This window comes from Buttiauxella cochleicola (assembly GCF_021282435.1).
Classification (GTDB): domain Bacteria; phylum Pseudomonadota; class Gammaproteobacteria; order Enterobacterales; family Enterobacteriaceae; genus Buttiauxella; species Buttiauxella massiliensis.
This window is the reverse complement of record NZ_JAJSOT010000004.1, coordinates 230687-398126: the sequence shown is the minus strand read 5'-3', so window position 1 is coordinate 398126 and position 167440 is coordinate 230687. Positions and strand designations below refer to the sequence as shown.

The window sequence follows — 167440 nt, the reverse complement described above, 5'->3', positions numbered from 1 at the left end:
GGTCACCACGTTGCCACGGAACTCGTGACCGTTGACGCTGACCACCACATGGTCACCTGCGTGCGCATCACCACTGACCACGCCACTAATCATGGTTGGCATACGGGATTCGGTGGCGTTCACCGTGCCGTCACCGGCCACCGTTTCGATGGTCAGGGCGTTATGCGCCTGCGTGTCCAGTACCACCGTTTTGTGCTCAATTGCCGTGGTGGCGTTACCGGCATTGTCAGTGCCGGTGATCATCACCTGCACATCGTTACTGCCTTCGTTAAGGGCAACCGTCGGCACCGGTACTTCGTAACGCAGGTGGCCGTTTTCATCGGTCACCGTGCCGTAGAAGTTCTGGCCGTTGACGCTGACCACCACATGGTCACCTGCATGTGCATCCCCGGAGACCTCACCGCTGATAAGCGTCGGCATACGGGATTCCGTGCGATTGACGATGTCGTCTCCCGCCACGGTTTCAATAGTCAGGGCGTTATGTGCCTGCGTATCCAGTACGATAGTTTTGTGCTCGACCGCAATCGCCGTGTTGCCAACATTGTCGACACCCGTAACCATCACCTGCACATCGTTGCTGCCTTCATTCAGCGCTGAAGTTGGCACTGGCACGGTATAACGCAGTTTGCCATTTTCATCAGCGACCACTTCGCCATTAAAGCTCTGGCCGTTAACGCTCACTACTACATGGTCGCCAACCTGCACATCACCGGTGACTTCACCGCTGATAAACGTTGGCATACGGGATTCGCTACGGTTCACGGTGTCATCACCAGCAACCGTTTCAATCGTCAGAGCATTTTGTGCATGGGTATCGAGCGTGACATTGTGATGTTCAACAGCAATCGCTTCGTTACCCGCAGCGTCATGGCTAATTACCTGTACCTGAACATCATTGGCCCCTTCGTGAAGAAGACGAGTCGGAACCGGTACTTCATAGCGCAATTGGCCGTTATCATTAATCACAACGCCATGGAATTGCTGGCCTTGTACTGTAACGGTAATAGGATCACCTGCTTTAGCATCACCACCGACTTCACCAGCAATCAAGGTTGGCATACGAGATTCGCTGGCATTAACGACATCATCGTTAGCAACAGTTTCAATCGTGACTGAGTTATGAACATCGAGATCGATATCCACATGGTGATCGCTTGATGCCTGAGTCGTGTTCCCAGCCTCATCGGTTGAGGTCACAGTGGCATGAATATTCGGATTGGCCAGCAACCCCTGAGTTGAGACATTAATCCGATAGCCAAGATTGCCATTACCGAGATCGATAACGACATCGTGATATTCCTTACCATCGACGGTTAATGTGATGGCATCGCCGATTTTTGCATCACCAGAGACGCTGCCGTGGACTGAGGTTTGCGGCTGATGTGATTCATTGATGTTAATAACGTTATCAGGCGTGACGCTATCGATGGTTATCTGGTCATGCAAATCGGTCACATCGATCACAGCATCCGTCGTGCTTTGCGCGGTGCGGCCTGATACATCCGTAGCTGTGGCGGTAACGTTGATCTCACCTTCAACCAAACCACTTAAATCAGGGTTTGCTGTCCAGTGGCCATTGTTCACCGGAACATCAATAGTAATTGTATTTTTTTGGCTATCGGTGAAGGTCAGCGTGATGTGGTTTTGATTACTGGTGCCGTTGATATTGGTATGGTTGATTTCATTTTTGTTAATAAAACCATCGTTCCCGGCAAAATCATCAATGTGAACCAACGGTGGGAGCACCGCAGGTGAACCAGAGGAGCCAGCCGTTGTGAAACCATTTTCCGGCAGGTTAAGTTCAGGTGTTGGAGCCCCAATACCTGCCGTATTAAAACCGGCAGTAGGATCAACGATTTTCCCAGTCAAATCCAGCTGCACCAGGGTATGACCACCACCGCCACCTTCGATTTGCACCGGTGCTTCATTACCCGCAGCGGTTGCTTCTAATGCTTGTGTCGGGTCAGCGCCGTCAGCAATAGCTTTCTGTAACGATGCGACATCCTGAGTGTCATGATCTGAAGTGCTTACAGCATTCAAGCCATGCTCGCTCCAGTGGCTATTACGCCCGAGATCCAGGGTTTTACCATTTGGCAGCTCCATACTGACCGCGCCGCTGTCCCCGGTAATAATCTCTTCGCCACTATAGATTCTGTCGCCTTCTTTCAAGAGACGTTGTGAGCCGTCTGCTTCAACTACATAAACCAGACCAATTACTGCTTTAATCACACCAAGTAAATTGCTCACTATTACCTCTCTTGAATACTTTCGTTATTTTTATAATTGCTACTATTAATTAAATAACTAATAACATTATTTTCCCATTCATAAATCACCTCTAAATCAAAATGCCCATTAATGGACATTTCATTCGAAGGTGATTAATGAATGTAGAAAAAAACACAGTTATTAGAACTCTATTATCGGAGACTTGACTGAGCGTTAAATATAATCAAAAATGACGGAAAGTGAAACATCACATTACAGAACATTAAATTTCATTGCGAATGAAAGTTGCGTTTAATGTAATCAGATAAAAACCTCTGCACTTGTTAATTAATATGATGTTTCGTGTTAAAACAGAAATGGATATAAGGCGTGATATAGGGATATCATTAACGCGCGCAATAAAGGCTTCATAAAATGCAGAAGTTTTCCCTTTTTATACTTGGTTGTTTATCAATACCATCAGTTAACGCAGCAACTTTACAAAATACCGTAAATCAAGCTTTATCCAGCCATCCGGAAGTGAATGCATCAGTAAATAGTCGTTATTCTGCAGAGCAGGATTTGCGGGCAGCCCGCGGTGGATATCTTCCTTCCCTGAATTTAGATGCTGAAGCAGGCCAGAAAAATATCAACGATGCTACCACGCGCGCGGGTGGTAGTAAGAATGGGATGAATCTGTCTCCAAACGACGCCACAATTAGCCTCAACCAAAATGTATTCGACGGTTTTGCGACTTCAAGTGAAGTTGACCGTCAAAAGGCAACCGTTGATTCCCGGGCTTTTAGCGTGCTGAATATCAGCGAAAATACCGCATTCCAGGTGGTTCAGGCCTATCTTGACGTATTGCAACGTCAGGAATATGTGCATCTGGCAGAAGATGACCTCGCCAACCATGAGCGCATCTACGACCAGATTCGTTTACGTACCGATCAAGGCGTTGGCCGCTCAGGCGATTTAATGCAGGCTGAAGCGCGTCTGGCGCAAGCTCGCAACAACTTGTTGACTGAGCAGACCAACCTCGAAGATGCCAATACTACATTCATGAGTGTGACCGGTGAAGCGCCTGAAAACCTGAGTCTGCCTGAAAGTATTAATGCCATCCTTCCAAAATCGCTTGAAGATGCCAAACGCATAATGGAAGACAACAGCCCGCTGCTGAAATCTGCCAATGCTGATATTCAGGCTGCTCGCCAGCAGTATGAAGCTTCAAAATCAACGTTTTACCCTCGTGTTGATGTGGCGCTATCTCGCAGCATCAGTAATGACACCGACACGACTCGTGCCCATTCAGAAGAGTGGGAAGCGATGGTGAAACTGCACTACAACTTGTACCAGGGCGGCAGCGATAAAGCAGCAATGCAATCCCGCGCGTATCTGGAAAAACAAGCTCAGGACGTACGTAATAACACGCTGCGCCAGATGAACCAGGAAATTGGCCTGGCATGGTCAGCATTAAAAAGTGCCAGAGACCAAATTCCCGCAGCCACAGATTATGCCGACCGCAGCGTGAAAGTTCGTACCGCTTATCAGGATCAGTTCAGCCTGGGTGAGCGAACTTTGCTGGATTTATTGGATAGTGAAAATGAAGTATTCTCAGCTAAACGCCGCCTTGTTGAATTACGTTATCTGGAAATTTCGACGGGTTATCGTATTTGCGCGCGTACAGGTGAATTATTAAAAGCACTTAAAATTAATCCAGTGCCTGCAGGTCAACCAATAGACTCTCCAGAAAATAACTCATTACCTGAACTTAATTAGCATTTAATTAACTGAAATAGTTCCCCACTGAACTATTTCAGGATTAGTTCACTTTTTATTTTTTGCTAAATAGTTGCGTCAGGAACATTCCTATCAATGACTTCACAAGTTGAACACATGAATACAATGTCAGAGGCTCCTCCTGTAGAGGAGTCGCATTATCATGACCCGCGCAGTCGCAATGACGATCCATTGCTCGATTGCCTGCTGGTTCTTTGTTCTGTGCATGGTAAATCAGCAAGCCGCTCAACATTGAGTAGCGGGCTGCCGCTGGAGAACGATCGCCTGACGTTGGCTATTTTGCCTCGTGCCGCTGCTCGTGCTGGATTAAAGGCACGTGTCATCAAACGCTCGCTCAATAAAATCGCCGCCATGTCTCTGCCTGCGATACTTTTGCTGCGTGACGGTGGTGCCGCCGTACTGCTTGGCTGGAACGCAGATGGTACTGCTCGCATTATGCCAAGCGAGAGCGAAGGCGGTGAAATCAATATTGATGCAGCAGAACTTGAGAAAAGCTACGCAGGCCAGGTGATTTTCGCACATCCTCGCCATGAGTTTGACTTACAGTCTGAATCTTTCCTGCCACGGACAAAATCCTGGTTCAAAGACACGCTGATGCTTTCTCGCTATCTGTATATGGATGCGATATTAGCAAGCCTGCTGATTAACCTGATTGCGCTGGGAACACCTCTGTTCACCATGAATGTGTATGACAGGGTTGTACCCAATCATGCCACGGTGACTTTGTGGGTTTTGGCCGTCGGTATTTGCATGGCGTTTGTTTTCGATTTGATCTTAAAAATGCTGCGCGGTGTCTGCCTCGACATTGCAGGTAAAAAGAGTGACCTGATTATCTCAGCCACGCTCTTTGAGCGTATTACCGGCATGGAGATGAAAGCGCGCCCAGCCCGTGTGGGTAGCTTTGCGCAAAACATTCATGAATTTCAGTCGCTGCGTGATTTCCTCTCATCTCTCACGTTGACCACACTCATCGATTTGCCGTTTACACTGGTGTTATTACTGGTGATTGGCATTATCGGTGGTTCTCTCGCATGGATTCCTTTACTGACCTTCCCTATCGCGCTGGTGATTAGCTGGGCGTTGCAGAAACCGGTAAATGCCGCCGTTGCCAAAACCATGAGTTTGGCAAGTGAGCGTCAGGCATTGCTGATTGAAACACTCAGTGGCCTGGACGCTATCAAAGTCAACAACGCACAAAGCGAACGCCAGTATCAATGGGAACAAACGCTGGGCAGTTTAAGCCGCCTGGAGTTACGCGTTAAAACCTTATCCAGCTTCGCCAGCAACTTGACCGGATGGTTCCAGCAAATGTCTGGCGTCATCATGATTATCGTCGGCGTGTATATGATTATTGGCGGCAAGCTGAGCATGGGTGGCCTGATTGCCTGCTATATGCTTAATGGCCGTGCGCTGATGCCAATGGGCCAACTCACCGGGTTGATTGCCCGTTATCACCAGGCGCGTTTAACCATCAAAAACACCGAACAAATGATGTCGATGCCGCAGGAGAGACGCGATCATGAGCACCCTCTGAAGCGCGAAACATTCCGTGGCAGCATTGAGTTCAAAGATGTCGACTTCAGTTATCCCGAGCAGAAAAACCCTTCACTGCAAAAGATTAACCTGACTATTAAACCTGGTGAGCGAGTAGGTATTATCGGCCGCAGCGGCTCAGGCAAGAGCTCGATTAGCAAGTTGATAATCAATCTATATCAGCCAACCAGCGGTAATATTTTGATCGACGATGTCGATGCTCGTCAGTTGGACGTCAACGATTTGCGCCACAGCATTGGTTATGTCCCTCAGGACATTCAGCTGTTTAATGGTTCACTGCGCGATAACCTGATTTGCGGTGCCCGTTATGTTGACGATGAAACAATGCTGCGCGCCGCGGAACTTGCTGGCGTTAACGAATTCGCTCGTATTCACCCTGACGGCTACAACTTGCAAGTTGGTGAGCGTGGTATGCAGCTGTCCGGTGGGCAACGCCAGGCTGTTGCGCTGGCTCGCGCGCTCCTGCTGGAGCCACCAGTTCTGCTGCTTGATGAACCGACCAGTGCGATGGACAACACCAGTGAAGACAAGATTAAACAAGGTCTGGTGCCATTTGTCGCTGATAAAACGCTGTTACTCGTGACGCACAAAGCGTCGATGCTAACGCTGGTTGATCGACTGATTATTGTTGATAAAGGACGCATTATTGCTGATGGCCCTAAAGCCATTGTTATGGATGCGCTGAAGAAGGGTCAAATCAATGCGTCTCGCTGAGTTATTTACACGTTTACGCCCGCAAATTCGCAACTACTTCAAAGGTCGCGATGAAAACCAGGCCGATAACATTAACGAGGTGAGTCATGCTCTGATTGATGACTCGCCGCGCGTTATTCGCCTGACTCTTTGGACTATCCTGGTATTAGTCGTGCTGGCGTTCACTTGGGCTGGATTTGCCAAACTTGATGAGGTTACACGGGGTGAAGGAAAAGCCATCCCGTCATCACGCTTGCAAAAAATACAGAACCTGGAAGGTGGTATTGTCACCGAGCTGTATGTGCATGAAGGGCAAATCGTTGAAGCTGGCGCGCCGTTGATTCATTTGGATGACACTCGTTTTGCTTCAAACGTTGGTGAGACTGAAGCTGATAAGCTTGGCTTACAGGCTAAAATCGATCGTCTGGCTGCGGAAGCTGAAGACAAAGATTTTGTCATCTCTGATGAGATTTCTAAGAAGGCTCCTGATGTTGCACGTGGCGAACTGGATTTATTTAACAGTCGCCGTCGCCAGTTCCAGAATGAAATTGAAGGTCTTCAAGAGCAGCTAGTTCAGAAGAGACAGGAACTGCGTGATTTCCAGTCCAAACAGGAACAGTACAAAAACAGCCTTAGTTTACTGCAGCAAGAGATCAAAATGTCTGAGCCGCTGCTGGCATCAGGTGCAATTTCTAAAGTTGAAATCCTGCGTTTACGTCGTACTGAAGTGGAAACTAAAGGGCTGCTGGATTCCGTCACGCTTTCCATCCCTAAGTCTGCATCTGAGACAAAAGAGATTGAAAACAAGATTGGTGAAAGTCGTAACCGCTTCCAGAGCGATGCGCTTTCACAGCTTAACGAAGCACGCACGAATCTGAGCAAAGCAGAAGCCACTGGCAAGGCACTTGAAGACCGTGTCAATCGAACCATGGTGGTTTCGCCAGTTCGCGGTGTTGTCCAGCAAATTTTGGTTAACACCATCGGCGGTGTTATTCAGCCAGGCAGTGATTTAGTAGAAATCGTGCCACTGGATGACAAACTGCTTATTGAAGTGAAAATTCAGCCGCGTGACATTGCCTTCCTGCACCCAGGGCAACATGCCGTAGTGAAGTTCACCGCTTACGACTACACCACGTATGGCGGCCTGAATGGTGAACTGGTCCAGCTAAGCCCAGATACCGTGACGGATAAAGAAGGCCACAGTTACTACATTGCACGCCTGCGCACAGATAAGAACTACCTGGGAACCAAAGAGCATCCAATGGTCATCATTCCGGGTATGGTCGCATCAGTCGATATTATAACTGGTAAGAAATCGATTCTGAGTTATCTGCTGAAACCGATCATTCGCGCCAAAGCGGAAGCATTACGCGAAAGATAGAAACGATAAAAAAGCCGCAACAGATGATGTTGCGGCTTTTTTTATCGTGAAATTCAGTAGCTGGTTGGCGTTAAATACATAACACCCGGCTTTGTCTTACTGGGCATTAAACGAAGACAACTTCCCACGGTTCAGAGTCAATTTACCCTCGTTAACCAGCTCCTGGAGCACTTTATGGATAGCGCTACGTGAAATGTGGTTCCTACTGAGAATAAATGTATAAACTGATGTTTTTTCACGCATTTCAGGCTCAAGTGACCAAATGTGTTTCACGTGTTCCGTCACAATTTCGCGAATAGTTTTATGCGAACGCAGATTTTCACGCTGGAAATAACGCTGCAGATGGTTAGTCAGAATATCAAATGCATGTATCCATAGGTTTTTCTTGCTAAGCATCTCATTAGCATTAGCCGCATTCATTACCCACATCTCACAGTCCGTGTCACAACGCAGGTAATGAGACATCACATCATTACGCATCTGTGCCAGGCCAAGGATAGCGGGGGCGGTAAAGCTTACCGTAACAAGGTCATTTTCAACTCGGTAAACAGAGACAGAGCCTTTCTCAAGATAAAAAATGTTTCCATCTTTTTTCATTTCAATGCGCTGACGTTTTTTCCTCAGAGAGAAATAGGCGTTTTCAGATTTTTTAATCTCGTCTCCAATGAGCATTACAGATTCATCAAAATTAAGAATGGACATCAGCTTCTCTTACTCTAGTTATGGGATTGAGATTATCTCCTGGCACAAAGCAAAGGAGATCGCCCTAACGCAATCGATACCCCGTTACTCGTAACGTATATCAATATAGGACATTACGGCAAACCTGCGATTGGTAAGCCAGATTTTGAGGATTGTAGGATGGCGATTTGAAATGAATAACCTTATGAACTCCATGCCAAACAATATTCCACGCTCATGAACAACCGCATACATTATTATTACTTCATTATACAACTATGAAATAATCACTCAAAAAATCATATCAGGGCATATTGTTTTTCAAACAATCACAACTGTTATTCCATAAACAGCAGGGATTAAAAATAACTTGAAAAATAACATATATCAAATACAATGGCCAAATAATTGATATCACAATCACTGTATCAATCTTATCTTTGAACCAGGCAAAATCATTTTTCTTATACTTTATAACCTGCATCCAAAGCCATACAACTCTGAATAGCATAAACACCAGGGTTGAAACCCCATAAATACATACTATTAATTGAAATAGTTTATTCATTGGCTATATCCCCGTTGTTATGGTGAGACATCATCAACGAAGAGTAAAGGCGACTTAAATACTCAGGTATTAAATATCATTTTCAAATTTACACTATTGAGCATCTAACTCTGAGATACCATGCCTGCCCCCTCATGCTGCTCTGTCAGTGAGTATATTAATCTGAGGGCAGAAACGTAATTTTTTTAATCTTTGCGGTGGTAATTTTTTCTTTTCAGTTAAAAAAGAAGTAGCACATAACCATAACAAATTGATTTTAAATGATTTTTAACGTATAAAAATAGTTAACACTTGGTTAATCATAAGTATATTGATGATCCGAGAAGTACCTAAAGGGTAAAGTAGCTAAAAGGCTGGATTATTCCATGCCACATTGTGCTTATAATGGCAGGTGGAAAACCAGCCTGAGTCAACGAGAGTAGTGGCAACATGTCCGAAGCAGATAATCTATGTTATCTCATTGAAAACAAAATAGTATTTCTACCAGAGAAACAGTGTCTGGTACATACAGACAGCCATGAAGAGATAAAACTCAAGCCGACAGCCTCATTATGCCTACTGTTATTGCTCAGGAATCACACTAAGATTGTTACTCAGAATGAGTTACTCGCTTTCGCTTGGGGTGAAAGCCACAGACAGGTTAGCTTTAACGCCTTTTATCAAAGCATTCTCTCTCTGCGAAAGTCATTTTTACAAATGAATGTAGAGAAACAAATAATCACCACAATTCCTCGTAAAGGTCTTATCATTCAACAAGAAATAACCGTTGAAAAAAAACGGGATCATGTTGTACCTGAGGTTGAGATCGAACTTACAGAGCCGCACGCTGTAACAGATACGAATGGAATAGAAAATAAAAAACTGCCAAAGGTAAATCTGGCGGAAGCACTTATTATTATGTTTACCATCATAATAGTTGGGGTGCTTATCTACCCTAAAGTATCCAGCGAGAATTACTTTTCGGGTTATGTTGCTTCAAAAAAATATGATGGCCAATGCCACTATTTTTTAAATGATGATGCAAGTAACCATATTCGTCATGAGGATTTTATCAAGCAGCATCCTGAAATGTGCAGTGATGATAAATACCTCTATATAACGGCTTATCCTGAGACGAAAAATATTTCTATCATTACGTGCACTACCAATATGGAATTGTCACATGATAACTCCTGTCAGTCCGTCTATTATCCCCGGTACGATAGTAAATGAAGATGCTTAGCGCGATAGCCACTATCAGAAAACAAACACGTATCATTTTCCTGGTGTGTCTGGCGATACTCTCCGGTCTCGCGTTCTATCTATATATGCCCTCATACGAGAATCCGCACAGCATCGTATGCCGGTCGACGCTACAGATAGTTAGGGGTAATGCGTCATTTAGAGGCATTGTCGATTTCAAATCGGGTGACGGAAAAGGTATTGCAAACATTAACGGCATCATAAACGTCACGCCGCAGGAGGAGTATACGGTTCAGAGGACCATCCTCTTTACGCTTGCTGAGTATGGCCTCAGCCCCGTCTGGGTATCCCAGCAGATCATCATTTCCAACCGTGAAACCGTACCCGCTGCGATTCTGCAACAATTTTTCCCTGATTTTTATCTGAAAAACTCAGGAGTAAGCGATATCGATATTTTTAGGCTAAACAAGGATGCCGCTCTCCTCACCCGTGAAGACATTCCTTATTTATACTGCCAGAAGTATCAGCTTCCCGATGAAGAGTAACTTCGTACAAACATCTACAGCGACTTGAACTAAGTTAAATCATTTCAGGCATGTTTCAGCCCATTAAAAGACAACCAGTGCACGGATTGTCTTTTATTTGTGTAAATTAATAAAAATATCTTGAACATAATAAGTACCACGTTATTATCCACTCGCACATTAAGATGATAATAAACATGCAGCTTCCTAAAAGTAAACTTTAAGTTAAATATGTTATTTAATTATGATATCTCATTAGTCCTACTCGCAGTAATTATTGCGTGCCTGGCTTTTTATGTCTCTTTTTGGCTATGTAAAGCTGGCGCTCGAAAAAAACATTACTGTTGGCCTATATTTAGTGGCCCAACTATGGGCTGTGGTATTTGGGTTTTACACTACATGGTGATGCAGGCCCATCATCATAGTCATATTATAAATTATAACATTAAGATAACGCTGGCCTCTTTACTCGTCGCTATTATTGGTTGTTCCCTGGGGTTTGGTTGCTTTTTATTCAAAAAATTACGCAAAAATCACTATCTCATTCCTGCATTGATATTTTCTGCCACCGCAGCATCCATGCACTACCTGGGAATGGCTGCAATCATCAATACAGGTGATTGGTATGTCAGCAATGCTCATATCACACTTTCGCTAATCGTTATTTTTATCACTTCATTAGGCATGCTGCGTTTAACTCATCTGATGTTAGTTATGACGAGTAAAAACGACAGCTATGCCAACTTCTGCCGACTGGGTGCCACTCTTACTCTTTGTACCGGTGTAGCAATCATGCACTTTTTAGGTACAAGTAAAATGAATATGGCACCAATGGCCTCCTCATTTATTAGCATAAAACATGATGATTACATCGAAAACACGATAGCTATGACGATGGTAATACTTATTACCCTGGTATTTATGTTAGCTATCTTCATCTGGTTTATTAATTTCAAAGAACATTTGAGTAATGAACTTCTCAAAAGAGAGTTAATTTCGAAGAATTTGCAATTAAAACAAATGACGCAACATGATTCATTAACTCAATTGCCTAATCGTCTTTATTTACAAAATCATTTGAACACTCTATTTGATAAACAAATGCAACCACTGTTCATTATGTTTATTGACCTTGACGGTTTTAAACGTGTTAACGACGTCTGGGGACATGCCATTGGTGATGAACTGCTGGTAAAGATATCTAAAATGCTCAGGAACGTTATTGGCAAGGGAGGATTTGTGGCAAGAATTGGTGGTGATGAATTCATCATCGTCGTTTGCGAAAAAACAGAGGATGCGGCGATCAAACTTGCAAAAAAATTGCTTTCAAGAATCTCAGATAGCTATGAACTCTCAGCAACAACAGTTGATTTCTTGTCTGCCAGCATCGGGATTTCTATTTACCCGGAGCATGGGCAAGATGTTGCCACACTTTTGAAAAAAGCCGATGTGGCGATGTATTACATAAAAGATAAAGGGAAGAACAATGTCATCTTTTACGATGAGATAGCAATGACATTGCCCACGTGATGCCAGGTTAATACCAAAGAGTATTAATAGAGCAAGATAGCCGAGTGTTAGTAACACTTTTTTTAAGCAATGGATGCTTGTAAATCATTCCAGATAGTGGAATTAGTAAAAAAAGCAGACATTGATGATGAAATTTACTGCGTTATACAATAAGTACAAAGACAAATGGTGGGCTTTGCCACTTGTCCTTCCCTTCATTCTGTACCCTATAACTCAGTATATGAGTTCTTACGGCTACGTTGACGGTTTCGAGATACCTTTCTTTTATCTCAACATGGCACTGATGACAACCCTTACCATGATTTATGGTTTTAAGGCATTGCCAGGAATCATTCTATGCATATTTTACCGGGTAGCACCTGATCGCGGCTTTGAACCGGCAATTATGTCAGTACTACATTATTTTACTTCAACTGCAATAAGTTGTGCTGGTTACTATTATTTTACGGGTAAACGTGGCCGCGCAAGTTTTGGGCGTTACAATCTAACCTGGCAGCGTATTTTTTGGCTGGTATTTGTTAATGCCACTTTATTCTTAAACTATTTCCAGGCTGTGCTCTATCTGGGGATGTTTGGCGTGCATCAAACAATGATGTACATAACCCCCTTCACCACGCGAACATTGATAAATTATCAGGGAATGCTGGTTGGGAATATGATTGGCTTGCCAATGTGTTATTTGGTAATTCGTTCGATCAGAACGCCATCATACATCAAGAAATATATTGAAAAAATCCGTAATCAAGTTGCAGAAGACCTGCGAGCGCTGGAACTCATTTGTCTATTTGGCGCACTGATATTGCTTACGGCGCTCATGATTTCGCCAATCAATCATAAACTAACACTGATAAACTCCGTATATACCCTGACGTTACTGTTACCGGTCATGATTTGGGGAACACTACGTCTGGGCCATGCCGCCATTTCTCTCATTTGGTGGGTGTTATTGGTTGTGCTAAGTAATAACTCTCAAAGTTATATCCCTCAAACAGCCGATTACAAGTTACATCTGGCTGTTGCAACATCCTGCTTTGCAGCATTTTCGATAACTATTACTTTGATGGCTATAAATATTTCACGACAACGTGCGTTAAATATTAAGTCCAAACGATTAATGAGCATCGATCCAGTTTTGCATCTACCAAACTTGCTGGCACTTGATGCAGATTTAAACAAAAACACTGTGTCTGTTTTATGCCAACTATATATTCCGGATCTTGAGTTATTGGGTCGCCATTATGGCTTACTCATGCAAGTGCAGTACAAACAACAACTGGCTCAGTTTTTAAAACCTGTACTGGGAAGTGATGAGCTTATTTATATCAGCTCTGGTCACGATTTAATCGTACGAATGTCCCCTTTAAATGCTGAAAAAAGAATCTCTGAGCTACACAACAAAGCCAAAACATTCCGTTATACCCGTGATGGGGTAAAGCTCTACCCACAAATTGGTTGTAGCTACTGCATCATTAACTACCCAGTGGGTCATCTATATTTATTAATTGGTGAATTACGAGCACTGGCAGAGATCTCCCTGACAACAAACTTGCCCGTGGATATGAGAAAGCAAAGCAGCCGCCAGGTACAAAGTCAGGTTAAAACTAAAGTCGACATGATGAATCAACTTCAATATGCGCTTGAGTTAGATCGGTTTGTTTTGATGGCTCAGCCAATAGAAAGTAAAAATGGTCACCGCTACCATGAAGTCCTGTTGAGAATGCTTGGTAGTAATGATGAACTTATTTTCCCGGATACTTTTTTACCGCTAGCAAATGAATTTGGCATGTCATCGAGCATTGATCTATGGGTCCTAAATAACACCATGAAATATATGGATGAAACTCGTCATGCACGGCCAAACCAATGCTTCGCCATTAATCTGACCCCAGCATCAATCTGCCGCACAGATATGGCGCATCTCATTGAAAACATGCTAATTAAGTACGGTATTGCGCCTGAGCAGATCGTTCTGGAAGTGACCGAGACCGATGAACTTACCAACAACTTACAAGCAGATAAGACACTGGATGCACTACAGCGTTTAGGCTGTAAAATTGCTATCGATGATTTTGGAACGGGTTATGCGAGCTATGCGCGACTAAAAAACATGCAGGCAAATATACTCAAAATCGATGGTAGTTTTATCCACAATATTATTTCCAGTGAAATGGATTACAAAATCGTGGAATCTATTTGTGAGTTAGCAAGAATGAAAAACATGACGTTAGTGGCTGAATTTGTCGAAACAGAAGCGATTCAGAATGCTCTATTCCGCATGGGAGTTGACTATGTTCAGGGCTACTTCATTGGTAAGCCTGCTCCTATCGAAACCTTACCGGCAACTGTTTAAGACATAAAATCAGGCAGCAGAAAGCGCAATACATGAGGTTTTCTGCTGTCGCCATGAATAATGATAAAGCAAATTCAGGACGTAAAAGCAGCGTAACATACGTATCGAATGGGTTCGTTAGATTCTAAATAGATTAGGAAAGGTATGCTGGAGCGGGTGAAGGGAATCGAACCCTCGTATGCAGCTTGGGAAGCTGCCGTTCTACCATTGAACTACACCCGCTTAAGAAGTGCGTAGGCATTATAGACGTTCAGCTTTCACTGGCAAGCGCCTTTTCATTTTATGTGGTGGATTATTAAGCGATTGTTTTTATTAGAGGCATGCGAATATCTAACTCTTGTTGGCAAATCATTTCCCTTGTGATTCCCTCCCGTTTTCCCCTCGACCCAATAAGTTCTACAATGGTGAACTTTTTAAACTCACCGAGTCCTAAAATGATTGATGAGAACCGCCGCATACAGTCTGTTGAACGCGCAATGGCAATACTTGAAGATATTGCCGCTGCAGGTGGTGTCGCTCGTTTAGCCGATTTGTCAGCACGGCTTAATTTGAACAAAAGCACATTACATGGACTGCTCAACACTCTCTCGGCTCTGGGCTACATAACCCGCAAAGGGACGCATTACGCACTAGGTTTGCGTTTGCGGGACATCTCGCAACCTCTGGCGGACGCGGATGAACAATTGCGGGAAGTATTTACGCCGGCTTTATTGAGAATGGCGAGATTAAGCGGGGAAACCAGCTATCTGGCAGCCCCTTGTGGCACGCGTGAGTACCTTTATATTGATGCTATCGAAGGTTGCAATAATCTACGGGTAGCCAGTCCGCGCGGCCGGCGTGAAGGGTTAACGACCTCCGCTATTGGCAAGATATTTTTAGCTAACGAACCTGAATTAGTGCGCAGTTTGCGACGAGCAAATCTCCTGCCGGCAAAACTTGAGCAGGAATTACATATCATCCGTGAGCAAGGCTATGCGCTCGACCTTGAGGAAGCTGAAGTGGGGCTAAATTGTCTGGCTATACCGCTTCGTCGGCAAGGATGCGTTATTGCAGCATTAGGTGTAGCAGCTCCTGCCAAACGTTTAAGCAAGCCAGCCTTAACAGCGCTGGCGATCGCATTCAACCAGGCTTAGTTCGGCATTATCAAACTTTAGCCTCCAATCACCCTACCCATCTTCACAAATTGTTAGCTCACAGCAATCATTGGCGACTCTTTATCACATCAAGGAGTTTTCCAATGTCTGCTTTAAGTGAATCAACCGTTGTGCAAGTGATTGAGCGCGCACGAAAGCTCGCTCAAGAGATGAATTTTGCTATTAATATCAGTGTTGTTGATGACGCAGGTCTACTGCGCGGTTTTTTGCGCATGGACAACGCAGTCCCGGGCGCTATTGATGTCTCAATCAAGAAAGCACGCACCGCAGCACTTTTTCGTACAGATAGCCTGACTCTTGGTGCAGATGCTCAGCCAGGTGGCGCAATTTATACTCTGGAGTCCACGAACGGTGGGCTGATTAGTTTTGGCGGCGGCGTTGTGCTCTACGATGAACATAACTACGCGACTGGAGCAGTAGGTATTGCCGGTGCAACGGTAGAAGCCGATCAAGTCATTGCGCTGGCCGCAGCCGGGAGAACATAAATGAGCACGCCACATCGTATTCATGCGGGTGTCTGGGCCCTGGCAGTTACTGCATTTGCTATAGGTGTGGCGGAGTTTATCGTCGTCGGCGTGTTGCCCGCCATAGCTCAGGATTTACATGTGTCTCTGGCTCAGGCCGGAAGCCTGGTCGGAACCTACGCGCTCGCGCTCGCCATTGGAACACCTATTGTCGTTCTTGGGCTTGCGCGATTACCGCGTAAGCCATTGCTGCTGGCATTAGTGACGACCTTTCTTTTTGGTAACCTGCTATCAGCATTTTCTACCGACTATCACATGCTATTGCTGGGTCGCATCATCACAGCAATTGCACACGGCAGTTTCTTCGCTATCGGTGCCACTGTCGCAGCCCGATTAGCAGCACCTGGTGCTGCAAGCCGGGCAATTTCCGTTATGTTTGCAGGCCTGACGCTTGCGATGGTTATCGGTGTGCCATTAGGAAGTATGATTGGTAATGGGCTGGGCTGGCGTTTACCCTTTTTTGGGGTCGCAGTGTTAGCCGCAATTGCTCTGCTGGCAACGGCACGCTGGGTTCCGGTACTACCCGCGCAGAAGGCAGGCCCGGCGTTTATACAATTGTCTGCGTTAAAACAGCCCATGATTCTGGCGATGATGAGTATTACCGTACTAGGTTTTGGCGCAAGTTTTGCTGCCTTCACCTTTATCACCCCTATTTTGACTGGCATCAGTGGGTTTTCGACCCATAGTGCCAGCATGTTATTGGTGGTATTTGGCATAGCCACTTTAGTTGGGAACATGACCGGAGGACGTTGGGCTGCAAGTCTCGGCTGGCCCACTGCGCTACGTCGTATGCTGCTGGGTCTGCTCGCGGTATTTGTGCTCCTGGTGCTCACCCTCTCCAGCAAACTGGCTGTTGTACCGCTGCTATTTATTTGGGGTGCACTGGCATTCGGGATGTCACCAGGTTTTCAGGCAGGAATGCTGGAAACAGCATCGCGCTGGACTCCTCGCGCAGTGGATTTTGCTTCAGCGTTGAATATCTCGGCATTTAACCTGGGTATTACTTTGGGTGAGATCCTGGGGAGTGGATTAGTGGCACAAAACAAGATTGCGCTAACGCCGTGGGCAGGAGTGCTGTTGGTGCTGGTTGCTCAAATCCCCCTCTTCTGGCTTACGGGTAAACACAATCAACGCACCTGATAGATAAAAGGGAAACCTCGCGGTTTCCCTTTCATTTTTAAGCGTGAGCTACCACTTTTTTCGGGAATACTATTAGAGCCACGATAGGTGAAACCACCATCAGCGCAAACACCCAGACAAAGCCCATTGTGAAGCTACCGGTTGCATCAATTGACCAGCCAATCAGTTGGCTGTTCGCGGTGGCGATAACGAATGTACATACCCAGAACGTCGACATTGTATAAGTCACAGTTTGAGTATTGGCCCCTTTTAATGTCTCTTTTGGGATAGAGAAAATAAAGGCAAACCAGGTCGCAAACACAAAGCCCGTCAGGAATGAACAAACCAGAATCAGAATGTCATTGGTTGCGAACAGCATAATAAAGGTGGTAATTGCCATCGCGATGCTGGTGCTAAACAACCAGTTTTTATAATGGTAGCCGCGAGCTTTGCAGAATGGTCCTGCAATCGCACCGAGCATAATCCCGACCTGGTTTACCGTGCCGCTCAGGTGAGCATGCGATTCTGGCGGCAGGTGCGCGTATTTGGCGTAGTAAAGCGGCAGGAAGGTGAACATGAAAATCATCATGATCATCGCGCCGACGTACTGGGCAATCATCCCCCACACCACGCGGTTAAAAATCGCATCTCTCATAATGCGCAGTTTATCCGTGCTGCCGTCGTGGCTTGCAGTAGTAACAGCAACTTCTTCATCGGTGAAGAAGATTAGCCACACAGCACCCAGAACCAGTGTAACCACACCATAGACCGCCAGCAGATTTCTCCAGCCACCAAAGTAGATAGACAAGCTACCTGCCAGCGTCAACGCGATAATGGTGCCGATGATATTGGAGGTGCAGTTCAGGCTGTTGAGCGCAGATGCGGTTTTGTTATCAAACAAACGTGCCACGGTCGGCACCAGTGAAACCAGGCAAATTGCACCGCCCAGGCCGCCCATAAAGCGAATAACTAACAGCAGGTCAAAATTATTGGTCCATGGGATAAATATCGATAACCCGGTAAGCACACAACCCAAAAGATAGGATTTCTTCGCACCCAATTGTGCCGTCAGAATTGACGTGCAGAAGGCACCAAGAATTTTCGCCCACAGAATCACATTCGACATCAACGCCGCATGAGAAACATCGATATTAAAATCAGCCATGATTTGCGGCATCACTGCACCGGTTGTCGCCCAGGCAGCACCAAAAACCATATAGACCGCATACAGAACAAACTCGATTATCCACTTATTCACGCAGAAACCTCCTGAGCGCTCAGAGTGATGATTTCCAGCAGCATTTCGCTTGCCAGGCGCAGGGATTCTGCAGGGAGAAACTCTTTGGTGGAGTGGAAATTATGAGCACCGGTAAAGATATTCACGGTAGGTAAACCGGCTGGAGTGATGACACTGCCGTCATACCCACCACGCATAATTAGCGGCTTCGGCTCGATTCCCAAATTGCGCATCGCCTGTTGAACACTGGCAATAATTTCCGGCTTTTTGTCGAGACCCGCTTTGACATTATCGTAAGTATCAGATAGTTCCAGAATAACATTGTCGTGGCCGTAGCGATTTTGGAGTTGTTCGGTAATTGAACGTAGTGTTGCTTTTCTATTCTGGTAGCCGTCGATTTCAAAATCACGCAGTGCAATTTCAAGCGTAGCACTGACGGTATTACCGCTGATTTTATTCACCCAGAAATAGCCTTCACGACCCTCTGTTAATTCAGGGCGTTCAGCTTCGGGTAATCCGTTAATCACTTCATTAGCGATTAATACGGCATTAACCAGTTTTCCTTTGGCGCTCATTGGATGGGCAGTCACGCCTTTAAAGGTCATTTTTGCGCTGCCTGCATACCAGTTTTCAACCACATATTCGCCGATACCACAGCAGTCGAGGCAAATACCAAAGTCGGCATTTAATGCGGTCACGTTTAATGCTTTGGCTCCGCGAATACCAATTTCTTCATCCGGGAGCAATACCAGTTTGATATCGCCATGTTTAAAGTCCGGTGTCGCAAGCATATAGCGAATAGCTTCGACGCCAGCGGCAATCGCGGCTTTGTCGTCAGCGCCCAACAGGCTGGTGCCATCGGTGGTAATGATCTCCTGGCCTATGTAGTCCAGCAATTCAGGGAATGCTTCAACGGTAATCGCATCGCCAGTCGCAGGCAGCACGATATCTGTACCGTCATAGTTTTTCACGCGTACAGCGTGGGTGTCATTTGCGTTATCTGGCGCTGTGTCGAGATGTGCAAAGAAGACAATGGAGGGCATTTCCGGGTTATTGGCGGCAAGGCTAAGAACGGTAATAGCATTATCGTTAATGGTGGTCTCAACAGCACTTTCAGTTGCGAACTCATCGGCAACAAGTTGCGCTAATTTGTACTGGTTTTCACAGCTAGGAAGGTGTTGATTATCTGCAACGGAAGTGGTGTTGATTGTTGTATACCTGATAAAGGTATTTATTATTTGGTCTGCATTGATACGTGTTGTCATTATTTGCTACTCACCATTAACATTGAATGGTTGGTAAATATCATAATTGCATCAACCTCGTCATATTCGTTATAACTCAGTTGTTATTTTGCAAAATATTAACCATTCATATTATGAATCGAAGTGTTTAGCATTATTAGTCAGGAAGGCGGGGTAATGCGTGATAGAGATCAATAGCGAGGGGATTTATTAAAAGCCAGATTCGCTCTGGCTTTTAATTATTAGCAGGAAGGTTTGCTGCCCATCGGAGGTAAATAACGCTGAGGATCAATCGCGTTTGCCCGGTAGCGAATCTGGAAATGCAAATTCACCGAATCTGAACCGCTGCTGCCCATGGTGGCAATTTTCTGCCCGGCAGTGACTTTCTGACTGGTGTTCACCAGTGTCGTTTCGTTGTGCGCGTAGGCGGTGATGTATTCTTCGTTATGTTTGATCATCACTAAATTGCCGTAGCCACGAAGCTGGTTGCCGACGTAAACCACTGTTCCAGCGGCGGATGCGTAAATCGGTTGCCCGCGTTTTCCAGCTATATCAATACCTTTATTCCCACCATCACTATCGGAGAAAGGCGCAATCACTTTACCCGACGTCGGCCAGAGCCAGCATTTTGAGCCAACCGGAGGTGCAGCGACTTTCGCTACGCTACTTGTGGAAGATGAGCGTGGTTTCGAGGTTTTCGCAACGGCTGTTTTCTTTGAAGAAGATGAAGAACCAGAGCTACTTTTAACATGGATTTTTTGCCCTATCTCCAGCGTATAAGGAGCAGGAATACCATTGAGGCGTGCCAGTTGGCCGACGCTTGTGCCAGTCATGCGTGAGATTTTGGAAAGGGTATCGCCACGTTTGACAGTGTAAACCGAGCCGTTGTAACTGCCGGAGGATGCTTTAGAGCTGCCCGCTTTATTTGATGAACAAGCGACGAGTAACAGGCTTAGTAGGAGGATGAGGACATTGGGTGCCCATGTTCTGAATGTGCTTTCCTTGCTCAAACCAATCCTCTGAATACATTAACTAAAAAATGGGTTCCTCCCCGAAGGGAGGAACGAGCATAACTTACTTAACCGGGCGCAGAGCCGGGAACAAGATAACGTCACGAATGGTGTGGCTGTTAGTGAACAGCATAACCATACGGTCGATACCAATGCCCAGACCCGCCGTTGGTGGCAAGCCGTGCTCCAGTGCAGTCACGTAGTCTTCGTCGAAGAACATCGCTTCGTCGTCGCCTGCGTCTTTCGCATTAACCTGGTCAGCAAAGCGCTGTGCCTGATCTTCTGCATCGTTAAGCTCGGAGAAGCCGTTACCGATTTCACGACCACCGATGAAGAACTCGAAGCGGTCAGTGATTTCTGGGTTCTCGTCATTACGACGCGCCAGTGGAGAAACTTCTGCCGGGTATTCAGTAATGAAGGTCGGCTGAATCAGGTGGCTTTCAGCCACTTCTTCGAAGATCTCGGTGACTACACGGCCCAGACCCCAGCTCTTCTCGACTTTGATGCCGATAGCTGCTGCGATTTCCAGTGCTTTGCCCATATCGTCCAGATCTGCAATATCAGTTTCCGGGCGGTATTTTTTGATGGCTTCACGCATGGTCAATTTGGCGAATGGCTGGTCGAAGTCAAAGATCTCTTCGCCATACTTAACCTGCGCAGTACCCAACACGTCATGTGCCAGAGTACGGAACAGAGATTCGGTCAGCTCGATCAGGTCTTTGTAATCCGCATACGCCATGTAGAGTTCCATCATGGTGAACTCTGGGTTGTGACGCGGAGAAATACCTTCGTTACGGAAGTTACGGTTGATCTCGAATACGCGATCGAAGCCACCCACTACCAGACGCTTCAGATACAGTTCCGGCGCAATACGCAGGTACATATCGATATCCAGCGCGTTGTGATGCGTGATGAATGGACGCGCAGATGCGCCACCCGGGATCACTTGCATCATTGGCGTTTCAACTTCCATAAAGCCACGTGCAACCATGAACTGACGGACGCCAGCCATAATCTGTGAGCGGATTTTAAAGGTGTTGCGGGATTCGTCGTTAGAGATCAGATCCAGGTAACGCTGGCGGTAGCGCGCTTCTTGATCCTGCAGGCCGTGGAATTTGTCCGGCAGAGGGCGCAGTGCTTTGGTCAGCAGGCGCAGTTCAGTACAGTGAATGGAAAGCTCACCAGTTTTGGTTTTGAACAGCTTACCGCGAGCACCCAGGATGTCACCGAGGTCCCATTTTTTGAACTGCTCGTTGTAGATGCCTTCTGGCAAATCATCACGCGCAACGTAAAGCTGAATGCGACCACCAACATCTTGCAGGGTAACGAAAGACGCTTTACCCATGATACGGCGAGTCATCATACGACCAGCAACGGCAACTTCAATGCCCAACTCTTCCAGCTCTTCGTTCTCTTTCGCATCGAAGTCAGCGTGCAATTGGTCTGAGGTATGATCGCGACGGAAATCATTTGGGAAAGCAATGCCCTGCTCGCGCAGGCCTGCCAGCTTCTCGCGGCGTGCTTTCAGTTCATTATTAAGATCGACCGCTTCGGTACCCTGTGCTTGTTGTTCAGACATGTTGGTTCCTCATAACCCTGCTTTCAAACTTGCTTCGATAAATTTGTCCAGATCGCCATCCAGTACCGCCTGCGTGTTACGGGTTTCTACACCTGTACGCAAGTCTTTGATACGGGAGTCGTCCAGTACGTAAGAACGAATCTGGCTGCCCCAGCCGATATCCGATTTGTTGTCTTCCAGCGACTGCTTCTCAGCATTCTTCTTCTGCATTTCCAGCTCGTATAACTTCGCCTTCATCTGCTTCATCGCCTGATCTTTGTTCTTATGCTGCGAACGGTCGTTCTGGCACTGAGTCACTGTATTAGTCGGAAGGTGGGTAATACGCACCGCGGATTCTGTACGGTTAACGTGCTGACCGCCTGCGCCAGATGCACGATACACATCGATACGCAGATCCGCCGGGTTGATTTCGATATCAATGTCGTCATCCACTTCTGGATAAACGAAGGCGGAGCTAAAGGAGGTATGGCGACGGCCGCCGGAATCGAACGGACTCTTACGGACCAGACGATGGACGCCAGTTTCGGTACGCAACCAGCCAAAGGCATATTCGCCCTGAATGCGAATAGTCACCGATTTAATACCGGCAACTTCACCTTCAGACTCTTCAATAATTTCGGTTTTGAAGCCACGTGCTTCTGCCCAACGCAGATACATACGCATCAACATGCTGGCCCAGTCTTGCGCTTCGGTGCCGCCAGAACCTGCCTGAATGTCGATATAACAGTCAGCGCTGTCATATTCGCCGGAGAACATACGACGGAACTCCAGCTGCGCCAGTTTGGCTTCAAGCTGATCGATCTCAACGATGGTTTCGTTAAAAGTATCTTCGTCGTCAGCTTCAACGGCCAGTTCCAGCAGGCCGTTAACATCTTCCAGCCCCTGAGTCATTTGGTCCAATGTATCGACAATGGCTTCCAGTGAAGAACGCTCTTTACCTAACGCTTGCGCGCGTTCAGGTTCGTTCCACACATCAGGCTGTTCCAGCTCTGCGTTTACTTCTTCCAGGCGCTCTTTCTTGGCATCATAGTCAAAGATACCCCCTAAGAACGTCGCTGCGCTCAGTGAGGTCCTGGATGCGGTTTTTTACCGGGTTAATTTCAAACATGGTCTGTATTATCTTATGTTGATGACAGAAGACGAAAATGCGGTCGTAGACCGGAAAGTTTACCGGAATTACGCCGCTTTTTATAGCTTTGTTGCCCGTTAATAGCCAAGTAATAGGGCTATAGAGGCCAGATATGATCGATTAACAACTGAACGCTGCGATTACCGCGAAACTCATTTACGTCCAGTTTGAAAGCCAATTCAACTTCACGCACGCCGTTATCCGGCCAGCATCCGGTATCCACATTGAATGCAATGCCGTCAATCAGCGGGCCACCGCCGATGGGTTCAACCATCACTTTAAGATGACGCTCGCCCACCAGCCGTTGTTGTAACAAACGGAATTTGCCGTCAAATAATGGCTCAGGGAACATCTGCCCCCACGGCCCGGCATCGCGCAGCATCTCAGCGGTTTCCAGCGTCATCTCTTGCGCAGAAATAGCACCGTCTGACCAAATCACGCCCTGAAGCAATGCAGGATCAAGCCATTCGCCGATCAGATCGCCAAAGCGCTGGCGGAACTCTTCAAATTTAGCTTCCTCCAGCGACAAACCTGCCGCCATCGCGTGGCCGCCAAATTTTAGCATCATGCCCGGATACAGAGTATCGAGGCGCTCAAGAGCATCGCGCATATGCAAGCCTTGCACCGAGCGGCCAGAGCCTTTCAGCGTGCCGTCACCAGCGGGTGCAAATGCAATTACCGGGCGGTTAAAGCGCTCTTTGATACGTGAAGCCAGGATACCGACCACGCCCTGATGCCATTCCGGGTGGTACATCGCCAGGCCATATGGCAACTCATCATGGCTGTGCTCAAGTTGTTGGCACAGCGTTAGCGCTTCAACCTGCATGCCTTGCTCAATCTCTTTACGTGTCTGATTGAGTGCATCCAGCTCATTGGCCAACATCCGTGCTTCAGCAATATTTTCACTGAGCAGTAGCGCCACACCTACGGACATATCGTCCAGGCGCCCTGCCGCATTCAGGCGCGGACCTAACGCAAAACCTAAATCGCTGGCAGCAAGTTTTTGCGGCTCACGGTTAGCGACTTCCAGCAGTGCTTTAATACCAGGGCGACATTTGCCTGCACGAATACGGCTCAAACCCTGCCAGGTCAAAATGCGGTTATTGGTATCAAGCGGAACAACATCGGCCACGGTGCCCAATGCCACTAAATCCAGCAGCTCTGCAATGTTTGGAATCGCCAGGCCCTGCTGTTCAAACCAGCCGCAATCACGCAGATGAGCACGCATTGCCAGCATCAGATAAAAGGCAACGCCAACACCGGCAAGTGATTTTGACGGGAACTCACAATCAACCAAATTTGGGTTAACGATAGCATCAGCCGCCGGAAGTTCAGGCCCCGGCAGGTGATGATCCGTCACGACTACCGGAATGCCCAGTGCGTGAGCTCGTTCAACACCGCTATGGGAAGAGATCCCGTTATCAACGGTCAAAATCATCTGCGCGCCACGCGCATGAGCTTGATCCACCACTTCCGGGCTCAAACCATAACCGTCGTCGAAACGGTTAGGTACGAGATAGCTGACGTTTTGGCACCCGAGGCTGCGCAGCCCCAGCACGCTTAACGCGGTGCTGGTCGCGCCATCGGCATCAAAATCGCCGACAACGATAATGCGCAAGCCTTCACGGAAAGCGTTATGCAGTATCTCAACGGCTTTATCCATGCCATTAAGTTGTTGCCACGAGAGCATTCCCTTCACACTACGTTCAAGGTCTTGCTCGCCACGTACGCCACGGCTGGCGTACAGGCGTTTTAAAAGTGGGTGCAATTGCTGGGGTAACACCACGGATTCATCGACCGTACGGCGGCGAAGTTGTGTTTGCTGTTTCACCCGTTAACTACCCACCTACATTGGTAAGTTGCTGGTGTGCATCCAGCATTTGCTTCATCTCTTTCGGCCCCTGGTAGCCAGGAATAACCGTACCGTTACTCAGCACAATTGCAGGCGTCCCCTGAATACCAAACTGCACGCCCAGGTTGTAATGATTGGCGATATTCATATCGCAAGTCCCACCCGCAACAGCTTCTCCTTTCATCGCTGCATCAAATGCTTTTTTAGGGTCTTTTGAACACCAGATAGCTTTCATATCGTTTTCAGTCTGGCTTTGCAGACCCTGGCGAGGGAAGGCCAGGTAACGCACGGTAATACCTAGCGCATTGTAGTCTTTCATCTCTTCATGCAGCTTGTGGCAATAGCCGCAGGTAATGTCGGTGAACACCGTAATGACGTGTTTTTCCTGCGGCGCTTTATAGATGATCATCTCTTTTTCGAGCGCGTTCAGTTTACCCACCAGCAGCTGATTGGTGACGTTAACAGGCTGCGCGCCGCTCACATCGTACAGCGGCCCCTGAATAACGTGTTTACCGTCTTCGGTCACATACAAAACGCCGCTATCGGTTAATACCGTTTTCATGCCCGCAACAGGTGCCGACTGAATGTCAGCATTTTGCACGCCTAACTTAGCAAGAGACTGCTTGATTGCTGCGTCGTCAGCATGAACAAAACCGGACACAGAGACCGCTAATAATGGGAGCAGCCACAAACGCTTTTTCATGATGATTCCTTATCTTCTACCACTCACGCTCGTGGGTGGTGCTGTTGATGTAGCTGGCGTAACCGCTCTGTAGCTACATGCGTATAAATTTGGGTGGTGGACAAATCGCTGTGTCCAAGCAACATCTGTACGACTCGCAAATCCGCACCATGGTTCAGTAGATGCGTGGCAAATGCGTGTCGCAGAACATGTGGTGACAGCTTTTCGCTATCGATTCCAGCCTGCACCGCATAATGTTTAATGCGATGCCAGAATGTCTGGCGCGTCATTTGTTGGGCACGATTGCTCGGGAAAACGGTATCTATTGATACGCCATTGAGCAGCCATGGCCGCCCATGTTCCAGGTAGTTTTCCAGCCAGTAAACGGCTTCTTCGCCCATTGGAACCAGACGTTCTTTATTACCTTTACCGATGACTCGCACCACGCCCTGACGCAGGCTGACATCACTCATTGTCAGGCCGACTAACTCCGATACACGCAGGCCAGTAGCATACAATAATTCGAGCATCGCTTTGTCACGCAGCTCGATAGGCTGGTCGACACAAGGAGCTTGCAGTAGACGTTCTACCTGCGCCTCGCTTAAGTCTTTCGGCAAACGCTGCGGTAGTTTTGGCGATGAAAGCATCACACTCGGGTCATCTTCGCGTAATTTTTCGCGGTAGAGATACTGAAACAACCGACGAATCGCGCTCAGCATACGTGCTGAACTTGTTGCTTTATATCCACCTTCAAGGCGTTCAGCAAACAGCGACTGCAAATCGCCAGTTTGCACATTCAGCAGACTCAGGGAGTGACGTTCCAGCCACTCCGCCACCATCTTCAGATCCCGACGGTAGGAGTCTAACGTGTTTTGTGCCAGATTCCGCTCAAGCCAGAGCGCATCAAGAAATTGTTCGATTCGGGCCAGATCCTGTTCCACTACAGCCTCACATTTGGCGAATTGTGTCCATTATGCATGATGCACAATGGGATCTGATACACTTGCAATCCTGCACGTTTTTAAAAGAGTTGTTAACGCGATGAACATTGGCCTTTTTTATGGCTCCAGCACTTGTTACACCGAAATGGCTGCCGAAAAAATTCGTGACATCATTGGCCCGGAACTGGTGACACTGCACAATCTGAAAGATGATTCACCAGCCATGATGGAACAATACGATGTGTTAATTCTCGGTATCCCCACCTGGGATTTCGGCGAATTACAGGAAGACTGGGAAGCCGTCTGGGATCAACTGGATAATCTGAATCTTGAAGGCAAACTGGTTGCGCTTTATGGCATGGGCGATCAGCTCGGCTACGGTGAATGGTTCCTTGATGCTCTGGGCATGCTGCACGACAAACTGGCCCCACGCGGCGCTCAGTTTATTGGCTATTGGCCAACTGAAGGCTATGAGTTTACTAGCCCGAAACCGGTTATTGCCGATGGGCAACTGTTCGTTGGCCTGGCGCTTGATGAAACCAATCAGTACGATTTAAGCGATGAGCGAATCGAAACCTGGTGTGAGCTAATTCTTGCAGAAATGGCCGAACATTTTGCCTGAAAGCTGTTTAAGCTTCCCCACTTCCACTCGCCTGTTGTTGCAGCATCAGGCGACGTAAATCACGCCACTCCCCCGTGTCCATGCTATCAGCGGACAGCCATAAATGCTGGCAGCGTTTGCGCCCGACTCGGCGTAAGCGCAGCATCATGCCACTGCGTAAAACCCAAGGGGAACCAACGATTTCCCACTCCTGGTTTTGCCAACGCAGATGGTAGTCGGTCAGAAGTTTCATTTCGCCCTGGCAGGCATGGATGCGCCGCTGGCTGCGCACACTGTCAAATACAACCAGCGAAAGTAGCAGCATCCAGATTAGCGTATAGCTCATCGGCCACGGCATCAGCAGCACAAAAAGTGCCACCAGACCGTGTGCTAAAAGTGATAGCCATTGTGCACGCCAGGAGACGCGAAGATCAGATTGCCACAGGACCACGTTCTTTATTCCGTGTCTGAATCAGTGTCACCATCCGTTGCAGCTCTGTATCTGCAGGTTTGCCATGATTCATTAACCAATTGAACAGGTCTGGATCATCGCTTTCCAGCAAACGGACAAACAACTGCTTATCCTCAGTGCTTAACGAGTCATATTCATATTCGAAGAATGGCATAATCGAAATATCCAGCTCGCGCATTCCCCGGCGGCACGCCCAATGAATTCGGGCTTTGTTATTGATATCCATGTGCTCTTTCCTGGTTCTCTGACAAAGTAGGTACAAATGTTAGTGTAACGTGTTTTTATGGCACGCATTAAATGAATGTTACCGTTTGCGCGCTTTATCGTGAGAAAAATCTGTAATGCGTTGCTGTTGCATTAACCTTGCGAGAAAACGCGTAAGCGCACAACTCGCGTTATCAAACTGCTTGCATTGCCAAATGGCTCTTTTACCATTGAGCCAATTCATTTGCTCAAAACCCAGGGACATAACTATGGCTTTCACTCCATTTCCTCCGCGTCAGCCTACGGCCGCAGCCCGCCTGCCGCTAACACTCATGACTCTTGATGATTGGGCACTGGCAAGCGTGACAGGCAAAGATGCAGAAACCTACCTACAAGGCCAGGTCACGACCGACGTTGCACAACTGGCTGCAAATCAGCACACACTTTGCGCGCATTGTGACGCGAAAGGGAAAATGTGGAGCAACCTGCGCCTGTTCCATCGTGGCGAAGGTTTTGCCTTGATTGAGCGCCGCAACCTGCGTGATGCGCAGCTTGTTGAGCTAAAAAAATATGCAGTATTTTCCAAAGTCACCATCGCTCCAGATGATGAAAGCGTGCTGATGGGCGTTGCAGGTTTCCAGGCTCGCGCTGCGCTGGCTAATCTCTTTGCCACCTTGCCAGATGCAGAGAATCCGGTTGTACAAGAAGGTGCTACCACGCTCCTATGGTTCAACTTACCTGCCGAGCGTTTCATGCTGGTAACTGATGAATCTACCGCGCAAATACTGGCTGAAAAATTACAGGGTGAAGCACAGCGTAACGACAGCCAGCAATGGTTAGCTCTGGAGATTGAAGCTGGTATTCCGGTTATTGAACCGGTTAACAGCGCACAGTTCATCCCACAGGCCACGAACCTTCAGGCGCTGGGCGGAATCAGCTTCAAAAAAGGTTGTTACACCGGCCAGGAAATGGTGGCTCGTGCGAAATTCCGTGGCGCTAACAAGCGTGCTCTATGGTATCTCGCAGGCAAAGCCAGCCGCTTACCGGAAGCTGGTGAAGACCTGGAGTTGAAAATGGGTGATAACTGGCGTCGTACCGGTACGGTACTGGCAGCCAGCCAGCTTGATGATGGGCGAGTATTGGTTCAGGTTGTGATGAACAACGATCTGGAAGCCAATAGCGTGCTGCGCGTTCGTGATGATGTCGGCAGCGAGCTGGTTATTGAGCGACTGCCATATTCGTTAGAAGATGAGTAAAACAACCCGCCGTCGCCCTGCACATGGGGCGACGGATAATTAATGAATATAGAGATAAATCGCAAGGAAGTGGCATACACTGCCGCCGAGCACAAAACCGTGCCAGATTGCATGGTTGTAGGGAATACGCTTGCAGACGTAGAAAATCACTCCCAGCGAGTAAATCACCCCGCCAACTGCCAACAGCGTTACGCTGCCCGGCGCGAGTTTAATTACCATTTGATAAATAACTACCAACGATAACCAGCCCATCAGCAGATAAGTCACTAACGATAAAACCTTAAAGCGATGTGCGATGGTGAGCTTAAAGAGAATACCAGCCAGCGCCAGCCCCCAAATAACAACCATCAGCCCGCGCGCCAGAGGCGAATCCAGGCCCACGAGTAAAAAGGGCGTATACGTCCCGGCTATCAACAAATAAATTGCGCAGTGGTCAAATTTTTTCAGCCAGCGCTTGGCGGGTTGATGGGGAATCGCGTGATACAACGTTGATGCGAGAAACAGCAAAATCATGCTGCCGCCGTACAGGCTATAACTGGTTATTGCTGTCACACTTGCGTTAGCATCAACCGCCTGTATCAGTAACAAAACCAGCCCGACAATCCCAAAAACCAGTCCTATACCATGGCTAATACTGTTGGCGATTTCCTCCGCCATTGAATATCCTTTCGCTATCAATGGTTTGTCAGACATATGGCAACTCCCGGTGAGACAAAAAATGGATAATGCATTGCAACTCTACCCAAGATAATTCGAGTTGCATAAAGGCGGCGACGCAGTGAGTCCCCAGGAGCTTACTTGAGTAAGTGACGGGGGTGAACGAGGAAAGCCAACGCATATGCAGCTCGAAGAATGATGGGTAGAGCATAGCTGAGAACGATTCCAGCTAACACCTGTACGCTAAAATAAATCCATCAAAACTTATAACGGTATCGATACAATATATTCACACCAATAATTTACTAATGGAGCACCAGGATGACGCAGCTAGCTTTCGGCGCAATGAGTGAAGTGATTAACTTTCTGATGGAGATCGACAAGCTAAAACTTGTTGAGCGCCGCACTAAGATTATCGGTCATGGTCGCCCCGAGAACTCCGCTGAACATAGCTGGCATTTTGCCGTAGCAGCCATGAGTCTTGCTCCCTTCGCCCCAGAGAATGTTGATATTTCCCGAGTCGTCCAGATGGCATTACTGCATGATATCGTCGAGATAGATGTCGGTGATGTCCTGGTTTATGACCTTGCCGCTCGCGCAGCCATTGCCGAGAAAGAAGCCATCGCAGCTGAAAGGTTGTTTGGATTGTTACCTGAACCACAGAGCACTCTGTTTTTACAGCTATGGCTGGAATATGAAGCCGGTGTCACCGCCGATTCTCGCTTTGCAGGAGCACTCGATAGAATCCTCCCTATCCTGCAAAATTTGCATAACGATGGGCAAAGCTGGCGCGAGAATGGAATTTCGCTCGAACAAGTGTTGAAGCGCAACGCGCTGGTGGGCGAAAGCTGGCCCGAATTATGGCAACATGTCGTCGGTCATTTATATTCAGCGCAAGAAAAAGGCTGGTTAATTTAATTCGGGAAGACCCAGATGTTTACTCATGCAGCAATTGCCAATCTCAATGGCCTGGAAATGCTGGTCTATAATTTTATCATCAAAAATCGTGACAAAGTGATGTACATGACAATCCGCGAGTTGGCTGATGCGGTGGGCGTTTCCACGACAACAGTGCTGCGTTTTTGCCGCAAGCTAAATTGCGAAGGCTATTCTGAATTTCGTGTGCGCTTTAAATTGTATCTTGAGCAAAATGATGAGCAGCTGGTTAATTTTGGCCCGAGTGAAATAATCAGCTTTTTTAAAAGCACTAATAATGAAGAGTTTGATAATTTAATTGATCAGGCAGTTGATATTATTTGTTCATCAGAACGAATTATATTTGTCGGAGCCGGCACCTCTGGAGCTTTGGCTAAATATGGTGCACGTTTCTTTTCTAATGTCGGAAAATTTAGTAACCATATTGATGACCCTTATTTCCCAGTCACTAATGATATGGCGAAAAATGCCCTGGCAATTGTTCTTTCAGTCTCCGGTGAAACAGAAGAGATCCTGCGCTTCGCCAGCCAGTTCAGCCTGCATAACTGTAAAGTGCTCTCCATTACCAGCCACGAGAACTCAGCGCTGGCAAAGCTTGCTGACTTTAATATCTCCTGGCACATTCCACTTACACGCGTTGGCGGGGTGTATGACATCACCACGCAAATCCCTGTCATTTATATTTTAGAGACCATCGGCCGTAAATTGGCTAAGAAAATGGCATAAAAAAACAGCCTGTTTTTTCCGTGTAACAAATCACATGAATCGTGATTTGTTATATCGTGACAATTAAATCTCATTTGCTAGACTCCAGACCAGAGCTTATTAATGCGCTGCCATTTTGTGATGTATCCCACATTATTTCTGGCACTGACAGTGAGATTACAAAATATGAAAAAACTGACTTTACCGAAAGATTTTTTATGGGGCGGTGCAGTTGCTGCACACCAGGTTGAAGGTGGCTGGAACAAAGAAGGTAAAGGCCCAAGTATCTGTGATGTGCTAACCGGTGGCGCTCATGGCGTGCCGCGTGAAATCACTCAGGAAGTTATCCCTGGAAAATATTACCCGAACCATGAAGCCATCGATTTCCATGGGCGTTACAAAGAAGACATCGCGCTGTTTGCAGAGATGGGCTTCAAATGCTTCCGCACCTCAATCGCCTGGACGCGTATTTTCCCGAAAGGCGACGAACTTCAGCCTAATGAAGAAGGACTGAAATTCTATGACGACATGTTCGATGAATTGCTGAAATACAACATTGAGCCGGTTATCACCCTATCCCACTTTGAAATGCCACACCATCTGGTTACCGAATACGGTGGCTGGACCAACCGTAAAGTGGTCGATTTCTTTGTTCGTTTTGCCGAAGTGGTGTTTGAACGCTACAAGAGCAAAGTGAAATACTGGATGACCTTCAACGAAATCAATAACCAACGCAACTGGCGTGCGCCGCTGTTTGGTTATTGCTGCTCCGGCGTGGTTTACACCGAACACGATAACCCGGAAGAAGTGATGTATCAGGTGCTGCATCACCAGTTCGTGGCCAGCGCCATGGCGGTGAAAATTGGTCACCGTATCAACCCTGAGATGCAAATTGGCTGCATGCTGGCGATGGTGCCGCTATATCCTTTCTCCTGCAAACCAGAAGATCAAATGTACGCCCAGGAATCCATGCGCGAACGTTATGTGTTCACCGACGTGCAACTGCGTGGTTACTACCCTTCTTACGTGTTGAACGAGTGGGAACGCCGCGAATTCAATATCAAAATGGAAGCAGGCGATGAGCAAATTCTGCGTGAAGGCGTATGTGATTACCTCGGCTTCAGCTATTACATGACTAACGCCGTGAAGGCTGAAGGCGGTAGTGGTGATGCACTATCTGGCTTCCAGGGCAGCGTACCGAACCCGCACGTTAAAGCCTCTGATTGGGGTTGGCAAATTGACCCAGTTGGCCTGCGTTATGCGCTGTGTGAGTTGTATGAACGCTACCAGAAACCACTGTTCATCGTTGAAAATGGTTTTGGCGCTTACGACAAAGTGGAAGAAGATGGCTCAATCAACGACGATTACCGCATTGATTATCTGAAAGCTCATGTTTCCGAAATGATGAAAGCGGTCACGTATGACGGCGTAGATTTGATGGGATACACCCCGTGGGGTTGCATCGACTGTGTTTCGTTCACCACCGGTCAGTACAGCAAACGCTACGGCTTTATCTACGTGAACAAGCACGATGATGGTACTGGCGATATGTCTCGCTCACGCAAGAAGAGCTTTAACTGGTACAAAGAAGTGATTGCCAGCAACGGCGAAAACCTCTGATTAATTTGATCAATCTTGCGCCCCCATTTGCGGGGCGCTTTTAATTCAGGTAGGCAATCCAAAGCGGAAGCAGGCACCGGTTTCTGGTCTTTCCACCAGCGCAATATCGCTGCCGTGCAGTTGCAGCATCTGGCGCACAATCATCAGCCCTAATCCACCAACTCTGATATGTGACTGATTGACAATCGACGGGCGTACAAACAATCCCTCTTTCAGTTCCTGTGGGATACCCGGTCCACTATCGCTAATTTGCACCATCACTTTTTCGCCCTCTTTCCACAATCGGACGGCAACGGTTCCTTGCTCCGGCGTATGGCGAATCGCGTTATCCAGCAAATTCGTTAATACCCGCTCAATCATCCCCAAATCCGCATCAATTAACGGCAAGCCAGGCTGAATATCGGCCACCAGTTGCAACTGACGAGTTTGCGTCATCAGTTCGAATTTCTGGAAGACATCCTGCAGCAACTCGCTCAGACAAAAATGCTCTTTCTGCGGCTTCACAACGCCGTATTCCAGACGCGCCAGTTCAAATAATGATTGTGCAAGAGTCCGTACTTTCTGGCTCTGCGCTAAAGCGATTTCCAGATACCGTTTTTTCTCAGCTTCGGAAAGTGTTGCTGACATAACAGATAAGCTTTCCAGATAACCGTGAAGTGAGGTTAACGGCGTGCGCAGGTCATGAGAAATATTGGCGATAAACTCACGGCGCAACTGGTCTTGCTGCGAAAGACGGTGCCACTGTTCCGAAATCCGCCGCGCCATCATGATAACCCCCTGGCGTAACAGGCTAATTTCATCATTGCTGTGTACTTTTTCGCAGGGGAGCGCGGCCATCGCCTGCATTTCCGCCATGCCACCGGTTTCCAGCGCATTAACCTGACGTGAAAGCGAGCGCAGTGGCCGGGTAATCCAGCGAAATGCCAGTCCACCAACAATCAGTCCAAGCAATGCAACCAGGCTGATAGAGAGCAGAACCACTTTAAACAACGTATTCGACTGCGCGTCGCTAGCAAGCGCATTGTAATTTTCACCAAGCAAAATGACATACAGATACCCTTTCACCTGCCCGTTTTGCCGCATCGGAGCGACGCTAAACACTTTTTTGCCATCGATACTACGTGGATCATCACCATAGATCGGATACTGCCGATCGTTAAGTGCCGACTGGATCGGCTCCAGATCGACTTGATGGCGTTTAATATGATCCGGCGGAGCGGCATCGCCAATGATGTTGCCTTTATCATCCAACAGATAAACTTCAACGCTTGGGTTAACCGTCATCAGATGATCAAACAGCGTGCGCACCGAGTCATTATTCAGGCCATCTTGCCCAAGCAGCGGGTAGCTCTGGTTGATGTGTTCAGCCAGTGAACCTGAAAGTTGTTGGATCACCGCCTGGCTGTACTGCGTGCTGGTGCGAATCTGCAGCCATCCCAGCAGGGAGCAAGAGGTAATGAGCAACAACGCAAAAACCAGAGTCAGGCGCTGTGAAAGAGTGAGTTTTCGCATGGTTTACTCGTGTCGCGGTGCGATGAATTTGTACCCTTTTCCCCACACCGTCAGAATAAATTCAGGCTCTGCGGGGTTATCTTCAATCTTGATGCGCAGCCGATTGATGTGCGTGTTTACCGTATGTTCATAACCTTCGTGCTGATAGCCCCAAACCTGGTTGAGCAAATTCAGCCGGGAGAAAACTTTGCCAGGGTGTTTGGCAAAAAACCACAGCAAGTCAAATTCGCGTGGCGTCAGTTCCACAGGCTGATTTCGTAAATGCACATCACGCGCCAGCGGGTCGATAGTCAGCCGTTCAAAAGTGAGCGTTCCTGCATCTTGTATCAGGTTCTGGCTCATTGCTTCCTGGCGGCGGAATAGTGCTTTCACACGAGCCACCAACTCCAGCATAGAAAACGGTTTAGCCAGGTAATCATCCGCGCCCAATTCCAACCCCAAAACCCGATGTGTTTCGCTTGAGCGCGCGCTGATCATCACGATCGGCGTATAGCGTGTCATGGTGCGGGCATGGCGACATATTTCCAGGCCATCAACGCCAGGCAGCATAAGATCTAAAATCAAGGCATCCCATCCACCCTGCTTAAGCAATTCCAGGCCCTGCGAACCATCGGCCGCATGGACAATTTCATATCCTTCTTCGCGCAAATGCAGTTGCAGAAGTTCTGCAATGTTTTCGTCATCCTCAACGATTAATAACTTTTTGGGCTTCATGACTCCGCCTTATTTCCGCCTGTTACCAGAAGTCTATACAACAAACCGACGTGGAGTTATCACATTTAATTTAACTTTTGGTGAGACTTTGGCGAACAGATTTAGGCCACACTCATTTCAACGCAATAACCGGAAATAAAACGATGGATACTCCAACGTTTCAGGTTAAACCCATTATCGTTCATCCGATGTGGTTGAGGATATGCCACTGGTTGAATGCACTAGCGATGCTTGTCATGGTGGCAAGCGGATGGCGGATTTATAACGCCTCGCAGCTGTTTAATTTTACTTTTCCAGCCGAGTTAACCCTCGGTGGTTGGTTAGGCGGTGCGTTGCAATGGCATTTCGCAGGAATGTGGCTCTTTGGCATTAATGGCGTGGTTTATTTGCTGATTAATATTTTCAGCGGCCGCCTGAAACGCAAATTCTGGCCTTTGTCGCCTCGTGAGTTAATCAAAGATTTTGTTGCAGCACTACGCGGAAAGCTAGCTCATGAAGATCTTAGCCACTACAACACCGTACAAAAACTGGCGTATCTGTTCGTGATATTCGACGGGATCATTCTTGTTTGTTCAGGTCTTGTGGTGTGGAAATCAGTGCAGTTTCCACTATTACGCGAATTACTTGGTGGTTATGACAACGCGCGTTTTATTCATTTTTATGCCATGTCTGGAATGGTGGGGTTTGTCATCATTCACCTGATTATGGTGGCGCTGGTGCCAAAAACTTTACTCGCCATGCTACGCGGACGATAAGGGAAAGAGATGAACAATAAAAATAAGTTTTTCTCTGACTCTGATAAAGCAGTCATTATTCACGATGCCACACAGGAAATTAATAAGCAGTTATCATCGGAAGGCCGCCGTCGTTTTTTAAAACAAGGTTTAACGCTGGGTGGTTTGATGATGCTAACCGGTTGCGATATTAGTGATAATCAATCGGTAGAAAACACATTAAGCCGTATTTCACGCTTTAATGACCGGGTGCAAGGCTGGTTATTTAATGCCAATGACCTGGCTCCGGTTTATCCGGAAAACATGATGACGCGCCCATTCCCCTTCAATGCTTTTTACAGTGAAGAGGAAGCACCTGTTGTTAATGGCGAGGCATACCGCCTGGAAATCGCCGGTTTAGTGGCTGATAAACGCCCGTGGACACTCGCCCAATTGCACCAGATGGCACAGGTCAGTCAGGTGACACGGCATATCTGTGTTGAAGGCTGGAGTGCCATTGGCAAATGGGGCGGCGTGCCGTTCTCACTATTTCTCAAAAGCATTGGTGCCGATTTAAATGCCCGTTATGTCAGCTTCAAATGCGCTGACGATTACTACACCAGTATTGATATGGCAACGGCGTTACATCCACAAACCATTATTGCATTAACTTACGACGGTGAAATATTGCCACGTAAATATGGTTTCCCCATGAAATTAAGAATGCCAACCAAGTTAGGTTATAAAAACCCAAAGCATATTTTGGTTATGGAAGTCACCAATCGTTATCCCGGAGGTTATTGGGAGGATCAGGGTTATAACTGGTTCGGCGGAAGTTAATACCCTTCATAATTCACTGTAGTTAATTAAACGACGAGGATATAAAAAATGAAAAAACTCTACACTGCTCTGATGTGCTCAGCATTATTCTTTGGCGTAACGGCTGCAAATGCTGCCGATAATATGACTAAAGATAATATGGGGAAAATGTCCCATGACTGCTCTAAAGACAGTATGAAAAAAGACTGCATGTCGAAAGATCCTATGTCAAAAGACGGCATGTCTAAGGATCATATGTCCAAAGACAAAATGTCTAAAGACAATATGGCTAAAGACGAGATGGGTAAAAAGTAATAACCCGAATAATGGCAGTTCACCGAAACATTCAGGTGACTGCCATTGATCTTATTTGCCACCCGCCAAATCCAGGAAACTTCCCGTCACGTAAGAGGCGTTATCGCTAAGCAACCAGGCGATGGCCTGTGCGACCTCTTCTGGCTGGCCGCCACGTCTCATCGGCAAGAGATCTTTTACGCGATCGACTCTCCCGGGTTCACCACCAGAAGCATGCATTTCGGTATAGATAAAACCTGGCCGCACGCCATTTACACGAATACCCTGCGCAGCAACTTCCAAAGAAAGCCCGGTGGTTAACGTGTCTACCGCACCTTTCGACGCCGCATAATCAACGTATTCACCCGGCGCACCTAAACGTGCCGCGGCAGACGACACATTAACAATCGCGCCCCCCTTTCCACCGTGGCGAAACGCCATGCGTTTTACGGCCTCCCGGCAACAGAGGAAATAGCCAGTGACGTTGGTCGCCAGCACGCGATTAATACGTTCAGCCGTCAGTTCTTCAATTGTGGATTGCTGGAACAAGATCCCGGCGTTGTTGACCAGCGCGGTCACCGGCCCAAAAGCATTGTCGATTTCGGCAAACATCGCCATCACTTGCAGTTCATCGGCAATATCCGCTTTGATGGCAAATGCCTTGCCGCTGTGCGCACGAATAACACTCACCACTTCATCAGCGGCTTGTTTGCTTTGCTGATAATTAACCACGACTTTGTAGCCAGCCTGTGCCAACAGGATAGCGGTCGCCCTACCAATGCCACGGCTTGCGCCCGTTACCAGAACCACGCCCATTTTGCCTCCTGAGCTACAGATAAAACAAAGGGCACCGAAGTGCCCTTAAGAGTATATAGCGGGATAAATATTACTGATATTCGCTCATCGGCACACAAGAGCAGAACAGATTGCGGTCGCCGTATACATCATCCAGACGTTTCACAGTTGGCCAGTATTTATTGCTATGTCCTACCGGGAACACCGCCAGTTCGCGGGTATATGGATGCGTCCAGTCAGCAACAATTTCGTCCTGCGTGTGCGGCGCATTAACCAGCGGGTTATCTTCCAGCGGCCATTCACCACGCGCCACACGGTCGATTTCGGTGCGGATAGTCAGCATCGCGTCAATAAAGCGATCCAGTTCCAGTTTGCTTTCGGATTCTGTCGGCTCAACCATCAATGTTCCCGCAACCGGGAACGACATAGTTGGCGCATGGAAGCCGAAATCAATCAGTCGCTTAGCAATATCCAGTTCGCTGATGCCTGTCTCTTCTTTCAGTGGGCGAATATCGAGAATACATTCATGCGCCACATGGCCACTGCGCCCGGTATAAAGAATCGGGAAGGCGGATTTCAGGCGAGTCGCAATATAGTTAGCATTCAGGATTGCCGTCTGGCTTGCCTTTTTCAGCCCCTGCGCGCCCATCATGCGGATGTACATCCAGCTGATTGGCAGAATTGATGCACTACCAAACGGTGCTGCGGAAACCGCGCCCTGCTGGGTTAACATCTCTTCAATTTGCACCACGCTGTGGCCTGGTACGAACGGAGCCAGGTGCGCTTTCACCCCAATTGGACCCATACCTGGGCCGCCACCGCCGTGTGGAATACAGAAGGTTTTGTGCAGGTTGAGGTGCGAAACATCCGCGCCGATATAGCCCGGTGAAGTAATCCCCACCTGTGCGTTCATGTTTGCGCCATCCAGGTAAACCTGGCCGCCGAACTGATGCACGATCTGGCAGACTTCACGGATCGTTTCTTCATACACACCATGGGTAGACGGGTAAGTCACCATGATACAAGACAGCGCATCGCCCGCTTGCTCTGCTTTAAGACGCAGATCGTGCAGATCGATGTTGCCTTGTTTATCACAGGCAACCACCACCACTTCCATACCCGCCATTTGCGCCGACGCCGGGTTTGTACCGTGCGCAGAGCTTGGGATCAGGCATAGATTACGACTGCCTTCGTTGCGGCTTTCGTGGTAGCGACGAATCGCCAGCAGACCCGCATATTCACCTTGAGCCCCAGAGTTTGGCTGCATACAAAGCGCGTCGTAACCGGTCAGTTTCACCAGCCAGTCAGATAGTTGGGAGATCATCTGGTGATAACCTTCCGCCTGGTTTGCCGGGCAGAATGGATGTAATTCTGAGAATTCAGGCCAGGTAATTGGGATCATTTCAGCCGCAGCATTCAACTTCATGGTGCAAGAACCGAGCGGGATCATCGCCTGGTTGAGCGCCAAATCTTTGCGTTCAAGCGAGTGCATGTAACGCATCATTTCGGTTTCGCTGTGGTAGCGATTGAACACTGGATGGGTCAAGATCGCGTCTTCACGCAACATGCCTTTCGGAACAGACAGGCTATCACCCGCAACGTTTTGGTCGAGTTTGTCGATATCCAGGCCGTGGTTGTCACCCAGTAAAACGGTGAACAGCGCCTGCACATCTTCACGGGTGGTCGCTTCATCAAGCGTAATGCCAACCGCGTTAAGAATATCGCTGCGCAGGTTGATTTCATTGGCTTCGGCACGAGCCAGCACACCGGCTTTATCGGTGACTTCGACACACAAAGTGTCGAACCAATGTTTATGACGCAGCACCAGCCCTTTTTGTTGCAGGCCAGAAGCCAGAATATCGGCCAGGCGATGAATGCGCCCTGCAATGCGTTTCAGGCCAGCCGGGCCGTGGAACACCGCATACAGGCTGGCGATGTTTGCCAGCAGAACCTGGGAGGTACAAATGTTGGAGTTGGCTTTCTCGCGGCGGATATGTTGTTCGCGAGTTTGCATCGCCATGCGCAGCGCGGTGCGGCCCGCGGCATCGCGAGAAACGCCGATAATACGGCCTGGCATGGAACGCTTGAATTCATCGCGTGCAGCAAAGAATGCGGCATGCGGGCCGCCGTAGCCCATTGGCACGCCGAAACGCTGTGCGGAACCAAACACGATGTCGGCACCTTGCTTGCCTGGTGCGGTCAGCAGAACCAGCGTCATAAAGTCAGCGGCAACACTCACGATGACTTTACGTTGTTTCAACTCGCTAATTAGCGCGCTGTAATCATGTACTTCGCCGGTGGTGCCCACTTGTTGCAACAGCACACCAAACACGTCCTGGTGATCCAGCACTTTCGCGGCGTCATCAACAATCACGTCAAAGCCAAAGGTTTCAGCACGGGTGCGCACCACATCCAGCGTTTGCGGGTGTACGTCAGCGGCAACAAAGAAGCGGTTGGCGTTTTTCAGTTTGCTGACGCGCTTAGCCATTGCCATGGCTTCGGCAGCAGCGGTCGCTTCGTCGAGCAGAGAAGCGGAAGCGATATCAAGGCCGGTTAAATCCAGTGTCACCTGCTGGAAGTTCAACAGCGCTTCAAGACGGCCTTGTGAAACTTCTGGCTGATACGGTGTGTAGGCGGTGTACCAACCTGGGTTTTCGAGCATGTTACGCAGGATCACCGGCGGAGTTTGCACCGCGGTATAACCCATACCGATATACGTTTTAAAGCGCTTGTTACGGCTGGCGATGGTCTTTAATTCAGCCAGGGCCGCGAATTCAGTTGCAGCCTCACCCACCTGTGGTGGCTCGGCAAGCTGGATATCTGCCGGAACGATCGAAGCGATCAGCTCGTCTAACGAACGAGCGCCCACCGTCTCCAGCATTTCGTGTTGCTGCTGTGCGTCTGGTCCAATGTGACGGTCGATAAACGCTTCGTGATTTTCAAGCTGACGTAAAGACTGGGTCATGAGCGGTGATTCCTGAAGTGTTTCCCCTCACCCGAGAGGATGAGGGGATAAAAGATTTATTCGTCTTCTAACAGAGCTTCGTACGCGGTTGCATCCAGCAAACCATCCAGTTCGGACTCGTCGCTAGCTTTGATCTTGAAGATCCAGCCCGCCGCGTATGGCTCGCTGTTGATTAGCTCAGGCGAGTCGCTCAGCTCAGTGTTGACTGCGATGATCTCGCCGCTGATTGGCGCGTAAATATCGGAAGCCGCTTTTACAGATTCGGCAACGGCGCAATCATCACCAGTACTGACTGTTGCGCCCACTTCTGGCAGGTCGACAAACACCATATCGCCCAGCAGCTCTTGCGCGTGCTCGGTGATACCAATGGTGTAAGTACCATCAGCTTCTTTACGCAGCCACTCGTGTTCTTTGCTGTATTTCAATTCGTTCGGCACATTGCTCATTGTTTTTCTCCTGATTTCAAATTCACTGCGCGACAGCTTTACCGCCGCGAACAAAAATTGGTTTGGTTACTTTGACCGGCATTTCTCGGTTGCGGATTTGAACAATGGCGGTTTCGCCGATGCCCGCAGGAACGCGTGCCAGAGCAATGCTGTAACCTAACGTCGGCGAGAAGGTCCCGCTGGTGATAACGCCTTCACGAATGTTGCCTGATTCATCAGTAAAACGAACAGGCAGCTCATTACGTAATACGCCTTTTTCCGTCATGATCAAACCAACGAGCTGGTCAGTGCCTTTCTCACGCTGGCTCTCCAGGGCTTCACGGCCTATAAAATCACGGTCTTCAGGCTGCCAGGCGATAGTCCAACCCATATTCGCGGCCAATGGAGAAACACTCTCATCCATTTCCTGGCTATACAGGTTCATACCGGACTCCAGACGCAGCGTGTCACGTGCACCAAGGCCGCAAGGTTTCACGCCAATCTCGACAAGCTGTGCCCAAAACTCGGCAGCTTTTTCGTTTGGCATAGCAATTTCATAGCCCGCTTCACCGGTATAACCGGTGGTCGCAATAAACAGATCGCCCGCCTGAACACCGAAGAATGGCTTCATACCTGCAACCGCTTTGCGTTGTTCTTCAGAAAATAGCTGCGCGGCTTTTGCCTGAGCATTTGGCCCCTGAACTGCAATCAGCGACAGGTCATCACGCACGGTGACTTCAACCGCGAACGGTTCGGCGTGTTGATTGATCCAGGCCAGATCTTTTTCGCGAGTGGCAGAGTTCACCACCAGGCGGAAGAAGTCTTCGGTCTGGAAATAGATAATCAGGTCATCGATAACACCGCCGGAAGCGTTGAGCATGGCGGTGTAGAGGGCTTTACCAGGCTGGGTCAGTTTGGCTACGTCGTTTGCGACGAGATAACGCAGGAATTCGCGGGTACGGCTGCCTTTCAGGTCGACGATGGTCATGTGGGAGACATCAAACATCCCGGCATCGTTGCGCACCGCATGGTGCTCATCAATCTGCGAGCCATAGTGCAATGGCATCATCCAGCCGTGGAAGTCCACCATGCGCGCACCGCAGAGATTATGCTGTTCAAACAAAGGGGTCTTTTGAGTCATTTTTTCCTCTTTAACCATCTGGTTGAAAAGCGCATTTCGCTTTTCTTTTCTTCAGACGAAACCCAGCACCGCCATCGATCCCGAGGGCGACGCAAACGTTACCTTTTGTCTGAAGTTACCATTGAATGAGGGAGTAAACCATAAGGCTAAAACCGTTATAGCATTAGCTTATGACCAAAATAGAAGGCGCAGCATGCAGAGTATTCGACTGGAAAAATGCGAGACACCGCGCATAAATAAGAAGTGTTTTAGTCATAATTTAGCGTTAGCTAACATTTACGACCATTTCAGAAACAAATTCACTACATCGCTAAAAACGTGGGATGAGAAAAAGTAATCCGAAATAATAGGTGAGATTAGAATTTTTCAAATGAGGAGGGTGTTTCCCTTTCCAATAAAAGGAAAGGGAAATGTGACGTAGTTATCTTAACCAATTCGGTAAATCGTGTAGGCCCATCGCCTGCTTAACAAGTTGCGGTTTTACACCCGGAAGCGTATCCGCCAGTTTCAGGCCAATGTCGCGCAGCAGTTTCTTCGCCGGATTGCTTCCAGCAAACAGATCGCGGAAACCCTGCATACTGGCAAGCATCATCGCGGCACTATGTTTACGGCTACGCTCGTAGCGACGCAGATACAAATACTGCCCGATGTCTTTGCCCTGGCGATGCAAACGACGCACTTCCTCAATTAGTTCAGCGGCATCCATAAACCCAAGATTCACACCCTGCCCGGCTAATGGATGAATGGTGTGTGCCGCATCGCCGACCAGCGCCAGACGGTGAGCCGCAAAATTGCGCGCGTAACGGCCTGTCAGCGGGAACACCTGGCGTTCGCTTTCAACACTGCACAAACCAAGGCGCATATTGAATGCTACGGACAGCGCCTGGTTAAATTCTTCATCGCTTGCCTGTTGCAAACGTTCAGCTTCCAGCGGCGGCAATGACCAGACAATTGAACATAAATGCGGGTCACTTAATGGCAGGAAGGCCAAAATCCCTTCGCCATGAAACACCTGACGAGCCACTGCTTCATGGGGTTCGGCGGTACGGATGGTGGCAACCAAAGCATGATGGCGATAATCCCAAAAAGTGAGCGGGATATCGGCCTGGTTGCGCAGCCAGGAGTTGGCACCATCAGCCCCGACGACCAAACGCGCGGTGAGCATTGCGCCGTCTTTTAGCGTTATGAACGCCTCGTTTTCCCCCCACGCAACCTGTTGTAATTCGGCAGGAGCCATTAGGGTGACATCACTGCACTGCTCAGCTCGTTGCCACAATGCATAATGAATTACCGAGTTTTCGATAATGTGGCCAAGATGGCTGAAACCAAAGGATTTATCGTCAAAAGCGATATGCCCGAAGCTGTCTTGATCCCACACTTCCATGCCGTGATAGCAACTGGCACGTTGGGCAACAATTTTTGGCCATGCACCAAGATGAGTGAGCAATTTTTCGCTGGCAGCATTGATGGCCGAAACACGCAAAGCGGGTGCAGATTCAGGTGCCAGCGGCTTTGGGAGATGGTTCTCCAGCACCGCAACACGCAAACCACTGCCTTGCAAGCCACAGGCAACCGCCAGCCCAACCATGCCACCACCAACAATCGTCACATCAACGCTTTGCAAATTGATTCTCCTTTAACATTCTTAAACCTGCTCACCAGGCGTATATGTTGCAGCCAGTTTGGATCGGGAGTGCGCGGAGAAACCGGAGCGTACTAAAGTACGTGAGGATTTCGAGCACATTCCCGGGGCAAAATGGCAAATAAATAAGGCTGGTGGCAGGTTTTAACGCGCAACCCAGCCTAGCGTACGCTGCGCCACCGCATCACGTGCAGGGGTAAAATGTTCCATCGCCATCAGCCCAAGATTTCGTCCAACAACCAGCGGAGCCCAATGATTGGCGAACAGCCGAACTAAGCCATCGGTCACGCCAATGGTGGCATTTTTATCTTCATAACGGCGCTGCTGATATTGCGCCAGCACGCCGTAGCCGCCAATATCCTGAGATGCTTCATGTGCAACAGCCAGATTTTCAGCAAGCGACATCACGTCGCGCAAACCAAGATTAAAGCCCTGCCCGGCAATCGGGTGCAGAGTTTGCGCGGCATTTCCCACCAGCGCAAGGCGGTGAGAAACCGCCTGCGAAGCAGTAGTCAGTGCCAGAGGATATTGCGCCCGCGCACCGGCATGCGTGATGCGCCCAAGCCGCCAGCCAAATGCGCGTTGCAGTTCATTGCAGAACCGCTCGTCATCCCACTGCGCAATTTCAGCTTGAGCCGCCAGAGGATGGCACCACACCAGCGAACAGCGCCCATCAGACATTGGCAACATTGCCAGCGGCCCATGCTCGGTGAAGCGCTCAAACGCCCGCCCGTTATGCGGTTGCGAAGTGGTGATATTGGCGATCACCGCCACTTGCCGATAATCCTGCTGCTGCCAGGTCATGCCACACTGCGCGGCAAGCGCCGAGCGCGAACCATCTGCAGCCACTAACAATTTGCCTTCAATGAGTTCGCCATTATCGAGCTTAACGCGGACTTTATCGATATCACGATTAAACGAAGATACACGTTGCGGGCAATGCAAGGTCACGCCCGGCGCTTTACGCAGTAAAGCAAATAAACGCAGACCGACATCATGCAGCTCTACCACCTGCCCTAACGCAGATATTTGATAATCCTGAGCTTCGAGAGTGACAAAACCTGCATGCCCACGATCGCTGACATGAACTGTAGTAATCGCCGTCGCGCACTCTTTGAGAGCAGGCCACACGCCGATGCGCGTCAGCTGCTGGCAGGTGCCTTGCGCGATGGCGATTGCGCGGGCATCAAAACCGGGATGCGCCGCTGATTCTGGCGCTGCCGCTTCAATCAAGTGAACCGGCAGTTTTCCGTGGGTTAGATGCGATATCGCCAGCGCAAGCGTCGCACCCGCCATACCGCCCCCGACAATAATCACGCTCATGACTGACGCGCCGCCGCCATTAATGCTTCGATATCGTCTGCCGATTTCACCACGCTGGCCGTCAGGTTTTCGTTACCGTCGACGGTGATAAGAATATCGTCTTCAATACGAATACCAATGCCACGGTACTCCGCAGGCACATCTGCATCTGGTGCAATGTATAAACCGGGTTCAACGGTAATAACCATTCCCGGCTCAAGAAGGCGAGAACGATCCTGCCCGTATGCGCCTACGTCGTGTACATCCAGCCCCAGCCAGTGGCTCAGGCCGTGCATAAAGAACGGGCGATGGGCGTTGTCAGCAATCAGTTGATCAACCTCACCTTTGAGAATGCCGAGCTTCACCAGCCCGATAATCATAATGCGCACCACTTGCGTGGTAACTTCCTGCATCGAGGTGCCTGGGCGGTAGAGTTGTAGAGCAGTTTCAAGGGATTCGAGAACGATGTCATAAATCGCACGCTGCGGAGCGCTGAATTTGCCGTTCACCGGGAAGGTACGGGTGATGTCACCGGCATAGCCTTTGTATTCGCAACCGGCGTCGATTAAGACCAAATCGCCATCACGCATTTGGCTTTCATTTTCGGTGTAATGAAGAATACAGCCGTTTTCACCGCTACCCACAATGGTGTTGTAAGACGGGAAGCGCGCACCGTGGCGGTTAAATTCGTGAAGGATTTCGCCTTCAAGCTGGTATTCAAACATCCCCGGACGACATTTTTCCATCGCACGGGTGTGCCCGAGTGCCGTGATTTCCCCGGCGCGACGCAAAGCGACTATCTCTTCTTCCGACTTAAACAGGCGCTGCTCGTGAACCCACGGACGCCAGTCGGTCAATGTCGCGGGGGCGGCAAGATTCTGGCGCGAGCCACGGCGCAGTTTATCAAGGGCTGCAAAAACGATGGTGTCGGCATAAGCGTATTCGCCCTGCGCGTGGTAGACCACATCCAGACCGTTCAGCAACTGGTGTAACTGCTCATCAATTTCGGAAAATGCCAGCGCACGGTCGACGCCCAGTTTTTCGGGTGCCGCTTCCTGGCCAAGGCGACGCCCAAACCAAATTTCTGCGGTTTTATCGCGCAGGCGGTTAAACAGCACGCTGTGGTTGTGGGTTTCGTCGCTTTTAATCAGTACCAGTACAGCTTCAGGTTCGTTAAAACCGGTGAAGTACCAGAAATCGCTGTTCTGGCGATACGGATATTCGCTGTCTGCACTGCGAGTGGCCTCGGGTGCGGCAAAGATAAGCGCCGCACTGGCCGGAGCCATTTTGGCCAACAACGCCTGACGGCGACGGAGAAATTCGTGCTGATTCATTACACCTCCTGGAGCGATACCTTTCGTCGTTTTTAGTGTAGCGTTGGTTTCTGCACTTCCGGCGCGGTCGGAACCGGGCGAGTAAAGGTGTCGTGGCACAGCAACGCGGCAACTCGCACGTACTCGATGATCTCTTCGAGCGACATTTCCAGCTCTTCTTGATCTTCGTCTTCGTCGTAGCCCAGCTGCGCGATGTTACGCAAATCGTCGATAGCTTCGCCGGTTTCGCCGGTGACTTTATCGAGCTTAGGCTGCGTTACGCCAAGGCCCAGCAGGAAGTGGTTTACCCAACCCGCCAGTTCATCGGCACGCTGGAATACGGTAACGTCGTCGCCGTCGGGCAGGTAAAGCTGGAACAGGAAACCGTCATCTTCCAGCGAATCGCTCGTTGCACCGTGCATCTGGCGCAATGTATCGGCAAGGTTTTGACCAAAGGCCAGCCCTTCGTTTGTCAGGTCGTGTAGCTGTGGCTGCCAGCTGGTATCTTTGTTGCCACCACACAGCATGCCGCTAATCAGGCCGTGCATTTCGGAGGCCGTCAGACCCACACCTTGTTGGTTCAATAGTTGGCCGACTAAGTCATAGTCAGGCATAGTGTTCTGTATAGACATGCGCATTCGCCATCGTTGGCAGGGATAGTTCATGTTATGCTACCACCAGGGACCCCAAGGCACCAGAAAAGGGCTTGTATCTTCATTTCGGGATAGCTATAGTGACGCCCCTTTCGTTACCAGGTACGGTAAACGAAGGCAGGCGAGTTAACAGCAGGAAGGTGGCATGTCTGCACAACCAGTCGATATCCAAATTTTCGGTCGTTCATTGCGCGTGAATTGTCCGCCTGAACAACAGGATGCACTGAATCTTGCGGCGGAAGAGCTTAATCAACGGTTGCAAGATTTAAAAGTTCGCACTAGAGTCACAAATACTGAGCAGTTAGTTTTCATCGCAGCACTGAACATTTGCTACGAGTTGGCTCAGGAAAAATCGAAAACCCGCGACTACGCTTCCAATATGGAAGAACGTATTCGGATGTTACAGCAGACCATCGAACAAGCGTTGCTTGAGCAAGGTCGCATAACAGAAAGACAGGGTCCAAATTTTGAATAACACTTCACAGTTACCTATGGTAGAGTAACTTTGAAGACCAAATTTCTCTGAGATGTTTGCATGCGGGCCAGTCCCCTGAGCCGATATTTCATACCACAAGAATGTGGTGCTCCAGATTCTGTGAGCATGCTCGGTCCGTCCGAGAAGCCTGATGATTCTGACGCTGCATTCACCTTGAACCAAGGGTTCAAGGGTTACAGCCTGCGGCGGCATCTCGGAGATTCCCTCTTTCTACCAAATTAGTCATCACCATGACGAAAATTCAGCTAATCCCATCGCTTCGCTCAGAAATCCGGCAACACATTCGGCAACGACGCCGTGCACTCACACCAACTGAACAACACCATTTTGCTGAACTTGCCGCTGCGCGCATGCTCGCTTACGAGCCTGTTGCGAAAGCTGCGACGGTCGCTGTGTTTTTGTCGTTTGACGGTGAGCTGGATACCACGCCGTTAATCCGCGCCTTATGGCTCGCGGGGAAAACCGTTTACCTGCCCGTCCTGCATCCCTTCAGTAACGGCAATTTGCTGTTCCTGCGTTATGCCGAGGATAGCCATCTGGTGATGAATCGTCTGAAAATCCTTGAGCCTAAACTTGATGTGCGTGACGTACTGCCGCTGGATAAACTGGATGTGCTAATTACGCCGCTGGTCGCATTCGACGAGCAAGGGCAAAGACTGGGAATGGGTGGTGGTTTTTACGACCGTACGTTGCAGAACTGGCAGCAGCATGGCTTATGGCCGGTTGGGCTGGCACATGATTGCCAGCACGTTCCGGCGTTACCCGCGCAAGAGTGGGATATCCCGCTGCCTGCAGTGGTCACGCCATCGCGTATCTGGCAGTGGTAAACTCAGGCTACACGCAGTTTCAGTAACTGCTTTGTGTGCCAGTATTGCAGTATCAAAACCGTAAACAGCGCGCCGAGAAGCGCACAAAACATATCTGATTGCGTGTCCCATACATCGCCCTGAGTCCCCAAAAACTCATCTGCTCCCTGCCCTAATGACATCGCCGCCGCCCATTCAATGAGTTCATAAACCGCACTGATGGCGAGCGCGACACAGCACACCAGAAACGCGATCATTTTGCGTCCACGAACATAGCCACCCCGAACCAGAATTTCTCGCGCCGCCAGTGCGGGAACCAGACCCTGGAAAAAATGGCCGAGTTTGTCATACGGGTTGCGGCTCAGACCGAACCATTCCTGCACATCAAAACCAATGGGTACTTTCGCGTAGGTATACAAACCGCCGACCATCAAAATAATGGCGTGGAAGAAAATCAGCGTATACAGAAGCGGAGTCAGCGGGTAACGAGTGTGAGTCGCTAAAAGCAGAGGGACGACAATAATGACCGGCGTGACTTCCATCAGCCAGGTAAGCCTGTCTGCGGTGCTAAGGCCCGTATAGATGAGAATCAACAGCAGGATAAAGGCACCGGATTTTAAGAATGTACTGGTCATGTTGTTTCGCCGCCGGGCTAAAAGCGTAACTATCAGTGCGCAGGGTGAAAAAAACAACTCAGGAAAGGGATTTTGAGAATAAAACGGGAGCCCTGGTGGACTCCCGTAAACTTGAAACTAGTAAAGCAGACGAGCGCGAATAGTGCCTGGAATCGCCTTCATAGATTTCAGTGCAGCTTCAGCAACATCTTCTTCAGCATCCACATCAATAACTACATAACCCATTTGCGGAGTGGTTTGCAGGTACTGAGCGGCAATGTTGATGCCTTGCTCGGCAAAAATCTGGTTCAGCGCGGTCAAAATGCCCGGGCGGTTTTCGTGAATGTGCAGCAAACGGCTGGTGCTTCCACCGTGCAATGGCAGGGAAACCTCAGGGAAGTTCACCGCAGACAATGTTGAACCGTTGTCAGAGTATTTTGCCAGCTTGCCAGCGACTTCCAGACCGATGTTTTCCTGCGCTTCCTGGGTAGAGCCACCAATGTGCGGAGTCAGGATCACGTTATCAAATTCACACAGTGGTGAGTTAAACGGATCGCTGTTAGTCGCAGGCTCAGTTGGGAACACATCGATTGCCGCGCCAGACAGGTGTTTACGCGCCAGCGCATCACACAGTGCTGGAATATCTACCACGGTGCCACGTGCGTCATTGATGAGCAGCGCGCCCGGCTTCATTAGTGCCAGTTCATTGGCGCCAATCATATTTTTAGTGGAAGCATTTTCAGGCACATGCAGGCTGACTACGTCGCTCATATTGAGCAAATCGGACAAGTGCTGCACCTGAGTGGCATTGCCTAGCGGCAGTTTGTTTTCGATATCGTAGAAGAAAACGTTCATGCCAAGCGCTTCAGCCAAAATACCCAACTGAGTCCCGATATGGCCGTAACCAATGATGCCGAGTTTCTTGCCGCGCGCTTCATAAGAACCCACAGCCACTTTATTCCACACACCACGATGTGCTTTAGCATTAGCTTCTGGCACACCACGAATCAGCAGCAACAGTTGGCCAATAACCAGTTCAGCAACAGAACGCGTGTTGGAGAACGGGGCATTAAACACTGGCACGCCGCGTTTAGCCGCAGCATTAAGGTCAACCTGGTTAGTACCGATGCAGAAACAGCCCACAGCCACCAGCTTTTCAGCTGCAGCCAGAACATCTTCAGTTAAGTTAGTGCGGGAACGCAGACCAATGAAATGCGCATCACGGATCGACTCTTTAAGGGCTTCGCTGTCCAGCGCGCCTTTGTGGTATTCAATGTTGGTATAGCCTGCTGCGCGAAGGTTATCCACGGCTTTCTGGTGTACGCCTTCCACCAGCAGGAATTTAATCTTGTCTTTATCCAGTGATACTTTTGCCATTTCCCGACCCTATTTTTAGAACTGATGTTGTGCTGTGTGATAAGACACCCTTCTGCCAAAATATCAAAAAATACGGGCGGGGCAATATAAACGATTGCGCACTCATCTGGTCAAAAAAGGAATAAGCCATAACAGGCAGCAGAAAATGCTAAGTAGAAGAGAGAACCAGGAATGAAAAGTAGACAGTTGTTAATAATGTGACATATGTCACCAAATTTGGCGTTAGATTATTTTGTCATTTTTTATTCGGGTATGGGGCGCTTGTCACGCCCCAACCAGATCATTTCACAATGGTTTTCACGCCATCGGCAGTACCAATCAACGCAACATCCGCGCCACGGTTAGCAAACAGGCCGACAGTCACGACACCAGGTATGCCGTTAATCGCATTTTCCAATGCAATTGGCTCGGCAATGCTCAGGCCATAAACATCAAGAATAATGTTGCCGTTATCGGTCACCACGCCCTGGCGGTATTCAGGGCGACCGCCCAGTTTGACCAGTTGGCGAGCCACACAGCTACGCGCCATTGGAATAACCTCAACCGGCAGCGGGAAGTTACCGAGGATACCCACCTGCTTAGACGCATCAGCGATACAGATAAACTTTTCCGCCACAGACGCGATGATTTTTTCGCGGGTAAGAGCGGCACCACCGCCTTTGATCATTTGCATCTGGCCATTGATCTCGTCTGCGCCATCAACGTAGATGCCCAGTGAGTCAACTTCGTTAAGATCGTAAACCGTGATACCAAGGCTTTTCAATTTGGCGGTAGAAGCGTCGGAGCTAGAAACAGCACCATCAATTTGATGCTTGATAGTCCCGAGAGCATCAATAAAGTGTGCGGCCGTTGAACCGGTACCCACACCAACGATCGTGCCTGGTTGCACGTATTGTAATGCTGCCCAGCCAACTGCTTTTTTCAGTTCATCCTGCGTCATGGTTTTTTGCCTGTGCTGTGAAAACTGACGCGCATTATAGAGCAAGCTTCAAAAAAATGTCCTGCGATTGCCGTAATACTCAGGCGAACTTTGCGGTTTTGGTCTGGATCAGCGGCAAATTTATGTCATAGTGCTGGGATAACAAAAACAGGAGTTAGCTAACAACAATGAAACGCCCGGACTATAGAACACTACAGGCGCTGGATGCAGTCATTCGTGAACGTGGATTTGAGCGCGCGGCACAAAAGCTCTGCATTACTCAATCCGCCGTTTCACAGCGTATCAAGCAACTGGAAAATATGTTCGGCCAACCATTGTTAGTGCGCACCGTGCCACCTCGTCCAACCGAGCAAGGACAAAAGCTATTGGCGTTATTGCGCCAGGTGGAATTGCTTGAAGAAGAGTGGTTGGGCGATGAACAAACGGGTTCCACACCACTCCTGCTGTCACTTGCGGTCAACGCCGACAGTCTGGCAACCTGGTTACTGCCAGCGCTCGCTCCTGTTCTTGCAGACTCCCCTATCCGCCTGAATCTTCAGGTTGAAGATGAAACCCGAACGCAAGAACGCCTGCGTCGTGGTGAAGTAGTCGGTGCGGTGTCCATTCAGCCACAGCCGCTGCCAAGCTGCCTGGTCGACAGACTGGGTGCGTTAGATTATCTGTTTGTCGGTTCGAAAGATTTTGCCGCTCGCTATTTCCCGAACGGCGTCACACGTTCTGCCCTGCTAAAAGCGCCAGCGGTGGCGTTTGACCATCTCGACGATATGCACCAGGCGTTCTTGCAGCAAAACTTCGATTTGTCACCAGGCAGCGTACCGTGCCATATCGTTAACTCGTCGGAAGCCTTCGTACAACTGGCGCGCCAGGGCACCACATGCTGCATGATTCCGCATCTGCAAATTGAAAGAGAGATTAACAGCGGCGAGCTGATTGACCTGACGCCGGGCCTGATGCAGCGTCGAATGTTGTACTGGCACCGCTTCGCGCCTGAAAGCCGCATGATGCGCAATGTCACCGATGCACTTCTCGAGTACGGGCATAAAGTTCTACGACAGGACGCAGAATAGAAGAAGGCCGCTAATATTTAGCGGCCTTCTTGTTTTGTCGGGTGACGCTGCGCTTATCCGACCTACATTTTTGCAGTTTTGTAGGGTGGATAAGCGCAAACGGCATCTACCATTTATTGTGCTGGCTGCTCGCTCTTAGCGCGTTCCAGCTCAAATACCACATCAACCTGATCATCAAACTGAATAGTTTGCTGATCGTAGGTATCCTGGGCCGATACTGGTGGAGCGGCGTCAGCTTTCATCATCCGCACCATCGGTGCTGGCTGGTAGTTAGAGACGTGGTAACGCACGCTATAGACTGGGCCCAACTTGCTGCTAAAGCCTTCGGCCAGCAGTTTTGCCTGGCGAACGGCATCGTCGATTGCGGCTTTACGCGCTTTGTCTTTGTATGCTTCCGGGTTCGCAACACCCAGAGAAACAGAACGAATTTCGTTAAGACCTGCTTTTAATGCGCCATCAAGCAACTCGTTCATTTTGTCGAGTTTACGCAGCGTGACATCCACCTGACGCACGGCAATGTAGCCTTTAAGCTGCGTTTTACCATCCTTCAGGTATTCATATTCTGGCTGAGTACGAAGATTGGCAGCATTGATGTCTTTCTTCTCGATGCCACTTTGCTGCAAGAATGTCAGGTATTGTGCAACACGATCGTCAGCCTGTTTTTTAGCTGATGCAGCATCTTTGGCTGACACATTGACTTCGATTGCGAGCTTAGCAATGTCAGGAACAGCATCCACGCTTGCGGTGCCGGATGTCACGACATGTGGGCCATTTGGCAACTCATCGGCCAACGCCGGAACCGAACCTAATCCCACTAAAGCGGCTAATGCCAGGGTTTTAAACTTCACTGTAATTCCTCCATGCTACATTCCACTGTCATTACGCCCGCAAAATACACGGACGTCTGGCAGCAAGCTTAGCCTGGAATAGTCAGTTGTCTATCAGATAAAGGCTAATTAGCCTATCAGGGTAGTGATATGGCGTACGCCATCTGCCGCCAGTTGTAAGGCAATAACCCACATCACCAGGCCAACCACGCCATTAATAATGCGCTGAGCTTTCGCGGTACGCAGACGCGGCGCCAGCCATGCCGCCAGCAGTGCCAGGCCGTAAAACCACAGGATAGACGCACTCACGGTACCTAATGCAAACCAGCGTTTTGGTTCATCAGCCAGTTGCCCGCCGAGACTCCCCAGCACCACAAAAGTGTCCAGATAAACATGCGGATTAAGCCAGGTCACCGCCAGCACGGTGGCAATAATTTTCCAGCGCCCTTGCTTCATAACCTCAGCTGACGCCAGCTCAACGCTGCTACTCATCGCGGTACGCAATGCGCCCCAGCCATACCAAATGAGGAATGCCACACCGCCCCATGTGACGATAGCCAGCAGCCATGGCGACTGCATCAGCAGCGCGCTACCGCCAAATATCCCACCGCAAATCAGCAGTACATCGCTAATTGCACAGAGGGAGGCAATCATCAGATGATACTGGCGGCGAATGCCCTGGTTCATCACAAACGCATTTTGTGGTCCCAGCGGCAGGATTAACGCAGCACCCAATGTAAGACCTTGAAAAAAATAAGATAACACGATGATTCACTCTTTAATGTTCAGCAATTAAAGAGGAGTGTAATGGGGAAAAATTATTAGAGGAAATGGATAATTTTAATGGTTTATAAGTATTACTAATGAAGAATGGGCCAGCCTGAACTGGCCCCAGAAAATCACTGTTACGCAGCCTCTTTCACGCGTTTGAAATTCACATCCATTTGCGGATAAGGGAAGCTGATTCCCTGTGCATCAAACTCGCGTTTAACGCGTTCCAGCACATCCCAATAGACGTTTTGCAGGTCACCGCTGTTGCTCCAGGCACGCACCACAAAGTTAATGGCTGACGGCCCAAGCTCATTAAGACGCACGGTGATTTCGCGGTCTTTCAGCACGCGCTCATCGCTGTTGATGATATCTGTCAGGATTTGCTTCACCTGGTCGATATCCGAATCGTACGCCACGCCGATGATAAATTCGTTGCGGCGCACCGGTTCGCGGGAGAAGTTAATAATATTGCCGGCGATGATTTTGCCGTTTGGCACCACAACGATTTTGCCGTCCACTGTGCGCAAAGTGGTGGAGAAAATCTGCACGTTCAGCACGGTTCCGGCGATACCGCCGAGATCGACATATTCACCCGCGCGGAATGGACGGAAAGTCACCAGCAACACGCCTGCCGCCAGGTTAGAAAGCGAACCTTGTAACGCCAGACCAATGGCTAAACCTGCGGCACCGAGTACCGCGATAACGGAAGCAGTCTGCACGCCAACGCGCCCGAGCGCAGCAATTAACGTAAATGCGATGATGCCGTAACGCACCAGAGCGGAAAGGAAATCAGCTACCGTCGCATCAATACCACGCGCCAACATCACACGGTTAATCGTATTGGAAACCACGCGAGCCACGATCATCCCGACGATGATTATCGCAATCGCCGCCACAATGTTGACCGCATAGCTCAGCAGTAACGCCTGGTTGCGTACCAGCCAGCCTCCAGCATTATTAATACTGTCTACTACGTTGAGATCTTCCATTCACGGTTCCTTGTCATTACTGAAATTTGCGCCTGAAAGGCACAACAGAGACTTTAAAGGGTAAACAAAACAAGCGAATGTGCCAAGTTAGTCACAAATTTGGCCGAAAAAAACCCGCACGAGGCGGGTTCAGGAGAGTGAATAAATGCAGCGAGGTATCAGATCGAGTGCGTAAAGGTGCGAGAAATCACATCCTGTTGCTGTTCTCGCGTCAGAGCATTAAAACGCACCGCATAGCCGGAAACGCGGATGGTCAGCGTCGGGTAGTTTTCCGGATGCTCAACGGCATCAAGCAGCATTTCCCTGTTCATGACGTTTACATTCAGATGCTGGCCGCCTTCAGTTCGCACATCGTGATGGAAATAACCATCCAGCAATCCTACCAGGTTTAACTGGCGCACGGCGTCATCACGCCCTAATGCCGCAGGAACAATCGAGAAGGTGTAAGAGATACCATCTTTGGCGTAACTGAACGGCAGTTTGGCGACCGACGTTAATGAAGCCACAGCACCTTTCCGATCCCGCCCGTGCATTGGGTTCGCACCTGGTGCAAATGGCATTCCGGCACGGCGACCATCTGGCGTGTTACCCGTTTTTTGCCCATACACCACGTTCGAGGTGATCGTCAGGATCGACTGAGTCGGCACCGCGTTACGATAAGTTGGCAGCGCCTGGATCTTCTTCATAAAGCGCTCAACCAGATCGCAGGCAATGACATCAACACGATCGTCATTATTGCCGTATTGCGGGTACTCGCCTTCAATAACGAAATCAACCGCCAGCCCGTTCTGATCGCGCACCGGTTTCACCGTCGCGTATTTGATTGCGGAAAGCGAATCCACCGCCACCGAGAGCCCGGCAATACCACATGCCATTGTGCGATAAACATCCCGGTCGTGCAGCGCCATCAGCGAGGCTTCGTAGCTGTATTTATCATGCATATAGTGGATGAGATTAAGCGCCGTGATGTATTGCGCCGCCAGCCAATCCATAAAGTGGTCGAGGCTGCTCATCACCGTTTCATAATCCAGAACATCGTCCAACAACATTGGCATTTTTGGGCCGACCTGGATTTTCAGTTTTTCGTCCATCCCGCCGTTGATGCAATACAGCAAAGTTTTGGCGAGGTTGGCGCGTGCACCAAAAAACTGCATCTGTTTGCCGATAACCATCGGGCTAACGCAGCAAGCAATCGCGTAGTCGTCGCTCTCAAAATCGCAGCGCATCAGGTCGTCGTTTTCATATTGCAGCGATGACGTTTCGATGGAAACTTTAGCTGCATACACTTTGAATGGTTTCGGCAGCGCTTCCGACCACAAAATGGTCAGATTCGGTTCAGGCGCAGGCCCCATGGTGTAAAGCGTGTTCAGGTAGCGATAGGCATTTTTGGTGACCAGCGTGCGCCCGTCTAAACCCATCCCGCCGATCACTTCTGTCGCCCAGATAGGGTCGCCGGAAAACAGCGAGTCGAACTCTGGCGTACGCAAGAAGCGCACCATACGGATCTTCATAATGAAATGATCGACCAGCTCTTGAGCCTGCAACTCAGTCAGCAATCCCGATTTCAGATCGCGTTCAATATAAATATCAATAAACGTGGTGGTGCGGCCCAGTGACATCGCTCCACCATTTTGCGATTTCACCGCAGCCAGATAAGCAAAATAGAGCCATTGCAGCGCTTCTTGTGCATTGTTGGCAGGGCGTGAAATATCAAAGCCATAGTTCGCCGCCATCTCCTGGATTTGTAACAGTGCGCGGCGGTGTTCAGACAACTCTTCGCGCAGGCGTATCACGGCCTCCAGGTTTTCACCGCGCTCAAGCTGGCCCTGTAGATCGGCAAACTGCAATTCACGCTCGCGTACCAAATACGCAATCCCGTAAAGCGCCACACGGCGGTAATCACCGATGATACGTCCACGCCCGTAACCGTCCGGTAAGCCGGTCAACACTCCCGATTTACGGCAACGCAGGATATCCGGTGAATAAACGTCAAATACGCCCTGGTTATGGGTTTTACGCAGTGAGGTGAACTGGTATTCGAAGTCTGCATCCATTTCACGACCATAAGCTTCGAATGAGCTTTTGATCATATTGATGCCGCCATACGGATGGAGGGCACGCTTCAGCGGTTTATCGGTTTGCAAACCAACAATTTTTTCACGCTCTTTGAGAATATAGCCCGGTGCATGGGCGGTAATCGTGGTGGCAATATTGGTATCGAAATCCACCGGGGCATGGGTGGCATTTTCGATACGAATACCGTCCATGACCTTTTCCCACAGCGCCGTGGTTGCAGGAGTGGCTCCCGCTAAAAATGATTCATCGCCTTCATACGGGGTGTAGTTATGCTGGATAAAGTCCCGCACATTAATACTTGTTTTCCATTCATCGCCCGAGAATTGCTGCCAGGCACGGGAATAATTATCGCTGGTAATATTAATATCGACTTTCATTACTTCATTCCTTTAAAGCATATTATTAATTCAGGCATATTCTGCGAGGCGGCTTTCTTGACCTAATTGCAGGGCATCAAGCGCAATCATTTTCTCTTCGTTAGTCGGAATAACAGCGCAAATAATTGCTGAACTATCGCTGGAAATAATTCGTTGTCCGATTCGGTTAGGCTGGTTATTTCTTTCAGTATCCAGTTCAATCCCAAATACCCGTAACCGTTCTGAAACCAGTCGGCGAATAAGAATGGAGTTTTCACCAATGCCACCGGTAAAAATAACGCCATTAAAACTTTCTAATGCCGCGGCATGCGCGCCAATGGTTCGGGCGATTCGATGAACAAAGGTTTTAATCGCCAATTGCGCCTGTTCATTGCCTTCGTGCCAGGCTTTTTCCAGGGTGCGTAAATCAGATGACAAACCTGAAAGACCTAATAACCCGGACTCTTTATTGGCGACCTGTTCCATGTCATCCAGCGATTGCCCGGTCTGGCGGGCAAGCCAGGCCATAGCGCCGAAATCCACATCGCCGCAGCGCGTGCCCATAATCAGCCCTTCGAGCGGCGTCATGCCCATCGACGTATCAACGCTTTCGCCATTCTGCACCGCGCAAACCGAAGCGCCATTTCCTAAGTGAGCAATCACCAACCCCGATTTTGCTGACTCCAGGCCGGGAAGTTCGCTCGCCTGCTGGGAAACGTAGCGATGCGAAGTGCCGTGGAAGCCGTAACGACGCACCCCGTATTCTTCAAAATAGCGATACGGCAAACCGTATAAATACGCTTCAGGTTTCAGCGTTTGATGGAAGCTGGTATCAAATACCGCCACCTGCGGAACGCCAGGGAAACGCGCCCGCGCCGATTCCACCCCATGCAAATTGGCGTAATTATGTAACGGCGCCAAAGGTGAAACCTGGCGAATTTTTTCTATAACGTCATCGGTAATTAATACCGACTCGCTAAATAAAGAACCACCGTGAGCAATACGGTGGCCAACAAAGGCCACACTATCAATTAAATGACGTTTCTCAAGTTCCGCAGATATTACAGCAAGTGCCTCTTCATAATTCTGGTGAGCCAGAATAACTGGCTCTCCATCATTAATCGTTAAAAATGCACGCTCGGTATTAATACCTTCGCAAATTCCCGATAAAAGCACATCGCAAGTTTCTGCATCTAACACTGAAAACTTAACCGAAGAAGAACCACAGTTAATCGTCAACACTACCGGGTATTCATTCATTTTTAAATTCCACTCGTCCTGAGTAAGTAATTAGATAAGCTTGTAGACAATATTAAGAATGGTCAGCAAACCAATTACTGTGACAAAAATGTTTTCGGTTCTGCCTTTATATTTCGCCAGCGCAGGGGTTTTGCGAATGGCATACATTGGCAGCAGGCAAAGAAGAGAGGCAATTATCGGCGCACCCATAGCTTCAATCAAATCGAGGATGTTCGGGTTGGCATAAGCCACAACCCAGGTCGACCCCATAATAAAGACCATACTGATGAGATTGAGTTTGCCCCCGGAGACTTTGGTTTTATCGCCCTTAAAGCCAAACTTAAGAACCAGACCGTTAAGCCCTTCGAGTGTGCCGAGATAGTGGCCGAAGAAGGATTTGAAGATTGCGACCAGGGCAATAATAGACGCACCATACTCAAGCGTAGTGGCGAAGGTAGACTTCGAACCTGACATCGATGAGAAGTGGTTTGCCAGATAAGAAAGCACCGGAATGTTTTGCGCTTTTGCTTCGGCCATATTTTGCGGTGAAAGCGTGAATAAGCAGCTGAAGGCGAAGAACATTACAACAGCCACCATCAACATGCTGGCACGGGAGATAATTTTCGAGCATTTGTCTTCGGTGTACTGCCTGCCGAAGTCCTTCTCATACTCTTCGCGTTTGGAAACCACAAACGAAGAGACAATCGGTGAGAAGTTAAAGGAGAAAACCATGATGGAAATACCGAGCCATACGGTCACAAGAATGCCGTCACTGCCGGTAAACGAAATATCGCTGAGACTCACCTGATCGATAACCGCAGAGTTCCAGTAAGGGATCAGCGAGACGGAAATCAGGATTAGGCAGGCAATGAACGGGAACACCAGATAGCTCATGACTTTGACCATCAGGTCTTTGCCAAAATAGATAACAAAAGCCATCAACAGCAGCAGGAACAGCGCCACCACACCGCGGTTTAGCGGCATGAGTTGCAGCTGGTTTTCCCAGAAAGTCATAAAGGTGTTGGTAATCGTAACGCCGTAAATCCACAGCAACGGGCAAATGGCAAAGAAGTACAGGAAGGTAATGACCACACCACCTGTCTTACCAAAATGCTCTTCTACCGTTTCGGTAATATTTCCAGAAGGGTTGCTGCCCGACAGACACAGGCGTGCTAATGCGCGGTGGCAATAAAATGCAATGGGATAAGCCAGGAATAGCATGATCAATATTGGAATTAAACCGCCGTAGCCTGCACGGATCGGGAAGAATAAAACCCCGGCACCGATTGCGGTGCCAAATAAGCCTAATGTCCAGGTGGTGTCAGATTTGCGCCATTGCGATACAGCTTTTTGGCCAATAAGGGTTGCATCAGTATTACTCATAATAGAGTTCCTTTAATAATTCAATATCCGTTATATTTCGGGTTACACATTTATTATCCTGAGTGCAACCCGAATTAGTTGGCTATATCAAATATCTGCTGATCCTGTGATTTGCGAAACACGCGAGAGATCGATATTTCCGCCGGAGATAATGCTTACTGTTTTACGGCCTTTAATATAATGATCCAACTTGCCACTCAATAAAGCTGCAGTGGCCAGTGCGCCAGCGCCTTCAGTAACAACTTTATTGCGTTGGATTAGCGCCACCATACTGTTACGAATTTCATCTTCACTGACCAATACAATATCGGTAACTAATTTCTTCACGATTTCATAAGTTATTCTACCAGGACGGGAAACATCACAACCATCGGCTAATGTCCCTGAAGTACGGTGTGCCATCAGCTCACCTTTATAAAACGATGCGGCCATACCATGCACATTTTCAGCCTGCACACCGATAATATTAATTGTCGGGTTGATTGATTTAATCGCCAACGCAATACCTGCGATTAATCCACCACCGCCAATCGGCACGATAACGTTATCTACATCATATAAATCTTCAAGAATCTCGAGGCCGATGGTGCCTTGCCCGGCAATAACATGTTCATCATCGTACGGCGGTATGAAGATACGCCCTTCCATCTCAACAATCTCGCTAACCTTAGCGATGGTGTCGTTGAAGTTATCACCATGCATCACTACCTGTGCTGAGTAATCGGTAGTTGCTGCCACTTTAGATTTCGGTGCACCGTTAGGCATCACCACCTTGCCATTGATTCCCAGAATAGCGCAGGAAAGTGAAACCCCTTGCGCGTGGTTGCCAGCAGAGCAAGCCACTACCCCTTTTTTTCTCTCTTCTTCAGTTAAGGAGCTAAGTTTATTAAAAGCACCACGTATTTTAAATGAACCTGTACGCTGCATATTTTCAAATTTCAAAAATATCTCGCCCTTGCAGCATTCGCTGAGATAATTAGAACGGGGCATTCCTGTTTTATATATATATCCAGCGAGTCTTTTCTTCGCTTCAAGAACATCAATAATAGTAACAGGAAGTTCATAGTCGATATGCATGTTGACCTCAACATTAAAAAGCTAAAACAATACAGGAGGTGACGGATTATTAGATCAATCACCTTGAATGAGTTATATGTTTATCAATTAATTGAATTAGGCTAAGCAACTTCAGTTAATTTATTAAATTGAAACTGGCTACGCAATGAATGTTTTTTGGCAAGCTCAACTAATGTGGCAGCAGATCTATTAATTCGATAATTCTTAGACCAAACGGCTGCATAACGTGCGACAGGTAATTTATCTTCAACCGGAATTTTAATAAATTGATTTGACCCAAATGGAGAAATCATATCGCGTGGAATAACAGTGAGGAAACCAGCATTGAGTACCAGATTATAAATTGTGACTACTGAGTCCGTTTTTACGATGTTCTCGCTTTTAATATTGTTCTTTTTCAGTGTTGTCAAAAGCTCGCTGTAATATCCCATTTCCGTTTGTGGCAAAACCCATTGCTCATGGCTTAATGCGCTAAGCGTGGTTGTCCCTTTCACTACCCGCGTTCGGTCGGCAACCAAAACAAATTCTGACTCGAACAAGGGTTCAATGTGCAAATCTTGAAGCAGCATTTCGTCGCTCAATGTGCCAATCGCAAAGTCCAGGCGACCATCACGGATAGCGGGCAAGAAAGAGGAAAGCTGGGCTTCGAACATTGAAACCTGTGCCTGTGGGAAAAGCTGTTTAAACTCTTTCATCATGCCAGGCAAAAAAGTAAAACCGATAAGCGACGGGTAGCCAAACGACACATCCACAACGCTATTGCCTACCATACGATTCATTTCACTACACATATTACGTAATTCACGGGTGATGGTTTCTGCGTGAGTCAGCAATACTTTCCCTGCTTCAGTTAATTTAACGCCGGTATTTTTTCTAATAATAAGCTCAAGGCCGAAATAGCTTTCCATCTCACTTATAATTTTACTGACGGCAGGTTGGGTCAGGCTCAATTGCTTGGCCGCAGAACCAAATGATCCACTCCTCACCACTTCCTGAAAAACAAGCAGGTGTTGTGTCTTGGGTAAGGTATTATTGTCCATGTGAATCTGCGCCTATTAACGTTCCATGCAGCAGATCATATCGAATTATGTATGAGTTGTAGTGTGCAGTGACTCACAATTACCAGAGCGTTAATCGTACGCAAAGCAAACAAACAAATTTAATCCTTTAAAATCAATATATTGAATATTCACCATTTGCCTTTTACATGACTAAGGTCAACCTTAGCTGGAGTAATAAAATAAAGTTATGGTGATAATAAAATCGTATCTGTACAAATAACTCCCACTTTTATAGTTACTTATAATAAAACTAAAATAATCTCATAAAGTTGCTGAAATAAATAACGCTCAGAAAGATCTCGCATCAGAAAATAGTGTTTCTATTATCAGTTTATTTCAAATCAAAATGCTGGTTATTTAAGCTAAGGCTGAAAATAAAATTTTCTTTAGGGTACAAAAAAGCCCGCACAAGGCGGGCCAGATTCAAGCGTTTAGCGCTTCAAATTACAGAACGTCTACTGCGTTCAGTTCTTTGAAAGCTTGCTCCAGACGGGTGATCATAGAAGTCTGTGCAGAACGCAGCCATACGCGCGGATCGTAGTATTTCTTGTTCGGCTGGTCTTCGCCTTTCGGGTTGCCCAACTGACCTTGCAGATACGCTTCGTTAGCTTTGTAGTAGCTCAGGATACCTTCCCAAGTTGCCCACTGGGTGTCGGTATCGATGTTCATTTTGATAACACCGTAGCTCACGGAATCTTTGATTTCTTGAGCAGTAGAACCGGAACCGCCGTGGAATACGAAGTTCAGGGAGTTGTGCGGCAGGTTGTGTTTCTTAGAAACATAATCCTGAGAATCGCGCAGGATAGTCGGGGTCAGAACCACGTTACCTGGTTTGTAAACACCGTGCACGTTGCCGAAAGAAGCAGCGATGGTGAAACGTGGGCTGATTTTGCTCAGTTCGGTATAAGCGTAATCAACGTCTTCTGGCTGAGTGTACAGAGCAGAAGCGTCCATATGGCTGTTATCTACGCCATCTTCTTCGCCGCCGGTGCAACCCAGTTCAATTTCCAGAGTCATGCCCATTTTAGACATACGCTCCAGGTATTTAGAGCTGATCGCGATGTTTTCTTCCAGAGACTCTTCAGACAGGTCGATCATGTGAGAAGAGAACAGTGGTTTGCCAGTTGCTGCGAAGTGTTTTTCACCCGCGTCTAACAGGCCATCGATCCACGGCAGCAATTTCTTAGCGCAGTGGTCAGTGTGCAGGATTACTGGCACGCCGTAATGTTCAGCCATCTGGTGTACGTGATGTGCGCCAGAGATAGCACCCAGGATTGCAGCGCCCTGAGGAACGTCAGTTTTCACGCCTTTACCAGCGATGAATGCAGCACCACCGTTAGAGAACTGAACGATAACTGGAGCTTTAACTTTCGCAGCAGTTTCCAGAACGGCGTTGATAGAGTCGGTGCCTACGCAGTTAACTGCTGGCAGAGCAAAGTTGTTCTCTTTTGCTACCTGGAAAACTTTCTGTACGTCATCACCGGTGATAACACCTGGTTTTACGAAATCAAAAATCTTAGACATGTTTGTCGTCCTGTATCGTCGCATTTAGAAAAAACGTTTGTGCCGCCGCATACTTTACAGCGGCATAAAATCAACGGGCAGGTTAACCCTGCCCGGAATCATTACTTCTTAGCGCGCTCTTCGAGCATCGCTACTGCTGGCAGGACTTTGCCTTCCACGAATTCGAGGAATGCGCCACCACCAGTGGAGATGTAGGAGATCTTGTCAGCAATACCGAACAGGTCGATTGCTGCCAGAGTGTCACCGCCGCCTGCGATAGAGAATGCTTCGCTGTCTGCAATTGCATTAGCAACGATTTCAGTACCTTTACGGAAGTTCGGGAATTCGAACACGCCAACCGGGCCGTTCCACAGAATGGTTTTTGCATTCTTCAGGATTTCAGCCAGTTGTTGCGCAGATGCATCACCGATATCCAGGATCTGCTCGTCAGATTTGACGTCGTTTACAGATTTCAGAGTTGCAGTAGCAGTCTCAGAGAACTCAGTTGCAACGCGAACGTCAGCAGGAACTGGGATATCACAGATAGTCAGCAGGCGTTTAGCTTCGTCAACCAGGTCTGCTTCGTACAGAGATTTACCTACGTTGTGGCCTTGAGCAGCAACGAAGGTGTTCGCGATGCCACCACCAACAATCAGCTGGTCAGCGATTTTGGACAGGGAATCAAGAACAGTCAGTTTGGTAGAAACTTTAGAACCGCCAACGATAGCAACCATTGGACGAGCTGGTTCTTTCAGTGCTTTACCCAGTGCGCTCAGCTCTTCAGCCAGCAGCGGGCCTGCACAAGCGATGTCTGCAAATTTGCCAACGCCGTGAGTAGAAGCCTGTGCACGGTGAGCAGTACCGAAAGCGTCCATTACGAATACGTCACACAGTGCAGCGTATTTTTTAGACAGAGTTTCGTCGTCTTTCTTTTCGCCTTTGTTGAAGCGAACGTTTTCCAGAACAACCAGCTCACCTTCAGCAACTTCAACGCCGTCGAGGTAATCTTTAGCCAAACGAACCGGGGAAGACAGTTTGTCTTTCAGGTAGTTAACAACCGGCAGCAGAGAGAATTCTTCGTTGTACTCGCCTTCAGTCGGACGACCCAGGTGAGAAGTTACCATCACTTTGGCGCCTTGCTTCAGGGCCAGTTCGATAGTTGGCAGTGATGCACGGATACGTGCGTCAGATGTCACTTTCCCTTCTTTAACTGGTACGTTCAAATCTGCACGGATCAGAACGCGCTTACCAGCCAGATCCAGATCGGTCATCTTAATTACAGACATGGTGAATCCTCTCGTTGATTCTTAAAGTTTTGCGAACGCATATGCGCTCTACCTGAAACCACTTGCGGCCATGACTAACGTCGTGTCGAGCATTCGGTTAGCAAAGCCCCATTCATTATCACACCAGACTAGAGTTTTAATCAGATGTTGCCCACTGACCCGGGTTTGTGTGCCATCAATAATGGCACTATGCGGATCGTGGTTAAAATCAGTCGAGACCAACGGTAATTCCGTATAGTCAACTATACCATGAAATGAATCTCGTGCTGCTTTTTGCAGCAACTTGTTGACTTCATTGGCTTTAACTGCATTTTTCACCGTCACGCTTAAATCTATCGCCGTGACGTTGATGGTAGGAACTCGCACCGCAATTGCTTCAAAACGATCGTTAAATTTCGGGAAAATACGTGCGATACCAGCAGCAAGACGCGTATCTACGGGAATAATAGACTGGCTGGCAGCACGGGTGCGGCGCAAGTCCGGGTGATAGGCGTCGATAACCTGTTGATCATGCATGGCCGAATGAATGGTGGTGACTGTGCCCCACTCAATACCGTAAGCATCATCAAGCAGTTTGATTATTGGAATGATGCAGTTTGTGGTGCAAGAGGCATTTGAAACAATGCGATGCTCAGCAACCACACTTTCATGATTCACACCGTAAACAACGGTGGCGTCGAGATCGTTACCGCCTGGATGAGAGAAGAGGACTTTTTTGGCACCGACTGCCAGATGAGCTTCACCGTCTGCACGGGAGCCAAACACACCGGTACAATCGAGCACCACATCAACGCCCAGTTCACGCCACGGCAAATTAGCAATTTCCGGTTCGTGCAAAATACGGATGGCGTCGTCGCCTACCCATAACTGGTCGCGCTCCTGACGGACGTCCCAGGCGAAGCGGCCATGGCTGGTGTCATACTTCAACAGATGCGCCATACCCGCAGCATCAGCCAGTTCATTGATTGCTACGACGGTAATTTCCGCACGGCGACCGGATTCGTACAAAGCACGTACCACGTTGCGCCCAATGCGACCGAAGCCATTAATTGCTATGCGTACGGTCATATCTCTCCTGCCAGAATCCCTGAGACTAAGTGGCTGACAGAGTAATCCAGCAATCGTCTGAGGGGAATCCTCGCACTATTGAAACTGCATTTGTTTGCTTAATTGTCGAACATTTAGTCGACTGAAACGCTTCAGCTATGGTAAGCGAAACAGGGAATAAATGGAACGTTACCCCAGGACAGGCAACTAATCTTCTGACGCAGGTCACATTTTCGATGGAATAACTGCAACGAATTAAAGGCTAAGGACGAATAGTAACCAGCGTAAACAAGCGACCACTCATACTCACAGGCTTTACAGCATGATCGGATTAAAAGATGAAGGACAAACGCCACCACCGAGCAGCGTTTGTCCTTTATGCACTGAATATATGCACTCAATTAAAATTCGATTCGAGCACCCAAGTTATAGCGACGCCCTTCGACCAGCCCGTAATCACCCCATTGGGTGATGCGTTGTGGATCGGCATCAAACAGGTTGTAAATCCCTGCCATCAACTGCGTGTGCTTGTTCAACTGATAACGCGCGCCGAGATCAACCATCGTCCAGGCTTCGTAGTCAATATGATCGCCAGTATCGCGGTTGCTACTGCGATAATTCGCTTTGCTCCACAAATCCAACGCTTCGGTAGCCGACCAGGTCAGCGACACGTTTGCCATATGGCTCGGGTAGTCATTCAACGCGTAGCCTTTATTTACGCCTGTTTTCTGCTCGCTGTGGTTATAGGTGTAGTTTGCGTTAGCTTTTACCGTTTCAGTCATCTGCCAGTCCGCATTAAGCTCCACACCATAGACATCGGCTTTGCCGACGTTAAAGTATTTGCTGATGGAGTCTGCTTTATAGCCGTTCATCTGGCACTGGTTAGTCGCCGTCGTTTCGCAAATCGTCTCTTCGGAGATTTTATCTTTGAATTGGGTATAGAAAACCGTGCCGTCTAACGCCAGCCTCTCTCCTGCCCAGTACAGGCCGAGTTCGGAGTTGACGCTTTTCTCTGGTTTCAGGTCATCGTTACCTACGGTCAAATACGGGTACGGCGGTAATGAGCCACGTGGCGTAACAAAATCAGCGGAGGTTTCGCGCAGCTCAGGTTTTTTATAACCTGCGGATACACCGCCTTTCAGAGCCCAGGCATCCGTAATCGCCCAGTTGCCATAAAGTTTTGGCGTGATGTGTGTACCGAAATAGTTGTCGCGATCCATACGTGCGGATGTGGTCAGCGTAAAGTCGCCAATTTGCCAACCATCTTCAGCGAACAGCGCCCAACCATTGCGACTGATTTTGGTCACCGGTTCAACGCCAGGCGCTTCTTTACTGGAAACAGCGAACTGGTCGTTAAGTTCTTCACGCGTGAAGTTAGCCCCAACGGTGAGTTTGTGATTATCGAATGTGAAAGTCGTCTGGCTGTTGGCAACGTAGTTTTCGGTCTCAATGTACTGTGGAGCATCGCCATCCAGGCTGTATTTTGAGCGCCCTTTCTCGTAGTTGATGTAGTTTTTTGTCGCGATAGTGTCTTCAGCGTACCAACCACTATGGCTTAGCGTCACCGCATCACGATCAAACTTCCACATCCACGGTGCATTATCGCGGTTTTTCTTTTGCTCGCCGGAGACAACATTGAGGTCAAATAAGTTTGTTTCATTGGCCGCAAGGCCTACTGTCATATCAATTGATTTACGATCGTTCTTGCTGAAGTAATTATTGCGCTCGTCGTCGCGACGATTAAGCCAGTCGGCGGCGACGCTAATACCCAGCACGTCGGGCACAATAGGCCCCATTGCGAACAAATTCATCTGGTTGGTATTACCGAATGAACTGTCTTCCTGAAGGAAAGTATTGGCCGCCAATGCTCCGGTCCAGTCCTGCACGCCGTAAGGTTTTTTGGTGATAACGTTAACCACACCACCGATCGCATCGGAGCCATACAACGATGACATGGGCCCACGAATCACTTCAATTCGTTCGATAGCTTCCATCGGTGGCAGGAAATTAACCTCAGCACCAATATCTTGCCCATAAGGGCGCGACTCACCGGTATTTTGTTTGACGCTGTTGACCATAAACGCGGTATAGCTTGAGTCCATACCTCGCATCATAATACTGCCGGTCGCCATATCACTCGAACCACTACCGATATTAACGCCTGGTAAATCCTGAATAGCTTCGGCAACATTCCTGTTTGGTTTTTCATCGAGCTGTTTTCGGTCAATAACGGAAATGGTGGCTGGGGCATCTTTTTTCTGTTGCGAAAAACCCGATGCCGTCACCACCATTTGATCTTCATTTTCGTTAAGAGAAGCGTTATTTCCCTCGGCTAACACTGTAAGCATTGAGCCTCCAGCCAGCACCGCTATTCCTGTCACTGTTCGTGCCAACACCAATCGCTTATTATTTCCCATTTTTTAATTACCTGAGATATTGAAAAAAAAGCCTGCCGGCCCTGTGAATTTTCACCACAGGGTTTTATTGTTCTTTTAATTAAAAGTGGATTAGATTTTGTCGAGATTGACTTTAATAATGTAATCCGGTTTTTTGCCTATCTCTTTTTCACCCTGCTTCACGCTGGCGTAAAGAGTGTGTCCATCTGCTGAAAGCGCAAGGCTATTAGGCAAGGCCGACGTCGTAATGCTAGCTTTTACTTTGTAAGTGTCGCCGTCGACAACGCTTATCAGCTGTGCATTACGGTGAGTGATATAAACTTCGTTGCGGCCACTGTTGTACATCACTGCCAGAGAGTTAATCACCTTAATACGATCAATGATTTTCCCGTCTTTTAGTGAAACCACCAACACATCCGGTAAATCGGGATCGGTAATAAATGCACGCTCTTTTTTATTATCCAGCGCGATATTTAAGAAGAAGTGTTTTTTCTGGGGGTCAACTTTAACACGTGAAATAATTTTATTATCGCTGGCATCAAGCGTAATAAATTCCCCACTGCCGTTTACAGCATAAACTCGCCCTTTATCTTCATCGACAGTCAGCCCGGTTGGATATTCACCCATATTTTCAATGGTCGCAATATGCTGTTGTTTTTGCGTGTCGATAACCCAAATAATACCTTGCTGAGCAACGCCGGAGACATATAAGCGCTGGTGTTTTTTATCGAGCGCCATTTCACGGGTGTGAACGATTTCTTTGGGATTGCTGATATCACTCAGTTGAACCGTTTTAATCTCTTTATCAGTGCGTGTATCGATAAGAGTGACGGACCCTTCAAGGGTGTTACCGATATACAAAATATGGTTTTCTTCATCCAGCACAGTGGCAAATGCGCGTCGCTCAGTAGTGATTTTTCCCGTTGTCTTCAGCGTCTCTGGGTTCAGTTTATAGACAAGACCATCAGTTTTATCTTTATCAAACGAAGGGGCAGAGGCGGCGAACAGAACGTTTTGAGAGGCGTCATATGCCAACTCATACACGCCATTTCCCATAGGGACGGTAAGAAAATCCTTTTCAGGGAGTGGTTTAGCGCTCGCGCTCAGTGAGTTCATCAATAGTGCGATGGTTAAAGCAATGAAGCCCGATTTTTGGTATCCGTACAAAGTATGTCGATTCATTTACTTAGATTCACATTTATTTACGAATGTGAATGATAATGATTTTCAATTGCGTTATCAACAACAGATAAAAAAAAGGCCAGCAATCTATCTTGCTGGCCTTTCATGTATGACGTTTTACAGAACGGCTTTAGCCTGTTTCACTACGTTTGCAACGGTGAAACCAAACTCTTCAAACAGAAGCTCAGCAGGTGCTGACTCACCAAAGGTGGTCATGCCCACAACAGCGCCGTTCAGGCCAACGTATTTGTACCAGTAGTCAGCGATGCTGGCTTCGATAGCAACACGCGCAGCAACTGCTTTCGGCAGCACGGCTTCACGGTACGCTGGATCCTGTTTGTCGAACGCATCGGTAGACGGCATAGAAACCACGCGCGCCTTGATGCCTTCAGCAGTCAGTTGATCCCAGGCTGCAACAGCCAGTTCAACTTCAGAACCGGTTGCAATCAGAATCAGCTCAGGCGTGCCTGCACAATCTTTCAGAACGTATGCGCCACGAGCGATATCCGCCAGTTGCTGTTCAGTACGATCCTGCTGTGCCAGGTTCTGGCGGGAGAAGATCAGCGCGGTCGGGCCGTCGTGACGTTCTACAGCGTATTTCCACGCCACCGCAGATTCAACCTGGTCACATGGGCGCCATGTGCTCATGTTTGGCGTCACGCGCAGGGCAGCAAGCTGCTCTACAGGCTGGTGAGTTGGGCCATCTTCGCCCAGACCGATTGAGTCATGGGTGTAGACCATCACCTGGCGTTGCTTCATCAATGCTGCCATACGCACCGCGTTGCGTGCATATTCAACAAACATCAGGAAGGTAGAGGTGTACGGCAGGAAACCACCGTGCAGCGCGATACCGTTGGCAATCGCGGTCATACCGAATTCACGGACACCATAATGGATGTAGTTACCGGCCAGATCTTCGTTAATCGCTTTAGAACCAGACCAGATAGTCAGGTTAGAAGGCGCGAGGTCAGCGGAACCGCCGAGGAATTCAGGCAGCAGGTGGCCGAATGCTTCGATGGTGTTCTGGGATGCTTTACGGCTAGCGATTTTTGCTGGGTTAGCCTGCAGGTTCTTGATGAACTCCTGCGCTTTAGCTGCGAAATCAGCAGGCATGTCGCCTTTCATACGACGGGTAAATTCAGCAGCTTCTTGCGGGAAGGCTTTAGCATATGCGGCGAACTTCTCGTTCCATGCTGCTTCTTTCGCCTGGCCTGCTTCTTTTGCATCCCACTGAGCATAGATCTCAGAAGGGATTTCGAATGGCGCATGTTTCCAGCCCAGCGCTTCGCGGGTCAGTGCGATTTCCGCGTCACCCAAAGGTGCGCCGTGGGAATCGTGCGTACCGGCTTTGTTTGGCGAACCGAAACCGATGATGGTTTTGCACATCAGCAATGAAGGTTTGTCAGTAACCGCTTTAGCTTCTTCAACAGCGCGTTTGATTGCGTCTGCATCGTGACCGTCAACGCCGCGCACTACATGCCAGCCGTAAGCTTCAAAGCGTTTTGCGGTATCGTCGGTGAACCAGCCTTCAACGTGGCCGTCGATAGAGATACCGTTGTCATCATAGAAGGCAACCAGTTTACCCAGACCCAGCGTACCCGCCAGAGAGCAAACTTCATGGGAGATACCTTCCATCATGCAGCCATCACCCATAAAGGTGTAGGTGAAGTGGTCAACGATGTCGTGACCTGGACGGTTGAACTGTGCTGCCATGGTGCGTTCAGCAATTGCCATACCCACTGCGTTCGCAACACCCTGACCCAGCGGGCCAGTTGTGGTTTCAACACCAGCGGTGTAGCCCACTTCCGGGTGACCCGGAGTTTTGGAATGCAGCTGACGGAAGTTTTTCAGTTCTTCAATCGGCAGGTCATAACCTGTGAGGTGCAGCAAGCTATAGATCAGCATTGAGCCGTGGCCGTTAGACAGCACGAAGCGGTCACGGTCAGCCCATGCAGGGTTCTGCGGGTTATGGTTCAGGAAATCGCGCCACAGGACTTCGGCAATGTCGGCCATACCCATAGGGGCGCCCGGGTGACCGGATTTGGCTTTTTGTACTGCGTCCATGCTGAGTGCACGAATAGCATTGGCAAGCTCTTTACGAGAGGACATTTTGACTCCAGATCGGATGGTTGAAGGTCAGGCCTTGACTACTATGCGTTATGGGCTACGCCCAAAAAATTGCCATCAATGTACCGCAAGCGATGTGCCATGTACATGGAGCATCCTTTTGTCTGGTTAAGAAATCTCTGGAACCTGCTCGCATGTTGCGCAAGTTGCTGCGCGAGTTTGGCTAACTTCTTTATACTGAAGCGACTAGCCAATGGTTTGTGGCTAAATCACCTCTGAGCAGTTATCACTAATTAAGGATATTGGCATGAAATTGCGCCCAATTTTATTAAGCCTGAGCGTTGCTGCCCTACTGAGCGGCTGCCAGAACATGGACTCTAACGGTCTGCTCGCTTCCGGTGCGGAAGCATTTCAGGCGTACACATTAAGTGATGCGCAGGTGAAAGAGTTGAGTGACAAATCTTGTGCGGAGCTCGACAGCAAAGCCAGCATCGCACCAGCCAGCAGCGAATATGCTAAACGTCTCAGTAAAATTTCCTCAGCCCTGGGCGACAACATCAACGGCATGCCGGTGAACTACAAGGTGTACGTCACCAAAGATGTGAACGCCTTTGCGATGGCTAACGGCTGTATCCGCGTATACAGCGGCCTGATGGACATGATGAACGATAACGAAGTCGAAGCAGTTATCGGCCACGAAATGGGTCACGTCGCGCTCGGCCATGTGAAGAAAGGGATGCAGGTTGCGTTGGGTACTAACGCAGCACGCGTAGCAGCAGCATCAGCGGGCGGTGTGATTGGTAGTTTATCGCAGTCACAACTGGGCGATTTGGGTGAAAAACTGGTGAACGCACAGTTCTCCCAGCGTCAGGAGTCTGAAGCTGATGACTACTCGTATGATTTGTTGAGGAAACGTGGAATCAACCCAATTGGCCTGGCAACCAGTTTTGAGAAGTTAGCAAAAGCGGAAGAAGGCCGCCAAAGCTCAATGCTTGATGACCACCCCGCTTCAGCCGAACGTGCGCAACATATTCGCGACCGTATGACTGCGGATGGTTTGAAGTAATTTCAGTCAACTAATAAGCACTTCAGGCGTTATTGTCGCAGACAGTTTGAACCCGGACCGCGCGCAGCCACCGGAGCGTACACTCAGTATGTGAGGATGGCGAGCACTGCCCGGGTTCAAAATGGCAAGTAAAATAGCCTGATTACTCGCCTTTCTTGGCAGCCTGGATATACAACATTTCTAACGCCAACGTTGCGCCAGCCAGTGCGGTGATTTCGGACTGATCGTAAGCCGGAGACACTTCCACAACGTCCATACCCACAATGTTCAGGTCTTTCAAACCACGGACCAGTTTCAGGGCGCGGTCAGTCGTCAAACCACCGATAACCGGAGTACCAGTACCTGGTGCGAAAGCCGGGTCGATACAGTCGATATCAAAGGTCAGATAAACCGGCATATCGCCAACAATCTGCTTAACCTGAGCCAGCACGTCGTCAACAGTGCGGTCGTTAACCTGGCCGGCATCCAGCACGGTGAAACCGTTGTCTTTATCGAACTCAGTACGAATACCAATTTGCACAGAGTGGTTCGGGTCGATCAAACCTTCTTTAGGTGCGGTGTAGAACATGGTGCCGTGGTCGAACTCGCAACCATTCGCATAGGTATCGGTGTGCGCATCGAAATGTACCAGCGCCATTTTACCGAAGTGCTTTGCGTGGGCACGCAATAGCGGCAAAGTCACAAAGTGGTCACCACCGAAAGAGAGCATACGTTTGCCAGATGCCAGCAGTTTTTCGGCGTGAGCTTGCAGACGTTCGCTCATGTCACGCGCATCACCGAAGGCGTAAACCAGGTCGCCACAGTCCACAACATTCAAGCGCTCGCGCACGTCGAAATTCCACGGGAAGCGGTTACCTTCCCATGCCAGGTTGGTAGACACCTGACGGATTGCCGCAGGGCCATGGCGTCCACCTGCACGGCCAGACGTTGCCGCATCAAAAGGAACGCCAGTGATAACCCAATCAGCATCGCTGTCGTATGGCATAAAGTTCAGCGGAAAACGTAAAAAACCGAAGGCATTGGATACCAGGGAATTGTCGTACTGATGGCCTAAGGTGCTCATGGTTTGACCTCACGATGATGGTAATGATTAGCAAAAAAAAGTCCCCTCCGCGTCGTTAAACCCGACGAGGAAGGGACTGTATTCATTCAGACTGCTTGTTGGCGCGGATTATCGCCGAATGTAGCCTTATCTGTATACTAATTACTCTAGTAATTCGCGTTGCAGGTAGGCGGTAAGTGAGTGCAGCCAACACCCCTGCGACTCGAAGTACGCCGAGTAATTTACTCGTCTTCTAAGTAAGTATAGCCATACAACCCAGCCTCAAACTCTTCGAGGAACTGCTGCTGTAATGCCGCATCCAGATCGGTCTGTTTAACCTGATCGCGGAAATGCTTCAGCAAGGTTTTCGGATCAAGCTGAACATATTCCAGCATGTCAGCAACGGTATCGCCTTCATCAGAAAGCTCCACTTCTACGCTGCCGTCAGGGAAGACAAACACGTCAACCGCTTCGGTATCGCCAAACAGGTTGTGCATGTTGCCCAGAATTTCCTGGTATGCGCCAACCATGAAGAAGCCCAACAGCGGTGGATTTTCTGCATCGTATTCTGGCATCGGCATGGTCGTCGCAATACCGTCACCGTCGATGTAGTGATCGATAGCACCGTCTGAGTCACAAGTGATATCCAGCAGTACCGCGCGGCGCTCAGGAACCTGGTTCAGCCCTTCAAGCGGTAACACCGGGAACAGCTGGTCGATGCCCCACGCATCCGGCATCGACTGGAACAGCGAGAAGTTGACGTAAATCTTATCCGCCATACGCTCTTGCAGTTCATCGATGATTGGGCGGTGCGCACGGTTACTTGGGTCGAGCAGACGCTGAATTTCATGGCACATGCTCAGATAAAGCTGCTCCGCCCAGGCACGTTCTTGCAAGGAGAAACTCCCCGCTGAGTAACCAGTATGGATATCATGCAGATCATTCTGGCTATCGTGCAGCCATTCACGCAGCGAGCGACGGTTGTTCGGCTCATGCATTTCGCCCCAGGTTTCCCACATGCTTTGCAGCGCACGGGACGCATCTGCAGCCGGAGCCGTTGGCGTGGTGTATTCGTTACGCTCAACACCGATGATGTTAGACACCAGAACGGTGTGGTGCGCGGTCACAGCACGGCCAGATTCGGTGATAACCGTTGGGTGCGGCAGGCCGTTTTCTTCACACGCGTCGCCAATCGCCCAAATGATGTTGTTCGCATATTCGTTCAGGCCATAGTTGACCGAACAATCGGACTGAGAACGCGTGCCTTCATAGTCCACGCCCAGACCGCCGCCCACATCGAAGCATTCGATGTTGACGCCCATCTTGTGCAGTTCAACGTAGAAACGGGCAGATTCACGCACGCCAGTGGCGATATCGCGAATGTTTGCCATTTGCGAGCCGAGGTGGAAGTGCAGCAATTGCAGGCTGTCGATACGTCCGGCTTCACGCAACATTTCAACCAGTTGCAGAACCTGCGTTGCTGCCAGGCCAAATTTGGATTTCTCACCACCAGAAGACTGCCATTTGCCGGAGCCTTGTGACGCCAGACGCGCACGCACGCCAAGACGTGGCACTACATTCAGGCGCTCTGCTTCTTCCAGTACGATGCGGATTTCTGACATCTTCTCGATGACCAGATAAACCTTGTGGCCCATCTTCTCGCCGATCAACGCCAGGCGGATGTATTCACGGTCTTTATAGCCGTTACACACAATAACTGAACGCGTCATACCGGCATGGGCCAGAACCGCCATCAGTTCCGCTTTAGAACCCGCTTCCAGGCCCAGAGGTTCACCGGAATGAATCAGTGATTCAATTACGCGACGGTGCTGGTTCACTTTGATTGGATAAACGAGGAAATAGTCGCCGTTGTAGCCATAGGATTCACGAGCACGTTTGAACGCTGCATTTATAGAACGCAGGCGGTGCTGCAAAATCTGCGGGAAGCAGAACAGTGCAGGTAAACGCTGCCCCTGTGCTTCACGGGCTTTTACGAGTTCAGCGAGATCAACACGCGCTTCCGGGACATCCGGGTCCGGGCAAACGGTAATGTGGCCGAGTTCGTTGACGTCGTAATAGTTATTGCCCCACCAGGCAATGTTGTAAGTACGCAGCATCTTGCTGGCTTCCTGGGAACTCATGGCAACCTCCTGCATGGAGCGGTGTACATCCTGCTCGCCCACTGACGAACCCGAAACAGAAGAGATTTTGTCAGACATGGCGAACCTCAAATTTAAACGAATGTGCAAAACAGTTGACTACTATCGCAGGGGTATCCCGCAATAACAACCCATTAACAGCGCGTAAAAGCAGCATAAGACGCTGACAGACTAACTGTGCGACCGGTTTCTTTTTCATATCATAGTAAAACACGTAACCGAACTCCGTTGCGCGGAGCGGCGAAACCACGAGAATACTCTTATCGATGACAAGAGAGCCCAAGTTCTGAATTTCGAGGGTTTAAAAACCGGCCCGAGAATCCATCGATGCGCCAAGATGGGAATAACATCGGAAGGAATGCAGCTGTAGCAAAGAATTGCTGGATGCGAGGAGCATATGCACGACCTGGACGGTCGCTAGAGTTTGCGAATTAAAGCGGTTTTTCAATCGTATCACCTCCACGCATACGGTTTGGGTATGCGACAAGCCAAAGCTCAGAAATTTGCTCAACCCGGCTGGAAGTGGGCAACACAAAAACTGTGTGCTTGTTGAATGAGCCGCGCGCGCCGCTTTATACCGATAACAGACGCAAATTGCAAAGTAAAAATCCCTGGATTGCGGCACTGTCAGTAAAATTTGCCACCCGAGATTATTTGCGCAGACTTGCAGGCGTAAAAATCACTGGTAATCTGATTAATGGATAACCTAGAATAGACGTCCAGATGTTAATCCATCTATACCGATTAACTGTTAGACTGCCTGAAATGAAACCTGTGGTGAAAACTCAAGTTACCAGTACATCGCACTGGTTCGAGCGCCGATAAACAGCAGTCTGCACTAACCTAATTCTCTTAGGGTGAATAAAACATGGCCAAACACCTCTTTACGTCCGAGTCTGTATCAGAAGGGCATCCCGATAAAATCGCTGACCAAATCTCCGATGCGGTGCTTGATGCGATCCTGGAACAGGATCCAAAAGCGCGCGTAGCTTGCGAAACTTACGTGAAAACCGGCATGGTTCTGGTTGGCGGTGAAATCACCACCAGCGCCTGGGTTGATATCGAAGAGATCACTCGTCAAACGATTCGTGAAATCGGCTACGTGCATTCTGATATGGGCTTTGATGCCAACTCTTGCGCAGTGCTGAGCGCTATCGGTAAGCAGTCCCCGGATATCAATCAGGGCGTTGACCGTACTGACCCGCTGGAGCAAGGTGCAGGCGACCAGGGCCTGATGTTTGGTTATGCGACCAACGAAACCGACGTGCTGATGCCTGCGCCAATCACTTACGCACACCGTCTGGTTCAACGCCAGGCTGAAGTTCGTAAGAATGGCTCACTGCCATGGTTGCGTCCGGATGCAAAAAGCCAGATCACCTTCCAGTATGACGACGGTAAAATCGTTGGCATCGATGCGGTTGTGTTGTCTACTCAGCATTCAGAAGATGTTGCGCTTAAAACGCTGCAAGAAGCTGTGATGGAAGAGATCATCAAGCCAGTTCTGCCAGCAGAATGGTTGAATGCTTCCACTAAATACCACATCAACCCAACAGGCCGTTTTGTTATCGGTGGCCCAATGGGTGACTGCGGTCTGACCGGTCGTAAAATTATCGTTGATACCTACGGCGGCATGGCTCGTCACGGCGGCGGTGCATTCTCTGGTAAAGATCCATCTAAAGTGGACCGTTCTGCAGCGTATGCGGCACGTTATGTGGCGAAAAACATCGTTGCGGCTGGCCTTGCTGACCGCTGTGAAATCCAGGTTTCTTACGCAATCGGCGTTGCTGAGCCAACTTCCATCATGGTTGAAACCTTCGGTACTGAGAAAATCTCTACCGAGCAATTGACCCTGCTGGTACGTGAGTTCTTCGACCTGCGTCCGTACGGCCTGATTCAGATGCTGGATCTGCTGCACCCAATCTACAAAGAAACCGCAGCATACGGTCACTTTGGTCGTGAGCATTTCCCTTGGGAAAAAACCGACAAAGCAGAATTGCTGCGTGATGCTGCTGGCCTGAAATAACCCCTCGCCAGTTCACCATCAAACTTTAAAGGCCAGCGCTTCGCTGGCCTTTTTCATTTTTCACTCCCCTTCAGTACTTAAACCCTCTTCCCGCAAAATCTCTCGTAACAAACAACACCAGTGGAAACGGTTACATTGTCGTTAACAAGGCATTAATTAAGACAGTTCTGCATGACAACATTTTGTTGCTGCGCTAGTTACAAAACATTTCAGATTAGTCTTGCATGGAAAATTTTGGTTTTATTTTCTACACTCAATTCACTGTTTTAATTAAATAAATTATACATACAGTTCTTGACACTAGTGTAACCGATTACACTAACGTGAGTTGAATCACACAATTTTACGTCGCGTTAACCTAACCTTAATAGCGAGATATCCCCCAAATTATTCAACTGGAGAGCACTATGCCTGAAATAAAAAAACAAGGGCGCTCGAACAAAAGCATGACCTTTTTTGTCTGTTTTCTTGCAGCCCTGGCCGGTTTGTTATTTGGCCTCGATATCGGTGTGATTGCCGGTGCGTTACCGTTTATCGCTAAAGATTTCCAGATAACTGCGCACCAGCAAGAGTGGGTTGTGAGTTCGATGATGTTTGGTGCCGCTGTCGGTGCCGTTGGCAGTGGTTGGCTCTCCTTCCGCATCGGGCGTAAATACAGCCTGATGATTGGCGCAGTACTTTTCGTTGCAGGTTCACTGTGCTCGGCTTTTGCACCGAACACTGAAATTCTGATTCTCTCCCGTGTCTTGCTCGGCCTGGCAGTCGGTGTTGCGTCTTATACCGCCCCGCTTTACCTGTCAGAAATTGCTCCTGAGAAAATCCGTGGCAGCATGATCTCGATGTACCAGTTGATGATTACCATCGGTATTCTTGGCGCTTACCTTTCCGATACAGCTTTCAGCTATAACGGCTCATGGCGCTGGATGCTGGGTGTTATCACCATTCCTGCTTTGATCTTGCTTGTAGGCGTCTTCTTCCTGCCAGACAGCCCACGTTGGTTCGCCGCAAAACGTCGCTTCCATGATGCTGAGCGTGTCCTGATGCGCTTACGTGACACCAGTGCCGAAGCAAAACGCGAACTGGAAGAAATCCGTGAAAGCCTGAAGGTGAAACAAAGCGGATGGTCATTGTTTAAAGAAAACAGCCATTTCCGTCGGGCCGTGTTCCTGGGTGTTCTGCTTCAGGTGATGCAACAGTTCACCGGTATGAACGTCATCATGTATTACGCACCGAAAATCTTCGAAATTGCTGGCTTCACCAATACCACCCAGCAAATGTGGGGCACCGTTATCGTTGGGCTTATCAACGTACTGGCAACCTTCATTGCGATTGGTCTGGTAGACCGTTGGGGCCGTAAACCTACACTGGTACTGGGCTTCATGGTTATGGCCGTGGGCATGGGCATTCTCGGTACGATGCTCCACGTCGGCATTCATTCCCAGGGTGCGCAATACTTCGCTATCGCCATGCTGCTGATGTTTATCGTTGGTTTTGCAATGAGTGCCGGCCCGCTGATTTGGGTACTGTGTTCTGAAATCCAGCCGCTGAAAGGGCGTGATTTTGGTATCACTTGCTCAACCGCCACCAACTGGATTGCGAACATGATTGTCGGTGCAACGTTCCTGACCATGCTTAACACGCTGGGCAATGCGAATACCTTCTGGGTATACGCCGCGTTGAACCTGTTCTTTATTGTTCTCACTGTGTGGCTGGTTCCGGAAACTAAACACGTTTCCCTGGAGCACATCGAACGTAACCTGATGAAAGGTCGCCGGTTACGTGAGATTGGTGCTCACAACTAAGCAATAGCCGCCCTTCTCCTTAACGGGAGAAGGGCTTGCACCCTGTACCACCTCGCACTATTCTTTGCCGCTATGAAATCCCCAAGACTCCCCATCGCCATCCAACAAGCCGTTATGCGTTGCCTACGGGAAAAGCTTCAACAGGCAAATCTGCACTTAGGCCGTAACTACCCGGAACCGAAGCTGGTATATCAGCAGCGAGGCACTGCTGCGGGCACCGCATGGATGGATAGCTACGAAATCCGCCTCAACCCGGTGTTGTTAATGGAAAACCAGCAAACCTTTATTGATGAGGTGGTGCCGCACGAACTGGCTCATTTGTTGGTGTGGAAACACTTTGGGCGCGCAGCGCCACATGGCAAAGAGTGGAAATGGATGATGGAAACAGTACTTGGTGTTCCTGCCCGTCGGACACATAAGTTTGAAGTGCAATCCGTTCGCAAAAACACCTTCCCGTATCGCTGCCGTTGCCAACGGCATCAGTTGACGGTACGCCGTCATAACAAAGTTTTGCGCGGCGAATCAGAATACCGCTGCGTGCAATGTGGCGACCGGTTAAAACCTGACGTTACAACTCCCTGTAATTAAAAATATTATTCATAAAGTTTCCTGATTTAGCTTATTGAATCCCAATAAAGCTTCAAGTACCGTGCGAGCACGTTTTAAAAAGGATTCTGGAAATGTCTCGCAAAATTTCTTTGGCTGTTGCACTTGTTGCAGCCCTCTGCTCTTTCTCTACGTTCAGCGCCGGTATCAATAATTTCTCTCAGGCAAAAGCGGCTGGTGCCAAAGTGAATGCCGACGCGCCAGGTGACTTTTACTGTGGATGTAAAATTAACTGGGAAGGGAAAAAAGGTGTTCCCGATCTAGCGTCATGCGGCTACAAAGTGCGTAAAAATGAAAACCGCGCCTCACGTATCGAATGGGAACATGTTGTTCCAGCCTGGCAATTCGGCCATCAGCGCCAGTGTTGGCAAGATGGTGGCCGTAAAAACTGCGCTAAAGACCCGGAATATCGCAAGATGGAAAGCGATATGCATAACCTGCAACCGGCGGTTGGTGAAGTGAATGCTGACCGTAACAACTTTATGTATAGCCAGTGGAATGGCGGTGAAGGCCAGTATGGACAATGTGCCATGAAAGTGGACTTTAAAGAGAAGATTGCCGAGCCACCAGCGCGAGCCCGTGGCGCCATCGCCCGCACCTACTTCTATATGCGTGACCAATATCAGCTCAACCTTTCTCGCCAGCAAACCCAACTATTTGAGGCGTGGAATAAGCAATATCCAGTCACCACCTGGGAGTGTGAGCGCGACGAACGCATCGCTAAAGTTCAGGGCAATCATAACCCTTATGTGCTGCGGGCTTGCCAGGCACAAAACAGCTAACCTACACTAGCGGGAATTGTTATCACTGTTCCCGCTTTTGGATATTAAAAACCATGCGTATACCCCGCATTCATCACCCTGAACTCCTTTCCGTCGGCCAGGACATAGCACTTTGCGAAGATGCAGCAAACCATGTTGGCCGCGTACTGCGCATGAGTGCAGGCCACGCGTTGCAATTGTTTGACGGCAGCAATCAGATTTTTGAGGCTGAAATTGTTCAGGCCGATAAAAAAAGCGTGCGGGTCAAAGTCCTGAGCGCGAACGTTGATGACCGTGAGTCCCCACTTCATCTACATCTCGGCCAGGTGATGTCGCGCGGTGAAAAGATGGAATTCACTATTCAGAAAGCAGTCGAGCTGGGTGTGAACGTGATTACGCCTTTGTTTTCCGAACGCTGTGGCGTAAAACTGGATGCCGAGCGCCTGAATAAGAAGCTCGGCCAGTGGCAGAAAATTGCTATTGCAGCCTGCGAGCAATGCGGTCGAAATATCGTGCCAGAAGTGCACCCGGCGATGGATCTTGAAGTGTGGTGTGCTGAAGAAGATGCGAGTCTGAAGCTCAATCTGCATCCTCGTGCCAGCGCCAGTATTAATACCTTGCCGCAACCTGTTGAACGTGTGCGCCTGCTAATTGGCCCAGAAGGCGGTTTAACGGCGGATGAAATTGCCATGACCGCACGTCACCAGTTTACTGATATTCTGTTGGGACCTCGCGTTCTGCGTACTGAGACTACCGCGCTCACCGCTATTACTGCGCTGCAAGTGCGTTTTGGCGACCTGGGCTAAAAACTGGTACAAGGCTATCTTTTTTGCCATTCTGGCCTTGGGCAGTGCTCGCATTCTCACGTACTAATGTACGCTGCGAATACTGCGCGCTGTCCGCACCCAGACTGCCCGCAACGATAACGCCCTGTAGCCAGCTTTAATGGAGAAAAACAATGATCAAGCTCGGCATCGTGATGGACCCCATCGCAAACATTAACATCAAGAAAGACTCAAGCTTTGCCATGCTGCTGGAAGCACAGCGCCGTGGTTATGAACTGCATTATATGGAAATGGCCGATCTGTATTTGATCAACGGCGAAGCACACGCACGCACTCGCCTGGTCACTGTCGAGCAGAACTACGATAAATGGTACGAATTTGGTAGTGAGCAAGACATCCAGCTTGCCGATCTCGACGTCATCCTGATGCGTAAAGATCCTCCGTTTGATACCGAATTTATCTACGCGACGTATATTCTTGAGCGCGCCGAAGAACAAGGCACGTTGATCGTTAACAAACCGCAAAGTCTGCGCGATTGTAACGAAAAGCTGTTCACCGCCTGGTTTGCTGATTTGACGCCAGAAACGCTGGTGACACGCAACAAAGCGCAGCTTAAAGCATTCTGGCAAAAGCACGGCGACATCATCCTCAAGCCGTTAGATGGCATGGGTGGTGCTTCAATTTTCCGTGTTAAAGAAGGTGACCCTAACATTGGTGTTATCGCGGAAACGCTGACTGAACTCGGCAACCGTTACTGCATGGCGCAAAATTACCTGCCTGCGATTGTCGATGGCGACAAGCGTGTTCTGGTGGTTGATGGCGAACCTGTGCCGTATTGCCTGGCGCGTATTCCGCAAGGTGGCGAAACTCGTGGTAACCTGGCAGCTGGTGGCCGTGGCGAACCGCGTCCGTTGACCGATAGCGACTGGGAAATTGCCCGTCGTGTTGGCCCAACGCTTAAAGCTAAAGGGCTGATTTTTGTTGGCCTGGATATCATCGGCGATCGCCTGACTGAGATTAACGTCACCAGTCCAACCTGTATTCGTGAAATCGAAGCTGAATTCCCGGTTTCTATAACTGGCATGTTGTTTGATGCTATCGAGACACGTCTGGCAAAATAGTCCTGTGAGCGGGTTTAGCCCGCTCAGTAGTGATAAACTGACTGCTCGCTTTTTCAACCGGAACCAGAACCTCTGACAATGAATTTACAGCATCACTTTCTAATTGCCATGCCGGCGCTCCAGGACCCATTGTTTAAGCGTGCTGTCGTTTATATTTGCGAATACAACGAAGACGGTGCGATGGGGATAATCATTAATAAACCCCTCGAAAATCTCAAGGTTGACGGTGTCCTGCAAAAACTAAAGATCGACCCGGAGCCACGTGACCCAGCTATTCGCCTTGATAAGCCTGTTTTTATTGGCGGCCCGCTGGCGGAAGACCGTGGTTTTATTTTGCATTCCGCCCCAGACTGTTTCGCCTCCAGTATCCGTATTTCAGATGACACGGTGATCACCACATCTCGCGATGTCCTGGAAACCATCGGCACGGCAAAACAGCCTGCGGATGTGATTGTCGCACTCGGTTATTCCTCGTGGGAAAAAGGCCAACTGGAACAAGAGATTCTGGACAATGCGTGGCTAACAGCTCCGGCAGATGCCTCTATTCTTTTCCACACCCCGATTTCTGAACGCTGGCGTGAAGCCGCAAAATTAATCGGCATTGATATCCATAACATGCCAAGTGAAGCGGGACACGCCTGATGAGCAGTGGAACTTTATTAGCCTTTGATTTCGGTACCAAAAGTATTGGTGTCGCCATCGGCCAACGCATTACCAGGACGGCACGCCCCTTAACTGCACTGAAAGCACAAGACGGCACACCCGACTGGAACGTTATCGAGAAAATCCTCAAAGAGTGGCAACCCGATGAAGTCGTCGTAGGCTTGCCACTGAATATGGATGGCACCGAGCAACCACTCACCGCACGTGCACGTAAATTTGCCAACCGCCTGCATGGCCGCTTTGGCGTAAAAGTCTCTTTGCAGGATGAACGCCTCAGCACCGTGGAAGCACGCGCTGGGTTATTCGAGCACGGCGGTTTCCGCGCCCTCAATAAAGGCAGTATTGACTCTGCATCGGCGGTTATCATTCTTGAAAGCTGGTTTGACTATAATCCTTAGTCTTTTTTGTTGTCAGGCATATCTGAAGACTCATTAATCAACTCATGCCTTGCTGCGACCGCCAGAAAATGACTGCGATCCCGGTAACCCGATGATGGCTGTTTTACACGGTTATCAATTCGTTCCAAAAGGGCATCTGGCAGTGAAATATTGATCCGCTGCTGCTTTCCTTCCAGGGCTGACAAATCCACATCCACGAGCAGCCACTGGCTACAATACGCATATTCTGGATTTGCCGCGTAGACGAATGGCCCGGCATCTTTAAGCTGGGTGATATCCATACCGCGCTCAACCATTAGATCAACAATCAACAAAATGGCTTCGCGTACCATTTCTGCGATTTCATCCTGATAATCTGCCGCTGATACACAGCCAAACTCATCATTGCATAACGCCGGCACAACCAGACCGAACGCTTCGTTCTCGTTTGCAGGCATCTCCACGCCAACAGAAAAAAACATAGGTAATCTCCGTGAGTTGGGAATCATATTCCCGCGCGTTTACGAATGGATCTGACAGTACCAATGGGAAGATCTTTCTTTGGATGCGGAACCGGGAAAGTTTTCCCAGTATTTGGCGACCACCATATCCAGTGGCTGCCTCCAGAATTTCTGGCGGGTTCGCATCCTGCGGCCTTCAGTTCCTTAATAAGGTCAGAAGAATTCATGGTTTTCTCCTGACGGAAAAACAATACACACCAATACACACAGAGGCAATAATTTTAACCATCATTTTTTTCCCCATCGGCAATACGACCTTCCGCACGTAACACCGCTTCACCTTGAGCAAAACTTTGCATGCCATACTGCTGTCCAGTTTGAATCTGCCCCGGTAATTGGTGGGTTTTCCCTTCACGGATAAGGCTCGCCACGGCGGGTGTATTAACCAGTAATTCGAACACTGCCGCCCTCCCTCCACGGCTATCAGGCAATAATTTCTGCGCCAGCACTGCTTTTAAACTGCCCGCCAGTTGGCTACGCACCATGTTTTTTTCTTCTGCGGGAAAGACGTCTACGAGACGCTCCACGGCTTGCGCCGCCCCGCGAGTATGGAGTGTGGCTAATACCAGATGCCCGGTTTCTGCTGCAGTAAGCGCAAGGCGTATAGTTTCGCTGTCGCGCAATTCCCCCAGCAAAATAACGTCTGGATCTTCGCGAAGTGCCGCACGTAAACCGGCGGCAAACGATCGGCAATGCCGACCAGGCTCCCGCTGTTGAATCAAACAACGCTGCGAGTAGTGAACAAACTCGATAGGATCTTCCAGTGTGAGAATATGCCCGTCGAGCTGATGATTTAGGTGGTCTACCATCGCGGCAAGCGTGGTGGATTTCCCACTGCCTGTGGCCCCCGTTACCAGAATCAATCCATCAGCAGATTTTAGTAATTCCGGGACAATGGCAGGAACGTTTAGCGATTCAAGTTTTGGAGTGTGGGAAGCGAGTATCCGCAGTGCGAGTGAGTCCCCCTGCAACTGGTGAAAAGCATTGGCACGCAGCCGCGTACCGCTCGCGAGGGTGACAGCAAAATCCAATTGCCCATGCTCTTCCAGCTCTTCTCTTTGCCCGTTTGTCAGCCAGGCACCCAGCAACGTTGCTGGGGCTGGCGCGTTTTCAGGCACAGGTTCAAGCCGCCCTCGTCTGCGCCAACGAGCAGGAAGCTGCGCGCACAGGTGTAGATCAGAGACATTATGCTTTACACTAAGGGCCACAATTTCTTCGATATCCATATCACTTTCCAACCTATGAACGAGATAGCGCACAATCTGGCACAGGTTCAGAACAAAATCCTGGCGGCAACTGAACGCTGCGGCCGTGCTCCAGAAGAAGTTACTCTGCTTGCAGTCAGCAAAACTAAGCCTGCGGGCGCCATCGCAGAAGCGGTTGCTGCCGGACAACGAATTTTTGGTGAAAACTACGTGCAAGAAGGCGTGGACAAAATTCGTTACTTTTCCGAGAACGGTGAAGAAACGCTTGAGTGGCACTTTATCGGCCCATTGCAGTCGAACAAAAGCCGTCTGGTTGCTGAACATTTTGACTGGTGCCACACCGTCGATCGTTTGCGAATTGCAACTCGCCTGAGCGAACAGCGCCCAACTGAGCTGCCTCCGCTTAACGTACTGATTCAAATTAATATTAGTGATGAGCAAAGCAAATCCGGCATTGCGCTCAGTGAGCTTGATGCACTGGCGGCTGATGTCGCTGCTCTGCCGGGTTTGGTGTTACGAGGTTTGATGGCAATTCCTGCCCCTGAACCTGATTACGAGCATCAGTTAGCGGTTTGCCAGAAAATGGCAGACGCTTTCACATCGCTCAAAAACCGTTATCCAACGGTTGATACGTTGTCCCTGGGCATGACCGATGACATGGACGCCGCGATTGCTGCAGGCAGCACCATGGTGCGCATTGGAACCGCTATTTTCGGCGCGCGGGATTACCCTGCTCGTTAATTCATTATAATTGTTGAGGAACGCCATGCTGACGTTGACTTTCCTGGTCAAAACGCTGATTGAACTGTATGTAATGGTGCTGCTGATTCGCATCTGGATGCAGTGGTCACGTTGTGATTTTTATAATCCTTTTGCACAGTTTATCGTCAAGATCACTCAACCGATTGTCGGGCCACTGCGCCGGGTAATTCCATCCATTGGCCCGATTGATACATCTTCATTGTTGCTGGCGTTTATTCTCACCACATTGAAGTACCCGGTTTTGCTGCTCATTCAGGTTGGCGCATTGTCGCTTGACCCGATGAACTTGCTTGTTGGCTTGTTATCACTGCTCAAATCCGCCGGTACGCTGGTGTTTTGGGTGATTATTATCCGCTCGCTGATGAGCTGGATAAGCCAGGGCCGCAGCCCAATTGAATACGTTTTGATGCAACTAACTGAGCCAATGATGGCGCCAATTCGCCGCGTGCTTCCAGCGATGGGTGGCATCGATTTTTCAGCGATGATCGTCATTTTGATTCTCTATGCGCTGAATTACCTTGGCATGGACTTGTTCCCGGGGCTTTGGTATTTGCTGTGAGTGCAGTGAGTCTTAACTCTGACGGGCTGGTTTTACGGCTGTATATTCAGCCTAAAGCCAGCCGGGATAGTATTATCGGGCTGCATGGCGACGAGCTAAAAGTCGCCATCACCGCCCCGCCGATAGACGGCAAAGCCAACGCTCATCTGGTAAAATACCTGGCTAAGCAGTTCAAAGTTGCCAAAAGCCAGGTGCTGCTTGAGAAAGGCGAACTGGGCCGCCATAAACAAATTAAGATTATCGACCCGCAACACATCCCGACGGAAGTCGCGGCTTTGCTCGAATAATTAGCCAATTTCACAGGATTTTCTCACTATGCAAAAAGTTGTCCTCGCGACCGGTAACGCCGGTAAAGTGCGTGAACTCGCCGATTTACTGGGCGATTTTGGTCTGGATGTGGTGGCGCAAACTGAGCTGGGCGTTGAGTCAGCCGAAGAAACCGGCCTGACGTTTATCGAGAATGCGATTCTGAAAGCACGCCATGCATCACAAGTTACCGGCCTGCCTGCAATTGCCGATGACTCCGGTCTGGCTGTTGATGTGCTTGGTGGCGCGCCGGGGATTTACTCCGCACGCTATGCAGGTGTTGATGCCTCAGATCAGCAGAACCTGGAAAAGTTACTCACTACACTGAAAGATGTGCCGGACGAGCAACGTAAAGCGCGATTCCATTGTGTGCTGGTGTATATGCGCCACGCAGAAGATCCAACGCCACTCGTGTGTCACGGTAGCTGGGAAGGTCAGATTACCCGCGAAGCTGCAGGCCAGGGTGGCTTTGGCTACGACCCTATTTTCTTCGTCCCGAGTGAAGGCAAAACTGCCGCTGAACTGACTCGTGATGAAAAACGTGCGATTTCCCACCGTGGACGCGCACTAAAACTGTTACTGGAAGCAATGAAAAATGGCTAATTTGCCACCTCTGAGTCTCTATATTCACATCCCGTGGTGCGTACAGAAGTGCCCCTACTGTGACTTCAACTCTCATGCACTCAAAGGCGACGTACCGCACGACGAGTATGTCGCCCACCTGTTGCGCGATCTGGAAAATGACGCGCCAATGGCACAAGGACGTGAAATAAAGACCATCTTTATTGGTGGCGGTACGCCGAGTCTGCTTTCAGGCGAGGCGATGCAAAACCTGCTCGACGGTGTGCGTGCTCGCCTGCCGTTGGCAGCAGATGCGGAAATCACAATGGAAGCTAACCCCGGGACGGTAGAAGCAGACCGTTTCGTGAGTTACCAGCGCGCCGGCGTGAACCGCATTTCTATCGGTGTACAGAGTTTCAGCGAACCGAAACTCAAGCGCCTGGGGCGTATTCACGATTCTGGCGAAGCAAAGCGTGCAGCGCATCTGGCTAGCGGGCTTGGCTTGCGCAGCTTTAACCTGGATCTCATGCACGGCCTGCCGGATCAATCTTTGGAAGAGGCGCTCGACGATTTGCGCCAGGCAATTGAGCTCAATCCTCCGCATCTTTCGTGGTATCAGCTGACGATTGAGCCGAATACTTTGTTTAGCTCACGCCCGCCGAAATTGCCGGATGATGACGCGTTATGGGATATTTTCGAGCAAGGCGACAAGCTGTTGACCGCTGCGGGATATCAGCAATATGAAACTTCGGCCTATGCAAAACCGGGTTACCAGTGCCAACACAATCTGAACTACTGGCGCTTTGGTGATTACCTGGGGATTGGCTGCGGCGCACACGGTAAAGTTACATTCCCAGATGGTCGTATTTTGCGCACCGCAAAAACACGCCATCCGCGCGGTTATATGGAAGGTAAATACCTCGATAAGCAGCACGATGTTGAACAAGCCGACAAGCCATTCGAGTTCTTTATGAACCGTTTCCGCTTGCTGGAAGCAGCGCCACGCAACGAATTTAGCCTGTATACCGGGCTTGATGAGTCGGTGATTCGTGCGCAGTTAGACGAAGCGATTGCGAAGGATTATTTGGTTGAGACAGAAGATTTTTGGCAGATTACCGAGCACGGAAAGCTGTTTTTGAATTCGTTATTAGAGATTTTTCTGGCCGACTGATTAGCTGTCGGATGACGCGCAGCGTCATCCGACATTATTTCGGCTTAAATATTCTTCACCCGGCTGGTCAAAATCAACGCCAGCACCGACAGCCCGGCAATCAGCCAGTACACCGAATGGTGCCCGAAGCTTTCCGCCAGCGCTCCCTGTAAAACACCCGCCAGAATCACCCCGGTTGAAATACTATTGGTGAATAGTGTGGTTGCTGAACCCGGCCTGCCCGGCATCAAATCCTGGAACCACAACATCCCGATTCCCGCGACAATGCCGATAAACACCGCATTAAACAGCTGGAGAAGGATTAACGCAGTGCGGCTATGGAACAGAATCAAACCAACGTAAAACAACACACCCGCCGCCACAGCAATCACCATCATACGGCGTTTACCAAAACGCTTAACGTAGTAACCTGCAAGGATCATTGCCGGGATCTCAAGCCCCGCAGCCGTTCCCATCAACAGCCCCGCCAGTGATTCAGGCAGCCCTAAATCAGTGCTGACCCACAACGGCATATCAATGATGTACATAGTGTTGCAGGTCCACATCAGCATCGAGGCGATAAACAACATACGGACGTTTTTGTCTTTCCAGCCGCTGACTTGCGTAAGGGCAACATCCGCGGGCTGCTCAATCCTTGCAACTGAAGGAAGTGCGAAGAAGATTAGCGCGAGCGAGATAACGAAAATCCCGGCCGCGATAAGAAACATGGTGGTAAAACCGTAGTTTAGCGCCAGCATAAACGATAATGGTGGCCCGATAACCCACGCAAGCGAGAGCTGCGCACGCATTATCGAGCTGAACATCACCACTTCACGTGCTGAGTTATCTGCATACTCGCGGGCAAGAGCGAAGATTTGTGGCATCGCCGTGTTGGCAATAGACGCGAACATAACGCCAATGGTGATTAACGTCAGGTAATGGCGGTTAAAAGCAAACAACACGCAGTTTGCCACGGCCATAACGCAGCAAACCATAATCAGTTTTCGCCTGTCGCCCCGGTTATCTGAACGCTTCGCCAACGCAAGGCTGACGAGTATCCCGGTTATCGCATTGACGGTATAAAACATCCCAACCCAAAATGGGCGCACTTCTACTTCGCGACTTAAAAACAGGCTAAGAGTGGGCGCCTGGAGTGCCCCCGCAATCCCCATCATGAAAGCCACAATCATAAATGCGGCATATACCGGATTGAGGCGACGTCCTCGCGTCAAAAACCACAGCATGCAGAAATTCCTTTTGTTCGAGCGCTCATTGGGTGTGCAAAACGTAAACTATACCCTACTAACGGGTATAAAAAAGCCAGCAGGAACAATCTGCTGGCCAGGTGAAATTCACCAATTCTCAGTCACACATGTATCAACGAGTTAGTGCTCCACGGTCACGGAAGTTGTCACCTCCCACTGCATTAAGTCCTCAAGCATCCTTAAACGTTGCGTTGCTGTCAGGCGAGCCAGCCATCCAGCAGAAACATTTTGTGTTGCGGCAAAATACTGATGATAGAACTTAATAACTGGTGACCGTTTCATATACATCTCCACTTCCTCGTTTCAACGTTGATGATTATTGGCGTAATATGAGGAAAGTTAAATTGATGAGTTTCTGACGGGAGTTCCTCTTTTATGTCCAGCAGTCGTCTGCAACAACAGTTCATACGTTTATGGCAAAACTTTGAAGGTAAGCCGCAGGAAACCACGCTCAATGAGCTGGCAGATCTGCTGAATTGCTCCCGTCGCCATATGCGTACGCTGCTTAGTGCAATGCAGGAAACGGGCTGGCTCAGCTGGAAAGCAGAGGTCGGGCGCGGCAAGCGTTCACAGCTGGAATTCCTGTATACCGGCCTTGCACTCCAGCAACAGCGGGCTGAAGATCTTCTTGAGCAAGACAGGATCGATCAACTGGTGCAGATCGTTGGTGATAAAGCCGCTGTACGCCAAATGTTGATTTCGCATCTTGGCCGCAGCTTCCGCCAGGGTCGGCATATCCTGCGCGTTCTCTATTACCGTCCACTGTTAAATCTGTTACCAGGCTCGGCTTTACGTCGTTCAGAAACCCATATTGCCCGCCAAATTTTCAGCGGCTTAATTCGTATAAATGAGGAAAATGGGGAACTCGAAGCAGATATTGCCCATCACTGGCAGCAAATTTCCCCATTACACTGGCGTTTTTATTTGCGCCCCGGCATTCATTTTCACCATGGCCGCGAGCTGGACATGCTGGATGTGGTCACCTCTTTGCAGCGGATTAACGCGCTGCCGCTGTATTCGCACATTACGCAAATCACCTCACCTACCGCGTGGACACTGGATATCACCCTTTCGCAACCGGACAACTGGCTGCCGTGGTTGCTGGGTAGCGTTCATGCCATGATTCTGCCCCGTGAATGGCAAACCCTAAGCAATTTTTCACGCCAGCCAGTCGGTACTGGGCCGTACTCTGTTGTGCGCAATAACACTAACCAGCTGAAGATTCAGGCTTACGATGATTACTTCGGCTATCGCGCACTCATTGACGAGGTAAATTTCTGGGTATTGCCAGAGATCGGTGAAGATGTCAGTTGCGCAGTGCAACTGTCGGGCATGCCTGACAGTGAAAAAGCCGTCGAAAGCCGCCTGGAAGAAGGCTGCTATTACATTTTGTTTGATAGACGATCCAAATCTGGCAGTAATGACGACGTTCGCCGCTGGCTAAGCCATATGTTGGCCCCCATTCATCTGCTTTATAGCGCGGGAGCTCAAAACCAGCAGTACTGGTTCCCGGCGTATGGTTTACTGCCGCGCTGGCACCACGCACGTCCACAACCGGTGTTTGAAAAACCTGCTGGTCTGGAATCTGTAACGCTGACGTTTTACCGCGATCACGTCGAACACCGGGTTATCAGTAAAGTCATGGAGGAACTGCTGGCTCGCGCAGGCGTTAAGCTTGTGGTGCAGGAAGTCAGCTATGAGGAGTGGCACCAGGGCAATGCCGAAAGCGATATCTGGCTTAACAGCGCAAACTTCACTCTGCCTTTAGAATTCTCCCTTTATTCGCATCTATATGAAGTCCCTCTGATTCAAAAATGCATCGAAAATGACTGGGAAACCGATACCCGGAAATGGCACAACGGCGAGCTTTCTTTGCCTGAATGGTGCCAGAAGCGAGTTGAAAACAATGATATTTTGCCATTAATCCACCATTGGTTGCGCATTGAAGGGCAGCGCAGTATGCGCGGCGTGCGTATGAACACGCTCGGCTGGTTTGACTTTAAATCGGCATGGTTTGCACCACCGGAACCTTAATACTTCCGATTCATTCACAGAATCATTACAATGCACGCGTTCTCAACGGGGTGCTAAGACGAAAGTCTGGCTGAGATAATACCCGTCGAACCTGATCCGGATAACGCCGGCGAAGGGATTTGAGGCTCAATTCTCAAAGTCCTTTGCCACCCCTAATTTAAAGAGGTGCAAAGTGTTCAAAAAATTCCTGCCGTTACTGGCGCTCGTCGCCGCCCCTGTTTTCGCCAAACCCCTGCTGACTGTTTACACCTACGACTCTTTCGCTGCCGACTGGGGCCCAGGCCCTGCGGTGAAAAAAGCCTTTGAAGTAGACTGCAATTGCGAGCTGAAATTCGTCGCACTCGAAGATGGCGTTTCTTTGCTTAACCGCCTGCGCATGGAAGGTAAAAACAGCAAAGCCGACGTGGTTCTGGGGCTGGATAACAACCTTCTTGAAGCGGCGGCGCAAACTAAATTATTTGCCCCGAGCAACGTCGAAACCAGCTCACTAAAAATCCCAGGCGGCTGGAAGAACGACACGTTCGTGCCATTCGACTACGGTTATTTCGCCTTTGTGTACGACAAAAACAAACTCAAAAACCCACCGAAAAGCCTGAAAGAGCTGGTCGAAAGCGACCAAAAATGGAAAGTGATTTATCAGGACCCGCGCACCAGCACGCCGGGGTTAGGCTTGCTGCTGTGGATGCAAAAAGTCTACGGCGACAAAACGCCTGAAGCCTGGGCGAAACTGGCCAAAAAAACCGTTACCGTCACCAAGGGCTGGTCTGAAGCCTACGGTCTGTTCCTTAAAGGCGAAGGCGACCTGGTGATGAGCTACACCACCTCTCCGGCATATCACATCATCGAAGAGAAAAAAGATAACTACGCGGCAGCCAATTTCAGCGAAGGGCATTACTTGCAGGTGGAAGTTGCGGGTCGCCTGGCTTCAAGCAAGCAGCCAGAGTTGGCAGCGAAATTCATGAAGTTCATTACCACGCCTGAGTTCCAGAACACCATTCCAACCGGCAACTGGATGTACCCGGTCACAGACGTGAAATTGCCAGAAGGCTTTAATGGTCTGGTAAAACCGCAGACCACGCTGGAATTTAGCCCGCAAGACGTCTCTTCCCATCGCGCCAGCTGGATCAGTGAATGGCAACGCTCCGTCAGCCGCTAATTCCCGGTTGGCTGATTCCAGGGCTATGCGCCGCCACTCTCGTGGTAGCCGTAGCCCTGGCGGCTTTTCTGGCGCTGTGGTTTAACGCGCCGCAAACCGATATCCGCGCGTTGGTGCAGGATAGCTATTTGTGGCACGTACTTCGCTTTTCCTTCTGGCAGGCATTTCTTTCAGCCACCCTTTCGGTGTTCCCGGCCATTTTTCTTGCCCGGGCGCTTTACCGACGCCGTTTCCCTGGGCGATTAGCACTGTTACGTCTGTGCGCCATGACTCTGGTTTTGCCAGTGTTGGTGGCAGTGTTCGGTATTCTGACGGTGTATGGCCGTGAAGGCTGGCTGGCCTCACTGTGCGCCTGGCTTGGCATCGAATGGGGGTTCTCACCCTATGGCCTGAAAGGCATTTTGCTGGCCCACGTCTTTTTCAACCTGCCAATGGCGACACGCCTGCTGCTTCAGGCGCTGGAAAATATCCCCAGCGAACAAAGACAGGTCGCCGCACAGCTTGGCATGCAGGGTTGGAACTTCTTCCGTTTTGTCGAATGGCCGTGGCTACGCCGTCAGATTCTTCCTGCCGCCGCGTTAATTTTTATGCTCTGCTTCGCCAGTTTTGCCACCGTGCTTTCGCTCGGCGGCGGGCCGCAAGCAACCACCATTGAACTGGCCATCTTCCAGGCACTCAGTTATGACTACGACCCTGCTCGTGCGGCACTGCTCGCAATAGTACAAATGGTTTGCTGTCTTGGCCTGGTGCTGATGAGCCAACGACTCAGTAAAGCCATTCCTGTGGGTATCAGCCAAATGCAGGGCTGGCGTGACCCGCAAGATAACCTGCACCGGAAACTGTGCGACGGATTGTTAATTTCACTCGCACTGTTGCTGCTGTTGCCTCCGCTGCTGGCGGTCATCATTGATGGCATCAATAGTGGTTTTAACAGCGTGCTTTCCCAGCCGATTCTCTGGCAGGCATTATTCACCTCGTTAAGAATTGCAGTCGGCGCGGGATTGATAAGCGTAATCATCACGGTAATGCTGCTATGGAGTTCGCGAGAATTACGCCTGCGCAACCGCGCACTTGCCGGGCAAGCGCTGGAGTTGAGCGGCATGCTAATCCTCGCGATGCCGGGTATCGTGCTGGCGACGGGCTTTTTCCTGCTGCTCAATAACACGGTAGGTTTGCCGCAATCCGCCGATGGCATTGTGATTTTCACCAATGCATTAATGGCGGTTCCCTACGCCCTGAAAGTGCTGGAAAACCCGATGCTGGATGTGGCGGAACGCTACAACAAGCTGTGCCAGTCGCTGAATATCAGCGGTTTAAACCGCCTGCGTTATATCGAGTTGCGCGCCCTGAAGCGCCCACTGGCGCAAGCGCTGGCATTTGCCTGCGTGCTGTCGATTGGTGATTTTGGCGTAGTGGCGCTGTTCGGCAATGAAGATTTCCGCACGCTGCCGTTTTATCTTTATCAGCAAATTGGTTCATATCGCAGCCAGGATGGTGCGGTTACTGCGCTTATCCTGCTGATACTGTGCTTTGCTTTATTCACATTGATTGAAAAACTTCCGGGACGCGATTCCCAAAATGATTCAGGTTGCAGGAAGGCGGCAAGTGAATGAAGCCTGGGAACATAGAAAACTATGTGACCTGGATGAAAGAAAGCAGCCAACACACCTGCAACTTGAAGGATGAAGGGAATGCTAAAGCTAACTGATATAACCTGGCTCTATCACCATTTACCGATGCGCTTTTCGATGCAAATTAACGCCGGAGAGCGCGTTGCGGTGTTGGGGCCTAGCGGGGCGGGGAAAAGTACGCTGCTGAGTTTAATTGCCGGTTTTCTCGCACCTGCCAGCGGGAAAATTATGCTTAATGGCAATGACCATACGGCGACGGCACCCGCACAGCGCCCTGTGTCGATGCTGTTCCAGGAGAACAATCTTTTTAACCACCTGACTGTGCGCCAGAACATTGGGCTGGGGTTAAATCCTGGCCTGAAGCTTAATGCCGCACAGCTCGAACGTCTGGCAACAATCGCCAGCCAAATGGCGATAAGCGATTTACTCGACAGGCTGCCAGCGCAGCTTTCTGGCGGTCAGCGCCAGCGTGTCGCCCTCGCCCGCTGTCTGGTCCGTGAACAACCGATTTTGCTGCTCGATGAGCCATTTTCAGCACTCGACCCGGCACTACGCCAGGAGATGCTGCAACTGCTTGATAATCTATGCCGCCAGCAACAACTGACGCTATTGATGGTGTCACACAGTATTGAAGATGCAGCGCGAATCGCTGAAAGAAGTCTTGTGGTGGTCGATGGCCGTATCGCCTGGGATGGCGACACGGCAACCTTACTAAGCGGAGAAGCTAGCGCATCAGCGCTGTTAGGAATTAGTGTTGCCCGGTGAGCACTTTCCAAAGAATGCTGCGGTAAATCGGCATCATCGGGTGCATCTGGATTGCAACAAAGCTCCCCAAGGCCAGCACCGTCATTGTTGGTGCTAACCAATGCAAACGAGATCGCGGCAAGTACTGAGTTAAACGGTCAGTACTTGCTTTACCACTGCGCCACCAGCGCCAACACAACCATCCCGCCAGCCACAGCCCCAGTGCTACTAGCAGCAAGAGCCATTTAAAGCTGCTACTTTGCATATCCGCAGGAATATCAATCGCGGCACCCGCCAGAATCCCCGGCAAGAAGTAGATGGGTGGCCAGAAAATGCAGCCAATAATGTTCGGGACGATAAATTTAGAAACCGGGAGGTCTAGCATGCCTGCGACCATCGGCACCAGCGGGCGTGTCGGGCCAACAAAACGGCCGACCAGGATGGTAAACATGCTGTGCTGATGCAGCGCATGCTCGGTTTTATCCAGCAGCGCTTTGTTCTTTTTCATAAACGACCAGCGATGCAGCGGCCCTTTGAAACGGCCGCCCAGCCAGAACGAAATCCAGTCGCCCAACAGGCAACCGACAATTCCGGCAGCCCAGGAGTGATAAAAGCCCACCTGACCGCCACCAATCAGCGCGCCAAGCCCTGCCATCATGACTGTACCAGGAAGGATTAGCCCGACCAGCGCAAGTGATTCCAGAAAGGCCACCAGCATCACCGCGAAAAGTGAATACGCCACTGACTGAGTAATAAAGTGTTCCAGCAAAGCTTCCATAAAGCATCCGTCGAGAAACGAGTGGGCGATTCTCCTGAGAGATGGGATAACCGTCAAGCCATGATTTGTGTCATCCAATTATAGTTACCCAAAGTAATTCGGGCTGTATCGCGGCGGCAAGAGAACGAGTCCCGATGAGCTTACTCAAGTAAGTGATTCGGGTGAGTAAACGCAGCCAACAAAGAGACAGCGTGAAGTACGAAGGGTAAAGCTACTCACAGCCAGCACGGAATTCACTCGGGCTGGCACCGGTACATTTCTTAAAGACGCGAGAAAAATAGAGCTGGTCTTCAAAACCGACATTGCGCCCGACGCTGGCAATCGGCATGCGGGTCGTGCTCAACAACAGTTTTGCCTGCAGGATGCGTTGGTCTTCACGCCAGCTTAAAACGCTGACGCCAAGCTGCTGGCGGAACAGGTGCGACAGGCGAGAAGGCGATAAACAGACATGCTGCGCCACCCCTGCAATATCAAAATGGTTATCGGCCAGATGGTCGCTGATGTACTGGCAGGCATCGCGAACGCGGTTATCAAGCGGTGGATTGAGGGATGCGCTCAGCACTTCCATACGCCGCAACAACAGCTGCTCTAATAGGTTAATCGCCAGTAATTCGGCGTAGCGCCCTTCTGCCTGCCCGGATTCAATTATCTGGCCAAACAACTGTGAAAAATTCTGCTGATGGGCGTCATCAGGACGGAAGAAACCGGTATGCGCAAAGATAGGGTCCCAGTTTAGCCACTCCTGCCAATACGCACGCGGGCGGAAGTAAACCCACTGGTGATACCACTCTTTGCTATCCGGAGCGCGGCCATAGTGATGCACCTCACCCGGGGGGAACAACAGAATATCGCCAGGGCGGCAAACGTAGTTTTTACCCTGATTATTGATAACTCCTTCACCCTTCACCGTTAAATTCAGGATGTAACCTTTCATTCCTAACGGGCGGTCGATGAAAAAATCCAGCGGCCCTTCGGCTTCAATCGGCGTTAATCCCGCGACTAAATGGGCATTAAAAGAGTACCCCGGCAACAGTGGGTCATTTTGCATTTCAGCCATCTACAAGCTCGCTATTCAAGAAGGGTGTAGAAACAATTTGTCCATATCCGTGCTATTCCTTGCCAGGGCAACACTGTCTGAACCGTAAACCGTCAGATTCTCATCATAAAGCCGCAATTTACCTGCACCTATGCTTTTTATCTGACAACCTGGGGGTTTTAAGAAGATAACCAATGTGTTTATAAAAGTAGCAGAAATATCCACATCGATTATTTGCGGGGCGTCACACTTCTCAACGGCACAGCACATTTCTCCATAACTACAGCGAATACGACCTGACTGTTTTTCTGCATAAAAACTAATGTCATTTCCATAGATAACAGGTCAGGGAGTTTAAAAATGTCGATTGCGCTGGGCCTCGATTTTGGTAGCGATTCTGTTCGCGCTTTAGCCGTTGATTGTGAAAACGGTGCAGAGCTTGCGACCAGTGTGGAATGGTATCCGCGCTGGCAAGAAGGCCAATACTGCGACGCCCCAAATAACCAGTTTCGCCATCACCCACGAGACTATATTGAGTCCATGGAACGGGCAGTAAAAACCGTTCTCGCCGAACTGACGGCTGAACAGCGCGCCCGGGTTCGTGGTATTGGCGTTGACAGCACCGGCTCAACACCCGCGCCAATTGACGCTAACGGGAATGTGCTGGCACTCACCCCAGAATTTGCCGACAACCCGAACGCCATGTTCGTGTTGTGGAAAGATCACACCGCGGTAGAAGAAGCCGAAGCTATTACCCGCTTGTGCCACCAGCCTGGGAAAAATGACTATTCCCATTATATCGGCGGCATTTACTCCAGCGAATGGTTCTGGGCGAAAATCCTGCACGTTACCCGTGCCGACCAAAAAGTAGCGCAAGCTGCTGTGTCGTGGATTGAATTGTGTGACTGGGTCCCGGCGCTGCTTTCCGGCACAACTCAACCACAGGATATTCGCCGTGGACGCTGTAGCGCCGGGCATAAATCCTTGTGGCATGAAAGCTGGGGCGGTCTGCCTCCGGCGAGTTTCTTTGATGAGTTAGATCCGGTGATTAACCAGAATCTGGCTTACCCGATGTTTACCGAAACCTGGACTGCGGATATTCCGGTGGGCAACCTTTCCGCCGAATGGTCTGAGCGCCTTGGTTTGCCACAAAGCGTGGTAGTTTCCGGTGGCGCGTTTGACTGCCATATGGGTGCCGTTGGGGCTGGTGCGCAGCCGAACACGCTGGTGAAAGTTATCGGCACTTCTACTTGCGACATTTTGATTGCTGACAAACCCACCGTTGGCGACCGCGCAGTAAAAGGTATTTGTGGGCAAGTTGATGGTAGCGTGATCCCTGATTTTATCGGCCTCGAAGCCGGGCAATCGGCATTCGGCGATATCTACGCCTGGTTTGGCCGTGTCCTGGGCTGGCCGCTGGAACAACTGGCGCTTGCGCATCCGGAACTGCGTGAACAAATCAACGCCAGCAAGAAGCAGTTGCTGCCAGCGCTTACTGAAGCCTGGGCGAAGAATCCTTCCCTTGAACATCTGCCGGTAGTGCTCGACTGGTTTAACGGCCGTCGCACCCCGAATGCCAACCAGCGCCTGAAAGGTGTAATCACCGATTTAAACCTGGCAACCGATGCACCCGCGCTGTTCGGTGGGCTGATTGCCGCAACCGCCTTTGGTGCCCGTGCCATTATGGAATGCTTCACCGAGCAAGGAATTCCCGTCACTAACGTGATGGCACTTGGCGGTATTGCACGCAAATCCCCGGTCATCATGCAGGTCTGCGCTGATGTACTGAATCGCCCGCTACAGATTGTCGCTTCTGACCAGTGCTGTGCATTAGGCGCGGCCATTTTTGCCGCTGTTGCCGCGGGTATTCACGCAGATATTTCCTGCGCCCAACTCGCCATGGCCAGCCAGATTGAAAGCACACTGCAACCCGATTCTCAACGCGCCGAGCGCTTTGAACAGCTCTATCGCCGTTACCAGCAATGGGCGATTAGCGCGGAACAACACTATCTCCCTTCTGCCCCAGCTGCGGTTACTCGTGTAGCTCAGGCCACTGTGACCCATTAAGGACATGACGATGAACATTTTTGAACAATATGAAGTGTGGTTTGTAATTGGCAGCCAGCATCTCTACGGTGCGGAAACGTTGCGTCAGGTGAATCAACACGCCGAGCAGGTTGTGAATGCGCTCAACAAAGAAGCCAAACTGCCGTGCAAACTGGTGTTAAAACCATTGGGCACGTCGCCGGATGAAATTACCGCTATCTGCCGCGATGCCAGCTACAGCGATAAATGTGCCGGAATGGTGGTGTGGTTGCACACCTTCTCGCCGGCAAAAATGTGGATCAACGGCCTGAGCATCCTGACCAAGCCGCTGCTGCAATTCCATACCCAGTTCAATGCGCAAATCCCATGGGGCAGCATTGATATGGACTTTATGAACCTGAACCAGACCGCGCATGGCGGCCGCGAGTTCGGTTTCATCGGCGCACGTATGCGCCAGCAGCACACAGTGGTGACCGGCCACTGGCAAGATCCGCAAGCCCATCAACGCATAGGTTCCTGGATGCGCCAGGCCGTGTCAAAACAAGATACTCGTCAGCTAAAAGTGGTGCGTTTTGGCGACAACATGCGTGAAGTTGCCGTGACCGATGGCGACAAAGTTGCCGCGCAGATGAAGTTCGGTTTCTCAGTCAATACATACGCCGTTGGCGACCTGGTTCAGGTCGTGAATGCTGTTAGCGACGGCGACGTCAATGCGCTGGTCGATGAATACGAAAGCAGCTATCGCCTGACAGCCGCCGCGCAAATCAACGGCGATAAACGCCAAAACGTACTGGATGCCGCGCGCATCGAACTGGGAATGAAACAGTTCCTTGAGCAAGGCGGATTTAATGCCTTTACCACCACATTTGAAGACCTGCACGGCCTGAAGCAACTTCCTGGCCTGGCAGTGCAACGCCTGATGCAACAAGGCTACGGCTTTGCGGGCGAAGGCGACTGGAAAACCGCCGCTCTGCTTCGCATCATGAAGGTGATGTCAACCGGTCTGCAGGGCGGCACCTCTTTCATGGAGGACTACACCTATCACTTTGAAAACGGCAACGATATGGTGCTCGGTTCCCATATGCTGGAAGTTTGCCCATCCATTGCTCTTGCTGAAAAACCAATCCTCGATGTTCAACACCTGGGGATCGGTGGCAAGGACGATCCTGCACGCTTGATCTTCTCCACCCAAACTGGTCCGGCACTTAACGCGAGCCTTATTGATCTGGGCGATCGTTTCCGTCTGCTGGTGAACTGCGTTGATACCGTTGAAGCACCGCACCAGTTGCCGAAACTTCCTGTGGCGAATGCACTGTGGAAAGCGCAGCCGGATCTGCCAACCGCTTCTGAAGCATGGATCCTGGCAGGTGGTGCGCACCACACCGTGTTCAGCCAGTCTCTGACGCTTGACGATATGCGCCTGTTCAGCGAGCTACATGGTATCGAACTGGCGGTTATTGATAACGACACCCGCCTGCCTGCGTTTAAAGATTCGCTGCGCTGGAACGAGGTTTATTACAGCTACAAACGTTAGTCAGGAGAACGGTGGATGGCGCGTGCGCTTATCCACCCTACAACTTCAAGTAGGTCGGATAAGCGCACGCGCCATTCGACACTAATTTGACCGGGACTTAATATGTTAGAAGATCTCAAACGTCAGGTACTCGAAGCGAATCTCGCGCTGCCGAAACATAATCTGGTCACCCTAACCTGGGGGAACGTCAGCGCGGTGGATCGCGAGCGCGGTGTGCTGATCATCAAACCGTCCGGTGTCGATTACAGCGTGATGACGGCAGAAGATATGGTCGTCGTGAGCCTCGAAACCGGCGAAGTGGTTGAAGGCAATAAGAAACCTTCGTCCGACACACCAACCCACCGCCTGCTGTACCTGCAATTTCCGCACATCGGCGGTATCGTCCATACCCACTCGCGCCACGCGACCATTTGGGCGCAGGCCGGGAAATCCATTCCCGCAACGGGCACCACCCACGCGGATTACTTCTACGGCACCATTCCTTGCACCCGCAAAATGACCGATGAAGAGATCAATGGCGATTACGAATGGCAAACCGGCGAAGTGATTGTAAAAACTTTTGCTGAGCGTGGAATCGACGCAGCACAGATGCCCGGCGTGCTGGTGCATTCACATGGCCCGTTTGCCTGGGGAAAAGATCCGGTCGATGCGGTACATAACGCTATTGTGTTGGAAGAAGTGGCCTATATGGGCATCTTCTGCCGCCAGCTCACGCCAGAATTACCGGATATGCAGCAAACATTACTCGATAAACACTACCTGCGTAAACATGGTGCAAAAGCCTATTACGGGCAGTGAACACTGTATATAAAAGCAGTAACCCCTGACAAAGTGGTCTATAATCAGACCACTTTTTCCTTTATGAGAATGCAGCGTGTCGCAAGCTCGTCAGGGGTTTCTACTTACGCGTCACTGGCGAGATACCCCGCTCGGTACTGAAGTTGAATTTTGGCTGGCAACAGATGATGGCCCGGTAAAAGTGCGCCTGCCGCGCCAGGAATCGGTCGCATTTATCCCACAGTCACAACAAGCAGAAGCCGCACGTTTACTTGAGCGCGAAAGCCAGTATCGGCTCACACCGTTGCCCCTCAAAGATTTCCATCGTCAGCCCGTTTGCGGCCTTTATTGCCGCCAGCATCGCCAGCTTATGCGTATCGAAAAACTGTTGCGCGATGGCGGCATCAGAGTTTACGAAGCCGATATTCGCCCACCAGAGCGCTTTTTGATGGAGCGCTTTATTACCGCCCCGGTGTGGTTTAGCGGTGAGCAGCGCAACAACCTGGTGGTTGAAACAAAGCTAAAACCCGCGCCGGATTACCGCCCACCGCTGAAATGGGTGTCGCTGGATATCGAAACCACTCGCCACGGCGAACTGTATTGCATCGGCCTGGAAGGTTGCGGGCAGCGTATCGTTTATATGCTTGGCCCGGAAAATGGCGACGCCAGCGGGCTGGATTTTACGCTGGAATATGTAGCCAGCCGTCCTTTACTTATCGAAAAACTTAACCAGTGGTTTGCCAAACACGACCCCGATGTGTTGATTGGCTGGAATGTAGTGCAGTTCGATTTGCGCGTGCTGCAAAAAATGGCCGAGCGCTATCAGGTGCCACTGCGCCTTGGGCGTGAAAACAGTCTGCTGGAATGGCGCGAGCATGGTTTCAAGCAAGGTGTGTTTTTCGCACAGGCCGCAGGGCGCGTGATTATCGATGGTATCGAAGCACTGCGATCTGCCTTCTGGAATTTCTCCTCATTTTCTCTCGAAACTGTTTCTCAGGAACTACTCGGCGAAGGTAAAGCGATTGATAACCCGTGGCAGCGGATGGACGAAATTGACCGTCGTTTTGCCGAAGATAAGCCGGCACTTGCGAAGTACAATCTTAAAGACTGCGAGCTTGTAACGCGGATTTTCCACAAAACCGAACTAATGCCATTTTTACTAGAGCGGGCAACGGTCAACGGTTTGCCGCTTGACCGCCACGGCGGCTCTGTTGCAGCATTTGGTCATCTGTATATTCCACGCATGCACCGTGCCGGTTATGTTGCTCCAAATCTTGGAGATGTGCCTCCGCAGGCGAGCCCTGGCGGGTATGTCATGGACTCGCGCCCAGGCCTTTATGACTCAGTGTTAGTACTCGATTACAAAAGTCTTTATCCGTCGATTATTCGCACATTTCTTATCGACCCGGTTGGCCTGGTTGAGGGGATGGCGCACCCGGAAGCTGAGCATTCCGTTGATGGTTTTCTTGGCGCGCATTTTTCCAGGAATACGCATTGCCTGCCCGAAATCGTCGGGCAAATCTGGTCTGGTCGCGATGAAGCCAAACGTCATGGCAACAAGCCATTGTCCCAGGCGCTGAAGATCATTATGAATGCGTTTTACGGGGTGTTGGGCACCAGTGCCTGCCGCTTCTTTGATCCTCGCCTTGCCTCGTCGATCACCATGCGTGGGCATCAGATCATGCTACAAACCAGGGAGCTGATTGAATCTCAGGGCTACGACGTGATTTACGGCGATACGGATTCCACGTTTGTCTGGCTGAAAAAAGCCCACTCAGAAGAAGATGCGGCGCGTATCGGCCAGCAATTAGTGAATCACGTTAATGCGTGGTGGAAAGCGCATCTGCAAAAAACCCAGCAGCTTGACAGTAAGCTTGAACTGGAATACGAGTCCCACTTTTGCCGCTTCCTGATGCCAACCATTCGTGGCACGGTTGAAGGTTCCAAAAAACGCTACGCAGGAATGATTCAGGAACATGACAAGCAGCGCATGGTGTTCAAAGGACTGGAAACCGTGCGTACTGACTGGACGCCGCTGGCGCAGGAGTTCCAGAAAACACTTTATTTGCGCGTGTTCCGCAACGAGCCATATCAGGATTATATCCGTGAAACTATCGCCAGTTTGATGGCCAGTGAGCTTGATGAGCAGTTAATTTACCGTAAACGTCTGCGCCGGCCGTTAAGCGAATATCAAAAAAATGTGCCGCCACATGTCCGTGCCGCTCGGCTCGCTGATGAGCATAATCAACGACTTGGGCGTGCGCCTCAATATCAGAACCGCGGGACCATTAAGTATGTGATTACAACCAACGGCCCTGAACCCGTGGATTACCAGGAATCCCCCCTGGACTATGATCATTACCTGACCCGCCAGCTTCAGCCCGTCGCTGAAGGAATTTTACCTTTCCTCGAGGATGACTTTGCTACACTGATGACAGGGCAGTTAGGGTTATTTTGAGAAACTTTAAATAATTCAAAGTGCAACCAGGCGGCAAGGGAACGAATCCCCTGGAGCTTACTAGAGTAAGTGACTGGGGTGAGTGAGTGCAGTCAACGCAGTTGCAATTTGAAGTATGACGAGTTGGTGACGAATGCGTTTGCTTCCAGTACCATAGCGCCCTCCTGAATCATCCTTAAATCTACTTTTGAACTACCGCCCCCTTTGCGCGCGGTCGTTTTACTATTGCCTGCAAATCTTAGTAACTGATAATAGAGCCGAAATCTTATGCCTTTTACACTTGGTCAACGTTGGATCAGCGATACCGAAAGCGAACTGGGACTGGGAACCGTGGTCGCTTTAGACACACGAATGGTAACCCTGCTCTACCCTGCCACCGGTGAAAATCGACTGTACGCCAGAAATGACTCACCTATCACACGCGTGATGTTTAACCCGGGTGATACCGTCACCAGCCATGAAGGTTGGCAACTCAAAGTTGATGAAGTTAAAGAAGAAAACGGCTTACTTGCCTACATCGGTACGCGCCTGGATACAGAAGAAGCCGGTACCATGCTGCGCGAAGTGTTCCTCGACAGCAAACTGGTGTTCAGCAAGCCGCAAGACCGTCTTTTTGCCGGGCAAATTGACAGAATGGACCGCTTCGCCCTGCGTTACCGTTCCCGCGTTTATCAAAGCGAGCAGTATCGCCAACCCTGGAGCGGCTTGCGCGGCATGCGCACCAGCCTGATCCCACACCAGCTAAACATTGCCCACGATGTAGGTCGTCGTCATGCGCCACGCGTATTGCTGGCTGACGAAGTCGGTTTAGGGAAAACGATTGAAGCCGGGATGATTTTGCACCAGCAGTTGCTGGCTGGCAGCGCTGAACGCGTATTGATCGTGGTGCCGGAAACCCTGCAACACCAGTGGCTGGTTGAAATGCTCCGCCGCTTTAATCTGCGTTTTGCTCTCTTTGATGATGAGCGTTATGCCGAAGCCCAGCACGACAGCGATAACCCATTCGAAACAGAACAACTGGTTATCTGTTCGCTTGATTTCGTGCGCCGCAGTAAGCAACGCCTTGAGCATCTTTGTGATGCCGAGTGGGATTTGATGGTGGTCGATGAAGCCCACCATTTGGTGTGGAGCGAAAATGCCCCAAGCCGTGAATATCAGGCCATTGAACAACTGGCAGAACATATTCCAGGTATTTTGCTATTAACCGCAACGCCTGAGCAGTTGGGCCTGGAAAGCCACTTCGCCCGTCTGCGTTTACTGGACCCGAGCCGCTTCCACGATTTCGAGCAATTTGTTGAAGAGCAGCAGCATTACCGCCCTGTGGCTGATGCCGTTGCTCTGCTGCTGGCAGGCAATCACTTGACCAACGACCAGCTCAATATGCTGAGTGAATTGATTGGCGAGCAGGGCATCGAGCCTCTGCTGCAAACCGCGAACAGTGACCGTGAAGGTAGTGATGCGGCGCGCCAGGAGCTGATTTCCATGCTGATGGACCGCCATGGCACCAGCCGTGTGTTGTTCCGTAACACCCGTAATGGCGTTAAAGGTTTCCCGAAACGCGAACTGCATACCATTCGTTTGCCACTGCCGCTGCAGTATCAAACCGCGATTAAAGTGTCCGGCATAATGGCCGCACGTAAATCCGTGGAAGAGCGTGCACGCGACATGCTCTACCCGGAGCAGATTTATCAGGAATTTGAAGGTGATAGCGGCACGTGGTGGAACTTCGACCCGCGTGTCGAATGGCTGATGGGTTACCTGACAAGCCACCGCTCTCAGAAGGTGCTGGTGATTTGTGCCAAAGCCGCGACAGCATTACAGCTCGAACAAGTTCTGCGTGAGCGCGAAGGTATTCGTGCCGCAGTATTCCATGAAGGCATGTCCATCATCGAGCGTGACCGTGCAGCCGCATGGTTTGCCGAAGAAGACACCGGCGCTCAAGTACTGCTGTGTTCCGAGATTGGTTCCGAAGGCCGTAACTTCCAGTTCGCAAGCCAGTTGGTGATGTTCGATCTGCCGTTTAACCCGGACCTGCTGGAGCAGCGTATTGGCCGTCTGGACCGTATCGGCCAGGCGCACGATATCCAGGTTCACGTTCCTTACCTTGAGAAAACTGCGCAATCAGTACTGGTGAAGTGGTTCCACGAAGGTCTGGATGCATTCGAACACACTTGCCCTACCGGCCGCACAATTTACGACAGCGTTTATCCGCAACTGATTCAGTATTTAGCAGCTCCTGAAAATACCGACGGTTTCGATGCGCTTATCAAGCAATGCCGTGAACAGCATGATGCGCTGAAGATTCAGTTGGAACAGGGCCGTGACCGCCTGTTGGAAATTCACTCTAACGGCGGTGAGAAATCACAAGCGTTAGCAGCGTCTATTTCCGAGCAGGATAACGACACCAATCTGGTGAGTTTTGCTCTCAACTTGTTCGACATCGTCGGTATTAATCAGGATGACCGCGGCGACAACATGGTGGTGCTGACCCCTGGCGATCACATGCTGGTGCCTGATTTTCCGGGACTTCCGGAAGACGGTTGCACGATTACCTTTGAGCGTGAAGTGGCCCTGTCGCGTGAAGATGCGCAGTTTGTGACATGGGAACACCCGATCATCCGTAATGGTCTGGATCTGATTCTGTCTGGCGATACTGGTAGCTGTGCGCTCTCTTTGTTGAAAAACAAAGCGCTGCCTGTGGGGACATTATTGCTGGAGCTGATTTATGTTGTTGAGGCAAAAGCGCCGAAGCAATTGCAGCTCAACCGCTTCCTGCCGCCAACGCCAGTGCGTATGTTGGTGGACAAAAATGGCACCAACCTTGCCGCTCAGGTTGAGTTTGAAAGCTTTAACCGCCAGCTCAGCACGGTGAATCGTCACACTGGTAGCAAATTGGTGAATGCAGTTCAGCAAGATGTTCACGCTATTTTGCAATTGGCAGAAGAGAAAGTGGAAGCTGCAGCGCAAGTGTTGATCAAAGCTGCTCGTGAAGAAGCTGATGAGAAACTGAGTTCCGAGCTCTCCCGTCTGGAAGCACTAAAAGCGGTGAACCCAAACATCCGTGATGATGAACTCGAAGCAATCGAAAGCAACCGTCAGCAAGTTTTGGAAAGCCTCGCGCAAGCTAACTGGCGTCTTGATGCTTTACGTCTGATTGTGGTGACACACCAATAATGTTAATGGAACCCTATAACCCGCCCATCGATCCCTGGCTGGTCATCCTTTATCAAGATGACCACATCATGGTGGTCAATAAGCCTTCGGGCTTGTTGTCGGTACCGGGCCGTCTGGATGAGCATAAAGACAGCGTGATGACGCGCATTCAGCGTGACTTCCCGCAGGCAGAATCGGTGCATCGTCTGGATATGGCGACCAGCGGCGTGATTGCCGTGGCGCTGACGAAAGCGGCAGAGCGCGAGCTGAAACGCCAGTTTCGTGAACGTGAGCCGAAGAAGCAGTACGTGGCGCGGGTTTGGGGCCATCCACAGCCGGAAGAAGGCCTGGTGGATTTACCGCTAATTTGTGACTGGCCGAACCGGCCAAAGCAGAAAGTGTGTTATGAAACCGGAAAAGCGGCGCAGACGGAATATCAGGTTCTGGATTATGCAGCGGATAACACGGCTCGAGTGCTGTTAAAACCGATTACCGGACGCTCACATCAGTTACGCGTTCATATGCTGGCATTGGGTCATCCCATTCTTGGCGATCGCTTCTACGCTACACCGGAAGCACTGGCAATGGCTCCGCGTTTACAGCTTCATGCTGAAATGCTGACCATTACCCATCCCGAGTATGGAACACCCATGACGTTCCGCGCGCCGGCAGACTTCTAAAAAAAAGCCTCTCAACCTGAGAGGCTTTTCAATTACTTAAATCCTTTCGCCGTCTTAATCAGATCGTACGCTTTCTGGATTTCCTGCGCTTTCTGCTTGGCCATCTCCATCATCTCTGGTGGTAAACCTTTAGCAACCAGCTTATCAGGGTGATGCTCGCTCATTAATTTGCGATATGCACGCTTAATGGCAGTCGCATCATCAGTGCTTTTAACACCGAGTACATTGCATGCATCTTCGAGTGTCGGACCACGCTGTTGCTGGAAACCACCGCCTTGCGACTGGTTGTATCCACCACCAAATTGCTGCCCGCCTTCCATCATACGTAAGAACTGATCGAACTGAATGCGTGAAATGCCAAGCTCTTCTGCAATAACGTACAACACTTCCCGTTCGTTAGGGTGCAAAGAGCCATCAGCAAACGCCGCCTGGATTTGAATTTCAAGAAACATCCGAATCAGGTCAAAGCGGCCAAAGCATACGCTGCGTAACTGACGCATTTTTTCACGTAGCGGGTAGCCATTTTCTTTGCCAACACGAAACGCATGTTGTGCTGCACTACGCGCATCACCATGTAATTGCATGCGATCCATTAATAGCGAGGCTATTTGGATGTCTGCTTCTGTGACGCGCCCTTTTGACTTAGTCAGGTGGCCCATCACTTCAAATGTGGTGCTAAAAAACAGTGACTGACGCTGTTGTTGGTTAGAAAACCAGGACTGACGACGGCTACGCACCTTATCGATGGCATGGCCAATCAGCAATCCTAAAACCACACCCCAGAAGCCACCACCCATAATTAGTGCTATTGCGACACCGAGTACTTTTCCCCAATACTGCATATACTCCCCAAATCGTCATGCCGTCGGCTAGAATTTGCTTTATCATACCCGTCATTGATAGCGGTGCCTAACGGCACTCTGCTGAACGGGAAGGATTAACACTAGCGCTGTGGTGATGAGTAAGTTAGTCTCTGACCGTTTGCCGACGCTAAGCCATTGATGATGGAACAACGAATAACACGTATGAAAAAACGTATTCCCACCTTGCTGGCCACCTTGATTGGCGCAGCGCTGTATAGTCAACAAGGTATGGCTGCCGATCTTGCGTCGCAGTGTATGCTTGGTATCCCAAGTTACAATCGCCCTTTAATTCAGGGAGATACCAACAACCTACCCGTTACTATAAATGCCGATCACGCAAAAGGAAATTATCCTGATGATGCGGTGTTTACTGGCAATGTTGATATTCAGCAAGGCAATAGCCGCCTACAGTCTGATGAAGTGTTGCTACACCAAAAACAGGTTGAAGGTCAGCCGGACCCTGTCCGCACGGTCGATGCTGTCGGCAACGTACACTACGATGATAATCAGGTTATTCTTAAAGGGCCAAAAGCCTGGTCAAACCTGAACACCAAAGATACCAACGTCTGGGAAGGTGACTACCAAATGGTAGACCGCCAGGGGCGAGGTACTGCCGATCTGATGAAACAGCGCGGCAATAATCGCTACACCATTCTGGAAAATGGCACATTTACTTCTTGTTTGCCGGGTTCTAATACCTGGAGCGTTGTGGGAAGTGAAGTCATTCAGGACCGTGAAGAAGAAGTCGCGGAAATCTGGAATGCCCGTTTTAAACTGGGCCCGGTTCCGGTCTTCTATAGCCCTTATTTGCAGTTGCCAATTGGTGATAAACGTCGTTCCGGCTTCCTGATCCCAAATGCGAAGTACAGTACCAATAATGGCCTTGAGTTTTCTCTGCCGTATTACTGGAACATCGCACCAAACTTTGATGCCACAATCACTCCACACTATATGGAGCAACGTGGTACTCAATGGCAGAATGAATTCCGTTACTTGACCAAAGCTGGTGCGGGTATTATGGAATTCGACTACCTGCTGTCTGATGAGGAATACAAAGACGATACCGCGAAGAACCCAGAAGGGGATGAGCGTCGCTGGTTGTTCTACTGGAATCACAGCGGTGTGATGGATCAGGTGTGGCGTTTTAATATCGACTACACCAAAGTCAGCGATCCTAGCTACTTCAACGACTTTACTTCGCAATATGGTTCCAGTACTGACGGTTACGCCACGCAGAAATTTAGTATTGGTTATGCCGTCGAAAACTTCGACGCCACCCTTGCGACAAAACAGTTCCAGATATTTGAGTCTCAACAAAATAGTGGTGCAAATTCATATAGCGCTCAGCCGCAGTTGGATATGAATTACTATCGAAACGACGTTGGACCTTTTGATACGCGTATCTATGGTCAGGCAGTTAAGTTTACTAACTTTAATAACAACATGCCGGAAGCTACACGCTTGCATGTTGAGCCAACCATTAGCCTACCGTTATCCAATGGTTGGGCGAGCCTGAATACCGAAGCCAAGCTGATGGCAACACACTATCAGCAGACCAATGTAGAAGAGTACCAGGCTTACGCGTTGAAGCAATACAAGACCAATCCAAAGAATGCGAACTATCAAAAAACACTTGCTAGTGCGAACAGCTTAGAAGAATCGGTTAACCGTACCCTGCCTCAATTCAAAATGGACGGGAAGCTGATTTTCGACCGTGATATGGACTCTGCTGCAGGATGGGCGCAAACCCTTGAGCCACGCGTACAGTATCTGTATGTGCCGTATCGTGACCAAAGTAACATCAACAACTATGATTCTGCGCTGTTGCAATCTGACTACTCAGGCTTATTCCGTGATCGTACTTACGGCGGCCTTGACCGTATAGCTTCAGCCAACCAGGTCACCACGGGGGTTACAACTCGTGTTTATGATGACGCAGCGGTTGAACGTTTTAATGTTTCTGTTGGTCAAATCTACTACTTCACCAAGTCTCGTACTGGTGATGAAACGATTAACAGTGAAAACGGTAACGAAACAGGTTCTGTAGTATGGGCTGGTGATACCTATTGGCGCATGACTGACCGCTGGGGCTTACGCGGTGGCTTACAGTACGATACGCGTCTTGATAACATTGCGACCGGTAACGGCGTTATCGAATATCGTAAAGATAACGATCGCCTAGTACAATTTAACTACCGTTACGCAAGCCCTGAATACATCGGTGCTACTGTTTCTAAAATCGACATCAATAAAGACCAGTACAAAGATGGCATCTCACAAGTTGGGATGACAGCGAGCTGGCCTATCGTTGATCGCTGGTCTGTTGTTGGAGCGTATTACTACGATACCAATGCACAACAAGCGGCTGATTCCATGTTAGCCGTGCAGTACAACTCTTGCTGTTATGCGATTCGTTTAGGTTATGAGCGCAAAATTAACGGTTGGGAAGATAACCAAAGCAAATACGACAACGTAATTGGCTTTAACATCGAGTTACGTGGCCTGAGTTCCAACTACGGCCTGGGCACACAGCAGATGTTGCGTTCAAACATTCTGCCGTATCAGAGCTCGATGTAATTCACTTTGACTTGAATTAGCAGTCCGCTTTGCGGCTAAGAAATGGAAAAAGTATGAAGAATTGGAGAACGCTGCTTCTCGGTGTCGTCCTGGTGGCGAACACCTCTTTCGCGGCCCCACAAGTGGTCGATAAAGTTGCAGCCGTAGTGAATAACGGTGTGGTACTGGAAAGTGACGTTGACGGCATGATGCAGTCAGTGAAGAGCGGCGCCCAACAAGCCGGGCAACAGCTTCCTGACGACAACACTCTGCGTCATCAAATTCTGGAACGTCTGATCATGGACCAAATCATGCTGCAGATGGGTCAGAAAATGGGCGTTAAAGTGACGGATGAACAGCTTGATAAAGCCATTGCTGATATCGCCGCTCAGAACAAAATGAACATGGACCAGATGCGTAGTCGTCTGGCCTATGACGGCGTTAATTACAATTCTTACCGTGCTCAGATCCGCAAAGAGATGACCATTTCGGAAGTGCGTAATAGCGAAGTTCGTCGTCGCGTATCTATACTGCCGCAGGAAGTTGATTCCCTCGCGCAGCAGGTTGGTAGCCAAAACGATAGCAGCACCGAACTTAACCTGAGCCACATCCTGATTCCATTGCCGGAAAACCCTACTTCTACTCAGGTAGACGATGCGGAAAAACAAGCGCGTGACATTGTTTCACAAGCTCAAAACGGCGGTGATTTCGGCAAACTGGCAATCACCTACTCTGCTGACCAGCAAGCACTGAAAGGTGGTCAAATGGGTTGGGGCCGTATCCAGGAACTGCCAACTATTTTCGCTCAGGCATTAGGCACGGCGAAAAAAGGTGATGTAATCGGTCCGATTCGTTCAGGTGTTGGTTTCCATATCCTGAAAGTGAACGATCTGCGTGGCCAGAGCCAGAGCATTTCTGTGACTGAAGTTCATGCACGTCATATCTTACTGAAATCATCGCCAATCATGAGTGACGACCAGGCGCGAGCTAAGTTAAACCAGATTGCAGCTGATATTAAGAGTGGAAAAACGACCTTCGCTGCGGCAGCAAAATCGTTCTCTGAAGATCCAGGTTCAGCAAACCAGGGCGGTGACCTGGGTTGGGCTGCTACCGATATCTACGATCCTGCCTTCCGTGATGCACTGTCGAAAATGCATAAAGGTGAGTTGAGTGCACCGGTTCACTCCTCTTTCGGCTGGCACTTGATTGAACTTATGGATACTCGTAGCGTTGATAAGACTGATGCTGCGCAGAAAGACCGCGCGTATCGCATGCTGTTCAACCGTAAGTTCTCTGAAGAAGCACAGACCTGGATGCAAGAACAACGCGCATCTGCTTATGTGAAAGTCATAGGTAGCAATGGCTAATATCCAACGTGTAGTCATCACTCCCGGCGAACCAGCCGGGATTGGTCCTGATCTGGTCATCGCGCTGGCACAGCGCGACTGGCCTGTCGAAGTGGTTGTCGCAGCGTCTCCCGAATTACTCCTGGAACGTGCAGCTCTTCTCGGTCTTCCTCTTCAGCTCATTCCTTACTCGCCTGACGCTCCTGCAAGCCCGCAAACTGCCGGAACACTCACCATACTGCCCATAGCACTACGAGCCCCCGTCAAACCGGGGTTGCTTGATGTGAAGAACGGTAAGTATGTGGTGGATATGCTGGCTCGGGCATGTGATGGTTGTATCAAGGGTGAATTTGCAGCACTGATCACCGGGCCGGTACATAAAGGCATCATTAACGATGCTGGTATTCCCTTTATCGGGCATACCGAGTTTTTCGAAGAGCGATCGCACAGTGAAAAAGTCGTGATGATGCTGGCGACCGAAGAACTTCGCGTTGCGCTGGTGACGACACATCTGCCGCTTAAAGCCATTAGTGATGCGATAACGCCAGAATTATTACGCCAGATAATCACCATCCTGTATCATGACCTGCAAACCAAGTTTGGTATCGCGCAGCCGCATGTACTGGTTTGTGGCCTCAACCCCCATGCCGGGGAAGGTGGCCACATGGGTACTGAAGAAATTGATATCATCATTCCAGTACTGAATGAAATGCGTGGTCTTGGAATGAAGCTTTCTGGCCCGCTACCGGCAGATACGCTATTTCAGCCTAAGTATCTCGATAACGCCGATGCAGTGTTGGCGATGTACCACGACCAGGGCTTACCTGTACTCAAATATCAGGGCTTTGGTCGGGCGGTAAATATCACACTAGGCTTACCTTTTATCCGCACTTCGGTTGACCATGGCACCGCGCTAGATCTAGCCGGCCAGGGGAAAGCCGAGGTCGGCAGTTTTATTACGGCGCTTAATCTCGCCATCAAGATGATTGCTAATACTCAATGAATACTCGTGTCCACCAGGGCCATTTAGCCCGTAAACGTTTTGGACAAAACTTCCTTAATGACCAGTTCGTTATCGACAGTATTGTCTCTGCTATTAATCCACTGAAAGGCCAGGCGATGGTTGAAATTGGCCCCGGCCTTGGCGCATTAACCGAGCCCGTGGGTGAACGCCTGGATGAAATGACCGTCATCGAACTAGACCGCGATCTTGCAGCTCGCCTGCAAACGCATCCATTCCTGGCACCGAAGCTGACGATTTATCAGCAAGATGCCATGACAATGGATTTTGGAGAGCTGTCGCAAAAAATCGGTCAGCCGTTGCGCGTTTTTGGCAACCTGCCGTATAACATCTCCACGCCATTGATGTTCCATCTCTTTAGCTATACTGATGCCATTGCTGACATGCACTTTATGCTGCAAAAAGAGGTGGTAAACCGTTTAGTTGCTGGCCCTAACTGTAAAGCGTATGGTCGTTTATCAGTCATGGCGCAGTATTATTGCAATGTGATCCCAGTACTTGAAGTGCCACCAACGGCCTTCACACCGGCACCGAAAGTTGACTCTGCCGTCGTGCGCCTGGTGCCACATGCAGTTATACCGAACCCAGTTAAAGAGCTGCGTGTGTTAAGCCGCATCACCACTGAAGCCTTTAACAAGCGTCGCAAAACGATTCGTAACAGCCTTGGCCATCTGTTTAGCCCAGAGGTGATGGCGGAGCTGGGAATCGACGCAACCCTACGCGCTGAGAACATCTCAGTCGCACAGTATTGCCAACTGGCAAACTATTTGGCTGAGCACCCACAGCAGCAGCCAAAGGAGAGTTAACGATGTTGAATTCGCCCCGCGTATGCATTCAGGTACAAAGCGTTTATATCGAAGCGCAGTCCTCTCCGGAGAACGAACGTTTCGTCTTTGCTTACACTGTAACCATCCGCAACCTGGGGCGAACACCGGTTCAATTGCTTGGTCGTTACTGGCTTATCACCAATGGAAACGGCCATGAAACTGAAGTTCAGGGCGAGGGCGTGATTGGCGTCCAGCCGCATATTGAACCGGGCAACGAATATAGCTACACAAGCGGTGCAGTACTTGAAACACCGCTTGGCACCATGCAAGGCCATTACGAAATGGTCGACTCTCAGGGCGATGCTTTCCGTGTCGCTATTCCCGTATTCCGTCTGGCTATCCCAGCCTTTATTCACTGATACGATGTCTACATACCTGATTGGCGATGTTCATGGTTGTTACGATGAACTGGTAGCCCTGCTGCAACAGGTTGAGTTTACGCCTGGCAAAGATATTTTATGGCTTACGGGCGATCTCGTCGCGCGTGGACCCGGCTCGCTTGAAGTTTTGCGTTTTGTGCGCGGGCTTGGTGAAAGTGCTCGTATCGTTCTCGGTAATCACGATCTGCATCTTCTGGCAGTTTATGCAGGCATTAGCCGCAATAAACCCAAAGATCGCGTTTCCCAATTGCTGGAAGCGCCAGATGCCGACGAACTGCTGAACTGGTTACGTCGCCAACCTCTGATACAGGTTGATGAAGAGAAAAAACTGGTGATGGCACATGCCGGGATTACGCCGCAGTGGGATTTGAATACTGCAATGGCCTGCGCGCGTGATGTTGAAGCCGTGCTTTCAAGCGACAGCTATCCGTTATTCCTTGATGCGATGTATGGCGATATGCCTAACAACTGGTCGCCTGAACTTTCAGGGCTCGCTCGTCTGCGCTTTATTACCAATTCGCTGACCCGTATGCGTTATTGCTTCCCGAACGGGCAACTGGATATGTACTGCAAAGACACACCAGAAAGCGCGCCTGCGCCGCTCAAACCGTGGTTTGCTATTTCAGGGCCGGTTACCGATGAATACTCAGTTATCTTCGGACATTGGGCATCACTGGAAGGTAAAGGCACACCAGAAGGGATTTACGGGCTGGATACAGGATGTTGCTGGGGCGGTGAGCTAACTTGCCTACGCTGGGAAGATAAAACATATTTCACCCAGCCCTCGAATCGCCAGCAGGATGTTGGCGGTGGTGAAACGGCTATTGCTTCGTAATAAAAAACCCGGTTATATCCGTCATAATTCAAGTTGCATGAGCGTTGGCTGCTCTCGTTCACCCCAGTCACTTACGTTAGTAAGTGACTGGAGATTCACTCTTTTGCCACCTTCCTGCAACTCGAATTATTTTGGATATACTAGCTAACCGGTTTTTTCATTCTTCAACGCCTTAACGACGCTCCAGAACCTCAAAACAATAACCGTGTGAGTTATTCTCATCGGCATCATGGAATTCACTAAACGTTGACTGCCACTCGTCCGGATCGTAATCCGGGAAGTGCGTGTCGCCTTCCACTTCCGCATCAATGTGCGTCAGATACAGGCGCTGAGCTTTTGGCAGGAATTGTTCGTAAATACGACCGCCGCCAATCACCATAATCTCTTCCGCATCGCCACAGGCTTTAATCGCGTCTTCGATGGATGATACCCACTCAACGCGGTCATCGGTGCCGGGCTTGCTGCTAATAACGATGTTCTTGCGACCTGGCAGCGGACGACCGATGGATTCCCAGGTCAAACGCCCCATCACGACAGGTTTATTCAACGTATTACGTTTAAACCAGGCCAGATCGGCAGGTATTTCCCAGGGCATGGCGTTTTCCATGCCAATTACACGATCTACCGCTAATGCAGCAATCAGACTGATCATTCTATTAACCCAAGGGTGGTGAAAAAATTGCCGCCACTATACGGAAAGCGCATTCTTTCGTCGACTATCCGCAAGCATGTCCGTGAGAATATTTTTGTTCTGCGACTGTAAACCCGTAACGTATTGCTTCCTGTTATAGCAGGAACAACGAGTTAGCGTAAAAGTGTCAGAAGCATTGTAAAAGATGACGTAAAAAATACTTAACCGCTCTCCGTCACCCTCTATAAGTTTATGCAATAGCTGCGGTATAGTTCACGTTTCTTTGACTGCACCGGATTAAACCATGTTAGAAACCACGCTTTTCGTCGCCACCATTGCCACTTTGGGAATGCTATCTCCCGGGCCTGATTTCTTTCTGGTGATTAAGAACGCAGCACGCTATTCACGTACTGCGGCAATGATGACTTCGCTGGGTGTCATCAGCGGCGTGGCAACTCACATGACTTATTGTGTTGCGGGTTTAGCCGTGGTTATTACCACGACACCATGGTTATTCGACCTGTTGAAATATGCCGGGGCCGCTTATCTGATCTGGATTGGTTTACATGCACTATTTGCTCGTGGCAGCAGTAAAATGGATGTCAGCAACGTTGAGCGCCAACAAACAACACTTAAGAAAGCATTCTTACAGGGCTATTTGTGCAACCTGCTGAACCCAAAAGCGACCCTATTCTTCCTTTCTGTTTTCACCCAGGTATTGAGCGTGAATTCAGGGACCATGGAAAAACTTTGGTATGCCGGAGTTATCCTGATGCTGTCCGTGGTCTGGTGGCCTCTGTTGGTTGTATTAATCCAAAGCGAGCCTGTTCGTCGCGGCCTGGCTAAAGCACAGAAAATTGTCGATAAACTGCTGGGTGGCATGTTGATTGCGCTGGGGATTAAAGTGGCTTTGAGCTGACTTTTACTCAAACCAATAGATTTTAAAAAGCTCCCAAATTCGGGAGCTTTTTCGTTATTCCGGTTTCACTGGCGGCTCATCAGCCAGTTTCCCCGAATGAAGCCCTTCTTCCGTCCCCTGCCAGCCGTGGCGCTGAATCACATTCAGATGAGTACGATCTTCGTTAATCACCTCAGTCAGCATGGCACTGGTGCGCTTGAGCACATCGGCTCGCGCTGACCAGTCTGGAGCTGGAACCATCTCTTCAACCATCTGCGTATTAAAACGTCGGAAGTGATCGGCTCGCTCACGAGCTTCGTAGCTGCCAACGCCCAGACCTTCCAGTGCCCGGCGCCCCACTTTTAATGCGCCTTCAAATGTTTCACGCTCTGGTTGTTCAACACCCAACTGCCGCAGGCGAATGAAGTGGTCAAGGTCGCGTGCTCGCGCAATCACTTTCAGATGCGGGAAATGTTCCTGCACCAGCTCTGCAAGCTGCATATTGGCATCAGGATCGTCGATAGCATTGATCAGCACTTCAGCTTTTGCAGCCCCGGCGGACTCCAGTAAATCCACGCGTGTTGCATCACCATAAAAGACTTTGGTGCCGAACTTACGCAACGTTTCAATGTGGTCTGGGTCATGGTCAAGAACCACCATTTTCACCCCACTGGTGAGTAACAAACGGCCAGCAATCTGCCCGAAACGACCGAAGCCTGCGATAATCACTCGCGGCTGTTCTTCATCGATTTCATCCGCTTCTCGGGCCTGTTCTTTACCCGATTTCTCCAGACGGTTGAGTAATACCAGCAGTAGCGGCGTTGCCGCCATTGATAGCGCAACAGCAAGGGTCAGCGATTTCGCCCAACTGTCATCTAACACCTCAGCCATTCTTGCTGTACCAAAAATCACGAAAGCAAATTCACTACCTTGCCCCAGCAAAACAGCAAACCAGCGCCGTTGCTTGCGCGGCACATTCAGCGGTTTTGCCACAATCCAGAGCGTAATGATTTTGATCGCCAGGAATCCGAACAGCAGCGCAATAATCCGCAGTGGATTCTCAAGCAGCGTGCCGAAGTCTATCGACATGCCCACACCGATAAAGAACAGCCCGAGCAGCAAACCTTTGAACGGTTCGATATCACTTTCCAGCGCATGGCGATACTCAGAACTTGCCAGTAACACACCGGCAAGAAACGCTCCCATCGCCATCGAAAGCCCAGCTTCTTCAAGCAATAAGCCAAAACCAAACACCATAAACAATGCCATGGCGCTGAAGACTTCACGCAGGCCGGAACGCGCAACGAACCGCAGCAACGGGCGCGTCACATAGCGGCCAAGCAATACAACGATGGCCAATGCACCAACCACTTTCAGAGCTGAAATGGAAAACGCAGCCAGGGTGGTCGTCGCGCCACTGGTGGCGAGTAACGGAATCATTGCGACTAACGGGATTGCGGCAATATCCTGGAATAACAGCACCGCAAACGCGCTGCGCCCCATTTGCGAAACGGTCAGATTGCGCTCGTTCATCGCCTGCATGGCGATGGCGGTGGAAGACAGCGCCAGCGTAAGGCCGATCAAAACGGCTACCTGCCAACGCAGCCCTAAGAACATGCAGAACAAACCAAGCAGCAAACCGCACGCCACCATTTGCAGCGCACCGCCACCAAACACCGAAGCGCGTAGCGTCCACAGGCGACGAGGGTCAAGCTCGAGACCAATGACAAATAACATCAACACCACGCCGATCTCCGCAAAATGCAGAATAGTTTCGGCATCGGTAACCAGACGTAATCCCCACGGGCCGATAATGCACCCAGCAATCAGGTAGCCAAGCACCGAACCTAATCCAAGCCGCACGGCAATGGGCACAATGATCGCGGCGGAGCCGAGATAAATCAGCGCCTGAATCATGCTGTGACTATCCATGGTTCGCCTCCCGCCAGTCGAGCAACCGTTGTTTATATTGCCCGGCCTGTACTTCGAGCGTGTTCTCATCGCAAACGAAAGTGAAATGAACGGTGAAATGTGGTAGCCAGTTCATACCACAGTAAAGGGCAGTCGCCTGCAATGGTTGTCCAAGCACATCAAAGCCTGGGTGGTCACCCAGATTAAAGTGGTTATCGCCACCACCAGTAGTAACCGCCCACATGACGTTTTTTCCGTGTAGTGCCCTACCGCCACGCCCGTATGCCCAACCGTGGGCAAGGACTTTGTCGATCCACAGTTTCATCAATGGCGGAGTGCTGTACCACTGCATTGGGTGCTGCCAGATAACCAAATCTGCGCGGCTTAATGCTTCCTGCTCGGCGGCAATATCAATATTGAAATCGGGGTATAACTCATAGAGGGAGCGCACTTCTACATCAGGCAAAAGCGAGGCTTGCTCAAGCATTTTTCGGTTTGCGTGAGAGTGTTGCGGGTAAGGATGTGCATAAATAATTAAAATCATCAATTAGCCTGTTGTTTTACCGCATTCTTTTCTCAAAGAGTGTAGTCAGTAATTCAACAGGCTAATAGTCATAATTCCAGCCGGGCTAAGTGGGAAGACCTGGATTAATTATCCAGTTCGCCCATGGATTTAACCTGGTCACGGTTGATCTGCTCGGTCTTGCCGGTTTCGGCATTTTTGTAAGAGACCAGGCCTGTGTCGTCGTCAACCTGCGGTTTGCCATCGGTGACAATGGTTTTGCCATCGCTGGTTTTTACCGCTTGGTTAGACGAACAGCCCGCCACGGTAACCATGGTTGCAGCAGCGAATATAGATGCCATTAGAATTTTGTTTTTCATGTTGTTCTCCCTGTTTGTAGTCATTTCTCATCTTCAGACTAAAAACATTAGCAGGATTTTCCGGCTTCGCTGGAAAATACAGAACACTCTGAAGTGTCGACCACCATAAACATCAGACGAAAAAAAACCCGCACGAAGCGGGTTTCAAAAGTATCGAGAAGCGATTACTTAGTGATTTGCGCGTGCATTTCCTGCACTGAAATCACTTTTTCAGTCGCGTCAGAGTTCAGCGCCATCGCGGTAGCAAAACCACCGTTCAGCGTGGTGTCGTAGTGCACTTTGTATTGCAGTGCGCTACGGCGAATCAGCTTGGAATCCTCAATCGCCTGACGGCCAGCTGTGGTGTTGATGATATAGGTATATTCGCCATTCTTGATACGGTCCTGAATGTGCGGACGACCTTCATGCACCTTGTTCACCAGACGCGGGTTAATGCCAGCTTCACCCAACACAACCGCAGTACCGTGAGTCGCATCCAGTTCGAAGCCCTGCTTCAACAATTTAGCCGCCAGGTCTACCACACGTTTTTTGTCGCCTTCGCGAACAGACAGCAGTGCGCGGCCTGGTTTACGCATGGTGGACTGGCTGCCCAGCATCGCTTTGGAGAAAGCTTCTGCAAAGGTACGGCCTACGCCCATCACTTCACCGGTAGAGCGCATTTCTGGCCCTAACAGTGGGTCAACGCCTGGGAACTTGTTGAACGGCAGAACTACTTCTTTTACCGAGTAATACGGTGGAATGATTTCTTTGGTCATGCCCTGCTGTACAAGGGTTTGCCCAACCATCACTCGCGCCGCCACTTTAGCCAGTGCCATGCCGGTTGCTTTAGAGACAAACGGTACGGTACGCGCAGCACGTGGGTTAACTTCAATCAAGTAGACTTCGTTATCTTTCACCGCAAACTGCACGTTCATCAAACCGCGAACTTGCAGTTCGAAAGCCAGTTTCTGCACCTGCTGGCGCATCACGTCCTGGATTTCCTGGCTCAGCGTGTAAGCTGGCAGAGAACATGCCGAGTCACCGGAGTGAACGCCTGCCTGTTCGATGTGCTCCATGATGCCGCCAATCAGCACGGTTTCACCGTCGCAAATCGCATCGACATCCACTTCTACCGCATCGTCAAGGAAGCGGTCGAGCAGCACTGGTGCATCGTTAGAGACACTTACCGCTGTCTGGAAGTAACGGCGCAGGTCGATTTCGTCATAAACGATTTCCATCGCGCGACCGCCCAGAACGTAGGATGGGCGAACCACCAGCGGGTAACCAATGTGTGCTGCTTTTTCTACCGCCATTTCGATAGTGGTAACGGTGGCGTTGGCAGGCTGTTTCAACTTCAGGCGGTCAACTGCGTGCTGGAAACGCTCACGGTCTTCTGCGCGGTCAATCGCGTCAGGGCTGGTGCCGATAATCGGAACACCTGCTGCTTCCAGTTCACGTGCCAGTTTCAGCGGAGTCTGGCCGCCGTACTGCACGATAACGCCTTTAGGTTTCTCAACGCGGACGATTTCCAGCACGTCTTCGAAGGTTACTGGCTCGAAGTACAGGCGGTCTGAAGTGTCGTAGTCGGTAGAAACGGTTTCCGGGTTACAGTTAACCATGATGGTTTCGTAACCATCTTCACGCAGCGCCAGAGAGGCGTGTACGCAGCAGTAGTCAAACTCGATACCCTGGCCGATACGGTTTGGACCACCGCCCAGCACCATGATTTTGTCACGGTCGTTGTTCGGGTTAGCTTCGCACTCATCTTCATAAGTGGAGTACATGTACGCGGTGTCAGTTGAGAACTCCGCCGCACAGGTATCAACACGCTTATAAACCGGGTGCAGTTTATATTGCTCACGCAGTTTGCGGATTTCAGATTCGCGAACGCCAGCCAGTTTCGCCAGGCGCGCATCCGCAAAGCCTTTGCGTTTGAGCATACGCAGGAAGTCGTAGTCCAGGCCGGTGATACCGATCTCTTCAACTTTCTCTTCCAGGCGAACCAGCTCTTCGATTTGCACCAGGAACCAGCGGTCGATGTTGGTCAGGTTGAACACGCCGTCAACGGACAGGCCTGCACGGAAGGCATCAGCCACGTACCAGATACGCTCAGCGCCTGCGTCTTTCAGCTCGCGGCGAATTTTGGTCAGCGCTTCCGGGTCATCCAGATTCACTTTCGGGTCAAAACCAGTTGCGCCCACTTCCAGGCCGCGCAAGGCTTTTTGCAGTGATTCCTGTTGTGTGCGGCCAATCGCCATCACTTCACCAACAGATTTCATCTGCGTGGTCAGGCGGTCGTTCGCGCCGACGAATTTCTCAAAGTTAAAGCGTGGGATTTTGGTGACAACGTAGTCGATAGACGGCTCGAACGATGCCGGCGTTTTGCCACCGGTGATATCGTTCATCAGTTCATCGAGGGTATAACCCACCGCCAGTTTCGCCGCCACTTTGGCAATCGGGAAGCCGGTCGCTTTGGATGCCAGCGCAGAAGAGCGCGACACGCGCGGGTTCATCTCGATAACAATCAAACGGCCAGTTTTCGGGTTAACCGAGAACTGCACGTTGGAACCGCCAGTTTCTACGCCGATTTCACGCAGTACCGCCATCGAGGCGTTACGCATGATTTGGTATTCTTTGTCGGTCAGCGTTTGCGCTGGCGCAACAGTGATGGAGTCACCGGTGTGGATGCCCATCGGGTCGAGGTTTTCGATAGAGCAGACGATGATGCAGTTGTCGTTTTTATCACGCACAACTTCCATTTCGTACTCTTTCCAACCGATCAGCGATTCGTCAATCAGCAGCTCTTTGGTTGGCGAAAGATCCAGACCACGCTCGCAGATTTCTTCGAACTCTTCACGGTTGTAAGCGATACCGCCGCCGGTGCCACCCATGGTGAATGAAGGGCGGATGATGCACGGATAACCCACGTCAGCCGCAACCGCCAGCGCTTCTTCCATGTTGTGAGCAATACCAGAACGCGCAGTATCAAGGCCGATTTTTTTCATCGCCACGTCGAAACGGCGGCGGTCTTCAGCTTTATCTATCGCATCAGCGGTAGCACCAATCATGGTGACGCCGAATTCTGCCAGCACACCTTCACGTTCCAGTTCCAGTGCACAGTTCAGTGCAGTCTGGCCGCCCATGGTTGGCAGAACCGCATCCGGGCGCTCTTTCTCAATGATTTTGCGAACCACTTCCCAGTGAATCGGCTCGATGTAAGTCGCATCAGCCATTTCCGGGTCGGTCATAATCGTTGCCGGGTTGGAGTTCACCAGAATGACACGGTAACCCTCTTCACGCAGCGCTTTACACGCCTGAGCACCGGAGTAGTCGAACTCACACGCCTGGCCGATAACAATTGGGCCTGCGCCGAGGATCAGGATGCTTTTTATATCTGTACGTTTTGGCATTTTCTTAGCTCCTGATACTTACTTGCTATTAAGAGTGGCGGTAGAACGGTAGTGCTTAATCAATTCGACAAAGTGGTCAAACAACGGTGCCGCATCGTGTGGACCCGGGCTTGCTTCAGGGTGGCCCTGGAAACTGAATGCCGCTTTATCGGTACGATGGATGCCTTGCAGCGTGCCATCGAACAATGACTTATGGGTCACGCGCAGGTTCGCCGGAAGTGTTGATTCCTCTACCGCAAAACCGTGGTTCTGGGCAGTAATCATCACGCAATCGCGATCCAAATCTTTAACCGGGTGGTTACCACCGTGGTGACCAAACTTCATCTTCACGGTTTTCGCGCCGCTTGCCAGAGCCAGCAACTGGTGGCCTAAGCAGATACCGAATACCGGCACGTCGGTTTCCAGGAAGGATTTGATTGCGCTGATAGCGTAATCACACGGTGCCGGGTCACCTGGGCCGTTAGAAAGGAAGATGCCGTCTGGGTTCATCTTCAGCACTTCTTCTGCTGGCGTTTGTGCTGGAACCACTGTCAGGCGGCAACCGCGGTCAACCAACATGCGCAGAATGTTGCGCTTCACGCCGTAATCGTAAGCCACGACATGGAATGGTAAGTCTTCTTCTTTAGCCGCTTCAGGTAATTCGCCTTCCAGCGTCCAGCTGCCTTGCTGCCAGGCATAAGCTTCCTGAGTGGTCACTTCTTTCGCCAGATCCATGCCATTAAGGCCAGGGAAGGCTTTCGCTTTTTCCAGCGCCAATGCCGCGTCCAGGTTATCACCGGCAATAATGCAGCCGTTCTGTGCACCTTTCTCACGCAGGATTCGGGTCAGCTTACGGGTATCGATATCGGCGATGGCCACAATGTTATGGCGCTTAAGGTAGGAAGAAAGGTCTTCGGTATTGCGGTAGTTGCTGGCAATCAGTGGTAGGTCACGGATAACGAGGCCTTGCGCATGTACCTGGGAGGATTCTTCGTCAGCAGCATTGGTGCCGACATTTCCGATATGAGGATAAGTAAGAGTGACAATCTGGCGGGAGTAGGAAGGATCAGTGAGGATTTCTTGATAACCGGTCAAAGAGGTGTTGAAAACGACTTCCCCAATGGCCGAACCCGATGCCCCAATGGCCCGACCGTGGAATTGGGTTCCGTCTTCCAGAACCAATATTGCTGACTTAATCAAAACGCCCTCCAGGGAATAAACAGTCAATTTATTTGCATATTAATTCAAAACGAATTCAGGAATCAATGCAAAACAGCCTGTCATTTGGATTTTTGACAAACGGCGGCATTCTAGTGAGAGGCCGGGCAAAAGTCTACCATAAGCGCAACTTTTTATGTGTTTTTTAGCGCTCTGATGTAAAAAAGAGGAATTGACCGGTGAAATCAACAGCTAACTTACAGTGCGTAATCGGTTGCGGGCCAGGATGAATGGGAATCTAATTACAAGAAGGTAAAAAGTGGACCAAATGGTCAAAAATGATAAAAAAACAACGATAAAAGGGTTATAAAGATATAATTATAAGAATTTCAAACAAATAATTGAAACAAACAACCAAAATAACATTAAATAAAAAGGGCAATAAAATATTGCCCTATCAATCAAGTAATTACGATTGTAATAACCACATCACGATGGGTAATAACGATTACAAACTATTAAGATCAAGGACATCACGCATGTCATAAAGACCACTTTTCATTGCACTCAACCACAATGCAGACTTAACTGCACCATTTGCAAAAGTCATACGACTGGATGCTTTATGGCTGATTTCAATACGCTCGCCGATGTCCGCAAACATCGCCGTATGTTCACCAATAATGTCGCCTGCACGCACTGTGGCAAAACCAATAGTGCCTGGAACGCGCTCGCCGGTGTACCCTTCACGGGAATAGACCGCACACTCTTTTAAGTCTTTATCCATCGCATGAGCAATGGCTTCGCCCATCGCCAGAGCGGTGCCCGATGGAGCATCAACTTTGTGACGATGATGTGCTTCGATGATTTCGATATCGGTATAGTCGCCCATCACTTTTGCGGCTTTTTCCAACAGTTTGAGCATCACGTTCACACCAACGCTAAAGTTGGCGGCAAAGACAATTGGGATCTGTGTTGAAGCGTCAGTAATTGCCTGTTTGCCCGCATCATCAAAACCCGTCGTCCCAATCACCATGCCCTTACCGTGTTGGCGGCAGAAAGCCAGATGATTTAGCGTGCCTTCAGGACGAGTAAAATCGATAAAGACATCGAAATCGTTGACCACGGCATCCAGACTATCGCTTACGATAACGCCCGTTTTCGCTACACCGGCTAATTCACCTGCATCACTACCAACCAGGGATGACCCTGTACGTTCAAGTGCTGCACCGAGTTTGATGCCATCCAGCTGTAATGCAGCCTGAATCAGTTGTCGCCCCATGCGACCACCCGCACCCGCGATTGCTACACGGACTTGTGATCCATCCATATTCACTCTCTTTTCTATATTAATCTGCATATATAACGTTCTCAGGTTAACCAGCCCGCTCACAAGCCGCCACTCGAAAACACCGATAATAAGAAATTTATGACAAAACGCTGAAGTTATCAGTAAAACCCATCATTCACCTGATAATCAAAAGGTTTTAAATCACCCATTATGCAAACCCACATGACTCCCGCACCACTAGCGTTGGAGGCAGGATGATACGTTTTGGGGGCTCATCGTTACCCTGAATACGGCTAAATAACAGCTCTCCAGCTTTGCGACCAATCTCTTTAGCGGCGACTGAAACTGTCGTCAACGCTGGCTGAACCAAAGATGCTTCGGTAATATCGTCAAAACCTACCAGCGCAAAGTCGATGCCCGGCTGGCGTCCCATTTTACGCAGTGTCTGCATGACGCCGAGTGCCACAATATCCTGATAACAGACAGCGGCCGTGATTTCCGGGTACTGCCGGAATAGCTCTTCAGCCACGCGTGCACCATCACTTTGGCTGGCGAGCGATGAAACCACCCATTCACTTTTCGGTTGGATACGGTGCTCTAGCAGTTTGCTGCTGTAGCCACCGATACGCTGTGCACGGCTAATAGAATTTTCACTACCGCCGATAAATGCAATGTTGCGATGCCCGAGACGCAACAGATGCTGTGTCGCCAACTGAGTGCCCAAAAAGTTATCGGTACCGACAAAGTCGAAGTCCACATCGTCCATTGGGCGCACCACCATAATTGCCGGAATATTGCGGCGCTTCAGGGTTTCGAAAAATAGCGGTGGCGTTTCCCGTGCCGCGCACAGCACCATGCCGCACGCGTTATTGCGCATCAGAGAATCGACAAATTTTTGCTGGCGCTCGCCGGACTCTTCACTGTTTGCCAAAAATAGCAGCAGATCGTGGCGTTCCATTTCCTGGCTTAGCCCGGCAGTCATTTCACCGTAAAAAGGGTTGGTAATGTCGTGCAGCAACAGCCCGACCTGATTACTGGTGCGATTACGTAAATTGGCTGCCGTTTGGTTATACACGTATCCCAGATCATCCAGTGCTTTCAGCACACGGGTTCGAGTGGCGTCAGAAATTCTGCCCCGATTACGCAACACCATTGAAACGGTAGCAGTTGAAACTTCGGCCTGCTTTGCGACTTGGGCAAGGGTTACGGTGCTCATTAGCACTCCTTGGTATTTAGCAATGATTCTCAGATTAATCGAATAACCAAAAAATTGCATATATCCATGTGAAAGCCATCACAGATAACTCAACTTCAGGCGACATCTTGCTAAAAGTGGTGGGTTAATCGCGTTTACCACCCTGTTCAAAGTCGGTTAATCGATTAATCTTAATTCATTAAGAACAGGGAGAAGAATATGCATCCGGCATCATACGAAAAGTATCCCGAAGTCAGCGTTTCGGGGTTTGACGATCACGCATGGCAGGGTTGGGCCGCTATCCAACAAGCCGTCAGCAAGCAACTTGCTCGCTCGGGAAAAACCGTGTTGGTTATTGACTGCTACCCGGGCGTTCAACTCGAAGAGCTTCACGCGCAACTCATTGCACAACTCAACCCAACGCTCAGCATTAATGCCGAATCCGCGCGCTTAAGTGAACAACATCTGCATGATTTGCTGGCACGCAACCTGACGGATGACCGGGTGTTTGGCGTACTCTCATGCCATGAATTAAATGAGTTTCTTTGCCCGGAAAAACTAGCCGCCGCGCAGCTTGAGGTCGCGGAAATAACCGAAGGATTGGTCGTGGTCTACGGCCCCGGCGCGGCACTTATTCATTCAGGTGATGTGCTGGTGTATGCAGATCTGGCGCGCTGGGAAATCCAGCAGCGTTTTCGCCGTGGCGAACTCGGGAACTGGGGGGCGAATAATACAAATGAAGATATTCTGCGCCGCTACAAACGCGCCTTTTTCATTGAGTGGCGTGTGTTTGATCGCCATAAAACGCCACTTCTGAAGCGCGCAGATTTCCTGCTCGATACCAATAATGCCGCACAACCGGCGATGGTGAGCGGAGATGCGTTGCGCCATGGCCTGCAACAAACCACGCAACAACCGTTCCGCGTAGTGCCATTCTTCGACCCAGGAGTCTGGGGCGGGCAATGGATGAAAGACAAATTCGATCTCGATCCCTCAAAGCCAAATTACGCATGGTGTTTTGACTGTGTGCCCGAGGAGAACAGCCTGTTACTGCGTTTTGGTGATGTGCGGATCGAGATCCCCTCTCAGGATCTGGTGTTGCTCTACCCTCGCCCACTGCTTGGCGAGCGTGTTCATGCCCGTTTTGGTGCGGAATTCCCGATCCGCTTCGACTTCCTCGATACCATCGGCGGGCAGAATTTAAGCTTCCAGGTTCACCCGATTACCGAATACATCCAGCAGCATTTCGGCATGCATTACACCCAGGATGAGAGCTATTACATGCTGGAAGCCGAGCCTGGTGCGCAAGTGTATCTGGGGACCAAAACAGGCATCAATCCACAGGAAATGCTCGACGATCTTGCGTGTGCGCAACGGGGCGAAAAAGCGTTTGATGATGAGAAATTCGTTAACCGTTTCCCGGCACGTAAACACGATCATTTCCTGATCCCGGCAGGCACTGTTCACTGCTCTGGATCCGGTGCAATGGTGCTGGAGATCAGCGCCACGCCGTTCATTTTCACCTTCAAATTGTGGGACTGGGGGCGCCTCGGTCTGGATGGTCTGCCACGTCCGGTGCATCTTGAACACGGTGCACAAGTGATTGACTGGCAACGTGATACGCAATGGGTCACCGAGCATCTGGTGAATCATTTCGAGCCTATCGCGGAAGGTGATGGCTGGCGCGAAGAACGTACGGGTCTACATGAACGTGAGTTTATCGAAACCCGCCGCCATTGGTTTACGCAACCTGTCACGCACCACACTCATGGTGGCGTAAACGTACTGAATCTGGTGGAAGGCAGTGAAGCGCTGGTTGAAAGCCCGAGCGGCGCATTCGAACCCTTTGTGGTGCATTACGCCGAAACCTTCATTGTTCCGGCGGCGGTCGGCGAATATCGCATTTCCCCATACGGCAGCGGTGTAGGTCAACAGCTCGCCACCATGAAAGCCTGGGTAAGAGGATAACAAGATGATCAACGTCATTCTGGCAACACATGGCTCGCTTGCCGAAGCACTACTGGCCGGTAGCAAAATGGTTTATGGCGAATTGCCGCATGTATTCCCGGTGATGCTAACGGAGAACAAGGGCATCAATAGTTTTGGCGATGAGTTTGCTGCGGTGCTGAAACAGGCCGCCAAAGATGCTGATGGTGTGCTGGTGCTGTGCGATTTGCAAAGCGGCACGCCTTGGAATATTGCCTGCCACCATGCGTTCGATCCGCAAACGCAACCGCCAATGGCGGTGTTGGGAGGTGTTAATTTCCCCATGCTATTGCTGAGCGATGAAATAAAAGATCTGACCGATGTAGCCCAAGCGGCAGCGGTTTTACTGGAAGAATCGCGCGACTCCCTGGTTCAGGCCCAATTGGCTGAAACCACACAATCTGATGATTTCTAAGGGGCAACGATGAGTATTTCTTTTGTACGCATTGACGATCGGGTGATCCACGGCCAGTTGATCACCCGCTGGGCAAAAGAGTTGCCGTGCGATGGGATCATCGCCATTGATGACGCTGTCGCCGCCGATCCGTTGTTGTCTTCGGTGATGAAAGGTGCGGTGCAGGATACCAAAGTCTGGTTATTTGATACCGCCACCGCGATTGAAAAACTGCCGAAGATCATCGCCAGTGAGAAGCATTATTTCGTGATTGGTAAATCTCCGGTGACGCTAAAACGCATTGAAGAAGCGGGAATCAGCCTGCAAAACAGCAATAAGAAAATCAACGTTGGCCCGATGAGCGCACGAGCCACTACCACCACCATTGGCCCGAATCAGTCTGTGAATCCGGAAGAGATAGCGGCGCTCGACTATCTCTCGCTGCGCGGGCACCAGATTGAATTTCGACTGGTACCCGATGCCAGCAGTTACAGCTGGCAAGATGCTCGACAAAAACTCAAATAAAGGAGTGCATTATGGCTTTCGAAGCAGCTCTAATCGGCATTCTCTGTTACCTCGGTGCGCTTAGTAGCCCATGGCTGCTGGGGTTGACCGGCGGCTGGTATCTGATTACCCGCCCACTGGTTTCAGGGATGCTGGTAGGTTTTATTCTCGGCGATGTGCAAACCGGGATTATCATCGGCGTGGCGGTTCAAGCCGTGTATATCGCCATGGTAACCCCCGGTGGTTCTATGCCTGCGGATCTCAACTTTGTGGCCTTCCCGGCCATTGCACTGGGCATTCTTTCCAATAAAGGCCCGGAAGTGGCTGTAGCGTTAGCTGCCACTATCGGCATTGCGGGCACCGTGTTATTCAACGCCATGATGGTGCTCAATTCCTGGTGGAACCACCGTGCGGATATCGCGCTGGAAAAGGGCGACGAGCGCGGCGTGTATCTCAACAGCGCAATCTGGCCGCAAGCCACCAACTTCCTGATGCGTTTTATTCCAACGTTTATCGCGGTCTATTTCGGCGCGCAGTACATCAATGCCTTTATGGACAGCCTGCCACACATCGTTCTTTCCACCATGAACGTATTGGGCGGGATTCTGCCAGCTGTCGGTATCGCCATTCTGCTTAAACAAATAATCAAGAATTACAGCATGTTGATTTACTTCCTGGTGGGGTTTATCTGCATTGTTTTCCTGAAACTAAACATGGTGGCGCTGGTGATTGTCGGCGCGTTGCTGGCACTGATTCACTACAACTACAAACCCGAGCCACAGGCTGAACGTGTGGCCTCCACGCCCGCTGATGATGAGGATGAATTCTGATGGAAGAACGTAAACTCACTCGCCAGGATCTGCGCCGTTGCTGGCGTAGTTGGATGATGTACAACCTCTCCTCAATGAGCTTTGAGCGCCTGGAGTCATTCGGCTTTTGCTTGAGTATGTTGCCGGTGGCGAAGAAGCTGTATCCCGATCCAGAACAACGCAAAGAGATGCTCAAACGCCACGCGTCGTTCTATAACACCGAGCCGCAGTTGGGTGCGATAGTCAACGGCATGGTGCTGGGTCTTGAGGAGAAACGCGCCAACGGTGAGCCAATCGACGGCGAAACCATCAACACCCTGAAAGTGGGACTGATGGGTCCAGTGGCTGGGATTGGCGATTCAATGATTCCGGGGATGTTAATCCCGATTCTGCTGAGTATCGGTATGGCGCTGGCGGCGGGAGGGAATATCCTCGGGCCACTGTTTTACTGTGTAGCATGGCTGGCAATTATCATTCCTGGCTCGTGGTTCCTGTTCCTGAAAGGCTACCGCATGGGGTCGACGTCCGTTGAGATGCTGGTGAGCAGCAAATCGACTCGCCTGCGTGAAGCGCTATCGTTGCTCGGCGTATTTGTGATGGGCGGCGTGGCGGCAAGTTACGTGAAGCTTGGCACCGGACTGGAGTTTGTCACCAAGGATGGCGTGAATATCCATGTGCAACAAATGCTGGATGGAATTTTCCCGAACCTGTTGCCGCTGTTAGTGGTGATTGGCACCTGGTATTTGATGGCGAAACGCGGTGTGTCACCGGTGAAAGCAATGTTGTTGTTATTGGTGTTGGCGGCGGCGGGTGTGGCTGTGGGGCTGTTCTCGTAAAACATGGTGGATGACGCTGCGCTTATCCCCCCTACGACACCAAACTCGTAGGTCGGGTAAGCGCAGCGTCACCCGACTTTTTTAAGGATGGAACCCCACCCATTTCCCGCTCACCATTCCCGGCTTTGAAATAAACTGAAAACGCGCCGGATCATCAATAAATTGTTGATACAGCGGCGCATCGGTAATCCCAAACTCGGTATATTGGCGCGGCGAGGTCACCTGTAAACGCCCCGGCATATAACGGCGATTATGCTGCCAGGCAATATGCTCATCTTGCAAAAGCGGATACCACGCCAGCCCCTTGTATGCCCGCACCGCATCGTATTCGAAACCATATTCCCGGTCGCACCAGGCACCAAACGTCAGTGGTTCATCAGGTGATGCAGAGATAGTGGCATGCGCCCAACCCGGCGGCACCAGCACTTTTTCGCCAGGCCCGGCCACGATTGCAAAGCAGCGGCCGGGATCGTCGGCAACATATTCCTGCATGTAAATAATCGCTTTGCCCTGCCAGATTTCATATAGCTCTGGCGGCGACCAGCCACTATGCGCACTAATTCGATGAATATGCCCCTGGCTGCGGACAGGTTCATCGCCCAACCGCCCGGAAGCGTAAGTCACCACACCAAACAGTAACATCCGTTTTTTAAGTTCTTCTCTGTCCTGCAATCGAGCAACATCCATAACGATCGCGTAAACATCTTCCGGCCCCTGGCACAAAGGATCACGCAATGAAGCACGGATCTGATCGAGTTTACGGATCTCCGGCACCGGCCCAATTACCTCTTCACCGTAGCTAAAACCCATTGGCTGGTGATGGACCTGCATATCCAACCCATAATTGAGGAGTGGCTCAGCCATTTTGCACCTCCTTCGCCTGAATTTTGCCATCCTGCTCTACAACGCGTAGCGCAAAGCCTTTTGCCAACGAGGCATAATCATGCCCGGCAATGGTTGGCCAGACTGCCAGTGCTGAAAGAATTTCCGTTCCGGTGTTGATTAGACGATGTGCGGTAAAACCTGGAATGATGTGGACAGAGCCTGGGAATACTTGCTCCAGCCTCGCCTCACCTTGCTCAGTTTGTAGGAGCAACAGGCCACTTCCACGCAGGCCAAAGTAAACCTCACCTTGCTCGCGCCGTTGATGAAAATGCCCCCTGGTCATGTAAAATTCGTCGCCAACACGCCCCGGATTCAGATGCGTGGTTCCCACATAAAGCTCGCCGTCACCTTGCGCTGAACTCAGCATTTCAACCTGGTAAATTGGCGTTTTTGAAGGGATCGCCCGCCAGGCGGTTTGATCGTGAAATATGCCAGCCAGATCCCCGCTATGCGTGACCTTAGTAATGATATTTTCAGCCGTGAAATGGCCGTTAGCGAACGCCACGCCAGGTGGCATAAAGAAAGGAATAGTCATGTTGTTTCTCCGGCCCAAGGAGAACTGCTTAATCAGCATAGCAAGGTTAATCGATTAACCCCATTATCAGGCCGAAGAAAGTCGATCTGCGTCGCGTTTAATATTTAAGGGGCTAAGGCCAGGACTTCCGCCACCCATTTCTGGAAACCTGCGACGTCAAGATCCAGCGCCACATGGGCGTTTGGCTCGCGCTGATAGCGGCCTTCGATATCCACAACAGTCGTGCCAGAAGTGAATTCTCCATGGGTTTCAACGGCCACAAAACAGGGCTTCACACTGAACAACTCAGGCTTCACCAACCAGGCAATGGCGCATAAATCATGCATCCGCAAACCTGTCGCCATGCTGCCGCTGCGGTAATGACTAAATAGCGCGTGTAGCATTTTTCCGGTTTGGTTAAGAGATGGGAGCTGCTCTAAATATGCCGGGCTTAACATCGCTTTATTGGTGACATCCAGGCCGCACATCACAATTTCCACCCCACTTTCGAACACCCTGGCGGCAGCTTCTGGATCGATGGCGATATTAAACTCGGCGTTTGGTGTGAAATTGCCGCGCCCCGCCGATCCGCCCATGATCACCAGTCGTTTGATCTTCGCTTTGCATTGCGGGTATTGAATGAGCAGCAGTGCAATATTAGTCAACGGCCCGATCGCCACCAGCGTGATAGGTTCAGGGCTTGCGTTCAGGCATTCATAAATAGCCTGAAAAGCGGGTTTATCCAGCGGCTGGCGTTGGTGGTCGACAAACGCATAACCTTCCATGCCAGACTCGCCGTGCACGTAGGCCGCATCGCGCAATTTACGCACCAGCGGCGTGGCTGCCCCTTGAGCAACAGGAATATCTTTGTGCCAGAAGTGCATCAGTTGCAGCGCGTTGCGGGTCGTTTTCTCGACGCTGACATTGCCGGCGACCGTGGTCAGCAACTTCAAATCAAGCTGCTGGGCAAAAAGTGCAGCGGCAATGGCTACGGCGTCGTCGATGCCTGGATCGGTGTCGAGAATAATTGGAGTTCTACTCATACATTGCTCTCTTATCTTTTAAGTACATACGGTGCGAATACGGCTCGATTAGCTTACTATGTAGCTCATTTCCATGTTTAGTCACGACCGAGAAAGTGTAATGAAAGTCCCACAGACAAATATTTCTGAATCTGTCACCCAGCACCTTGCACGCCGTATCATGCATGGCGATCTCGCGCCGGGGCTTTCTTTACCAGGTGAAAACGAACTGGCCGTGGAGTATGAAGTCTCCCGCACTTCAGTACGCAATGCCCTCCAGGTGCTTGCCGCAAAAGGGCTTATCTCCATTCAGGCCAAAAAACGCAGCACGGTGAATAGCCGCGAGCAGTGGAGCCTGCTGGATATTGATGTTCTCGGCTGGCTGTCCGAAGGGGAAGTTGACCTAAAGCTGGTTGAACAACTGATTGTGACACGCCTGATTTTCGAGCCAAATGTAGCAACACTCGCGGCATTAAACGCCAACGGACATGATTTGGCAGCGATGGAAGACGCACTCCAGTTGATGCGTAAAGGCCAGCTTGAAGCGCAAAGAGCCTTATTTGAAGAAGGGGATCTGGCATTTCACCATGCGCTGCTGCGTGCCACTCATAATCCTTTCTTACTGGCACTCGGTAATGCACTTTCCGCAGCCATGGAACTTTCTTTCAAACAGACGATTGAGAAAGATGTTCGCCAAACCAAAGCCGCCGTCGATGATCACTTTCAACTGTTTGATGCTATTCGCCTGAAACAAGTCGAAACTGCCCGCCAGCAAATGCGCACCATCTTGTTGAATGCAGCCAAAAAACGCATCTGGCAAGATCGTCCGGAAATGTTCGACCACATTATTTGATCCTCTCCTGATGTAATTTCGATCTCTCTCACAGATTGCGGGTGTTTTTTGCTCTAGCATTCTTGTATTACAAGATTGCATGGTTTGTATTACTTGAAATGAAAAACAACTGGATCGCCATCGACTGGGGCACGACTAATTTCCGCGCATTTTTGATGCAGGAAAGTGTACAAGTCGCCCACATCAATCAAGCCTGCGGGTTGTTGTCCATTGAACAAGGGCAATTTGCCTGCACGCTGCAAACCTTACTGCAACCGTGGCTTGAGCAGCATGGATCATTGCCCGTCGTGATGGCGGGAATGGTCGGCTCACAGCAAGGCTGGCGGGAAGTACCCTACGCTCCGCTGCCTTGCGACATCGACATTTTAGTCGCCCGAACACTGGCTTTCACCACGCCATGGGGCAGTCCAGCGTGGATTGTGCCTGGCGTACACGGGATGAGCCAATACCACCAGCCCGATGTCATGCGTGGCGAAGAAGTTCAATTACTTGGGCTCGCCGCATTACATGCTGCCGATGAACACCTGGTCTTGCTACCGGGCACTCACAGCAAACACGCGAAGATCGTGAACGGGAAAATCACCGCCTTCTCAACATTTATGAGTGGTGAACTTTTCTCGCTGTTAAGCCAGCACTCAATCCTTGGGCGCGCACTGCCAGAACAGCAAGAAAATGAAGAAGCTTTCTTGCTTGGCATGGCAACAGCCCTGCGTGATGCACCATTCAGTCACCTGATCTTTTCAGCGCGAACACGCCGTCTGGCCTTAGAAATCCAGGAATCCCACGTTCACAGCTATCTCTCAGGCCTGGTGATTGGCTATGAACTTAAAGCACTTCCCGCAGGCCAACACGCCTGGGTTGTGGGCAACCCGGCGCTAATAGCTCGATATCAACTTGCAGCAAACCAGATGGATCTCAATCTGCTATCGGCTGATGGCGACGCCTGCTTCGTGACGGGCCTCAGTCACCTCTTTACTCGACTACAAGGAATGCAAAAATGAGCCCGGAACAATTTATTGCCCGCTGGCAACAAGAGCCTTTACCGTTGATTGCCATTCTGCGCGGTATAACGCCGGAGCAAGCTGTTGAAGCCGCAGAAATTCTGCTTGAGTGCGGTTTCCATTACCTGGAAGTCCCCCTTAATAGCCCTTCTGCACTGAAATCTATTCACCTGATGAGAGATACCGTAGGCAACCGTGGGTATGTCGGTGCGGGCACGGTGTTAAATGTGGAACAAGTGGATAGCGTTGCTGAATGCGGTGGGCAATTGATCATCTCCCCCAACTGTAATCCCGATGTAATTCGCCATTCGGTGAAACGCGGCTTGATAAGTCTCCCTGGCGTCATGACACCAAGCGAGGCTTTTAGCGCCATAGACGCCGGGGCGAGCGCGCTGAAATTATTCCCGGCCGAACATATCACTCCAGTAATAACCAAAGCGTTCCGCGCAGTCGTCCCACGTGAAGTGGCCTGTTTACCCGTAGGTGGCATCCAAGCGGATGCCGCACAAATGCGTAGCTATATTCAGGCAGGAGCCGATGGTTTTGGCCTGGGTGGCGGGTTGTATCAGGCAGGTATGAGCATGGCTGTATTACGTGAACGGGCACAGGCGTATCAGCAAGCCTGGCTTGAGCAATAGAACATTAAATTCCCTACACAATAAAAAAACCTCTTACCCTGAATTTTCTGGAGACAAAAAAATGAACACAGCTCTGGACAACAAACCCACAGCTTCGGCAGCGGAGTCAAAGGTTTATAGCAAGATAACGCGACGCCTGATCCCGTTTTTGATCTTATGTTATTTCTTCGCTTATCTGGACCGCGTTAACGTCGGATTCGCCAAACTACACATGCAAGATGCGCTGAGCTTTAGCGACACAGTATATGGGCTCGGGGCGGGCATCTTCTTTATCGGTTATTTCCTGTTTGAGATGCCAAGTAACTTGCTGATGCAACGTTTCGGGCCGCGTTTCTGGATTGCCCGCATCATGGCAACCTGGGCGGTACTCTCAGCGGGCATGATGTTTGTCACCACGCCGACGCAGTTTTACGTGGTGCGTTTTTTACTCGGCGTGGCGGAGGCCGGTTTCTTCCCTGGCATCGTGTTTTATCTCACGCTGTGGTTCCCGTCGTGGCGCTCCGCTCGCACACTGGGGCTGTTTATTCTGGTGACGCCGCTTTCGACCATTATCGGCAGCCCGCTTTCCGGCCTGATCCTCAAACTGTTTGAGGGCGTCGGCAGCCTGCACAACTGGCAGTGGTTATTCCTGGTTGAAGCGATCCCCTCTTTCCTGCTCGCTTTTGTGGTGCTGCGTTATCTCGATAACGACGTGAAGTCGGCGAAATGGTTAAGCGATGCCGAAAAACAGGTCGTCATTAACGATCTGGCAAAAGATGCCGCCAACCGTGAACGCGCCAATAAAGGCAAAGTGGATAGCAGCGTGAAAGGGATGTTGAAAAACGGCTACGTCTGGCTGCTGGCGGTGGTGTTCTTTAGCTTCAACATCGGTTACTACGGCATCAACTTCTGGCTGCCGTCGATCATCAAATCCTCAGGCGTCAGCGACGATTTCCATATTGGCCTGCTCGCGGCGCTGCCGTATGTCTTCGGTGCCTGCTTTATGGTGTGGAACAGTCGCCATTCTGACCTGAAACAAGAACGTCGTTGGCACATCGCTATTCCCGCCATGATTGGCTGCGTGGGCCTGGCATTGAGCGCGTATTGCAGCGGCTCCACCTTCTGGATGATGGCGTGGATTTGCGTGGCGATGTCCGGCACCCTGGCATTGATTCCAACCTACATCAGCCTGCCTGGCGCCCTGCTTTCCGGCACGGCAGCAGCCGCAGGTATCGCCTTCGTTAACTCCATCGGCAACCTGGCAGGTTTCTTTGGCCCGACAGTATTGGGATGGCTGAAAGACACTACCGGACGCACCGACACGGGCTTATATATTCTCGCCGCCTTCTTACTGCTGTGCGCGCCACTCATTCTCACCCTGCCAGCACGGCTGGCGAATCCGAAGAAAGTTATCGCTGTACCCGAACAGAGCGGTGAGCAGCTTGATGCTGCCCAACATATCAACGCGACTATTAATCGCAACGTTTAGAAGAGATTGAAACTATGAGTGGATGTGGCGGTGGCGGATGTGCCAGTTGTGGCACGCATTTCAACCCGATCCTCGAAGGTGACGACGGCGCACTGAAACGTGCGCTATACAAATCAATGGGTCATACCGATGAACAACTGCGCAAACCTGTGATTGCCGTAGTAAACAGCTACACCAACGCAACTGCGGGCCATGCCAACCTGAATGAACTAACGGCGAAAGTGCTGGAAGGCATTGATGAAGCCGGTGGCGTGGGCATGGTGTTTGGCACTATTGCCCCTTGCGACGGGATAGCTGAAGGACATTTGGGGATGCGCTATATCCTCGCTGCCCGTGAAGTGATTACCGCATCAATTGAAGTGATGATGCGCGCCCACCGTTTTGACGGCATGGTGTTACTCGGCTCCTGCGACAAAATCGTTCCGGCGATGTTAATGGCCGCTGCTCGCCTGGATATCCCGGCGATTATGGTTAACGGCGGGCCAATGTACCCGGCTGAATATAAAGGTAAACACTGGGACGGCAATATCGTCACCGAAGCCATTGGCTGGAAAATGCGCGGTGAAATCAGCGAAGAAGAGTTCGCCCACATTGAAAATATCGCCGAACCAGGCCCTGGCTCCTGCACCATGTATGGCACCGCGAACACCATGTGTTGTATCGGCGAAGTGCTGGGCATGAGTTTACCAGGTAGCAGCACGCTGCCTGCTATCTCAAAAGAGCGCCGTGAATGTGCAGTGGAAACCGGTCGTCAGGCCGTCAAACTGGTATTGGATGGTGTTAATGCACGTCAGATCATTACCGCTGAATCCATCCGCAATGCGATGATTTATTTGCTGGCAACGGGCGGTTCGACCAACGCAATTCTGCACTTGCAGGCAATTTATTATGAAGCAGAACTGGGCCATTTGCCGCTGTCTGCTTTTGATGAGTTAAGCCATCAGGTGCCGTTGGTTGCCTCACTTTATCCGGCCTCAGAACACGACATGATCGACTTCTGGGAAGCCGGCGGTGTACAGGCGGTCGAATATGAAATCAGCAAATTGATGGATCTGAATGCGCTGACAGTGGCCGGAAAAACCAAAGCCGAGTTGCTGACCGAAGCAACCCGGAGTTGCCGCCCGGAAGTCATCCATACCTTAGCCATTCCCGTGCGTAACGAGGCCGGTGTTGCCGTGCTGCACGGCAATCTGTCACCACTCGGATGCGTGGTAAAACCTGCCGCAGTCCCGGAAAACCTGATGGTGTTCCGTGGCCCTGCGGTGGTGTTTAACAGTGAGCAGGAATCTGTGGAAGCGATCATGTCTGGCCAAATCCAGCCGGGTAGCGTGCTGGTTCTACGCTACGAAGGGCCAAAAGGCGGGCCTGGTATGCCAGAAATGTACAAGCCAATGAAATCACTTGAAGGTATGGGGCTTTCTGATACTTGTGCGTTGATTACTGACGGGCGTTTCTCAGGCTCCAACCGTGGTCTGTTCGTCGGCCATATTTCACCGGAAGCGGTGGATGGTGGCGAATTGGGTCTGGTAGAAGATGGCGATGAAATCTCGATTGATATTCCAACCCGTAGTCTAACTTTGCACGTAGCCGAGGCCGAACTGGCTACGCGTCGTGAAAACTGGAAGCCAGTCGATAAACAAGTTCCACGCGGCTTCCTGCGTTTGTATCGCCGTTGGGCGCTGCCTGCCGCACAAGGTGCAGTGTTGGCTGACCGGGAGGACGACTGATGACTAAGCACTATACCGCGCAGGACATTGGCGGTGTGAACCCGATTGTCGCGATGCCTTTTACCACTAACGGCGAAATTGATGAAGTGAGTTTTGTGCGCCTGCTTGAGCATCTCGCGACGACTGGCGTGCAAGGAGCCACGCTATTTGGTATCGCCAGCGAATTCCCGAAATTGCACGATCAGGAACGTGACCGACTGGCGCAAATGTTTGTCAGTACTCTGGCGGGTAGCCCGCTTTATCGGGCGATGTCAGTAACCGATCACAGCACTGAGCTGGCAGTCAAACGCGCGCGTTACTACGAAAGGTTGGGCGTGGATGCGCTAATGCTGCTGCCGCCATTCTTTCTCAGCCCCAATCCACAGGCGATTCAGGAGCATATTTTTGCCGTGCTGGAAGCGGTCGAGATCCCGGTGATGGTGCAGTACGCGCCGGGCGAAACCGGGCTGCCGATAACGCCTGAACAACTGGCTGTGGTCGCAGACCGCTATCCGCATGCGGTATTCAAAATCGAGTGTAATCCGCCGGTCGACTACACCCGCGATTTCCTGAAACTGGCCCCACAGGCCAGCGTGCTCAACGGCTATGCCGGTTTGTACATGCTGCAAATGCTGGCGGCAGGCGGAAAAGGCGTGATGCCGGGTTGTTCTTTTGCTGAGGTATATGTGCGGATTTATCAGCACTGGCAGCGGAGCGAAACAGCACAGGCCGAGGCGCTACATCAGGCGCTGTTACCCTTTATCCAGTGCTGGATGACGCATTGCGAATACATCATTCAGGTTGAGAAAACGATTTTGATGAAACGTGGGATTATCGTAACGGACTATTGCCGCAGGCCTGGCTGGCAACTTCCCAGTGAAGACCATCAGATCATTGATCACTTCCTGAGTGACTTCCAGCTGTGAGGAGTGAGGCTTGATCAAAAAAGGGGAGCATAAGCTCCCCTTTTGAATTTGGTGTTTGCGATGGATGTCGATTACTCGACTTCTTTCACATCCATACGCAGTTCACGCGGCACTTCGAAAATGATGTTCTCTTCGCGCCCGACAAGCTCTCGGGTTTCACTGCCGCCTAACTCACGCAAGCGAGCAAGAACGTTTTGCACCAGAATATCTGGCGCAGACGCCCCTGCCGTAACGCCAACACAAACCGCATCTTTAACCCAGGACTCCTGGATATCGGTCGCATCGTCAATCAGATATGCGGCCTTGCCCATGCGTTGTGCAAGCTCTGCAAGACGGTTGGAGTTAGACGAGTTTTTCGAGCCAACCACCAACACCACATCCGCTTCATCAGCCAGTGCTCGCACGGCTTCCTGACGGTTGGTAGTGGCGTAGCAAATGTCGTCTTTACGCGGGCCAATGATTTTCGGGAAGCGTTTACGCAGCGCATCTATCACGTCAGAAGTGTCATCAACAGAGAGCGTGGTCTGCGTCATAAACGACAGTTTGGCTTCGTTTTTCACATCCAGCTTGCTGACATCTTCCGGTGATTCAACCAGATACATGCCACCTTTCGGGTTGCTGTACTGGCCCATGGTGCCTTCCACTTCCGGGTGCCCGGCGTGGCCAATCAGAATGGATTCTTCACCACGACGACTGGCGCGAGCCACTTCCATATGCACTTTAGTCACCAGCGGGCACGTTGCGTCAAACACCGTTAAATCACGGCCTTTGGCTTCATTACGTACTGCCTGGGAAACACCATGTGCGGAGAAAATCAGGATTGCGCCGTCCGGCACTTCGCTGATTTGCTCGATGAAAATCGCCCCGCGTTCGCGCAGGCTATCAACCACATAGCGGTTATGCACCACTTCGTGACGAACGTAAATCGGTGCGCCGTAAATGGCCAGCGCGTTTTCAACAATGCTGATAGCGCGGTCTACCCCGGCACAAAAGCCGCGAGGGTTAGCCAACAGGATCTGCATTCAACGCCTCCAGTACCGGGTCAATTTCCAGTACTTCGATATCAAAATGAATGGTTTGCCCGGCAAGTGGGTGGTTAAAGTCAACGGTGATGGAATCACCATTAACCTCACGCACAACACCTGGCATCTCGCTGCCATCCATTGCGGTGAACAGCATGATCGCCCCTGGCACCGGCTCGCCCGCGTCGATAAATTCGCGGCGCGAGAAATACTGAATCATGTCCGGGCTTGGAATACCAAACGCCGATTCTGGTGCCAGAGAGAACGCTTTTTTGTCCCCTGCTTTTAAGCCGACTAGCTGGTCTTCCATGCCTGGCGACAGTGTTTCGTCACCCAGCGTGAAGAGTGCCGGTTTGCCGTTATTGCGGGTCGACTCGGCAGTGGAGCCATCTTCAAGTTTCAGCGTGAAATGCACCAAAACTCTGCTATTGGCCTGGATAGACTCAGCCATGGATTACCCTTTTTCTTTTGCGGGTTTGTCGGAGGAGACAAAGAACCCCTCCAGAACAATCAGCGCCGCGCCGATACAGATTGCCGTATCAGCCAAGTTAAACGTGGCGAAGTGCCAGTCGCCGACATAGAAATCAATCATGTCGACCACAAAACCGTGCCATAACCGGTCAAACAAGTTACCGAGCGCGCCGCCAATGATTAAAGCATAGGCGATGTTATGCAGCTTCTGGCTTGCTTTGGCGCGATACATCAACACCGCCAAAATCACGCAGATACCGATAGCGATACCCGCGAAGAACCAGCGCTGCCAGCCCCCTTTATCCGCCAGGAAACTAAACGCGGCACCGTAATTGCGGGCATAGTGCAGATTCAGCGACGGGAACAGCGATACGGTGTCCCCCAGCATGAAATGCTGGAGGATCAGGTATTTGCTGCCCAGATCGACGATCAGTACCACGACCACCAGCCACAGCCAGCTCAGTCCGGTAGAACAAATCGATTTACTCATCAGGCAAATTTACGCTTTTCGCCGTCACCGGCTACGTTGGTTACACAGCGGCCACAGATTTCTGCGTGTTCCGCTACCTGACCGACGTCGGTGGTGTAATGCCAGCAACGCGGGCATTTTTCACCGTCGGCTTTACGCAGGGCAACTTTCAATCCTTTCAGGATTTCGCTTTGCTGTGCGTCTTCAGTTGCCTGTGAATAATCGGCAACTTCGCTACCTGAGGTCAACAGGACAAATCGCAATTCCTCGCCCAGGCTGTTGAGCTTCGCCGCCAGTTCGCTGTCGGCATACAGGGTCACTGCTGCTTCCAGAGAGCCGCCCACACGCTTGTCAGCACGCGCTTGTTCGATAACTTTGTTCACTTCGCCACGCACGGTTAACAGCGTGTCCCAGTATTCATTGTTCATCGTTTCGCTGTCAGCCAGACCGAACAGACCTTCGTACCACTCGCCGGTAAAGACGTATTTCTCACGATTGCCAGGCAGGAATGCCCAGATTTCGTCAGCGGTGAAGGACATGATTGGTGCCATCCAGCGAACCAGCGCTTCTGCAATGTGGAACAGCGCGGTCTGGCAGCTACGACGCGCTATGCTGTCAGGCTTCGCGGTGTACTGACGGTCTTTGATGATATCGAGGTAGAACGAGCCCATTTCGATGGAGCAGAAACGCATCAGGCGTTGCACCACTTCGTGGAAATCGTAGTTTTCGTAAGCGGCCAGGATATCGTTTTGTGCATCCTGCGCACAGCTGACAGCCCAACGATCCAGAACAACCATCTCTTCCGGTTTCACCATATCGGTTTCTGGATTGAAGCCGTTAAGGTTAGCCAACAGGAAACGAGCAGTGTTACGGATACGACGATAAGAGTCAGCAGCACGCTTCAGGATCTCATCAGACACCGCAATTTCACCGGTGTAATCCGTTGATGCCACCCACAGACGCAGAATATCCGCGCCCAGTTTGTTCATCACGTCCTGAGGAGAAACGGTGTTACCGATGGATTTGGACATTTTGCGGCCCTGACCATCAACGGTGAAGCCGTGGGTCAGTACCTGGCGGTAAGGGGCTTTGCCTTTCATCGCCGTCGAAATCATCAGTGAAGACATGAACCAGCCGCGGTGCTGATCCGAACCTTCCAGGTACATATCTGCCGCATGGCCGTTGAATTCAGGGCGCACATCAACAACAGATGAATGCGTTGAACCGGAGTCGAACCACACGTCCAGGGTGTCTGGCACTTTGGTGTAGTTGTCAGCGTCGTCACCCATGATGTCGCGCGGGTCGAGATCCCACCACGCCTGGATGCCGTCTTGTTCAACACGTTTAGCGACTTCTTCCATCAACTCCAGTGTGCGCGGGTGCAGTTCTTCCGTGTCTTTGTGTACGAACAGAGACATTGGCACGCCCCAGGTACGCTGACGAGAGATACACCAGTCCGGACGGTTAGCAACCATGGACTCAATACGTGCCTGGCCCCAGTCTGGGATCCACTGCACGCCTTTGATCTCTTTCAGAGACTGCTCGCGCAGGCCTTTTTGATCCATGCTGATGAACCACTGTGGAGTAGCACGGAAGATGATTGGTGTTTTGTGGCGCCAGCAGTGTGGGTAGCTGTGCAGCAGTTTTTCAACGTGCAGCAGAACGCCTTTATCACGCAGGATGTTAACGATCAGGTCGTTCGCTTTAAACACCTGAACGCCATCCAGACCTTCATAAGTACCAGGCAGGTAGCAACCGTCTGGGCCAACCGGGTTGGCGATTTCCAGATTGTATTTCTGGCTGATCACGTAGTCGTCCGGACCGTGGCCACCTGCGGTGTGAACCGCACCGGTACCCGCTTCCAGCGTAACGTGCTCACCCAGAATCGCAGGAACATCGAAATCTAAGAACGGGTGTTTGTAGCGAGTCAGTTCCAGATCGGCGCCTTTAGCGGTGCCCAGAACAGTCCACTCGGTGATAGCCGCGCTCTTCATTACGCTTTCGAGCAAATCTTTAGCAACGATCAGCGCCTGGCCATCAACCTGCACCAGCGCATATTCGAATTCTGCATTCAGAGAAACCGCACGGTTAGCTGGCAGAGTCCACGGAGTGGTGGTCCAGATAACCATGGAAACCGGGCCATCAACCTGAGTTACGCCAAATTTCGCTTTTACCGCCTCAGCATCAACGGCCTGGAAGCTAACAAAGATTGATGGAGAGGTTTTGTCATAGTATTCGACTTCTGCTTCAGCCAGAGCTGAACGGCAGTCGACACACCAGTGCACCGGCTTAGCACCTTTATGTAGGTGGCCATTACCGACAATTTTACCCAGCGCACGAATGATGTTCGCTTCGGTGTTGAAATCCATAGTCAGGTACGGACGTGACCAGTCACCCAGCACACCCAGACGGATGAAGTCGGCACGCTGCCCGTCAACCTGCTCTGCCGCATATTTACGGCATGCAGCACGGAACTCAGCCGCAGAAACTTTCTCACCTGGCTTGCCGATCAATTGCTCTACTTTCAGCTCGATTGGCAGGCCGTGGCAGTCCCAACCAGGAACATACGGGGAGTCAAAACCGGAAAGCCCTTTGGACTTCACGATAATGTCTTTCAGAATCTTGTTAACTGAGTGACCAATGTGAATGCTGCCGTTCGCGTATGGAGGGCCATCATGCAGAATGAAGGATTTTTTGCCTTTCTTTGCATTACGGATGATGCCGTACAGGTCATCATCATTCCAGCGAGCCAGCATGCCCGGTTCGCGTTTGGCGAGGTCGCCACGCATCGGGAACCCTGTTTCCGGTAAATTCAGGGTAGATTTAAAGTCACTCATTAGATTCTCGGTTCCGTAGTTAGCTTGCTCAGGTATTGGGCCCAAAAAATTCGCGGGCGGTTACCACATCTTTGGCGATTTGCGCTTTCAGTTCATCAAGCGAAGCAAACCGTTGTTCATTTCGTATTTTTTTACGTAGCACCACATCAATATGGTGCCCATATAAGTCCATTGCAACGTCCAGCAAATGGACCTCTAGCTGTTGGCGAATCCCCGCTACCGTAGGACGCGTGCCAATGTTGGCAACGCCTGGCAGGGGTTTATCGCCCAGGCCTGCGACTTCTACCGCAAACACCCCTTTTACCGGGGAAACCTGGCGACGCAGCGGTAAGTTCGCCGTTGGGAAACCAATGGTTCTCCCGAGTTCATCACCATGGACAACGCGCCCGGAGATGATAAACGGATGGCCCAGTAAACTTTCGGCAAGTATCAAATCGTCATCAGCCAGTGCCTGGCGAACAGCCGTGCTGCTGATTCGCACTCCACCTTCGCAGAAGGTTTGCGTACTGGTGACGTCAAAACCATATTCGAGACCAGCCTTCTGTAATAACAAGAAATCCCCCTGGCGACCAGCACCAAAGCGGAAATCATCACCTACCGCGAGGAATTTTACCCCGAGGCGGTCAACCAGAAGATCGCTGACAAAGTTTTGCGCGGTGAGTGCAGCAAAACGCCTGTCAAATCGCACACACAGCACGTAATCCACACCACACTCAGCCAGATAACGCAGCTTTTCGCGCAGGCGTGTGAGACGCGCTGGGGCTTTATCGCCTGCGAACAGCTCAAGCGGTTGCGGTTCAAAGATCATGACCATCACCGGCAGATTTCGCGCACGCCCTTGTGCACACAATCCTTTTAACAGGGACTTGTGGCCTCGATGCACGCCATCGAAATTCCCAATGGTGAGGACACACCCGTGGTGGTTCTGGCGTAAATTATGTATGCCGCGTATCAGCTTCATGGCTGGCTCAAAACAGTGGAAATCGGCGGATTATATCAATTACCACGGTGAAGGTTAACCGGCGATTGTCCCCTTTGGCATAAAGCATTAAGGTTTTCATCGAACTGGCGTCTGGTTTCTACGTAGATGCGCATCACTGGACGATTTTTGTTGCTTAAAGCTGTATTCATGACCGTTATGCTGGTAGAATCCGCGCCATCACAACGTAAGAGGCTCCGGAAATTTAACGGCGCTTATTTGCACAAATCCATTGACAAAAGAAGGCTAAGAGGGCATATTCCTCGGCCTTTGAATTGTCTACATAGATCATATTTGGGAGTTGGACCTTGGCTAATATCAAATCAGCTAAGAAACGTGCTGTACAGTCTGAAAAGGCTCGTAAGCACAACGCAAGCCGTCGCTCTATGATGCGTACTTTCATCAAGAAAGTATACGCAGCGATTGAAACTGGCGACAAAGCTGCTGCACAGAAAGCATTTAACGAAATGCAACCAATCGTGGATCGTCAGGCTAGCAAAGGTCTGATCCACAAAAACAAAGCTGCGCGTCATAAGGCTAACCTTGTAGCGCAAATCAACAAACTGGCTTAATCGCCAACTTGTTGTTAGCTTGAAAAAAACCGGCTTATGCCGGTTTTTTTATATCTGAAATTTGAGCCCTGCTTTAAGCCTCTTTGAATAACGCTGAGTAATCCCGGTTACACACACGCTGTACCGCTGGATGTTGAATCATGCGTTCTGCAAATATCGCGTGGTACTCTTCCATCACATTCTCAATGCGCCCAATTTCAACAATGTTCTCATCGTTATAGATATCCTGCCCGTATAGCGTTGGAGCCACAAAAATTGCATTGTGCGCCGCACCAAAGGCTTTCATCAAGGCGGCATCATCAAACTCACCGAGAATCTCCACCTTCAATCCTTGAGTGTTAATCCAGTTCAAAATCTTACGCCCTAACATCGAGCGGCGGCCTGGAATCAACAAGCGTCGGGTTTCAAGACAGGCGGGGAAAGGTAAATCTGGCACCGGGTTTTGGCTCCAGAAGCTAATGCCACATTCGCCGATTTTCACCGAGAACAGCCCTTCCTGCTGAGTTGAATCAATCGGGCAGTCAGAGATGATCATATCCAGTTTATGTTGGCTGAGTTGCTCAAGCAGCATTTCATGGGTCGATTCAAAACAGCGTAGGTGGATTTGCTCATCCTCTACGACAGCCGCATCAAGCACGCCGCTCACCAGGCGTTTTGATAGTGCGTCCGCAATACCGACATCAAACAACAGGCTGGACTCTTTGCGGTAGTTCACGATATCCAGCATTTCCTGACTTAAGGTAAACATACGGTCTGCATAGCGGAAAACAAGCTGGCCTAATTCAGAAGGTACCAGACCACGCCCCTGGCGGCGGAAGAGTTTACCTTGCAGGCGCTCTTCCAGCGCTTTGATCTGACCGGTGATGGTTTGCGGCGTTAAATAAAGCGCTTCTGCGGCCCCCACAACCGACCCTTCTTTGCAGACTTGCCAGAAGTAGTAGAGATGGTTGTAATTGATGTGTGACATACGTTTTTCACTCCCTGATAAACAGTCCATTAGCTAACGGCTCCCGAGGAGCCGTTAGTAGTAACATTAATTATGCTGTAACTGCGAGCTGAAGCGGCTTCTCAACATGCAGTAACCGACGACGGCTGAGAACAGTGACCCCAAGAGAATACCCAGTTTTGCCCAGGTAATCAGCGCAGGATCTGCACCGTCAAATGCCAGCGATGCAATGAAGATAGACATTGTGAAACCAATCCCGCAAAGCACGCCGACCGCCATGATTTCCTTACAGGTCGTCCCTTCAGGCAACGTTGCCAGCTTCAGCTTCAGTGCTGCCCAGCAGAACAGGCTAATACCCAGTGGCTTGCCGATAAACAGACCCGCCATTATCCCCATCGGTAGCAACGAAGTTAACCCGTCAAAAGTCACACCGCTTAATGAAACGCCCGCATTCGCAAAAGCAAACAACGGCAGAATCAAGAATGCGACCCAAGGATGCAGCACATGCTCCAGCTCTTTCGCCGGAGAGCGCCCATCTTTTTCTTTCAGTGGGATAAGGAAACCAATAATTACCCCTGCAAGTGTTGCGTGAACGCCCGATTTCAATACTGCGGTCCACAACACCACGCCAACCAGAATATACAAACCAGTACGGCGCACATTGCAGATATTCAGTAATGCCAGTACAGCGATAGCACCTGCGGCAACGGCCAGCGAAAGGATTGAAAGATCGCTGGTGTAGAACAGAGCGATAATTACGATCGCACCCAGGTCATCAATAATGGCCAAAGCCATCAAGAACACTTTAAGTGCGACAGGAACACGGTTGCCCAGCAATGCCAGAATACCCAGTGCGAAAGCGATATCGGTTGCTGCAGGAATCGCCCAGCCTTCACGAGTAATCGGGTCCTGGAAGTTGAACAGCAAATAGATTGCAGCAGGGACGACCATGCCACCCAATGCCGCAATAACCGGGAACGATGCCTGGCGCATGCTGGCAAGCGAACCACACACCATTTCGCGTTTTACTTCAAGGCCAATCATCAGGAAGAAGATTGCCATCAATGCATCGTTGACCCACAACAGTAGATTTTTACTGATATCCAGCGAACCAATACGCACCTCTACCGGTGTATTTAAAAACGACTGGTACAACTCACTGGTGGAGCTCAGGTTGGCAAGAACCATTGCCAGCACAGCGGCAAGGATTAAAAAGATGCCGCTGGAGGCATCATTATTGAAAAAGTATTTTAGTTTTTTTGTCATCTTTTCATCCCGGTTTTCAGACTGCCTTAAATCATTTAGGGCATTAATATGTATTAAGCATAGCCTGTCTAACACTTCGAGAAAAGTAGATTATATTGCATTAAAGACTCGAGAAAAACGAATCGAGTTACATAAAAAACTAATGAATGCCTGGCGCATAAAAAAAGCCTGAATCAAAAATATTCGATTCAGGCTTTTTCACTACCAATAAGGAAGTTAGGTTTAGCGGGTTAGATCGTCAAAGAATTTCTTCACGCCGTCAAAGAAGCTCTTTGAACGCGGACTATTCTTTTCACCACTAGGCCCACCAAAACTTTCCGCCAGATCGCGCAGCAATTGTTTCTGCTTTTCATTCAGGCTAACCGGGGTTTCTACAACAACGCGGCATAACAGGTCACCCTGAGCCCCGCCGCGTACGGATTTCACCCCTTTACCACGCATTCTGAACAATTTGCCAGTTTGCGTTTCACCAGGCACTTTCAGGTTTACACGACCATCCAGTGTTGGGACTTCAATCTCGCCACCCAATGCCGCCATCGCGAAGTTAATTGGCACTTCGCAATACAGGTTGTTGCCTTCACGCTCGAAGATCGGGTGCTGTTTAACCTGAACCTGAACGTACAGATCACCTGACGGTGCGCCATGCTCGCCCGCTTCACCTTCGCCTGCAAGACGAATACGGTCGCCGGTATCAACGCCTGCCGGGATTTTCACCGACAGAGTCTTAGTTTTCTCTACACGGCCATGCCCATGACAGGTGTTGCACGGATCTTTAATAATCGAACCGCGACCCTGGCAGTGTGGACAGCTTTGCTGCACGGTAAAGAAGCCCTGACGCATTTGCACCTGGCCTTGTCCATGACAAGTCGGGCAAGTTTGTGGCTTGGAGCCTGCTTTCGCGCCGCTACCGTGACAAACACCACACTCTTCAAGTGTTGGGATACGGATCTCTTTGGTGACGCCACGAACCGCTTCTTCCAGCGTTAAGTCCATGTTGTAACGCAAATCAGACCCGCGGGAAGCACGCTGACGGCGGCCACCACCGAAGATGTCACCGAATACGTCGCCAAAGATATCGCCAAAGTCAGCACCGCCACCGCCAAACCCGCCGTGACCGCCACCGCCCATCCCGCCCTGTTCAAACGCGGCATGACCATACTGGTCATAGGCTGCACGTTTTTGCTCGTCGGTCAGGATTTCGTAGGCTTCTTTGATTTCTTTAAATTTGCCTTCGGACTCTTTGTCACCCTGATTACGATCCGGGTGGAACTTCATTGCCAGGCGTTTATAGGCTTTCTTGATTTCACGCTCTTCCGCGTTTTTCGGAACGCCTAAAACCTCGTAATAGTCTCTCTTCGCCATCTTTTTTGTCTGCCCCTAACATGCGGGCACGGGCGCAGAGGAAAACCTCAACGCCCGTGCTTCTATTCACATCACACTTTAACTTACAAAAGGGCGATTATTTTTTGTCTTTAACTTCTTCGAACTCAGCGTCAACAACATCGTCGTCTTTGCCAGCAGAGTTGCCAGCGTCAGTCGCGTTGCCAGCTTGCTGTTCAGCGTGCTGTGCCTGAGCCAGCTCCATCAGTTTCTGAGAAACTTCCGCCAGCGCCTGCATTTTCGCTTCGATGTCAGCTTTGTCTTCGCCTTTCAGAGAAGTTTCCAGCGCACTCAATGCAGACTCGATTGCAGTTTTGTCGTCAGCTGGCAGTTTATCACCCGCTTCTTCAACCTGCTTGCGAGTGCTGTGCATCAGGTGGTCACCCTGGTTGCGAGTCTGAACCAGTTCTTCGAACTTACGGTCAGCCTCTGCGTTAGCTTCCGCATCGCGCACCATTTTCTGGATTTCTTCTTCATTGAGACCAGAAGAAGCCTTGATGGTGATCTTCTGCTCTTTACCGCTGTTTTTGTCTTTAGCGGAAACGTGCAGGATACCATCAGCATCGATATCGAAAGTTACTTCGATTTGTGGCATGCCACGTGGTGCTGGGCTGATACCATCCAGGTTGAACTGACCCAGAGATTTGTTATCAGCTGCACGTTTACGTTCACCCTGAATCACATGGATGGTCACCGCAGACTGGTTATCTTCAGCTGTGGAGAACACCTGGCTGTGCTTAGTCGGGATAGTGGTGTTTTTGTTGATCAGTGAAGTCATCACACCGCCCATGGTTTCGATACCCAGAGACAGCGGGGTAACGTCCAGCAGCAGTACGTCAGTCACGTCACCAGCAAGCACACCACCCTGAACAGCTGCACCGATTGCAACAGCTTCGTCCGGGTTAACGTCTTTACGTGGTTCTTTACCAAAGAACTCAGTAACTTTCTTCTGCACCATTGGCATACGAGTCTGACCACCAACCAGGATTACGTCCTGGATATCGGATACAGACAGGCCAGCATCTTGCAGTGCAACTTTCAGCGGCTCGATAGAACGGTTTACCAGGTCTTCGACCAGGGATTCCAGTTTCGCACGAGTCACTTTGATGTTCATGTGTTTTGGACCAGTCGCGTCTGCTGTGATGTACGGCAGGTTCACGTCGGTCTGCTGAGCTGAAGACAGCTCAATTTTCGCTTTTTCAGCAGCTTCTTTCAGACGCTGCATAGCCAGTGGATCGTTACGCAGATCGATACCTTGATCTTTCTTGAACTCTTCCACTAAGTAGTTGATCAGACGGCTATCGAAGTCTTCACCACCCAGATGGGTATCACCATTGGTTGCCAGAACTTCGAAGGTTTTCTCGCCATCAACTTCATCAATTTCGATGATAGAGATATCGAAAGTACCACCACCCAAGTCGTATACCGCGATAGTACGGTTGCCAACTTCTTTATCCAGACCGTAGGCCAGAGCCGCTGCGGTTGGTTCGTTGATGATACGTTTTACTTCCAGACCTGCGATACGGCCAGCATCTTTAGTTGCCTGACGCTGAGCATCGTTGAAGTACGCAGGAACGGTGATAACAGCTTCAGTTACTGGTTCGCCCAGGTAATCTTCAGCGGTTTTCTTCATTTTCTTCAGCACTTCAGCAGAGATCTGCGGAGGTGCCATTTTTTGGCCTTTAACGTCGATCCATGCATCACCGTTATCAGCGCCAATAATTTTGTACGGCATGATAGCTTCATCACGCTGCACTTCTTCATCCTGGAAGCGACGGCCAATCAGGCGTTTGATCGCGAACAATGTGTTCTGCGGGTTAGTCACTGCCTGACGTTTAGCCGGCTGACCAACCAGAATCTCACCATCTTGCGTATAAGCAATGATAGAAGGAGTGGTGCGGTCGCCCTCTGCGTTTTCCAGAACGCGAGCAGTAGTACCATCCATAATCGCTACACAAGAGTTGGTAGTACCCAAGTCGATGCCAATAATTTTACCCATCTAAACGTCTCCACTTAAAATTTGTTCGTCATATGGTCGTGAACCTGTTTTGCGGGCAAACAAGAGTCTTTCAACTGCCCAAACATGATTTTTTACAGGTCCATCAACTGCGGTTGCATACAAGATGGGGTCACTCGGCTCGCCATCAAGGGGCAAGGCAAAAAAAATTTTCATCTTCACACCTGTTTAGATCATGGACTCAGGCTCTCCACCTGATTATGATGCCGCGCCCCGCTGCCCTTTAGCAGTTGTGTGGCGACTACATATAATCATTTTCAGACGAATTTTAGAGGAACTATGGGCAACACTAAGTTGGCTAATCCAGCTCCCCTGGGCTTGATGGGCTTCGGCATGACCACCATTCTGCTCAACCTGCATAACACCGGCATCTTCCCTTTTGATGTCAACATCCTTGCAATGGGCATTTTCTACGGTGGTATCGCACAAATTTTTGCCGGCCTGTTGGAATTTAAGAAAGGTAATACTTTCGGCCTGACAGCTTTCACTTCTTATGGCTCTTTCTGGCTGACTCTGGTCGCCATTCTGATCATGCCTAAGATGGGTCTTGCAGATGCTGCGAACGCACACTTCCTCGGTGCATACCTCGGTCTGTGGGGCGTATTCACACTGTTCATGTTCTTCGGCACCCTGGCTTCAGCGCCACGTATGCTGCAGTTCGTGTTTGGTAGCCTGACCGTCCTGTTTGCCCTGCTGGCTATTGGCCACCTGGTAGATAACGAAAGCATCGTTCGCGTTGCGGGTTGGATTGGCCTGGTTTGTGGTGCAAGCGCCATTTATCTGGCAATGGGCGAAGTGCTCAATGAGCAGTTTGGCCGTACCGTGCTGCCAATTGGTGAAAAACACTAATTCCTGCACTCACGTGTAAGAAAACAAAAACGCGGAGGCTAGCCTCCGCGTTTTTTTATGAATGTTGCAGCGGCCTTTCAACCACCTTATCTTCATGCGTTATATCTTTGCGCAACCAAATCCCCAGTCCCAGCCCAACCATTGCCAGCGCCAGCACATACCAGGCAGGTCCCATTGGTGATATGGCAGATAACATCGTGACAAAGATTGGCGTCAAGCCACCAAAAATGGCATACGACATATTGTAAGAGAACGAAATGCCGCTAAAACGCACTTCCGCCGGGAACGCACGCACCATCACAAACGGCACAGCCCCCACAACACCAACGCTCAAACCAGCAAGCCCATAGAATAAGAAAAGATATTCAGGGTAAATTGCCGTCAGGTGATAGAACATCCAACTGCACACGGCTAATAACAAGCTGCCGAAAGTAAAGGTTTTGCTGGCACCGATACGGTCAATAATCAGACCAGCCAGAATACAACCAATGCACAACATCACGATGGCGATACTGTTCGCCTGAAGCGTCAGTGCGGGCGCAATACCCACCTGTTTTTGCAGCCAGGTTGGCGCCATCAAAATGACCACTACAATCCCCGCCGACAACAACCATGTCAGCAGCATCGAAATCACAACCGCTTTTTTATGGTTTGCGATGACCGATTTCAACGGCAACTCTTCTGCCAGCGCTTTGCGTTGTTGCATCTCAAGGAAAATTGGAGTTTCTTGCAACCAGCGGCGCAAATACATCGCCACCAGGCCGAAAATCCCACCGAGGAAGAACGGTATACGCCAGCCGCCATCGTGAATCGCTTGCTGGGTCATCGAGGTATTAATGATGGTAGCAACCACGGAACCCAACAAAATACCGGCAGTTAAACCAGCAGTTAAGGTGCCACATGCAATACCAATACGTTTATAGGGAACGTGCTCTGCGACAAATACCCATGCTCCGGGCACTTCACCACCGATTGCCGCGCCCTGAAGCACACGCATCAGAAGTAACAATATAGGTGCCGCGATACCGAGTGTTTCATAGGTTGGCAACATCCCGATCGCAAGCGTTGGCAGCGCCATCAGTAAAATGCTCAAGGTGAACATTTTTTTACGACCAACCAGGTCGCCGAAGTGCGCCATGATGATCCCACCCAGCGGACGAGCCAGATAGCCTGCGGCAAAGATACCAAATGTTTGTAGCTGACGAAGCCACTCGGGAATATCGGCCGGGAAGAAAAGCGCCCCAACAACGGTGGCAAAAAAGACGAAAATGATGAAGTCGTAGAATTCGAGCGCACCGCCCAAAGCGGCAAGGGTCAGGGTTTTGTAATCCTGACGATTCAGGGGCCTGGTGCGATGTGTTGAATTGAGTTGTTGTGCCATAAGAGCCTGCTTCCAGAGTAGAGTGTGGTTATTAGCTTCCATTTTGCTGTAAAGCAAATTCACTATAACGAACCACACTCCACATGCCAGAGTGACTACATCTTATACCGCAAACAACTTGGTTTTAGGAGTTTGTATCGCGAATGGCACTTTTAGGGCGAAAAGCTGCTACCACAGAGCTATCTGTTTCAATGTAAGGACCATCTAATAACTGTATACAATACGGTACACTTGCAAAAATCCCCGGCACTACCACCTTATTGTCAGCGCCTTTTACGCCTTCCAGAGTTTCCTGGATGGACTTCGGCTGCCCAGGTAAATTCAGAATGAGTGCCTGCTTGCGAATGACGCCCACCTGGCGCGAAAGAATCGCCGTCGGCACAAAATGCAGGCTTATCTGGCGCATCTGCTCGCCAAAACCAGGCATTACACGGTCGGCAACCGCAAGCGTTGCATCAGGAGTGACATCACGGCGTGCCGGGCCTGTACCACCGGTGGTTAACACCAAATGACACGCCATTTCATCCACCAGCTCACACAGCGCCTGTTCGATAAGCGGTTGTTCATCAGGAATTAAGCGCGTTTCAATTTGGAAAGGAGTCGTTATGGTGCGCTCCAGCCAGTCAACAAGCGCCGGAATGCCTTTATCTTGATATACACCGCTCGAAGCGCGGTCGGAGATGGAAACTAAGCCAATGCGTAAGGTATTCATATCATTCCCGGACAGTCAAAACTTAACGGAATGATACACGGTGGAGGGAGTAGCAGACAGAGGTGAAACACTAAAAAGCGTGGCAGGGCGGAGCCTGCCACACGTCATGATTACAGCAGGTCGCCGATCATTTTTTCCAGTTTTTCCTGGTCGATAGCAAACTTACGGATGCCGTCAGCCAGTTTATCAACTGCCATTGGATCCTGGTTGTGGCTCCACAGGAACTGGGATTCAGTCATACGCTCTGGGCGTGCTTTCACGTCACCAGTGTAAGACAGTTTACGCTCAACAGTACCTTCGCTTTCAGCCAGCTCTTTCAGCAAAGCAGGTGCGATGGTCAGACGGTCACAGCCAGCCAGTTCGATGATTTCGCCCAGGTTACGGAAGCTTGCGCCCATAACCACGGTTTCATAGCCGTGTTCTTTGTAGTACTGGTAGATTTCAGAAACAGAAACCACACCTGGATCTTCATGCGGTGCGTACTCTTTCTTATCGGTGTTCGTTTTGTACCAGTCGAGGATACGGCCTACGAATGGAGAGATCAGGAACACACCTGCTTCAGCACAAGCGCGAGCCTGAGCGAAGGAGAACAGCAGAGTCAGGTTACAGTTGATGCCTTCTTTTTCCAGCTGCTCAGCAGCACGGATGCCCTGCCAGGTAGAAGCCAGTTTGATCAGGATACGGTCGTTGCTGATACCCGCATCGTTGTACATTTTGATCAGACGTTTTGCTTTAGTGATGCTGGCATCGGTGTCATAAGACAGACGCGCATCAACTTCAGTAGAAATACGACCTGGGATCAGTTTCAGGATTTCCAGACCAATATTCACCGCCAGCTTGTCAGTCGCATCCACAACCTGTTGTGCATGATCGCTGCTCTGCTCACGCGCCCATGCAATCGCATCATCAATCAGTTTGCGATATTCAGGAATTTGCGCAGCGTTCAGGATCAGAGATGGGTTAGTGGTGGCATCTTGCGGTTGATACAGCTTCATTGCCGCAATATCCCCGGTGTCCGCAACTACTGTGGTTAGCTGACGCAGGGAGGTCAATTTATCCGTCATGATAGTGTTTCTCATTAGATGTAACTTGTTAGGGGGATGTAACCGGTCTGGCTTGATGATATCACGACGCAATTCAGGTGCAACCGCAGCAACACATCGGCAGGAACTGAACGCGAAACTGATAAATACCGTGTATTATTTGCCTGCAATCTAAAGGATCATGCGCGACCACCGCGCATTAGCTGTGCTCACAACGCATGCAAACGAGGGATGTTAATGGCAGATTTTTTTCTGTTTATCAATGAGATACTATGGGGTTCCATCCTCATTTATTTGTTAGTCGGCGCAGGCCTTTGGTTCACCTGGCGCTGTGGTTTTGTACAATTCCGCTATTTGACCCAGCTTCGAAGCATAATTCTGGCGAATAAAAATAAAGATCCTTCCGGAATATCCTCATTTCAGGCGCTCTGCACAAGTCTCGCTGCTCGTGTAGGTAGCGGTAATCTTTCTGGCGTGGCGCTTGCTCTTACACTCGGTGGACCTGGTGCTATTTTCTGGATGTGGGTCGTAGCCATGCTCGGAATGGCGACTTCTTTTGCCGAATGCACCCTCGCCCAGCTTTATAAAACGCGTGATAGCGAAGGCAATTATCGCGGTGGTCCGGCGTGGTATATGGAACGTGGGCTGGGAATGCGCTGGATGGGGGTGATGTTCTCCATCTTCCTGATGATAGCCTTTGGTTTGATCTTCAATGCGGTGCAAGCGAACTCCATCGCCAATGCCGTGAATAACGCTTTCGGAATTCCCAAAACCTGGGTTGGCATCGGGCTTGTTGTCTTAACAGCCGGTGTAATTTGGGGTGGAATGCGTGGCACCGCGCGCATCGCCCAATGGTTGGTTCCATTTATGGCACTTATCTGGGTGTTGATGAGCCTGGTCGTCATGGCAATGAATATCGAGCGTTTACCTGAAGTGGTTTCTCTGGTGTTCAAAAGCGCGTTCGGCTGGCAAGAAGCGGCATCAGGAGCCCTGGGATTCACAATTAGTCAGGCAATCACCACCGGTTTTCAGCGCGGCATGTTTTCTAACGAAGCTGGCATGGGTTCTTCACCTAACGCTGCAGCGGCTGCTGCGACATGGCCACCACATCCCGCATCACAAGGGTTGGTGCAAATGTTTGGTGTGTTGATTGATACAATAATCATCTGCTCAGCCACCGCCGGGATTATCCTGTTTTCGGGCATTCTGGATACGGCAAGCCCTGACATGAACGGCATAATGCTGGTACAACAAGCACTTAGTAGTGTAGTGGGGTCGTGGGGAACGGGATTCATCGCTCTCATTGTTATGCTATTTGCATTTACATCGATTGTCGCCAACTACGCTTACGCAGAAAACAACCTTCTGTTTTTACAACAAAAGAGCCCTTTTGCTACTGTGTTATTCCGTTGCCTGGCACTGGTAATGGTGATGTTTGGCACCCTTTCCCCATTGCCATTAGTCTGGCAAATGGCAGACGTAGCAATGGCGTTTATGGCTGTCACTAACCTCACGGCAATTCTGCTGCTTTCGCCTATCGCCCGCGATCTGAGTATCGATTACCTGCGGCAGTTAAAGTTAGGTGAAACCCCCGTTTTCGACCCGAATCGCTTTCCGGAAATTAAAAGCCAGCTGGCACCGGGCATCTGGGACAATCCGGAACCACCTGAAACCAGGCGCTAATCGCAACCATCGGCTAATACTTTCAGTAAATTTGCTACAGTAGTGGGCATTAATCGGCAAGGAACAGATATGCTAATTCTAATTTCACCTGCAAAAACACTGGATTATCAAAGCGATCTTCCTACCGATCGCTATACGCAGCCCGAGTTGCTGGACTATTCCCAACAGCTGATTGCCGTGGCGCGTAAACTTAGCGCCCCGCAAATCTCATCCCTGATGCATATCAGCGACAAACTGGCTTCGCTAAACGAAACCCGTTTTCACGAATGGCACCCGGAATTCACCCCACAAAATGCGCGTCAGGCGATTCTGGCGTTTAAAGGTGATGTGTATACAGGGTTGCAGGCTGAAGAGTTTAGCGATGCAGATTTCGATTTCGCCCAGCAGCATTTACGGATGCTTTCCGGGTTGTACGGCGTATTGCGCCCACTTGACCTAATGCAGCCATATCGTCTGGAGATGGGCATTAAGCTTGAGAACCCTCAGGGTAAAGATCTGTATCATTTCTGGGGTGACACCATCACCGAGAAACTGAACCAGGCGCTGGAAGCTCAGGGTGACAATGTTGTGATTAACCTGGCTTCAGATGAATACTACAAATCGGTCAAACCGAAAAAGCTCAATGCAGAAATCTTCAAGCCGGTGTTCCTTGATGAGAAGAATGGCAAATTTAAAGTCATTAGTTTCTATGCCAAGAAAGCCCGTGGCCTGATGAGCCGCTACATCATTCAAAATCGCCTGACTAAACCTGAGCAACTCACGGGCTTTAACACTGATGGCTACTTCTTTGATGAAGTGGCTTCCGGTAAACATGAATTGGTATTCAAGCGTCACGAGCAGTAAAGCAAAACGCCAGCACAATGCTGGCGTTTTGCTTAGTGATGTTTGTATTGGCCATAATGATTGCCGTTATCATGGTGGTCCTTATCATGGTGGTCCTTATCATGGTGGTCATGGTCATGGCGCTCGTCATGATGGTCATGCGGATGCCATCTGTTATCACGCCATTCATAGTGGTCGTTCCACCAGCCACGGTCCCGCCAGTGGCCGCCGTCCCAGTAATTACCGCCCCGATCCTGGTCGCCAATTTGCAGTTTCACCGCTGGAATTAGCGTAATTTCTGAAGCCTGCGCAGCCAGCGGAGCGACTACCAGAATCGATAATGCGAGAACAATTGATTTCAACATAAGCTACTCCTTACTGCATTCATGCCCATTATAGGTCGTTGAAGAGAGCATATGCCTGACAGCATGGGGTTGTTATTCTCCGCAATCCTAATCTCAGATTGCCCGCATTTAATGGGAATTCCTACATTTTCCCTCCTTGTTTCCCGCACATTTCCTCCATGATTCAGACGTAAATCCCACATTGACTTATTTTGTCAAAAGCGTACTTTTTAGGACATGAAAACCTTTCTGATTATTGTTCCTGATGGCGGGGTACTGTTCGAAGCCGCCGGGATTGCCGACATACTGATGCAAGCCAACCGCTTACAAGCGGAAGACTTGTCTCAACCTCGCTACCAGATAAGACTTGCGACCACTCAGCCTCATCAGGTGATCCACGGTCAATCCGGGCTGAACTTGCTGGCCGACTATCGCCTGCACGAACTTGATCCTTATGAACCTCGGGATACCATTATGATCACGGGGAGAGGATCAGATGAGTTAGAAGGTACCGCGGTGGTCGATTGGTTAAAGCTTGCCGCACCTCACGCTCAGCGCATTGTTTCTATTTGCGGCGGGGCAATGTTGTTGGCACAGGCTGGGTTACTTAACGGCCGTCGTGCGACAACCCATTGGCATCTGCTGGAAAAGATGAAATCCACTTACCCGCACGTCAAAGTCGAAAGTGGTCCACTCTATCTTCAGGATGGCCCTATCTGGACTTCTGGCGGAGTAAGCTCAGGTTTTGATCTGACCCTCGCGCTGGTCGAAGAAGATTATGGCTTTACGCTTGCTCGCGACGTGGCACAGGATCTGGTGATGTATCTGCGTCGTCCTGGCGGACAGATGCAATTCAGTCGATACCATCTCCAGCAAAGCGACATCTCCAGTCCGATAGGTCAATTGCAAAACTGGCTGCTTGAAAATCTATCCGCCGATTTGTCAGTTGAGAAACTGGCTGACCGGGCAGCGATGAGTCCCCGTAACTTCACGCGTGTTTTCAGCAAAGAAACTGGCATCACGCCAGCGCGCTATGTTGAAGAAGCTCGCCTTGCCGCAGCCCGACATTGCCTTGAGCAAACGCAGGAAACGCTCGCTCAGATAGCGAGCAAAGCGGGATTCGGCAACACCATCACTTTGCGCCGCGCCTTTGAGCGTCAACTCCACCTCACACCGGGTGAATACCGCGAGCGTTTTCATTGTCGAAAAATGGCGTGAATTGATCCTTTTTTGTCATTTACGCCACTTTTCCTGAAGCCTACAGTGATTCCAGACATTTCAAAGAAGGAGTCAATCATGGTTAAGGTCGGTATTAATGGTTTCGGCAGAATTGGTCGTAACGTATTACGCGCCACGCTGGGCAACGCAGACGTAGAAATTGTAGCAATCAACGATCTGACAGACAGCAAAACCCTCGCTCACCTACTGAAACACGATTCACTGATGGGAACCTTGCCTGTTCCTGTTGAAGCGGCTGACGGGCATTTGCATGTGGACGGCAAACTTGTTCGCGTGTTTAGCGAAAGAGATCCGGCAAATATCCCGTGGCATGATGTGGGTGTCGATATTGTTATTGAGGCCACGGGTTTCTTTACCAGTCGCGAGCAGGCCGCAGTACACATCAATAGCGGCGGAGCAAAACGCGTCATCATCTCGGCACCTGGTAAAGATGACGACCTGACGATAGTGATGGGCGTTAACCACCAGCAGTACGATCCGGAACGCCATTATGTCGTGAGCAATGGCAGTTGTACCACTAACGGCCTTGCGCCTGCCGCACAGGTTTTGCATCAGCAGTTTGGTATTGAACACGGTTTGATGAACACGACTCACGCTTACACCAACAGCCAGGCGTTACACGATCAGCCGGAAAAAGACCTGCGTGGCGCGCGAGCTGCCGCCCTCTCCATTGTTCCTTACTCCAGCGGCGCGGCAAAAGCGTTAGGCAAAGTCATTCCTGAACTGGACGGACGCCTGACCGGTTACTCATTGCGAGTGCCTGTACCGGTCGTTTCTATCGTTGATTTAACGGTAACCTTAAAACGCCCGGTCACCGTAGTGCAGGTGAATGCAGCATTCCTGGAAGCAGCAACAAACGGCCCGCTAAAAGGCATTTTGGGCTACAGCGATGAACCGCTGGTATCGAGTGATTATCAGGGGGATCCACGTTCTTCTATCATCGACGGGCTTTCGACGCTGGTGATTGGCGGTAATCTGGTCAAGATATTGGCCTGGTACGATAACGAATGGGGCTTCTCTAACCGCCTGGTCGACCTTGCAGCAATGATGGCTAAACGCGGGCTCTAAAAATGCTCCCGCAAGCCCTTTTAAAATCCACGCACCAGCGTGGATTTTTTTCACATACAAAACAACAACGAGACGAACTCGACGTTACCGCTTTGCTTCTGGAGTATATTCATCAGACTCCCCCCAAAGCAAAGAGGCTGTAAATGACGATCTCTGCGTTTAACCGCAAAAAACTGACGCTTCACCATGGTCTGTTTGTAGCACTGAGCGCCATATTTTCATTAGGCTCGACGGCATATGCCAACGACACTCCCGCTTCAGGCTACCAGGTTGAAAAAGTGGTTATCCTCAGCCGCCACGGTGTGCGGTCACCAACCAAGATGACACAAACCATGCGTGATGTTACTCCCAATAGCTGGCCAGAATGGCCGGTAAAACTGGGTTATATCACGCCACGCGGAGAGCATCTGATTAGCCTGATGGGCGGTTTTTATCGCGAGAAGTTTCAACAACAGGGGATTTTATCGCAGGAAAATTGCCCTGCTCCGAACTCAGTTTATGTCTGGGCAGACGTTGATCAGCGCACGCTTAAAACGGGCGAAGCTTTCCTGGCAGGGCTTGCCCCGCAATGTGGTTTGACTATTCATCACCAGCAGAATCTTGAAAAGGCCGATCCTTTGTTCCACCCGGTGAAAGCGGGTATCTGTTCAATGGAGAAAAATCAGATTCAACAGGCCGTTGAAAAGCAGGCGCAAACCCCGATTGATAATCTGAACCAACACTATCTTCCATCCCTGGCCTTGATGAACACTACCCTCAACTTTGCAAATTCTGCCTGGTGTCAGAAACATAGTGTGGATAAAAGCTGTGATTTAGGGCAATCCATGCCGAGCAAGCTTTCGATAAAAGATAATGGCAACAAAGTTTCTCTCGATGGGGCCGTTGGCCTGTCATCCACACTTGCTGAAATTTTCCTGCTGGAATATGCGCAAGGGATGCCGCAAGCGGCCTGGGGGAATATTCATTCAGAGCAACAGTGGGCGGAGTTGCTGAAACTGCATAACACCCAATTTGATTTGATGGCACGCACGCCTTATATCGCCAGACATAACGGGACGCCTTTATTGCAGACCATCAGCAACGCGCTGGACCCGAACGCCACCGCAAGCAAGCTGCCTGATATCTCGCCGGACAATAAGATCCTGTTTATTGCCGGGCACGATACCAATATTGCCAATATCGCAGGCATGCTCAACATGCGCTGGACGCTACCAGGACAACCCGATAACACCCCTCCGGGCGGCGCTTTAGTCTTTGAGCGTTTGGCGGATAAAGCCGGGAAACAATATGTTAGCGTGAGTATGGTGTATCAGACACTCGAGCAGTTGCGCGCTCAAACACCGCTTAGCCTTCAGGAACCCGCAGGAAGTGTGCAGCTAAAAATTCCTGGCTGTAGTGACCAGACGGCTGAAGGATATTGCCCGCTGACAACATTCACACGAGTAGTTAGCCAAAGCGAGGAACCAGGCTGCCAGCTACAGTAAATATCCGACGAAAAAAATGCCGCTCGCGATTAAGCGAACGGCATTACTTTATAGCTTCCCGGGTCGGATTAGCGCGGCGACAGCCGACAAACCTATGCATCTATCGTTGTCAGCAATCCGAAAAACTTACGCTTTGGCCATCATCAATTTACGCAGCTCGGCAAAATCTGCTGGCAGATTATGGGAGAGCAGCGGTAAGTCAGCACGCTCAGCAAGCTCTGCAGGCAGTGGCAGAGTTTCGCCCAGAATCTCTTCCACGCTCTCTTTAAACTTCGCTGGATGCGCCGTTCCGAGGAACAGGCCGTATTCGCCCGGCTGGAGTTGGTCGCGCAGTGCACGGTAAGCGATAGCAGCGTGTGGTTCAGAAACATAGCCCACAGCTTTCAGCTCTTGCATGGTGGCTTTGGTGGTCTCGTCAGTCACGGTCGCATAGCCCAGATCGGTCAAACGCCAGGTTTTACGGCGGAACAACTCCTCCACACGCGGCCAGTTGTTTGGCTGGCTGACATCCATGGCGTTAGAAAGCGTCGCCACAGTCGTTTTCGGGGTCCATTCGCCGTTAGCTAAGAAGCGTGGAACGGTATCGTTCGCGTTGGTCGCCGCAATAAAGCGCTTGATTGGCAGGCCAAGTGATTTTGCCAGCAGGCCAGCCGTCAAATCACCAAAGTTGCCGCTTGGCACGGAAACCACCAACTGGTTGCGTGCTTCCTGAGGCAGTTGAGCAACAGCTTCAAAGTAGTAGCAAATCTGCGCCAGTAAACGGCTGATGTTGATAGAGTTGGCAGAGTTTAACCCCAGTGCCACTTTCAGCTCTTCATCATCAAACGCTTGTTTCACCAGCGCCTGGCAGGCATCAAAATCTCCATCAATCGCGACGGTTTCAATATTGCCGCCCAGCGTACAGAACAGTTTTTCCTGCAATGGGCTGATTTTGCCGCGCGGATACAGAATCACGACGCGCACGTTTTTCAGGCCATAAAATGCATGCGCAACCGCAGCACCAGTATCACCAGACGTTGCAGTCAGAATCGTAACCGGTTTGTCACCGCTGATATGCGTCAGCATCTGCGCCATAAAACGGCCGCCAAAATCTTTAAATGCCAGCGTCGGGCCATGGAACAGCTCAAGACAGCCGATGTCCGGCTCAACGCTTTTAACTGGTGCAGGGAAAGCGAAGGCCGCACGCACGCGCTCTTCGAGGACTTCCTGCGGAATTTCATCACCGAGGAAAGCAGACAAAACTTTGCTGCTGCGGGAGACGAAATCCATTTTCAGCATTTCGTCTATTTCTGTCAGTTCAAATTCCGGCAAATCATGTGGAAAAAACAGCCCCTGCTGTTTACCCAACCCCTGCACAATCGCCTGGGCAAAATTGACCTGCTCGTTATGATCTTTAAGGTTATACAGTTTCATGCGTTATCCCAGAACTCGTGCGCCCGCCGTATCCAGACGGCAAATATGTACAAAACCTTCCTGGTTCTGCAAATAGTGTTGGCTGAGCCAGTCAGCCACGCGTTGTGCGGTATCAGTGTTATCGCACAGCGCAAATAGAGTTGGGCCAGAGCCCGAAATACCACTCGCCAGCGCACCAATATCTGCAGCAGCCTGGCGTGCCTCGTTAAAGCGCGGCAGCAATTTAGCGCGATACGGCTCAGCAATCACATCACGCATCAGTTTTGCCGCAAGCTGTGGCTGGCGGGTGTGGCATGCGTGAATGAAGCCCGCCAGATGGCGACCATGACTAATACAATCCTGGCGGCGATAAAGCGCCGGTAGAATGGCTCGTGCTTCTGCGGTAGAGACTTTAATCCCCGGATATGCCAGCACCCAAAGCCATTCATCAAAACCCGGTACAGACTGGCTGATGATGCCATTTTCTTCAATCATCAGCTGCATGCCACCGAGGAAACACGGAGCTACGTTATCATAATGAACGCTGCCTGAAATGCGCCCTTCCAGCTCGCCCATCAAGCTCAGTAAACGCGTGTCGCTCAATGGTTTGCCGCAGTATTCATTCATCGCCATCAGGCCTGCGACCACTGAACAAGCGCTGGAACCGAGGCCGGAACCAATCGGCATGCTCTTTTCCAGAGTCATTTTCACGGGAATATTTTTGCCGATCTCCTGGCAGAAACGCTCCCAGCATTGATAAACGATGTTTTCGCGCGGCTCGTCTGGCAATTTGCTGGCGAAGCGCCCGATGTTGTTCAAACTAAAAGTGTCTGCCGCTTCGACAGTCACGTAATCCCCAAGCAGCGAGCCATCTATCGGCGATACGGCTGCGCCCAGAACATCAAACCCGACGCTCATATTGGCACTGGAAGCCGGGGCGTATACTTTAACCATCTTAAACTCCTAACTTCCATGACAAAGTGCGCAATAAGTCGGCGAAAACACCGGCAGCAGTCACATCATTCCCTGCTCCGTAACCACGCAGGACTAACGGCAAAGGCTGGTAATAATGGCTGTAGAAGGCCAACGCATTTTCGCCATTTTTAACTTTATACAATGGGTCGTTGCCATCCACCGCATCAATTTTAACTTTACAGCTACCGTCTTCTTCAATCACGCCAACATAACGCAGCACTTTTCCTTCATCACGGGCTTTTGCAACTTGCGCAGAGAACTCATCATCCAACTGCGGTAAGCGCGCCATGAACGACTCGACATCACCTGTAGAATCAAAGGATTCAGGTAATACTGGCTCAATGATGATATCCGAAAGCTCAAAATTACTGCCGGTTTCACGCGCCAGAATTAACAGCTTACGCGCCACATCCATACCAGAAAGATCATCACGCGGATCGGGTTCGGTATAACCCATTTCACGGGCAACTTTTGTTGCTTCTGAAAGGCTCATACCCTCGTCGAGTTTGCCGAAAATAAACGACAGAGAGCCAGAAAGAACGCCAGAGAAACGTTGTAACTCGTCACCTGCATTGAGCAAGTTTTGCAGGTTTTCGATAACCGGCAGACCGGCCCCTACGTTGGTATCGTAAAGGAATTTACGGCGTGATTTTGCCGCCGCGTTACGCATCTGGTGGTAGTAGTTCATGGTCGAGGTGTTCGCTTTCTTATTCGGCGTCACCACGTGGAAACCTTCACCAAGGAAGTCAGCATACTGGTCGGCAACCGCCTGGCTGGAAGTAC

The 167440-nt window shown here is 50.2% G+C and carries 149 protein-coding genes, 1 tRNA gene, 1 other RNA gene and 1 riboswitch (1 of these 152 only partly in view); of the genes, 71 read left to right on the top strand and 80 right to left on the bottom strand.

From position 1 onward, the window contains the following. Positions 1-2247: retention module-containing protein (locus LVQ77_RS12715; RefSeq protein ID WP_232904589.1), on the bottom strand; the 2247-nt coding region annotated here is incomplete at its 3' end. A gap of 396 nt (positions 2248-2643) precedes the next feature. On the opposite strand from LVQ77_RS12715, the gene LVQ77_RS12710 reads away from it, so the two are divergent. The 3 genes from LVQ77_RS12710 (at position 2644) to LVQ77_RS12700 (ending at position 7636) form a co-directional block, all read left to right on the top strand. Beyond that, positions 2644-3987, top strand: a complete 1344-nt coding sequence (locus tag LVQ77_RS12710) for a TolC family outer membrane protein (protein ID WP_232864525.1) — start codon at positions 2644-2646, stop codon at positions 3985-3987. 117 nt (positions 3988-4104) lie between these two features. Next, entirely contained in the window at positions 4105-6276 is a 2172-nt protein-coding gene (locus tag LVQ77_RS12705) for a type I secretion system permease/ATPase (RefSeq protein ID WP_232864711.1), read from the top strand. Continuing rightward, positions 6263-7636, top strand: a complete 1374-nt coding sequence (locus tag LVQ77_RS12700; RefSeq protein ID WP_232904588.1) for an HlyD family type I secretion periplasmic adaptor subunit — start codon at positions 6263-6265, stop codon at positions 7634-7636. The genes LVQ77_RS12705 and LVQ77_RS12700 overlap by 14 nt, the downstream gene beginning before the upstream one ends. Before the next feature lie 96 nt (positions 7637-7732). Here the strand turns inward: LVQ77_RS12700 and LVQ77_RS12695 are convergent, their stop codons facing one another. Then, a complete protein-coding gene (locus LVQ77_RS12695; RefSeq protein ID WP_232904587.1) occupies positions 7733-8338 on the bottom strand; it encodes a helix-turn-helix domain-containing protein in 606 nt (201 codons plus the stop codon). Between the two features lie 976 nt (positions 8339-9314). Between LVQ77_RS12695 and LVQ77_RS12690 the strand changes: the two genes are divergently transcribed. The 4 genes from LVQ77_RS12690 (at position 9315) to LVQ77_RS12675 (ending at position 14471) form a co-directional block, all read left to right on the top strand. Further along, positions 9315-10097, top strand: coding sequence for a winged helix-turn-helix domain-containing protein (locus LVQ77_RS12690; RefSeq protein WP_232864527.1), 783 nt, complete (start codon positions 9315-9317; stop codon positions 10095-10097). Continuing rightward, positions 10094-10612, top strand: coding sequence for a hypothetical protein (locus tag LVQ77_RS12685; RefSeq protein WP_193216217.1), 519 nt, complete (start codon positions 10094-10096; stop codon positions 10610-10612). The genes LVQ77_RS12690 and LVQ77_RS12685 overlap by 4 nt, the downstream gene beginning before the upstream one ends. 348 nt (positions 10613-10960) lie before the next feature. Beyond that, positions 10961-12121, top strand: coding sequence for a sensor domain-containing diguanylate cyclase (locus LVQ77_RS12680; RefSeq protein ID WP_232904586.1), 1161 nt, complete (start codon positions 10961-10963; stop codon positions 12119-12121). Positions 12122-12245: 124 nt separating this feature from the next. Further along, positions 12246-14471: a sensor domain-containing phosphodiesterase gene (locus LVQ77_RS12675; RefSeq protein ID WP_232904585.1), complete on the top strand. Its 2226-nt coding sequence runs from the start codon at positions 12246-12248 to the stop codon at positions 14469-14471. A 148-nt stretch (positions 14472-14619) separates the two neighbouring features. On the opposite strand, the gene LVQ77_RS12670 is transcribed toward LVQ77_RS12675, so the two are convergent. Then, positions 14620-14693: transfer RNA gene (locus LVQ77_RS12670), tRNA-Gly, on the bottom strand. Between the two features lie 212 nt (positions 14694-14905). On the opposite strand from LVQ77_RS12670, the gene LVQ77_RS12665 reads away from it, so the two are divergent. The 3 genes from LVQ77_RS12665 (at position 14906) to LVQ77_RS12655 (ending at position 17289) form a co-directional block, all read left to right on the top strand. Then, positions 14906-15604 carry an IclR family transcriptional regulator gene (locus tag LVQ77_RS12665; RefSeq protein ID WP_232864530.1) on the top strand — a complete coding sequence of 233 codons (699 nt, stop codon included), beginning with the start codon at positions 14906-14908 and terminating at the stop codon, positions 15602-15604. 104 nt (positions 15605-15708) lie between these two features. Further along, a complete protein-coding gene (locus LVQ77_RS12660; protein WP_232904584.1) occupies positions 15709-16110 on the top strand; it encodes a GlcG/HbpS family heme-binding protein in 402 nt (133 codons plus the stop codon). Beyond that, positions 16111-17289, top strand: a complete 1179-nt coding sequence (locus LVQ77_RS12655; RefSeq protein ID WP_232904583.1) for an MFS transporter — start codon at positions 16111-16113, stop codon at positions 17287-17289. A 37-nt stretch (positions 17290-17326) separates the two neighbouring features. On the opposite strand, the gene LVQ77_RS12650 is transcribed toward LVQ77_RS12655, so the two are convergent. The 8 genes from LVQ77_RS12650 to xerD all read right to left on the bottom strand — a co-directional run bounded on the left by LVQ77_RS12650 (position 17327) and on the right by xerD (position 26942). Then, positions 17327-18526 carry an MFS transporter gene (locus tag LVQ77_RS12650; RefSeq protein ID WP_232904582.1) on the bottom strand — a complete coding sequence of 400 codons (1200 nt, stop codon included), beginning with the start codon at positions 18524-18526 and terminating at the stop codon, positions 17327-17329. Then, a complete protein-coding gene (gene pepT / locus LVQ77_RS12645; RefSeq protein WP_232904581.1) occupies positions 18523-19770 on the bottom strand; it encodes a peptidase T in 1248 nt (415 codons plus the stop codon). The genes LVQ77_RS12650 and pepT overlap by 4 nt, the downstream gene beginning before the upstream one ends. Before the next feature lie 221 nt (positions 19771-19991). Beyond that, complete coding sequence (gene actS / locus LVQ77_RS12640) at positions 19992-20759, bottom strand: amidase activator ActS (protein WP_232904580.1); 768 nt, start codon at positions 20757-20759, stop codon at positions 19992-19994. A gap of 64 nt (positions 20760-20823) precedes the next feature. Further along, a complete protein-coding gene (gene lysS / locus LVQ77_RS12635) occupies positions 20824-22338 on the bottom strand; it encodes a lysine--tRNA ligase (RefSeq protein WP_151993203.1) in 1515 nt (504 codons plus the stop codon). Positions 22339-22347: 9 nt separating this feature from the next. Further along, positions 22348-23446, bottom strand: a protein-coding gene (prfB, locus tag LVQ77_RS12630; protein WP_232904579.1) for a peptide chain release factor 2 whose coding sequence is annotated in 2 segments (ribosomal slippage) — positions 22348-23370 and positions 23372-23446 — 1098 coding nt in all. Because the reading frame shifts where the segments join, the coding sequence is not laid out codon by codon here. 118 nt (positions 23447-23564) lie between these two features. Further along, positions 23565-25298: a single-stranded-DNA-specific exonuclease RecJ gene (recJ, locus tag LVQ77_RS12625; protein ID WP_232904578.1), complete on the bottom strand. Its 1734-nt coding sequence runs from the start codon at positions 25296-25298 to the stop codon at positions 23565-23567. Between the two features lie 7 nt (positions 25299-25305). Beyond that, positions 25306-26022: a bifunctional protein-disulfide isomerase/oxidoreductase DsbC gene (gene dsbC, locus LVQ77_RS12620; RefSeq protein ID WP_232864537.1), complete on the bottom strand. Its 717-nt coding sequence runs from the start codon at positions 26020-26022 to the stop codon at positions 25306-25308. Between the two features lie 23 nt (positions 26023-26045). Continuing rightward, complete coding sequence (xerD, locus tag LVQ77_RS12615; RefSeq protein WP_134184556.1) at positions 26046-26942, bottom strand: site-specific tyrosine recombinase XerD; 897 nt, start codon at positions 26940-26942, stop codon at positions 26046-26048. A 100-nt stretch (positions 26943-27042) separates the two neighbouring features. Between xerD and fldB the strand changes: the two genes are divergently transcribed. Next, positions 27043-27564, top strand: a complete 522-nt coding sequence (gene fldB / locus LVQ77_RS12610; protein ID WP_154150580.1) for a flavodoxin FldB — start codon at positions 27043-27045, stop codon at positions 27562-27564. Positions 27565-27571: 7 nt separating this feature from the next. On the opposite strand, the gene LVQ77_RS12605 is transcribed toward fldB, so the two are convergent. Both LVQ77_RS12605 and sdhE read right to left on the bottom strand, forming a co-directional pair. After that, entirely contained in the window at positions 27572-27994 is a 423-nt protein-coding gene (locus LVQ77_RS12605; protein WP_232864538.1) for a protein YgfX, read from the bottom strand. Then, the gene (gene sdhE, locus LVQ77_RS12600; protein WP_064513590.1) at positions 27975-28241 is read right to left on the bottom strand and encodes an FAD assembly factor SdhE; all 267 of its coding nucleotides are present in this window, start codon (positions 28239-28241) and stop codon (positions 27975-27977) included. Before sdhE ends, LVQ77_RS12605 begins: the two co-directional genes overlap by 20 nt. A 247-nt stretch (positions 28242-28488) precedes the next feature. Here sdhE and ygfZ point away from each other — a divergent pair, with 247 nt between their 5' ends. Then, on the top strand, positions 28489-29475 hold the full coding sequence (ygfZ, locus tag LVQ77_RS12595) for a tRNA-modifying protein YgfZ (RefSeq protein WP_151993197.1): 987 nt from the start codon (positions 28489-28491) through the stop codon (positions 29473-29475). Between the two features lie 39 nt (positions 29476-29514). On the opposite strand, the gene trhA is transcribed toward ygfZ, so the two are convergent. Next, positions 29515-30168, bottom strand: a complete 654-nt coding sequence (trhA, locus tag LVQ77_RS12590) for a PAQR family membrane homeostasis protein TrhA (RefSeq protein WP_151993196.1) — start codon at positions 30166-30168, stop codon at positions 29515-29517. 285 nt (positions 30169-30453) lie between these two features. Here trhA and LVQ77_RS12585 point away from each other — a divergent pair, with 285 nt between their 5' ends. The 3 genes from LVQ77_RS12585 (at position 30454) to LVQ77_RS12575 (ending at position 33393) form a co-directional block, all read left to right on the top strand. After that, the gene (locus LVQ77_RS12585) at positions 30454-31050 is read left to right on the top strand and encodes an HD domain-containing protein (protein WP_232864539.1); all 597 of its coding nucleotides are present in this window, start codon (positions 30454-30456) and stop codon (positions 31048-31050) included. A gap of 15 nt (positions 31051-31065) precedes the next feature. Then, complete coding sequence (locus LVQ77_RS12580; protein WP_232904577.1) at positions 31066-31794, top strand: MurR/RpiR family transcriptional regulator; 729 nt, start codon at positions 31066-31068, stop codon at positions 31792-31794. 165 nt (positions 31795-31959) lie between these two features. Beyond that, positions 31960-33393 carry a 6-phospho-beta-glucosidase gene (locus LVQ77_RS12575; RefSeq protein ID WP_151993194.1) on the top strand — a complete coding sequence of 478 codons (1434 nt, stop codon included), beginning with the start codon at positions 31960-31962 and terminating at the stop codon, positions 33391-33393. A 45-nt stretch (positions 33394-33438) separates the two neighbouring features. On the opposite strand, the gene LVQ77_RS12570 is transcribed toward LVQ77_RS12575, so the two are convergent. Beyond that, positions 33439-34905 (bottom strand): sensor histidine kinase, encoded by a 1467-nt coding sequence (locus LVQ77_RS12570; protein ID WP_232864540.1) that lies wholly within the window; start codon positions 34903-34905, stop codon positions 33439-33441. A 3-nt stretch (positions 34906-34908) separates the two neighbouring features. Beyond that, positions 34909-35619 (bottom strand): response regulator transcription factor, encoded by a 711-nt coding sequence (locus tag LVQ77_RS12565; RefSeq protein WP_232904576.1) that lies wholly within the window; start codon positions 35617-35619, stop codon positions 34909-34911. Between the two features lie 143 nt (positions 35620-35762). Here LVQ77_RS12565 and LVQ77_RS12560 point away from each other — a divergent pair, with 143 nt between their 5' ends. From LVQ77_RS12560 to LVQ77_RS12550, 3 genes are read left to right on the top strand one after another with little or no spacing between them, the layout of a single operon-like run. After that, positions 35763-36374, top strand: coding sequence for a cytochrome b/b6 domain-containing protein (locus LVQ77_RS12560; RefSeq protein ID WP_232904575.1), 612 nt, complete (start codon positions 35763-35765; stop codon positions 36372-36374). 9 nt (positions 36375-36383) lie between these two features. Then, the gene (locus tag LVQ77_RS12555; protein WP_232904574.1) at positions 36384-37172 is read left to right on the top strand and encodes a molybdopterin-dependent oxidoreductase; all 789 of its coding nucleotides are present in this window, start codon (positions 36384-36386) and stop codon (positions 37170-37172) included. A 48-nt stretch (positions 37173-37220) separates the two neighbouring features. Beyond that, a complete protein-coding gene (locus LVQ77_RS12550) occupies positions 37221-37466 on the top strand; it encodes a pentapeptide MXKDX repeat protein (RefSeq protein ID WP_232864544.1) in 246 nt (81 codons plus the stop codon). A 51-nt stretch (positions 37467-37517) separates the two neighbouring features. Here LVQ77_RS12550 and LVQ77_RS12545 read toward each other — a convergent pair whose 3' ends face one another. The 8 genes from LVQ77_RS12545 to LVQ77_RS12510 form a co-directional block, all read right to left on the bottom strand. Then, the gene (locus LVQ77_RS12545) at positions 37518-38261 is read right to left on the bottom strand and encodes an SDR family oxidoreductase (protein ID WP_232864545.1); all 744 of its coding nucleotides are present in this window, start codon (positions 38259-38261) and stop codon (positions 37518-37520) included. Positions 38262-38331: 70 nt separating this feature from the next. After that, positions 38332-41205 (bottom strand): aminomethyl-transferring glycine dehydrogenase, encoded by a 2874-nt coding sequence (gcvP, locus tag LVQ77_RS12540; protein WP_232904573.1) that lies wholly within the window; start codon positions 41203-41205, stop codon positions 38332-38334. Between the two features lie 56 nt (positions 41206-41261). Next, the gene (gene gcvH / locus LVQ77_RS12535; protein WP_151993186.1) at positions 41262-41651 is read right to left on the bottom strand and encodes a glycine cleavage system protein GcvH; all 390 of its coding nucleotides are present in this window, start codon (positions 41649-41651) and stop codon (positions 41262-41264) included. A 22-nt stretch (positions 41652-41673) separates the two neighbouring features. Continuing rightward, the gene (gene gcvT / locus LVQ77_RS12530) at positions 41674-42771 is read right to left on the bottom strand and encodes a glycine cleavage system aminomethyltransferase GcvT (RefSeq protein ID WP_232904572.1); all 1098 of its coding nucleotides are present in this window, start codon (positions 42769-42771) and stop codon (positions 41674-41676) included. Positions 42772-43192: 421 nt separating this feature from the next. Beyond that, a complete protein-coding gene (gene ubiI / locus LVQ77_RS12525; protein ID WP_232904571.1) occupies positions 43193-44395 on the bottom strand; it encodes an FAD-dependent 2-octaprenylphenol hydroxylase in 1203 nt (400 codons plus the stop codon). A gap of 162 nt (positions 44396-44557) precedes the next feature. Beyond that, positions 44558-45736, bottom strand: a complete 1179-nt coding sequence (gene ubiH / locus LVQ77_RS12520) for a 2-octaprenyl-6-methoxyphenyl hydroxylase (RefSeq protein WP_232904570.1) — start codon at positions 45734-45736, stop codon at positions 44558-44560. Beyond that, entirely contained in the window at positions 45733-47049 is a 1317-nt protein-coding gene (gene pepP, locus LVQ77_RS12515; protein ID WP_232904569.1) for a Xaa-Pro aminopeptidase, read from the bottom strand. Before pepP ends, ubiH begins: the two co-directional genes overlap by 4 nt. A 32-nt stretch (positions 47050-47081) precedes the next feature. Continuing rightward, the gene (locus LVQ77_RS12510; RefSeq protein ID WP_151993181.1) at positions 47082-47660 is read right to left on the bottom strand and encodes a YecA/YgfB family protein; all 579 of its coding nucleotides are present in this window, start codon (positions 47658-47660) and stop codon (positions 47082-47084) included. A 166-nt stretch (positions 47661-47826) separates the two neighbouring features. Here LVQ77_RS12510 and zapA point away from each other — a divergent pair, with 166 nt between their 5' ends. From zapA to LVQ77_RS12495, 3 genes are all read left to right on the top strand, one after another. Then, complete coding sequence (zapA, locus tag LVQ77_RS12505) at positions 47827-48156, top strand: cell division protein ZapA (protein ID WP_034457736.1); 330 nt, start codon at positions 47827-47829, stop codon at positions 48154-48156. Positions 48157-48197: 41 nt separating this feature from the next. Beyond that, positions 48198-48381, top strand: a non-coding RNA gene (ssrS, locus tag LVQ77_RS12500) — 6S RNA. A 26-nt stretch (positions 48382-48407) separates the two neighbouring features. Further along, a complete protein-coding gene (locus LVQ77_RS12495) occupies positions 48408-49004 on the top strand; it encodes a 5-formyltetrahydrofolate cyclo-ligase (RefSeq protein ID WP_232904568.1) in 597 nt (198 codons plus the stop codon). Between the two features lie 2 nt (positions 49005-49006). Here the strand turns inward: LVQ77_RS12495 and LVQ77_RS12490 are convergent, their stop codons facing one another. The 3 genes from LVQ77_RS12490 to rpiA form a co-directional block, all read right to left on the bottom strand. Then, positions 49007-49618: a DUF2238 domain-containing protein gene (locus LVQ77_RS12490; RefSeq protein ID WP_232904567.1), complete on the bottom strand. Its 612-nt coding sequence runs from the start codon at positions 49616-49618 to the stop codon at positions 49007-49009. A 117-nt stretch (positions 49619-49735) separates the two neighbouring features. Beyond that, on the bottom strand, positions 49736-50974 hold the full coding sequence (serA, locus tag LVQ77_RS12485; protein ID WP_151993178.1) for a phosphoglycerate dehydrogenase: 1239 nt from the start codon (positions 50972-50974) through the stop codon (positions 49736-49738). Positions 50975-51254: 280 nt separating this feature from the next. Then, positions 51255-51914, bottom strand: coding sequence for a ribose-5-phosphate isomerase RpiA (gene rpiA / locus LVQ77_RS12480; RefSeq protein WP_232864553.1), 660 nt, complete (start codon positions 51912-51914; stop codon positions 51255-51257). A 167-nt stretch (positions 51915-52081) separates the two neighbouring features. On the opposite strand from rpiA, the gene argP reads away from it, so the two are divergent. Continuing rightward, positions 52082-52981, top strand: coding sequence for a DNA-binding transcriptional regulator ArgP (gene argP, locus LVQ77_RS12475; RefSeq protein WP_064513636.1), 900 nt, complete (start codon positions 52082-52084; stop codon positions 52979-52981). A 113-nt stretch (positions 52982-53094) separates the two neighbouring features. On the opposite strand, the gene LVQ77_RS12470 is transcribed toward argP, so the two are convergent. The 14 genes from LVQ77_RS12470 to tkt form a co-directional block, all read right to left on the bottom strand. Beyond that, positions 53095-53829: an oxidative stress defense protein gene (locus tag LVQ77_RS12470; protein WP_151993177.1), complete on the bottom strand. Its 735-nt coding sequence runs from the start codon at positions 53827-53829 to the stop codon at positions 53095-53097. Positions 53830-53937: 108 nt separating this feature from the next. Beyond that, entirely contained in the window at positions 53938-54573 is a 636-nt protein-coding gene (gene argO, locus LVQ77_RS12465; protein WP_232904566.1) for an arginine exporter ArgO, read from the bottom strand. 140 nt (positions 54574-54713) lie between these two features. After that, positions 54714-55568: a small-conductance mechanosensitive channel MscS gene (mscS, locus tag LVQ77_RS12460; protein ID WP_151993175.1), complete on the bottom strand. Its 855-nt coding sequence runs from the start codon at positions 55566-55568 to the stop codon at positions 54714-54716. A gap of 158 nt (positions 55569-55726) precedes the next feature. Beyond that, complete coding sequence (pflB, locus tag LVQ77_RS12455; protein ID WP_232904565.1) at positions 55727-58021, bottom strand: formate C-acetyltransferase; 2295 nt, start codon at positions 58019-58021, stop codon at positions 55727-55729. 30 nt (positions 58022-58051) lie between these two features. Next, entirely contained in the window at positions 58052-59260 is a 1209-nt protein-coding gene (gene tdcD / locus LVQ77_RS12450) for a propionate kinase (protein WP_232904564.1), read from the bottom strand. A 30-nt stretch (positions 59261-59290) separates the two neighbouring features. Then, on the bottom strand, positions 59291-60622 hold the full coding sequence (gene tdcC / locus LVQ77_RS12445; protein WP_151993172.1) for a threonine/serine transporter TdcC: 1332 nt from the start codon (positions 60620-60622) through the stop codon (positions 59291-59293). Between the two features lie 87 nt (positions 60623-60709). After that, entirely contained in the window at positions 60710-61699 is a 990-nt protein-coding gene (gene tdcB / locus LVQ77_RS12440) for a bifunctional threonine ammonia-lyase/L-serine ammonia-lyase TdcB (protein ID WP_064513651.1), read from the bottom strand. 101 nt (positions 61700-61800) lie between these two features. Beyond that, positions 61801-62739, bottom strand: coding sequence for a transcriptional regulator TdcA (gene tdcA, locus LVQ77_RS12435; protein ID WP_232904563.1), 939 nt, complete (start codon positions 62737-62739; stop codon positions 61801-61803). Between the two features lie 465 nt (positions 62740-63204). Further along, entirely contained in the window at positions 63205-64284 is a 1080-nt protein-coding gene (gene fbaA / locus LVQ77_RS12430; RefSeq protein ID WP_064513655.1) for a class II fructose-bisphosphate aldolase, read from the bottom strand. A gap of 101 nt (positions 64285-64385) precedes the next feature. Continuing rightward, positions 64386-65549, bottom strand: a complete 1164-nt coding sequence (gene pgk, locus LVQ77_RS12425; RefSeq protein ID WP_154150633.1) for a phosphoglycerate kinase — start codon at positions 65547-65549, stop codon at positions 64386-64388. Positions 65550-65597: 48 nt separating this feature from the next. Continuing rightward, on the bottom strand, positions 65598-66617 hold the full coding sequence (epd, locus tag LVQ77_RS12420; protein ID WP_232864559.1) for an erythrose-4-phosphate dehydrogenase: 1020 nt from the start codon (positions 66615-66617) through the stop codon (positions 65598-65600). Between the two features lie 380 nt (positions 66618-66997). Then, positions 66998-68944, bottom strand: a complete 1947-nt coding sequence (locus LVQ77_RS12415; RefSeq protein ID WP_370645015.1) for a TonB-dependent receptor domain-containing protein — start codon at positions 68942-68944, stop codon at positions 66998-67000. A 159-nt stretch (positions 68945-69103) separates the two neighbouring features. Then, complete coding sequence (gene yncE, locus LVQ77_RS12410) at positions 69104-70174, bottom strand: 7-bladed beta-propeller protein YncE (protein ID WP_232904561.1); 1071 nt, start codon at positions 70172-70174, stop codon at positions 69104-69106. Positions 70175-70291: 117 nt separating this feature from the next. Beyond that, the gene (gene tkt, locus LVQ77_RS12405; protein WP_232864562.1) at positions 70292-72283 is read right to left on the bottom strand and encodes a transketolase; all 1992 of its coding nucleotides are present in this window, start codon (positions 72281-72283) and stop codon (positions 70292-70294) included. A gap of 265 nt (positions 72284-72548) precedes the next feature. Between tkt and loiP the strand changes: the two genes are divergently transcribed. Beyond that, a complete protein-coding gene (gene loiP, locus LVQ77_RS12400; RefSeq protein ID WP_232904560.1) occupies positions 72549-73307 on the top strand; it encodes a metalloprotease LoiP in 759 nt (252 codons plus the stop codon). Positions 73308-73449: 142 nt separating this feature from the next. Here the strand turns inward: loiP and speB are convergent, their stop codons facing one another. The 3 genes from speB to yqgB form a co-directional block, all read right to left on the bottom strand. Then, on the bottom strand, positions 73450-74370 hold the full coding sequence (gene speB, locus LVQ77_RS12395) for an agmatinase (RefSeq protein ID WP_120064867.1): 921 nt from the start codon (positions 74368-74370) through the stop codon (positions 73450-73452). A gap of 221 nt (positions 74371-74591) precedes the next feature. After that, positions 74592-76568: a biosynthetic arginine decarboxylase gene (gene speA / locus LVQ77_RS12390; protein ID WP_151993158.1), complete on the bottom strand. Its 1977-nt coding sequence runs from the start codon at positions 76566-76568 to the stop codon at positions 74592-74594. After that, entirely contained in the window at positions 76561-76707 is a 147-nt protein-coding gene (gene yqgB / locus LVQ77_RS12385; RefSeq protein ID WP_147295624.1) for an acid stress response protein YqgB, read from the bottom strand. The genes speA and yqgB overlap by 8 nt, the downstream gene beginning before the upstream one ends. 669 nt (positions 76708-77376) lie before the next feature. On the opposite strand from yqgB, the gene metK reads away from it, so the two are divergent. From metK to ruvX, 8 genes are all read left to right on the top strand, one after another. Further along, the gene (metK, locus tag LVQ77_RS12380; RefSeq protein ID WP_034457781.1) at positions 77377-78531 is read left to right on the top strand and encodes a methionine adenosyltransferase; all 1155 of its coding nucleotides are present in this window, start codon (positions 77377-77379) and stop codon (positions 78529-78531) included. Between the two features lie 407 nt (positions 78532-78938). Further along, on the top strand, positions 78939-80333 hold the full coding sequence (locus tag LVQ77_RS12375) for a sugar porter family MFS transporter (RefSeq protein WP_151993157.1): 1395 nt from the start codon (positions 78939-78941) through the stop codon (positions 80331-80333). A gap of 72 nt (positions 80334-80405) precedes the next feature. Further along, on the top strand, positions 80406-80921 hold the full coding sequence (locus LVQ77_RS12370) for a SprT family zinc-dependent metalloprotease (RefSeq protein ID WP_232904559.1): 516 nt from the start codon (positions 80406-80408) through the stop codon (positions 80919-80921). Between the two features lie 92 nt (positions 80922-81013). Then, complete coding sequence (gene endA / locus LVQ77_RS12365; protein ID WP_232904558.1) at positions 81014-81721, top strand: deoxyribonuclease I; 708 nt, start codon at positions 81014-81016, stop codon at positions 81719-81721. 53 nt (positions 81722-81774) lie between these two features. Then, entirely contained in the window at positions 81775-82506 is a 732-nt protein-coding gene (rsmE, locus tag LVQ77_RS12360) for a 16S rRNA (uracil(1498)-N(3))-methyltransferase (protein ID WP_232904557.1), read from the top strand. Between the two features lie 152 nt (positions 82507-82658). Further along, positions 82659-83606, top strand: coding sequence for a glutathione synthase (gshB, locus tag LVQ77_RS12355; protein ID WP_232904556.1), 948 nt, complete (start codon positions 82659-82661; stop codon positions 83604-83606). 78 nt (positions 83607-83684) lie between these two features. Then, the gene (locus LVQ77_RS12350; RefSeq protein WP_151993152.1) at positions 83685-84248 is read left to right on the top strand and encodes a YqgE/AlgH family protein; all 564 of its coding nucleotides are present in this window, start codon (positions 83685-83687) and stop codon (positions 84246-84248) included. Further along, the gene (gene ruvX / locus LVQ77_RS12345; RefSeq protein ID WP_034457792.1) at positions 84248-84667 is read left to right on the top strand and encodes a Holliday junction resolvase RuvX; all 420 of its coding nucleotides are present in this window, start codon (positions 84248-84250) and stop codon (positions 84665-84667) included. Before LVQ77_RS12350 ends, ruvX begins: the two co-directional genes overlap by 1 nt. Here ruvX and LVQ77_RS12340 read toward each other — a convergent pair. Genes LVQ77_RS12340 through LVQ77_RS12330 form a run of 3 tightly spaced genes read right to left on the bottom strand, consistent with a single transcriptional unit; the run spans position 84664 to position 86393 of the window. Further along, positions 84664-85128: a type II toxin-antitoxin system HicB family antitoxin gene (locus tag LVQ77_RS12340; protein WP_232864566.1), complete on the bottom strand. Its 465-nt coding sequence runs from the start codon at positions 85126-85128 to the stop codon at positions 84664-84666. The two genes, ruvX and LVQ77_RS12340, sit on opposite strands and share 4 nt — an antisense overlap. Positions 85129-85151: 23 nt before the next feature. Further along, a complete protein-coding gene (locus LVQ77_RS12335; protein ID WP_151993150.1) occupies positions 85152-85334 on the bottom strand; it encodes a type II toxin-antitoxin system HicA family toxin in 183 nt (60 codons plus the stop codon). A 54-nt stretch (positions 85335-85388) separates the two neighbouring features. After that, positions 85389-86393 (bottom strand): type IV pilus twitching motility protein PilT, encoded by a 1005-nt coding sequence (locus tag LVQ77_RS12330; RefSeq protein WP_232904555.1) that lies wholly within the window; start codon positions 86391-86393, stop codon positions 85389-85391. A gap of 15 nt (positions 86394-86408) precedes the next feature. Between LVQ77_RS12330 and LVQ77_RS12325 the strand changes: the two genes are divergently transcribed. Genes LVQ77_RS12325 through hemW form a run of 5 tightly spaced genes read left to right on the top strand, consistent with a single transcriptional unit; the run spans position 86409 to position 89731 of the window. Then, the gene (locus LVQ77_RS12325; RefSeq protein ID WP_232904593.1) at positions 86409-87113 is read left to right on the top strand and encodes a YggS family pyridoxal phosphate-dependent enzyme; all 705 of its coding nucleotides are present in this window, start codon (positions 86409-86411) and stop codon (positions 87111-87113) included. Positions 87114-87138: 25 nt separating this feature from the next. Next, a complete protein-coding gene (locus LVQ77_RS12320) occupies positions 87139-87693 on the top strand; it encodes a YggT family protein (protein ID WP_232864568.1) in 555 nt (184 codons plus the stop codon). Beyond that, a complete protein-coding gene (gene yggU, locus LVQ77_RS12315) occupies positions 87690-87980 on the top strand; it encodes a DUF167 family protein YggU (RefSeq protein ID WP_064513708.1) in 291 nt (96 codons plus the stop codon). The genes LVQ77_RS12320 and yggU overlap by 4 nt, the downstream gene beginning before the upstream one ends. A 28-nt stretch (positions 87981-88008) precedes the next feature. Beyond that, entirely contained in the window at positions 88009-88602 is a 594-nt protein-coding gene (locus LVQ77_RS12310) for an XTP/dITP diphosphatase (RefSeq protein ID WP_232904554.1), read from the top strand. Beyond that, entirely contained in the window at positions 88595-89731 is a 1137-nt protein-coding gene (hemW, locus tag LVQ77_RS12305; protein ID WP_232864570.1) for a radical SAM family heme chaperone HemW, read from the top strand. The genes LVQ77_RS12310 and hemW overlap by 8 nt, the downstream gene beginning before the upstream one ends. 44 nt (positions 89732-89775) lie before the next feature. Here hemW and LVQ77_RS12300 read toward each other — a convergent pair whose 3' ends face one another. Both LVQ77_RS12300 and sgrT read right to left on the bottom strand, forming a co-directional pair. Then, a complete protein-coding gene (locus LVQ77_RS12300) occupies positions 89776-90954 on the bottom strand; it encodes a sugar efflux transporter (RefSeq protein ID WP_232864571.1) in 1179 nt (392 codons plus the stop codon). Between the two features lie 141 nt (positions 90955-91095). Then, on the bottom strand, positions 91096-91257 hold the full coding sequence (gene sgrT / locus LVQ77_RS12295; protein ID WP_232904553.1) for a glucose uptake inhibitor SgrT: 162 nt from the start codon (positions 91255-91257) through the stop codon (positions 91096-91098). Between the two features lie 93 nt (positions 91258-91350). Here sgrT and sgrR point away from each other — a divergent pair, with 93 nt between their 5' ends. The 4 genes from sgrR to thiQ all read left to right on the top strand — a co-directional run bounded on the left by sgrR (position 91351) and on the right by thiQ (position 96561). Beyond that, entirely contained in the window at positions 91351-93009 is a 1659-nt protein-coding gene (sgrR, locus tag LVQ77_RS12290) for an HTH-type transcriptional regulator SgrR (protein ID WP_232864573.1), read from the top strand. A gap of 36 nt (positions 93010-93045) precedes the next feature. Beyond that, positions 93046-93145: riboswitch (TPP riboswitch) on the top strand. Positions 93146-93181: 36 nt separating this feature from the next. Then, complete coding sequence (gene thiB / locus LVQ77_RS12285) at positions 93182-94165, top strand: thiamine ABC transporter substrate binding subunit (RefSeq protein ID WP_232904552.1); 984 nt, start codon at positions 93182-93184, stop codon at positions 94163-94165. After that, a complete protein-coding gene (gene thiP, locus LVQ77_RS12280) occupies positions 94141-95778 on the top strand; it encodes a thiamine/thiamine pyrophosphate ABC transporter permease ThiP (RefSeq protein ID WP_232904551.1) in 1638 nt (545 codons plus the stop codon). The genes thiB and thiP overlap by 25 nt, the downstream gene beginning before the upstream one ends. Before the next feature lie 78 nt (positions 95779-95856). After that, a complete protein-coding gene (gene thiQ / locus LVQ77_RS12275; protein WP_232864576.1) occupies positions 95857-96561 on the top strand; it encodes a thiamine ABC transporter ATP-binding protein ThiQ in 705 nt (234 codons plus the stop codon). Here the strand turns inward: thiQ and LVQ77_RS12270 are convergent. Then, positions 96545-97318: a DedA family protein gene (locus tag LVQ77_RS12270; protein WP_232904550.1), complete on the bottom strand. Its 774-nt coding sequence runs from the start codon at positions 97316-97318 to the stop codon at positions 96545-96547. The genes thiQ and LVQ77_RS12270 overlap by 17 nt on opposite strands. A gap of 211 nt (positions 97319-97529) precedes the next feature. After that, positions 97530-98375, bottom strand: coding sequence for an arabinose operon transcriptional regulator AraC (gene araC / locus LVQ77_RS12265; RefSeq protein ID WP_151993138.1), 846 nt, complete (start codon positions 98373-98375; stop codon positions 97530-97532). Between the two features lie 339 nt (positions 98376-98714). On the opposite strand from araC, the gene araB reads away from it, so the two are divergent. The 6 genes from araB (at position 98715) to rluA (ending at position 109002) form a co-directional block, all read left to right on the top strand. Further along, positions 98715-100421 (top strand): ribulokinase, encoded by a 1707-nt coding sequence (gene araB / locus LVQ77_RS12260; RefSeq protein ID WP_232904549.1) that lies wholly within the window; start codon positions 98715-98717, stop codon positions 100419-100421. Positions 100422-100431: 10 nt separating this feature from the next. Then, on the top strand, positions 100432-101934 hold the full coding sequence (gene araA, locus LVQ77_RS12255; protein WP_232864579.1) for an L-arabinose isomerase: 1503 nt from the start codon (positions 100432-100434) through the stop codon (positions 101932-101934). Positions 101935-102036: 102 nt separating this feature from the next. Further along, positions 102037-102732, top strand: a complete 696-nt coding sequence (gene araD / locus LVQ77_RS12250) for an L-ribulose-5-phosphate 4-epimerase (RefSeq protein WP_232904548.1) — start codon at positions 102037-102039, stop codon at positions 102730-102732. A 76-nt stretch (positions 102733-102808) separates the two neighbouring features. After that, positions 102809-105169 (top strand): DNA polymerase II, encoded by a 2361-nt coding sequence (gene polB, locus LVQ77_RS12245; RefSeq protein WP_232904547.1) that lies wholly within the window; start codon positions 102809-102811, stop codon positions 105167-105169. Positions 105170-105436: 267 nt separating this feature from the next. Beyond that, positions 105437-108343, top strand: a complete 2907-nt coding sequence (gene rapA, locus LVQ77_RS12240) for an RNA polymerase-associated protein RapA (protein WP_232904546.1) — start codon at positions 105437-105439, stop codon at positions 108341-108343. Continuing rightward, positions 108343-109002, top strand: a complete 660-nt coding sequence (gene rluA / locus LVQ77_RS12235; protein WP_232864583.1) for a bifunctional tRNA pseudouridine(32) synthase/23S rRNA pseudouridine(746) synthase RluA — start codon at positions 108343-108345, stop codon at positions 109000-109002. The genes rapA and rluA overlap by 1 nt, the downstream gene beginning before the upstream one ends. Positions 109003-109034: 32 nt before the next feature. On the opposite strand, the gene djlA is transcribed toward rluA, so the two are convergent. After that, positions 109035-109844, bottom strand: coding sequence for a co-chaperone DjlA (djlA, locus tag LVQ77_RS12230; RefSeq protein WP_151993131.1), 810 nt, complete (start codon positions 109842-109844; stop codon positions 109035-109037). Positions 109845-110027: 183 nt separating this feature from the next. Between djlA and lptD the strand changes: the two genes are divergently transcribed. Genes lptD through apaH form a run of 6 tightly spaced genes read left to right on the top strand, consistent with a single transcriptional unit; the run spans position 110028 to position 116830 of the window. Beyond that, on the top strand, positions 110028-112442 hold the full coding sequence (gene lptD / locus LVQ77_RS12225) for an LPS assembly protein LptD (protein ID WP_232904545.1): 2415 nt from the start codon (positions 110028-110030) through the stop codon (positions 112440-112442). A 53-nt stretch (positions 112443-112495) separates the two neighbouring features. Next, complete coding sequence (surA, locus tag LVQ77_RS12220) at positions 112496-113788, top strand: peptidylprolyl isomerase SurA (RefSeq protein WP_064513744.1); 1293 nt, start codon at positions 112496-112498, stop codon at positions 113786-113788. Beyond that, a complete protein-coding gene (gene pdxA, locus LVQ77_RS12215; protein ID WP_232904544.1) occupies positions 113781-114770 on the top strand; it encodes a 4-hydroxythreonine-4-phosphate dehydrogenase PdxA in 990 nt (329 codons plus the stop codon). Before surA ends, pdxA begins: the two co-directional genes overlap by 8 nt. Further along, a complete protein-coding gene (rsmA, locus tag LVQ77_RS12210; RefSeq protein WP_034498450.1) occupies positions 114767-115594 on the top strand; it encodes a 16S rRNA (adenine(1518)-N(6)/adenine(1519)-N(6))-dimethyltransferase RsmA in 828 nt (275 codons plus the stop codon). Before pdxA ends, rsmA begins: the two co-directional genes overlap by 4 nt. 2 nt (positions 115595-115596) lie before the next feature. Continuing rightward, positions 115597-115974: a Co2+/Mg2+ efflux facilitator ApaG/CorD gene (gene apaG / locus LVQ77_RS12205; protein WP_034459334.1), complete on the top strand. Its 378-nt coding sequence runs from the start codon at positions 115597-115599 to the stop codon at positions 115972-115974. Positions 115975-115978: 4 nt separating this feature from the next. Next, on the top strand, positions 115979-116830 hold the full coding sequence (apaH, locus tag LVQ77_RS12200; RefSeq protein ID WP_232904543.1) for a bis(5'-nucleosyl)-tetraphosphatase (symmetrical) ApaH: 852 nt from the start codon (positions 115979-115981) through the stop codon (positions 116828-116830). A 172-nt stretch (positions 116831-117002) separates the two neighbouring features. Here the strand turns inward: apaH and folA are convergent, their stop codons facing one another. Then, entirely contained in the window at positions 117003-117482 is a 480-nt protein-coding gene (gene folA, locus LVQ77_RS12195; protein ID WP_120064831.1) for a type 3 dihydrofolate reductase, read from the bottom strand. A gap of 283 nt (positions 117483-117765) precedes the next feature. Here folA and LVQ77_RS12190 point away from each other — a divergent pair, with 283 nt between their 5' ends. Continuing rightward, complete coding sequence (locus LVQ77_RS12190) at positions 117766-118380, top strand: LysE family transporter (RefSeq protein WP_232864587.1); 615 nt, start codon at positions 117766-117768, stop codon at positions 118378-118380. A gap of 54 nt (positions 118381-118434) precedes the next feature. On the opposite strand, the gene kefC is transcribed toward LVQ77_RS12190, so the two are convergent. From kefC to LVQ77_RS12155, 7 genes are all read right to left on the bottom strand, one after another. Continuing rightward, entirely contained in the window at positions 118435-120291 is a 1857-nt protein-coding gene (kefC, locus tag LVQ77_RS12185) for a glutathione-regulated potassium-efflux system protein KefC (RefSeq protein ID WP_232904542.1), read from the bottom strand. Beyond that, positions 120284-120814 carry a glutathione-regulated potassium-efflux system oxidoreductase KefF gene (kefF, locus tag LVQ77_RS12180; protein ID WP_232864589.1) on the bottom strand — a complete coding sequence of 177 codons (531 nt, stop codon included), beginning with the start codon at positions 120812-120814 and terminating at the stop codon, positions 120284-120286. The genes kefC and kefF overlap by 8 nt, the downstream gene beginning before the upstream one ends. A gap of 104 nt (positions 120815-120918) precedes the next feature. Then, positions 120919-121152, bottom strand: a complete 234-nt coding sequence (locus LVQ77_RS12175) for a YgdI/YgdR family lipoprotein (RefSeq protein ID WP_232904541.1) — start codon at positions 121150-121152, stop codon at positions 120919-120921. Positions 121153-121316: 164 nt separating this feature from the next. Next, complete coding sequence (carB, locus tag LVQ77_RS12170; protein ID WP_232864591.1) at positions 121317-124541, bottom strand: carbamoyl-phosphate synthase large subunit; 3225 nt, start codon at positions 124539-124541, stop codon at positions 121317-121319. A gap of 18 nt (positions 124542-124559) precedes the next feature. Then, on the bottom strand, positions 124560-125720 hold the full coding sequence (carA, locus tag LVQ77_RS12165; RefSeq protein ID WP_232864592.1) for a glutamine-hydrolyzing carbamoyl-phosphate synthase small subunit: 1161 nt from the start codon (positions 125718-125720) through the stop codon (positions 124560-124562). Positions 125721-126186: 466 nt separating this feature from the next. Next, a complete protein-coding gene (dapB, locus tag LVQ77_RS12160) occupies positions 126187-127008 on the bottom strand; it encodes a 4-hydroxy-tetrahydrodipicolinate reductase (RefSeq protein ID WP_064513762.1) in 822 nt (273 codons plus the stop codon). A 169-nt stretch (positions 127009-127177) separates the two neighbouring features. Further along, positions 127178-128185 (bottom strand): LacI family DNA-binding transcriptional regulator, encoded by a 1008-nt coding sequence (locus tag LVQ77_RS12155; protein ID WP_154150689.1) that lies wholly within the window; start codon positions 128183-128185, stop codon positions 127178-127180. A 198-nt stretch (positions 128186-128383) separates the two neighbouring features. Between LVQ77_RS12155 and LVQ77_RS12150 the strand changes: the two genes are divergently transcribed. From LVQ77_RS12150 to LVQ77_RS12130, 5 genes are read left to right on the top strand one after another with little or no spacing between them, the layout of a single operon-like run. Beyond that, a complete protein-coding gene (locus LVQ77_RS12150; protein ID WP_232904540.1) occupies positions 128384-130132 on the top strand; it encodes a class I mannose-6-phosphate isomerase in 1749 nt (582 codons plus the stop codon). A 4-nt stretch (positions 130133-130136) separates the two neighbouring features. Then, the gene (locus LVQ77_RS12145) at positions 130137-130565 is read left to right on the top strand and encodes a PTS sugar transporter subunit IIA (RefSeq protein WP_064513769.1); all 429 of its coding nucleotides are present in this window, start codon (positions 130137-130139) and stop codon (positions 130563-130565) included. A gap of 9 nt (positions 130566-130574) precedes the next feature. Continuing rightward, positions 130575-131069 carry a PTS sugar transporter subunit IIB gene (locus LVQ77_RS12140; protein ID WP_232904539.1) on the top strand — a complete coding sequence of 165 codons (495 nt, stop codon included), beginning with the start codon at positions 130575-130577 and terminating at the stop codon, positions 131067-131069. An 11-nt stretch (positions 131070-131080) separates the two neighbouring features. Continuing rightward, positions 131081-131878, top strand: a complete 798-nt coding sequence (locus LVQ77_RS12135) for a PTS mannose/fructose/sorbose/N-acetylgalactosamine transporter subunit IIC (RefSeq protein ID WP_232864594.1) — start codon at positions 131081-131083, stop codon at positions 131876-131878. After that, positions 131878-132693 (top strand): PTS system mannose/fructose/sorbose family transporter subunit IID, encoded by an 816-nt coding sequence (locus LVQ77_RS12130; RefSeq protein WP_232904538.1) that lies wholly within the window; start codon positions 131878-131880, stop codon positions 132691-132693. Before LVQ77_RS12135 ends, LVQ77_RS12130 begins: the two co-directional genes overlap by 1 nt. 81 nt (positions 132694-132774) lie before the next feature. On the opposite strand, the gene LVQ77_RS12125 is transcribed toward LVQ77_RS12130, so the two are convergent. The 3 genes from LVQ77_RS12125 to rihC form a co-directional block, all read right to left on the bottom strand. Then, positions 132775-133557: a glucose-6-phosphate isomerase family protein gene (locus LVQ77_RS12125; protein ID WP_232904537.1), complete on the bottom strand. Its 783-nt coding sequence runs from the start codon at positions 133555-133557 to the stop codon at positions 132775-132777. Then, positions 133550-134113 carry a glucose-6-phosphate isomerase family protein gene (locus LVQ77_RS12120; protein WP_232864597.1) on the bottom strand — a complete coding sequence of 188 codons (564 nt, stop codon included), beginning with the start codon at positions 134111-134113 and terminating at the stop codon, positions 133550-133552. The genes LVQ77_RS12125 and LVQ77_RS12120 overlap by 8 nt, the downstream gene beginning before the upstream one ends. Positions 134114-134217: 104 nt before the next feature. Then, positions 134218-135135, bottom strand: coding sequence for a ribonucleoside hydrolase RihC (gene rihC, locus LVQ77_RS12115; RefSeq protein WP_232904536.1), 918 nt, complete (start codon positions 135133-135135; stop codon positions 134218-134220). A gap of 100 nt (positions 135136-135235) precedes the next feature. On the opposite strand from rihC, the gene LVQ77_RS12110 reads away from it, so the two are divergent. From LVQ77_RS12110 to LVQ77_RS12085, 6 genes are all read left to right on the top strand, one after another. Beyond that, the gene (locus LVQ77_RS12110; RefSeq protein WP_232864599.1) at positions 135236-135967 is read left to right on the top strand and encodes a FadR/GntR family transcriptional regulator; all 732 of its coding nucleotides are present in this window, start codon (positions 135236-135238) and stop codon (positions 135965-135967) included. A gap of 98 nt (positions 135968-136065) precedes the next feature. Further along, positions 136066-136968 (top strand): 2-dehydro-3-deoxygalactonokinase, encoded by a 903-nt coding sequence (locus LVQ77_RS12105; protein WP_232904535.1) that lies wholly within the window; start codon positions 136066-136068, stop codon positions 136966-136968. Continuing rightward, positions 136965-137606 (top strand): 2-dehydro-3-deoxy-6-phosphogalactonate aldolase, encoded by a 642-nt coding sequence (locus LVQ77_RS12100; protein WP_232864601.1) that lies wholly within the window; start codon positions 136965-136967, stop codon positions 137604-137606. Before LVQ77_RS12105 ends, LVQ77_RS12100 begins: the two co-directional genes overlap by 4 nt. Positions 137607-137667: 61 nt before the next feature. After that, positions 137668-139074 (top strand): MFS transporter, encoded by a 1407-nt coding sequence (locus LVQ77_RS12095; RefSeq protein ID WP_232904534.1) that lies wholly within the window; start codon positions 137668-137670, stop codon positions 139072-139074. 14 nt (positions 139075-139088) lie between these two features. After that, the gene (gene ilvD / locus LVQ77_RS12090; RefSeq protein ID WP_232864603.1) at positions 139089-140801 is read left to right on the top strand and encodes a dihydroxy-acid dehydratase; all 1713 of its coding nucleotides are present in this window, start codon (positions 139089-139091) and stop codon (positions 140799-140801) included. After that, the gene (locus LVQ77_RS12085; RefSeq protein ID WP_232904533.1) at positions 140801-141706 is read left to right on the top strand and encodes a dihydrodipicolinate synthase family protein; all 906 of its coding nucleotides are present in this window, start codon (positions 140801-140803) and stop codon (positions 141704-141706) included. Before ilvD ends, LVQ77_RS12085 begins: the two co-directional genes overlap by 1 nt. 71 nt (positions 141707-141777) lie before the next feature. Here LVQ77_RS12085 and ispH read toward each other — a convergent pair whose 3' ends face one another. From ispH to ribF, 5 genes are read right to left on the bottom strand one after another with little or no spacing between them, the layout of a single operon-like run. Then, positions 141778-142728, bottom strand: a complete 951-nt coding sequence (gene ispH / locus LVQ77_RS12080; protein WP_034459385.1) for a 4-hydroxy-3-methylbut-2-enyl diphosphate reductase — start codon at positions 142726-142728, stop codon at positions 141778-141780. Continuing rightward, the gene (fkpB, locus tag LVQ77_RS12075; RefSeq protein WP_034459386.1) at positions 142709-143179 is read right to left on the bottom strand and encodes an FKBP-type peptidyl-prolyl cis-trans isomerase; all 471 of its coding nucleotides are present in this window, start codon (positions 143177-143179) and stop codon (positions 142709-142711) included. The genes ispH and fkpB overlap by 20 nt, the downstream gene beginning before the upstream one ends. 3 nt (positions 143180-143182) lie before the next feature. After that, on the bottom strand, positions 143183-143689 hold the full coding sequence (gene lspA, locus LVQ77_RS12070; RefSeq protein WP_232864605.1) for a signal peptidase II: 507 nt from the start codon (positions 143687-143689) through the stop codon (positions 143183-143185). Further along, the gene (gene ileS / locus LVQ77_RS12065) at positions 143689-146505 is read right to left on the bottom strand and encodes an isoleucine--tRNA ligase (RefSeq protein WP_232904532.1); all 2817 of its coding nucleotides are present in this window, start codon (positions 146503-146505) and stop codon (positions 143689-143691) included. The genes lspA and ileS overlap by 1 nt, the downstream gene beginning before the upstream one ends. A gap of 28 nt (positions 146506-146533) precedes the next feature. Further along, the gene (ribF, locus tag LVQ77_RS12060) at positions 146534-147466 is read right to left on the bottom strand and encodes a bifunctional riboflavin kinase/FAD synthetase (protein WP_232864607.1); all 933 of its coding nucleotides are present in this window, start codon (positions 147464-147466) and stop codon (positions 146534-146536) included. A 326-nt stretch (positions 147467-147792) separates the two neighbouring features. Between ribF and rpsT the strand changes: the two genes are divergently transcribed. Continuing rightward, positions 147793-148056 (top strand): 30S ribosomal protein S20, encoded by a 264-nt coding sequence (gene rpsT / locus LVQ77_RS12055; protein ID WP_034459390.1) that lies wholly within the window; start codon positions 147793-147795, stop codon positions 148054-148056. Positions 148057-148129: 73 nt separating this feature from the next. Here rpsT and nhaR read toward each other — a convergent pair whose 3' ends face one another. The 5 genes from nhaR to LVQ77_RS12030 form a co-directional block, all read right to left on the bottom strand. Next, the gene (gene nhaR / locus LVQ77_RS12050; RefSeq protein WP_232864608.1) at positions 148130-149023 is read right to left on the bottom strand and encodes a transcriptional activator NhaR; all 894 of its coding nucleotides are present in this window, start codon (positions 149021-149023) and stop codon (positions 148130-148132) included. Positions 149024-149089: 66 nt separating this feature from the next. Continuing rightward, the gene (gene nhaA, locus LVQ77_RS12045) at positions 149090-150268 is read right to left on the bottom strand and encodes a Na+/H+ antiporter NhaA (RefSeq protein ID WP_232864609.1); all 1179 of its coding nucleotides are present in this window, start codon (positions 150266-150268) and stop codon (positions 149090-149092) included. Positions 150269-150490: 222 nt separating this feature from the next. After that, entirely contained in the window at positions 150491-151630 is a 1140-nt protein-coding gene (gene dnaJ, locus LVQ77_RS12040; RefSeq protein WP_151993103.1) for a molecular chaperone DnaJ, read from the bottom strand. Between the two features lie 97 nt (positions 151631-151727). Next, a complete protein-coding gene (dnaK, locus tag LVQ77_RS12035) occupies positions 151728-153647 on the bottom strand; it encodes a molecular chaperone DnaK (protein ID WP_232904531.1) in 1920 nt (639 codons plus the stop codon). Further along, complete coding sequence (locus LVQ77_RS12030; protein WP_232904530.1) at positions 153648-153821, bottom strand: hypothetical protein; 174 nt, start codon at positions 153819-153821, stop codon at positions 153648-153650. A 123-nt stretch (positions 153822-153944) separates the two neighbouring features. Between LVQ77_RS12030 and satP the strand changes: the two genes are divergently transcribed. Next, positions 153945-154514 carry an acetate uptake transporter gene (gene satP / locus LVQ77_RS12025; protein ID WP_151993101.1) on the top strand — a complete coding sequence of 190 codons (570 nt, stop codon included), beginning with the start codon at positions 153945-153947 and terminating at the stop codon, positions 154512-154514. Positions 154515-154569: 55 nt separating this feature from the next. Here satP and LVQ77_RS12020 read toward each other — a convergent pair whose 3' ends face one another. The 3 genes from LVQ77_RS12020 to tal form a co-directional block, all read right to left on the bottom strand. Continuing rightward, entirely contained in the window at positions 154570-155895 is a 1326-nt protein-coding gene (locus LVQ77_RS12020; protein WP_232904529.1) for an MFS transporter, read from the bottom strand. 124 nt (positions 155896-156019) lie between these two features. Beyond that, positions 156020-156607, bottom strand: coding sequence for a molybdopterin adenylyltransferase (gene mog, locus LVQ77_RS12015; RefSeq protein WP_232904528.1), 588 nt, complete (start codon positions 156605-156607; stop codon positions 156020-156022). Positions 156608-156717: 110 nt separating this feature from the next. Next, the gene (gene tal, locus LVQ77_RS12010) at positions 156718-157671 is read right to left on the bottom strand and encodes a transaldolase (protein ID WP_232864612.1); all 954 of its coding nucleotides are present in this window, start codon (positions 157669-157671) and stop codon (positions 156718-156720) included. Between the two features lie 216 nt (positions 157672-157887). Here tal and LVQ77_RS12005 point away from each other — a divergent pair, with 216 nt between their 5' ends. Both LVQ77_RS12005 and yaaA read left to right on the top strand, forming a co-directional pair. Continuing rightward, complete coding sequence (locus LVQ77_RS12005) at positions 157888-159333, top strand: alanine/glycine:cation symporter family protein (protein ID WP_232864613.1); 1446 nt, start codon at positions 157888-157890, stop codon at positions 159331-159333. Between the two features lie 69 nt (positions 159334-159402). After that, positions 159403-160176 (top strand): peroxide stress protein YaaA, encoded by a 774-nt coding sequence (yaaA, locus tag LVQ77_RS12000; RefSeq protein ID WP_232904527.1) that lies wholly within the window; start codon positions 159403-159405, stop codon positions 160174-160176. 32 nt (positions 160177-160208) lie between these two features. Here yaaA and LVQ77_RS11995 read toward each other — a convergent pair whose 3' ends face one another. After that, on the bottom strand, positions 160209-160520 hold the full coding sequence (locus tag LVQ77_RS11995; RefSeq protein WP_232904526.1) for a DUF2502 domain-containing protein: 312 nt from the start codon (positions 160518-160520) through the stop codon (positions 160209-160211). Between the two features lie 216 nt (positions 160521-160736). On the opposite strand from LVQ77_RS11995, the gene LVQ77_RS11990 reads away from it, so the two are divergent. The 3 genes from LVQ77_RS11990 to LVQ77_RS11980 all read left to right on the top strand — a co-directional run bounded on the left by LVQ77_RS11990 (position 160737) and on the right by LVQ77_RS11980 (position 164290). Continuing rightward, positions 160737-161717, top strand: coding sequence for a GlxA family transcriptional regulator (locus LVQ77_RS11990; RefSeq protein WP_232904525.1), 981 nt, complete (start codon positions 160737-160739; stop codon positions 161715-161717). A gap of 78 nt (positions 161718-161795) precedes the next feature. Further along, complete coding sequence (gene gap / locus LVQ77_RS11985) at positions 161796-162806, top strand: type I glyceraldehyde-3-phosphate dehydrogenase (RefSeq protein ID WP_232904524.1); 1011 nt, start codon at positions 161796-161798, stop codon at positions 162804-162806. 143 nt (positions 162807-162949) lie between these two features. Then, complete coding sequence (locus tag LVQ77_RS11980) at positions 162950-164290, top strand: AppA family phytase/histidine-type acid phosphatase (protein WP_232904523.1); 1341 nt, start codon at positions 162950-162952, stop codon at positions 164288-164290. 126 nt (positions 164291-164416) lie between these two features. Here LVQ77_RS11980 and thrC read toward each other — a convergent pair whose 3' ends face one another. The 3 genes in view from thrC to thrA are tightly spaced (at most 3 nt apart) and all read right to left on the bottom strand, a layout consistent with a single transcriptional unit that may run on beyond the window. After that, positions 164417-165703 (bottom strand): threonine synthase, encoded by a 1287-nt coding sequence (gene thrC / locus LVQ77_RS11975; protein WP_232864619.1) that lies wholly within the window; start codon positions 165701-165703, stop codon positions 164417-164419. A gap of 3 nt (positions 165704-165706) precedes the next feature. Next, a complete protein-coding gene (gene thrB / locus LVQ77_RS11970; protein WP_064513827.1) occupies positions 165707-166636 on the bottom strand; it encodes a homoserine kinase in 930 nt (309 codons plus the stop codon). Position 166637: 1 nt separating this feature from the next. Beyond that, positions 166638-167440, bottom strand: partial view of a bifunctional aspartate kinase/homoserine dehydrogenase I gene (thrA, locus tag LVQ77_RS11965; protein WP_232904522.1) — the final stretch only. Its footprint extends 1660 nt past the window's final position; only the last 803 of its 2463 coding nucleotides appear in the window; its start codon lies off the right edge, out of view; the stop codon is at positions 166638-166640.

Coding starts and splice junctions, on each gene's coding strand:
- metK (WP_034457781.1), top strand. CDS start 77,377: ATGGCCAAACACCTCTTTACGTCCGAGTCTGTATCAGAAGGGCATCCC.
- LVQ77_RS12550 (WP_232864544.1), top strand. CDS start 37,221: ATGAAAAAACTCTACACTGCTCTGATGTGCTCAGCATTATTCTTTGGC.
- LVQ77_RS12675 (WP_232904585.1), top strand. CDS start 12,246: ATGATGAAATTTACTGCGTTATACAATAAGTACAAAGACAAATGGTGG.
- LVQ77_RS12340 (WP_232864566.1), bottom strand. CDS start 85,128: ATGTTTTTTTCTGTTGGCGTGGAGATGCCTGCAAACGAGAACGAAGCG.
- serA (WP_151993178.1), bottom strand. CDS start 50,974: ATGGCAAAAGTATCACTGGATAAAGACAAGATTAAATTCCTGCTGGTG.
- LVQ77_RS12130 (WP_232904538.1), top strand. CDS start 131,878: ATGGAAGAACGTAAACTCACTCGCCAGGATCTGCGCCGTTGCTGGCGT.
- rpiA (WP_232864553.1), bottom strand. CDS start 51,914: ATGACGCAGGATGAACTGAAAAAAGCAGTTGGCTGGGCAGCATTACAA.
- LVQ77_RS12030 (WP_232904530.1), bottom strand. CDS start 153,821: ATGAAAATTTTTTTTGCCTTGCCCCTTGATGGCGAGCCGAGTGACCCC.
- pdxA (WP_232904544.1), top strand. CDS start 113,781: ATGGCTAATATCCAACGTGTAGTCATCACTCCCGGCGAACCAGCCGGG.
- yncE (WP_232904561.1), bottom strand. CDS start 70,174: ATGAATCGACATACTTTGTACGGATACCAAAAATCGGGCTTCATTGCT.
- tkt (WP_232864562.1), bottom strand. CDS start 72,283: ATGTCCTCTCGTAAAGAGCTTGCCAATGCTATTCGTGCACTCAGCATG.
- LVQ77_RS12085 (WP_232904533.1), top strand. CDS start 140,801: ATGACTAAGCACTATACCGCGCAGGACATTGGCGGTGTGAACCCGATT.
- tdcB (WP_064513651.1), bottom strand. CDS start 61,699: ATGCATATCGACTATGAACTTCCTGTTACTATTATTGATGTTCTTGAA.
- kefF (WP_232864589.1), bottom strand. CDS start 120,814: ATGATTTTAATTATTTATGCACATCCTTACCCGCAACACTCTCACGCA.
- LVQ77_RS12710 (WP_232864525.1), top strand. CDS start 2,644: ATGCAGAAGTTTTCCCTTTTTATACTTGGTTGTTTATCAATACCATCA.
- LVQ77_RS12700 (WP_232904588.1), top strand. CDS start 6,263: ATGCGTCTCGCTGAGTTATTTACACGTTTACGCCCGCAAATTCGCAAC.
- ispH (WP_034459385.1), bottom strand. CDS start 142,728: ATGCAGATCCTGTTGGCTAACCCTCGCGGCTTTTGTGCCGGGGTAGAC.
- dapB (WP_064513762.1), bottom strand. CDS start 127,008: ATGGATGGATCACAAGTCCGTGTAGCAATCGCGGGTGCGGGTGGTCGC.
- rsmA (WP_034498450.1), top strand. CDS start 114,767: ATGAATACTCGTGTCCACCAGGGCCATTTAGCCCGTAAACGTTTTGGA.
- araB (WP_232904549.1), top strand. CDS start 98,715: ATGTCGATTGCGCTGGGCCTCGATTTTGGTAGCGATTCTGTTCGCGCT.
- LVQ77_RS11990 (WP_232904525.1), top strand. CDS start 160,737: ATGAAAACCTTTCTGATTATTGTTCCTGATGGCGGGGTACTGTTCGAA.
- LVQ77_RS12695 (WP_232904587.1), bottom strand. CDS start 8,338: ATGTCCATTCTTAATTTTGATGAATCTGTAATGCTCATTGGAGACGAG.
- speB (WP_120064867.1), bottom strand. CDS start 74,370: ATGAGCACCTTAGGCCATCAGTACGACAATTCCCTGGTATCCAATGCC.
- satP (WP_151993101.1), top strand. CDS start 153,945: ATGGGCAACACTAAGTTGGCTAATCCAGCTCCCCTGGGCTTGATGGGC.
- LVQ77_RS12375 (WP_151993157.1), top strand. CDS start 78,939: ATGCCTGAAATAAAAAAACAAGGGCGCTCGAACAAAAGCATGACCTTT.
- lysS (WP_151993203.1), bottom strand. CDS start 22,338: ATGTCTGAACAACAAGCACAGGGTACCGAAGCGGTCGATCTTAATAAT.
- LVQ77_RS12155 (WP_154150689.1), bottom strand. CDS start 128,185: ATGAGCACCGTAACCCTTGCCCAAGTCGCAAAGCAGGCCGAAGTTTCA.
- LVQ77_RS12150 (WP_232904540.1), top strand. CDS start 128,384: ATGCATCCGGCATCATACGAAAAGTATCCCGAAGTCAGCGTTTCGGGG.
- LVQ77_RS12690 (WP_232864527.1), top strand. CDS start 9,315: ATGTCCGAAGCAGATAATCTATGTTATCTCATTGAAAACAAAATAGTA.
- mog (WP_232904528.1), bottom strand. CDS start 156,607: ATGAATACCTTACGCATTGGCTTAGTTTCCATCTCCGACCGCGCTTCG.
- pepP (WP_232904569.1), bottom strand. CDS start 47,049: ATGAATCAGCACGAATTTCTCCGTCGCCGTCAGGCGTTGTTGGCCAAA.
- LVQ77_RS12310 (WP_232904554.1), top strand. CDS start 88,009: ATGCAAAAAGTTGTCCTCGCGACCGGTAACGCCGGTAAAGTGCGTGAA.
- lptD (WP_232904545.1), top strand. CDS start 110,028: ATGAAAAAACGTATTCCCACCTTGCTGGCCACCTTGATTGGCGCAGCG.
- ileS (WP_232904532.1), bottom strand. CDS start 146,505: ATGAGTGACTTTAAATCTACCCTGAATTTACCGGAAACAGGGTTCCCG.
- carB (WP_232864591.1), bottom strand. CDS start 124,541: ATGCCAAAACGTACAGATATAAAAAGCATCCTGATCCTCGGCGCAGGC.
- LVQ77_RS12270 (WP_232904550.1), bottom strand. CDS start 97,318: ATGGAAGCTTTGCTGGAACACTTTATTACTCAGTCAGTGGCGTATTCA.
- LVQ77_RS12350 (WP_151993152.1), top strand. CDS start 83,685: ATGAATTTACAGCATCACTTTCTAATTGCCATGCCGGCGCTCCAGGAC.
- gcvT (WP_232904572.1), bottom strand. CDS start 42,771: ATGACTCAAAAGACCCCTTTGTTTGAACAGCATAATCTCTGCGGTGCG.
- fbaA (WP_064513655.1), bottom strand. CDS start 64,284: ATGTCTAAGATTTTTGATTTCGTAAAACCAGGTGTTATCACCGGTGAT.
- dnaK (WP_232904531.1), bottom strand. CDS start 153,647: ATGGGTAAAATTATTGGCATCGACTTGGGTACTACCAACTCTTGTGTA.
- gshB (WP_232904556.1), top strand. CDS start 82,659: ATGATCAAGCTCGGCATCGTGATGGACCCCATCGCAAACATTAACATC.
- LVQ77_RS12335 (WP_151993150.1), bottom strand. CDS start 85,334: ATGAATTCTTCTGACCTTATTAAGGAACTGAAGGCCGCAGGATGCGAA.
- LVQ77_RS11980 (WP_232904523.1), top strand. CDS start 162,950: ATGACGATCTCTGCGTTTAACCGCAAAAAACTGACGCTTCACCATGGT.
- thrC (WP_232864619.1), bottom strand. CDS start 165,703: ATGAAACTGTATAACCTTAAAGATCATAACGAGCAGGTCAATTTTGCC.
- dsbC (WP_232864537.1), bottom strand. CDS start 26,022: ATGAAAAAGCGTTTGTGGCTGCTCCCATTATTAGCGGTCTCTGTGTCC.
- apaH (WP_232904543.1), top strand. CDS start 115,979: ATGTCTACATACCTGATTGGCGATGTTCATGGTTGTTACGATGAACTG.
- araA (WP_232864579.1), top strand. CDS start 100,432: ATGAACATTTTTGAACAATATGAAGTGTGGTTTGTAATTGGCAGCCAG.
- trhA (WP_151993196.1), bottom strand. CDS start 30,168: ATGTCTGACAAACCATTGATAGCGAAAGGATATTCAATGGCGGAGGAA.
- LVQ77_RS12580 (WP_232904577.1), top strand. CDS start 31,066: ATGTTTACTCATGCAGCAATTGCCAATCTCAATGGCCTGGAAATGCTG.
- fldB (WP_154150580.1), top strand. CDS start 27,043: ATGAACATTGGCCTTTTTTATGGCTCCAGCACTTGTTACACCGAAATG.
- kefC (WP_232904542.1), bottom strand. CDS start 120,291: ATGGATAGTCACAGCATGATTCAGGCGCTGATTTATCTCGGCTCCGCC.
- rsmE (WP_232904557.1), top strand. CDS start 81,775: ATGCGTATACCCCGCATTCATCACCCTGAACTCCTTTCCGTCGGCCAG.
- speA (WP_151993158.1), bottom strand. CDS start 76,568: ATGTCTGACAAAATCTCTTCTGTTTCGGGTTCGTCAGTGGGCGAGCAG.
- lspA (WP_232864605.1), bottom strand. CDS start 143,689: ATGAGTAAATCGATTTGTTCTACCGGACTGAGCTGGCTGTGGCTGGTG.
- sgrT (WP_232904553.1), bottom strand. CDS start 91,257: ATGAAACGGTCACCAGTTATTAAGTTCTATCATCAGTATTTTGCCGCA.
- LVQ77_RS12705 (WP_232864711.1), top strand. CDS start 4,105: ATGAATACAATGTCAGAGGCTCCTCCTGTAGAGGAGTCGCATTATCAT.
- yaaA (WP_232904527.1), top strand. CDS start 159,403: ATGCTAATTCTAATTTCACCTGCAAAAACACTGGATTATCAAAGCGAT.
- thiQ (WP_232864576.1), top strand. CDS start 95,857: ATGCTAAAGCTAACTGATATAACCTGGCTCTATCACCATTTACCGATG.
- LVQ77_RS12325 (WP_232904593.1), top strand. CDS start 86,409: ATGAACGAGATAGCGCACAATCTGGCACAGGTTCAGAACAAAATCCTG.
- araD (WP_232904548.1), top strand. CDS start 102,037: ATGTTAGAAGATCTCAAACGTCAGGTACTCGAAGCGAATCTCGCGCTG.
- sdhE (WP_064513590.1), bottom strand. CDS start 28,241: ATGGATATCAATAACAAAGCCCGAATTCATTGGGCGTGCCGCCGGGGA.
- ruvX (WP_034457792.1), top strand. CDS start 84,248: ATGAGCAGTGGAACTTTATTAGCCTTTGATTTCGGTACCAAAAGTATT.
- argP (WP_064513636.1), top strand. CDS start 52,082: ATGAAACGCCCGGACTATAGAACACTACAGGCGCTGGATGCAGTCATT.
- tal (WP_232864612.1), bottom strand. CDS start 157,671: ATGACGGATAAATTGACCTCCCTGCGTCAGCTAACCACAGTAGTTGCG.
- LVQ77_RS12575 (WP_151993194.1), top strand. CDS start 31,960: ATGAAAAAACTGACTTTACCGAAAGATTTTTTATGGGGCGGTGCAGTT.
- LVQ77_RS12330 (WP_232904555.1), bottom strand. CDS start 86,393: ATGGATATCGAAGAAATTGTGGCCCTTAGTGTAAAGCATAATGTCTCT.
- apaG (WP_034459334.1), top strand. CDS start 115,597: ATGTTGAATTCGCCCCGCGTATGCATTCAGGTACAAAGCGTTTATATC.
- LVQ77_RS12100 (WP_232864601.1), top strand. CDS start 136,965: ATGAGCCCGGAACAATTTATTGCCCGCTGGCAACAAGAGCCTTTACCG.
- surA (WP_064513744.1), top strand. CDS start 112,496: ATGAAGAATTGGAGAACGCTGCTTCTCGGTGTCGTCCTGGTGGCGAAC.
- thrB (WP_064513827.1), bottom strand. CDS start 166,636: ATGGTTAAAGTATACGCCCCGGCTTCCAGTGCCAATATGAGCGTCGGG.
- thiP (WP_232904551.1), top strand. CDS start 94,141: ATGGCAACGCTCCGTCAGCCGCTAATTCCCGGTTGGCTGATTCCAGGG.
- LVQ77_RS12125 (WP_232904537.1), bottom strand. CDS start 133,557: ATGGCTGAGCCACTCCTCAATTATGGGTTGGATATGCAGGTCCATCAC.
- ribF (WP_232864607.1), bottom strand. CDS start 147,466: ATGAAGCTGATACGCGGCATACATAATTTACGCCAGAACCACCACGGG.
- tdcD (WP_232904564.1), bottom strand. CDS start 59,260: ATGAATGAATACCCGGTAGTGTTGACGATTAACTGTGGTTCTTCTTCG.
- tdcC (WP_151993172.1), bottom strand. CDS start 60,622: ATGAGTAATACTGATGCAACCCTTATTGGCCAAAAAGCTGTATCGCAA.
- gap (WP_232904524.1), top strand. CDS start 161,796: ATGGTTAAGGTCGGTATTAATGGTTTCGGCAGAATTGGTCGTAACGTA.
- LVQ77_RS12545 (WP_232864545.1), bottom strand. CDS start 38,261: ATGGGCGTGGTTCTGGTAACGGGCGCAAGCCGTGGCATTGGTAGGGCG.
- LVQ77_RS12510 (WP_151993181.1), bottom strand. CDS start 47,660: ATGTCTATACAGAACACTATGCCTGACTATGACTTAGTCGGCCAACTA.
- LVQ77_RS12320 (WP_232864568.1), top strand. CDS start 87,139: ATGCTGACGTTGACTTTCCTGGTCAAAACGCTGATTGAACTGTATGTA.
- hemW (WP_232864570.1), top strand. CDS start 88,595: ATGGCTAATTTGCCACCTCTGAGTCTCTATATTCACATCCCGTGGTGC.
- LVQ77_RS12120 (WP_232864597.1), bottom strand. CDS start 134,113: ATGACTATTCCTTTCTTTATGCCACCTGGCGTGGCGTTCGCTAACGGC.
- LVQ77_RS12105 (WP_232904535.1), top strand. CDS start 136,066: ATGAAAAACAACTGGATCGCCATCGACTGGGGCACGACTAATTTCCGC.
- LVQ77_RS12110 (WP_232864599.1), top strand. CDS start 135,236: ATGAAAGTCCCACAGACAAATATTTCTGAATCTGTCACCCAGCACCTT.
- fkpB (WP_034459386.1), bottom strand. CDS start 143,179: ATGGCTGAGTCTATCCAGGCCAATAGCAGAGTTTTGGTGCATTTCACG.
- folA (WP_120064831.1), bottom strand. CDS start 117,482: ATGATCAGTCTGATTGCTGCATTAGCGGTAGATCGTGTAATTGGCATG.
- LVQ77_RS12415 (WP_370645015.1), bottom strand. CDS start 68,944: ATGCTTACAGTGTTAGCCGAGGGAAATAACGCTTCTCTTAACGAAAAT.
- gcvP (WP_232904573.1), bottom strand. CDS start 41,205: ATGACCCAGTCTTTACGTCAGCTTGAAAATCACGAAGCGTTTATCGAC.
- djlA (WP_151993131.1), bottom strand. CDS start 109,844: ATGCAGTATTGGGGAAAAGTACTCGGTGTCGCAATAGCACTAATTATG.
- LVQ77_RS12370 (WP_232904559.1), top strand. CDS start 80,406: ATGAAATCCCCAAGACTCCCCATCGCCATCCAACAAGCCGTTATGCGT.
- LVQ77_RS12490 (WP_232904567.1), bottom strand. CDS start 49,618: ATGACCAGTACATTCTTAAAATCCGGTGCCTTTATCCTGCTGTTGATT.
- rihC (WP_232904536.1), bottom strand. CDS start 135,135: ATGAGTAGAACTCCAATTATTCTCGACACCGATCCAGGCATCGACGAC.
- LVQ77_RS12655 (WP_232904583.1), top strand. CDS start 16,111: ATGAGCACGCCACATCGTATTCATGCGGGTGTCTGGGCCCTGGCAGTT.
- LVQ77_RS12135 (WP_232864594.1), top strand. CDS start 131,081: ATGGCTTTCGAAGCAGCTCTAATCGGCATTCTCTGTTACCTCGGTGCG.
- LVQ77_RS12555 (WP_232904574.1), top strand. CDS start 36,384: ATGAACAATAAAAATAAGTTTTTCTCTGACTCTGATAAAGCAGTCATT.
- tdcA (WP_232904563.1), bottom strand. CDS start 62,739: ATGGACAATAATACCTTACCCAAGACACAACACCTGCTTGTTTTTCAG.
- nhaR (WP_232864608.1), bottom strand. CDS start 149,023: ATGTCACACATCAATTACAACCATCTCTACTACTTCTGGCAAGTCTGC.
- ubiH (WP_232904570.1), bottom strand. CDS start 45,736: ATGAGCGTGATTATTGTCGGGGGCGGTATGGCGGGTGCGACGCTTGCG.
- LVQ77_RS12140 (WP_232904539.1), top strand. CDS start 130,575: ATGAGTATTTCTTTTGTACGCATTGACGATCGGGTGATCCACGGCCAG.
- LVQ77_RS12020 (WP_232904529.1), bottom strand. CDS start 155,895: ATGGCACAACAACTCAATTCAACACATCGCACCAGGCCCCTGAATCGT.
- sgrR (WP_232864573.1), top strand. CDS start 91,351: ATGTCCAGCAGTCGTCTGCAACAACAGTTCATACGTTTATGGCAAAAC.
- LVQ77_RS12095 (WP_232904534.1), top strand. CDS start 137,668: ATGAACACAGCTCTGGACAACAAACCCACAGCTTCGGCAGCGGAGTCA.
- LVQ77_RS12585 (WP_232864539.1), top strand. CDS start 30,454: ATGACGCAGCTAGCTTTCGGCGCAATGAGTGAAGTGATTAACTTTCTG.
- LVQ77_RS12665 (WP_232864530.1), top strand. CDS start 14,906: ATGATTGATGAGAACCGCCGCATACAGTCTGTTGAACGCGCAATGGCA.
- mscS (WP_151993175.1), bottom strand. CDS start 55,568: ATGGAAGATCTCAACGTAGTAGACAGTATTAATAATGCTGGAGGCTGG.
- endA (WP_232904558.1), top strand. CDS start 81,014: ATGTCTCGCAAAATTTCTTTGGCTGTTGCACTTGTTGCAGCCCTCTGC.
- gcvH (WP_151993186.1), bottom strand. CDS start 41,651: ATGAGCAATGTGCCGAACGAATTGAAATACAGCAAAGAACACGAGTGG.
- yqgB (WP_147295624.1), bottom strand. CDS start 76,707: ATGAAAAAGAAACCGGTCGCACAGTTAGTCTGTCAGCGTCTTATGCTG.
- pgk (WP_154150633.1), bottom strand. CDS start 65,549: ATGTCTGTAATTAAGATGACCGATCTGGATCTGGCTGGTAAGCGCGTT.
- nhaA (WP_232864609.1), bottom strand. CDS start 150,268: ATGACAAAAAAACTAAAATACTTTTTCAATAATGATGCCTCCAGCGGC.
- LVQ77_RS12005 (WP_232864613.1), top strand. CDS start 157,888: ATGGCAGATTTTTTTCTGTTTATCAATGAGATACTATGGGGTTCCATC.
- loiP (WP_232904560.1), top strand. CDS start 72,549: ATGAAATTGCGCCCAATTTTATTAAGCCTGAGCGTTGCTGCCCTACTG.
- LVQ77_RS12565 (WP_232904576.1), bottom strand. CDS start 35,619: ATGAAGCCCAAAAAGTTATTAATCGTTGAGGATGACGAAAACATTGCA.
- LVQ77_RS12190 (WP_232864587.1), top strand. CDS start 117,766: ATGTTAGAAACCACGCTTTTCGTCGCCACCATTGCCACTTTGGGAATG.
- LVQ77_RS12145 (WP_064513769.1), top strand. CDS start 130,137: ATGATCAACGTCATTCTGGCAACACATGGCTCGCTTGCCGAAGCACTA.
- epd (WP_232864559.1), bottom strand. CDS start 66,617: ATGACCGTACGCATAGCAATTAATGGCTTCGGTCGCATTGGGCGCAAC.
- LVQ77_RS12175 (WP_232904541.1), bottom strand. CDS start 121,152: ATGAAAAACAAAATTCTAATGGCATCTATATTCGCTGCTGCAACCATG.
- LVQ77_RS12685 (WP_193216217.1), top strand. CDS start 10,094: ATGAAGATGCTTAGCGCGATAGCCACTATCAGAAAACAAACACGTATC.
- LVQ77_RS12300 (WP_232864571.1), bottom strand. CDS start 90,954: ATGCTGTGGTTTTTGACGCGAGGACGTCGCCTCAATCCGGTATATGCC.
- zapA (WP_034457736.1), top strand. CDS start 47,827: ATGTCTGCACAACCAGTCGATATCCAAATTTTCGGTCGTTCATTGCGC.
- rapA (WP_232904546.1), top strand. CDS start 105,437: ATGCCTTTTACACTTGGTCAACGTTGGATCAGCGATACCGAAAGCGAA.
- pepT (WP_232904581.1), bottom strand. CDS start 19,770: ATGACAACACGTATCAATGCAGACCAAATAATAAATACCTTTATCAGG.
- dnaJ (WP_151993103.1), bottom strand. CDS start 151,630: ATGGCGAAGAGAGACTATTACGAGGTTTTAGGCGTTCCGAAAAACGCG.
- rluA (WP_232864583.1), top strand. CDS start 108,343: ATGTTAATGGAACCCTATAACCCGCCCATCGATCCCTGGCTGGTCATC.
- araC (WP_151993138.1), bottom strand. CDS start 98,375: ATGGCTGAAATGCAAAATGACCCACTGTTGCCGGGGTACTCTTTTAAT.
- LVQ77_RS12495 (WP_232904568.1), top strand. CDS start 48,408: ATGACGAAAATTCAGCTAATCCCATCGCTTCGCTCAGAAATCCGGCAA.
- ilvD (WP_232864603.1), top strand. CDS start 139,089: ATGAGTGGATGTGGCGGTGGCGGATGTGCCAGTTGTGGCACGCATTTC.
- ygfZ (WP_151993197.1), top strand. CDS start 28,489: ATGGCTTTCACTCCATTTCCTCCGCGTCAGCCTACGGCCGCAGCCCGC.
- pflB (WP_232904565.1), bottom strand. CDS start 58,021: ATGAAAGTCGATATTAATATTACCAGCGATAATTATTCCCGTGCCTGG.
- LVQ77_RS12680 (WP_232904586.1), top strand. CDS start 10,961: ATGGGCTGTGGTATTTGGGTTTTACACTACATGGTGATGCAGGCCCAT.
- LVQ77_RS12560 (WP_232904575.1), top strand. CDS start 35,763: ATGGATACTCCAACGTTTCAGGTTAAACCCATTATCGTTCATCCGATG.
- LVQ77_RS12570 (WP_232864540.1), bottom strand. CDS start 34,905: ATGCGAAAACTCACTCTTTCACAGCGCCTGACTCTGGTTTTTGCGTTG.
- LVQ77_RS11995 (WP_232904526.1), bottom strand. CDS start 160,520: ATGTTGAAATCAATTGTTCTCGCATTATCGATTCTGGTAGTCGCTCCG.
- LVQ77_RS12660 (WP_232904584.1), top strand. CDS start 15,709: ATGTCTGCTTTAAGTGAATCAACCGTTGTGCAAGTGATTGAGCGCGCA.